Genomic DNA, 230,686 nt, shown 5'->3' with positions numbered 1-230,686 from the left:
GCGGCGGCGCTCACGGTGATGCCCGACGATGCCCGCTTGTGGCACGCATACGGACATGCGCTGCGTAGCATTGCGCGTCAAAGCGATGCGGTGGCCGCCTATCGCCGCGCGATCGACATCGAGCCGCATTTCGGCGAGGCCTATTGGAGTCTTGCCAATCTCAAGACCTGGCGCTTTGCGACTGAGGACGTCGCGGCGATGCGGGCGTTGCTCGAAAATGCCGCGCTCGGCACCGACGGCCGCGGCTATCTGCATTTCGCGCTGGGTAAGGCGTTGGAGGATGCCGCCGACTACGGACCGGCCTTTGGCCAATATACCGCAGCCAACGCCGCCCGCCGTGCCGCCACGCCCTACGATGCCGCCGCGCATTCCGCCTTCGTGCAACGCAGCATCGCGACCTATCGCCCGGCCTTCTTCGCCGATCGCGCTGCCGTAGGATGTCCCGCGCGTGATCCGATCTTCGTGCTCGGGATGCCGCGATCGGGTTCGACGCTGGTCGAACACATTCTTGCCAGCCACAGCCGGGTCGAGGGCCTGTCCGAATTGCCCGACATCACCACGCTCGCCGCGCAGGTGCGGGGGCAGGGGGGCTATCCGCAATCGCTGGCGGAAGTGGCGCTTGGCGCTTTTGCCGAGCTCGGGCGGGCTTATCTGGAACGGACCGGTCCCCGCCGGAGCACCGATCGTCCGCATTTCGTCGATAAATTTCCCGGCAATTTCCTGCACATCGGCTTGATACACCTGACCCTTCCCAACGCGCAGATTATCGATGTTCGGCGGAATCCGCTGGCCTGCTGCGTATCGTTGTTCAAACAGGGCTTCGCGGCGGGGCAGGGGTATAGCTACGATCTGACCGACCTCGGGCGCTATTATGCCGACTATATCGCGCTGATGGCGCATTTCGACGCGGTGCTGCCGGGGCGTGTCCACCGTGTTTCGTACGAGTCGCTGGTCGATGCGCCCGAGGACGAAGTGCGCCGCTTGCTCGACCATGTCGGGCTGACGTTCGAACCCGCGTGCCTGCGCTTTTTTGACAATGATCGGGCGGTGCGCACGCCCAGTTCGGAACAGGTCCGTCGCCCGATTTTTCGCGACGGGCTCGACCAGTGGCGGCACTTCGATCCATGGCTTGGGCCGCTCAAGTCTGCACTCGGTGCCCTTGCCAACGCGCCCGCAGATCGGCCATGATCGCAATATTGGATGCCCCTATCCAGTAATTTTGCTTTGCGCTTGCCAAGAATGGGATGAGCCTCCGCAATTGGGGGGTGCCTCCAATCGTTCGTCAGCGCGGGAGCCACGCAGCCCCGAGCGGCGTAATGACGATATGACGAGACTGTTCGACAAGGGGGATTCAGCATGATTTCACACCACCAGACCGCGTGTTTCGGTCGCCGCACGCCAATGCTGGCCATGTTGCTGGCCTCGGGTGCCAGCCTGGCGCTCATCGCACCGAGCGCCGCCTTCGCCGCCCCCGATCCCGCGGCACCCGCTGCGGCAACTCAGGTCGCACCGGCAGAACCCTCGAAGGACGAACTGACCGACATCGTCGTCACCGCCAACCGCTCGGGTGCGGAGTCGCTGCAGAAAGTGGCGATCCCGATTTCGGTCGTGAACATCGACCAGATCACCAAATCGGGCCAAGGCAATCTGTCCGACCTCGCCAAATTCACCCCCTCGTTGTCGATCACCGAGGGTGCGCCGGGCTTCAACAAGTTCAACATGCGCGGCCTTTCGACCGGCGGCTATGCCTCGTCCGATACGTCGGATCGCAGCCTCGTCGCGGTCTATCTCGATGATACGCCGATCTCGCTGCAGGGCCAGACGCCCGACCTGAAGGTCTATGATCTGGAACGCGTCGAAATCCTGCGCGGGCCGCAGGGCACGCTGTTCGGTGCCGGATCGATGGCGGGCACGATCCGCTTCGTCACCGCCAAGCCCAGCCTGACAAAGACCTTCGGAACCGCCGAAGCGGGGGTGGCGACGACCGAACATGGTGCCGCGAGTTATAACATCCGCGGCATGATCAACCTGCCGATCGTGTCCGACACGCTCGCCGTGCGCGCGAATTTCTATGTCGGGCGCGATGGCGGCTTCATCGACAATATCGGCCTGCGCAACAAGCAGAACGCCAACAGCAACAACACCTATCAGGGTCGTGTCGCGGTGCGCTGGACGCCGAGCCCCGATCTGACAATCGATGGCAGCATCACCTATGAACGCAGCATCGCGCGCGGGCTGAACACCGCGTTCAGCGGTCTTGCGCCGTATACAATTTTGACCAACGCGCCGGAGGGTACCGATGACCGCTTCCGCCTGTATCAGCTCGGCGCGGATTATGATGCGGGCTTCGCCAATCTGATCGTGACGGGTGCCTATACCGATCGCGCGATCGGCTTCGATGCATCGGTCGAGCCGCAGATCGGCTATTTCTTCCAGGATTATGGCTCGGCGCTGACGCCGCAGACCAACAAATATCCGCTGTTCGAGGCCCCGACCGCCTATAGTGACGCGCTCGCCCGCTCGCTGCCGGCGGAATATTACCAGATCGACCAGAAGCTCAAGGATTACATGGGCGAGGCGCGGCTCGTTTCGAAGAGCGGCGGCCCGCTGAAATGGACGGTCGGCGTGTTCTACGAACAGCAGGACCGCCATTTGCGGCAGGACATCCCGGTGCCGGGCTTCGATACGCTGTCGTACATGAATTATTTCTACGGCCCGTTCAACGTGCCGGGTGGCCTGTATAACTCGCAAACGGTGGACGGCGCATTTCAGCCGAATGACATCTACTCGGGCTTACAGGACGTCAACGAGCATCAGTTCGCGGCCTATGCCGACGGGACGTGGCATGTCACCGACCGGCTCGATCTGACGGGAGGCGTGCGCTACTTTAATTTCAAGGAAAAATACTATCTATATTCGGGTGGTGTCTATGGCGTTATCAATAACAAGCCTTTGACAACCAATGCGACGCTCAAATCGAACGGCTTCAATCCTCGCGGCAACATCTCATACAAGGTCAACGATGATTTCCTGATCTATGGCGAAGTTGCGAAGGGGTTCCGCTACGGGGGCGGTAATCAACCCGTGCCACTCGATTTCACGCCGGTCCCGGCTGGCGGCAATCCTAATCTTGCCCAACAATGTACCAATCAACTCGCTTCCTATGGCTACAATACAGCGCCGCTGACCTTTGGCCCCGACAAATTGTGGAACTATACGATCGGCGAGAAAGCGAAGCTTGCCGGCGGCCGTATCACGCTCAACGCCAGTGCTTATTATATCGACTGGTCGGACGTGCAGTCGCGGCTGCGGCTCAACTGCTCGTATTTCTTCACCGATAACAAGGGCAAGATCACCAGCAAAGGGCTCGAAATCGAAACAACCGTCAAGGCGACGCCCGAACTGACGTTGTCGTTCGCCGGATCGGTCAACGATTCGACGGCGAATGGCGACATCCCGACGGTCGGCGCGTTCAATGGCGACCGTACGCCGTATTATCCGAAATATACCGCCAATTTCCAGGCGTTCTATGATCGAACGGTCGGCTCGGGTGAGATGCATCTGCAGCTCGGGTATCAATATCAATCGTCGCAGAACACGAATTTCAACAACTTCACCACGTCGCTGGTCGCGGGCAAGTTGACTGCGACCGGGCCGAGCCAGACCTTCGCCGTCATCCCCGAATCGCACAATCTCAGCGCATCGGCGACCTACAACATCGGCAATTTCGAACTCGGCGTGTACGGCAATAATCTCGCCAATGGCGTGACGGTGACCAACATCGCGCGCGCGACCTATTATCAGGTCTATCAGGCGGGCAGCCGCAACACGCTGGCGCGTCCGCGCACGATCGGCCTGCGCGCGAAGGTCATATTCTGACCGTAGCGAAACCGGTGAAATGAAGATGGGGGGCGGGCGACCGTCCCCTATTTTCTTATGTGCCAGGCAGCACTCTGGCGCGCGACCAGCCGGATCAGGTCGCGCTCGACGATCGCGATGTCGACGACGTGGAAGCCCCAATCGGGATAAGCGGTGTCGCCGACCGTGTCGGGGCCGACGGTGGCCGCGGTCAGATCGGTCGCGGCGACCGGATTGACGCGCACTGCCAGATAGCGGAACCCGCCACGCTCGACGCATTCGCCCGACAGCAGCCCCGGCATCCGCACGAAACGCGTGCCGACCGGCTTGCCCAGCGCGGTCCAAATCGCCGGTTGCTTGAACTGCGCCACACCGCCCTGCCACCACGGAAAACCGAGCAGCGGATCGAGCGGCGCAGAGCCGCCCGCCAGCCGCGCGGGGTTCGTGCAGCCTGCAACGAGGTCGCCCGTCCCCGCCGCCGCGCGACCGAACAAGGCATTGGCGGGTGGCGGATTGGTGTCGCGGTAGCTCGCCCAGGTGACGACGCAGCCAGTCTGCGACGCTGCCCGACACAGCGGCACGGATTTCAGATCGCCGCCCACATCGCGCCCGCGCGGGACTAGCACTGCCGTGCCGGGCAGGATTGCAGAGAGCATCCGGCGCTGCACTGGCTTTCCGTCGATCTCCTCCATCACCAGCCGCTTCAGCAGCGCCGAGCCTTGGCTATGGCCGATCAGCGCGAACGGCCGCCCGCGATTGTCGCGCGCCAGATAGTCGCGAAAGGCGGCACGGACATCGGCATAGGGCGTCTCGAAATCGGCCGCAGACAGGCGTTTCCCAGTGCGCATCGCGGCGCGCAGCGCTGGCAGCGTGACTTGACGATAGAGCGGCGCGAACACGCGGCAGACGCTGCGAAAGGGTGCTGCCTGCGATGCCGCCATCCCGGTTTCGCCATCGCCTGCGATCATGTCGCTGAGCGGGGCGGGGTCCATCGACGTGGTCGGATAGACGTAGAAACAGTCGACCTTCGGCGGTGTGTGCCGCAGACGGGGCTCGCGCACGTGCACGCCATCGGGCGTAACGATCGTCGCGGCGATGTCGCCGCTGCAGGCATCGACACGACCGGGGCGGCACAGCCAGTTCGCCATGTCACGATAGGCCGGCTGCGCAGGCGCGGCGGCGGCGAGCAGGAGCGACGCGGCAATCATCGGCAATCCTTCAATCGCGGAACACGATCGTCCGTGCACCATTCGCCAGCACCCGCCCGCTCAAATGCAGCCCGACCGCGCGCGACAGCACGCGCCGCTCGATATCGCGCCCCTTGCGCACCAGATCCTCGGCCGTGTCGGCATGGCTGATGCGTTCGACATCCTGCTCGATGATCGGGCCTTCGTCGAGATCGCCGGTGACATAATGGGCGGTCGCGCCGATCACCTTCACCCCGCGCGCATGCGCCTGATGATAGGGTTTCGCGCCCTTGAAGCCGGGCAGGAAGCTGTGGTGGATATTGATGCAGCGATGCGCGAATTTGGCCGAGAGATCGTCCGACAGGATCTGCATATAGCGCGCGAGCACGACGAGGTCGGTACCGCTGTCCTGATGGATCGCCCAGATCCGGGCCTCCTGCGCGGCCTTGGTCGCGGGCGTGATCGGCAGATGGTGGAAGGGGATGTCGGCCAAATCGAGCTTGCCGAAATGCTCGGCCGGGTGGTTCGAAATGATCCCGACCACCTCCATGTCGAGTTCACCAATGCGGCGGCGATAGAGCAGGTCGACCAGGCAATGGTCGAACTTCGACACCAGGATCAGCACCTTCTGCCGCGCATCGGCCGGGCGCAGCGACAGCGTCATCCCGTAACGGCTGGCGAGACTGTCGAACCCGGCGCGCAGCGTTGCGGGGTCGCCATCGGCGGGGATCGCAAAGGCGGTGCGCAGGAAAAATCGGCCCGAATCCGCATCGTTATATTGGCTCGAATCGGTGATGTTGCCGTGGCACACGAAGATGTGCGCCGACACCGCTGCGACGATGCCGGGGCGATCCTCGCACGACAGGGTCAGGATGAAGGGCTGTGGGGTCATCGGGTCTCCAAGCCTCACGCCGCCGCGCCGACCATCTGCACGCGCGCATCGTCCGCCGCGAAGGTCCGCACCGCCGTCCAGTAATGATAGGCCGCCCAGAAACCCGTCAGCGACAGCGCCATCAGCGCATAGCGCAGCGATTCCGCATTGCTGCCGAGCGGGCCAGCGAGCGTGTCGCTGATCCAGCCGACGGCGGTCGGCGCGATGATCAGATTAGCAACGTTGGCGGTGAGCAAGCTGATCGCCATCCCTTGCGCGCGCATCGTCGGCGGCAGGAAATTGAGCAGCAGCGCCATCGTCGGCCCAACATAGAGATAGGCGGTCGGCACCACGAGCCACAGCATCGCCGTCGCGATTGTCAGCGAATGGGTGTAATAGGCGATGAAGGACGGAATCGTCGACAGCAGCACCAGCCCGCTCAGCAGCCACGCGACGCGCTTGGCATCCTGCATTTGCGGCATCGCGAGAATCAGGCCGGTCGCGATCGTCGCGCCGCTGCCCGCCCAGAAATAGATCGTGCCGAGCCGCGCACCTGCCTGCGCCGTGGACAGGCCATATTCGCGTTCGAGATAGGTCTGCGTCCACCACAATAGACCCCAGCCCCACAGGCAGATGACCGTTCCCGCCGCGTTAATGTGCCACGCCGAGCGCGTCGACCACATGTAGCGGCACGTTTCGGTGAAGGTGGCGGTCGGCGCACTATCCTCGGTCACCAGTTCGAAGCGGCCGCGCACCGGCTCGCGCACAGTCAGCAGGATCAGCACGCCGAACACGACGCCGGGCACGCCGAGCGCGATGAAGGCGGCGCGCCAGCTATGGAAATACTCGACGATCGCGCCCGCCAGGCTCGACCCCATCCACGCGCCGAGCGGCAGGCCGAGCGCATAGACGGTGAGCGCATAGGCGCGCCGCCCGCGCGGGAAATTGTCTGCGATGATCGAAGTGGAAGGCGGCGTACCGCCGGCTTCGCCAACGCCCACCCCAATGCGGGCGAGCAGGAATTGCCAGTAATTCTGGGTAAAGCCGAGCAGCGCGGTCATCGCCGACCACAGGATCATCGCGGCGGCGACGATGTTCCGCCGGTTCGAACGGTCGGCCAACTTGGCAATCGGCAGCCCGACCGAAATGTAGAAGAAAGCGAGCGTCACCCCGGTAAGCCATGCAACGCCCGAATCGCTCAGCCCGAATTCCTTGCGGATCGGCTCCAGCACTGTCGCCACGACATAGCGATCGGCGATGTTGACGGCATAGACGAGTCCGAGCACCAGCACGACATACCAGCGCGCAGAATCGAGGCGCGGTGCAGGCGATGGCATCATGAAGGCCCCCCTTGGCCGGTCACGCAGCGCGACCACAGATCGTTCAGCGTAGCCGCGTAGCTGTTGGCAAGATACACCTCGCATGTCTCGTCACCCGTCGGCGCGATCCACACCGGTACGTGGTGGAGCGTCGTGGCAGCGATCCTGCCCACGCCGAAGCGCGGATCCTCGACATCGAAGCAGCCGCTGATCGTGAGGAGTTGGCGCCAGCCCGCACCGGTGAGGACAGACCGGGTCAATCCGCCGCCGATTGGCGTCAATGCGCCGGTATGGCCGACCAGCGCGGCAAGGGCACCGCCTTGCGCGCTTGCACCGATCAGCCACCACCGGCGCGGCTCGACCTGCAGCATCCGCATGCCCGACGCCGTCTCGGGCGGGGCCGCGTCCCAAAGGTCGAGCGCGATCACGTCGCCGGCGGGTGCCATGGTGAAGGCAACGGGTGCATCAATCACGGTAGCGCGCGCCTTCCAAATCGTAAAAGATCGGTACCGTAACCGTCACGCGGGCCGACTTGCCGCGCGTCGGGGAGGATGCGAGCAGCACCGCGCCCGACCGCGCCCGTCCGCCCGCGAGCAAGCCCAGCGCGATTGCTCCACTCCCGGTTACCCGCGCTGCGGCGGAGGTGACATGGCCGTCGACCGGTGCGCCGTCGGCCGCGATCAGCATCGCGCCCTCTGGGATCGGGGTGTCGCTGGTCAGGCCGATCAACTGTGCCCGATCCTCGGCGGCAAGCGCGGGGCGGGTCAGGCCGCTCGCGCCGATGTATCCGCCTGCCTTGCGCAGCATCCGTTCGAGCGACAAATCGTGCGGCGTGGTGCGGCCATCGGCCTCGGCACCCACCACGATATGGCCCTTTTCGATGCGCAGGAATTCCAACGCCTCCAGCCCATACGGATAGCCGCCGGCCGCCCGCGTGGCGGCTTCCAGTGCATCCCACACCGGACCGGCCAAATGGCCCTCGGCATAGATTTCGAACGCGCGTTCGCCGCTATAGCTCGCCGCGAGGATCAGGACGGCTACCCCCGCAATCGCCGCCTGCGCGACGCCCATGTGCGCGGGTGGATCGATGCCGGTCAGCGCGGCGAGGATGTCGCGCGACAGCGGCCCGGCGAGCGCGATGCCGGCGAAATGTTCCTGCTGCGCGACCACCGATACCTTCAGATGCGGCGCGAGGATTCGGTGTGCGTAACTCAGATGCGCTTCCATCCGGTCCGCGCCGCCGGTCGAGCTGGTCAATAGATAGCGCGTCTCGGCAATGCGCCAGACGGTGCCGTCATCCATCACCATGCCGTCTTCGCGCAGCATGAACGTATAGCGGCCCCGCCCGACCGCCAGCTTCGCCACGCCGGTCGCACAGACGATTTCGAGGAAGGCGGCGGCATCGGGACCGGTGACCGCGAACTTCGCGAGCGTCGAGACATCGACGATCCCGGCGGCGGTGCGCACCGCACGCGCCTCGCGCAACGCCGCGGCGTGCAGCGTCTCGTCCCCGATCGGATAAGCGCGCGGGCGATGCCACAGTCCGAGCGGCTGCCATAGCGGGTTCAGCCTTTGGTGCCGGTCGTAGAGCGCGAGGCGGCGGGCGGGTGCGGCATGGCCCCCTGCATCTCCCCCGGCCAGCGTGCCGAGCGTCAGCGGCGTGAAAGGCGGACGGAAGGTCGTCAGGCCGGCCTGCGGGATCGTTACCCCGGCAACGCTGGCGAGCCGGGCGAGCGCCGCCATATTGCTCGTCTTGCCCTGATCGGTCGCCATGCCGAGCGTGGTGTACCGTTTGAGATGTTCGACCGAGCGATACCCCTCCGCCCAGGCGAGATCGATGTCAGCGGCGGTGACGTCGTTCTGGAAGTCGATGAAGCTGTGCTTCGGGTCGGGCAGGTCGGCGGCGGTCGCCGTGACAGCCGGGATATCCCCCGCCGCCGCGCCGACGCTGCTCACCGCTTGCGCGGAAGCACCCGGCACGAAGGCTTGCAGATCCTCGCGCCAGTCAAGCTTTCCGCCGGCCTGGCTGTGGAGATGGACGACGGGCGTGAAGCCACCCGACACCGCGAGCAGATCGGCCTCGAAGCGGCGCGCTGTCCCGCCGATCCGCGCCTCGACCGAAGCGAGGTGGTGCGTGCGACCCTTGGTCGAAAGCGGCACGGCATCGGTGAAGACCGGGAAACGCGTGGCACGGCCCGATGCGCGGGAATCGAGGATCGCGACGACTTCGCCGCCCGCCGCCGCGACTGCGTCGGCGGTGGCATAGGCATCGTCATTGTTGGTGGCGATGACGACGCGCTTGCCCGGCAGGACCCGGAAGCGATCGATATAGCGGCGCACCGCCTGCGACAGCATGACGCCGGGGCGATCGTTCCCGGCAAAGGTCAGCGGCCGCTCGATCGCGCCGGTCGCCAGCACGATGCGCTTCGCGCGGACGTGCCACAGGCGTTGGGCGGGCTGGCCGGGGGCGGGGGTTTGTCCGGGTTCGACCAGCCGTTCGACCAGTGTCGCAAAGCCGTGGTCCCACAGGCCGGACGCCGTCGTGCGGGTGAGCACGCGCACGCCCTCGGCCACGCCGCACAGCCTGTCGTGTTGTTCGACCAACCACACGCGCTCTCCCGCCGCGTGCGCGTCGCGCGCGGCGGCGATGCCCGCCATGCCGCCACCGACCACCAGCACATCGCAAAAGGCGGCGCGGTGCTCATAGGTGTCCGGGTCGGCTTCGGTCGGTGCCTTGCCCATGCCCGCTGCGCGACGGATGAATTTTTCGTAGAGCATCCAGCGCGATGGCGGGCCGAAGAAGGTCTTGTAATAGAAACCTGCCGCCAGGAACGGTGCCGCAAGGCCGTTGATCGCGCCCAGATCGAAGCCGAGGTTTGGCCAGCGATTCTGGCTGACCGCGATCAGGCCGTCATAGACATACAGGTCGGTGGCGCGGGTGTTCGGCTCGGTCCGCCCACCTTCGCCCACGGTGACGAGCGCATTGGGTTCCTCGACGCCTGCCGCCATCACGCCGCGCGGGCGATGATATTTGAAACTGCGCGCGACCCGGCCCACGCCGTTCGCCAGCAACGCCGCGGCGAGTGTATCGCCGGCGCGCGCGCGGTACTCCACGCCGTCGAAGCGGAAACGCAGCGTTGGCTCGGCATTACCGGGAATGCGTGACGGGCCGCTCATGAGGCATATCCTGAGACTGCGACGATCGCGTGGCTGACGCGGTGGCGGCGCAACACGATCCATTGGCGGCAGCCGAAGCTGTGCCGCCACAGCTCATCGTCGAGCCCGCGCGGATTAGCGCGCGCGTAGAGCCGCGCCACTGCTTCCTCGGCCGGCAGATCCAGCGTCACGATCGAATCGAGCGTGCGCTCGTAAACGAACTCGATTTGCGCGCGCGCGCCGCAATAAGGGCAATCGATCTGCATCATCGCAGTTGCGGCATGAAACCGACCCCGGCTTCGTCGATCGTGGCTCCGTGCGCGAAGCGGTCGAACGCGAAGGGTGCGGCAAGCGCATGGCTCGCGCCCGTCGCCAGCAAATGCGCATAGCACCAGCCCGAGGCAGGGGTCGCCTTGAACCCGCCATAGCACCAGCCGCCATTGAGATAGAGGTTGTCGACCGGCAAGGACGAGATGATCGGCGATCCGTCGAAGCTCATGTCGGTGGTGCCCGACCAGCACCGCACCATCCGCAGGCGCGAGAGGGCAGGGACCAAAGCGATCGCCTCGGCGGCGGCTTTCTCGATCCGCGCGGGCAGGCCGCGCTGTGCATAGCTCGGGAACTGGTCGGGATCGCCGCCCAGCACGATGCCGCCTTTGTCCGATTGGCTGATATAGCAATGCAGCGATTGCGACATGATCACGGTGTCGATCATCGGCTTGACGGGTTCGGTGACGAAGGCTTGCAGCGTCTGCGCCTCGATCGGCAGGTTCAGCCCGACCATTGCCGCCACCGGTCCGCTATTGCCCGCGACGCAAATGCCGACCCGGCCCGCCCCGATGCTGCCGCGATTGGTCTCCACGCCGGTTACGCGACCGCCGTCCATCGTAAAGCCGGTGACTTCGCACTTCTGGATCACGTCGACACCCAGCGTATCGGCGGCGCGGGCATAGCCCCAGGCAACCGCATCGTGCCGCGCGGTGCCGCCACGCCGCTGGGTCATGCCGCCATGAATCGGGAAGCGCGCATCGCGCGACATATCAAGCAACGGGATAAGCTTATGGACCTGATCGCGGCTCAGCAATTCGGCATCGATCCCGTCGCACCGGAGCGCGTCGCCGCGCTGCGCCAGCATCGTCATGTCGCTGTCGCTATGGCCGAGGAACAGCGCACCGCGCGGGCTAAACATGACGTTGTAGTTTAGCTCGTCGCTCATCCCGTCCCACAGATTGAGCGCGAAATCGAACAGATCGTGCAACGGCTTCTGGCGGTAATTTGAGCGCACGATCGTCGTGTTGCGTCCGGTATTGCCGCCGCCGATCCAGCCTTTTTCCAGCACCGCAATGTTGCGGATGCCGTGAACCTTGGCGAGATAATAGGCCGTCGACAGACCATGCCCGCCGCCGCCGATGATGATGACATCGTAGTTCTTCTGTGGTTCGGGATCGCGCCATGCCCGGTCCCAGCCGCGCTGTCCGTTCAACCCGGCCTTGAGCAGCGCCAGCGCTGAATAGCGCTTCATGCCGCCCACCCCCGCCGCTCGCGCCAATCGGGTTCGAGATTTTTGAAGCGTGCGAGGCCGAGCTTGGTGATGTCGGTGAAGGAACAGGTGCCGTCGAGGACGAGGTCGCGGATCGCATGGCCGCTGGCCGGGGACAGGCCGAAGCCGACGCCCGACATCGTCGCGACGGTGACGTTGCCGGGGTTCTCAAGCCGGTCGATGATCGGGCGGCCGTCGGGGGTATTCTCGATCACGCCGGCCCAGGAGCGGATGACATTGAGGTGCGCGGCGCGCGGAAACATCTCGGCGACGCGCCGCGCGAGGTTGCGCACCAGCGGCGAGGTAGGGCGTGCTCTCGGCCCGGTCGCGTCCATGTCGATCCACTCATGCGGCCCGCCACCAAAGGCGAGGTTGCCGCGCAAGGTCTGGCGTCCGTACAGCCCGTTCCCATCGACCCCGCCGATCTTCATCAGCGGCGCAGGCTCGGTCACGATCATTTCCGCGCGGGCAGAGGCGAGCGGGAAATCTACACCTAAGGGGCTGAGCAACATCCCGGATTGCGGCCCGGCCGCGACGACCAGAGCATCGCACGCGACCCGCCCACGTGGTGTCTGCACCGCGACCACTTTGCCGCCCGCGGTCTCGATCGAGAGCGCCGGGCAATGTTGCAGGATGCGCCCGCCCAGATCCTGCAACGCCCAGGCATAGGCCTGCACCGTCCGCTGTGGATTGGCATGACCGCCAAAGCGCAGGTGGATGCCGCCGAGGCAGGTTTCGTCGGTTAGCGGCACGGCTTCCTGCGCTTGGGCGGAATCGAGATCGTCGACGCGGTAGCCCATCGCGCTGCACATCCGCCCGACCGCGCGATAATGGTCGAGCAGCGCGGGATCCCGCTGGATGATGATCCGTTCGCGCGCATATTCGGTCGGATAGCCGAGCAGATCGTCCATCTGCGGCCACATCCGCTGTTCCTCGGCGAAGAGCGGGCTTTGGTAATGTGACGCACCGCCGCCGTTGCGGCCCGACGCTTCCCAGCCGACGATGCCCTTGTCGATTACCACGACATCGAGACCCGATCGCGCGAGCCACCACGCGGCGCTGAGCCCGGTGACGCCCGCGCCGATCACGACGACTGCTGCGCCTGTTGGCATATCTGCCTCAGACATGCATGTTGCCGCCAAGGCCCGCGACATGCTCGGCTTCCTCGGGCGTGCCGATCACGGCATAGGGCGTCCATTGCGTCGGGATGCCGAACCACACGTCCCAGCCCGCGGCCATATCGGCACGCTCTTGCCAGTCGGCGAGGATTCTGAGCGGGACGGGGCGGACGGGCGCGCGATAGCTTGCCAGGGGGATTGTCGACAGCGGCACCTGTTGCCGTTCGGCGAGAAGGCAGGCGACCTGGTCGCGACAGCGGCGACCCTGGCATTGCCCCATTCCCGCGCGGGTCAGGCGCTTGACCTGGTCGGGATGCGCCGGGCCATCGTTCAGCAGCGACGAAAGCGAGCGTGCCGCCATCGCTTGCGGCCGATCGAGATAGTGTGGGGGTTGCACGCCGAGCAGATCGGCGCGGGTTACCTCCTCGCATTGGCAGACGATCGTGTCGGGCGTTGCATGACGCGCGAGGGCTGTCGCCCATTTCTGGAGATAGGCCGCTTCTGGTGGCGTTGCAGTTGCAGCGTCGCCGATCAGCGTGATCGTCTCGGTCTGGCCGGTTCCGGCGGCATCGAGCAGTTCGGTGGCCGGGGTAACGCCAATCGCAAGCACGATCGTGTCGCAGGCTAGGTCGATCCCCAAGTTGCTCCCCGGCGAAGGCCGGGGTCCAGTATCGGAGGTGCTTGAAGTCGTGTGCTGCCATCCGCCATCGACGCTGTGCAACTGGGCCCCGGCCTTCGCCGGGGAAGCATGAAGGGGAGCAAGCGTCACGCCCGCGACCCCATCGATCCCGCTATTGGTCGCGGCGATCGTCGTGCTGAGGTGGATCCGAATGCCCGACGCACGGACCTGCGCAGCGCGCTCGGCCGGGCCTTGCACCGCATCTTCAACCTCCACCACCGCCGCTACTTCGATGCCGTGCGCATGGGCGAGCAGCGCCGTCTCCAGCCCAAGCGCCCCCGACCCGAGGATCACGATCCGGCGGCTTGCCAGCGCCTCGTAGCGCGTGGCCAGTGCGGCAAAGCCTTGCGCGCCCATCACACCGGGCTGGTTCCAGCCTGGAAAGCCCAACACGACATCGCGTGCGCCGGTTGCCAGCATCAGCCGGTTGAACCCGATCATCATTGCCGCCTCGCCATCGGCGATCCCGAGCAGCGGTTCGGGCAGGGCGCGCATCGCCGGCCCGTTGCCGTAGAGCCCCCAGGCCACAGTGCCGAGCCGCACATCGACGCCGAGTTCGAACGCCTCCTCCAGATCGGGATTGGTGCCAAATACTTGCTCGAGCATCCGCCCGCTCTGCTGCACCGCCGCCGTCGCGCGGCCGCCGAAGAAATAGGGAACGTCGGTGCCGATCAGCGCGCTCGGCACGGGATGCTCGTCGATCAGCAGGACGGTGTCGCCCGCCTTCGCAGCGGCGATCGCAGCGATCGTCCCGGCATGGCCTGCGCCGACCACGACCAGATCGAAATGCGCCTCGGCATGGGGGATCTTGGTGTCTAGCGCGTGGACATCGCGCACCAGCGGCACCACGTTCATATCGTCTCCAGCGCTTGGGCAAGATCGGCGATCAGATCGTCGACATGCTCGATCCCGACCGAGAGGCGCAGCGTCGCGGGCGTAATGCCACCTGCCGCGCGCTCGTCCGCCGAGATCGCATAATGCGTCGTCGTTGCCGGATGCGTGATCAGCGTCTCCGATCCGCCTAAACTGACCGCGAAGCGCAACAGCCGGAGCCGGTCGAGGAAGCGGAATGCCTCCGCCTCGCCGCCGGTGACCGCGAAGGAGAAGGTCGATCCCGCCGCCTTGCATTGCCGGTCATACACCGCGCGCTGCGGCGTGCCTTCGGCCAGGAAGCCGAGGTAAGTGATCCCGGCGACCTTGGGGTGTCCGCGCAGGAATTCGGCAACCGCTCGCGCGTTGTCCATCGCGCGTTCGACGCGCAGATGCACCGTCTCCATCGATCGCAGCAGCAGCCAGCTGCTATAGGGGTCGAGATGGCTGCCGAGCGTGGTGCGCAGCAGACGGAGCGGGGCGACCAAGGCTTCGCGCCCCGACACACCGCCCGCCATCAAGTCGCTGTGCCCGCCGCAATATTTGGTGAGACTCGTCATGCACAGATCGGCACCGAGCTCGATCGGGCGCTGCATCGACGGGCCGAGCAGGGTGTTGTCCACCACGACGAGCGGGCGCGTTCCGGTTCGTGTGCCGACTGCGTCGGCGATGTCCACTACCAACGCGATATCGACGATCGCGGCGGTCGGGTTGGCCGGCGTCTCGATCACGATCAGCTTTAGCGGCCCTTGCGTCAGCGCGGCGTCGACCGCAACCTCTACGCTGGAACGGTCGCATCCGTCGGTGAATTCGGCATGGCCCACGCCGAAGCCTGGCATCATTCCCGTATAAAGCCCGTTGGTGCCGCCATAGATCGGGCGGCTGAACACCACGCTGTCACCGGGGCGCAAATGCGCGAGCGCGATCGCGCTGTGTGTCGCCATCCCGCTGTTGAACACCGCCGCCGCTTCCGCGCCGTCGAGCGCGGCGAGGCGCAGTTCCACCATGTCGAGCCCCGGATGGCCGAGCCGCGCGTAGATGTGCCCCGGCCGCCCAACCTCGGGTCCCGTGCCCTCGAAATAGGCTTCGTGAATGTCCTTCGCTTGGGCGGCCGAGGCATAGGCGAAGGTCGAGGTCATGTAGATCGGCGGCTTGGCGGCGTTCGATGCGCTCGCCGGATCATAGCCCGCACGCACCGCCAGCGTTTCGGCGCGCCAGCGTGGGTCGTACTGGCTCATGCCGCTGCCTGCGCGAGATAATCGGCGGCGCGCGCGCAATACCAATCGACGAAGCGCAGTGTCAGCGATTCCGCATCGGGGCTGTACGGGCCGGGCGTGTAGCCGGGGGAATTGACGCCGAGCTGGTTGTTTTCGGCGAATTCCTTGTCCTGCAAATTGGTCTGCGTCCACAAATGCGTCAGCGTATCGATGTCGTAATCGACGCCTTCGACCGCGTCCTCATGCACCAGCCATTTGGACACCACATGCGTCTCGGTCGGTGAGACCGGGATGGCGGCGAAGGCGAAGGTATATTCGCTGGTCGAATGGCAGAAATTATTGGGCTCGACCGCCCAGCGCAGCGAGCCGGTATCGCCGCCGCCGACATCGCTCATCAGCTTCTTCACGTTGAACGTGCCGTCGGTGGTCATCGCCACGGTGCCGTCGTTGAGCGGGAAGCGGACCGCTTGCCACCAATCCTCGCCCTCTGGTCCGGTCGGCATGCCGAGCGCCGCCATCCGCGCCTCGAAGTCCCTGGCGGTATTGTCGGCAAAGTCGAAATAGGCCGAGGCATGAACCGGAAAGGTGCGTGCGAGTTCGGGATGGCCGGCGGCGCAATGATAGCATTCGCGGCCATTCTCCATCACCAGCTTCCAATTGGCATATTCGACCAGAGTCGATTGATGCGCGAGCTTGGCGTGGCTGAGATTGTGCGGGGCGAGCAGTGGGGTCAGGTCGCGCCGCATCATGCTGATGTCGGGCGGCGTTTCGGCGAGGCAGATGAAGATCGCCCCGGCAATGCGTTCGAGATGCACTGGCTTCAGGCCGTGCTCGCTCTTCTGGAAATCCTCTGGCATCCGGCTCGCCGCAAGCAGCCGCCCGTCCAGCCCATATGTCCAGCTGTGATAGGGGCAGACCAGCCGCGCCGCGCTGCCCTGGCCGGGCTTGCACAGGATCGATCCGCGATGGCGGCAGCTATTATGGAACGCGCGCAATTCCCCATCGCGGCCATGCACGATGAGCACCGGCCAGCGCCCGACCATGAAGGAGATATAGTCCCCCGGCTTGCGCAGCTCGGCCTCGAACCCGGCGAACAGCCACGACGTGCCGAAGATTGCGGCGAGATCGAATTCGAACGCCGCGCTGCCGGTGTAGAACGCGCGGGGCAGCGAATGGCCCGCCGGGCGCGCGCGCAACAACGCCGAAATATCCCCTAGGTCCAAAGCGTGCCTCCAACTACCCCGTTCCTCAGTGACATGCGCACAGGCCGCAGCTGAAATCGCATTTGCGCATGGCGACATGCAAAAACCTGCAAGGCGCGGCGTGGCGGGCGGCACGGCGTTGCATCTGCCCAAAAAACGCGCTTGGTATCGAAAATGGGCATAACGCCCGGCACCGAAGGGGCTTTCCATCGCACGCACGTCACCGGTCAATCGGCGCTGGTTACCGCTTAACGCACTGCGCGCGTTCGATGCGGTCGGGCAGCGGCTGAGCTTCACGGCTGGGGCGCAGGCGCTCAACGTCAGCCAGAGCGCGGTGAGCCGGCATGTGATCAGCCTCGAGGAATTGCTGGGCCACAAACTCTTTGATCGGTCGGGTCAGACGCTGGTGCTGACCGCGGCGGGCAAGGCGTTACTGCCCGAGGTGAGCAAGTCGTTCGACCGGCTCGAACAGACGATGAATGCGATTTGCGCCAATCCCAATGCCAACCGCCCGATCCGGATCCATATTCCACCGACCCTCCTGCAACAGGTCGTGATGCCGATGATCCAGGCGTTTCGCGCCGAACATCCCGAAATCCGCATCGACATTTCCAGCTCTGGCGCGGTCGGTTTACCGAGTAACGAGACCGACATGGCGATCGTGTTTGACCGCCCCAATATCGATGACCGCGTGACCGATCTGTTGTGGATGGTGCGCGTCGCCCCGGTCAGTTCCCCCCAGACGGCGGAACGGCACGCAGGCAAGTCGCTAGAAGCCTTCCTTGCGGACAATGATCTGCTCCATGTCAAACTGGAGGATCAACCGCGCGGGCTGTTGTGGAGCACTTTTGCCAATCAGTGCCGGATAACGCTCGATGCCGATCGCGGCCTCGCTTTCGATTCCAATGCACTCGCGGTTAGCTATGCGATGAACTCCGACGGCGTTGCGCTTGCCGATATCGACATGTTCGCGGGCGAAATCGCCGCCGGTCAACTTGTCGTGCCGTATGACACGGTCATCAATGATGGGTTTGGCTATTATCTAAAGCTCCGTCCCGACGATCTTGCCGATCCGACGATCAGCCTGGTGCGCAGCTGGCTGATCGCGCATTTCGCCGCACGTCAGAGTGATTCCGCCGACGCGGAATAAGCTTATGCCAAGATTGGCATCGCGTCGGCGGGCCGATCGGCTACCATGGCGCCCATGGATATGACCGTCACAGCCCCCGCCCACCGCACCGATCCGGCGACGATCGCCGTGCTCGAAACGATTGAGACGCGGCTGCGCTGGTTGTCGTCCTGGACGATCCACAACGCCAACCATTTGCGCGAGAGCCGCGACGGGCTGAAGGTCGGTGGGCATCAGGCAAGCTGCGCGTCGATCACCGCGATCATGACCGCGCTGTATTTCGGTGCGCTGCGCCCGCAGGACAAGGTCGCGGTGAAACCACACGCCGGGCCGGTGCTGCACGCGATCCATTACATGCTGGGGCAGCAATCGCTCGACGCGCTGCAGCGCTACCGCGGCTTTGGCGGCGCGCAAAGCTATCCCAGCCGGACCAAGGATAGCATCCCGGTCGATTTCTCGACGGGGTCGGTCGGTCTGGGCGTCGCGATTACCGCCTTTGCCAGCCTGATTCAGGATTATCTGATCGCGCATGGCGAAATGGCCGAGGGCGATGCCGGCCGGATGATCGCGCTGATCGGCGATGCCGAACTCGACGAGGGCAATATCTACGAATGTCTGATCGAGGCGTATAAGCACGACATCCGCAATTGCTGGTGGATCGTCGATTACAACCGCCAGTCGCTCGACAGCACGACCGCCGACCGGATGTTCCGGCGCTTCGATGATATTTTCGAGACCTGTGGGTGGCGGGTCGAGACGCTGAAGCACGGCGCCAAGCAACGCGAGACGTTCGCGCGGGCCGGCGGTCAGGCGATCGGCGACTGGATCGACGAATGCCCCAATGCGGAGTTTGCGGCGCTCACCTATCAGGGCGGGGCGGCGTGGCGGACGCGACTCACCGCCGATCTGGCGGATTTCCCGGAGACGCTTGCGCTGATCGCGGAGCATGACGACACCGCGCTCGCCGCGCTGATGACCAATCTTGGCGGGCATTGCATCGCGACATTGCTGGAGGCGTTCGCGCGCTGCGACGACGACGTGCCGACGCTGTTCATCGCCTATACCGTCAAGGGCTATGGCCTGCCGTTTGCCGGGCACAAGGACAATCATTCCGGGCTGATGAACCCCGGCCAGATCGAGCAACTGCGCGGTGCCCTTGGCATTGCCGAGGGCGACGAGTGGGCGCCCTATGGCGGGCTCGGTGCGAATGTCGCGGCGTCGGCGCGGGCGGTGGTGGAGGCAAGTGCGCTTGCCCAAGGGCAGCACGTTCCGGCGGCGCAAGTGGTGCCGGTGCCCGACCATCTGCCCGTCCCCGACGGTGCCGAGCTTTCGACGCAAGCCGCGTTCGGGCGGATCCTGCTCGATCTCGCCAAGTCCGGGCATCCTTTGGCGGACCGTATCGTCACGACCTCGCCTGACGTTACGGTGTCGACCAATCTCGGCGCGTTCGTAAACCAGCGCGGGCTGTTCCGGCGGCAGGAGTTGAAGGATGTCTTCTCCGCCGCGCGTATTCCGACGGCGCAGAAATGGGCCGGGCATAACGCTGGCCAGCATATCGAACTGGGCATCGCCGAGAACAATCTGTTCCTGATGCTGGCGGCGCTGGGCCTCGCCGCGCCCTTGTTTGGCACGCGGCTGATGCCGATCGGGACGGTCTATGATCCCTTCATCGCGCGCGGTCTCGATGCGCTCAATTACGCTTGCTATCAGGACGCGCGCTTCCTGCTGGTGGCAACGCCGTCAGGGCTGACGCTCGGGCCGGAGGGTGGGGCGCACCAGTCGATCAATTCGCCGCTGATCGGCATCGGCCAGCCGGGCCTAACCTATTTCGAACCGGCCTTTGCCGACGAACTCGCGCTGATCATGGGCTGGGCGTTCCGGCATATGCAGGCGGATGACGGCGGATCGGTCTATCTCCGGCTGACGACGCGCACCCTGACGCAGACCGAGCGCGCCGACGATGGTTGGCAGGACGATGCGTTGCAGGGCGGCTATTGGCTGAAGGCTCCGAGCGGCCCAGCCGACCTTGCGATCGTCTTCACCGGGGCGATCACGCCCGAAGTGCTGGAGGCGGCGGACCTGTTGGCCGAGGATCTGCCGGGGCTCGGACTATTGATGGTAACCTCACCCGATCTGCTGCATCGCGGCTGGTCAGCGCGGCACGCCGGACGCTGGACCGGGGCGAGCGTGGTGAGCCATGTCGAGCAATTGCTGGCGCAGCTTTGCGCGGATGCGAAGCTCGTCACGGTGATCGACGGTGCCCCCTCGACTCTGTCTTGGCTTGGCAGCGTAAGGGGAATGCGCGTCAGCCCGCTCGGGATCGACCGGTTCGGCCAGACGGGCGACGTGCCCGACCTGTTCCGCAGCTACCGGCTCGACGCCGACGCGATCGTCGATGCTGTCGCCGAGCTGTGCCTCGGGCCGCTGGCAGAGACTCGTTAACGAACAGAGTCGAGGGTCAGATCACACGTGGCTCCGCTGCCAACCCCCGCGCGAGGAAGTCCGCGACGACGTCCGCCACCGCATCCGGCGCCATATCTTGCCCCCAGACGCCGAAGCGTAAGCCCAAGAAGACGTTCATTCCCATGATCGCCCAGGCGTGGATTTCCGACACGTCGCCGCGCACCTCGCCGCGCCCCGCAGCCGCCTTCAACCGTGCCGCAATGCGGTCGGCGGTAGTGGCATAGTGCAGCTTGAACGATTCAGGATCGACGAATTCGGATTCGTCGATGATGCGATAGATTTCCTTATGCCCGCGCACGAAGGCGATGAATTCGCTTAGGCCAGCCCGCTCCGCCGCGATCTGATCGGGTGCGGCGCGGATCGCAGGGGCGACGCGGTCGCGTACCTGATCCGACATGTCGCGTACCAGCGCGCGGAACACCGCATCCTTCGAATCGAAATAGGTGTAGAAACTGCCCAGCGCGACGCCGGCGCGGCGCGTGATGCCGCTGACCGATGCCTCGTGAAAGCCGCGTTCGCCAAACTCGATTGCCGCCGCATCGAGGATCGTGCGCAGCGTGCGGCGCCCGCGCTCGGTCCGCGGGACCTTGCCCGCGCTTGCTGCCGACATGCCCTCGTCAGACACGGAGGCTGTGGCATTCGGGACACTTTCCATCGCCATGTACGACGCCTCCCCATTTCCCAAGTTGAAACCTGGTTCAGGTTTCAGTATAGCGGCTGCGACTGGCGCACAACCCGGATGATACCGGGGCCACCGTGGAAGCGCCACAGGAGGGGAAAACCGATGACACGCCTGATTTCCGCGCGCGCGCTACTGCATGCTGGCGCTGCTTTCGCTGCTATGACCGCAGCACCGATCTATGCCCAGTCGGCACCGACCGAGACCCCCGTTGCGCAAGAGCAGGATGTGGCGGATGGCGACATCGTCGTCACCGCGCGCCGCCGCGAGGAAACCTTGCTCGACGTGCCGATTGCCGTCACCGCTTTCTCCGCCGCGCGGCTTGAACAGATCGGCGCGGTCGATTTGACCGATTTGCAGAACGTGACCCCAAACACGACGCTGAAGAATGCGCGCGGCACCAATTCGACGCTTGCCGCCTTCATCCGCGGCGTCGGTCAGCAGGATCCGGTCCCCGGGTTCGAAGCCGGCATCGGCATCTATCTCGACGACGTCTATCTCAACCGCCCGCAGGCCGCCGTGCTCGACGTGTATGAAGTCGAGCGGATCGAGGTGCTGCGCGGGCCGCAGGGCACGCTTTACGGTCGCAACACGATCGGCGGCGCGGTAAAATACGTCACCAAGAAGCTCCCCGACAGCCCTGAGGCGAATTTCAAGGCGAGTTACGGCTCGTTCAACCAAGCCGACGGCATCGTCAGCCTGTCGGCCCCGATCGGCAGCCTGTTTAAGGTTGGCGTGGCGGGCGCGCGGCTGACGCGCGACGGGTTCGGGCGCAACACGAACCTCAACATCGACAATTACAACAAGAATGTATGGGCCGCGCGCGGCACGATCGAATTCGAATCGCCCGATCAGCGCATGTCGATCCGGCTGACCGGCGATTATACCGAGGACAAATCGAACGCGCGCAACGGATCGCGGCTGATTACCAGCTTGCTCAGCAACACGCCGGTGCAGGCCAATGCGTTCGACACGCGCGCTGGGCTCAACAATCCGCGCCAGAACATCCAGGCCGGCGGCCTGTCGCTGGTCGCGAGCGCCGAGCTGAACGATCGTCTGACGCTGAAGAGCATCAGCGCGTTCCGCAAGGATCGCTCGTTGACGCCGATTGATTTTGACGCGCTGCCCGCGGTCGATGTCGACGTGCCGGCGGTCTATCGCAACGAGCAGACGAGCCAGGAATTCCAGCTCGCCTATAAGAGCGACAAGCTTAACGGTTTGATCGGCTTCTATTATCTCGGCGCCAAGGCTTCGACCGGGTTCGACGTGCTGCTGTCGACCACGCTCGCCAATTTCAACGCTTATACCAAGGGCGACGTGCGGACCGAAACGAGCTCGATCTTTGGCGATTTCACCTATGATTTCACCGACCAGTTCAGCTTGTCGCTCGGCGGTCGCTACACGTGGGACGAACGCAGCTCGTACGTGTTCAAGGCGAGCTATTTCGGCGTTACCCCCGAATTCGGCGGCAACCCGACGATTGTCGGCGCGCCGTCGACCGATTTCCGCGGCGTGGCGAAGTTCAAGCGCTTCACGCCACGCGCGTCGCTGAACTTTAAGCCGACGCCCGACCATCTGCTTTATGCGTCCTATTCGGAAGGCTTCAAGGGCGGCGGTTTTGATCCGCGCGGCTCGGGCACCTCGGCCCCCGACGTCAATCAGGACGGCGTGCGCAGCTATCAGGAAATCTACAACTATTTGCTGTTCCGCCCGGAAATCGTGAAATCGTACGAGGTCGGCTACAAGGGTTCGCTGTTCGACAAGCGGCTCAACATCGCGCTCAACGGTTTTTATTCCGATTATGCCGACGTGCAGGTGCCGGGTTCGGTCGGCTGCATCATCGGTGGGGTGCAGTCGTTCTGCGGCATCACCACCAACGCCGCCAAGGCCAACATCAAGGGCGTCGAGCTTGAGACGACCGGCGTGCTCGCGCGCGGTTTTGCCGGGCCAGGGTCGAACATCTCGCTGTCGGGGACGCTCGGCTATATCGACGCCAAATATAAGACCTTCATTGGGCCGACCGGGACCGATGTCGCCAATGTCCGCGTGTTCCAGAACACACCCGATTGGACGCTGTCCTCGACGCTCGCCGGTACGGTTCCGGTTGGTGACGGCAAGGTCAACGCCAACACTACGCTTTCGTATCGCAGCCTGACGCATCAGTTCGAAACGGCGAGCCCCTTCCTCGACCAGCCGGGCTATGCGCTGTGGGATGCGAATTTGACCTACAGCTTCGGCCGCGGCGGACGCTATTCGGTCGGTGTCCACGCCAAGAACATCACCAATAAGATCTACAAGACGGCGGGGTATCAATATATCCGCACCGATCTCGCCGGAAACCCGATCAACCTGGCGAATGTGCCGGTGCCCAACGGGCCGTATGTCGCGACGCTCGGCAAGGAAGGCATCGCCACTGCCTTCTACGGCAATCCGCGCCAGATTTTCGGGACGATCACCGCGAAATTCTGATCGCCCGGGCACCAAGGAAAACGGGCGCTCGCCAGTGGCGAGCGCCCGTTTTTTTGTGTCGATCTACCCCGTGATCAGGCGAGGTCGAACCGGTCTGCGTTCATCACCTTGGTCCAGGCCGCGATGAAGGCGCTAACGAACTTCTCCTTCGCATCGTCGGTCGCATAGGCCTCGGCCAGCGCGCGGAGTTGTGAGTTGGCGCCGAAGATCAGGTCGACGCGCGTGCCGGCCCACTTCGCCTCACCGGTCTTGCGGTCCCGCGCGACGAACACGTCATCCGCGTCGCTCGATGCTTCCCACTTCATCGCGATGCTCGTCTTGAGCAGATTGGCGAAGAAGTCGTTGGTCAGCGTGCCCGGACGATCGGTGAAGACGCCGTAAGGGGCCCCGCCGACATTGGCACCGAGCACCCGCAGACCGCCGACCAAGACCGTCATTTCGGGCGCGGTGAGCGTCAGCAGGTGCGCGCGGTCGACGAGCAACTCTTCTGCGGACCAAGGCTGATCGCCGCTTGCGAAGTTGCGGAAGCCATCGACCTTTGGTTCGAGCGGTGCGAACGATTCGGCGTCGGTCTGGTCTTGCGAGGCATCGGTGCGCCCCGGGGTGAACGGCACCGTCACGTCATGCCCAGCTGCCTTCGCCGCCGCCTCGACCGCTGCAGAGCCGCCGAGCACGATCATGTCCGCCAGCGACACCGGCTTGCCGAAGCCACGGCGGATTTCGTCGAGCTTGGCGAGCGTCGTCGCCAGTTCGGCGGGTTCGTTGACCGCCCAATCCTTTTGCGGGGCAAGGCGGATGCGCGCGCCGTTGGCGCCACCGCGCATGTCGGTGCCACGATAGGTCGAGGCCGATGCCCAGGCGGTTGCCACCAGTCGCCCGATCGACAGACCGGACGCAAGGATCTTGGCCTTCAGAGCGCCAATGTCCGCTGCGTCGATCAAGGGATGGTCGACCGCGGGCACCGGATCCTGCCAAAGCCGCGCTTCGGCCGGGACTTCCGGCCCCAGCAGCCGCGAGTGCGGCCCCATGTCGCGGTGGGTCAGCTTGTACCATGCCTCGGCGAACGCCTTTTGTAGCGCCTGCGGGTTTTCATAGAAGTGGCGCGAGATCTTCTCGTATGCGGGATCGAACCGCAGCGCGAGATCGGTCGTCAGCATCATCGGCGCGTGACGCTTGATCGGATCATGTGCGTCGGGAACGGTGCCTTGCGCTTCCGGGTTCTTCGGGGTCCATTGCTGCGCGCCAGCCGGGCTGCGCGTCAGCACCCAGTCAAACTCGAACAAATTCTTGAAATACAGGTCAGTCCATTTGGTCGGCTCCTGCGTCCAGGCACCCTCAAGCCCGCTGGTGATCGTATCGACGCCGTTGCCGCTGCCGAGGCTGTTCTTCCAGCCCAAGCCGACTTGCTCGATCGGTGCACCTTCGGGTTCGGGGCCGACATAATCGTCGGGCACGCCCGCGCCATGCGTCTTGCCGAAGGTATGGCCGCCCGCGATCAGCGCGACGGTTTCCTCGTCGTTCATCGCCATCCGCGCGAACGTCACGCGAATGTCGTGCGCGGCGAGCAGCGGATCGGGGTTGCCGTCAGGACCTTCAGGATTGACGTAGATCAGGCCCATTTGCACCGCCGCCAGCGGGTCGGCGAGCACGCGTTCGCCGGAATAGCGGCCACCCGGCTTTTCGCTGGTCTGCAACCATTCGCGCTCGGCGCCCCAATTCACGTCGGTCGCCGGTTCCCAGACATCGACGCGGCCGCCGGCGAACCCGGCGGTGACGCCACCCATCGATTCGATCGCGCAATTGCCCGCCAGCACCATCAGATCGGCCCAGGACAGCTTGCGCCCGTACTTCTGCTTGATTGGCCACAGCAGCAGCCGGGCCTTGTCGAGATTGGCGTTGTCCGGCCAGCTATTGAGCGGCGCGAACCGCTGTTGCCCGGCACCTGCGCCACCGCGACCGTCACCGATGCGGTAGGTACCCGCGCTGTGCCACGCCATGCGGATGAAAAACGGGCCGTAATGGCCGTAATCGGCCGGCCACCAATCCTGCGACTCGGTCATCAGCGCGAAGATGTCGGCCTTTACTGCCGCAAGATCGAGGCTCTGGAACTCAGCAGCATAATCGAAATCCGCGTCCATCGGGTCGGCCTGCGGAGAATTCTGATGCAATACAGACAGATCAAGCTGGTTCGGCCACCATAAGCGGTTCGACATTTCGAACAGGACGGCATTGCCGTCCACTTTGCCGGCACCCACCGGGCATTTGGCTTCGACGTTCATTTCGCTCTCCATCGGCTGGTTATCTATACCGGACGATGGGCCGCATTGATTGATCTGTCCAATCGCTTAATTTCCTGAGACTGATCGAAATGACCCTTCGAGCGTCACAGCCTTGTCGCTTAATCTCCCCCCGTCGCGCTCTCGACGCTCGGCATGGCACCCGCGCCGATCCCGCTTCCGGCCCACCAGAGCGGCGCACTCTTGCGCGTGCCGGTCACGACCTCGTCCATCGTCAGTGGATCGTACAGCCGCCCACCCAGCATCACACGGTGGACCTTGTCGCTGTTGCGGATGTCGATCGTCGGATCGGCATCGAGCACGACCAGATCGGCGAGCTTGCCGACTTCGAGCGAGCCGAGGTCTTTGGCATAACCAAGCGAGGTCGCGGGCATGATGGTGCCCGCGCGGAGTGCCTGGATCGGGCTCCACCCGCCGCGCACGAACGACCACATTTCCCAATGCGCGCCGAGGCCCGGTTGCTGGCCATGCGCGCCGATTGACACCTGCACCCCGCGCGCGGCGAGTTTCCCCGCCTCGCGTGCGCTCTCATCATCGACGAACGCATCCTCGGGTGCCATCGTGCGGCGGCCGTTCTGCGCGAGCAGCATGGCGGGCGGCTCGTAGCGCGAGACGATCGGGTGCTTCCACACATCGGTATGCTGGCGCCAGTAGGGATCGCCCGCGAGGCCGCCATAGGTGACGACCAGTGTCGGCGTGTAATTGGTCTTGGTCTGCGTCCACAGATCGACCACGTCCTTGTAGAAGGTGATCAGCGGGACGTTGTGCTCGACTGTGGAATTGCCGTCCTGGATCAGGCTGATGTCCATCGCGAAGAGCGAGCCGCCTTCGGGCACGACTTCCATATTCTCGCGCTGTGCCGCTGCGACGACCATCTGGCGTTGTTCGCGGCGCGGCTGGTTGTAATTCTTGACGCTGTTCGCGCCCTCGGCCTTCAGGCGGCGGACGTCGGACAGCGCATCCTCGAACGTGTCGATTTCGGCATACACATCGGGCGATTTGGCGCCGTAGATGATCTCGCCGGTCGAGAAGGTGCGCGGGGCGATGATCTTGCCCGCGCGCTGCATCTCGGACGCGACGAAGATTTCGGATGCGCTCGCGGACGGATCGTGGATCGTCGTCGTGCCCATGGCCAGGTTGAGCATCGCCGACCAATTCTGCTGCGGAATCAGGTCGTCATCGCCCTGCGCGCCGTGCGCATGCGCATCGACCAGACCCGGAATGATCGTCTTGCCCGTGACATCGACGGTCTTGGCACCCGCCGGAATCGGGGTGGACGCCTTCGGCCCGATTGCGACGATGCGGTCGCCGGTGATGACGATGACGCCGTCGTCGACGATCCCGCCCTCGGCATTCGCCATCGTCACCAGCCGTGCGCCGGTTAGCGCCACGGTGCCGGTCGGTTTGTCGGCGGTGACGTCCATCGACAGCGAGATGCCGGTCTTGGGCGCGACGAATTTCGGCGCATCGTCTTCGGGGGCTCCGCGGAACAGCGCCTCGGTCTGGACGGTGAAGAAGGTCGGCCCGAGCGACCAATGCAATTGCGCGCCGTCATGCGACCAGCCGATGAACGCCGCCCCGTCGCCGCTTGCGCGGGTGACGGGGAGCGCGCCCTTCTTGATATCGACCGCGACATCCTGCGTTCCGGGCAGCAGTGGCATCACGAACGCTTCGTAATTCTGCCGCAGCGCCACGTAGCGGCCATCGGGCGAGACCTGGTAATCGTTGACCAATTCGCCCGAGGCATGAACGCGCCGCGCCTGGCCATTGAGGTCGGTGCTGACGAGCTGCCGCTTGCCCTTTTCGGACGCCAGGAAGAACACCCGCTCGCCATCCGCGCCGAATTGCGGTTGGCTGCCGCTTTTGGTGATGCGCGTGGCCGTGCCGCCGGTCGCCGCGATGCGGTAGATGCCCGGATTCTCGCCGCCGCGCGCCGCGGTCAGGCCGCCGCCGCGGCCGCTTTCGAACACGATCGTACGGCCATCGGGCGTAAAGCGCGGGTTGCCGTAATGGCCGGGCTTGGCGGTGACGTCCTTCGCCGAACCGCCCGTGGCGGCGACCGTGCGCACCTTGCCCAGCCCGGCATCAGTCCAACCGACGAACACCACCGATCGCCCGTCGCGCGACCAGTTCGGCCAAAGCTGCATCTCGGCCTCGTCGCCGCTGACCAGCCGCTGCGCAGCACCGCCCGCTGCGGGCTTGATCCAGAGCTTGCCCAGCGTTTCGAACAGCACGCTTTGCCCATTCGGCGACATGCTCGCCCAGCGCGGCATCTTGGTGCTGAAGTGATCCGGCGCGACCGCGACGGTCGGGTGGGTCGCATCGATCACCACGCGCGTATCGTTGACCGCGAACGGGATCACGCTCGCGCCCGATCCGTCGGCTTTTGCACGCTGGATATGCCCACCCGCCCAGAACACGACCGATCCGCCGTCGGGCGTCCACGCCATGTTGGGGTAGACGCCGGTGACCGCCCACGTCTCCTGCACGTCCTGATCGAGCGTGTCGTAAATCTTGCGCTCGACCCCGCTGTCGAGGTCCTTGACGTAAAGCTTCGACTTGCCCGCTTCACGCCGAACGAAGGCGATGCGCTTGCCATCGGGGGAGGGGGTCGGGCGGACTGATCCGCCCGCGCCCGACACGGCGGTGCTCGTCTCGCCGGTCACCATGTCATAGCGTTCGATGTCGAACAGGTCGGTGTACGAATTCTGCGCATATTCGAAGATCGGGCCGGGGGTCACGTTGCGCGTGAAGAAGACGCTCTTGCCGTCGGCGGCGTAGATCGGTTCGCCAAGCTCCTTCTGCAGTTCCTCACTCGCGCGCTTGACCAATTGCACGCCGCCGCCGCCCGAGACGTGATACATCCATACCTCGCCGGTGCCGAGCGATCGCGCGGTGGTGAAATGCTTCTTGGCGACGATGAAGCGGCCGTCGGGGCTCCAGCTTGGCTGGTTGAGCAAGCGGAAGTCTTCCTTGGTCAGCTGGCGCTTGTCGCTGCCATCCAGGTTCATCAGCCAGACATTGTCGCCGCCGCCGCGATCCGACACGAAGGCAATGCGCTTGCCGTCGGGCGAGAAGCGCGGCTGCTGTTCATAGGCGAGGCCCTCGGCGATCCGCGTCGGCGTACCGCCGGCGATCGGCATGGTATAGATGTCGCCGAGCAGGTCGAACGCGAGCATCGTGCCGTCGCGCGACACGTCGACGTTCATCCAGCTCCCCTCGCTGACCGCGATCGGCACTTGCCGCGTCGTCATGCCGGGGGGCGCGTTGACGTTCCATTTGGGCGGCTTGGCGGGGGTCGCAGCTGGGGCGGCGGCTGGGGCTGGGGCGGTTTGTGCCGAAAGGGGGGTGGCGAGCATCAGCCCAGCGATTACCGCGGTCACATCGTTGCGCATCGAAACTCCTGCCCCCCGGATCGTTGGTGATCCTGTTACCGCATTGGTATGCGGGCGCTTCGCATCCTGCAACCGGCATGACGCGTCGATCAAGTCGGGGGTGGTGTCGCCGCGATCCTTGCTTAGGATAAGCACATGACGATCCCGCCCGAGCGCATGCCCATGCCCACGCCGCCGGCTCCCGCCAAACCGACGCCCATCTACGCACAGCTTTATGTGCAAGTGCTGACGGCGATCGTACTCGGCGCGCTGGTCGGGCATTTCTGGCCGGAAACGGGCGCCGCTTTGAAGCCGCTCGGCGACGGGTTCATCAAGCTGGTCAAGATGGTGATCGCGCCCGTCATTTTCCTGACTCTGGCCAGCGGCATCGCCGGAATGCGCGAGCTCGGCACGGTCGGCCGGGTCGCCGCCAAGGCGTTCGGCTATTTCCTGTTCTTCTCGACGCTCGCTTTGATCCTCGGGCTGGTGGTCGCGAACGTCGTGCAGCCGGGAGCGGGCATGAACGTCGATCCCGCGACGCTCGATGCCGGGGCAGTCTCCGGCTATGCGCAGCAGGCGCATGAGACGACACTGGTCGGCTTCCTGATGGCGATCATCCCCAACACGATGGTCTCGGCGCTGACCGACGGATCGATCCTGCAGACGCTGTTCGTCGCGATCCTGTTCGGCATCGCGCTCAGCCTGGTGGGAAAGCCGGCCGAGCCAGTGCTCGACCTGATCGAGCGGCTCGGGCTGATCGTGTTTCGCGTGGTCGGCATCCTGATGCGCGCTGCCCCGATCGGGGCGTTCGGCGCGATCGCCTTCACCGTCGGCAAATATGGCGCGGGCAGTTTGATCAGCCTGGGGGGGCTGGTGCTGACCTTCTATCTCACCTCGATCGCGTTCGTGCTGGTCATTCTCGGTGCGGTGGCACGGGTGCACGGTTTCTCGATCATTCGGCTGCTCGTCTATCTCAAGGCGGAACTGCTGCTGGTGCTCGGCACCTCCTCGTCCGAGGCGGCGCTGCCCAATTTGATGACCAAGCTGGAGGCAGCGGGGTGCGACCGCGGGATCGTCGGTCTGGTCGTGCCGACTGGTTATTCGTTCAACCTCGACGGCACGAATATCTACATGACGCTGGCGGCGCTGTTCATCGCGCAGGCGTGCGGGGTGCATCTGTCGATCGGCGATCAATTGCTGCTGGTCGGTGTCGCGATGCTGAGCTCGAAGGGGGCGGCCGGGGTGACGGGCGCGGGGTTCATCACGCTCGCCGCCACGCTGTCGATTGTGCCGTCGGTGCCGGTCGCGGGCATGGCGCTGATTCTGGGCGTCGATCGCTTCATGAGCGAGTGCCGCAGTTTGACCAACTTCATCGGCAATGCGGTCGCCGCGATCGTGGTGGCGCGTTGGGAGGGCAAGCTCGACCGCGCGCGGCTGGCCGATGCGTTGCGCGGCACCAGCGCTTGAAGCCGTACCTTTGTTCGGCATAGAGTCACGCGCGGGTGACAGGGGGTTCGGCGCGCGTGCATTGTTATAGGGTGTCGGGCTTGCAGGTTTGCAGCGAGATCCGTTTGCCGGGGCTTATCACGCTGGCGGATCTGGCGGTGCCCGACGTAACGATACGCCCGATCGATGTGCCGGAGGCGCTGGAAAATGTCGTCGCCGCCGGTCCCAACTGGCAGCGCAGTGCCGACCAATTCCTACTCGAGCTTCCCGCGATCGGGCGGTTTCTGCTTGAGGGCGGACACAGCATCGGTTTCGCCCGCGCGCCCGACATTGGCGATCAGGACATCGCGATCTTCCTGGCCGGCACCGTGTTCGGCATCCTCCTGCATCAGCGCAACCATATCGTGCTGCACGCGAGCGCGATCGCGGTAAACGGCAAAGCAGTGCTGTTCTGCGGCGCATCGGGGGCTGGAAAATCCACGATCGCCGCGGCGCTCGGGTCGCGGGGGTACACGCTGGTGACCGATGATCAGGCCGCGATCACGCTCGATGACGCCGGTACGCCTATCGTTCACCCCGACGGCCGTTTCCTGAAACTCTGGGCCGGGTCGATCGACGCGCTGGCGCTCGATGGTCGTAAGGGCGAAGCGATGCGCGGCCGAATGGAGAAATTCTATGTCGAGCCGGTCGGGTCCAGCACCGCAGCAATGCCGGTCGGCGCGGTGTACATGTTGTTCGAAGACCGTCCGCCCCGGGTGGCGGGGATCGCGCGGCCCAATGTGGTCGACGGAGCACGGTTGTTGCTCGCCAACGCCTATCGCCCGATCCTGATACGACGCATGGGCCAGCAACAGAAGTATTTCCAGGTCGGCGCGGCGATCGCGAGGGCGGCCGGGATTTTTACGCTAGCGCGCCCGCTGCGCTTCACCGCAATGGACGACACCGTGGCGATGCTTGAAGCGCATTGGGCCGACATCGGATTGACCACGGCGCCCAACGGGATGGAGCCGCAGGGGTAACGCCCAGCGGCTGGCGGACGTCCGATCCGAATGCCTGTGGCCGCGCGTTGCTCTCGAACCTCGATCCGGCGCGGGAGGAACCCGCCGCGATGGACGACTGCAGCGCCACGAAGCGCGAACCGGATTCGGCGAGGTCGCCTAGCCGGAGCGGGTCGCGAAACGCGGTTCGCCGGGGCGATAGCGCCGCTCGACATGCGCCGCCAGATCGGCCGGGTAGAAATAAACCGGCCGCAGCGCGCCTGCCGCATAGCGCTCCGCCTGATCTGTAAAATGCAGCGACGCTGGGTCGCCGCTCTCGCCACCAGCGGTCACCGCCCAGGCGCGCAGTTTGGGGCCGAATTCGACCACCGCGACGAAGCTGTTACCGCTCGATCCGTATAATTTTTTCGTATTGGCATAAGGCCGCGCGCCGAAAGAGGCGAGGCTGCCCCATTGCGCCGAGGTGAAGGGCACCGGGATGCTTGGTTTGGCATCGTCGAAATGCGCGTCGATGCTGTCGTCGAGCCGCTGGAAGCGGTTGATCTGCCCCCAGCCGATCTTCCAGTCACCGAAATCGCGAGTGAGTTGCTCGATCGCCTCCCCCAGCGCATCGAGCTTGCGGCTGTCGGACACGCGTGTGGCGATGTACTTCGGCACGTTGATCTGCTCGGCCTGAATGAAGCTGCCGACCTCGCGCCACATCTTGCCGCCCCACAGCACGCCGAGCGTGGTCGCGACCGAATCCGCGCCCCAGCGATAATCCCAGCCGCGCAATTCCGCGATCGGCCCCGCGAGCTTCGCGCGGCGCGGGTCGCCTGTAGGCAGCGCGTCATACGCCTTGACCAGCGGCGGGATCAGCTCGGCAAAGGCAGGGAGGTAGCTGTCATACGCCGCCGCGATCAGCCGTTCGGGGGTGAAGTCGTGGGCGTTGCGCAGCAGCAGATCGGCGTGAACCCCGCGCGGGTTTTCGCCGAACGTGTCCATGTAGCGCGGATAGTCCTTGGCCTTGGGGCTATCCGGCCCGGCTGCGGTCCACGGCCAGTTGTTGGTGTTGAACGCATATCCCACGCCTGGGTTGATCGCATTGGGCAGGCTTGCCACGCTGTGCAGCCCTTTCCAGTCGGTCGCCGGATCGGCGCCATCGACCGGCTTGGCATAATCGAAGCGGGTATCGCGGACGGGAACGAATTGCGGGTGGAGATAGGCGATCTCGCCCTTGGCATCGGCGAACAGCGTGTCGTTCGACGAATTGGCCTTGCGCTCGGCGACCTTCATATAGCTCGCCAGATCGGTCGCCTTGGTGCGCAGCCAGCTTTGTTCGAGCGCGGGGATCGGCTTCCACATCAGCCCTTGCGCGATCCACTTGCCGCCGCGTTCGGCGATGATCGGGCCGTGGTGTGAGGCGTAGGTGCTGAAGCTGCGACTGCCCAGCGTGCCGTCGGGCTTGCGATAGGCGAGCGTGACGCGGGCGGACCGCATCCGCCGGATCGCCTTGCCGTAGCGATAGGAAACCCCCGCCGCGCCGCGCACCACATCCTCGGCAAATTCATCGACATTGTCGACGCCGGAGGAGGTGTGCATCCACCCGGCTTTCTCGTTGAAGCCCTGATAGATAAAGAACTGCCCCCAGGTGGAGGCGCCGTAGGCGTTCAAGCCTTCACCGCTGGTCATCTGCAATTCTGAGCGGAAGTAGAAACTGGTGTGCGGATTGATCAGCAGCAGCGCATGGCCGTTCACGGTGTTCTTCGGCGCAATCGCGATGCCATTCGACCCGCGCGGTTCGCGCGGGACCGGGCCAGCATCCTCCGCCGCGACCGCGATGCTGGTCTTGCCGTAAAAGGCGGCCAGATCATTCAGCGAAATCCGCTCGATATCGCCGCCGATGCTGCCTTCGGTGAAGGACAGCGCCATCCACGGTTCGAAATGCGTCAGCACCTTGGGGCGCACGTTCGGGTGCGTCGCGAGGTAATAGTTCAGACCATCGGCCCACGCCGTCATCAGCTTTTGCAGCCACGGCGCGCTCTGGCGATACTTCGCCTTAAGATCGACCGGATCGACATAGAGCCGCTGGCGCAGATCGGCCCAGATCGCAGCTTCGCCCTCCGCCTCGGCGGTGCGGCCGAGTGCGGTCAGGTAATTCGCTTCGATCCGGTTGAAATCATCCTCGGCCTGCGCATAGATCGCGCCGAACACCGCATCGGCGTCGCTCTTTCCCACGACATGCGCGATGCCCCAGGTGTCGCGCGTGATCGTGACGCGCGCGGCCTCAGGCGGGGCAGGGGCCGCCGCGATGACGAACAGGGCGGTTGCGGCAAGCAGGTTGCGCGCGGTGCGGGGGCGTATATCCATGATACCGAAGCTATCGGGCAATGCTGCGCGCCACAATCGCTTGCGGAGACGAGATGATGAAATGGTTGCTGGGTCTTGCGCTGTTGGCCGTGGGAGCTGCGCCCGCACCGCACCCGATCCTGCTTCGCCCCGCCGCCGTGTTCGACGGCGTCGATCCCGTCGCCCATCCCGGCTGGCAAGTCCTGGTCAGCGGCGACAAGATCGTCGCGGTCGGCCCGACGCTCACCGCGCCTGCGGATGCCGAGACGATCGACCTCCCCGGCCAGACGCTGATGCCGGGTATGATCGAGGGGCACGGGCATCTGTTCCTGCATCCGTACAATGAGGCGAACTGGGACGATCAGGTGCTGCACGAGCCGATCGCGCTGCGCACCGCGCGCGCGGTGGCGAATGCACGGCTTACGCTGCTGGCGGGCTTCACGACGGAGCGCGATCTCGGCACCGAAGGCGCGGGCTATGCCGATGTCGGCTTACGCCAGGCGATTGCGCAAGAGATCGTGCCCGGCCCGCGCCTGATCGTCGCGACGCGGGCGATCGTGGCGAAGGGGGCATATGGCCCCAAGGGTTTCGAACCCGGCGTGGACATCCCGCAAGGGGCCGAGGAAGCGAGCGGCATCGACGATCTCGTCCGCGTGGTGCGCAGCCAGATCGCGGCGGGCGCGGATGTGGTGAAGCTCTACGGCGATTATCGCTGGGGCCCGGGCGAACCGAGCCGCCCGACCTTTTCGCTCGCCGAGATGAAGGCCGCGGTCGAGTCAGCGCACGATGCCGGGCGCACCGTAGCGGTCCACACCTCCACGCCCGAGGGGATGCGTCGCGCGATCGCCGCCGGGGCGGATACGATCGAGCATGGCTATGGCGGCACGCCCGAGATTTTCCGCAGCATGGCGGCGAAAGGGATCGCCTTGTGCCCGACGCTGGCGGCATCCGACGCGGTCTCACGCTATCGCGGCTGGAACGGCGGCGATCCGGTCCCGCCCGCCGTCGCCGAAAATCGCGCGTCCTTCGCGCTGGCGCGCGCGGCGGGGGTGCCAATCTGCATGGGCGGCGATGTCGGCGTCTTCGCGCATGGCGAAAATGCGCGTGAAATGGAATTGATGGCAGCGGCGGGGATGCCGGTGGCGCAAGTCATGATCGCGGCGACTTCTGGCAATGCGCGGGTGTTCCACCTCGCCGATCGGGGGAGCGTGAAGCCTGGGCTTCTCGCCGATCTGATCGCCGTGCCGGGCGACCCGACGCGCGATGTTGCGGCGGTGCGGCGGGTTGGCTGGGTGATGAAGGGCGGGGTGGTGGTTGGGCGTTAGGGGGTGACGCGGGGGTAGATGGCGAGCTGCTAGGAATCGGTGGCAAGAATCCGTTGGCGGTGCCAAACTCTGCGAATGACAGACCGGACATTTCTACAACTCAATGGTTCATGGAACGCCGACCCCAACGACCCTGCGCCCGAAGTTCGGGAAGATGGCTCGAAATTGTCATTGCAGTTCGGTCTGAACCATTCAGCGTATGAGGCGACAACCGATGAAAAGGGGTTGCTAGCCTTCGGTGGTTGTTCGGAATGGAGGCTAGGCAGCACTAACGATGAAGGGTGGTATCGTGGGCAGTGCCGCTACAGCGGCATCGCTCCGGCTTGGGGGGAGTTCTACGAGATTGTCGGCGCTGACCCGCTCGCCCACGCCCCGACCGATTGGAAAGTGACCAACCGAGTGGATGCGGGAAAGCGTCACTTTCTATTCTACTTGCGCGACGAAACATTCGAGTGCTTTGCGGATGAATGGGCCTTTTCGCGCCAGCGCTAAAGTCTGCAGTTGGCGGTCCCGAATGTCGGGTTGATGAATCTACAATCAAAAGAATCGCTTCCCCGGCGAAGGCCGGGGCCCAGTTGCGCAGGTCGATGGGATAGCGCGGCACCTCACCGCTTCTGTTCCGCGACTGGGCCCCGGCCTTCGCCGGGGAAGCGTGGATGAGGTGAGGACGAGCACCCACTACCCCCACACCATACCCCCCTCGACCCGGATCACTTGATCGCACGTCGCCATGCTCTCCGCGCGGTGGGAGATCATCAGGATCGTCGGACGGGGCTCCAGTGCGGCGATGCGACCGAGCAGCAAATTCTCGCTCCCGGCGTCGATCGCGTTCATCGCTTCGTCGAGCACCAACAGCCGCGGCCGCCGCAGGATCGCGCGCGCGAGCGCCAACCGCTGCCGCTCGCCGCCCGACAGCAACGCGCCGCGCTCGCCGACGATCGTGTCGATCCCCTCGGGCATCCGCCGCACCAGCGCGTCCGCGCCGACGAAGTCGAGAGCGTCCCACATCGCCGCCTCATCGGGGTCGCGATTGCCCCAGGCGAGATTGCGCCGGATGGTGTCGTGGAACAGGAATCCTTCCTGCGGCACGTACGCCACGCCCTCGCGCCAGCCCGCGCGCCCGGCCGCATCAAGCACCATCCCGCCGACCGACAGCGTTCCCGTCTGCGGCTCGGTCAGGGCGATCAGCAGATCGATCAGCGTCGTCTTGCCCGCACCCGATGGCCCGGCAATGCCGACGAAGCTGCCTGGCTCGATCCGCACGCTCGCGCCGCTGATGCCGCCGCCGGTCGCGTAGCGATAGACCAGATCGCGTGCCTCGATCGCGCCGGGCGGCGGGACGACCGGGGCCGGGGTGGTGGCGCATTCGGCGGCTAGCTCGGTCTGGAACGCCTGCAGCGCTTCGAAACTCGGCAGCATGAAAAAGAAGTTCTGCGCGGATTGCTGGATCATGATCGCGGGGCCGCTCATCCGCGCAAAGATCAGCACCAGCGTGATAAGCACGGCCGGCGGCACCTTGGTGGCAAAGCCGATCAGCACGACCGATGCCGCCGCAAAGCCCGATCCGATCGCAAAGACCCGGCGGCTATTGGCTTGGCGGCGCTGAAACGACAGGCCGGTTTCGCGCAGATTGGCCTGGATGATTTCGAATTCGGCGATGAATTCGTCCTGCGTATTTTGTGCCGCCGCCGCTTTCAGGCCGCTCAGGAAGCCGTTCGCGCTGCCCATCAAGGCGGCATTGCCGTGCACCATCCCGGTGCCGATGTCGCGGATCTTGCCTTGCGCCAGAAATACCGCGCCGCCCCCGATTAGCACCAGCGCCGTCGTCGCGAGCGCCAGCACTGGCGCGAGCGTGAAGGCGAGCGCTGACTGCACCACTAGCATCGCAGCGGCGACCGAGGCCTGGATCAGGAATTGCGCGCTGGCCGCGACGCGGCCGACCTCGCTCGTGATGAGATTGGTGATCCGGGCGTGGCGAAGTCCGACGATCCGGCTCCACGATGCGGCGGCGATCGCGCGCATCACTTGATTGCGCTGATACTCAACGAACGTCGCCTGCAGCTTCGCTAGCGCCAGATCGCGCGCGAACTGCACCAGCGCGCGCAACACCGCGAGCAGCACGAACGCAGACAGCAGCGCGAGCAGTCGTGGAAAGCCGGCTTCCAGCCCGATCGCGTCAAGCGCCGTGCCCACCCGCGATTGGCCACCCGGCCGCGTCACGACCGAATCGAGGATCGGGATCAGCAGCAGCAAGCCAGCGCCGTCGAGCATTGCCCCCGCCGCGACCAGCCCGGTTGCGGTCCAACCGCGTCGCCCAGCAAACCCGGCAAAGACGCGCACGAAGGCGGTTGCAGGTCGCCACACGCCGGTAAGTCCCGCGCGTGGAACTTTGATCGGGTCGGATCGGGTCGGTGCGGCCATCGTTTCGCTCTGTCATGCCCGCCACGCCGCGTCGAGAGCCGTCTGCCCGCGCGAATTTTTGATTTCTGTTTCAATATATTGCTGGGCGGCGGGGAGAAAGATCAGGTTGTACTCTTGCATTGCAGCATGACCATTCGCACTTCTGGGCAAGAAAAATACGCCGCCGAAACGAGCGGCTTGTCGTTTCTGCAGTTGCCCTGTTCGTTCGAACGAACTATTATGCACTTGCGAGACGGTTGCACCCGATACCGTTCGTGGGGACCTCGATGCCAATGACTTTCCTTCCAGGCCAGTTTCGTTCCGCGCTGGCGACGGCAGCCGTGCTCGCGCTTGCAGCATGTTCCAAGGGTGCGCCCCCGCCGCCGCCGACCCCGCAAGTGACGGTCGCCGTGCCGCTGCAGCGCGATGTCGTCGATTGGGACGAATACGTCGGCCGGTTCGAGGCGATCCAGGATGTGGAACTGCGGCCGCGCGTCTCGGGCACGATCGAGCGGATCCTGTTCGCCAATGGCCAGCGCGTCCGCGCGGGCGATGTCCTGTTCACGATCGACCCGCGCCCCTATCTCGCAACGCTTGCCCAGGCGCGGGCGCAAGTCGCCAAGGCGCAGGCCGCGCTGACCAATGCCCGGTCCGAACTGGCACGGGCCGACAAATTGCTGGCCGCCGAGGCGATCAGCAAGGAAGAGTATGAGACCAAGCTCGCGACGGTCCGCAGCGCGCAGGCCGATCTCGGCGCGGGTCAGGCGAACGTCTCGACCGCGCAGCTTAACCTGGGTTTCACCTCGGTCCGTTCGCCGATCACGGGGATCGTTTCGGATCGTCGCGTGAGCAGGGGTAATTACGCAGCGGAAGCGCAAACTGTCCTGACGCGCGTCGTCTCGACCGATCCGATCTGGTTTTCGTTCGAGGGGGCGGAAAGCTTCTACCTGAAGTATCTGCGCCAGGATAAGGCCGGGCAGCGTGGGTCGTCGCGTCGCACGCCGAACCCGGTCGAGGTTCAACTCGCGGACGAAAGCGGTTACCGCTGGCATGGCCGTATGGAGTTCGTCGACAATGCGATCGATCCCAATTCGGGCACGATCCGCGCGCATGCCGTAATCGCCAACCCCGATGGCTTCCTCACCCCCGGTTTGTTCGGGCGTGCGCGGCTGCTGGGTTCGGGAACCTATCATGCGATGCTGGTGCCCGATGAAGCGATCCTGACCGACCAGACCCGCAAGCTCGTCTATGTCGTCGGCAAGGATGGCAAGGTCGCCCCCCGTCCGGTCGAAACCGGCCCGCAAGTCGAAGGGCTGCGCGTCGTCAAGGCTGGCCTCGCCCCGACCGAACAGGTCGTGATCGAAGGCATCACGACGCTGCAGCCCGGTGTCGCGGTGAAGGCCAATCTGGTGAAGATGCGCCCCAAGGCCGCCGACACCGCGCCGCAGTCGACCCCCGAAAGTGCGCCGCCCGCCTCCGACGCCACCGCCAAATAAGGCTGAGCGACTGTGAAATTTCCCCATTTCTTCATCGACCGGCCGATCTTCGCGGCGGTGCTGTCGATCCTGATCGTCGTGTTCGGCGTGGTGGCGTACCCGTCGCTGCCGGTTGCGCAATATCCCAATATCGCGCCGCCGACCGTGGTCGTCAGCGCAAACTTCCCCGGTGCCAATGCCGAAACGCTGGCGGAGACCGTCGCCGCCCCGCTCGAGGAATCGATCAACGGCGTCGAAAACATGATCTACATGTCGTCGTCGAACACCGGCGACGGTACGCTCGCGATCACGGTGACCTTCAAGCAGGGCACCGACGTCGATCAGGCGCAGGTGCTGGTGCAGAACCGCGTTTCCACCGCCGAGCCGCGCCTGCCCGAGGAAGTGCGCCAGATCGGCGTGACGGTGCGCAAGAACTCGCCCGACATCCTGCTGGTGGTTGCTTTAACGTCGCCCGACGGGTCGCTCAACGAATCCTATGTTTCGAATTATGCGACGACGCAGATCATCGATCGGCTGGCGCGTATCCCGGGCGTCGGCGGGACCCGTACGTTCGGCGGGCGCGATTACAACATGCGCGTCTGGGTCGATCCCGATCGTGCAGCCTCGCGCAATCTGACAGTCGATGAAATCGTCGCAGCCGTGCGCGCGCAAAACGCGCAGGTCGCGGTCGGATCGGTCGGCGCCCCGCCCTTCAACCAGGGCGGCACCGCCTTTCAGCTCGGCATCCAGGCGACCGGACGCCTCACCACCACCGATCAGTTCGGCGACATCATCGTCAAGCGCGACGACCAGGGCCGACTGACGCGACTGCGCGATGTTGCGCGGATCGAACTCGGCGCGCAGGATTACACGATCAACGCGCGCCTCAACGGCAAGCCGATGACCGCGATCGGCATCACGCAGCTTCCCGGATCGAATGCGCTCAGCACCGCACAGGCGGTCAAGGACGAGATCGAACGCGCATCGAAGAGCTTCCCACCCGGACTGACATATTCGATTCCGTACAACCCGACCGAATACATCTCGGCCTCGATCGAGGCGGTGGAGCACACGCTGGTCGAGGCGCTGATCCTCGTCGCATTGGTCGTGCTGCTGTTCCTGCAAAGCTGGCGCGCGGCGCTGATCCCGATCATCGCGATCCCCGTTTCGCTGATCGGCAGCCTCGCGGTGCTGGCCTGCTTCGGCTTCAGCCTCAACAACCTGTCGCTGTTCGGCATGGTGCTGGCGATCGGGATCGTGGTCGATGACGCGATCGTCGTGGTTGAGAATATCGAGCGCTTGATGGAAGAGGAGGGGCTGTCCCCCCGCGACGCCGCGCACAAGACGATGGACGAAGTGTCGGGCGCGTTGATCGCGATCGCGCTGGTGCTGTGCGGCGTGTTCATCCCGACCAGCTTCATCCCGGGCATTTCGGGGCAATTCTATCAGCAATTCGCGCTGACGATCGTGTCGGCGACTGCGATTTCCGCATTCGTGTCGCTCACGCTGTCGCCGGCGCTTGCTGCGCTGATCCTCAAGCCGAAGACGCATTCCGAGCCGGCCGCAGGTTGGCGCGGCGCGGGAACGCGTTTCGCGCGCGGATTCAACCGCGGGTTCGATTGGCTGGGCCAGAAGTTCGGGAAGTTCACCGCGCGGGCAATCCGCGCGCTGACCGTGGTCGCAGTCGCCTACGTTGTGCTGATCGGTCTGGCCGGGTGGCGCTTCACCGCGACGCCGACCGGGTTCATCCCTGCGCAGGATCAGGGCTATTTGATTGTTGCGGCGCAATTGCCGCCCGGCGCCTCGCTCCAGCGGACGACCGATCTGCTCAACCAGGCAGGCGCCATCGCGCGGCAGAACCCTGCGGTGCGCGATACCGTTGCCTTCGCGGGCCTCGACGGCGCCACTTTCTCGACCGCGTCGAACGGCGGCGCGATGTTCATCGCGCTAAAAGACAAGGCCGACCGCATCGACGCCAGTGCCATCGCCAACCAGATGCGCCAGGCGTTTGGGCCGCTCGCCGGCGGTTTGCTGCTCGTCATCCCGCCGCCCCCGGTCGCCGGGATCGGCACTGGCGGCGGCTGGAAGATGCTTATCGAGGATCGTACCAACCTTGGCTATAAGGCGCTAGAAGGCGCGGCCTTCGGGATGATGATGAAGGCGAACCAGACACCGGGCATCACGTCTGCCTTCACCACCTTCAACACGCGCACCCCGCGGCTGTTCGCCGATATCGACCGCGAACGCGCCGAACAACTGGGCGTGCCAGTGGCGAACGTCTTCTCGACGCTCGGCACTTATCTCGGCTCGTCCTACATCAACGACTTCAATTATCTCGGCCGAACGTACCGCGTGACCGCGCAAGCCGACGCGCCGTATCGAGATCAGGTGTCTGACGTCGGGCATCTGCGCACGCGGTCGGCGGCGGGTAATATGGTGCCGCTCGATTCGGTCATGTCGCTCAAGAACGACAGCGGGCCGTACCGCGTGGTGCGCTACAACCTCTATCCCTCGGCCGAACTGCAGGGTGATACTGTCCCGGGCTATTCCTCAGGCCAGAGCCTGGAGACGATGGCGAAGCTCGCCGGGCAGATCCTGCCCAAGGGCATGAGCTACGAATGGACCGAGATCGCGTTCCAGCAAACGCAGGCGGGTAACACCGGCAGCCTGGTGTTCGGGCTCGCGGTGCTGTTCGTATTCCTGCTGCTGGCGGCGAATTACGAGAGTCTGGTGCTGCCGTTCGCGGTCATCCTGATCGTGCCGATGTGCCTGCTGGCGGCGATCGTCGGCGTGAACATCATGGGGATGGACAACAACATCCTGACGCAGATCGGCCTGGTCGTTTTGATTGGTCTTGCTGCCAAGAACGCGATTCTGATCGTGGAGTTCGCGCGCCAGAATGAACTCGACGGCATGGAACTGCGCGCCGCCGCCGAACATGCCGCTGAACAGCGTCTGCGCCCGATCCTGATGACCTCGATCGCGTTCATCCTCGGCGTGCTGCCGCTGGTGATCGGCAACGGGCCGGGTTCCGAAATGCGCAAGGCGCTCGGCGTGGCCGTGTTCTTCGGCATGATCGGGGTCACTACCTTCGGCCTGCTGTTCACGCCGAGCTTCTACGTCATCAGCCGCAAGGGCGGGGATTGGGTCGCAGCGAAGCTGCGCCGCAATCGCCGCGATCCGGAGCCGGGTTCGCCGCCACCCGCACCGCTGCCTGCAAACCCGCAAGGAAACCCGGCATGAAGCGCCTGCTGAGTCTCGCCCCCGCGCTGGCCCTTTCTGCCTGCGTCGTCGGCCCGAACTACGTCAAGCCGAGCACGCCGCTGCCCGTCACCGGCGGCAGCTTCAGCGAGACCGCACGCGGGTCCGCCGTGGCGGCGACCGCGCTACCTGATCATTGGTGGCGGCTGTATGACGATCCGGTCGTCGATCGGCTGGTAACCGAGGCGCTGTCGCACAATACCGACATCCGCGTCGCCGCCGCCAACCTCGAACGGGCCCGCGCGGTGCTGTCTGAACAGCGCGGCGCACGGCTTCCCACGACGTCACCCAGCGCGCAATATTCGCGCACCCAAGCCAATAGCGCCAATGCCGCGGCCTTCGGCGGAGGCACCGGGGCTCCGCAGACCTTCCAGTTCGACAATTTCCAATTGGGCTTCGACGTCTCTTACGAGGTCGATCTGTTCGGCGGCGTCACGCGCGCAATCGAAGCCGCGCGGGGCGATACGCAGGCGGCGCAAGCGCAGCTCGATGCCGCGCGCGTATCGGTCGCGGCGGAGACGGCGCGTGCCTATGTCACCGCGTGCAGCAACGCCGCACAGCGTGCAGTCGCGCTGGACACGGTCGCGCTGCAGCAGAAGACGCTCGGCCTGACCAACACGCTGTTCACCGCCGGCCGCGGCACGCGCCGCGACGTGCAACGCGCCGACGTGCTGCTGGCACAGACGCAAGCCACGATCCCCAGTTTCGAGGCCGAACGTCGCGCATCGCTATACGCGCTCGCGGTGCTGACCGGGCTTCCGCCCGAACAGATCGACAAGGATGCCGACGCTTGCACCACCCCGCCGCGCGTGAAAGACGTGCTGCCGGTCGGCGACGGCACCGCTCTGATCGCGCGCCGCCCGGATGTTCGCGCGGCGGAGCGCACCCTGGCGGCGGACACAGCGCGGATCGGCGTGTCGATTGCCGATCTGTATCCGAAGATCCAATTGCTCGGCAGCATCGGTCTGAACGCCACGCGCGGCAGCCAGTTGTTCAAGGGCACGTCGGTCAATTACTCGGCCGGCCCGCTGATCTCGTGGAGTTTCCCGAACCAGACGGTGGGACGTGCCCGCGTACGGCAGTCGCGCGCCGGGGCCGATGCCAGCCTCGCGACGTTCGATGGCAAGGTGCTGACCGCGCTGCAGGAAACCGAACAGGCGCTTGCGCGCTACGCCGGGGCGCTCGATCGTAACGCCGCGCTGCGGCGGGCCGAGGCATCGAGCAGTGGCGCGGCCAAGCTGTCGCAACTGCGCTTCGATTATGGCGCCGACAGCTTCCTGCTGCTGATCCAGGCGGAGCGTGATCGCGCCGATGCCCGCGCGGCACTGGCGCAGTCGGATGCTGCGGTTGCCGATGCACAGATCAGCCTGTTCAAGGCGCTCGGGGGAGGGTGGGAAGACGCGCCCGCGCCCACGCGCCGCGCGGCGGTAGCCCCTTGAGGCAGATCCGCAGCGCATTGTTCATGCCCGCATCGAATGCGCGGGCGATCGAGAAGGCGCGCGGGCTCGACTGCGATGCGGTGATCCTTGATCTGGAGGATGCGGTAGCGCCCGCGGCCAAGGCTGCCGCGCGGGATCAGGCGGTTGCGGCCGCGCGCGACGGTGGGTTTGGCGCGCGCTTGCTCGTGCTGCGGGTCAACGCGCTCGACACCGACTGGGGCGCTGATGATTGCTTGGCCGCGATCGGCGCCGGTTTCGATGCCGTGCTGCTGCCCAAGGTGTCGCACCCCGACGACCTGCATGCCGCCGGTGCGATCGTCGGCGATATGCCGCTCTGGGCGATGATCGAGACCTGCGCCGCGATGCTCGCGCTCGCGTCGATCGCCGCGACGCCCCGGCTCGCGTGCGTGATTGCAGGCACCAATGATCTCGCCAAGGAGATGCGCTGCACCCCTGGAGCAGACCGGCTGCCGTTGCTGCCGCATCTCACCGCCATCGTTACCGCGGCGCGCGCGCACGGCCTGATCGCGCTCGACGGCGTGTCGAACGTGCTTGCCGATACGCCCGACCTCGCGGCCGAATGCGCACAGGGCGCAATGTTTGGCTTCGATGGCAAGACGCTGATCCATCCTGCCCAGATCGCGCCCACCAACCGCGCGTTCGCACCTTCGGCAGAGCAAGTCGCCTGGGCGCAAGCGGTGACGGCGGCGTTCACCGATCCGGTTAACGCGGACAAGGGCGCGATCCGCGTCGGCGGCGCAATGGTCGAGCGGCTGCACCTGGCCGAGGCCGAGCGCATCCTCCAAAATAGGGCATCGCGGTAACCCTATCGTTGGTGAAAGGCTGATCGGTGGCGAACCCGTATAGGGATATCCCGGATGCGCGGTTTCACACCGTCCTCACACACGCTGGCCTAAACCGGACCGGTATCGGACACAGCAGACATTTATGGCGCGGGCACGCTTGCCCGGCCCGGAGCACCCTCAATGCCGCGTTACTTCTTCGACATTTCGGACGGATCGGACTTCCGGGATCTGGAAGGTTCGGAATGGCCCGATCTGGATGCCGCCCGGATCGAAGCGGTGCGCTATTCCGCCGAAATCCTGCGCGAGATGCCGGAACGCGTGCTCGAATCGCGCACGTGGAAGATGACGGTGTCGGACCATAATCGCGACCATCTCTTCACGCTGCGCTTTACCGTGGAGATGGCCCCAGCCGAAGAATTGGTCGGGACGGACGGCTAAGCGCGCAGCACCCGCCCCGCGACCGCGTCGAGCTTTGCCAGCACCGCCGGATCGCGTGCATCGGGGGCGGTGATCAACGCATGATCGAGCACGGTGTCGAGCGGCGAGGGCGTTCGTTCCGCTGGTAATGCCGCGACCAAAGCCGCGACAGCCTGGCGCGCAATCGCGCCGTTCGCGCCCATTTGGCGAATGACCTCGGCGACCTCGACGAACGCAGCTTCCTCGCGCCAGCAATCGTAATCGGTGACCATGCCGATCAGCGCGTAGGGAAGCTCGGCTTCGCGCGCGAGCTTCGCCTCGGGCATCGCCGTCATGCCGATCACGTCGGCACCCCATTGCCGGTAGAGCAGGCTTTCCGCGCGGCTGGAGAATTGCGGGCCTTCCATCGCAAGATAGGTCGCACCGTTGGTGACATTGCCGCCCGCCGCCGCCACTGCCGCTGCCGCGAGGCCCGACAAGCGCGGGCACACCGGCTCCGCCATCGACACATGCGCGACCATGCCCGTCCCGAAGAAGCTGGAGGTGCGCGCGACCGTCCGATCGATGAATTGATCGACCACCACAAAATGCCCCGGCGACAATTCCTCGCGCAAGCTCCCGATCGAGGAGATTGCGATCAGATCAGTGCAGCCGACACGCTTCAGCGCGTCGATGTTAGCGCGGAAGTTGAGCTCGGAAGGGCTGATTCGGTGCCCGCGCCCATGTCTCGGCAGGAACACCAGCTCGACATCGCCGATTGATCCGAACAGCAGTTCATCGGACGGCGCGCCCCACGGCGTATCGACGCGCCGCCACTCGGGGTTTTGCAGCGCATCGATCGCATATAGGCCGGAACCGCCGATGATGCCGAGTTTCCATTTGGTCACGTGCCTGTCTCCGTCGTTTCCAGTCGGTCGAGCCATGTCTGCGCTTGTTTTGCTTCGCCGACGGCGTGCGCGCTGACTGGTCCGCGCGCCGCGAGGAACTGCCGGTGCAGATCGAACGGCGCAATCGAAAGCTGCTCGCGCGCCGTATCGATGTCGTTGCCGAGCGCGGTCAATTCATCGATGACCGGGGCCGCGGCGGCCACCGCCGTGCGGTCCTTGGAATGACCGAACAGATGCAGCCGCTTGGCCGCCGTGCGCTGCAACGCGGCGATCAACATCGTGCGATATTCGGCTTCCATCTCGACGCGACGATCGTCGAGGCGCGCCAGGCGGTCGGCTTTGGCCATGCTTCAAATCACCTTCATGTCGCTTTGATAATGGTGCCACGCGAAGATCGCGGCAGCGCCCCGATGCGGACGCCACGCCTCGGCCAGCTCACGGGTCAGTTTCTCGCTTGGGCGCGTCTCGTGCCCGAGGATGCGCCCGACCTCGATCTGCACGGCCAGATCGCCAGCCGGCCAGATATCGGTGCGCCCCTCTGCGAACAGCAGGTAGATCTCGGCCGACCAGCGCCCGATGCCCTTGACCGCGACCAGCTTGGCGATCGCTTCCTCGTCATCGGCCGGTAAGTGAGCCAGATCGAGCTCGCCGGTCGTCACCAGCGCCGACAGGCTGCGCGCATAGCCCGCTTTCTGACGCGACAGGCCCGCCTCGCGCAACTGCTCGTCGCTCGCGCGGGTGACGTTGCCGGGGTCGGTCAGGTCGCCGACGATGCCCTCCAGCTTGTGCCATACGCTCTGCGCGGCCTTGGTGCTGACTTGCTGGCCGATGATCGTGCGCAGCAGCGTGGCATAGCCGCGCGCGCTGATGCGGGGCGGGGGATAGCCGACGCGGCCGATCGCCTCGGCCAGCGCGGGTTCGCGTGCCGCCAGCGCGTCGAGCGCGGTCTTTAGCTGTTCGGCGCTCAGTCCCATACGCAGTCTCTTGATCGGCGCCGCGTCTGGCGGCATGGCAGATCCGCTATCGCTACCCGAAAAGGAACGTCCATGCCCAAGCTTATCGTCGTGACCCGCGAAGGGGAAGAACGCGAGATCAATGGCGAGGCCGGGCTTTCGGTGATGGAAGTGATTCGGGACGCTGGAATCGACGAGATCCTGGCGCTGTGCGGCGGTTGCTGCTCGTGCGCGACGTGCCATGTGCATGTCGACCCGGAATTTGCGGCCAAACTGCCTAAGATGAGCGAAGATGAGAATGATCTGCTCGATTCCTCGGCGGATCGCAACGCGACCTCGCGCCTGTCGTGCCAGATCGAAATGACCGATGCGCTTGATGGGTTGAAGGTTACGATCGCGGCGGAGGACTGACGGGCGCAGGCGGGACGACGTTCCCGCCGGTGCGCGCAGCGCAGCGCCCGGCACGGTCGACGGGTCGCTTTGGCGAGCCCGGTCGACGGCGCTTTTGCCGACGTCTTAGTCGGAAACGTCAGACGCGAACATGCCATACCGCTCCCGCCACGCCGCGACCTCATCCTGTAACTCGTCGGGTGCCGGCTCACCCGACAGCACCAGCCGCGCGATCGCGTCCTCCGGGTGCATCAGCATCTTCTTCGATCCGTCGCTGAACCACACCGGCACGAGCTGATCGCACACGCTGTCGAGCACCGTCGCCGCCATGCCGCTCGCGATCGCATCGCTGCCGTCGAGCGCCCGCACGGTAATCGCGACGCCCTCGAAGCAGTTCTGCGGTTCGGGGACGAAGGCGAGCGACACCAGCAGGCCCGACCGGTCGGGGCGGGCCTCGTCAGGCAGGCTAGCGAGCCTGCGCCAGGCGCAGAACCAGGTCCGGCAGATATGGGGCCGCACCGCATGAATGCTGCACCCGCCGTCCGTCAGATGCACACAAGCCACCCCGGCAGGCTTTGCAAAATCCGGGGTGTTCACCGTAAGGACGGTACAGCACACCGTGCAATCGCCGCAGTCCCGCTCGGGTAGGACCGGCCCCAGCAGCATCGTCTCGAGCTCGGTCTCGCGCTGCGTCTCCGCCGGAATCACCGGAAACGCAGCACCGCGCTCGGCGCATCTTTGCTGGTCGGCGTCGCTTTCCACGTCACGGTCTTGCGCGCGCCGGTCGTCACCGCGCCGTCCTCATTGTTCTGGCTGACGATTTCGGCATCGGTGTCGAGCGTGAAGGTGCCGTCGAGCTGGCTCGCTTGCTTGGGCGGCCCGCTGCCGCCCAGACCCGCTATATTCTTGGTCGCGTCATTTTCCTTGGCGAAGGCCGGGGCCTTGATCCGCACCGTATTGTTGGCGCGCACTTCGAGCACCACGAACGGGAAGACGATCTCGGCATCGAGATTGTACGGCCAGAGGAACGCACGATCGAGCGTGCCCGAGATCGCATAATCGATGCTGAACTTGCCATCGCCGAGATAGGTAACTTTGCGATAGCCGACTTCCTTCGAAAGCGCGGCGGCGATGGCGCGGTTCTTCTTGTCGCTGGAATCCTTGGGCGCGGGCGTGGCCTTGGCACCGCCGGGCTTGCCGCGTTTCTGCAGCGCGATCTTCTGCATCCCCGGCTCATTCTCGTCCGACGCGGCAGGATCTGCGCCCTTGTCGGTTTCGCCGGCGTCTTTCATGCCCTTGGTGAACTCGCTGCCAAGATCGATCGCGATCACCTCTCCGACATAGGTGAAGGCGAAATGCCGGTCGGCATCGATCCTGAGCGTCGAGACGAACTTGCCCGGCGTCAACACGCAACTCGCCAGCACGAACGGCAGCAGCAGCGCCAGCAGGGCTTTTCCGAAACGTGCCGTCATGTCCGATTCCCCGTTCAGCGCCCAGTTCTTCTCTAACGAGACGCTGCCGCATAGAGCGCGATCGCCGCGGCGTTCGACACGTTCAGGCTTTCCATGCGATGCGAGATCGGCAGCTTCGCAAGCTCGTCGCAATGCGATGCGGTGTTCTGCCGCATCCCTTCGCCCTCGGCCCCGAGCACGAGCGCGACGCGCTGCGTCCCCATTGCCGTGACGAGGGTCTGGTTCGCCTCGCCGGTCAGCCCGACGCGCCAGAATCCGGCCTCGCCGATTTCTTCCAGCGCGCGCGCCAGATTGACGACCCTCACCCATGGCACGATCTCGAGCGCGCCCGATGCAGCGCGCGCGATCGTCCCCGATTCGGGTGGCGCGTTGCGGTCCGGCGTCACGATCCCGAGGACATCGAACGCCGCTGCCGAGCGCAAAATCGCGCCGACATTGTGCGGATCGGTCACGCCGTCGAGGATCAGCAGCGGACGCTGATCGCCTTCACCCTGTTGCAGCAGATCGGCGAGCCAGATGTCCTCGAGCGGATCGACCTCGGCCACCAGCCCCTGATGCGGCGCGTCGCCCGGCACCAGCCGCGCGAGATCCTGCACATCGGCATAGACGATCGGGATCACCGGCGGAATGTCGAGGCTCGCCGCAGCTTCGCGCGTGACCCACATCTTGCGCACCACGCGCTCGGGATTGGCGAGCGCGGCGGTGACCGCATGCCGCCCCCAGAAACGCGGGCGCCCGGCGGGGGCCTGCGACGGGCGATGTCCACGACGTGCCATTATTCTTCCTCATCCGAGTATGCAAAGGGGTCGGTCGTGACCGGCTTGGTGGGCAAAGGTGGGCGGGGCAGAGCCTTGTCGGCATTGGCCGCATTGACCAGGAACGAGGCCAGGATGACCGATCCCTGGCGCATGTCGTTGCCCTTCAGATGGTCGAACGTGTCGATGCCCGAATGGTGGACGCGCGAATCATAATCGAGCGGGTCCTGAATGAACTGGAAGCCGGGTACGCCGACCGCCTGCATGAAGACGTGGTCGGTGCCGCCGGTCTTGCGGATCACCACGTCTTTCGCCCCCATCGGCCCGAACGGGCTCAGCCATTCGCGGAAGATCGGCACGACCGCCGGATTGTTCTCGACATAGATCCCGCGAACCTTGCCTGCGCCATTGTCGAGATTGAAATAAGCGGCGAGATCGCCCCAGCCGGGCTTGGGGGTGATCGGCCAGCGGTTCGACCAGCCCTGATAGAGCGCCAGACCGCTGAGCTTCGGTTCGTTCGCACTGCCCCGCGTGGCAAGATGGCTTTCGACATAAGCGAGCGAGCCGAGCAGGCCCTGTTCCTCGCCCGCCCACAAAGCGAAACGGATCGTGCGCTTGGGGCGGATACCGGTCTTGGCGATGATCCGCGCGGCTTCCATGATCATGGCCGTGCCCGCGCCATTGTCGGCGGCACCGTCGCCCGCGACCCACGAATCGAGATGCGCGCCCGCCATGACATAGCCCGCCTTGGGGTCGGTACCGGGGATTTCGGCGATGATGTTATAGGCGTTGCGGTCGCTGTCATCGAAACGCACGTCGCTGGTGATCTCGACCGTCGGTGCCGGACCGACCTTCGCAAGGCGCGCCAGCCGCCGGTAATCCTCCGCCGCGATCTGCACGCCCGGCAGCGACGGCGTGTCGCCGACGCCGAAGGTATAGCCCTCACCGCTGACCAATTTGCCGTCGCGATACGACATCGTCGCCATCGCCACCGCGCCTTCGGCTTTCAGAAAGGCATCAAGCTTCTTGGCGAAATCGAGCCGCTTCATACGGCGGTCAGCGGCGTCAGGGTCATAGGTCGGCTGCTGGTATTGATCGAGCTTGGCCAGTTCCTCGCTGGTGTAGCGCTTGAAGCCGGGTTCGCTGGGTTCGGAGCCATTGTCGGGCAGGGTGATCATCACGATCTTGCCCGACAGCTTGCCGCGCCATTTGTCGAAATCGCGCTCCCGCTTGATCGGCGCGACGATGACGGGTGCAGAGATCGTGCCATTGGTACCGGGCGTCCACGCGATCGGGATCGCCGTCAATTGGATCGGACGCGGCGACACCATCCGCACGCTGGACAAGACGATGGACCAGCCGCGGCCGAAATCGAACGCATCCTTGTGGATGTTCTTCAGGCCCCATTCGGCAAACTTCTTTTGCGTCCAGGCTTCCGCCAACCGCATCGAAGGCGAATTGGTCATGCGCGGGCCGATCGTGTCGGACAGATGCTGCGCGGTCAGCATCACTTCGCTGTGCGTTGTGCCTTCGTCGATGATGCGTGCGGTCTGCGTACGATCGACCGACTGCGCGGCGAGCGGAGTCGCAATCAGCGCCGCGGCGGTGCTGGCGAGGAGCAGGAAACGGCGCATGGCGGAACCCCCGGATGGAAAAGCAGTCATGCCGTTGTCGGTATGCGCGGCGCGGCGCTGGTGCAAGGGCGGGGTTTTGGGGGTAGGGCGCAGCCGGGTGGCGTTATCCGTTGACACGGGCGCACGTCGTCGGCATTGGCACGCCTCGCTTTTCGGGAAGCGGCCCTGATGGACAGGTGGCCGAGTGGTTAAAGGCAGCAGACTGTAAATCTGCCGGAGTTTCTCCTACGTAGGTTCGAACCCTACCCTGTCCACCAAATCTACATGTCACGCGTCCGGCAGGGTCCCAGAAACCAAGGCTTCCAGGCTTTGCCGTGGTTGGCGTCGGCATCACAGACATACCTGCCAACAACCGCGACTATAAAGGGCGCGCCCAAGGCTCCAGACCCGCGAGCAGTCTTTTTCGGTTCCGAGCGTCCAGGCAAGGTAGTGGGCGGGCCGGCTGTTTTGAAAGCGATACGGGTGGCAAATTGACGGCCTGCTTTCGGGCGCCTCGGTTACATCAGCGGACGCTTGTTCATGACACATGGCCCCACTGTAATGGCCGCCCCTTCAACGACGTCGCGTAAACATTGCCCGACCACCTCATAGCCGTTCATCGCACGACCACAGGTTTCGGCTCTCTGCATCGCAAGATCATGAAATTGCGATGTTTAACTATATAATGTTTCTCAAGACATCGAGCGAGCTATTGTAGAACAGCCACAACGCTGAACAATTGAGTATACATATCCTAGCCGTTATACTGGTTAAAACCTTAGATAGGCGGGATTTAATATGAACTCAAATCCGGTGCTCGAAGAGATTGAAGCGAATATAGCGCGGACTGCGCTGAAATATGATCTGCTTCCCTATCAGTCCAAGGCCTTTCCCCAGAGCCAGCCGTCGCGGCTAGGCGCAATCGCCGGTCTGTTCGGACTCGACGCCGCACCACTCGCTAATGCAAAGGTTCTTGAGCTTGGCTGCGCCTCGGGAGGGAACATCATTCCCTACGCCGTGCGCTATCCGCATGCCACTTTCGTCGGCGTGGATCTTGCGCGAACACAGGTCGCCGCGGGCCGCTCGAGGATTTCAAAACTTGGTCTTACGAACATCGAAATCCGCTGCCAAAGTTTTACCGAAATTGGCGAAGAATTGGGTAAATTTGACTATATCATTTGTCACGGCGTTTACAGTTGGGTTCCCGGCGCGGTGCAAGACGCCATATTGCGCATCATTCGTGCGCGACTTTCCCCGGTTGGCGTTGCCTGCATCAGCTATAACGTGTTGCCAGGGTGGCGAATGATGCAGCCGTTGCGCGATGCTTTCATGCTCGAAATTCCTGATGAGATGGATTCACTCGCGCGCGTCGCGAAAGCCCGGGAACTGCTAGGCTTCCTAAAGAGCGCGACACCAGAAAAAGGGCCATATGGTGACATGCTTCGCAGCTGGGGGGAGCGGCTTGCCGCGCTGCCTGACGATTACATCGCACACGAATTTCTCGAAGAGACCAACCAGCCCAGCACAGTGCGAGATTTCGCGGCAGGGGCGACGCGCAACGGACTGGGGTTTCTGGCGGAGTGCGATCTGCCGGCGATGATCCTCGATAACTATGGCGCAGAAGTGGCGGAGCAGGTGCGTGTGCGTTCGGGCAACGATCTGGTGAAGTCCGAGCAATATCTCGATCTCTTGTCGGGGCGCACTTTCCGCCAAAGCCTGTTGATTGGTCATGAGCGGATGGCAACGGTCAATCGCGCGCTTATGCCGGATCGGCTTGCGCGGATGCATTTCCTCACGATGTCGGGGATGAGGCTTAAGCGCGACGGCGAAGCTTATGTTGCGACTGATGCCGTCGGCCGCACGCTGACCACCGGATCTGCAGAGGTTGCCGAAGGTATTGCGCGGCTGGTGTCGCGATATCCGGCATCCTCTACGCTCGAGGATTGCAGTGATGGCAATACAGATCGGGTAATGCTGCTGGACGCGCTCTTTCGCATGGTGCTGGTGGGGATGGCCACGATAGCGCTAGAGCCTGTCAACGCGCGTTGCGACATTGCGGGTAAACCGGTCGCCAGCGCGCTTGCGCAAGCGGACGCCGCCGATGGTAGCGCCACCACCACGAATCTTCGTCATGAACCCGTGGCGCTCGATCCCGCGACTCGGATTCTGTTGCCGGCAATGGACGGCAGTCGCGATCATTCTGACTTGGCGCAGGTACTGGAAGAGGCCGCGCTTACAGGAAAGATCGGCTTCGCGCGCGATGGCCAGCCCGTCAGCGATCCCCGAGAAATTCGCGATATTTCTGAGCAACATATCCCGAACCTGCTCGCCGGAATCGCAAGTGCAGCTTTGTTAGAGGGCTAGACCCGGTAGAGTCTAATGTCGATCATGGGATAGGAGTTACAGTTGCTTCGGGAGAATCTGCTTGAGCTTTGCAAGTTGACAGCCCTTGTATCAAAGATCATGACCTTCCGCATAAATACGTAACAAACGTATTGTATGCAACGGCTTGGGCTGGGCCACCTAGCCCGGATTATTCATCGGGAGCGATAATCGGTGGTGGCGATCGTGGTCTAAGTCTTTGGTTTGGAGTAGAGAAAGGGTGCTTACGCCATCCCTCTGCTCCAGACAGAAAGTGCCACGACCGCCATGGCCGACGATAGTGGGTTCTCCTTCACCTTCCCAGCCATTCGTGGTCGAAAAATCACCGCCGCGTTCGACGGCGGTCGGCTGACGTCGGACGGCGGCGTGCTACTGCTCGCACAGGCCGAGCGGCGGTTGGGGATCGCGGATCGGCTCGCCGCCTGCATCGCTGATCCGCGCGATCAGGGTCGGGTGATCCACCGGGTCGCCGACATCTTGCGCGCCCGCATGCTCGCGATCTCGTGTGGGTATGAAGACGCCAATGATCTCGACGCCCTGCGGCATGATCCAGGGTTCAAGCTGGCGCTCGGCAAACTGCCGGGTGATCCGTTCGGGCTGGCCAGCCAGCCGACGATGAGCCGGTGGGAAAACGCGCCGACTACGCGCGAGTTGATCCGTCTGACCGGTACGCTGGTCGACCTTTATTGCGCGAGCTACCCCGTGCCACCTGCGGCGGTGACGCTCGACATCGATGATACCGTCGACGTCGTACACGGCGCGCAGCAGCTCTCTTTCTGGAACGGCCACTACGGCGAGCGCTGCTTCCTGCCGATCCATGTCTACGACACCGCTACCGGGCGGCCGGTTGCGATGCTGCTGCGCACCGGCAAAACGCCGTCGGGCAAGGAAGTCGCCGGCCATGTTCGCCGGCTCGTGCGACGTATCCGTCGCCACTGGCCCGATACCCGGATCACGCTGCGCGGCGATGGTCATTACGGTCGGCCAGAGCCGATGGCCTGGTGCGAGGCGAACGGAATCGACTACATCTTCGGGCTGCCCGGCAACCGCACGCTCCACGCCGATCCCGTCATCGTTCGGGAAGGCGATGCCTGCGCGACCGACCGGGCATTGCAGGGACTGGTCGAACTAAGGCGTTACGCAGAGACGCGCTACGCTGCGAAAACCTGGGGGAATACCGAACGTCGCGTCGTTGCTCGCATCGAGGCGAGCAGCCTCGGCCTCGACATCCGCCTCGTTGTCACCTCGCTTGCCGAGGGCAGCGCTGAACGGATCTATGACACGCTTTACTGCGCCCGCGGCCAGGCGGAAAACTTGATCAAGCTGCATAAAACGCAGCTGAAGAGCGACCGAACCTCCTGCTGCTCGGCCAACGCCAATCAGATGCGGCTCATCCTTCACACCGCCGCCTACTGGCTGATGTGGGCCGTGCGGCACGCTATGCCCGCAACCGCCACGCTCCGCACCGCCGAGTTCGCGACCATCCGCCTGCGGCTGCTCAAGGTCGCCGCGCGCGTCGTCGAAACCACCAGCCGCATCCGCATCGCCTTCGCAAGCGCCTGTCCCGATGCCGCGCTGTTCCGATCCATCGCGCTCAACTTGCGCACCACGGGACCATGATCGATGCGGCAGTGGCCGCCAAACGAACCCCGCCCATCAACTCCGCCCCAAACTGTGAACCCGCGATGAGACAGGCGCTTGGGACCCATGCGCCCTGCCTGCGGCTACACGACGCCTGCGCTGACCCATCGGCTGAGAAACGCTGCCGGTGAATAGATCAGGCTAGACGGGGGCAGGGATATGGTGCTTGGCAATATCGCGCGCGGCGTAACCACGAAGTCTACGAAAGCCGTCCTCCGAAAAGATCTGCTTTCCCAGGCGAGCCGGTTGTCCCTTAAGTCCAGCGTTGCGATTGCGGCTGCTGCTGGCCTGGGGCTTTTTACGCCGACTACGGTTTGGGCGCAGTGTGTTGTCGGAGTCGTCACGGTAACCTGTGGCGACACGCCCACCACCGATACGTCCTTCCCCGCAAATGCGCCTGATGACCGTGATTATCCGGGTGTGTCCGCGTCTCCGATCCAGATCGTCGTGACAGGCGGCAAGACCGTCAGCGGCAACGGTCTTTCGATCACCAATACCGGTACCGGTGGCGTAACCGTCACCAATGGCGGCACGATCAGCGTCGATGCCGGCAACACGCCGGTGGCGGGCGGCACAGCGGCTCTATCGGTTAAAGCGGCGGGCGGGTCGATTGTCTACACGGGCGGAGACATCGTCAACAATGGTAACGGCAACGCGTTCGACGCAGTGCAGACGGGTGGACTCGGCTCGGTGAATCTCGTCGTGGGCGGCAACGTCGCCGCCGCAACGGGTGCTGGTATTACCGTCCGCGACGTCGCCACCAGCACCGGCATCAGCGTCACCACCGGCGCGGTGACCGCGCTGACCGCGGGCAAGAACGCGATCGACGTGCAGAGCCAGTCGCTGACCGGCAACCTGACCGAGGTCGCCAATGGCAACATCCAGGCGGGCAACGCCGGGATGGTCGGTGCGATCCTCAATGCCGCCGCGACCGGCAACATCGACGTGACCGCGAACGGCGCGATCGATGCGCGGTTCGGGGTCGATGCCGAGAACTTCGGCAGCGGCTCGACGACCGTCAAGACGGTCGGCCCGGTCACCGCGACCAGCGGCAACGGCATCTTCGCGCTGGCGACTGGCGGCAACGTTACGGTCAATGCCGGCGACGTGACCTCGAGCGGCAACGTCGCGATCATCGCGCAGCAGACCAAGGTCGCCGGCACCGGCGCGATCAGTGTCACCGCGGGCAATGTCTCGGGCACGACCGGCATCGTCGCTGCGAACTCGGGCAGCGGTGCGATCGCCATCACCACCAGCGGCACGGTGACCGGCACGGCCGCCGAGGGCATCAAGGCGACCGGCAACGGCGCGGTGAGCGTCAGCGTCGCGAACACCGTGACCGGCGCGACCCGCGGGCTGAGCCTGGTCGGCGGCACCGGCGGGGCTGGCAACATCCTGGTCACCGGCACCGGCGGGTTCGTCGGCGGGACCGGCGATGCGGCCAACATCCTCAACAACGGGTCTGGCATTACCACGGTCACCATCGCGGGCGCGAGCAGCTCGGCGGGCGGCAGCGGCTTTATCGTGCGCGATACCGCAGCGGGCGGGAACATCAGCGTCACCACCGGCGCGGTCACCGCGCTCACCGCAGGCAAGAACGCGATCGACGTGCAGAGCCAGTCGCTGACCGGCAACCTGACCGCGGTCGCCAATGGCAACATCCAGGCGGGCAACGCCGGGATGGTCGGTGCGATCCTCAATGCCGCCGCGACCGGCAACATCGACGTGACCGCGAACGGCGCGATCGATGCGCGGTTCGGGGTCGATGCCGAGAACTTCGGCAGCGGCTCGACGACCGTCAAGACGGTCGGCCCGGTCACCGCGACCAGCGGCAACGGCATCTTCGCGCTGGCGACTGGCGGCAACGTTACGGTCAATGCCGGCGACGTGACCTCGAGCGGCAACGTCGCGATCATCGCGCAGCAGACCAAGGTCGCCGGCACCGGCGCGATCAGTGTCACCGCGGGCAATGTCTCGGGCACGACCGGCATCGTCGCTGCGAACTCGGGCAGCGGTGCGATCGCCATCACCACCAGCGGCACGGTGACCGGCACGGCCGCCGAGGGCATCAAGGCGACCGGCAACGGCGCGGTGAGCGTCAGCGTCGCGAACACCGTGACCGGCGCGACCCGCGGGCTGAGCCTGGTCGGCGGCACCGGCGGGGCTGGCAACATCCTGGTCACCGGCACCGGCGGGTTCGTCGGCGGGACCGGCGATGCGGCCAACATCCTCAACAACGGGTCTGGCATTACCACGGTCACCATCGCGGGCGCGAGCAGCTCGGCGGGCGGCAGCGGCTTTATCGTGCGCGATACCGCAGCGGGCGGGAACATCAGCGTCACCACCGGCGCGGTCACCGCGCTCACCGCAGGCAAGAACGCGATCGACGTGCAGAGCCAGTCGCTGACCGGCAATGTAAACGTGTTGGCGAATGGCGATGTGAAGGCAGGCAATGCCGGCCTGGTCGCGGCGATCATCAACGGCGCGGCGACCGGCGCCGTAGCGGTCACCGCCAACGGCAAGATCGACGCGCGGTTCGGGGTCGATGCCGAGAACTTCGGATCGGGTAACACGTCGGTGACCACGCTGGGCGCGGTCACCGCGACCAGCGGCAACGGCATCTTCGCGCTCAGCACCGGCGGCAACGTCATGGTCAGTGCCGGCGATGTGACCGCGACCGGCAACACCGCGATCGTCGCGCAGCAGGTCAATGCAACCAGCACCGGCTCAGTTGCCGTCACGACCAATGGCGCAATTTCGGGAACCACCGGCATCGTCGCAAACAACCTCGGCAGCGGTGCAATCACTGTCGTGGCAAACCGGAGTGTGACTGGCACAGCCGCCGAGGGAATCAAGGCCTCTGGGAATGGCGCAGTTACAGTCAAAGTGGCGGATACCGTGACCGGCGCGACGAACGGCCTGACGCTGCTTGGCGGCGCGGCCGGGACAGGTGACATCTCTGTCACCGGTGCAGGCGGCTTTGCCGGCGGATCCGGCAATGGTGCTACCATTCAGAATGCTGGTTCGGGCACCGTCACGATCAATCTTTCGGGGGCCATCAGCGCCACCGCAGGGAACGGCATCGTTGTGACTGACACGGCGACCGGCGGCAACATCACCGTCACGACCGGGAAGGTCACTGCACTCGGCGCAAATGCGAACGGCATCGACGTGCGTACGATAGCGACGGCCGCCAATGTAACAGTTGTGGCCAATGGCGACATCAGCGCAGCCAACGCAGGCGTTCTCGCCGCAGTCATCACGCCGACGGGTACCGGCAATGTCGATGTCACCACCAGCGGTAAAATCACCGGGCGCTTCGGTATCGATGCCGAAAACTTCGGAAGCGGTACCACGACGGTGAATGCGCTCGGAGCGATCGGCCCGACCACCGGCAACGGCATTTTCGCACTCTCCACCGGTGGGGGCGTCAAGGTAACGGCGGGTAGCGTGACATCAACCGGAGACACCGCAATCCTGGCGCAGCAGGTCAAGGCAGGGGGCGCTGGCGCTGTTCAGGTCGTGAACAGTGGGAGCGTGTCCGGCACGAACGGCATCGTTGCCCAGAGTGCGGGTTCGGGAACGGTCACCGTCACCACCAACGGCGCGGTCACCGGCACCGCCGGTACTGCGGTGTTCGCAAACTCCACCGGCCTGAACGGCAGCGTGGTCGTCGCCGTCAACAAGAATGCGACCGCAACCAACGGCGCCGGAATCGTGGCGCGGCTGCAGGGCGGCGGCAATGGAACGATCACCGTCACGCAGGGCGCAAGCTCGGTGATCAACGCCACCAACGGCCATGGTATCCAGACCAACAGCGGCACATCAACCGGCGCGACGGTCATTACCGTCGCGGGTGAGGTGAAGGCCAGCGGTGCGAACAATGCCGGGATCCTGGGCACCTCGACCAACGGGGCGATCACGGTCAACGTGACCGCGACGGGCAAGGTCGATCCCGACTTCGGAATTGCGCTGAATACTGTTGGGGGCGCGCTGACCGTCAACAATGCGGGTCTGATCATCGGCGATATCACCGGCGTCCAGCTTGTCGCGACAGGCGCAGGCACCGCGACCGTCAACAACAGCGGTACGATCACCGGGCCGAATGCAATCGTCGGCAATTTCAACGGCGGCGCCTTCAACATCGGCAACACCGGAACGCTGAACGGAGCGGTCAGGGTCTCGGGTTCGAACGTTGCGACCTCAACCTTCAGCAACACGGCCCTGGGTACAGCGAACTTTGGCGTCACGGCGACAAGCTTCTCGGGTAGCTTCTCCAACCTCGGCACCGCGAATATCGGTGCGGGCGGGTCGGCGCAGTTCCTCGGCAAAACCGGCAATTCCGGAAGACTCAATTTCCTGGGAGCGGGGACCTTCACCACGGGCGGATCGATGAGCAACACCGGCATCATCAACGCCCAAAACGGTTTGACCACCAACGTCGTCACGGTCGGTGGCAGCTATTCGGGGGGTGGTCAGTTCTTCGTCGATTACAGCACGCTTACCGCGTCGGCGGATCGCCTCAACATTGTCGGCGCGGCAACGGGCAACACCAACGTCAGGATGAGCCTGGTCGGGGCGCGGACCTTCGTGCCCGGCGGTTTCCTGCCGATCGTCGTGGTCAACCCCGGCGCGGCGATAGGCACCTTCACGTCCGACACGGTGTTTGCGACCACCGGCTTCATCCTCGACAGCTTTGGACGCAACCCGGGGAATGCATCGCAGTTCGGCCTGATCCAGTCGATCAACCCATCGGCATTGCCGCTCGGCAGCCTCAGCTTGGCTGCAGAAACCGCGTCGTCCCAACTCGATGAATCGATGGTGCCATACCTCAGCAGCCGTACCGACGAGCAGGCGGGTGGGGTGAAGCTTGGCCTGTGGATGCGCGCAAGCAGCGGATACACCAAGCAGACGATCGCGACTTCGATCACCGGCGGCGGCGTCGGCATCTCGTCCAACCCGCAGATCCGCATCGTTCATCAGTCAGTGCAGGGTGGTGGGGACGTCCGCTTCGGTCTTGGCGCGGACTGGAACCTGCATGTCGGTGTAACCGGCGGCATCTATGATGGTGCGGCGGGCTTCTCGAACACGGATCGGATGGCGGTCGATGCATCGTTCCTTGGCGGCTATATAGCGCTGCGGAACAGCGCATTCTCGATCGACGGCACCATCCGTAAGGAATGGCGCACCTTCGACGTCACGTTGCCGACGCTGCTCGGTGCCACGCCGAGCCGCCAGTTGACCGGCAGCGCGATTGCTGGATCGGCCCATGCTTCTTATCGCTTCGGCGGCAAGACCGGCCTGGCGGCGACACCTTTCCTTGGCTTTACGTATGCAGACGCCGATTTCGCCGGGATGCAGATCGACCCGCTCAGCCTCTATACGCCGAGCGATCATACCACAAAGATCGGCGAAGGCGGGATGCGGGTGTCTTACCGCGGCGGAAGCGACGCGAAGGTCACGATCGAGCCGTTCGCGGGCGTTTCGTACCGCAAAAACTGGTCGAATACCGACACAGCAACCTTGTCCTTCGCGGCACCAGCGACGGTCTTCACGCTTAACTCGTCGACGTGGGATCATGCGGTGCGCTATTCGCTGGGTCTAACGGGAAGCGCGCGGGACGGACGAATTTCTGGCTTCCTCGTCGGAAACCTGAACGATGGATCGCAGATCAAGAGTTTTGCGGTCAGTGGCGGACTCCGGTTCAACTTCTGAGCGAGGCATGAGTTGCTCCCGGTTTCGTGGACATCGAGGTAAGGTGTTCTCGAAACCGAGCGGTGACACGGCACCGATGTAAGTTTAGCCGGGAGTTCAAGCACGAGGCGGTGAAGTTGGTCCGAGATCAGGGCGTGCGCCTATGTTTATCAGGTCAACGATCGGTTAGATCTGTTCATGTGCGCACCGGGACCGGATCGAGACATGCGTGGCGTCGACCAGAGGATCCCGTCAGATGCGGCCCAAGACCGGTCTGGCGATCGATCCCGACCGGTCCAATCAAGACTGTCAGCGTGCTTTGGCAGACCATCATCGGCGAAAGCATGATGAGGGTCGTAACAAATGGGGAATATCGGCAATCGGATTGTCGAAAATCGGCATTCCCGGCGACTTTCGGGACAGATTTGGTGGAAACCGTGTCCACCGCCATTATCCGCCGCCGGGACGGTGCGATTCGATCCGCCGTCCATCCTGCACCCCATCCTCTACAATCCGGAATCGGCGTGGCACGATCGGGCGACGGCCGTCAGTGCCACGCGATCCATTTGCCATAGGTGTGGCAATGCGCGAGCAAGCGCTGCTCGCCATAAGGCCAGCACGTCAGGATCAATTGGACTTGTTCGTTCGCACGTTCGCGTTCGAAGCTGATCCGTGCGATCGGGCGATCGGGCGTGGCGCGACGACCGGCCGCCGCGATCATCGTCTCGATCGCCGCGCGATCGGCCCCCGTCATATATTGCAGCACCATCGAATGGTAGACGACACGGCACGTCCGGCGTTCGTGCGGGATTGAGAGCTGGCGGGCCAGCCACGGCACGGCGTTGCCGCGGTCGATCTGCGGCGGATGTTGCACCGCCAACGCCAGTGCGTCCTCCAGGCGCTGCGCGCGTTCCGGCTCGTCCGCCCAAACGAAGGACAGCAAGCGCTCGCGCGTTTTGCTATCGGTTGCGGACAGCGGGTTCAAATCGATTCCGCGCGCCGCCGCGACGGCGAACGGTCGGTTGATCGGCGGGGGGCCACTCCACGCCGGCGTGACCTGCACCGGTGAATCTGCGATCCCGGCGCGGATGCCGCCAAGCGTATAGCCATAATGCCCCAGATTGAGGTTGAGGCCGCAACTGGCGCCGAGTTCGAGCAATTCGACCGGCATGGCGAAGCGCTCCTGTAAGACCATCAGCGCCGCTGCGATCGACGCGGCGCGGCCGACCTCGTTGGTTTGGGGCGTGTGGCGCATCCATTCCGCGATAAACGCATCCTCGGCGTCCAGCGTTTCCGCAATAGCACTGTCAAAATCGTCATGCTGGCCGCGATAAAGCGCGCTAAGCCGGGGCCGTTTGTTGCGCCGGGCGAGCGCGTGGAGCGCCGCGTTGAAGCGCATCGCGAGCGCAGCATCGATCGGATCGCCGGGCCAGGTCTCGATCAGCCGCTGCGTGCGCGGCGCGCGGTAGAGCTGGCGTTGTCCGGCCTCCAGTACCGCCGCGACGAAGGACGAACCAAGTGCACGGGCGATCCCCGCCTGATGACGCAGTTCAGCATGGCCCAGCACGGGCGTAATCATATTCATGCCCGAGTCCTCAAGCGATGTCGCGGCGGCGACCGCGTTCGGCCGCCTTGATGAGCGTGCGAGCGTGTTTCGCGTTAGAACGACTGCCAGTCATCGCTTCCCGAGGCCGGCGCGCGGACCAGTGCCGAGATCGCGGCGGCAGGCAGGTTCCGTACCGGGCGATCCATTACCCTGCTGCTGCGGCGATTTGCCGCGGGGGCATGGCCGTCGCCGACGTTGAAACGGCTCGCGCGCTGGGACAGCCCGCTCACTTCTTCCGCCAGATTGCGCGCGGCGGCGGACGTTTCCTCGACCATCGCCGCATTTTGCTGCGTTGCCTGGTCCATCGAGCCGAGCGCGCTGCTGATCTCGGTAATCGCGTTCGACTGGGTCTGGTTGTCGGTCGCAATGTCGCCGAGCAACTGGTTCACATCGGCAAAGCCGGTGGAGATTTCGGCCAAAGCGACGTCCACTTTCTCGACCGCGCCGACCGCGGTGACGATGTCGGTCTGCGTCGCGCTCAACTGATCCCGCGCGCGTCCGGCTTCTTCCTCGGCGCGCATGGCGAGCGCAGAGACGAGATCGGCGACGACCGCGAAGCCACGCCCGGCCTCTCCCGCGCGGCCCGCCTCGACGGCGGCATTCATCGCCAGCACGCGGGTTTGGAACGCGATTTTGTCGAGCCCTTCGATCACGCTGTCGATGCCCTTGGCGCTTTCCGAGACCCGGCTCATCGCCTGCACGGCTTCCTCGGCGGTAGTGCGGCCATCGGTGACCGTGCCCATCGCGCCTTCTGCGCGCTTCGCGGTGCGGTTGGCGGCGATGGCCGTCGCCTTCAATCGGCCGTCCATCTGCGTGACGGCAGCGGAGGTTTGTTCCAGGCTTGCCGCGTTCGATTCGGTGCGACGGGCGAGATCTTCGGATGCCTGCGCGATTTCGCACGAACCGCTGCGGATCGTGGCGGCGGAATCCATCACCGACGCGATCAGCTCGCGCAGCGCCACGACGGCGGCGTTGAAATTGGTCTTCACCGCAGCATAATCGGACGGGAAGGTGCTGCTGATTTCTGCCGTCAAATTGCCGTCGGCGAGCGCCGCCAACTGATCGGAAATCGTCGCGACCACCATTTTTTGGTCAGCCTCGGCGCGGGCGGCAGCCTCATCCGCTTTGCCCTTGGCGACCGCTGCGTCGCGGAACACCAGCACCGCGCGCGCCATGTCGCCAAGTTCATCACCACGGTCGGCATCCGGTACGGTCACCGCATTATTGCCGGCGACCAGATCGCCCATTGTCTTGGTAAGCCGGGAGATGGGGCTGGCGATCAACTGGCTGAGCAGGAAGGCGAGCGACACCGCGATCGCGATCAGGGCGATTCCGCCAATGATAAGCACCGTGACCGCGGAGCTGATTGCGCCGTTCTGGCTCGCCGAATTTTTCTCGATCAACGCCTCTTCGGCGTCGCGAATGTCACGCAGCGGCAGGACAGCGGCGCTAGTCAGCACGGCCTTGCCCGCGGCGCGCACTTCGGTCTGGGCATTCTCGCGTTCGCCGCTCTTCACCTTCTCGATCAGGCGGTCGCCCCACGTCTTGCGCCACTCGATCGTCGCGGTGCGCGACTTGAGCAACGCTGCCTTCAGCGCCGGTTCGGCGAGCAGCGTCTCAAGTTCGCGCGATGCGCTGTCATAATCGTCGCGCGCTTCGTCATAGGATTTGAGATAGGATGGGTCGGCGGTCACCAAATAGCCGCGCATCTGGCTGTTCTGACGCAGCAGCGATGTCTCCAGCATCTGCGCCTTTGCATGAACCAGCTGACTGTGGTTGTTGCTGTCGGTCGCAGCCCGGATCGAGCTGATGTTCATGAAAAACACCGTCATCATTGCGGCCGCCGAGACGCAGATGACGAGAAACGAAAGCGCGAGCTTTCTCGGGATCTTCATGGATTTGAACATCTTGAAACCTTCAATGAAACCGGTCGGGATGACCGGACCATCGCGCGCCGGGAGAACGCGCGATGGCCCGGGCACGTCAGAAGTCGAGGCGGAGCGAAGCGGTGACCGAGCGGCCGTTGGCCGCGCGGGCCCAGCCGACGCCGTTCGCCGGGACTGCCGACTGGCTGACTTCGAACAACGCCAGCTCGTTGAAGGCGTTGTTGACGTTCAGCATCACTTGCACCCGCTCGACCGGGCGGATTTGCAGGAACGGATTGACCATCACAAAGCCCGGCATCTTCAGCAGGTTGGTGTCCTGCGCGTAGCTGCTGGTGTTGCCGATCATATTGACGCCGACTGTGAACAGCTTGCTGTCATATTGCGGCGTGGCTTCGAAGATCAGGTCCGGCTGGCGCCGCGGCGTCTGTCCGGCAACGGCAGCGTTGAGCGTGTCGTTCTTGATCTCGGCTTTGGTATAGGTCGCCCCGGCGGTCAGGCTGAACGGCCCGTGCTGGAAACCGGCTTCCAATTCCATGCCGTACGCGCGGTAATTGCGCTTCGTCTGGGTGCCGGTGCCGGCCTGCACATTGGTATCCTGCGTGTCCGCAAGGAACGCCGTGGCGTTGACGGTGATGCCCTTTTGACGGAACTTCACGCCGCCTTCGGTCTGGGTGACGACGTCATAGGCATCCGCCGAATTGCCCAGGCTGCCATCGGTCGTGCTCACCGCGGTGGCGAACAGGATCTTGTCGGCATTGGCGCGCGCGCCGCGGCTATACCGCGCGAACGCCGACAGCGCCTCGGCAATGCGGTAGTTCACGCCGAGCGAGTAGCTGAAGTAATCGTATTTGTAGTTCACCGGTGCCGGGCGCGTCAGCGGCACGACGGCCGTCCTGCCTTCGGCGACCGAGATGGTGCCGTTGTTGTTGAAATCATAGCTGGTGAGGCCGGTGCGATTGCCACCCAGATCGAAGCCGAGCAACTGCCCGGTGACTTTGCCGGTATCGTAGCGGATGCTGCCGCCGAGCGCGATCTTGCCGATGTGGTAATTGACCGAGCCGTAGGGCGCGGTGATGTCATATTGCACATCGAAGACGCGCTTGTAGGTACCGTTGAATGCCGAGCCTGGGGTTTCCAGGGCATAGCCGGTGTAACCATCCTGGGTCTGTGCGACGCCGGCTGCGTTCGAGAAGTTGAGCAACGACGAATTGCCGCCGCCGACCACGTCCTGCAGGATGCTGACGTAGCGCCAGTTGGTGTTGAGCTTCTGCACCGATTTGTAGACGCCGCCGGTGATCGTCAGGTCACCCTTGCCGACCTTAAACACGCGGTTGGCGCGCAGATCGTTGGTGAAATTGTCGAGCGCGTTTGCACGGACGTCGGTCAACAGCATCGCGCCGACCAGGCCGTTGCCGTTGAGCGCGCTCGGGTTGGCGATGATCTGCCCAGTGCGCGGCCCGTTGGCATAGCTCAGCGTGCCGCCGGGGGTGATCGTGCCTGGGATCGCAACGCCGGCAAAATAAGGCGAGATCAGATCCCGCGCGACGCTGCCCGAAATCTTCGAATAGCGCGCTTTTTCGGTGATCGACCAGCCGGCGACCTCGAACTGCGTTTCCAGACCGATCGACTGTACCTTGGCGCGCATCCCGTCGTGGAGCGACGTGCGGGAAGGCTGGTTGTTCTCGTCGAATCCGATGATCCCGCTGATATTGCGCGACAGGACCGAGTCCCGCAAAATGTCGAAATTCGGCACGCTGCTATAGGTCGGGTTGTCGTTGGTGCCGGTGATGCGCACCGGGCCCGACATATATTGCGGCGAACGGTCGTCGAGATACTTGCCCGACAGGCGGATATAGCCATTGTCGAAGGTCTTGGTGACGTTGAACTTCACCTGGCCGCCCTCAAAGGCGTTGTAGCCGACGCGGCGGATGCCCTCGCCCGAGCGATAGAATCCGCCGACATGGAAGCGGAGCGTGTCGCTGATCTTCGTGCCGTAATCGAAATCGACGCGCTTCATGTCATAGCCGACGCCGCTGGTGAGCTGGATCGCGCCGCCCTCGGTATCGCCGGTCTTGGAGATCAGGTTGATCACGCCGCCGGGCGAATTCGACGCAAAGGTCGAGGCCGAACCACCGCGGATCGCTTCGATCGCGGCTAGATTGAAATCGGCGCGGATGAAAATGTCCGAACCGAGGTTAAAGAAGTCGCCGAATTCGAGAACGGGCAGGCCGTCTTCCTCGAGCTGCATGAACTTCGAGCCACCGGCTGCCAGCGGCAGGCCGCGGATCGTGTAGCTGGAGTTACCATCACCGGTCGAAGATTCGGTGCGAATGCCCGGAATGTTGCGCAGGATGTCGCCAAGCGAGCGTGCGCTCAGCTTCTCGATCTCGCTGCTTCTCAGCGCGCTGGTCGACGTCGCACTGTCGAGGCGGTCACGGCCCTTTGCGACGCCGGTGGTGAACGCCTCTTCGACCGGTGCCTTTTCGGCGGGTGCATCCGACTGCTGATCGGCGGCAACGCGCTTCTCGGCCGCCGGTGTCGGCGTGGCGGCTGCCGCGTTGGCCAGGCCTGGAAGTATCAGCGCCAACGGCGCGACTGTGAACATCAAGAAGCTCGTTTTCATTCTGTAAACCTGTTGCTGGATGATTGATCGACGCGTCGCACCGACTGGTTGGAAACCGTGGCGATCCAGGGATCGCCTTGAGCATGACATCTCCTTTATAGGATGACTCCCGAGCGTAACGTTTGCTGGATTGCATTTTTCGCAAAGGCGCGGGTGCGTCGAACGTCTGCGGCTATCGCGCTCAACGCGATCGTCAGCGCGGCGCATCGCCGCGCGCGACTTCGCGCAGCACCGTCAAAAAGGCATTGTGCCGATTATAGGATCGGACTGGACATCAACGGCTTTGCGCGTCAGCCCGATGCGCCCCGCTCAGTCCCGACCGGCGCTCACTCAGTGCGGCTCGCGGGGAGATCCTGCACGTCCTGACTCGCGTCGCGCGCTTAGCCGAGTCCTTGTGTCCTCGCCCAGGCCAGAAACAGGTCGGGCCACGCCTCGGCCGGTTTGCCCATTGCGCGGCGCAGGCCGAAACCGTGGCCGCCATTGGTGAACAGATGTGTCTCGACCGCCACGCCCGCGCGCTTGCACGCCGCGCGGAACTCGATGCTGTTTTCGACCTTCACGACCGAATCATCCTCGGCATGGACGAGGAAGCAGGGTGGCGTCTGGGCCGAGACATTGTTGGCCGTGCTATGTGTCGCCGCTGACGCCGCACTCGCATCCGGGCCGATGAGCAGATCGCGTGAGCCGGGGTGCGCGAGCGCGGGCATCATCGACTGGACGGCATAGATCAACGCGGCCGCATCTGGCCGTGCGCTCAAGCGATCGGCGGAATCGACCGGGGCATAGACCGGCGCGGCAAAGCGCGTCGCCAGATCGCCCACGACATGGCCACCGGCCGAAAAACCCATCGCAGCAACGCGCTCCGGCACGATGCCATAGTCGCGCGCGCGGGCGCGGATGATCCGCATGGCGCGCTGCGCATCGGCGAGCGCGACATTGGGCCCCGCCGCCCAGCCGTCGCCCGGCAGGCGGTAAAACAAGACGAAGACCGTGAACCCGCGCGCCGCGAGCCAGCGCCCGATCTCATAGCCTTCCTTGTCGATCACGACGCGGACATAGCCGCCGCCGGGGGCGACCAGCACCGCGGATCCATTGGGGATGCGAGGGCGGAACACGATAAGGCGTGGACAGGAGATGCCGTGTACCGCGCGATCGGTAAGGGAGGCATCCTTGCTGCGCTCGTCGACCGTCTCGACGATTGGCGGGCTCAGCTTGCCGGGGGCACCCTTCGGCCACAGGTCGATTGTTTCGTCAGGCTCTGGCAAGCCGGGAACCGGTGTGGTCGCCCCTATGCGCGGCGGCGCTGTTTGCGCGACCGCGAGCGCGGGCGCAGCGAGCCCGCCCGCCAGGGTTCCCAAGATTGCGGTGCGACGGTCGAACATCGGCGTGACTCCAGCACAAACAAGACGGACGCCGCCACGGGGTGGCGACGTCCGGAGGGGAGGAAAGGCGGTTCGAAACTACATTTTCACACGCGCACCGAACAGGATGGTGCGGCCGAAATGGTTGTTCTCATAGGCGCGATTGGCATTGAGGTCGGTATAGCGATCACGATAGGTATCGGTGAGGTTGGCGCCCTCGAGTGAGACTTCGAGCCATTTGGTGAAGCGATAGCGCACCGAAGCATCGATGTTGGTGGTTGCATTATACCCTTCGAACACGTTGCCGGTGGCGCTGTTGGCATCGACATAGGGTCCGCGATAGCTGATCGAGCCCCGCGCGCTGAACTTCGAATCTTCATAGTAGAGCGTGCCGTTAAACGCTTGTTTCGACAGGCCGAACAACGTGCCATTGCGCGTTGAGGTGACCAGCGGACCGAACGTGCAAGCCGAGGTCGGTAAGGCTCCAGGGACGCAAGCGGTCACCGCCGGCCCCGACACGGTATAAGTCGCGGTCGAATTGACGAAGGTCGCATTGGCAATGCCGCCGAAATTCTTCAGGAAACCGGGCAGAAATTTGAACGGTGCCTGCACCGACAGCTCGATGCCCTTCAGGCTCGCACCCGTGCCGTTGACATTCCCCGTGATCGTCCACGGCTGGCCCTCCGGTGCGCCGGCGGCAGGCGAGCCGGGCGGGAGCAGCGACAGCGGCAGGCCGGTCGACGCATAGGTGCCGTTGGATGGCTGCGACACCGGGAAGCTCTCGATATCCTTCTTGAACACTGCCACCGACGCGATCGACTGCGGCGCGAAATACCATTCGAGCGCGAGATCATAAGCGGTCGCGCGGAACGGATCGAGCTGTGGGTTGCCGAAGGTGATACGGTAGTTGAAGCCGTCGATCGTCCCGCCCGGCGTCAAATTGCCTAGCGTCGGCCGTGTAATCACTTTCGCCACCGCTGCACGCGCGATGATGTTTTCGGTCGGATACAAAGCGAAGTTGAGCGACGGCAGCCAATCGTCATAACTGCGGCGGACCGATACGTTGACGCCGCTGTTGAACCCGTACGAACTTTGATCGGTCTTGACGTAGCGCGTGCCGGCGTTGAGCGCGTAGCGCAAACCGAGCAATTCGCCCTTGGCATTGAACTCGAGATAGCCGCCGGTCACCTTTTCGACGACGCCGCGCGTGTTGCTTGCGTCGATCGCGGGCGTGCGACCGTACAGATTGGTGAACGCCGTCGCCGCGGGCAAATTGGGGACGATATAGGTGCTCGTCGTGCCCGCCGGTTGTCCGGCGCTGCCGAGGTTTACCGTTTGCGCTAGCGCGGCGGTGACCGGGAAACCGTACACGGACGTTGGTCCGAAGGCCGAGCTTGGCGAGCAGGTGATCGTGCCGAGAACGACATCTTTCCCGCCGGCGTTGGGGCAAACAACCGTATCGCGCGTGAAACCCGCCGTATCGAAGCTGAAGCGGCGATAGACGCCACCGGCCTTGATCTGGAATCCTTCGGCAACATCCCATTCGACGCGAAGCTGGGCGGTGCGGAACTTGTTGATCGTGCTTGAGGGGCGATCGCGGATTTCGGCGAGCTGGAAGTTGCTTGGATCAGTCACGCTCGTGCCAAAGGTCAGCAGCGGGCTGCGCGAATTGGTGTAATCGTATTTATATCCCTGCGCATCACGATCGTCGAAGATGATCGTCGTTTCCTGGGGGATGCTCGCATTGGACTTGGAGAAGCCACCGAGCAGCGTGAAACGGAGCTTGTCCGTCACGTCCTGATCCCAGGTGCCGCCAAGCTGATAGAATTCGGTCTGCGATTTGCGGTTGTAATGTTCCGCGCGAACCCACGCGTCGTTCAGCGTGGCCGTGACCATGTTCCCCTTGGTGTCGTAGGTCGGGTTGACCACGTCGATCGACCGCTCGTTGGTACGCAGCAGCACTTCGATCCACTGCTCGTCACGCGTTTCCTTGAAGCGCGAATAGAGGCCGTCGATCGAGATTTTGGTGGAATCGGTCGGGGCGAACTGCACGCTGCCAGTGATGCCCAGACGCTCACGCTCGCGCGTGATCACGCCGTAACGCGGAATACGCGGATGGAACGCCAACGCAGCCTGATCGCACGCAGCATTCGGACGGTAGAAGCCGCCGGCATTGGCGACGGGCGTCGCGCTTGTATTCGACGAATAGAAGCACGGCGTGCCGTTGACCGAATCGAACCGACCCTGCGCCCAGCGCGTCGTGTTGTTGCCGAGTTCGAGCGTGTTGAGTTTCGAATAGGCCGCCGACACCGAGGCTCCGAAGGTGCCCGCATCGTTACGCCATGACAGCAGCCCGGCAACACGCGGGCCGAGGGTCTTGGCGAGATCGTTATAGGAGCCCTGTACCGACAGGGCGCCCGAGAAACCGGCCTTCGCGGCGAGCGGGTTGCCGGTGTTGAGATCGACCACCGCGCCAAGCGATCCTTCGTCAAGCGACGCTTCGGCGGTCTTGTGCACCACCAGCGAGCTGAAAAGTTCGGAAGCGAACACGTTGAAATCGAACGCGCGGTCGCGGTTGGCGCTTGCCCCGTCGGTCGAGGTCGCAACCGTCTCCATACCGTTCACGCGGACGCGGGTGAATTGCGCGCCCAAGCCCCGCACGGTGATCGCGCGGCCTTCGCCGCCGTCACGCTGGATCGATATGCCGGGAATACGCTGCAGCGATTCGGCAAGGTTCTGATCGGGGAATTTGGCGATGTCCTCGGCGACGATCGAATCGACCGCGGCGACCGAGTTCTTCTTCACGTTGAGCGCGGCTTGCAGCGACTGGCGGAAACCCGTGACGACGATATCCTGCCCGGCATCTTCGCTGGCAAGTTCGGGAGTGGTCGGGGCCTGAGTTGCCGGCGCGGTCTGCGCGGCGACAGTCGCCGGGAGCAGCAGCGCGATCGCCAGTGCGCCGATGGAGACGCCACGCTGGGCCGTCCTGCTGCTGAAAAGCTTGGTCATCTTTCATCCCCTTTACGCGTCGTCGGCAATCGCGACGCGAATTGACACCGGTGGCCGCGTCAAGCCCATCAGGGCTGCGCGACAGCGTGCAGAAGGGAAGATAATGCGCGCTCGAACCGCGTTTCACTCCTCTCCTGCGTAACGGCCGCTCTTATGGCGGCTCGTCGGATGCCCTGATTGTCGTCTTTGGTAACCGGTGTCAACGCTGAATTTTATGCTTTATGTTCCGGGCTGTATGTAGGGAACGCGCGCGAACAGCTCACGCTGCCAGCGGCGCGGATCGTCCTCCGGTCGCGTGACGGTATCGAAGATCATCGTCGTTCGCCGCGTCAGGTCGTAGCGCGGCCACAGGTTCCGCCCGCGATGATTGGGATCGCCGGTCTTGGCGAAGGCGACGAAGCTGTCTTGCATCGCGCTGCTCGCCGCGCGCGCGTCCGCCCCTGTGCCGGTCTGCGACCCACGCGCGCCGAGCGTGCCGAACACCAGCGGAATGTCGATCGTATGGAAAGCGCCGCGGCGCGGATCGGTGCGGGAGCTGAAATCGACTTGATAGACCCAGGCGGGCGCCCCGGCCCGCGCGCGCGTCTCGGCTTCGATCACTTGTCCGCGCCAGCTCCGCCCCGCCGTCGTCGCGGCGTAAAAGATTTCTGTCGGGGACCACGTCGGGAAGTGCGCACGATACTGCGCCACCACCCATTCCGGCAGAATGTCGATCCGCAGTTCAGGGGCGATCCGCGCAGCAAGATTGTCCCACGTCAGCCCCTTCACCTTGTCCGAATCCGGCGAGAGGAAGCCGCGCGTCTCGTCGTGCGTATTGCCGAGGATCAGCGGAACCGACACGCCTTGCGGGTTGGCGTCGGGCCAGAACGGGTGCCGCGTCAGCCATGTCATGTCGAGCACCGGCCCGAAATAGACCCCGCCGCCGAGGATCGGATCGCTCGCATCAAGCGCTGCGACAAGTCTCTCCTGCGGCATCGTCAGCAGCGGCGCGAGGTCGCTTTCGCTAACGCCCAGCTTCGCCAGATAGGCGCGGGTGCGCGCGGTCGCGTTGAGCGGACCGGAGGCGGTCACTTGCTGCCCGCTCATCGTCGCGGCGCGGTGGAATAACCCCTTGGCGGCGGGCATTCCCAGCATCGTCGCGATCTTCGCGCCGCCGCCGGATCGGTCGAGCTGCCGCCTGAATAGGCGCCGCCGTGAATGTAAACCATCACGGGCAGCTTGGCCGTGGTGTCGGGATTGGTGGTCCAGACGTTGAGGTAGAGACAGTCCTCGGACTGCGGACCGTAGCTGCTGCCCGCTTGCGGCGCGACCGGCCCGAATGCGGTCGCCTGCCGGACTTGGCCGGGCGTGGCATAGGCCAGCGGCGCACGAAAGCGCTCGGCCGTGCCATAGCGAATGCCGCGAAACGTAAACACGCCGTCCTCGACCGTGTTGACGAACAGGCCCGAGGGCGCCGTAATCCACGGTGGCGCGACCGCGCCCGCGCGCCCCGCGAGCAGCAGCGCTGCGCTGCTGCCGATCAGCGCGCGGCGGGTAAGATCACCGCCGGACATCGAGTCCGCCGGCCAGATAGGCATCGATGTCGGCCTGGCGGAACAGGCTCGCATCGCCGGGCAGCGAATGTTTCAGCGCTGCAAGCGCGAGGCCGGTACGCACCGCCTCTGCGCTGTCGCCGCCCGAGCGCAGCGCGTGCAGCACGCCCGCGGCAAAGGCATCGCCCCCGCCGATCCGGTCGACGATCCCGGCGAGCACGACTTCCTCGGTCTGCGCATGGTCGCTGCGCGTGTCGATCCGCGCCGACAGGCGGTGTAGATCGACATGCTCGACATGCCGCGCGGTCGACGCGATCGTCTGCAGTTTGGGGAAGGCTGCGAACGCCGCTTCGGTTGCCTCACGACGGCGTTCCTCGCCATCGCTGGAAAAGTCGCGGCCGAGCAGCAGCGCAATGTCGCGGTGGTTGCCGAACAGCAGATCGGCCTGCGCGACGAGCTGCGTCAGGATGCCGCGCGGATCGCTGTCCCAGCGTTCCCACAATTTCCCGCGCCAATTGCCATCGAACGAAATCGCCACACCGCGCGCCGCCGCCGCTTCGGCCGCCGCAATGGCGGTGGCGGCGGGCACCGGCCCGAGCGCCGGGGTGATGCCTGACAAGTGCAGGCGATCGACCCGGGCCAGCAGCGTGTCCCAATCCCACGCCTCGGTCGGCGTTTCGGCGAAGGAGGAATAGGCGCGGTCGTAAATCACCTCGGTCGCGCGCATTCCGGCGCCCGAGGTCACGAAATACAGCCCCATCCGCTCGCCGCGAAACTGGATGCCGCTGGTATCGACGCCCGCACCGCGCACATTGGTCAGCGCAGCACGTCCCAGATCATTGTCGGGCAGGGCGCTGGCAATCCCCACATCATGCCCGAGCTTGGCAAGCGCCACCGCGACATTCGCCTCGGCTCCTGCCACCCACACGTCGAACTTCGGCGTCTGCATCAGCAATTCGCGCCCGGGGGGCGAGAGCCGCAGCATGATTTCACCGAATGCGAGGAATTTCATACAATCAGGCCCCTTCGTCACCCCGGCCCTGTGCCGGGGTCCACCGCGCCACGAACGCCGCGCCTGCCGCACCGTGAACCTCGGGACAAGCCCGGGGTGACGCCACGGTGGCGATCACCGCGCCAGCCATCCGCCATCGACCGCCAGGATATGCCCCTGCACGTAATCCGCCGCGCTGCTCGACAGGAACACCGCAGCACCCCCCAAATCGCTGGCATCACCCCATTTCCCCGCCGGAATCCGGTCGAGGATCGCGGCGTTGCGCACCGGATCGGCTTGCAGCGCGGTCGTGTTGTTGGTCGCGATATAGCCCGGCGCGATCGCGTTGACGTTGATGCCGTGCTTCGCCCATTCGTTTGCGAGCAGCTTGGTCAACCCGCCAATCCCGCTCTTCGATGCGGTATAGCTCGGCACGCGGATGCCGCCCTGGAAGGTCAGCATCGAGGCGATGTTGACGATTTTCCCGCCGCCATTTGCGATCATGTGCTTGCCCGCCGCCTGGCACAGGAAGAACACCGATTTGAGATTGGTGTCGATCACCGCGTCCCAATCTTCCTCGGTGAAATCGACCGCGTCGGCGCGGCGGATGATGCCGGCATTGTTGACCAGAATGTCGAGCCCGCCGAGCTTTTCCACGGTTTCATCCACGACTCTTTGCACAGGCTCGATCGTGGAGAGATCGGCCGAGATGATCTCCGCACGGCGGCCGAGCGCCCGGATCTGCTGGACGGTGTCCTCGGCGGGGGTGCGGCCGACGCAGGCGACGTCGGCACCCGCCGCAGCAAGGGCTACGGCGATGGCCTGCCCGATGCCGGTATTGGCACCGGTGACCACGGCGACCTTGCCGGAGAGATCGAAGGGAGAGGTCATGATCTTGTCCTTCTTGCTCCCCTCCCGCCTGCGGGAGGGGCTGGGGGAGGGGCTGTCGTATCGGCGCGGCACCGCCGACCGACAGGCCCTCCCCCGACCCCTCCCGCAAGCGGGCAGGGAGATTTAGAGTCCTCCCGCACGCGGGAGGGGAAGACACTCACGCCAGCTGGCAGATATCCAGCACGCTCATGTCGGTATAATCCTGATTCTCGCCCGCCATCGCCCAGATGAAGGCATAGGCCTTGGTGCCAGACCCCATGTGGATCGACCACGGCGGCGAAATCACGGCTTCCTCGTTCGCCATCACGATGTGGCGGGTCGCTTCGCCTTCGCCCATGTAATGGAACACGCGGTCCTTCTCGAGATCGTCGAGCTCGAAGTAGAAATAGATTTCGCTGCGGCGCTCGTGAATGTGCGGCGGCATCGTGTTCCACACCGAACCGGGCTTCAGCACGGTCAGGCCCATCACCAATTGCGCGCTGTCGCAAATGCCGGGGATGACCATCTGATAGATCGTCCGCTCGTTCGACTCGGCGAGCGTCCCGCGCTCCAGCGCCGTTGCATCGGCGACCGAAATCATGCGCGTGGTGAACGCCTTATGCGCCGGGCACGACGCCAGATAGAAACGCGCGCCGTCGCCTGCGAACTGCACGTCCTTCGCGCCCATCGTGACATACAGGCAATCCTTGTTGCCCAGCGTGAAGACCTCGCCGTCGACGGTGACGGTGCCGTCCACATTGCCGACATTGACCACCGCCAGTTCGCGCCGCTCAAGGAAGGGGTGGCCCGCCGCCGAGGCTGGCTCGGTCTGGTCGGGCAGCTTCACCGCACCGCCCGCCACCGCCACGCCACCGATCACGAAGCGATCGGCGTGGGTGTAATTCAGCACGCATTCGCCCGCGCGGAACAGGTCCTGGATCAGATAGCGGTCGCGGAGTTCGTCATTGGAGACGCACTCCATCATGTCGGGATGCGTGGCGTAATAGGTACGGTCGAACATGGGGGGAGGCTCCGGGTCAGGCTGCCTGGGCAGCGATTGCAGGGGAATCGATCTTGTAGGCGCGCCGCACCAGCCCGCTGGTCAGCTCATGCGCCAGCTCGGCGGCTTCCCAATCGGCAATGCGGTGTTCGGCCACCAGCCGCGCGAGGAAACCGCAATCGACGCGCCGCGCGACGTCATGCCGCGCCGGGATCGACAGGAACGCGCGCGTATCGTCGTTGAAGCCAACGGTGTTGTAGAATCCAGCCGTCTCGGTCGTCATCTCGCGGAAGCGGCGCATCCCCTCGGGACTGTCATGGAACCACCAGCTCGGGCCAAGCTTCAGGCACGGATAATGGCCGGCGAGCGGTGCCAGTTCGCGCGCGTACACGCTCTTGTCGAGCGTGAAGAGGATGATCGAAAGCTCGGTCGAACTGCCGAACCGGTCGAGCAGCGGCTTCAGCGCATGGACGTATTCGATGCGCACCGGCAGGTCGGCACCCTTGTCGCGCCCGTGGCTGGCGAACAACGCGGCATTATGATTGCGGAAGGCACCGGGGTGGATTTGCATCACCATCCCGTCTTCGATCGACATGCCCGCCATCTCGGTCAGCATCTGCGCGCGGAACAGCTCGGCATCGGCCGGGGTCCAGCTGCCGCCGACGATCTTCGCGAACAGCGCCTCGGCCTCGGGCGCTGAGAGGTTGGCGGTCTGCGCGGTCGGGTGGCCGTGGTCGGTCGCGGTCGCGCCACAGCGGCGGAAATCGGCGCGGCGCTTGCGGTGCGCGGCGAGATAGCCCTTCCAGCTATAGGCATCCTCCCCGGTCAGCTCGGCAAAGCGCGCCATCGCCCCGGCGAACTGCTCATGCTCGACGTCGATCACGCCATCGGGACGATAGGTGGTGACGACGCGCCCGCCCCAGCCCGAGGCGCGCACGCGCTGATGCGCGCCGAGATCGTCCTGCGCGCCTTCGGTGGTGGCAAGGAAGTCGATCTTGAAGCGATCGAACAAAGCGCGCGGGCGGAACGCCGGGGTGGCGAGCTTTTCGGCGATCGTGTCGAAATACAGGTCGGCGGTACCGGCCTCCAGCGCCACGTCGAACCCGAACACCTCGGCAAAGACATGGTCGAACCACAATCGCGACGGCGTGCCGCGGAACAGGTGATAATTCTGCGCGAACACCGCCCACGCCGCGCGCGGATCGGTCGCGGGGGTGCCGCTGCGCCGCGGGATCGCCAGCGCGTCGAGCGCGATGCCCTGACTGTGCAACATGCGATAAATATAGTGGTCTGGCGCGAGCAACAGGCTGGTCGCATCGGTCCACGCCGCATTGTCGGCGAACCACCCGGCATCGGTATGACCGTGCGGGCTGACGATCGGCAGGTCGGCGATCTCGGCGTACAGCGTGCGCGCGATGGCGCGCGTTGCCGGATCCGCTGGGAACAGGCGGTCGGGGTGCAGTTCGAGCGGTCGTGCCATACTAATCCTCCCTGCCATCTTCTTGTTATGGCGTGCTGGTAACCGGTGTCAGACGCCCTCGCAAGCGCCTTAATGCGATGGCGGCGACACCGATCCACGCCGAATCAACGTGGACAGGAACAGCGATGGTTCCTCGACCAGGGCCTCCCCGTCCAGCCCCGCCGTCAATTTCAGCGCGGCGGAGCGTGCCATCGACGCGATCGGCCAGCGCACCGTGGTGAGCGGTGGCCAGACGTGTGCCGCGACCGGCGTATCGTCGAACCCGACGATCGACAAATCGTGCGGAATTTCGAGGCCGCGTTGCCGCGCGGCGTGGATTACGCCCGCCGCCATCTCATCGTTGCTGGCGAAGATCGCGGTCGGGCGCGGCATCAGGTCGAGCAGACGCTCCGCCGCGGTCAGGCCCGATTCGAAGGTGTAATCGCCGTCGGCGATCATGCTACGCGGCAGCGCGATCCCGGCCTTGGACAGCGCCTCCTCGAACCCCAGCCGCCGTTCGCGCGCCGAGCGGAAGCCGTGCGGTCCGGCGATCAGCCCGATCCGGCGGTGCCCCTGCGCGATCAGATATTCGGTCGCGCCGCGCACCGCCTCCAGATCGTTCGAGGCGACCATATGATCGTTATCGTCGAGCGGGGCGGAGCCCATGCGAACATAGCGGCAGCCGATTTCGGCGCACAACTTGGCGATCGTGTCATTTTCGCTGATCGGCGGCAGCAGGACGAGCCCGAACAGACGCTGCCGCTCCAGAAAATGCCGCAGATCGACCAGCATCGTCGCCGATCCGCGATCGACCGGGCGCACCACCAGTTCGAATTCGGTGCCGTGCAGCGCTTCCAGGATGCCCTGCTGCACGTTCATCACCATTTGCGCGTTGGGATTGTCGTGCACCAGGCCAATCAGGAAATTGCGCCTGAGCGCCAGCGCGCGCGCTTGCGGGTTGGGAATATAGCCCAGACTCCCGATGACATCTTCGACCCGGCGGCGCGTGTCGTCGTTGAGCAACGGCGAGCGGTTGATGACCCGGCTGACGGTCTTTTTCGATACGCCCGCGATGCGGGCGACATCGTTGATCGTCGGCTGGCCTGTGCTCTTCATGTCTTCCGCATAACTGTGGCGGGGCTGGCTTGGCTAGTGCAGCGGCGGCTTGCCAACGGCCCCACGCCTGAGGCAAAGGCTTGATACCGGTTACCAAGGTTAGTATCTGCGCGTGTCCAAAGCCCTGCTGGTCCATCCCGACGATAGCGTCGCAACGCTGGTCGAACCGGTCGCGGCGGGCGAAAGCGTGACCTTTGCGGCGCAAGTCGTAACCGCACTGTCCGACGTGCCGAGCGGCCACAAGGTTGCGATCCGCGCCATCGCGGCGCGCGATCCGGTGGTGAAATTCGGCTTCCCGATCGGCACCGCGCGCGCCGACATCGCGATCGGCGCACATGTCCACACCCACAATCTCGCCACCGCGCTCGACGGCACGCTCGATTATCGCTTCACGCAGGCGGTGCCGGTCCTGCGGCAAACAGAGGCGGAGACGGCCACCTTCCAAGGCTATGTCCGCAGCGACGGCCGGGTCGGCACGCGCAACGAGATCTGGGTCCTGCCGACGGTCGGTTGCGTCGCGCGCACAGCGACGCGGATCGCCGCGCTGGCGGATGCGGCGCTGGCCGATGCCGCTCATGGGGGCGCGGTCGACGGCGTCCATGCCTTCACGCACCCGTTCGGCTGCTCGCAATTGGGCGAAGATCTGGCGGGCACGCGCAGCATTCTGGCGGCGTTGGCCTGTCACCCCAATGCCGGCGGCGTGCTGATCGTCGGGCTGGGCTGCGAATCGAATCAGATTGCCGCGCTGCTCGCCGAAATTCCCGAAGCGCGGCGCGGCGTGATCCGCACGCTCTCCACCCAACTCGCGGGCGACGAAATCGACGAGGGCGTGGCGCTGGTCGCCGAACTCGTCGCGCAAGCGCGGAGCGAACGCACTACCGTCGGCATCGACAAGCTCGTGCTCGGCGTGAAATGCGGCGGGTCGGACGGGCTGTCCGGGCTGACCGCCAACCCGCTGGTCGGGCGGATGAGCGAGCGCGTGGTCGATGCCGGCGGCGCGGTGCTGCTGACCGAAATCCCCGAGATGTTCGGTGCCGAACGCCTGTTGATGGACCGCGCGGCGGATGAAGGCGTGTTCGATCGTACCGTAAAAATGGTCAACGATTTCAAACGCTATTTCCTCGACCACGGCGAGCCGGTGTCGGAAAATCCGTCGCCGGGGAACCTCGCTGGCGGCATCACCACGCTCGAGGAAAAGTCGCTCGGCGCGGTGCAAAAGGCGGGCAGGGCGACCGTGTCCGACGTGATCCCGTATGGCGGGAAAGTGGCGCGCACCGGGCTGACGCTGCTGGAGGCACCAGGCAACGATGCCGTATCCTGCACGGCGCTCGCGGCGGCGGGCGCGACCGCGATCCTGTTCACCACCGGGCGCGGCACCCCGCTCGGTTTTCCCGTCCCGACGATCAAGATCGCCTCGAACAGCGGCCTCGCCGCGCGCAAACCCGGCTGGATCGATTTCGATGCGGGCGCGGTGCTCGATCGCGGGTTCGATGCGGTGGCGGAGGATCTGCTCGCAATATTATGCGATATCGCATCGGGCGCGCCGACCGCCGCCGAACGCAATTGCGAACGCGAAATCGCCATCTGGAAGCGCGGAGTAACGCTATGAACCGGCTCGATTACGCGGCGCTCGTCGATCTGCCCGCGGGCGTCGCGCGCCCGAACCGGAGCGGCCCGCCGACCACCGGCATCGTCCATTTCGGACCTGGCGCCTTCCACCGCGCGCATCAGGCCGCCTATATCGACACGCTGCTGGCGAGCGAGCCCGGCTGGGGCATCGCCGCGGTCTCGTTGCGCAGCGCGGGCACGGTCGCGGCACTGGCCGAACAGCAGGGCCTGTACACGCTCGCCGTGCGCGACGCGGAATCGTCGTTCCGCGTGATCGGCGCGCACAGCCGCTTCCTCGGTCCCGACGATGCGGCGGAGACGCAGGCGTTGCTCGCCGATCCCGCAGTCCGGCTCGTGACGACCACCGTGACCGAGAAGGGCTATTGCCTGGCGAGCGATGGCGCGCTCGACCGCGCGCATCCCGACATCGTTCACGATCTCGCGCAACCCGCCGTACCGCGCAGCGTCATCGGCTGGATCGTCGGCGGCCTGGCTGCGCGGCACGCGCGCGACGTCGCGCCGTTCGTCGTCATGCCATGCGACAATCTCGCCGCCAATGGCGCGAAGCTCAAGGCGGCGCTGGTCGATTTCGCGCACGCCACTGCGCCCGCGATCGGCGACTGGATCGCGCAGCACGTCCTTGTGCCGGGCACGATGGTCGATTCGATCACCCCCGCCTCTGACGATGCGCTCTACAGCGATGTCGCGAGCGCGCTCGGCGTCGAGGATCGCGCCGCCGTGCAGCGCGAGGCGTTCACGCAATGGGTGATCGAGGATCTGGGCGATCCGGTCACGGCAGCACTCGGCCGCGCGGGCGCGACACTGACCAATAATGTCGCGGGGTATGAACAGGCCAAGCTGCGCATCCTCAACGGCACGCATTCGACGCTCGCCTACGCCGGTCTGCTGCGCGGCCATGCCAGCGTCGCCGAAGCGATGGACGATTCGGTTCTGGCCGAGTTCGTCGATGCGATGATCCGCACCGACATCATCCCCACGCTGACGCCGGTCGCCGGGCTCGATCTCGAAGCGTATCGCGCGGCGGTGCTGACGCGGTTTCGCAATCCGGTGATCGTCCACCGTCTCGATCAGATCGCGATCGATGGCAGCCAGAAAATCCCCTATCGGCTCGGCGACACGCTGCGCTGGCACCGCGCCCGCGGCGACATGCCTGGACATGTCGTCACCGCGATCGGCTGCTGGATCGCCTTCCTGATGCAGCGCGCGCGCGCCGGCGAGACGATCGTCGATGCCGCCGGCCCTGCGCTCACCGAGGCGGCGCAGAGTGGCGACGCGGCGGCGGTGCTCGGTCGCCTGATCGCTGCGCGGACCGGCTTTTCCGCCGATCTGGCGGAGGATTCGGTCGCGGCACAGGCCATCGCAGCGGCGGCGCAGCACGCATTCGACGGCGACTGGTCGCAACTTCATGGCCGGTAACGCACAGCCTCTTGTCAATGACACCGGTTTCCCATACCCACCGCTTAAGGGCCGCGTGACGGCCGAAGAGGGGATAAAGGCACGTGCAGCCTGACAGTTTGCAGGACAATATCGCGCAGATCGCGCATCGCTTCGTCACCGCACGGCGCGATGCGACGGCGCTCGTCGAATATCCGGGCACGATGCCGGCCGCGCTGGCCGAGGCCTATGCGATGCAAGACGCGGCGATCGCGCTGACCGATCGGCCGATCTCGGGTTGGAAGGTCGGGCGGATCAACCCGCCGATCGAAGGCTGCGACCGGCTTGCTGGACCCATCTTCGCCGACCAGACCTTCGTTGCCGAAGCGACGCCGCGCGCAATGACCGTTTACGCCGGCGGTTTCGCCGCCGCCGAGGCCGAATTCCTGCTGCGCATCGCCGCCACCCCCGATGCGTCCAAGCGCAGCTACACGCTGGCCGAGGCGACCGCCTTGATCGACCGGGTATGCGTCGGGATCGAGATTGCGAGCTCTCCGTTCGGCGGGATCAACGATCATGGCGCGCCGGTCACCGTTTCCGATTTCGGCAACAATAACGGGCTGGTGATCGGCCCGGAGGTGACCGGGTGGGACCAGATCGATATCAATGACTGGCCAGTGGAATTGACGATCGACGGCGAATCGACCGGGGTCGCGATGGCGTCCGATATGCTTGACGGCCCGTTCGGCGCGGCGCGCTTCCTGTTCGAACTGATGGCCGCGCGCGGCATCGCCTTGACCGCGGGACAATGGATCTCGACCGGGGCGGTCAGCGGGGTGCATCAAGTCGCGATCGGTGCGCAGGTCGCGGCGATCTTCGACAATCGGCTGACGGTGGAGTGTTCCATCGCCGCGCAATAGTCAGACGGCAGGCCCGGACATACGGGCCGCTGGTAGGGGAGTGAGCATGACGGCATCGAACGCGAGCGCGGGACTTTCGAGCCAGGCCGAGACACCGGGCACGACGGTTGGGCGGTATCGCTGGGTGATCTGCGCGCTGCTGTTTGCGGCGACCGCGATCAACTATGTCGATCGCCAGATGATCGGCTTGTTGAAGCCCCAGATCTCGAGCGAGTTCGGCTGGGACGAAAATGCCTATGCCGACGTCGTCTTCTGGTTTCAGGCGGCGTACGCGATCGGCTATGTCAGCTTTGGCTCGATCGTCGATCGGCTCGGCGCGCGGGTCGGCTATTCGGTGGCGTTCGTCATCTGGACGCTCGGCCACACGCTGTGCGGCTTTGCCGGATCGACACTGCAATTCGCTGGCGCACGTTTCGTGCTTGGGCTTGGCGAATCGGGCAATTTTCCGGCGGGCATCAAGGCCGTGTCGGAGTGGTTCCCCGCCCGCGAACGCGCCTTTGCCACCGGCCTCTTCAACGCTGGCGCCAATATCGGCGCGGTCATCACGCCCCTGATCGTGCCGGTCATCACGCTGGCATACGGCTGGCGCATGGCGTTCATCATCACCGGCGTGGCGAGCCTGGTGTGGCTGGTCGCGTGGATCGCGATCTACCGCCGTCCGCGCGAGACGGCGAAGCTGTCGACCGCCGAGCTTGCCTATATCGAAAGCGACCCGGCCGATTCGGCCGAGAAGATCAAGTGGACCCGCCTGCTCGGCTATCGCGAGACTTGGGCTTATGCGCTCGGCAAGTTCCTGATCGATCCGATCTGGTGGTTGTTCCTGTTCTGGACGCCGGATTTCCTGTCCAAGGCCTATCACCTCGATCTCAAGAGCTTCGGCCCGCCGCTCGTCGTGATCTATCTCATCTCCGATTTCGGCAGCATCGCGGGCGGCTGGTCTTCTTCGAAATTGATGAAGCGCGGCTGGTCCGCCAACCGTGCGCGCAAGACGACGATGCTGGTCTGCGCCTTCCTCGTCATGCCGATCTTCTTCGCGCAATATGTCGCCAATTTGTGGGCGGCGGTGGCGATCGTTGGACTGGCGACGGCGGCGCATCAGGCGTTTTCGGCCAATCTCTACACGATCCCGTCCGACATGTTTCCGCGTAAGGCGGTCGGATCGGTCGTCGGCATCGGCGGGATGGTCGGCGCGATCGGCGGGATGGGGATGGCGAAGTTCACCGGCTACATCCTTCAAACGACGGGCAGCTACACGCTGATCTTCGCGGTCGCGGGCAGCGTCTATCTGATCGCGGTCGGGGTGATCCATCTGCTCTCGCCACGGCTGGCGCGCATCGATGCGCTTTAAGGCGTCCGCCGCGCTCATCGCGCTGGTCGCCGCGTCTCCTGCGGTGGCGCAGGACGATACCGGCCTGCTGTTTCGCGTTTCCGCCGACAAGAGCCTCACCGCCGATGTCGCCGCGGGCGATCCGGTCCCCAATTTCCGCAGCGGCGTCGATGTCGTGCCGGACGGCGCGATCGGCGGTGCGGCACGCTGGGCCGATGACGGCTATGTCGCGTGGAAAGCCCCCGGCAACCTGCGCAGCCAGCGCGGCACGCTCGGCTTCTTCTGGCGCGCCCGCCAGCCGCTGGGCGAAGCACCGTTCGTCATTTTCCGCGCAGGCTTCGCCGATCATTCGAGCTGGGACATGGCGTTCCTGCGGATCGACTGGAACGGTCACGGCTTCGACGCCTTCGTCACCGATGCGAACCTGTCGCGCGTCCGCGTGTCTTGGAAGATCGACGCGGTGCCAGCGGCCGATGCATGGAAGCACATCGCCTTCGCCTGGGACGAAACGACCGGCGTCCGCCTCTACGTCGACGGCAAGCTCGTGGCGCGCAAGGATCAGGTCGCCGATCTCGATTCCGGGCTCGACCAGTTCGGCCTCGCCGGACGCGTCATGTCGCCGCACCAGGTGCAAAGCCGCTACAATTTCATGCGCGGCAGCGATCTCGACGAAATCCGCGTGTACGACCGCATGCTCGGTGCCGCCGATGTCGCAGCACTCGCCGACAAGCGCGAACCCGCCGCCGCGCCGCAGCCAGAGGCTGCACCGCGCCGCACCGCCTGGCTGCACCGCTATGGCTGGGATAAAGGCCTGCCGCCGTTGCTCGACGCGCCCGTCACCAGCGTCCGCAAGGTCGAATTCGCTGACGCAAAGGACCTCAAGCAATGGATGTGGAAGGGCGTCGACGGCATTGCCGAGACGACCTGGCCCGGCGTCTACAACCGCTCCAAACTGCCCGGCCGCGATGATTATTTCGAGCTGCCCGATTGGAACGTCTATGTCGAAGGCGGCAAGCGCTACGACCTGACCGTGCCGCCGGGCGAGCGTTTCAACCGCGTCGAAATCCGCGGCGCGGCGTATGGCGCGCTGCTGTGGAACGGCACCCCCGTCGCTGCCCGCGCACAAGGCGTGGTGCGTAGCGTTGATGCGCTGACCGAGCGCAAAGGCGGCACGCTCAGCTTCGTCAACACGATGCAGGAACAGCCGATCCAGGAGGTGTGGGCCTATGACGTGCGCGCCGGGGCCGAGCCGGCGGGCCGTTTCAAACTTTCCTTCACCGTCGATTCCGCCGCCTCGACCCGGATCGCGGCGCTCGCCCCGCTCGAATCTTTCATCACCGGCCGTTACGCCCCCGACGAGCGCAGCACGGTCGTCGCCCTGCCAAGCTCGGGCATCAAGGCGGCGGTCGGCGCGGGTGCGGCCGGGTCTGGCGGCACCGCCATGCCCCGCGCGGCGGGCCTGCCGATCGTCCATGTCCTGATCCCCGCCAGCCTCGGCGATGCCTATCCCGATAAGCCGATCGCCCGCGCGTTCGATTATGGCTGGCAGAACCTCCACGACGGGCTCGACGGCATCGCGCTCGATTTGCCCGCGCTGAAGGGCACCGCCCCGATCGCGCTCAACATCCGCGTGAAAGACCCGCTCTGGCCCGCGCGCGACATGATCGATCTTTCGGTCTCGGTCCGCCCCGGCGAAGCGCGCACGCTGTGGCTCGATCTGCGCGACCGCATCCTGCCAAACGACAGCCTGTACCTCAGCATCGCCGCGTCCGATCCCGGCTTCGATGCAACTGCGCTCAACGGCGCAAAGATCCGGCTGGTGTTCAAGGACCGCGCCGCCGCTTTGCCCGAACACATTGCCGACCGGCTCAATCAAGTGCGCGACAATTGGGGTTTCCTAGTTGAGGAACACACCGCGTCCAAACGCGAAGCGCTCTACGCCCGCGTGTTCGCCGACATCAGCGATCTGCTCCGCGTCGATCCCGAAAATGTGCTGGCACGGCAATATTGGGCGGACATCGATTACCGCCCGGAAAACATGCCCGCGGTTCCTCAGCCGACCCCGCCGCCGGGCGTGCCGCTCTGGGCGTTCCGGCAGCTAGAGGACCTCAAGCTTACCAAGCAATTCGTCTCTTGGTGGATCGACAACCGCCAGGTGCCGTACGGCGATTTCGGCGGCGGCATTTCGGACGATACCGATCTGACCCAGCAATGGCCCGGCCTCGCGCTGATGGGGGTAGAGCCCGACAAGATCAACGCGTCGCTCCGCGCGCTGTCGGATGCGGCGTACAAGAACGGCATGAACGTGAATGGGCTCGGTTACCTCACCACCGATGAGCTGCACGCCTATGAAGAAGGGCTCAATTCCGACGCCGAGCGGCTGTATCTGAATTGGGGCGAGCCGATCGCGGTTGAACGGCTGATGGCGACGACCAGGGCGCTGCAAGGCGTCATCCTGCGCAACCCGGCGGGCCATCTCCACTTCGCCAGCAATTGGTATGGCGGGCGCAAGATGTACCGTGAAGGCGCGTGGGAATGGCAGAAACCCTATAGCTGGACCGTCCTGCACGGACCGATCCTGCTCGGCCTGTTCAACGCCAATCCAGCGGCGCGCGGTCTCGTCACCAGCACGGTCGACGGCTGGATGGCGCATGGCAAACAGGGTGCCGACGGCCAGTGGAGCTATCCCAACGAAATCAACTGGCGCAGCGATGCCGAGCGCGCTGGCGACGGCGGCGGCGTGACGACGCCGTTGCAATCCGCCTGGGCGGCGTGGCGCTTCACCGGCGATGCGACCTATCTCCGCCCGATCACCGCGCGGTTGGCCAAGAGCGCGGGCGGCCTGTCCGAATTCAACGAGAATGGCTTCACTGCTCTGCCCGACGGCGCGGCTTTGCTCGCGCGCGTGGCGAAGGGGGACGATGCGTTCGGACGCTACGCCGCCTGGTCGGCGCGCGGCGATTTGTCGGCGCTGGCCGCGCTCCACGGCGACGCGATCGCCGACAAGGCGCAGCACATGGCGCTCTACACCGAAGGGCATTGGTGGAGCGACCGCGTCGAACAGCCGAGCGAAATCCTCCAACGCGAACGGCTCGGCGGCATCGCGCTGCGGCGCAACCAGACCTGGCCTGGCAACACCGTGAGCTGGCGTTTCGACACGCCGGGTGCGGCCGAACAGGTCGCGATTCTGCTGCCCGTTGCAACCCGCCACCGCTTCCGCGTGATCGCCTACAACACCAGCGCGGTCGAGCAGCGCGCGACGATGACCGCATGGAACGTGACCGCGGGGACATGGTCGATGCAGGTGTCGGGTAGTCCCGACGAGGGCAAGACGCTCGCCGCCGCGAACACGCCGACGAAGGTGACGCTGGAACGCAGCGCATCGACCTCGCTGATCTTCGCGCCTGGCACCACGACGGTCGTCGATTTCGTACTGCAGACCCCCGGCACCCCGGTCGAGAGCCGCCCCGATCTCGGCATCGGGCGGAACGACGTAGCGGTAAAGGGACGCCGCGTGACGGTAACGGTCCATAGCCTCGGCTCGCTGCCGACGACGGCAGGGCGCGTATCGCTTGTCGGCAAGGACGTCGTCGCGACCGCGCTGGTCCCGCCGCTCGCCGCGCCGACCGATTTGCTGCCAAAAACCGTGACCGTGACGCTGACCATCCCCGCCGGGGTTGATCCCGACACGCTGACCGCGCGCGTGGCGCTCGCCGATCAAGCGGCCGAGGTGACGCAGCACAACAACGCCGTCGCACTCGCCGATCGCGCGCGGTGACGACGCGCCGCGCCGTGCTGGCCGGCGCGGCGGCGCTGGCACTGCTGCCGGGGCGGGGCAGGGTGCAGCGTGCCACGTTCCGCGCAGCGCTGGACGCGGTCGAGGCCAAGCTCGCAGATCCGCCAGCGGCGCTCGCCTTGCTCGACCGGATCGACCTGCGCGGCCTGACCGTGTCGCAGCAACTCGATCTCATCACCGCGCGCGCGGGCCTGCGCGCCGACCTCACGATCATGGCGGCGCGACCGCTCACGCCAGCGCTGCTGCTCCGCCGCAAAGTCGGCGACGGCATCGATCCCGCCGCCGCCGCGCGCCGCCTAGAGGCCGAATGCCGCCGCTGCGCAGCACGGGCCGATCACCTGTTCGCGCAACTCGGAGTACGCGGTGGCGATACCGGCGCGCGCTTCGCCGCGCTCTGGCGCGATCCGCGCTACCAATATCCCGACAGCGCGGCGGCGCTCGCCGACATGAACCACTGGCTGGCACGCTTCCGTGCCGCCGTCCCGACGCTGATCGGCGCGGTGCCGCCCTGGTGCCGCAACGTCACCGCAGCCCCGCCCACGCCCGCCGATCTCGCGACCGGACATCTCGGCTATCGCACGCTGCCCACGCCGACCACCGCTGGCGGCTATGTCCCAGATTTCGCGCGTCTCACCGACCGCCCAAGCTTCACCATGCCGAGCGTCGTCGCGCACGAACTGCTCCCCGGCCATATGATCCAGCTGGCGCTGGAGGCCGCCGCCGATCCGCACCCGTTGCGCCTGCGCTACGCCCCCGGTTTCGGCGAGGGCTGGGGCATCTATGCCGAGCGCCTGATCGCCGAGGCCGGTTTCTATGCGCGCCACCCGGAGGCCGAACTCGGCTATCTCCACTGGCGGCTGTTCCGCATTTGCCGCGCGCTCGTCGATTTCGCGATCCACGGCGAAGGCCTGTCGGTCCCGGACGCCCGCGCGCGCCTCGTCGCGTGGCAGGGGGAACCCGCCTATTTCGCGCCGTTCGACGCCGATCTCGCGCGGATCGTAAACGAACCGTTGGTCCGCACCGCCGAGATGCTCAGCGCGCTCAGCATCGAGGATGGCGCGCGCGGGCGCACCGGCAAGCGGCGCGCGCGCTATCACCACCTGCTGTTGGCCAACGGGCGGATGCGCAGCGACGAACTCGCCCGGCGCGCGGCCACGCTCGCATGAGAATCACCCGCCGCGACACGGTCGCGCCCGGCGCAAGCGGTGCGGCGCCGCTGCTTCCCACCGCCGCGCCCGCAGCTGCCGCACCGACCTATCGCCGGGAATATGACAACCACCGTATCGCCGATCTCGGCGGTGGGCGCCTCCTCAATCCGGTCCTGTCGGGCGACCGGCCCGATCCGGCGGTTCTGCATGTCTATGATCCGTGGCGCTGCCCGATCGACTGGATCGTCGAGGGCTTCTCGCCCGAACGCCCGAAGATCACGCGGCATGGCGGCCATTCTACCACATCACTGCGGTCGGCGGGTCGGCGGGTCCACCGACCGGCCGCCTGATCGCCAGTGGCTATGATGCGGCGCACCCGCTCAAACTTTATCTCGACAATGTCCGCTTCGCGCCGGGCACGACGTGGGAAACCGTCAACGCGCGTTTCCACATCGGCACGCGCGGCGCCGCGTCCGATCCGACGGCGGCACCCGGCCCCGCCGCTTCCCAGTCGACCGTACCGGGGAGCCGCTGCACGACGGCTTTCGTGCCCTTCCCGGAGCGCGGCTTGCGCGATTCCGGCGGAAGATGCGGCGTGGCGACGTCGCGTGTCTGCCGATCTTCCTCCCGGCTTGATCCGTCACGGCGGAAGTGAGAGACGGAAGGATGGCGGCATGGCAGTTCTGGATCGATCGCGGCGGCACCTTCACCGATGTCGTCGCCCGCACGCCTAGCGGCGAAGTCGTTACCGCTAAACTGCTGTCCGAAGACCCCGAACGCTATGCCGATGCTGCGGTCGAGGCGATCCGGCGGCTGACCGGCGGCGCGGACGTGCCGTTCGACCTGCGCATCGGCACCACCGTCGCGACCAATGCGCTGCTCGAGCGCAAGGGCGAGCCGACCGTCCTTGCGATCACGCGCGGCTTCGGCGATGCGCTGGTGATCGGACATCAGGAGCGCGCCGACATTTTCGCGCGCGACTTGGCACGCCCGGCACCGTTGTTCGCGCACGTCGTCGAGATGGATGAGCGGATCGCGGCGGACGGGAGCGTGCGCACCCCGCTCGACCGCGATGCCGCACGGGCCGGTTTGCAGGCGGCCTTCACTGCCGGTTTCCGGTCGATCGCGATCGTCCTGATGCACGGCTATCGCTTCACCGCGCATGAGGCGGCACTGGCCGAGCTCGCGGCGGCGATCGGCTTCACGCAAATCTCGGTCAGCCACCGCGTCGCGCCGCTGATCAAGCTGATCGGTCGCGGCGACACGACGTTGGTCGATGCCTATCTGTCGCCCGTGCTCGATCGCTACGTCGCGGGCCTTTCGGCGGCGCTCGGGCAGAACGCGCTGTTCATGCAATCCTCGGGCGGACTCGTCGATGGCGCAAGCTTCCGCGGCAAGGATGCGATCCTGTCGGGGCCGGCTGGCGGCATCGTCGGCATGGCGGCGACCGCACGCGAAGCCGGGCTGGAGCGCATCATCGGCTTCGATATGGGCGGCACCTCGACCGACGTGTCGCACTACGCCGGGGCCTATGAGCGCGATACCGAGACGCTGATCGCGGGCGCCCGCATCCGCGCGCCGATGCTGCGCATCCATACCGTCGCGGCGGGCGGCGGATCTATCTGCCGCTTCGATGGGCAGCGCCTGCTGGTCGGGCCGGAAAGCGCCGGTGCCGTCCCGGGGCCAGCCTGCTACCGGCGCGGCGGGCCGCTGACCGTCACCGATTGCAACGTGATGCTGGGCAAGCTGCGCCCGGACTTCTTCCCCGCGCTGTTCGGCGCGGCGGGCGATCAGCCGCTCGATCCCGTCGCGGTGGCGACGCGCTTTGCCGAGCTGCCGCTCGATCCTCATGCCGCCGCCGAAGGCTTCGTCGCGGTGGCGGTCGCGAACATGGCCAACGCGATCCGCAAGATCTCGGTCGCGCGCGGGCATGATGTCACGCGCTACACGCTCGCCTGCTTCGGCGGTGCGGGCGGGCAGCACGCCTGCCTGGTCGCCGATGCGCTGGGGATGGACCGGGTGATGATCCACCCGCTCGCGGGCGTGCTCTCGGCCTACGGCATGGGGCTGGCCGATCGCCGTGTGCTGCGCGAGCGGACGCTCGGCGCGGGGGTCGGCGAAAGCGCGGTGATCGAAGGCGCGTTTGACGCGCTGGCCGAGGAAGCGCAGCAGGCCCTGGTGGCGCAGGGCGTGGCAAGCGAGACCATCGTCGTCGAGCGCCGCGTGCATCTCCGCCGCGGCCAGACCGACCATACGATCGAGCTCGATTTCGCCGACACGAGCGCGATGACCACGGCCTTCGACACGGCCCACGTCGCGCAGTTCGGTTTCGCGAGTACACAACCCTTGATCGTCGATCGTCTCGTCGCCGAGGCGGTCGCGGCGAGTGCGCCGGTCGAGACGACGCTGGTGGATTTGCCGGATCGGCCCGCCGCGCCGCTCGCCGTCGTTCCGGTCTACATGGCAGGTGCATGGCACGACACGCCGGTGCTCGCGCGCGAGGGGCTGCCAGCCGGTCACGCGGTCGACGGCCCCGCGCTGATCATCGACCCCATGGCGACCACCGTCGTCGAACCCGGCTGGCGCGCGCGCGTCGATGCGATCGGCAATCTGCTGCTCGACCGCGTCGCCGCCCGCCAGACCGCCAGCATCGGCACCGCCAGCGACCCCGCCCGCCTCGCGATCTTCGCTGGCCTGTTCATGAGCATTGCCGAGGAGATGGGCGCCGCGCTGCAACGCTCCGCCGCCTCGGTCAACATTCGCGAGCGGCTCGATTTCTCCTGTGCCCTGTTCGATGCCGTGGGCAATCTCGTCGCCAACGCGCCGCACATCCCGGTGCACCTCGGTTCGATGGGCGAAAGCATCCGCACGATCCTGGACGCGCGCGGGAGTAGTGCAGACGGTCGCGGAATCCGCCGGGGCGACGCCTATGCGCTCAACGCGCCCTATCGCGGCGGCACGCATCTGCCCGACATCACCGTCATCATGCCGGTCTTCACCGACAGGAGCGACACGCCCGCCTGGTTCGTCGCCGCGCGCGGCCATCATGCCGATGTCGGCGGGATCACCCCCGGATCGATGCCGCCCGACAGCATCTCGGTCGCACAGGAAGGGGTGTTGCTCGACGATGAACTGGTGATGGACGAAGGGCATTTCCGTGAAGCCGAACTGCGCGCGCTCTTCGCCAGCGGACCCTATCCGGCGCGCAATATCGACCAGAATATCGCCGATCTCGCCGCACAGCTTGCTGCCTGCACGCGCGGCGCGGCGGGCCTCGCGCGGATCGCCGGTGAATATGGCGCGGATGTCGTCAGCGCGTATATGGAACACGTCCAGGCCAATGCCGACGCGGCGGCGCGGCGCTTGATCGCGCGGCTCGACGATGGCGCGTTCGCTTATGAAATGGACGACGGCGCGGTCGTCCGGGTCGCGATCCGCGTCGATCGCGCGGCAGAAGCCATGACAATCGATTTCGCCGGGACCAGCGACCAGCGCCCCAACAATTTCAACGCGCCGGTCTCGATCGTCCGCGCCGCCGTGCTCTACGTCCTGCGCGTGCTGCTCGATGAGGACGTGCCGCTCAACGACGGCTGCCTGCGCGGCGTCACGATCTGCGTGCCGGAGGGATCGATGCTCAACCCGCGCTTCCCGGCGGCGGTGGTGGCGGGCAATGTCGAAACCAGCCAGGTCGTCACCGACGCCGTGTTCGGCGCGCTCGGCGCAATGGCGGCGAGCCAGGGGACGATGAACAATTTCACCTTCGGCGATGCCACCTACCAATATTATGAGACGATCGCGGGCGGATCGGGCGCGGGGCCGACGCATGACGGCACCGCGGTGATCCAGACGCACATGACCAACAGCCGCCTGACCGACCCGGAAATCTTCGAAACGCGCTTTCCGGTGCTGCTGGAGGAATTTTCGATCCGCGCCGGGTCGGGCGGTGCTGGCACCCACAAAGGCGGCGACGGTGGGCTGCGGCGCGTGCGCTTCCTCGCCGATATGACCGCCTGCATCCTCGCGAACCGCCGCCGCGTGCCGCCGTTCGGTCTCGACGGCGGGACATCAGGTACCGTGGGCTCGGCCCGGATCGAACGCGCCGACGGATCGGTCGAATGCCTCGGATCGACCGCAAAGGTCGACATGCGCGCGGGCGACGTGTTCGTCATCGAAACGCCCGGCGGCGGCGGATTCGGAGGCGTTTGAATGCTTGTTCTGGCCGGTATCGCGGTGATCGTCGCGGGCTTCCTGTTGCGCTTCAACCCGCTGCTGGTCGTCGCGGTGTCGGCGCTGGTCACCGGGCTTGCCGCCGGGATCGATCCGCTCGCGATCCTCGCCGCGCTCGGCAAGGCGTTCAATGCCAATCGCTTTGTCAGCGCGATCTACATCGTCTTGCCTGTCATCGGCCTGCTCGAACGCCACGGCCTGCAGGAGCGCGCGCGGAGTGCCATCGCGGGCTTGCGCGGCGCGACGGTCGGGCGGCTGCTGATCGGCTATCTGCTGTTCCGCCAGATTACGTCGGCGCTCGGCCTCACCTCGATCGCAGGTCCCGCGCAAAGTGTCCGCCCGCTGGTCGCGCCAATGGCCGAGGCGGCGGCCGAGCGGCAAGGCGTGCCGCCGGGCGGCGACGCGATCCCGGCGCTGGCCGCGGCGACCGACAATATCGGGCTGTTCTTTGGCGAGGATATCTTCATCGCGATCGGATCGATCCTGCTGATGAAGGGCGTGCTGGAGGGCTATGGTATCACGATCCAGCCGCTGCATTTGTCGCTCTGGGCGATCCCGACCGCGATCGCGGCGTTGCTGATCCACGGCGGTCGCTTGTGGTGGCTCGATCGCCGCCTGGCGCGCGCCGCATGATCGGCACCAATTTCATCTACACCGTCGCCGGGCTGATGTTCGCAGGCTTCGCCTGGCTCAGCGCGACCGATCGCGGCAATGCCAAGCGCTTCGGCAATGCCGGTTTCTACGCGCTGTTGAGCGGGAGCTTCCTGTTCGGTGACCGGATCGGCGATCTCGGCAATGGCGTGCTGGTGCTCGGCCTCGTCGCCATCGCGGGCACTGGCGCGATGGGGCGCGGCGCGCGCGGCACCACCGGCGCGATCGAACGCCAGGCCGGGGCGGCACGGCGCGGCAACCGGCTGTTCCTGCCTGCGCTCGTCATCCCCGCGACCGCGCTGCTCGGCACCCTTGCCTTCAAGGGCGTACCCGCTTTGGTCGATCCCAAGCAGATCACGCTGGTCGCGCTCACCTGCGGCGTGCTGCTCGCGCTGGCGATCGGCTATGCCTGGTTCCGGCCCCGTCCCACCACGCCCTTTGCCGAGGGGCTGCGGCTGATGGACAGCGTCGGCTGGGCGGCGGTGCTGCCGCAGATGCTCGCGAGCCTCGGCGCGGTGTTCGCGCTCGCTGGGGTCGGCCAGGTCGTCGGCGGCATCGCCGGGGCGGCAATCCCCGCGGGCAGCCTGATCGGTGCGGTGCTGGTCTATGCGCTGGGCATGGCGGCGTTCACGATGGTGATGGGCAATGCCTTTGCCGCCTTCCCGGTGATGTTCGCGGCGGTCGCGATGCCGCTGCTGATCGGACGCCATCACGGCGACCCGGCGGTAATCGCGGCGATCGGAATGCTGGCGGGCTTTTGCGGGACGCTGATGACGCCGATGGCGGCGAACTTCAACCTGGTGCCCGCCGCCTTGCTCGACCTTAAGGACAAGAGCGCGGTGATCCGCGCGCAGATACCGACCGCGCTGCCGCTCTTGGCGGTCAATATCGCTTTGCTCTACTGGCTGGGATTCCGCTGATGCTCGATGCTGCCACCGCAGACCGCTTCGCCACGCTGACGCTCGGCCATCTCACGCGCGAATGGCCGTACCGGCTCGACCAAGTCCTGAACGGCCCGGCCGATCTCGCGCTCCCCAGCGCGCTGCACCCGATCTTCCACGGCAGCTTCGACTGGCACAGTTGCGTGCACGGCTGGTGGCAAGTGATGCGGCTCGCGCGCCTGTTCCCCGCGATGGGCCAGACCGCCGCGATCGAAGCGCTGGCCGACCGGATGCTGGTGCCCGAGCGTGTAGCGGGCGAAGTCGCCTATCTCGATCGACCGATGAGCGCCGGGTTCGAACGCCCCTATGGCTGGGGCTGGCTGCTCGCCTTGCACGGCGAACTCGCGCTCCGCCCCGACAAACCCTGGGCCGCCACGCTGGAACCGCTCGCCCGCGCCTTCGCCGCACGCTTTGCCGCTTACCTACCCAAGCTCGCCTATCCGGTCCGAAGCGGCAAGCATGACTGCACCGCCTTCGCGCTGATCCACGCGCTACGCTGGGCGCGCACGCATGACGCCGCGCTGGCTAAGCTGATCGAGGAACGATCGCGCGCCTGGTTCGGCGCGGACCGCGACGCCCGCCCATGGGAGCCGAGCGGCGAGGATTTCGTCTCGGCCACGTTGTGCGAGGCGGTCCTGATGCAGGCCGTCCTCGGCCCGGAGTTTCGTCCGTGGCTCGGTGCCTTCCTGCCCGATCCCTACGGCGCGCCGACCGCCTGCCTCCGCACCCCCGCGACCGTCACCGATCGCAGCGACGGTCGGCTCGCGCATCTCGACGGCTTGAACCTCGCGCGGGCGTGGTGCTGGCGCGCCCTTGCCGACGATTTGCCCGATCCAGCCGCGGCGCGCGCCATTGCCGATGCGCATCTCCAAGCCGCCCTGCCGCATTTGGCCGACGATTACATGGGCGAACATTGGCTCGCCACCTTCGCCCTGCTCGCGCTGACCGGGCGCTGACGGCGCTAGAGCGGGATGACATTAGCATGACCCGTTCGCCCTGAGCCTGTCGAAGGGCCGTGCAACAAGCAAGGGCTGGCGTGTTGCACGGGTGCTTCGACAAGCTCAGCACGAACGGATTGAGCGGTTGGATCGATCTAAGGTCATCCCGTTCTAACGCGTCGATGTCGCCGACAGGCTATGCCCCATCGCCATCAGCATGATCGCGGCAATGGTCGCCCCGGCACCGACGATCGCGATGGCGAGCGGGATGCTCGTCCCGCCCGCGATCAGGAACCCGCCGATCAGCGGCCCGACCACCGCGCCACCGCGTCCCACGCCGATCGCCAGACCCGTGCCCGTCACGCGCAACTCGGGCGGGTAGGACCGCGCCAATAGGGCGTAGAGGCCGACGATGCCGCCGAACACGCAAATCCCCGCCAGGAACGCCGTCGCCTGCAGCGCGGGCGCGACGGGCCGCGCGCCACGTCGCTCGATACTTCGAACGGCAGGCCGTCGGGTGAGAAGAAGCGGAAACCGTAGCCGCCGCCGAGTGCCTGAAGCTCCTGCGGGTCGAAGATGATTTTGCACCCGGCAGCGACGACCTTGTCGTGCAAAGCGTCCACATCCGCGCGGTCTGCCGCGGCCAGCGCGATCACGTCGATGCGCTGCTGCTCGGCCTGGCGCAGGCGCACGACGTGGTGTTCGTTATGCCCTTCGCACGCGAAATAGACCATGTCGTCCTGCGTGCCGACTTCGCGCAATTTCCAAACGTCGCGATAAAAGGCGCGCTCCGCCGCCAGGTCGGAAACGCCGTAGCCGACGTACCGGATTTCATTCACTCGTGCCATTGGACTCTCCTGCCGATCAGATCGGCTGCGCTACGATTTGGAACATTTCGGACGTGGCGGCAGCCTGATCGACGCGCTCGCCCGCGACTTGCGCGGTACAGATCGCGACCGACGCATCTACGATGTAGCGACACCGCTCCACACGCCGCGCGTGGAAGGCGGTGAACGCCGCTTCCGGATCGTCATGCTGCGATATTTCCTCGGCCAGCACCAGACTGTCCTCGATCGCCATGCCCGCGCCTTGTCCCAGATGCGGGGTGGTCGCGTGAACCGCATCGCCGAGCAAGACGAGCCGGCCACGGTGCCACGGCCCATCGAGGAACAATGTCTCGAGCGGCTTGTAGACGACCTCGGCATCGTCGGTGATCTGCTCGGCCAGCGCCTGGATCTGCGGCGCGGGCACGCCGCGCAATTTCTCGCGCATCGCCGCCGCAATGCCGTCGCGCGGATAGCGCGGATTGCCGGGCTCGGGCGTCGTCACATACATATACATCTGCGTCGGCGAGGTCGGCACCAGTCCAACGCCGGTCGGCCCCTCGAACACCGCGATGGCGCTTTCAGCCCCGGTGCGCGGGAAATTGTAACGCCACACCCCCTGGCCGACGAAGCGCGGTTGCGGCACGTCCGGGAACAGCATCGCGCGCGTCTCGGAATAGAGGCCGTCGGCCGCGACGACCATGTCGTAGCGGTCTTGGCTGCCATCCGAAAAGCGCACATCGACGCCCGCGCCGTCATCGTTCAGCTCGGTCGCCGTGACGCCGAGCCGCACCGTGGCACCCGCCGCCTTGGTGCGATCCCCAAGCACCTTGTGCAGTGCCGGTCGGCCAATGCCGATGTTGGCAGGGTAATCCTCGACCAGCTTGGGGGTTGGCACGCTCGCCACCTTCTGCCCGGTCGGAATGTAGATATCGACCCGGTCATGCGTGCGGCAGCTGCAGACACGCTGCGTTCTTCCAGCAAAACGTCCAGCGCGATGATGAGATTGAGGTCGAGTCCCTTGAAGCGCATCTAAGATCCTGTCGTGGAAACCCGCCATCGACTGATGCACGTTCGAGCAGGATTTGCCAGCGTAATGCCGTGCCGCTTCATGCCGGTGCTCCCGTCACGCCCGCAAGGCCGGATTTGCCAAGTCGCCATTCGCCTGCAACACCCTTGCAAAAAGTAGGGGAGCAGCGGGCATGGTCTACATCCTGGGCGGATGGCAGAGTGATTTTTCTGACGTGTGGAGCCGACGCGGCATCGACTTGGCGGAGGCCTTTACCGAAAGCGTGCAGCAAGGCTTGGCGGCGACCGGCCTCGACGCCGTCGACGTGGAAAGCGGGCACGTCGGCAATTTCACCGCCGAACTGTTTGCAGGCCAAGGGTTGCTGGGCGGCTTCTTCGGACTGGTCGATCCGGCGTTCGACGGCCTGCCCACCGCGCGTCATGAAGCGGCCTGTGCATCGGGCAGCGTCGCCATTCTCGCCGCTACCGCCGAAATCGAGGCGGGTCGCTACGATCTCGCCTGCGTCGTCGGGATCGAACAGATGCGTAACGTCCCCGGCCAGACCGCGGCGGAATATCTGGGGGCTGCCGCCTGGGCGGGGCACGAATATGACGATGTCCGCTACGTCTGGCCCGCCGCCTTTTCCGATCTCGCCGAGGAATATGACCGCCGCTATGGCCTGAAATACGATCATCTGATGCGCATCGCCGAGATCAATTTCGGCAATGCCAAGCGGAATCCGAACGCGCAGACACGCGGCTATGCCTTCGCACCCGAGAGCTTCACCGCCGACGACGACGCCAATCCGGTGGTCGAGGGGCGGACGCGCAAGATGGATTGCGGGCAAGTCACCGACGGCAGTGCGGTGGTGTTCCTGGCTTCGGAACGACGCGCCGCCGACTATGCGGCGAAGCGCGGCCTCTCGCTCGATCAGATACCGCGGATCACGGGTTGGGGCCATCGCTCCGCGCCGATCGGCTATGCCCGCAAGATCGCCGATAGCGCGGGCCAATCCTATGTCTTTCCGCAGGTCCGCCGCGCGATCGAGGATGCGCGCGCCCGCGCTGGCGTGACCGATATCGCGCAGCTTGATGCGGTGGAAACACATGATTGCTTCACCGCGACCGAATATATGGCGATCGACCATCTCGGCCTGACCGCGCCCGGCGAATCGTGGAAAGCGATCGAGGATGGGTCGATCGAGATCGGCGGTCGCTTGCCGATCAACCCCTCGGGTGGGTTGATCGGATGCGGCCACCCGGTCGGCGCGACCGGCGTGCGGATGCTGCTCGACGCGGCGAAGCAAGTGTCGGACACAGCCGGCGATACCCAGGTCGAGGGTGCGCGCCGCGTCCAGACGCTCAATATCGGCGGCTCGACCACGACGACGGTCAGCTTCATCGTCGAAAGCGCCGCAGCATGAGCGCGCTGTCGCTGCTCGCGGTCAACGCCGTGGTGCTGATCGGCATCTTCGTGCTGTTCTGGCTGGTGACGCTCAAGACGCGTGACGTGACCCCGATCGACAGCGTCTGGGCGCTGGCGATGGTCGCGCTTGGCTGGGCCAGTTTCGTGCAGACGGGCGGTGACCCGGACCGAAAGTTGCTGCTGATGGCGCTGTGTACGGCGTGGGGCGTGCGGCTCGGCGGGTATCTGTTGTGGCGCTGGCGGCAGCACGGGGCCGATCGCCGCTATCAGACGATGTTCGCCAAGGCGCAGGAGCACAAGGGCTGGGGCTTCAACCAGGCGTCGATCCGGCTAGTCTATGCAGTGCAGGCGCCGATGCTGTTCATCGTCTGCTTGCCGGTGCAGTTAGGCCAGCTTGACGCAGCGCCAACGGTCGGTGCGCTCGGCTGGGTCGGGGCGGCGCTGGCGGGGATCGGAATCATGTTCGAGACGATCGGCGACGCGCAACTCGTCGCGTTCCGCCGTGATCCGGCGAATGTAGGCAAGGTGCTGCGCACCGGCCTGTGGCGCTACACCCGCCATCCGAACTATTTTGGCGATGCCTGCGTGTGGTGGGGCCTGTATCTGATCGCCGCCGAGAGCGGGACGGGGCTGTGGGCGCTGCCCGGACCAGTGCTTCTGACCTTCACCTTGATGAAATGGTCGGGCGTCCCAACGGTCGAGGGCCGGATGAAGCGCAAGAAGCCCGATTATGAGGATTATGTCCGGCGTACTTCGGGGTTTGTGCCGTGGTTTCCGAAACGGGCGTAGCGTTGCACGTCGTCAGGTAACCCGTTCGTTGCGAGCGAAGTCGAGAAGCACGCCTCACACGCTGCGCACGGCGTCCCTACTTCGCTCGACACGAACGGAGAGAGCTATTCTAGCCGTAGCGGCGCAGCACACTGCGGTCGGCCCAATGCGAATGCGTGCCGCTCGAAATCTTATGCGGCAGCGCGATGCGGCACACCGGCCCCGCTTCGATATCGCGTGCGTCGATCAGGATGCACTCGCTCGTCCCGCGATTTTCATCGGTGATGAAGCTGACGAGATAACCGTCATCCTCGGCAGTGGAGCCGACGCGCGGCGCGAACGGCGCTTCGCTGGCATAGCGGCCCTCTTCCAGCATTAGCGTCCATGACTCGCCGGTTTCGAGGTCATGCTTGACGAAGCCGTTGAACAGGAACCAGCCAGGCTTGGTCGTGGTCGAATAGATGTAGCGATGCTTCCGCCCCGCGACGCGGCCGTCGATCATCCCGAATTCGAGCGTGCGATCATCAAGGCGCTGCTCGGTAGTGGTACCGTCGGTCAGGTTGAAGCGCCAGCGGTGCAGCCGCGGAAGAAAGCTGTGCTCATCGACATAGGCCATCATATGGCCATAGCCATCCTCATTGGGCAGCGGTGCGGGCTGCGGATCGTTCTGGAAATAGGCGTCCATCACGACCTCATCGCCTTCCTCATAGGCGTTGAGGAAGTGCAGGATGTAGGTCGGTGCCGCCTCGAACCAGCGAATGTCTTCCGTCTTGCCGTGGCGCGGGATCAACGCGAAGCGCGACGGGATGCCGTCATGCAGCCGCGCCGCGTGGATGCCGCGCGCGAGCAGCTCCTGATCCCAGAACATCGGCAGATCGTTCACGATCGACCAATTTTCGCTGAAGGTCATGTCGTGCGGCAGGCGCGGCCCCGGCAGCGGAACGGGAATGTAATTGGTGACGCGACCGCCCGCATCGACGACGCCGTAATGCATGTAGGGCGCGTGCTTCGAATAGTTGAAAAACAGCAGTTCGCCGGTGTGATCATCGACCTTGGGATGCGCCGAGATCCCATCGAGCGGCACCCACGGCGCGACGCCTGACTGTTCGAGCGTTTCGGGATCGAGCACATAGCCCTCGCCGCATTGGTAGAAGGTCGAGATCGCTTTGCCGGCATGGACGATGATATCGGTGCTCGACGAATCCTTCAGGCTGCCATGCGCGCCGAAGCCGGGACGCTTGGACGTACCCGCCCGGTCCATCAGCCCGCCCCATAGCGACCCTCCCGCGTCCTGCTCGGCCTGGAAGCAGCGCGTGCGCACGAAGCGGTTGCGATACGACGCGCGACCGCCCGAGAAATCGATCTGGTGGATCATCCCGTCGCCATCGAAGGGATGATATTTGCCAAGCGGCTGATGGAGCTGGTTTTCGGTGTTGCGGAGATAGACGCCATCGAGATCGGTGGGGATCGTACCCTCGATCACATCGAGATCGAACGCGGTCACCTCTTCGTGCTGCGGCGTCCAGGCGTGGTTGAGATAGGGATGGTTGCTCGGCTGTAGCGACGACGTGACCGGCGTGAGGCGTTCGATCTGCACGATGACCTGCTCCCAACTGTGTTTGTGCGCAGTGTAGCGATCAGGCGGCATTTGGCCATGCCAGCACCCGGCACTATTTACCAAGTGCTGGTGTTGGCCATCGATACCCACGGTGCGGCAGGCTTCAGGTGACCGTCCTGAAGCACGTCGATCGAAAGCCGTCGGGCGAGCGCACGAACGCCCTCAATATCCGCGGTCGAGATCGACGACGTTCGGCGGCGTCTCACTCCGCTCCCAGCGACGCACGCTGTCCGCCATGACGCCGACCGCGGTCGAGACATGCGTTGGTGCGGCGACATGCGGGGAGACGAGCACGTCCTCGCGCAGCCAATAGGGGTCATCGGCGGGTAGCGGTTCGGTGTGGAACACGTCGAGCGCCGCGCCGCTCAACTGCCCGTCGTCGAGCGCCGCGATCAGATCCTTATCGACAATCGCGGTCCCGCGCCCGCCATTGACGACGAACGCGCCGCGCGCGAGCCGATCGAGTAACGCGCGGTCGATCAGATCCACAGTGTCGGCGGTCGCAGGCAGCAAGTTGACCAGCACGTCGGCACCGCTCACTGCTTCGGCGAGCGTCTCGCGCCCGGCAAAGGTCGCGACGCCGGGCACGGCGCGCGGCGTGCGGCTCCACGCGCGCACGGTGAAGCCGATTGTCGCCAGCATCGCCGCGACCGGCCCGCCTAGCGCGCCCGCGCCCAGCACCGTGACGATGCGTTCGTGCGCCAGTTTCTCGGCCGCCGGTTCCCATGCCCGCGCATCCTGCTTGCGGCGATAGGCGATCAGGTTGCGATGCCATGCCAGCACTTGCGCCGCGACCCATTCGACCATTCCGTCGACCAGCCCCGGATCGACCATCCGCACGATCGGCACGCCCGCCGGCACTTCACCTGAGGCGATCAGATGCTCGACCCCGGCGTTGAGGCTCAGCACGAGCTCGAGCCCCGGCAGGGCGGCGAGCAGTCCCGGCAGGGGTCGGCCGACGACGGCATAGGGCACCGGCAGACCGTCGTCGGGGACATTGGTGATGATCTCATGATCGGGCAGCGCGACGCGGAACTCTGCGGCAAAGGCATCGGCATCGGCGCGCGCGGCGACCAGCACTCGTTTCATGTTCGGCTCCAAGCTCATGGCAGGGCCCCGCTCGTACTGGCGGATACACCCGCAAGCTGTCAGATATTGAGAGTACCGTCGAAGCGCTAAAGGGCGCTCGTTGCAAGCGTCTGATGGACCGGCACAACGAATTGCACCTCGCTCAGCTTTCAAGGCCGCCCGCATGGCGTCTGCGTGACTGCCGACAAGAGAGTTGCTCAACACCGCGCAAAAACCGAACGATGCGGGATTTCAACCTGATGCGAAACGGTCATGCGACCCTGGCCGGCAAACCCTACCATCGGATTTTTTGGAAATTCCCTTGGGGTTTTGCGACTAATTACAAGTCGGAAGTGGCGGAGCGGGAGGGATTCGAACCCTCGATACGCTTTTGACGTATACTCACTTTCCAGGCGAGCGCCTTCGACCACTCGGCCACCGCTCCGCATGTCCTGGACAGAGGGTGGCCCTAGAGCGTCGCTTGCGGCTGCGCAATCACCGATTGCATCCGGGGGCATCCGCATGGCACGCAGGGGGCCATGCCGATGATCTTTCCGCTTCTCGCCCTTCTCGCCGCGACGCAGGCCGACACCGCGCCGCCGCCGAAGCAGACGTCGGCGCAACTCGCCGCCGCAGCACCCGCCGCCGCGTGGGGGGCGATCGATCCGGGCGATCTCTTGCTGATCGAATTCGCCGATGGCGGTCGGGCGGTCGTGTGGCTCGCCGGCGAATTTGCCCCCGTTCACGTCGCCAATATCCGCACGATTGCGCGCAGCGGTTGGTGGGGCGATGCGAGCGTGTACCGCGTGCAGGACAATTACGTCACGCAATGGGGGGATGCGAGCGAGAAGAAGCCGCCGGCGGCCGGCATCACGCTCGATCCGCCTGCCGAATATGAGTGGGCCTGGGGCGCGCATGGGCGGGCCGTCGCTAATCCGTACCGCGACGCCTATGCACGCCGAACCGGCTTCACGGCGAGCGGTTGGGCGGTGGCGGGCGATGGCAAGGCGCAGTGGCTGCCGCATTGTTACGGCATGGTTGGCGTGGCGCGCAATCTGGCGCCGGACACCGGAACCGGAGGCGATCTCTACGCAGTCATCGGCCATGCCCCGCGCCATCTCGATCGCAACATCGCGATCGTCGGGCGCGTAATCGACGGGATGGCCGCGCTCTCGGCTCTACCGCGCGGGACGGGTGGCGGTCTCGGACTCTACGAGGACCCGAAGCAACGCGTGCCGATCAAGCGGATCGTGCTGGTGGCCGATCTGCCCGCTGCCGAGCGTCCGACCTACCAATATCTCCGTCCTGACGCGCCCGTGTTCGCCGCCACGTTGGAGGCGCGCGCCAATCGCGGCGGGCCGTTCTTCACCGTGCCTGCCGGCGCGGTCGATCTGTGCAATCTGATGGTACCGGTCCGTACCGTGGTGGGACGGTAGCGGTTAGCCACCACACGGGCCGTCATTCGCCGTCGGGCCCACTGTCCTGCGAAGTGGCGGGTTCTGGCTCATGATGATGTGGCGGCGCTTCGACGTGGACCGTCTGGCGCGGGGTTTCGTGGACGACGTCGGGATCCGTGCCAGTCGCGGCGTCTGCCATATCGCCGCCTGCGGGTGGGGCCGATGTCGTTGCACCCGATCGGCTGGATGCGCCTCGGCTTTTCGATCGCTTTTGCGTGGCGGTGAGGGGAGGTCTCTTGGCCGGGGCGGAGGCGCTCGCCGGGGCTGCTGTATTCTCCGGAGCTACTGCGATGGTATCGCCTGGTTGGCCGGTAAAGTTCAATTTCAACGCGCCCGAAAGGGCGGCCAGCGCGGCGATCAATCCGGTCACCGCGGTAATCATGCCGACCAGATTGCTCGTTTTCGATTTCGGTTCGTCTGCCATGTGCGCCCCCCGGCTTTCCTAACGGCCCCGTAACGACAAATGCCGCAGGTGCAATGGGGAGCGCAAGAGGGACGCTATTTGCCCACCCAATCGGCGATTTCACCAGCGACGGTGTTCGCCGCCTTATTCAGCGCGATGCCGACCGGTGCCGCCGCAATCGCGCCGACCGGTACGCGCGCTTCGAAGCGGCGCTTCTCGACCACCTTGCCGCTGGTGCGGATCAACGATCCGTCAAAAGTGACGACGGCTTCGTTCGTGCCCGCATCGACACCGAAATTGCGCAATTCGCCCGACAGGATCGCGCCAGGATCGGAAAAGGATTGCGACGAGCTGAGCACGATCCGCCCGGTCTTGGCGGGGACTGTGTCGATCAGCAGCCGCACGAACATGCGGTTGGGCGGTTCGACCCACTGTGCGTTCGCGACATAGGCGATCGAGGTCTGGCTCGCCTGCACCGGCACGCGCGTGCCGGCGATCGCCTGCGCCGCGCCGGGCACCAGAATCGTGATGGTGGGCGCGGTGGCGGAGGATTGCGTCTGCCCGGCGGGTACGCTCACCGCCGAGCTGAGCGACAGCAACGACGGCGGCGGCTTCGCCCCGAAGCTGATGCACCCGGCCAGCGGTGCGAAGGCGACAAGCGCAAGCAGGGTTTTCGATCGGATCATGGTCACTGTCCCTTTCCGGGCTTGTAATCGGGCAATTGCGGTTGGCCGATCAGCGATGTCGCGCCGCCGCGATCGAGCTTCTCGGCGACCGAGGTGAGCGCCTGCGACATTTGCCGCAGATCGTGGACAAGCTGGCCGACCTCAGGGATCGTCTGCTTGGAGAAGGCCTGCAGCCCCGGCCGCGCGTCACCGATTGCAGCGTCGATCGTCGCGAGACTCTTTTGGGCGCTGGTAATCGTCTTGTTAAGATTGGCCATCAGCGGGCGACCGTCGGTTTCGAGCAAGCCGTTGGTGGTCTGCGCGAGCTTGCCGAACTGCTCGGCGGCGGCCCCCGCCTTCTGGATCGCGACCTTGGTCTCGGCCAGCGTCGCGGCGATGTCCGGCCCGCGATCCGCTAGCGCCTTGCTCAGGCGATCGGTGTTGGCGAGAATTCCGGTGATTGATTTCTGATTTTTGTCGTTCAGCAGGTCGGACAATCTCTCGGTCAGCGTCGAGATGCGTTCGAGCAGCTGCGGCGCCGAACTCAGTAGCGCGCCGAGGCCGCCGGCCTTGGTCGGGATGGTCGGCACGCCATTGGGGCAATCGGCGAGCGGGTTGACGGCCGGGCAGGTGATCGGCGGCGCACCTTTGATTGCGCCGTCGAGCTGCACCGTGCTGGTGCCAGTGAAGCTGCCCTGCAGCGTCGCAGTCGTGCCGACCAAGATCGGCGTGTCGGGGCTGACCGAAATGCGGACGCGGACCAGCGAGGGATCGGGCTTCCATAGCGTGATTTCCTTGACTTGTCCCGTCGGCACGCCGGAAAACGCAACCGCCGACCCCTTGGCGAGACCGTCGACCGACTGTTTGAAAAAGATGTCATATTCCTTGTCGGTCGCGGTGCCCCAGCGTGCGATCCATACCAGGAACAGCAGCATCACCGCCAACAGGATCAGCACGACCGTGCCGACCAGCACATGGTTAGAACGGGTTTCCATCAGCCTAGCCCTTCCGCGCGCGCGGTCTCTTTATTGTGTTCGATCGTGGCGGTTGCGGCGCGGCCGCGTGGCCCCTTGAAATATTCCTGGATCCACGGATGATCCAGCGCGAGCAGTTCGTCGATCGTACCGACCGCAATGACGTGTTTGTCCGCCAGCACCGCGACGCGGTCGCAAATCGCGTACAGCGTGTCGAGATCGTGGGTGATCAGGAACACCGTCAGCCCGAGCGTCTTTTGCAGCGATTTGGTGAGTTCGTCGAATGCCGCCGCGCCGATCGGATCGAGCCCAGCGGTCGGCTCGTCGAGGAACAGCAATTCCGGGTCCAGCGCGAGCGCGCGAGCGAGCCCGGCGCGCTTCTTCATGCCGCCCGACAGTTCGGCGGGGAATTTCGGACCCGCATCGGCGGGAAGGCCGGTCATCACCACCTTGTACGCGGCGATCTCGTCGAGCAGCGCGCCATCTAACTTGGGGTAGAACTCGCGGATCGGCACCTGAACGTTTTCGGCCACCGTCAGCGTTGAGAACAATGCGCCCCCCTGGAACAACACGCCCCAGCGTTTGGTCAGGTCGGTGAGTTCGGTCTCGTCGCGGTTGATCGTCGGCTGGCCGAATACTTCGATCTCGCCTTCTACGGGCGTCTGTAGCCCGATGATCGAGCGCATCAGCACCGATTTGCCGGTTCCCGATCCGCCGACCACGCCGAAAATCTCGCCACGCCGCACCGACAGGTCAAGACCTTCATGCACGACCTGCTCGCCGAACGCGCTTTTCAGGCCGCGCACGACGATGACCGGATCATCTTCTTTGTCGCTGCGCATCAGACCCAACCGATCGAGGTGAAGAACACGGCAAAAAAAGCGTCGACCACGATGACCAGGAAGATCGCCTGCACAACCGCAGATGTCGTGCGCGTACCGACCTGTTCGGCGTCGCCTTCGACCAGCATCCCCTGGAAACAGCCCGCCACCGCGATGATGAGGCCGAATACGGGTGCCTTGATGAGGCCGACGTAGAGATCGGTGATCGGCACAACCTCGCGCAATCGCTGGATGAAGGTTACGGGCGGAATGTCGAGCGTGATCCAGCACAACAGCCCGCCGCCGATGATTGTGACGATCGATGCGTACATGCCAAGCAGCGGCATCATGATGACCGTCGCCAGCACGCGCGGCAGTACCAGCGCCTCCATCGGCGATACGCCGATCGTGCGCATCGCATCGACTTCCTCGGTCAGCTTCATCGTGCCGATCTGCGCAGCGAAGGCGGAACCCGATCGGCCCGCGACCATGATCGCGGTCATCAGCACGCCCAATTCGCGCAGCGTGATCCGCCCGACCAGATTGATCGTCAGGAATTCGGCACCGAATTGTTGAAGCTGGACCGCACCCTGTTGTGCGATGACGATGCCGATCAGGAAGCTCATCAGTCCGACGATCGCAAGCGCGCTGACGCCCACGACCTCGAAACGCTGGACCACGGCGTTGAAACGGAAGCGCTTCGGGTGCGTCGCGACTTGCCAGAAGGCGATCAGCGTCGCGCCCAGAAAACCGAGCAGACCGTAGAGCGTCCGCCCGGTCTGTTCGACCGCCGCGCCAATTTCACCCACGACGCGCTTGATGCTGCCGACAGGGGCGGGGCGCATCGCCACCGGTTGATCGGCGCTCGACACTTGGGCGAGCAGATGCTCGCCATCGCTGTCGAGCCCTACCACTTCGGCGTCGTGTTCGGCAGAGAAGCGGTGAATTAGCCAGGCGCCGACCGTGTCGATCCGTTCGATCTGGCTCAGATCGACGCGGGCAACCGTGCCTTCGAATGCTCGCAGGCGCTCGGGCAAGTTGCCAATCTTCGCGAGCGACAGGCTGCCCGTGAAGCGGACCGTGTCCCGATCGGTCGAGAAAGTGGCCATTTCCGTCATCTATCGTCTTCTGTGCTTCAAACGGGGTGGATCGGCAAGCGCCCAGCGGACTATGACGCTGCGATGCAACATCTATCAATCTATGATATGGACAAGACCATCACATACGCGCCGACGTGGACTTCGTTCCTTGTCCGCACGGCCCGCTGGAATGCGCCGTGGCGCTTGATGTTGCTGCCGGTCGCGGGATTAGTGACACTCGGCTACGCCGCGGGCCTGATCGGACGCGCGCGGTTGAAGGAAATCACGCATCGCTTGCTGCTCGGATCGGCCTTACCCGAGGCGGTCGCGACGGCGGCGGCGGAGCGCTTTGCCGATCGTGTCGCGGCAGCGGGTGTCTATGCCGGTGCGCGCGCGCAGATCGCCGCCGATCGCGCCGCCGGGTGCACGCTCGTTCTCGCCACCGCGTCTTATGGTTTCTACGCCGGCGCAATCGCTGCGCGGCTCGGCTTCGATACCGTGATCGCAACCGGCGTTGTACGCGATTCCGGCATGATCCACGCGCGGATCGCAGGCGAGAATTGCTATGGCCCGGCCAAGTTGCGGATGATTGAGGCGTGGCTGGCGGGGCAGGGGATCGCGCGCGGCGATGCGACGATCCATTTCTATTCCGACCATGTTTCCGACGCCCCCACCCTGGAATGGGCGGATGTCGGAATTGCCGTCAATGCGCACGGCCCGCTGCGCGTGCTGGCGGCGGAACGCGGCTGGGCAGTCGTCGACTGGGCGCGCTAGCGGCTGGCGACCGGACTGAGTTGCTCTACCTCCATAAGTATCAGAAAAATGGTCTATTTTATATATTTCTCACGAACGGCCGGTCCAGTGCCGCTTTGGCAAAAGAATTGCCTCTGTATCTGACCTCAAGGCTCTAATATACCGTTGCGAACTCGTAACAATACCGGCAATACTTTGTAATATTTTGTGGGGTTTCGCGCTTACTGTCCAAACTCCATATATCTCCACAGATCTTCTAGGGCGCTAGTGCGCGGCCGATGATGCTGGAGTGTGATGACTAAAGCCCCTTCAATGCTTGCCGGATGGCGGGCTGATCTGCCCGCCTCCATCGTCGTTTCGCTCGTCGCGTTGCCCTTATGTCTTGGTGTTGCGCTGGCATCTGGCGCACCGCTCTTCTCCGGGTTGATCGCTGGCATTGTCGGCGGCATCGTCGTCGGCCTGCTCTCGCGTTCGCCGCTGTCGGTTAGCGGCCCAGCCGCCGGCTTGACCGTGATCGTGTTCGACGCGATCCAATCCTTGCCGAGCTATCAGGTTTTTCTCGCCGCCGTCGTGCTTGCGGGTGTACTCCAAATCGCCTTCTCGGTCTCGCGCGCCGGCGTGCTCAGCGAATTCGTACCCTCATCGGTCATTACCGGCATGTTAGCGGCAATCGGGCTGATCCTGATCCTGAAGCAGGTGCCGTTCGCGTTCGGCTATGAAAAAGAATTCGAAGGCAGCGAGAATTTCATCGAAGCGGATGGCGGCAATACGCTCTCGTCGCTGTGGGTCGGGCTTATGGACCGCGTCACGCCCGGTGCCGCGATTATCGGCATCGCGTGTATCGTGTTCCTGTTCGCATGGGACAAATTGAAGCCCAAACAGGGACCGCTGAAGTTGTTGCCGGGGCCGCTCGTCGTGGTGCTGCTCGGCGTTACGGCCAATGCGTTGTTCGCCGCACTGGCGCCGAGTTTGGCGCTGGAGGCGAAGCATCTGGTCCAGGTGCCGATCGCGCAGGGGTTTGACGGCTTCGTTGGCCTGTTCACGCTGCCCGATTTCTCGCAGATCGGCTCGGCCGTGCTGTGGACCACGGCGGCAACACTGGCGATCGTCGCCAGCCTCGAATCGCTGTTGAGCGTCAAGGCGGTCGACGAGATCGATCCGCGCCGCCGTTCGACCGACAAGAATTGGGAATTGCTCGCGCAAGGCAGTGGCAACATCGTCTCGGGCATGATCGGCGGTCTGCCGGTCACCTCGGTGATTGTGCGCTCTTCGGCCAACGTGATGGCAGGTGCCGAAACCAAGGCATCGGCCGTGATGCACGGTGTGTGGCTGCTGCTGTCGGTCGCGCTGATCCCCGCCGTGCTCAACCTGATCCCGCTGGCGGCACTAGCCGCAGTGCTGATCCACACCGGCTACAAACTCGCCAATCCGGCCTTGTTCATCGAGCGCTTCCGCCAAGGTTTCACCCAGTTCATCCCGTTCGTCGTCACGGTCGTGGCGATCCTGTTCACCGATTTGCTGATCGGGATCGTGATCGGTCTGGCGGTCGGCTTCGTGTTCGTCGTCGCGCGCAACTTTCGCCCGGCAATCACCTTCGCCGTCGATGGCGAGGATTGCCTGCTGCGGGCGCGCCGCAACCTGTATTTCATCCACAAATATGAACTGCAGCAAGCGCTCAACAAAGTGCCCGACGGCGCGGTGCTGGTCATCGATCTGTCGTCGACCAATTATGTCGATCTCGACAACGTCGACATCATCAACGCCTTCATCAAGGGCGCTGCCTTCCGCAACATCGACGTCCATGTCCGCGGCGATGTCGCCGAGCGGACCGCGCCGATGATCAATGCGCCATCTTACGGAGTGCGCTTCGCATGAGACATTACAAGCAATTGCTGCTCGCCAACAAAGCCTGGGCGAGCGAGCTGGTCGAGGAAAACGCCGACTTCTTCTCGCGCCAGGCGGCGGGGCAGAAGCCCGACTTCCTGTGGATCGGCTGTTCCGACAGCCGCGTCAGCCCGGAACAGATGACAATGACGCCGCCGGGCGGCATGTTCATCCACCGCAACGTCGCCAATCTGGTCAACGAAGACGATCTCAACCTGATGTCGGTGCTGCAATATGCGACCGAAGTGTTGAAGATCCGCCACATCATCGTCTGTGGCCATTACGCCTGCGGCGGTCTGCAGGCGACGCTGGCCGGCGGTACGCATGGGCCGGTCGACAGTTGGCTGGCGAATGCGCGCGACGTGCTCCACGCGCACGAGGATGAGGTTAAGGGCCAGGCTGATGACGAGACTCGCGTCAACCGGCTGGTCGAGGTCAATGTCCGCGATCAGCTCGTCAAGCTCGCGGGCACGTCGCTGATTCAGGCGGCCTGGGCGCGGCAGCAGGAGGTGTTCCTGCACGGCTGGGTCTATGACATTCGCGACGGCCATATCAAACCGCTCCTCGAAATCGACGCCACGACCAACCTCGATACGGTCGCCCGCCCCGACAAGGTGTTGATGGCGAGCTGAGGGCGTTTCTCTCAACCGGTCGGGCTGAGCCTGTCGAAGCCCGGCCTGCAACACGCAGACAGTCTGCGTTGTGCAAGGTGCCCTTCGACAGGCGCAGGGCGAACAGAAGTGGTTTGGAAGGCCCCTAGACTAAAGCGCCACGTCCAAAGTGTGCAGCCCTAGCCCGACCAGCCCGCCCACCAGTGTCCCGTTGATGCGGATATATTGCAGGTCGCGGCCGACCGCGTTCTCCAGGCGGCGCGTGATCGTATTCGCATCCCACCCGTGGATCGTCTCCGACACCAGCCGGACAATCCCGTCGCCATAATCCGCCGCCATGCCGACGACAGCGCGGCGCACGAAGCGATTGATCGTCGCGCGCAGCTTCGCATCCGTCTGCAGCGTCATCCCAAGCTGGCGTACCGCATCGCCGACCGGCCCCGCCAGCATCGCATCGGGATCGCGCGCGATCCGCAACATACCGCCGCGCGCTTGCTCCCACAGTCCGTCGAGCCAGCGCTGCATCGCTGGATTGTCGATGATCTCGGCTTTGACGGTGGCAACGCGCTCGCGCATCCGCGGATCGTTGACCAGATCTTGCGCGAGGCCCGCCAGCCCTTCTTCTGCCTTGGCGCGAAGCGGGTGGTCGGGGTCGTCGGCAATGCCTGTTAGCAGGCCGTTCAATCCGTCGATCAGCTTGGTGGCGATCGTTTCGTCGAGGCCAGTCCAGCGCATCATCGCGCCCGAGCGTTCATGCACCATTGCGCGGATCATCTCCTCGTTCGAGGCAAGCAGCCGCGCGCCCCAGCGGACGATCCCGTCGAGCAGCGGCAAATGCCGGTCCTCGGCGATCGCGGCGGTCAGCGCCTGGCCGAGCAACGGCGACACGTCGAGCGCGCGCAGCCGCTGCCCGATCCCGGCCTTTACCATGCCGCCCAGGCGCTGCTGGTCGAAGGCTTCGAGCATGTGTGCCGCAAGGCCCGCCGCCCCGCGCCGCAATCGCCCATCTCCCCCCGGCGGATTGGCGAGCCAGCGCCCGGCGGCACCCGCCATGTCCACCCGCCGCATCCGTCGCGCGACGACGCCGGGGATCAGAAAGTTATCGCGCAGGAAGGCGGCGAGGGTGGTGCCGATGCGATCCTTGTTTCGCGGAATGATCGCGGTGTGCGGGATCGGCAGCCCCAGCGGATGGCGAAACAACGCCGTCACCGCGAACCAGTCGGCGAGCCCCCCGACCATCGCCGCCTCGGCAAAGGCGCGCACGAAGCCAAGCGCCGGGTGGCGGTGATCGAAGGCACGGGCCAGCAGGAAGGTCGCCGCCATCAGCACCAGCAGCCCGCCCGCGATCCAGCGCATCCGCACCAGAGCGGCAGGCGGAGCCTCGAAACTTCTGGGCGGGCGGGTCAGGCGAAAGGTACGCATCGTACGACCAATCCCTGAACGCCCGGATAGTTCAAGCGCAAACCCGCCGACCGGTCATTCCGCCGGCTGCGGTTCGTCGTCGCCGTGATAGCCGATCTGCCCTGGCTTGCCGCCGATCCGCGGCGGCACCGGGCCGCCTTCGATCAACGGGCCATGATCGTCGCCGGGGCGATAGGTCAGCAGGTTGCGCCGCAAATACGGCCCGACCCGACCCTCGATCCCGACGGCGAGGCTGAAGCTCGCCGGGACGATCACCAGCGTCAACACGGTCGACAGGATCAGCCCGCCGATCACCGTAATGCCCATCGGCACGCGCGACGATCCGTCGCCGGTCAGCGCAAGCGCGGTCGGCATCATGCCCGCGACCATCGCGACCGTGGTCATGACGATCGGCTGCGCACGCTTGTGCCCGGCGTCGATGATCGCGGTGACCCGGTCGACGCCCTTTTCCATTTCCTCCAGTGCGAAGTCGATCAGCAGGATCGAATTCTTGGCAACGATGCCGAGCAGCATGATGAGGCCAATATAGACCGGCATGGAAATTGGGGTGTTGGTAATCCACAACCCGATCAGCCCGCCCAGCGGCGCCACCAGCAGCGACAGGACGTTGACGAAGGGGGGCAGCAAGCGGCGATAGAGCAGCACCAGCACAGCGAACAGCAGGACGATCCCCGCCACCAGCGCGACGATGAAGTTCTGGATCAGCTCGACTTGCCACTTGGATTCGCCAAGCACCAACTCCTTCACGCCGATCGGCAAATTCTTCATGATCGGCAGCGCGTGGATTTCCTTCTGCGCCGTGCCGCTGACGACACCGGGGGCCAAATCGGCACCGATCGTCAACTGGCGCTGCTGCGCGACACGCTCGATCTTGGTCGGACCGGCGCCAAAACCGATCCCGGCGACGACGCTCAAAGGCACGGTGCCGCCGCTCGCGGTCTGGACCGGAATGTTCTGGATCGTCGACAAGCGCTGGCGCGAATCCTGGTCGAGCGCCACGCGGATCGGGATCTGCCGATCCGACAGCGAGAATTTCGCGCTGTTCTGGTCGATATCGCCCAGCGTCGCGAGCCGGATCGCGCTCGACATAGCAGCCGTGGTGACCCCTAGGCTCGCCGCCAGATCCATATGCGGCGTGATGACGATCTCCGGGCGTTTCAAATCGCCGCCGACGCGCGGCGCAACGACATTGGGCAAGGTCGACATTTGTTGGACGAGCGTGGCACCGGTGCTGGCGAGCAGGGCAGGGTCATCACCGCCCAGCGTCACCGTCAGCGCCCGACCGCCGCCGCCCCAGCCGCTCGACGAGCGGAACGAGACGCGTGCATCCGGAATGGTCTGGAGTTCGGGCGCGAGCGCGCGCTCGAATTCATAGCTCTTCATCGTCCGCTCGTTCTTCGGTTTGAAGTTCGCGGTGACGCGGCCATTGCCCACGAAGGCGCGCGCATAGACCGATTCGACTTGCGGCTGCTTCTGTAGGAAGGCGGTGACGCGATCGACCACGGCTTGCGTCTCGGCCAGCGTGGTGCCGGGCACCATCTCGATCTGAGCCGTGCTCGAATCCGAGTCGCGCAGCGGCTGGAACGTCGCCGGGATGGTCATGAACAGGAAGATGGTGAGGCCGAAGGCGACCGCGCCTGCCACGACCGCCGACCAGCGGTGCAGCAAGGTCCATTTCAGGATCGCCATATACCGGTCCATCAGCCAGCCTTCGCCGTGCGAAGCCTCGCCATGCGCCTTCAGGAAATAGGCGGCGAGCATCGGGGTGATCAGGCGCGCGACGGCAAGGCTCATCAGCACCGACGCGACCACGGTGAGGCCGAAATTCTTGAAGAACTGCCCTGAAATGCCCGGCATCAGGCCGACCGGCAGGAACACCGCGACAATCGCCATCGTGGTCGCCAGCACAGCGAGGCCGATTTCGTCGGCAGCGTCGATCGATGCCTGATACGCCGATTTGCCCATGCGCATGTGGCGCACGATATTCTCGATCTCCACGATCGCATCGTCGACCAGCACACCCGCCACCAGGCTGAGCGCCATCAGCGTCATGTTGTTGAGCGTGAAGCCCAGCAGATCCATGACCCAGAAAGTCGGGATCGCCGACAGCGGGATGGCGAGTGCCGAAATGATCGTCGAGCGCCAGTCGCGCAGGAAGATGAAGACGATGATGACGGCGAGTACGGCGCCCTCGACCATCGCTTCCATCGCCGAATCATATTGCGCCTTGGTATATTTGACGCTGTCGGAGATGCGCTTGAAGTGAACCTTCGGGTTGCGCGCTTCGAGTGCTGTCAGCTTCTTTTCGGCCTCGTCGAACACGGTCACGTCCGACGCACCCTTGGCGCGCTGGAAATCGAAGCTCAGCACCTGCGTGCCGTTCAATTGCGAGGCGGAGCGTTGCTCGGCGTACAGATCCTGCACGCGCCCGAGGTCGGCGACGCGGATCGTCCGACCGTTGCCGGTCGCGATCTGCACTTGTCCCAGCGCATAAGCGGTCTGCGCGTTGCCGAGCACGCGCACCGATTGTTCGGATCCGCCAATTTCGGCGCGCCCCCCGGCCGCGTTCAAATTGACCTGACGAAGCTGCGCGTTGACCTGCGCGGCGGTGAGGCCAAAGGACGACAGCTTGTTGGGATCAAGGATGACGCGGATCTCGCGATCGACGCCGCCATTGCGGCTGACGCCGGCCAGGCCCGGCACCGACAGCAATTCCTTGGCGACATTATTGTCGATGTACCAGCTAAGTTGCTCGACCGTCATGTCGGTCGTAATGGCGGCATAGCTCGCCAGATCCTGGTCGGTCGTGTTCGCGCGGTTGATTTGAGGTTCGAGAATGCCGTCGGGCAAATTGCTGCGGATTTGCGATACCGCCGATCGGACATCCTCGACCGCACGGTCGATCGGCGTGCCGATGGTGAGCTGGACGACCGTGGTCGAACTGCCTTCGGTAACGGTCGAATTGATCTCGTCGATGCCTTGCAGCGAGCGCAGCGACGCCTCGACCCGCTGCGTCACCTGGGTTTCAAGCTCGGTCGGCGCGGCACCAGGCTGGCTGATCGAGACGATCACCACCGGAAAATCGATATCGGGCTGGTTGTTGACGTCCAGATTGCGGAAGCTGACGATCCCGGCCAGCGTCAGCATCACGAACAGAACGATCGAGGGGACCGGGTTCCGGATCGACCAGGCCGAAATGTTCCGGAAATTCATGCCCGCTCTACCTCTTTATATCGGCGTCCGCCTTGACCAGCGTCGGCTTTACCTTCTGACCGGCATTAAGGAAAGCGCCAGCCGATTGGACAACCTTTTCGGTGCCGTTCAGGCCCTCCGCGATTGCCACGCCGCGGTCGGATACTTCCCCGACCTTGACGCTGCGCCGCACGATCTTGTCGCCCGCCCCAACGACATACACATAATTTCCCTTGTCGTCGCTCTGGATCGCGGAATTCGGCAATTGCGGCACATCGCTCGATCCCGAGACGACCGTAGCGGAGGCAAACCCGCCGGGACGCAGCGCCGTATTATACGCCAGGGCAATCCGTGCGATACCCTGACGCGTCTGCGGATCGATCACGGGCGACACTTGCCACACCTCGCCGCTGAACGCGTCGCTGCCGCCGACCGGCGTTACTTGCGCTTGCGACCCGACATGCAGGCCGCGCAGATCGGCTTCGCTGATTTGTGCGCGCAATTCCATCTGACCGCCCTCGGCCAGGCGGAACAGCACGCCCGAACCAGAACTGACGACCTGACCAGGCTCCACGCTGCGGGTGAGCACGAGGCCGGCGGACGGCGCGCGAATGTCGAGCCGGTTGTCACGGGCCCGCGCTTCGCCGAGCGTTGCTTGTGCAACGCGCACCCGCGCTTGCGCCGCGTCGCGCGTCGCGGTCCTGCGCTCAATGTCGGCCTTGGACACGAAGCCGCGCTCGACCAACTGCTTCGAACGATCGAGTTCGGACTGCGCAATTGCCGCATCGGAGCGTGCGACGTTGATCTGTGCGGCCAGCGATTCCGCCGTCTGATTCTGGACCGAGCGATCGACCGTTGCCAGAACTTGCCCCTTGGCGACCCATTGACCGGGTTCGACCAGCACGCGGGTGATCATCCCGCCTTCACCCGCGACGCCGACCGGCATCTCACGTCGCGCCGCTAGCGATCCGGTCGCGGTGACCGTCCGCGCGACCGTCGATCGACCGGGAACCACCACCGACACCAACGGCAATTGCTCGACTGGCTTCGCCGGCTCGGCTTTCTTCCCGCCGAACAGGAACGACGCGCCGATGACGGCGGCGAGCACGGCCGCCACGATCCCGATGATCAGGCCCCAACGCCGCCCCTGTGGCCCGCGTTCGCCCGGCAGCCCCAGAATTTCCTCATTGCCGATCGCGCGCGTCTCGTAGTTCATTTGTCCCACTTCCCGACCTCCGGACCACGTTCCACCCACCTAGAACAGCTGGCGGTCGTCCCTGATATTTGCTGTGTTACCGGAATATATCACCGAGCTCAAGTGGCCGGTTGCAATTGCGCGCCGCATGGCGCGTTTCGTATCCGTTCGCAAGGCGGTAGCGGGTAGACAGGACCGTTTCAGCGTTTTTTCGGAAATGATGCCGCGTCGATGTCGTCATGATAACGAAACAAAGCGGTTGCATTTCGAAGTGTCGGAAGCGAGCGTCGAGCGCGGGTCCGGTGGGTTTCCGGGCGTGACAGGAGAGTGATGATGGACCGTTCAATTCTGGGTTGGCTGCTGATCGGGACGGTCGCTGGCGTGCTCGGAAAGATGATTATGCCGGGCAAGGATCCGGGCGGTTTCATCGTGACGATCCTGATCGGCATCGTCGGCGCCATGCTGGCCGGGTTCATCGCGCAGGCGATGGGCATTGCGTTGGACGGCGGCTGGGAGAACTACATTGCAGCGACCGGCGGCGCAGTTATCCTGCTGGCGTTGTATCGCTACGTCCTCTCGCGTCGGGTGCGCTGACAGCGGCCGGTCCGGGCGTTCATCGCAGGTTGCCCAGCACGCTGGCACAGGGGCGTGCAACGGCCGATCGGTCGCGAACAACCGGGAGTTACTGAAATGCGTTCGAGTTTTCTTTTCTTCGCCCCCGCGCTGATGCTGGGTGCCGCGACGGCGGCGTCCGCGCAGACCGCGCCAATGATCGCGCCTGACGGCACGCTGCTCGATATCGCGGCGGAGGGCCATACCACGCGCGTCCCCGACGTGGCGACGATTCGCGCCGGCGTAACGACGCAGGGTCAGACCGCAGCGGCGGCGCTGGCGGAAAATGCCGGCCGGATGACGCGCGTGCTCGCCGCGCTGAAGAAAGCAGGCGTCGCACCGCGCGATATTCGCACGGCCAACGTCTCGCTCAGCCCGCAATACCGCTATGCCGACGGACAAGCTCCGGTGGTTACGGGCTATCAGGCGAGCAACAGCGTATCGGTGCGCTTCCGCGACATCGCGAAATCGGGTGCGATCCTAGATGTGCTGGTGGGCGAAGGCGCGAACCAGATCGATGGGCCCAGCCTGACGATCGATCAGCCCGAAGCAGCACTCGACCAGGCGCGCATTTCCGCAGTTAAGGTCGCGCGCACCCGCGCTGAACTCTATGCCAAGGCGGCCGGGCTGACGGTGTCGCGCATCGTGTCGATCGCGGAAAGCGGATCGAGCGACGGCGGGTCGCCGCCGCCGATGGTGTTCATGTCTCGCGCCAAGGCCGCCGATTCGACACAGATTGCGGCGGGCGAAGCCGAGGTCTCCGTCACCCTGACCGTGCGCTTCCTGCTGAAATAACGAAAAAGGGCCGCGAAGCGCTTGCGCTTCGCGGCCCTTTTCCTGTCGTTTGACTGTCGCTGGTTTAGCGAACCGTGCCGCGACGGACCAGATTGACGATCGCGAGCAGGATGATCGCGCCGATCAAAGAATACACGAACGTCATCACCGTGATCGCCTGGTTAATACCGGCGCCGAAGATGAACGACGCGATCACCGAACCGATAATGCCAACGACGATATTCAGAATGATGCCTTGCTGACCATCGGTCCGCATCACCATGCTGGCTAGCCAACCACAGACACCACCGACTACAAGCCAAACAATGAGACCGATCATCTTACCCTCCATTTGCCCGGGTGCATCCGGGATACGGGGACAAGACTCACGAGCCGGGAATTTTGTTCCGGGTGCGTCCATCGAAGAAATTGGGCATCAAAGATACGAGCAGGGCCATCACGCGTTCGGCCCGCTGCTCAACGGAGCAACGGGCCGATCTCTGGCAGTGGCTCCCCCCCTGGAGCCGTCTGCACGATCCTCAGTATTTCTGCTGGCGTTCGTACAGCGACTTGTAATGCTGAATGCGGGTGACGCGCAGCCCGGGCATGCCCGACCGATCGATCGCACGCTGCCAGCCGGCGAATTCCTCGACCGTCAGATTGTAGCGTTCGCACACTTCATCGACCGTCAGCAGCCCGCCGTTTACCGCAGCGACGACTTCCGCTTTGCGCCGCACCACCCACCGCGTCGTCTCCGGCGGCGGAAGCGTGTCGAGGGTCAGCGGCTCTCCGAGCGGGCCGATCACTTTTGCGGGGCGAATTTTCTGGTTCTCGATCATTCTTGGAAACCTCATGTCGGGGCGGGGGGCCCCCTCCATCTCAATAACAACGTTTAGCGCGCGGGTTTGAACGTCCGCTAAAGCGGCTCGGTAAACAGCACCTTCATATCTATGAATCCCGGGCATCGGTGTCTTCGGCGGTGCCTTCGGGCGCGAGCAAGCGTGCGACGGCGAAGTTGAAGGCACCATGCGCCGGGGCGAAGCGGTCGGTCCGGGCGTCGAACGTGATCAGCGCCGCGTGCATCATGGCCGTCGGGCTCGCCGCCTGCCGCGCCGCGACGCCGACCATCAATACGGCCAAGTCGGGCGGCAGTGCCGTCACGGTCACATCGGCTTCTAAACGGGAAAAACTCAGGTCCACACAGGCGCTTCCGATTGGGGTGCGAAACGACGGTGTACGGGCAAGGTCCTAAAGGTCGGGTAAAGCTCGCGCAGATTTTTGCATCGGCCTGCGCGAACGCCTATCTGCGCGGCGATGGATGACGTGGATTTTCAATTAGGGCCGGATCTGGCGGGCAAGCGGATCGTCGTGGCGATGTCGGGCGGGGTCGATTCCTCGGTCGTGGCAGCGCTTGCTGCGCGCACCGGAGCAGAGACGATCGGCATCACGCTGCAACTCTACGATCACGGCGAAGCTGTCGGGCGTGCGGGGTCGTGCTGCGCGGGGCGCGATATTCGCGACGCGCGCGCGGTGTGCGATCGGCTGGGCATCGCGCATTATGTGTTCGACCATGAAACGCGCTTCCGCGAATCGGTGATCGATCGCTTCGCCGACGAATACCTCGCCGGGCGCACCCCGATTCCCTGCATCCAGTGCAATATGGGCCCGAAATTCACCGATCTGCTTGCCGCCGCGCGCGATCTCGGCGCGGACTGTCTCGCGACCGGCCATTATGTCCGCCGGGTGATGGGGGCGGGCGGGGCTGAGTTGCACCGCGCTGCCGATCCGGCGCGCGACCAGAGCTATTTCCTGTTCGCGACGACGCAAGCGCAGCTCGACTATCTGCGCTTTCCGCTGGGCGGCCTGCCCAAGCCGCGGGTACGCGAACTGGCCGCGGAACTCGGTCTCGGCGTCGCCGGCAAACCCGACAGCCAGGACATCTGTTTCGTGCCCGACGGGGACTATGCATCGCTGGTGAAAAAATTGCGTCCCGACGCCGATACCAGCGGCGACATCGTCGATGAAGCCGGACGCGTGCTGGGGCAGCACCGCGGTCTCATTCACTTCACCGTCGGTCAGCGTCGCGGGTTGGAAATCGGCGGCACGCCCGAACCGCTTTATGTCATCCGGCTCGATCCTGCGACCAAGCAGGTGGTGGTCGGGCCGAAGGCCGCGCTTGCGGTCGGCGCGGCACGCTTGAGCGGCGTGAATTGGCTGGGTGGGGCGTACCATGGGCCGGTGACGGCAAAGGTTCGCTCGCTCGCCAAGCCGGTCGCGGCGCATTTCGATGGCGTCGATGTCCGTTTCGACGCGGCCGAATATGGCGTGGCACCGGGTCAGGCCGCTGTGCTCTATGCCGGGGACCGCGTGTTGGGCGGTGGGTGGATCGAAGAGACGAGCGGCGTGGTGGCTGCGCTGGCCTGAAGCCCGATGGGGCAAGGTTTCCAAAGCCTTAGCAGCACCGTACGTACAATTCCGATCATCCGGGTCGCGCCTGAAATGGGTAGATCGGAGTCGCCGGATCGACTCGCTCTTGCGCCCGACAGGCCCGAAGGTGGGATCGTCGATGTTTCACAATGCCTTTTTTGAATCGCTGTCGCACTGGAAATCCAGCGACGCATTGTTGACCGAACAGTTTCGCACGCTGCGGCCGCAAGTGCCGACGATGTACCTGGCGATCGTCATCAACATGGCTTTCCTCGCGATCGTATCGGCACCGGATGTCGGCAACGCGGTCTTCATCACGCCCGCGCTGATCTCCCTTGTGATCCTCGGCCGTATGGTTGGCCTGTGGAAATCGCGCGATGCGATCGCGACGGTCGCGCAGATGCGCACATCGATGAACGTCACGCTGGCGGCCGCCAGTATCGTCGCGATTGGCCTGGTGGTGTGGACCGAGATTATTCAGCGTTCTGGAGTGGAGGCGCGCACCTATGTCGCGCTGTTCACCGCGCTGTGCACGATTTCGACCGCCGTCTGCCTGTCGAGCTTGCCGCTCGCCGCCTGTATCGTCATCGCATTTGGTACGTTCCCGATCTCGCTGTCGCTGATCATGACCGGCGATGTCATGCTGGCAAGCATGGGCGCCAACATCCTAATGATCGCGCCGCTGGTTGTCCGCAAAATCTACGGCCAGCACCAACGGCTGCAGCGCGATGTCGAATCGCGCAGTGTTATCGCGGCCGAGAAGCGCAAGGTCAGTGAACTGGCGTATCGCGATGCGCTGACCGGGCTCGCCAATCGCCGCGCCTTTCTGGACGAAGTGGCCCGCATGTCTTCGTTGCACCCGCAGCGCGCGCTGGCGATGGGCATGATCGATCTCGACGGGTTCAAGGTCATCAACGACACGTACGGCCACCATACCGGCGATGCCTTGCTCGTCGAAACCGGGCGGCGATTCCAGCAATTGGACATCGGCGACGCGTTCGTTGCGCGGCTGGGCGGCGACGAGTTCGCTGTTCTGCTGCGCGACGTCGCGACGCTGGAGGATGCACAGGCCCGCTTCGCCCAACTGGCCGCAGCGTTCGATCAGCCGTTTATCGTCGGCGCGCAGACGTTTCGACTGCGCGCTTCGATCGGTATGGCGCATGATGTCTCTCCCGCCGAGACATCGCTTGCGTTGATCAACCGCGCCGATCTGGCGATGTACGAGGCCAAGCGCGTGCGCAGCACCGCCATCTGCTTGTTTACGCCAGACATGGAGGCGATGAACCGTCGTCGTCTGCTCGTCGAACAGGCGCTGGCGGCACCAGCCGAAAGCGACCTGATCGTGCTTCATTACCAGCCCGTCGTCGATTCCGCGACCGACCGCATCATCGCCTTCGAAGCGCTCGCACGCTGGACGCATCCTACGCTCGGGGTGATTACGCCGTCGGAATTCATTCCGCTTGCAGAACAAGCCGGAATGACGCGCTCCATGACCCTGCATCTGCTGTCGATGGCGCTGACCGCGGCTTCGAGCTGGCCCGACGCGATCGGCTTGTCCTTCAATCTGAGCGGTGCAGAACTCAACTCGCCGACCATTGCCAAGCAGATTCTGAAGGTGCTGCACGACCATGGCTTCGACCCGGGCCGGCTGTCGATCGAAGTCACCGAAACCGCATTGCTCGGTGATTTTACGGCCGCGCGCTCCGCACTTTCGACCTTGCAGCGGGGCGGTGTCCGCATTCTGCTTGACGATTTCGGGGCAGGCTACGCCTCGATCGGCTATCTGCGCGAGTTGCACTTCGACGGGATCAAGCTCGATGGCAGCCTCATCGCCTCGTTGATGGAAAGCCCGAGTGCGCGCGACCTGCTGGTTGGGGTGCTGCATCTCTGCAAGGCGATCGGCGCGCCGGTGACGGCCGAGATGGTCGAAAGCGCCGCGCAGCATGATTTGCTGCGCACCCTCGGCGTACAGAAGCTCCAGGGCTATTTTCTGTCACGTCCGTTGACTACCGAACAGGCGAGGCTGGCGTGCGACCGCGAGCATCCGGATGTGCTGCCGGTCGAATCGTCGGTGGTCCTGTTCAATGCACGGGCGCCGCGTCGGCTTGGCTAACGCGATCGCCGCACGCTGCTTATAGGAAGAACGTCCCCTCGATCACGGTGACGCAGGCGCCGCCTAGTACGACCTGCTCGCCGTCGAGCCGGCACGTCAAATGCCCGCCGCGCGCGCTCGCCTGAAATGCGGTGAAGCTGTCGCGGCCAATTCGCTCGGCCCAATACGGTACCATCACGGCATGGGCGGAACCGGTTACCGGATCCTCCGGGATATCGAAAAAATCGGTGAACACGCGGCTGACAATGTCTGTTTCGTCCCCGCGCGCCGCGACGATATGGACGAACGGCCCAAGCGCCTTCAGCGCCCGCCCATCGGGTTTGGCGGCCCGCACTGCAGCCTCGTCGGCGACGATCACCAGGGCGTATCCCTTGTCATGCCACAGCGTCTCGATCGCCGTAACGCCGAGCGCGGCGACGATTTCGGGCAGAGGTTTAGCGCTTGGCCGCCAGGCGGGGAGCGACAGTGCATAGCCCACCCCGTCGCGCTCGACCGCGAGCTGCCCGGCCTGGCGGGTCGCAAAGGTCACGCGGTCGCGCGCGGGATCGCTCGACAGCACGAAATGCCCGCTGGCGAGCGTCGCATGACCGCACAACGCGACTTCTGCGGCGGGCGTGAACCAGCGCAGTTCGAAATCGCTCGCGCCGCTTTCATCGGGTACCAGGAAGGCCGTTTCGCTGAGGTTGTTTTCCGCCGCGATTGCTTGCAGCACATCGTCCTCCAGCCAGGCGGCGAGCGGCATTACCGCCGCCGGATTGCCCTCGAACGGTTTGGTGGCGAAGGCATCGATCTGGACGATAGGGAGTCTCATGCACGTTTCCCGAACCAGGGGGGCGTTACGTCCGCTTCGATCAGCGGATTGTCGGTATCGATATGACCTTCGGGGTCGAGATGGATCAGCACTTCGACCTTGGGAAAGGCGCGGTGCAGCGCCCGCTCCACGCCTTCCACGATGACATGCGCTTGCTCGATCGTGATGTCGCGCGCGACCTCCATGTGGAATTGCGCGAAATCGTGCGCCCCGGAATGCCGCGTGCGGAAGTCATGGATGCCCTTGATGCCAGGCTGCCGCGCGGCGACTTCGATGAAGTCGGCACGGCGCTGCTCGGGCCATTCCTTGTCCATCAGATGGTCGATCGCGCTCGACGAGGCGCGGAATGCGCCCCACGCCAGCCACAGCGCGATGACGATCCCGAAAATCGGATCCGCATCATGCCATCCGAGATATTGGTCGAGCACAAGCGCGACGATTACCGATCCGTTGAGCAGCACGTCGGATTGGTAATGGACATTGTCGGCCACGATCGCGACCGACCCGGTCTTGCGGATGACGCTACGCTGATAGGCGAGCAGCACCAACGTCGCGAGGATCGCGATGAGCGAAACGCCGATGCCCAATTCGGCATGTTGCTTCGGCGCATCGCTGCCGAGTGCCTGGATCGCGCGCCACGCAATGCCCGCCGCCGACGCGGTGATGAGCATGACTTGGAACAGCGCCGCGAGCGATTCGGCCTTGCCGTGCCCGAAGCGGTGGTCGTGGTCCGCGGGTGTCGCGGCGAGGCGAACGCCGTAGAGTGTCACGGCACTTGCCAGCAGATCGAGTCCCGAATCGGCAAGGCTTCCGAGCATCGCGACCGAGCCGGTCGTCCACGCGGCATAAGATTTGAGCGCGATCAGGAACGTCGCCATCGCCACGCTCGCGATTGCGGCGCGGACGGCGAAGGGAATCGCGCGGCGCTGGTCCTCGGTCACGGGTAGAGCAACTCCGTCGTCCAACCGCTCGCGGAGCGGGTATAGACGGTGCGCTCATGCAGGCGATGCGCGCGGTCTTGCCAGAATTCGATCGCCGCGGGCGTGACGCGGTATCCGCCCCAATGCGGCGGGCGCGGCACGTCCTGCCCTGCGAACTTCGCTTGCATCTCCTCGAACCGCGCCTCGAAGGTCGCCCGTTCGGGCATCGGGCGCGACTGGTCGGAGGCCCAGGCACCGAGCTGCGAATCGCGGCTGCGGCTGGCGAAATAGGCGTCGCTCTCAGCATCGCTCGCGCGGGTGACGCGGCCCTCGATGCGGATCTGGCGGCGCAGCGATTTCCAGTGGAACAGCAAGGCGACCGAAGCATTCTCGACCAGATCGCGCGCCTTGCGGCTTTCGCGATTGGTGTAGAACACGAAACCATCCGGGCCATGCCCCTTGAGCAACACCATCCGCGACGACACCACGCCCTGCGCATCGACCGTCGCCAACGCCATCGCGTTGGAGTCGTTGAGCTCGCTCGCGCGCGCCTCGGCATACCAGGTTTCGAACAGGGCGAAGGGGTCTTGCGTCATCCCGTCGCTTTACGTCCCAGTGCGGCCGCTGTCGAGGAACGGAACGACTCTGCCGCTCGCGAATTGAATCGGCCGTGCAACGATGATGTGCGCGAACAGGGACAGCAAAAATGGCCGCACGCGCTTATTGGCAAGGACAGATCCGGCTCGCGTTGGTGTCGATTCCGGTGGAAATCTATTCGGCGACCAAATCGGGCGCGGCGATCAGTTTTAAGCAAATCCATGAGCCGAGCGGCAAGCCGATCCATTACGACAAGGTCGTCACCGGCGTCGGCCCGGTCGACCCGGACGAGATCATGAAGGGCTTCGAATATGAGAAGGGCTCCTACGTCCTGCTCGAACAGGACGAGATCGACGCGGTGAAGCTCGAATCGAAGAAGACGCTCGAGCTGACGCAGTTCGTCGATGCCAGCGAGATCGACGTGCTGTATTACGAAAAGCCCTATTTCGTCGTGCCTGCCGACGATCTCGCCGAGGAAGCGTTTATCGTCCTGCGCGAGGCGCTGCGGCGGACCAAGAAGGTTGGGCTCGGGCAGCTCGCGATGCGCGGTCGCGAATATGTCGTCAGCTTGAAGCCATGCGGGCGCGGCATGGTGCTGGAAACACTGCGCTACGCCGACGAGGTGCACAAGGCGCAAGGCTATTTCCGCGACATTCCCGACGACAAGCCCGACGATGATTTGATGGACTTGGCCGAAGCGCTGATCGCCAAGAAATCGGGGCCGTTCCACCCGCAGGACTTCCACGACCGTTACGTCGATGCCTTGCGCGACCTGGTCGAGCGCAAGCGGAAGTCGAAAGGCGGCAAGATCATCGAGGACAAGGGCGACGATGCGCCCGCGAAGGGGTCGAACGTGGTCGATCTGATGGCCGCACTCAAGAAATCGATGGGATCCGCTACACCTGCCAAAGCGGAGGAAAAGCCCGCAGCGAAGAAGGCTCCGGCCAAGCGCGCACCGGCGAAAAAACGTGCCTGAGATCGATCCCCTCGCCAAATACAACGCAAAGCGGGACTTCGCGAAGACGGCGGAACCGGCGGGAACACTCGAACCCGGCCACGGCAATCGCTTCATCGTGCAGAAGCACGACGCCTCGCGCCTCCACTGGGATTTCCGTCTCGAAGTGGACGGCGTCCTGAAAAGCTGGGCGGTCACGCGCGGGCCGAGCATCGATCCCGACCAGAAGCGCCTCGCCGTCCGCACCGAGGACCATCCGATGTCCTATGCCGATTTCGAGGGCACGATCCCGGCGGGCGAATACGGCGGCGGCACGGTGATGCTGTGGGACAGCGGCACCTGGTCGCCGATCGCGGGCAAGTCTGCGAAGGATATCGACAAAGGCCATCTCCACTTCGTGCTCGATGGCGAGCGCATGAAGGGCGAGTGGATCCTGATCCGCCTGAAACCGCGCTCGGCCAAGGAAAAGGGCGAGAATTGGCTGCTGCGCAAGGTTGAGGATGCGGAGAGCGGCGGGACCGATACGTTGGTCGAGACCGGGCTGACCAGCGTCTCGACCGGGCGCACGATGGTGGAAATCGCCGAGGGTAAGAAACCCAAATCCTCCCCGGCACGGGGAGGGGGACCATCTGCTCCTTCAGCAGATGGTGGAGGGGGTTGGCCGGCAGCGCGGCGCTCGCGGCGAGCCCCCTCCACCACTCGCCTGAAGAAGGCGAGCGGTCCCCCTCCCCGTGCCGGGGAGGAGCCAAAATTCCAAGACCCGCAACTCTGTACGCTCGTGGACTCCGTCCCCACCGGCAGCCAATGGCTCCACGAAGTGAAATACGACGGCTACCGCGCGCAAATCGCGGTCGCCAAGGGCAAGGCCACCGTCTTTACCCGCTCCGGCCTCGACTGGACCGACAAATTCCAGGCCATCGCCGACGCCGTCGCGAAACTTCCCGTCAAGACCGCGCTGATCGACGGCGAGATCGTCGCGTTCAAGGACGGCAAACCCGATTTCTCTACACTCAAGAGTGCGATTGCGAATGGCGAGGACATGACCTTCTTCGCGTTCGACTTGCTCGAACAGGATGGCGAGGATTTGACCGGCCTCGCCAACCTCGCGCGGAAAGAACGGCTCGCGCCGCTGATCGACGGCAAGGACGCGCGCGTCCAATATTCCGACCATATTATCGGTCAGGGCGATCAATTGTTCGAGACGATGTGCCGCGAAGGTTATGAAGGCGTCGTGTCGAAACGGGCCGACGCCCCGTACCGCGGCAAGCGCACGCAAGCGTGGCTCAAGATCAAATGCACGCAGCGCCAGGAATTCGTCATCGTTGGCTGGACCGCGAGCACCAAATCGCGCGGGTTCGCTTCGCTGCTGCTTGGGCTGAACGGCCCCGACGGGCTGGTCTATGCGGGCAAGGTCGGCACCGGCTTCGACACCGCTACGATGCTGGACCTTCAGGAGCGGCTCGCCAAGATCGAGCGCACGACCCCCACCGTAACCGCCCCCCGTGCGGCGGTGAGGGGTGCGCATTGGGTCACCCCCAAGCTGGTCGCCGAAGTCGCCTATGCCGAAACCACGCCCGACGGCGTGCTACGGCATTCGAGCTTCCTGGGCCTGCGCGAAGACAAGAAAGCGAGCGAGGTCATCGCCGAAACGCCAGTGGCGGTCGCGCTCGAAACACCCGAAATCCACATCAAAGTCAGCAGCCGCGACCGCGTGATCTTCCCAGAATCGAACATCACCAAGGGCGAACTCGCCGATTATTATGCGGCGGTGTCGGGCATCATGCTGCCGTGGGCGGGCAACCGCCCGATCAGCCTGGTTCGCTGCCCGCAAGGCCGCGCCAAGGCCTGCTTCTTCCAGAAACATGACGCGGGCAGCTTTGGCGGGAGCACAGGGGGCGAACATGTTCACAAGGTCGCGATCCGCGAGAAAGACGGGTCGACCGAAGACTATCTCTATGTCGACGATGCCGACGGACTCATCGCCTGCGTGCAGATGGGCACGATCGAGTTCCACGGCTGGGGATCGTCGGTCGCAACGCTCGAACAACCCGACCGGATGGTGTACGATCTCGACCCCGATGAGGACCTCGGCTTCGATATCGTCAAAAAGGCCGCGGTCGATTTGAAGGAGCATCTCGCCGAGCTCGGTCTCGTCAGCTTCGCGATGCTGTCGGGGGGCAAAGGCGTGCATGTCGTCGTGCCGCTGACGCCCAAGGCGGAATGGCCCGCGGTCAAGGATTTTGCCGACCGCTTTGCCCGCGCGCTGGGCGAGGCCGAACCCGATCGCTTCGTCGCGACCATGTCCAAGGCCAAGCGCAAAGGGCGGATCTTCATCGACTGGCTGCGTAATCAGCGTGGGAGCACGGCGGTGCTGCCCTACGTGGCCCGCGCCCGCCCCGGTGCCCCGGTCGCCGCACCTGTCTCGTGGACCGAGTTGCGCGATATCGAGACTGCGGGGCGCTGGAGCGTACGCGATGCCGCCGAACTGGTCGCGCGCGCGGCCTCGCGCGATCTTGCCGGGTGGGGCATCGCCGATCAGGTCCTGCCCGATCTCTGACATTTCCCCTGTTGCACGTGCGAAGCGATTGTGGCCATGTCGCGCCGACGCTGGCGGGGACTGAAACATTCGAATGGCAACAGCTGTCGCCCCCTCATTGCTCGACCACGCCACGCATGCCGCGCGCTGGATCTCTGACTATCGTGCACGGACCGCGAGTGGCGACGTACTGAGCGACGATCCGTCCTGGAGCACGATGTTCGAGGAACTGGCAGCAGTCGCGGGCGACGATCTCGGACAGGCGCGCGACCGCGTCCAGCGCCATGCCGAGGACATTGGGACCGGATTCCGCATCATCGGCGAAAGCGAGGAACGCCCCTGGCCGCTGTCGCCGATCCCGCTGATGATCGCGGCGGAGGAATGGCGCACGATCGCGGCGGGAATCGTGCAACGCGCCGACCTGCTCGAACATGTCATCGCCGATCTGTATGGCGATGCGACGTTGGTTGCGCGCGGCCTGATCCCGGCGGCGTTGGTCGGCGGATCGCCTTTCTTCCTGCGGCCGATGGCGGGGCTGGTGCCGCCGGGCGGGCATCACCTGCAATTCATCGCGGTCGATCTCGGGCGCGGGCCCGATGGCGAATGGCGCGTGCTGGCCGACCATCTGCGTAGCCCTGCCGGGGCGGGCTATGCGCTCGAAAACCGGCTGGCCATCGCGCGCACGCTGGGCGGGTTGCAAGCGCGGCTAAACGTGCAGCGCCACGCATCCTTTTTCGCGGCGTTTCGCGATGGCCTCGCTGCCGCCTGCCGCCGGGTCGAGCCGCGGATCGGGCTGCTGACGCCGGGGCGTTACTCCGCAAGCTATGCCGAGCAGGCGCATTTGGCGCGCTATCTCGGCTTCCTGCTGGTGGAGGGCGCCGATCTCGCCGCGCTGGAGGACAAGCTCTATATCCGCACGATCGGCGGGCTGAAGCGGATCGATGCGCTGTGGCACCGCGTCGACCCGCGCTTGCTCGATCCGCTGGCGTTCGATTCGCATTCGCACATCGGCGTGGCCGGTCTGATTGATGCCGCCGCCGCGGGGAATGTCGTGATTGCAAACGTGCCGGGCGCGGGCGTGCTCGAATCGGCAGCGTTCGGCGCATTCCTCCCGCGACTTTGCGCATCCGAGACCGGGCAGGAGTTGATCCTGCCCAATATCGCAACGTGGTGGTGCGGTCAGGACCAAGCGTGCGCGAGCGTGATCGAGAATTTCGACCATTTGTTGATCGGCCCCGCGTTCGGCGTCGCCCCGCTCGGCTTGCCAGACGGGATCGCGCTCCCCGGCGTCGACATCACCGGCCCTGCACGCGCTGCCCTGATCGACGACATGCAGCGCCGCCCGCAGGATTATGTCGGGCAGGAAATCGTCCGGCTCTCGACCATGCCGGTCGTCACCGACACCGGCCTTGCCGCGCGGCCCTTCACCTTGCGCGTGTTCGCCGCGCGCGGCAGCGATGGCGCGTGGACCGTATTGCCCGGCGGTTTCGCGCGGATTGCGGAGCATCCCGATCCGCGCGCGTCGGTGATGGGCGAGGGGTGCTGGTCGGCCGATGTCGTGGTGCATGGGGGCGAGGAAGTCGCGCCGATGTCGCTGCTCCCCCCCGCCGATACCGTCCACGTCCGCCGCAACCCCGGCACGCTGCCCAGCCGCGTCGCCGACAATTTCTTCTGGCTCGGACGCTATCTCGAACGCGGCGAGGCGCTGCTTGGCGTCATCCGCGTGATGCTCGGCAATTCGATCGACGCCGATGCGGGTGCGGCACTCGCCTCGGAAACAGTCGGGCGGCTGGTCGGGCTCGTGGTCAACGCCGGCGGCGCGCCGCATCCGCCGTCGCTGCGCCGTGCCGATCTGTCGGCGTTCGCGCGTACCGCGATGGAGGATGGAGACTGGCACAGCGTTCGCGCGATCAACCGCCTCGCGCGTGGGATCGGGCAGGGCTCGCGTGATCGGCTCGCGGCGGATGTCGTGCGGCTGCTTGATGCGCCTTACCCTAGCAAAGGTGTGATGCTCGAACGCGCCGGATCGCTGCAGCGCCGCTACGCCGCACTGTCGGGCCTCTCGGCCGAGCATATGGGGCGGACCGCCGCGTGGCGCTTCCACGATCTCGGGCGCCGGCTGGAGCGCGCGCAGACGGTGACGCGGGCGGTGCGGGCGTTCGGCATGGCGCAAGCGAGCCTCGACGATCTCTCCACCCTGCTCGATCTCGCGGACAGCCAGATCAGCTATCGCCAGCGCTATCTGACCGGCATCGCGCGGGTGCCCGTGGTCGATCTGGTCGCACTCGACCCCGGCAATCCGCGCTCGCTGGCGTTCCAGATCTGCCGGATCTGCGAGCATTTGGCGGCGTTGCCGGTGCTTGAGGATGACGGGATGGAGGAGCCGCAACAAGCGCAGGGCAGTGTGCTGACCGCGATTGTCTCGACCGCGACGGCGGCAGCGCTTGACGCCGAGGTTTTGGGGGATGTCGAGCGGCGGTTGTTCCAATTGTCGGAGGCGATTGCCCGGCGCTATTTCCTGCAGGGTGCCGAACCGCTGCGGGCGGCAGGGATGACACTCGCTTGATCTACGAAATCCGCCATATCACCCGCTTCGATTACGGGGCGAACGTCAAGTTTGCGCGCTGCAACCTGCGCCTCAAGCCGATCCACTGGTCGGGACAGGATCTGCTCGATTACCAGCTTACCATCTCGCCCTCGGGCCGCGTATCCCCAGCGCGGGCGGAGGCGGGGCTCGCCAATGTCATGCGGATGGTGGTGGACGAGCCGGTGCGGCATCTGACGATCGAAAGCGTGTCGCGCATCGCGGTCGACCGCCCCGTGCCGATGCCCGCGAACGGATCGCCCGCGCTGGCTGAGATCGCCGCCGCCGCGCGCGCCAGTCGCGATCCGTCGCCGGCTGGCCCGGCCAGTTACCTCTTCCCCTCGCCGCTGATCCCGCTCGACCGCGATATCGCGCAGTGGTGCGCGCAGGATCTGCAGCCCGACCGCCCCGCGCTCGACGCCGCGATCGCGCTGGCGCAGCGCATCCAGAACGATTTCGCGTTCGATCCCACCGCGACCCTGGTCGACACCCCTCCGCACGAGGCGTTCATGAAGCGCGGCGGCGTGTGCCAGGATTTCGCGCAGATCATGATCACGGGCCTGCGCGCGGCGGGCCTGCCCGCGGCCTACGCCTCGGGCTATATCCGCACGATCCCGCCACCGGGGCAAGCGCGGCTGGTCGGCGCAGATGCGACGCACGCCTGGGTGCTGCTATGGTGCGGCGCCGAACTCGGCTGGGTCGGGGTCGATCCGACCAACGGCATCTGGATGGCGGGCGACCACATCGTGATGGCAATCGGCCGCGACTATGGCGAAATCGCGCCGATCGACGGCGTCGTGTTGGGTTCGAGCGCGCAGAAGATGGATGTCAGCGTCGATGTCGCGCCGGAGATGGTGGGGTAGGGGTAGGGGTAGGGGTAGGGGTAGCGGGGCCTGCAATGCTTCCTTATCCAAATCAGAAAGATGCGCTAACCCGGTGCCGACCCACCGGATGGCACGGCCCGCCCGCCACAGATAAAACGAGCCAGATGATGTTTGATGAATTCGGTTTTCCAGGCGACACAGACCTGGATCACGCCGCGCCCCTTCTCGAAACCTTTGTATATTGCAGTCGTGCCGCCGAAAGCGTCGACGACATGGAAGTCGACCGCCTCATCGAATGGGCTCAGCGGAGCAATGCCGACCGCGGCATCACCGGCGTGCTGGTTTTTGGCAGTGGCATTTTCTTCCAATGGATTGAAGGGCCGCCTTCGCAGGTGCAGAATTTGATCGCGAGCCTTCATGGCGATCCGCGCCATCACGACATCGTCGCGCTGGACCGGAGTGTGGAGAAGCGCGACCGTCTGTATCCGAATTGGGAGATGGAGCGGGTCGGGCCCGACCAAATCCGCACGGTGTTGCAGGATGCGCTCGACAGCGCCGAAGACGAAAAGAACATCGCGGCACTGAAGCGGATTCTCGGGCATCTCGATTCGAGCCCGCTGGATACCCTTGGGCGAAAGTAGGGAGCACAGCTGTTGCTCGCACCCCCGCGTTGCACTCTCGGTGCCGATCCCCCAAATAGGCGGCACAGGACATTGGGGTAAAACGTGGCCGATCCGTATACGACATTGGGCGTCGCCCGCACCGCAACCGAAGCGGAGATCAAGAAGGCGTATCGCAAGCTTGCGAAAGAGCTGCATCCTGACAAAAACAAGGACAATCCCAAGGCGAGCGACCGCTTCAGTTCGGTCACCAACGCCTATGATCTGCTGAACGACAAGGACAAACGCGCGCGCTTCGATCGGGGTGAGATCGACGGCGACGGCAATCCGACCTCGCCCTTCGGGTTCGGCGGCGGTGGCGGCAATCCCGGCGGCTTCCGCCCCGGCCCCGGTGGCGGCGGTTTTCAGGCCGACGGGCCAGACCTCAGCGACATTTTCGAGAATATGTTTTCGAGCACCGGGCGCGGCGGTTTCGCGGGTGGCTTCGGGCGTGCCCGCGAAAAGGGCGGCAACATCCTCTACAAGCTCGACGTGGCGTTCATCGATGCGGTGACCTCCAAGCCGCAGCGGATCACGCTGGGTGACGGCAAGACGATCGACCTCAAACTGCCCGCCGGGCTCGAAAGCGGCGCGCAGATGCGGCTAACGGGCAAGGGCCAGCCGGGGCCGGGCGGCAACGGTGACGGGATCGTCACGCTCACCGTCCTGCCGCACAAATTCTTCGAGCGCGCAGGCGACGATGTCCGGCTCGACCTGCCGATCAGCCTGTCCGAGGCGGTGTTGGGCGCGAGCGTGCGCGTCCCGACGCCCGAGGGCGCGGTGATGCTAACGGTGCCCAAGGGGTCAAGCTCGGGCAAGACGCTGCGGCTGCGCGGGCGCGGCTTTCATCGCAAGGACGGAACGCGCGGCGATCAGCTCGTCACGCTGATGGTCGATTTGCCGGTCGATGACGACGCGCTGATCGAATTCGTCACGGCGTGGAAAGACAAGGACTTGCGGAACCCGCGCGGCGGGCTGGGCGTCTGACGCCCGCAAGGAGCCTGCGTCGATGAGTGATATTTCCCCCGTCTCGCCCGAAGAGCGTGCTGCGCACGGCGAAGCGGGGGTACAGCCCGACGACGTGCCGCCCGCCGCGCGGCTGCCGATGCGGGCGTGGCAGGTATTCCGCCGCGTCGTGATCGGCGTGTTTTCGGACGGGTTCATCCACGCCGGCAACCTCGCCTATCTTGCGCTGCTGACGGTGTTTCCGTTCTTCATCCTGGCCGCAGCGATCGCGTCTTTGCTTGGCCAAAGTACCGAGACCCAACGCGCGGTCGCTTCCTTCCTCCACGTCCTGCCGCCCAATGTCGGTGAGCTGCTCGAAAAGCCGATTCACGACGTGCTGGCGGCGCGCACCGGGTCTTTGCTGTGGATCGGCGGGATCGTTGCCTTATGGTCGGTCGGCAGTTTCGTCGAGACGATCCGCGACATTTTCCGCCGCGCTTACGGGGTCAAATCGAGCAAGCCGTTCTGGCATTATCGGCTGAGCTCGATGCTCGTTATCGTCGTCTCGGTGGTGGTCGCGCTGTTCTCGTTCCTGGTGCAGGGTCTGCTCACCGCCGCAGAGCGCTTCGTCTATGCGCTCCTCCCGTTCGCGCAGGATGTCGCGGGGTGGATCGGCCTGTCGCGGATTGTGCCCGGTCTCGTCATGTTTATCGCGCTGTATATGCTGTTCTTTTCGGTCACCCCGTCAAAGTACCGCTTGAGCAAATGTCCCAAATGGCCGGGCGCGCTATTCACCGCCGCGTGGTGGGTGTCGATCACGGCTTTGCTGCCGATCATCCTGTCCTCGCTGTCGGATTACAGCCTGACCTATGGCAGCCTGGCCGGGGTGATCGTGGCGCTGTTGTTCTTCTTTTTGGTGGGGCTGGGCATCGTCTTTGGTGCGCATTTGAACGCGGCACTGGCGGAACCCCCCGAACCGGGAGTAGAGACCGCGCGGAAACTGACGGAGGCGACGAGCGCGTGATGGAATTGATGGCAGGCAAACGCGGGCTGATCATGGGTCTCGCCAATGATCGCTCGCTCGCCTGGGGCATTGCCAAGAAGCTGAGCGAGGCGGGGGCCGAGCTGGCGTTCAGCTATCAGGGCGAAGCGATGGAAAAGCGCGTGCGCCCGCTTGCCGAGCAGCTTGGAGTCGCCCGGTTGTTCGATTGCGACGTGGCGGACATGGGCGCGCTGGACGCCACGTTCGAGGCGCTGGCTGTGGAATGGCCGACGATCGACTTCGTCGTCCACGCGATCGGCTTTTCCGACAAGAACGAGCTGCGCGGCGGTTATGTCGACACCAGCCTCGACAATTTCCTGATGACGATGAACGTCTCGGTTTATTCCTTCGTCGCGGTGTGCAAGCGGGCGGCGGCGATGATGCCCAATGGCGGTGCGTTGCTGACGCTCAGCTATTATGGTGCTGAGAAGGTCATCCCGCATTACAACGTTATGGGCGTGGCGAAGGCGGCGCTGGAGACAAGCGTGCAATATCTCGCGGTCGATCTGGGCCGGGACAACATCCGCGTCAACGCGATCTCGGCCGGGCCGATCAAGACACTGGCCGCGAGCGGGATCGGCGATTTCCGCCTGATCCTCAAGTGGAACGAGCTCAATTCGCCCTTGAAGCGCAACGTCACGATCGAGGATGTCGGCGGTGCGGGGCTGTATCTTTTGTCCGACCTTGCAAGCGGCGTGACGGGCGAAACGCATCACGTCGATGCAGGCTATCACGTGATCGGCATGAAAGCCGAGGACGCGCCGGATATCGCGCTGGCCTGATGAGCTTCAACACCTTCGGCCACCTCTTCCGCTTCACGACCTGGGGCGAATCGCACGGTCCGGCGATCGGCGCGGTGGTGGACGGGTGCCCGCCGGGGATCGCTATCAGCGAGGACGACATCCAGCCTTTCCTCGATCAACGTCGCCCCGGCACCTCGCGCTTCACCACGCAGCGGCAGGAGCCGGACCAGGTCCGCATCCTGTCGGGCGTGTTCGAGGGCAAGTCCACCGGCACCCCGATCAGCCTGATGATCGAGAATGTCGATCAGCGCTCGAAGGACTATTCGGAGGTCGCCAAAGCCTACCGCCCCGGCCACGCCGACTATGCCTATGACGCCAAATACGGTTTCCGCGATTATCGCGGCGGCGGGCGCTCCTCGGCGCGTGAGACGGCGTCGCGTGTTGCTGCAGGCGCGGTAGCGCGGCTGGTCATCCCCGAAGTGACGATCACCGCGTGGGTTGAGGCGATCGGCGGCGATGCGATCGACCCGGCCAATTTCGATGCGAGCGAGATCGATCGTAACCCCTTTTTCTGCCCCGACGCCGCCGCCGCGGCGCGGTGGGAGGGATTGGTCGACACCGCGCGCAAGGCGGGGTCTTCGCTCGGTGCGGTGATCGGCTGTTCCGCGACTGGCGTCCCCGCCGGATGGGGCGCGCCGCTCTATGCCAAGCTCGACGCCGATCTTGCGGCGGCGTGTATGGGGATCAACGCGGTCAAGGGCGTGGAGATCGGCGATGGCTTTGGCGCGGCGATCTTGCGGGGCGAGGACAATGCCGACGCCATGCGCCCCGGCGCTGACGGCCCCGAATTCCTCGCCAATCACGCCGGCGGCATTGCCGGTGGTATCTCGACCGGGCAGCCGATACGCTTACGCGTCGCGTTCAAGCCGACCTCGTCGATCCTGACCCCTGTCGAGACGATCGACCGGAGTGGAGCCGCGACCGAAATCCTGACCAAGGGTAGGCACGATCCGTGCGTTGGGATTCGTGGCGCACCGGTGGTAGCGGCGATGGTAGCGCTGGTTCTGGCGGACCATAAACTCCGGCATCGCGGGCAAGTCGGATAACCCGGCAATCCGTTCTGCTGAAGGGATAAAAGGAGCGACCGCACGATTTATGGTGCGTTGTTAGGTGCGACCTCGATGGTCATTGTACCGAAAGGACTATTTTTATGCGTATCGCACTTCTGGCCGGCATAGCCGCTGCCACACTCTCGACCGCAGCACTTGCCCAGACCACGGCACCCGCCCCTGGCGAGCCGCAAACGATGCCGACCGCACCAACGACCACCCCTGCGCCCACGACGACCGACGTCCCCCCGAGCACGATCCAGCAGCCGACCCCGACGTCGCCTGATCCGATGGCAACACCGACCACTTCGCCCGCGGATCAGACCATGACGACGCAGACCCCGGGCGAATCGACGACCACCACGACGACGAAGAAGACCAAAAAGAAGCCGATGTAATCGGCGCCTGGCGGATTATGCGTTTGGCCCCGGTCCTGCACCCGCAGGGCCGGGGCTTTTCGTATCAGTCGGCGAAGGGATCGCGCACCAGGATCGTGTCCTCGCGTTCCGGGCTGGTCGAGACCAAAGCGACGGGGCAGCGGATCAGCTCTTCGATCCGGCGGATGTATTTGATCGCCTGCGCCGGCAGATCGGCCCAGCTGCGCGCACCTGCGGTGGTTTCCTGCCAGCCCGGCATCGTCTCGTAGATCGGCACCACGTCGGCCTGGTCGGCGGCATGCGCCGGATAATAATCGAGCGTCTCGCCACGCAGGCTGTAGCCGGTGCAGATCCGCACTTCATCGAACCCATCGAGCACGTCGATCTTGGTCAGCGCGATCCCGGTAATGCCGCCGACCGCCGCCGATTGCCGCACCAGTACGGCGTCGAACCAACCGCAGCGCCGCTTGCGACCCGTCACCGTGCCAAATTCATGGCCGCGCTCGCCCAGCCGTTCGCCGGTCGCATCCTCGAGCTCGGTCGGGAAGGGGCCGGAGCCGACGCGGGTCGTATACGCCTTGGCGATGCCGAGCACGAAGCCGACCGCACTCGGCCCAAGGCCCGATCCGCCCGCCGCGGTCCCCGCGATCGTGTTTGACGAGGTGACGAATGGATAGGTCCCGTGATCGACGTCGAGCAGCACGCCTTGCGCGCCCTCGAACAGAATCCGCCGCCCGCGTGCGCGAAGGGCATTGAGATCGCGCCACGTCGGCTTGGCGAACGGCAATACGAACGGCGCAATCTCGCGCAGCTCGGCGATCAGGGCTTCGCGGTCTACCGGCGGCTCGCCAAAGCCAGCGCGCAGCGCGTCGTGGTGTGCGGTCAGCCGATCGAGTTGCGGCCCGAGCGCGTCGAGATGCGCGAGGTCGCAGACGCGGATCGCCCGCCGCCCGACCTTGTCCTCATACGCCGGACCAATCCCGCGCCGCGTCGTGCCGATCTTGCCAGCGCCGCTTGCATCCTCGCGCAGCGAATCGAGATCGCGGTGGAAGGGGAGGATCAGCGCGCAGGTATCCGACACCATCAGCGTGTCAGGCGTGATCGTCACGCCTTGCCCGCGCAATTTCTCGACCTCGGCCTTCAGCGCCCACGGATCGAGCACCACGCCATTGCCGATCACCGACGGCGTCCCGCGCACGATGCCCGAGGGCAGCAAGGAGAGCTTATACACCTTCTCGCCAACGACGAGCGTATGCCCGGCGTTGTGCCCGCCCTGAAAGCGCACGACGACATCGGCGCGCTCGGCGAGCCAGTCGACGATCTTGCCTTTGCCTTCATCGCCCCATTGGGCGCCGATCACTGCTACGTTGGCCAATTGTCCACCTTTCAGGGTGTGCCGGAAATCGGCCTTTCCCTAGGTAGAGCGGGCGCAAGCGTCCACCCCCTACAATCTGTTACACTTGATCGTTTGACCCGGTTTGCTGGGCCACGATAGCTGGATGCGTAACGATCGAGGGACGCCGCCATGATCCGCCTGCTTGTGCCCGTGCTTGTCGCCGCCATCGCTTTCACGCCTGCCGAGGCACGCCAGAGCTTCCGCGAACGGATCGCGCAGCGGATGGAGCAGCGCATGGAGGGGCGGACGCAGGAGGCCCCGGTGCCCGGCAAGACCGACATCGCTTATGGTGCCGATCCGCTCCAGCATCTCGATTTCTGGCGTGCAAAGGCGCCCGACGCACCGCTGGTGATCTTCGTCCACGGCGGCGGATGGAAGCGCGGCGACAAGTCGAACACCACCGGCGCGGCCAAGGTCTCGCATTCGCTCGCGGCGGGGTACGCCTTCGCGTCGATCGATTATCGGCTGGTTCCTGCCGCAACGGTCGAACAGCAAGCGCAGGACGTCGCCGATGCGGTGGCCGCGCTGCGCGGACAAGCCGCGAAGCTGGGGTTCGACCCAACCCGCATCGTGCTGATGGGGCATAGCGCGGGTGCGCATCTGGCGGCGCTGGTCGGCACCGATCCGCGCTACTTCGCCAAGGCCGGAATGAAGCCCGCTGCCGTGCGCGGCGTGATCCTGCTCGACGGGGCGGCGTATGACGTGCCGCGCCAGATCGCCGAGGGCGGTAATTTCATGCACGACACCTATGTGCAGGCGTTCGGCAGCGATCCCGCCCGGCAGAAAGCGCTGTCCCCGACCTTTCAGGTCGCCGCACCCAATGCCCCCGATTTCCTGATCCTCCACATCGCGCGCGACGACGGCACGGCGCAATCGACCGCGCTCGGCGCGGCGCTGCGCGCGGCAGGCACACCAGCCGAGGTGAAGGCGGTCGAGGGCAAGGGGCTGCGCGGCCATATGGAGATCAACCGCAAGCTCGGCGAACCCGATTATCCCGCAACCGCGCTGGTCGATGCGTATCTGAAGCGCCACTTCGTGCGGTAGGTTAGAGCGACCGTGCTTCGCCGTCCGCCAGCAAGTGCGTGCAAAGCTGCGCCTTAGGCGTATCGCCAGCCTCCAGCGCCGCGACCGTGACCCAGCCTTCGCCGCGCATCCTTGCCGTCAGCGCCGGATCGGTGCCGAGCGGCACGAACAGGCGGCGGCGGTCGGTGTCGGCAAGGCCCGCCGCGACGATGGCGTCGGCATAGAGCGAGAAGCCGACGGCGGCTTCCTCCGCGCCGTCTTCGTGCAGGATCGTATAGGTGCCGCCGCGCCCGATTTCGCCGCGTAAGCCCCCCGCGAAGATCGAGAAACCGAGCCAGCTCTGGAATTCGAAGCCGTGCCGCTCGGTCGGATCGAGCGTCAGCGCGACGCGGCCCTTGAGGCCATCGGCGATCTGCCACAGCGCATCGAGCCGCGAGGTCAGCGCCCCGCCCGCATCGAACGCACACAGCCGGTCATGCGCCTCGAAGAAGGGGCCAGCGGCGGCAATGAGCGGGAGATAGGCCGGGGCGATCGCCGCGACGCCGCCCGCATCCTTGGCGTCGAGTCGGTCGCGCAACGCTTGGATTTGCGCCGGATCGACCGGGAACGGACCGCCCGCCAGCACGTCGATCAAATCGGGCAGAGTAAAATCGATCGACACGTCGGCGACGCCCGCCGCGGTCAGCGCCGCGACCACGACTTCGACGATCTCGCGCGCGGCGGCGACGGTGTCGAGCCCGATCAGTTCACAGCCGATCTGGCGCATTTCACGGTCGGGCGAGAGCTGCGAGGCGCGCAGTTTCAGCACGGGGCCAGCATAGGACAACCGCACCGGGCGTGGGTGGTGCGCCATCCGCGTTGCGGCGATGCGGCCGATCTGTGCGGTCATGTCGGGCCGGATCGCCAGCGTCGCCTGGCTCACCGGATCGACGAAGCGCACCGCATCCTGCGCGCGCGCCGCTTTCAGGCGCCCGGCGAGTCCTGCTTCGAATTCGGCCAGCGCCGGATCGGCGCGTTCATAGCCATGCGCATAGGCCGTGCCGAGCACCGCCTGTTCGAGTCGCGCGGCGGCATCGGCGAAAGGGGGGAGCCGGTCGCGGAAACCGGTGGGGAGGAGAGCGGTGGTCATCGAACGTCCTTCTCCCTCTCCCCGTCGGGGAGAGGGCCGGGGAGAGGGGCAGTACCAAGCGCAACGCTGATTGCTTCGAGAACGCCACCGAGATTTCCCATCACGTCGGCGTTGGAGAAGCGGATCACGCAATACCCTTGGTTTTCCAGCCACGCAGTGCGGCGGGCATCATAGGCTCCGTCGCTTGCGTGGGTATCGCCGTCAACCTCGATCACGAACTTTCGCGAGCGCGCGACGAAGTCGGCAATGTAGGGGTAGATGACGACTTGGTGGCTGAACTTGATGGCCTCGAAGCGCTTGGCGCGGAGATTGTACCATAGGCGTGCTTCTGCCGGGGTGGGATTGCTGCGCATGTATTTGGCGCGCGCGAGCAACTCTTTATTGGTTTGCGGCACGGCCCCTCTCCCCGGCCCTCTCCCCTGAGGGGAGAGGGAGAAGAAGAGGCTACCGTCGCCTGCTTAAAACGCCAAGCCCATCGCGGTCTTCACGCCAGCCAGCGCGCGGACCTTGGCGAGGAGCTCCGGTGTCACCGCATCATCGACCGAGAGCAGCAGCACCGCCTCACCGCCGGCTGAGCGGCGACCGAGGTGGAAGGTGCCGATGTTGACGCCTTGTTCGCCAAGCAACGAGCCCAGGCGACCGATGAAGCCCGGCGCATCCTCATTGACGACATACAGCATGTGCCCGGCAAGATCGGCCTCGACCTTGATCCCGAACAGCTCGACCAGGCGCGGCGCGGCATCGCCGAACAGCGTGCCCGCGACCGAACGCTCGCCGGCATCGGTCTTGACCGAAACGCGCAGCAGCGTGTGGTAATCGCCCTCACGCTCGGTGCGGACTTCGCGGACTTCCATGCCGCGTTCCTTGGCGAGGACGGGCGCGTTGACCATGTTCACCGTGTCGGTCTGCGTACGCAGGAACCCGGCAAGCACGGCAGAGACCATCGGCTTCTGGTTGAGCTCGGCGGCGGCACCCTCGCTGTGGATCGAGATGCGACCGATCGACCCGGTGGTGAGCTGCCCGACCAGGCTGCCGAGCTTCTCGGCGAGCGCCATGTACGGCTTCAGGCGCGGCGCTTCCTCGGCGGAGAGCGACGGCACGTTGAGCGCGTTGGTGACTCCGCCCGACATCAGATAATCCGACATCTGCTCGGCGACCTGGATCGCGACATTGACTTGCGCTTCGTCAGTCGAGGCCCCGAGATGCGGGGTCGAGACGAAATTGGGCGTGCCGAACAGGGGCGATTCCTTGGCCGGTTCCTGCACGAACACGTCGAGTGCGGCACCGCCGATATGGCCCGAATCGAGCCCCGCCTTGAGCGCTGCCTCGTCGATCAGCCCGCCACGCGCGCAATTGATGATGCGCACGCCCTTTTTGGTTTTGGCGAGATTTTCTGCCGACAGGATGTTGCGCGTCTGGTCGGTCAGCGGCGTGTGGAGCGTGATGAAATCGGCACGCGCGAGCAGATCGTCGAGCTCGACCTTCTCCACGCCGATCTCCACCGCGCGTTCGGGCGACAGGAACGGATCGAACGCGATCACCTTCATCCGCAGCCCTAGCGCGCGATCGGCAACGATCGAGCCGATATTGCCCGCGCCGATCAGGCCGAGCGTCTTGGACGTGACTTCGACGCCCATGAAGCGGTTCTTCTCCCACTTGCCGGCCTGGGTCGAGGCGTCGGCCTCGGGAAGCTGGCGCGCGAGGGCGAACATCAAGGCGATGGCGTGCTCGGCGGTGGTAATCGAATTGCCGAACGGCGTGTTCATGACGACCACGCCCTGCGCCGATGCCGCGGGGATATCGACATTGTCGACGCCGATCCCGGCGCGGCCGATGACCTTGAGGTTGGTCGCAGCAGCAAGGATCGCCTTGGTCACCTTGGTCGAACTGCGGATCGCGAGGCCGTCATAGTCGCCGATGATCGCGATCAGCTCTTCCGGGGTCTTGCCGGTGATCTCGTCGACCTCGACGCCGCGTTCGCGGAAGATCTGGGCGGCTTTGGGGTCCATTTTGTCGGAGATGAGGACTTTTGGCATGGGGAGTTCCTTTCTTTTCCCCTCTCCCCGCAGGCGGGGAGAGGGCAAGCGAGCGCAGCGAAGCGCGGGAGAGGGGAAGTGGGATACGGGGAGGGTGGCGTGCTGGACTGCCCCTCTCCCGGCCCTCTCCCCTGAAGGGGAGAGGGAGAAGGTTCAGGCGGCCTTCACGGTCGCATAAGCCCAGTCGAGCCACGGCCCGAGCGCGACCACATCGGCGGTATCGACGGTCGCGCCGCACCAGATGCGCAGGCCCGGCGGTGCATCGCGGTAGCCCGCAATGTCATACGCCGCGTGCTCCTTTTCGAGCAACCCGGCGAACGCCTTGATGAACGCCTCGTCGGCGCCCTCGACCGTCAGGCAGACGCTGGTCTTTGACCGCGTCGCCGCATCCGCCGCGAGGTGCCCGAGCCACGGCCGGTCCGCGACGATCTGGTTGAGCGCGGCGGCATTGGCGTCGCTCCGCGCGATCAGCCCGTCCGCGCCGCCGACGGTCTTCGCCCATTCGAGCGCGGCGATGCAATCCTCGACCGCGAGCATCGAGGGGGTGTTGATCGTCTCGCCCTTGAACACGCCTTCGGTCAGCTTGCCCTTCGACACGAGGCGGAACACCTTGGGCAGCGGCCAAGCGGGGGTGTAGCTTTCGAGCCGTTCGACCGCACGCGGGCCGAGGATCAGAACGCCGTGCGCGCCTTCGCCGCCCAGCACCTTCTGCCAGGAGAAGGTCGCAACGTCGATCTTGTCCCAATCGATGTCATAGGCAAACACCGCGCTGGTCGCGTCGGCGAAGGACAGCCCCTCGCGGTCAGCGGGGATCCAGTCGGCGTTCGGCACGCGCACGCCCGAGGTCGTGCCGTTCCAGGTGAACAGCACGTCGTTCGACCAGTCGACCGCATTCAGATCAGGCAGCTGGCCATAATCGGCGCGCACGACATTGGGGTCGATCTTGAGCTGCTTGACCGCGTCGGTGACCCAGCCTTCGCCGAAGCTTTCCCAGGCGAGCGCGGTGACCGGCTTTGCGCCCAGCATCGTCCACATCGCCATTTCATAGGCGCCGGTGTCGGAGCCGGGAACGATGCCGATGCGATGCGTATCGGGGAGCTTGAGCAGTTCGCGCATCAGATCGATGCAATATTGCAGCCGCGTCTTGCCGATCTTCGAGCGGTGCGAGCGCCCCAGCGATTCGGTTGCCAGCGATGTCGGGGTCCAGCCGGGAGGCTTGGCGCACGGTCCGCTCGAAAAATAGGGACGTGCAGGCAGATGCGCGGGACGCGCAGGAAGGTCAGTCATGTAGTCTCTCCTCACAGAGAGCACGCGCGGCGTTGGGACCGCGTGGCCCGTTGCCGCCCGTATAGAGTTTGCGGGGCGGGTCAAGCGGTGAGTCGTTCGTCGCAAGCGGGGTAGCGGTTGGGCAGGGGTACAGGGTATCCCGTTGCCATGCTGCGCCGCATTGCCGCCCTTGCGTTACCCGTGCTGCTCGCCTCCTGCGTATCGGGCGGCGGGAGCGACCGGCGTCCGCCGCCGCGACTGGGTGGGGCGAAGCCGGCCATGCTCAACCTGCCGACCAGCCGCGAGACGCAGGCGTGCTTTGCCGATCTGGCGCGTGCGGACGTGCGGTTTTCGCCGCTGCCCGACCGCGATTATGGGGGCGGGTGTCAAGTGATCGGCGCGTTGCAGCTGCTCGACATCGGCGTGCCCGTCACCAACATCAAGGCGATGCGCTGCGGTCTCGCGCGCAGCTTCACCGGTTGGGTCGACCATGCCGTGGCACCCGCCGCGCGGCAGATGCTGGGGAGCGATCTGGTGCGGATCGAGAGCATGGGAAGCTATGCCTGTCGCGCGGTGGTGGGCGCCCCGGGGGCGGGCGGAAGGCTATCGGGGCATGCCAGCGCCAATGCGATCGACGTGTCGGGATTCGTGCTGAAGGACGGACGGCGAATTACGCTGCAGCAGGGATGGAATGGCGGTGATGCCGACACGCGGGGGTTTCTGCGGGCGATTCGCGCGTCGGCGTGCAAGCGCTTCGGCACGGTGCTCAGCCCCGATTACAACGCGGCGCATTATAACCATCTGCATCTCGAAGACGATCGCGCGGGGTTTTGCCGCTAGGCTTCAAAAGCGCGGTATTTTGGCTTAGGGGCGCTGGATGAGTGATATCCCCAAAACAGACACGCCCGCCCACGATACCCACGTTCCATCGCGCGTTTTCGCCCCCGCCCGCCAGGATGCCGAGACCGCCAAGACCGGCGTCAGCACGCCGCAAACCGAAAACCCGGCCTACCGCCTCGCCTTTCAGGACATGGATTTCCTGCTGCGCGAGGATCTGCGCCCGGTCCGCTTCCAGCTCGAATTGTTGAAGCCGCAGCTCATCATGGACGAAGCGAACATCGCCTCGACCTTCGTGATGTACGGATCGGCCCGCATTCCCGAGCCCGTGAAAGCGCAGGCGCTGCTCGAAAAGGCCGAAGGCGATACCGCGATCCGCATTGCGCAAAGCCTGGTCGAGAAGTCGAAATATTACACCGTCGCCTATGAACTGGCGCAATTGGTCAGTGCCTTTCCACTCGACGAGGAGGGCAAGCGCCACTTCGTCGTGTGTTCGGGCGGTGGCCCGTCGATCATGGAGGCGGCGAATCGTGGGGCCGCCGAGGCCGGATACGAATCGATCGGGCTCAACATCGTGCTGCCGCACGAACAGGCGCCGAACCCCTATGTCACGCCCGCGCTATCGATGCAGTTCCACTATTTCGCGCTGCGCAAGATGCACTTCCTGCTCCACGCCCGCGCTTTGGCGGCGTTTCCGGGCGGGTTCGGCACGTTCGACGAACTGTTCGAGCTGCTGACGCTGATCCAGACCGGCAAGATCGCGCCGATCCCGGTGCTGCTCTACGGTCGGAAATTCTGGGAGCGCGTCGTCAATTTCGAGGCGCTGGTCGAGGAAGGCGTGGTGTCGGCCAAGGACCTTGGCATCTTCACCTTCGTCGAAACCGCCGAGGAAGGCTGGGCGGTGGTGAAGGAATTTTATCGCGACAAGTGAGGCGGTCTTAGCCCCTCCCCTGAAGGGGAGGGGCGAAACGCGTGTTACTTGCCAGCCGCCGCCGGGGCGGTGGTGTTGCTGCCGATGCCTACCGTCGGCTCGCTTGCCTTGCCGCCCGGATCGGCGGCGCCGGCGGCCGGCGGGACCTTCGCATCGGTGGCGGCAGGCGCGCCAGCCGGTGCCGCCGGGAGCGGCAGGTTCGAGCCCTGCGTGTTGAGATAGGCGATCACGTCGGCGCGATCCTTACCGCTGGTCAGCCCGGCAAAGGTCATCTTGGTGCCATTGGCATAGCCACGCGGCGATTTGAGCCAGGCGTCGAGCTGTTCGAAGTCCCACTTCTTGCCGGCACCTGCGGTCGTCAGCGCAGCGGAGAAGGGATAGCCTGCCTTGCCCTGCGCAATGCCTTCGCCGACGGTCGCCCACAGATTCGGGCCGATGCCGTTGGCCCCGCCCTGCGCGACGGTGTGGCAAGCGCTGCACTTCTTGAACACTTCGGTGCCGTGCGCGGTGTCGGCGGTCGCCAGCAATTCGGCGATCGGCTTGTCGGGCACGGCCGCGCCACCGGCACCGCCGTCCTCGGCGGCACCCTCGATCGGATAGCCGGCCTTTTCGGCCTTGATCGGCTGCACGATCATATGGCCGCCGATGCCAGCCGCGACGGCTACCATCATGCTGCCCAGAACCCAGCCTGCGATCGTGTTGGTGCGGTTGTCCATGTCTCGCCTTATGCCTCTGTCGCCGATCGGCCCCCGATAGGGCCGCAATGTTGCGTGTCCCATAGGTTCGTGGGGGGCGCATCGCAAGCCGGTTTGCCGCCGCGCCATAGCGGGGCTGCGAAGGGTTGCCGGGGTGCAATGCGGTCGTTACGTCCCCGCGCCCATGGAAGCCTTCCCCGAACCCGCCCGCGCGCTCGTCGCCCAGATGACCGCCGCCGCTGCCGCCGAGCCGTCGCGTGCCGTAGCGTTTCAGGGCGCGCCGGGGGCCAATTCGCATATCGCGGCGCTGGAAGCCTTCCCGACCGGCCTGCCGCTGCCGTGCTTCGATTTTGCCGATGCGATCGATGCGGTGCGTGACGGGCGGGCCGATTGCGCGATCATCCCGATCGAGAATTCGTTGCACGGTCGCGTTGCCGACATGCATTTCCTGCTGCCCGAGTCGGGGCTGGTGATCACCGGCGAACATTTCCTCGGCATTCGCTACGCCCTGATGGGGCTGGGGGCGATCGATGGCGTGCGCGAGGCGGTGAGCCATCCGCAGGCGCTGGGCCAGTGCCGGCTGTGGCTGCGTGAGCGGGGGATCGTGCCGGTTTCCTATCCCGATACGGCGGGGGCGGCGGCGCTGGTGGCGGAGCGCGGCGACGCGACGCTCGCGGCGCTCGCCCCGCCGGGGGCGGCGGCGTTGTACGGGCTGCAGACGCTCGCCAGCGACATCGCCGATGCCGCGCACAACACCACGCGCTTTGTGGTGCTGGCGCGCGAGGGTCATGCGCCGGTCGGCGAGGGCGCGTGGATGACGACGCTGATCTTCGAAGTGAAAAACGTCCCCGCCGCGCTGTACAAGGCGATGGGCGGCTTTGCGACCAACGGCGTCAACATGACCAAGCTGGAAAGCTATCAACGCGGCGGCAGCTTTGCCGCAACCGAATTCTACGCCGATGTCGAGGGACGCCCGGGCGAGGCGGGGCTGGACCATGCGCTGGAGGAACTGGGGTTCCATTCGAAATGGGTGCGGGTGCTGGGGACGTACCGCCAGGCGCGCAAGCGGGGGTGAGGGGGCTTTGGTCGGAAATTGAGGGACTGGTATCGCCTTATCTGCGGACATTCGTCTGACATCGTAGGACCACGTGATGGCCAAACTATTGCACGAATACTGGCAGAATGAGGACGGCGGCGAATTTGGCCCCGTGCAAGAGCGGGCCGACCAAATGCGCCCCGATTTAATGCCGGGTTCGCACTTCGTGTTCGAGATTTGGGCCTCGTCGTGGCAGCAGGCGATGCAAATGCATAACGAACGCCTCAGCTATGGCGACTATAAGCCCGCGGACGGTGTTCCAGACCACTTCTACACGGTCGAGGAGCAGATAGCGCAGGACGCTTACCTGCTCAGGCGCAATGTCCGCTAGCCACCTGCTGCACACGTCAGTCGATTTCATCCCCGATTTTTTTCTGCGCGCGCAGTTGGTTGGCGGAATCGGTGAGCGCGTAAGGCCACGCTAAGGTCACACCAAACGCGCTAAAGTCGCGACATCGGCGGTGTTTTTTGCGGGTGCGGGCGAGGGCGCGAATCCTCCCCCGCTAGGGGGAGGTGGCGCCGCAGGCGACGGAGGGGGCGGTCAGCGATCAGCTCTCAAGCTGTCTCCGCCGTTTGCCGACCCTTCCGAGCGCATCGCCAACCTCCCCCTCCGTCACGCTTCGCGTGCCACCTCCCCCTGGCGGGGGAGGATAATGTGCGGGTGAGGGCGGACACGGTTTGCGCCCGGATGTCGAAATGCCGATGATGTCCAAGAGCATTGCTGGGCGATGCTGACAGATGATGGGGGCGTAGGAAAGCGGGAAGGAGGGGGTTGCCTAGCAACAACATCCGTTCGGGCTGAGCCTGTCGAAGCCCCGCTTGCCACAATAGACGTCGGACGTGCGGCACGCTGCCCTTCGACAGGCTCAGGGCGAACGGTATTGGGGAGGGCGGGTGCTTCCGATTTTAAGCACAGTGCCCAAACCCCTCACCCGACGAAAGCACGCTCCACGACGAACTGCCCGGGATTGCTCCGCGTGCCCTCTTTCAGCCCCGCGCCCTCCAGAATCTCGATCATCTCGCGGTTGAAATCGATCGAGCCGCAGATCATCCAGCGCGTCGTGCTGAAATCGCCCGCCGGCAAACCGAGATCGGCGGCGAAGCGGCCGTCGCGGATGCGGTCGGTGACGCGGCCCTGGCGGTGGAAGCTGCCGCGCGTGACGGTCGGGTAATAGGTGAAGCGGTCTTTCAACAGCTCGCCGAAAATCTCGTCGGTGCGAATGTCTTCCTCGAGCATCGAGCGATAGGCGAGCTCTTCCGCCTGCCGCACGGTGTGCGAGATCACGATGTTGCCGAAGCGTTCATGCGTGTCGGGTTCGCGCAGCACCGAGAGAAAGGGCGCGAGGCCGGTGCCGGTGCCGATCATCAGCAGATGCTCGCCGGTTTCGAGCGCGTCGGGGACGAGCGTGCCGGTGGGTTTACGCCCCAACAGGATGTGATCGCCGACCTTCACATGCTGCAGCCGCGAGGTGAGCGGGCCGTCCTTCACCTTGACCGAGAAGAATTCGAGATGGTCCTCCCATGCCGGGCTGACGATCGAATAGGCGCGCAGCAGCGGCTTGCCCTCGGGCGTGCCGAGGCCGATCATGATGAACTCGCCCGAGACGAAGCGGAAGCTTTGCGGGCGTTCGATGCGGAAGCTGAACAGCGTGTCGGTCCAGTGATGGACCCAGGTGACCTTCGGGCAGAACAGGTCCTTCGCTTCGGCAATCGCTTGGATGTTGACGTTGATGTCGGTCATTCGTGCACCTTTCGGGCGCCCCCATGCCCTGCCGCCCATGCGGTTAGCAAGGTGTGCGCGATGGCATAGGGGGGTGGCGGCAGAAACGGGCCGTCTTCACCAGCGAGAACGGCGCGCACGACATCGCGTTCCACCCAGATCGCATCTTCCAGCTCGTGGGTGTCGATCGTGAGCGCGTCGTCCTCTGCCATGCCGACGCACGCGATCATCAGCGAGGAGGGGAAGGGCCAGGGCTGGCTGGCGATGTAGCGCACGTTCGACACGCGCACGCCGGCCTCCTCCATGATCTCGCGCGCGACCGCCTCCTCGATCGATTCGCCGGGTTCGAGGAACCCCGCGAGCGCGGAGTAACGGCGCGGCGGGAAGGCGGGTTGTCGGCCGAGCAGCGCGCGCCCGTCATGTTCGGCGATCATGATGACGACCGGGTCGACGCGCGGGAAATGCTCGGCCTTGCAGTTCGGGCAAGTCCGCCCCCATCCGGCGCGGAACATCGCGGTCTGGTGCCCGCAATTGGCGCAGAACTGGTGGCGGCTGTGCCAGTCGAGCACGCTGCGCGCCGCGGCATAGGTCGCCGCTTCGCCGGGGGCAAAGGCGTCGAGCATCCCGAACAGCCGCATCGATCGCGCCGCTGGCGCACGCATCCCCGGCGTGTAGGCGGCGAAATGCGGGCGCTTGGCTTCGTCGAGGCCGAGCAGGACGAGTTCGGCATCGTCGGGCGCATCGGCCAGCGTGGTCCAGCCGAGCAGCCCGTCGCCGGTTAGCTCCGGCTCGAAATTGACCAGCTTCAACAGCCGCGCGCGCCAGTCGCCCTGCGCCGCGGCCAGCGCGTCCGCATCGTGACGCAGCGCGTCGGCACGGTCGAGCATCCCGCCCGTAAAGCCGGGTGCGATCACTTGGTGCGCCGCACCGGTGCTGCTGCGAAATCGGCATAGATCGTCTTGGTCGATTCCGGCCGCAGCGGCCATTTGTCGCCAGGCAGGTAATTGACCATGATCGTCGCGCGCGCCTGATTTACCGGATCGACCCAGGCGATCGTGCCGGCCGCACCGCCCCAGCCATAAGTGCCCTTGGCCGGGCCGCCGGGGGTGGCGTTGATCACCACCGATCCGCCCGCACCGAACCCTTGCGGGTTGGTCGTTCCCCCGGTCGCGGCAACCGCGCCGCCATAGCTGACACCTTTTGGCAGCAGATTCGACATGGCGAGCTTGACGGTGGCGGTCTTCATCACGCGCACGCCGTCGAGCCTGCCGCCATTCTGCAGCATGTGGAGGAAGCGGTCGTAATCCGACGCCGAGGTGACAAGCCCGGCGCCGCCATAGGGGAAGCTGGGCGGCTGGAGATAAACCGAGGTCGCGCCCGGATCGAGCGGGACGCGCGTCGTCGCCCCGGTGATGAAATAGCCGGTCGCCAGACGGTGTGCATCCGACTCCGGCACGGTGAAATAGCTCGACCGCATTTTCAGCGGCGTGAAGATGCGCTTTTGCAGAAAGGTGTCGAACGGCTGACGCGCGGCGACCTCGATCACGCGACCCATCACGTCGAGCCCGATCGAATAGCTCCATTTGGTGCCCGGCTCGGCGATCAGCGGGAGTGTTGCGACCTTGTCGGCGAACGCCTTCAGGGTGGCGGGGCGGCGCAGGCGGTTCTGCGTCTCGGTCTTGGCATCGGAGGTGAACGGGGTGATCCCGGCCTCTTCATACGCCTTGAGCAGCGGGCCCTTGGTAACGATCGTATAGCCGAGGCCGGCGGTATGCGTCAGCAGGTTGCGGATCGTGATCGGGCGCGTGGCGGGGCGGCTCTCGAGCGAGTCGGCGCTGATCTGAACGCGCATGTTTTTGAACGCGGGGATGAAGTCGCTGACCGGCTGATCGAGCCGGATCTTGCCATCCTCGACCAGCATCATCGCCGCCATTGCGGTGATCGGCTTGGTCATCGAATAGACGCGCCACAGGCTGTTGCGATCGGCGGGCGGCGCGCCGGGATCATCACTGATATGGCCAGCGGCGAGCACGGTCGCGGGGCCATTGCCATGGCCGATAATGCCGACGACGCCGGGAATCTTTTTCTCGGCGACATAGTCGGTGAAGAGCTTCTGCGTCTGGGGTAGGGCCGATGCGGGGCTGGAAAGGCCGACTTCGTGTCGGGCAACCGCCGTGCCGCCCGCGACGATCAGCAGCGTTACCGCCGCAACTTTGAACCGCATCGCTACCATTTTGCCCTCCTGATGGCCGTCGCCGCTTTAGCGAACACCGTCGGCAACCCCGCCGAGTCGATCCCGGTCGCCTCCCAATAGGCGCCGCAGTGTTCTTCAACGCCCGCTTGCCCATCTGCGCGCGCGACCGCAAGCGCGAGTTCCAGCCGGAAGTGTGTGAAGACGTGCGCGACAGTATTTGGCAGCAGCTGCCACTCGGCTTCGAACGGCGGATCGGCGAGGCCGGGCGGCGTGTCGGCCCACGGCCCGGTCGGCAGCGCGCGCATCCCGCCAAGCAGCCCGCGTGGCGGGCGGGTGACGAGCAGCACCCTGCCGGCATGCTCCGCCCAGAAGATCGTGCCATAGCGTTGCGGCTTGATTGGCTTGGCGGCTTTGATGGGGAAGCCTTCGGGGTTCCCGGTGCGGTAAGCGGCGCAATCTGCGGACAGCGGGCAGGCGAGACAGCGGGGTCTGCGCGGGGTGCAGACGGACGAGCCCAGGTCCATCATCGCCTGCGCGAAATCGCCGGCCCGCGCGTCGGGCGTGATCGTGTCGGTTGCCGCGCGCAAGTCGGGCATTGCAGCGGGGAGCGGCCGTTCAACCGCGAACAACCGCGCCACCACACGCGCGACATTGGCATCGACCACCACCGCGCGCTCCCCAAAGGCGATCGCGGCGATCGCGGCGGCGGTATAGGCGCCCACGCCAGGGAGTTCGCGCAAGCCCGCCTCGGTCGCGGGGAAGCCGCCACGCTCCACCACGGCGCGCGCGCAGGCGTGGAGATTGCGTGCGCGGGCATAGTAACCGAGCCCCGCCCAGGCGGCCATCAGATCGGCCTCGGGTGCCGCCGCCAGCGCCTCTACGCTCGGCCAGCGCGCGATGAATTCGGCGAAGCGGGGTGTGACGGCGGCGACAGTGGTTTGCTGCAGCATGATCTCCGACAGCCACACGCGGTACGGATCAGGCGCGTTGCTGCCTGGGGCGGCGCGCCACGGCAGCGCGCGCGCGTGCCGATCGTACCAAGCGAGCAGAGCGTCGGCTGTTTTGAGGGCGATTTTGGATGGGCGCTTGGCGGACACGCCCCGCCTATGGCATGGACGGCGCGATGAGCAAACGCGGCCCCTCCGCCCCCCCGATTGAAAAGCCGCGCGGCGGGCGGGCGCGCTCGGTCGCGGAATTGCTGCCTGATGCCGGGCGCGCGGCCTTCCGCCGCTTCGGCTTTGTGCAAAGCGCGGTGGTGAGCCGCTGGGGCGAAATCGTGGGGCCGCGCTATGCCGGGGTATCGACGCCCGAATCGATCAAATTTCCGCATGGTGAGCGCACCGGCGGGACGCTCAATCTTGTGGTGCGTGGTGCGCATGCGACGATGATGCAGCATATCGCGCCCGAGGTGATCGAGCGGGTCAACCGCTTCTTCGGCTATGCCGCGGTTGCGCGCGTACACATCCGGCAGGGCGATGTGGCAGGGCCAGCGCCACGCGCCGCGCCACCGTCGCTCAGGCCCGTGCCGGTCGAGCTCGGCGCGAGCCTGCGCACCATTGCTGACCCGGAATTGAAGGCGGTGCTCGAGGCGCTCGCGGCAGGCGTTGCGGCGACGCGCGGTGCGCCGGTGATTGGAGTGGATGAATGAAGCGGTTGGTTATGTCGGCGATTTTCGCAGCGGCGGTGTCGGTGGTTCCTGCGGCCAACGCGGCCCCGGTCAAGAAAGCGGCACCCGCCAAGCGCGCCCCCGCACGCCCCGACTGGGTCCGCACCGTCGTCCGCACGCCCGAGGGCGGGCTGCGCATGGGCAATCCGGCGGCCAAGGTGAAGCTGATTGAATATGGCGCACGGACTTGCCCGACCTGCGCGGCGTTTGCCGTCAACGGCGCGCCGTTGCTGACTAAAAGCTATGTCGCGACGGGGCAGGTTTCGTTCGAGTTTCGCGACTATCCGATCCACGGCGCGATCGATCTTGCCCCGATCCTGCTCGGCCATTGCGTGCCTGACCGTGCTTTCTTCCCGCTGCTTGAAGCAATGATGGCGAATCAGCGCGCGCTGATCGGTCGCGACGCCGAAATCCCGAAGGTGAAGCAGGACGAATTGCAGAAACTCGCGCCCAATGCGGTGGCGGCATATCTCGGCAAATTCTATGGCTACACCGATTTCGTCGTGAAAGCCGGTTTGCCGGTCGCGCGGGCGACGGCGTGTCTGGCCGATCGCAAGGCGCTCGACGCGATCGTCGCGCACACCGCCGCCGCCAACAAGACCTACACCATCCCAGGAACGCCGACCTTCATCGTCAACGGCACCGTCGCCGACAAGGTTTCCGATTGGGCGGGGCTGGAACCGGTGTTGCGCGCCGCGGGTGCGAAATAATCCTTTTGTCTGGAGTGTATGCCATGAAAATGTCCGTCCCCGCCGCGCTGGCCGTCCCATTCTTTGCGCTTGCGCTCGCTTCGTGCGGCAAGGGTGATGCCGGCGGCAACGCCGTCGCCTCCGCCCCCGTCGCCGCAAAGGCGGCCCCGGCAGGCAAGAGCTGGATCGAAACCGTTTCCAAGACCGCCGATTTCGGATTTCGCATGGGCAATCCCGATGCACCGCTCAAGCTGGTCGAATATGGATCGCGCGCGTGTCCGGCCTGCGCTGCCTTCGATGCCGATGGCTTTCCCAAGCTGAAGGAACAATATGTCGCGACGGGCAAGGTGTCTTATGAGTTTCGCGAGTATCCGATCCACGGCGCGCTGGATGTCGCGCCGATCCTGCTGGGGCGGTGCGTAACTGAATCGGCGTTTTTCCCGCTGCTCGACCAGATGATGGCGAACCAGCCGACGCTGCTGGCGAACGAACGCGACGTGTCCGCGCGGGTCCAGGGGATGCAGGGTGCCACGCCCGCTGCGATCGCCACGACCTATGCCGAGGGGCTGGGCTATCTCGATTTCGTCAAACAGCGCGGCGTGCCCGAGGCGAAGGCGCGGGCGTGTCTGAACGACGCCGCCGAGCTCGAGGCGCTGACGAAATCGACCGAGAAGGCGAACACCGACTATCAGGTCGGCAGCACCCCGACCTTCGTGCTGAACGGTACGCCTGTCGTGCTCGGGCCGGGCGACGTCTGGCCGCAGGTCGAATCGGTGCTCAAGCGTCAGGGCGGCTGAACCGAGGCGGGGCGGGGGCCTGAACGGTGCAAATCAAGCGGCTGCGACTGTCGGGCTTCAAGAGCTTCGTCGACGCCGCCGATTTGCGGATCGAACCCGGTCTGACCGGGATCGTCGGCCCGAACGGCTGCGGCAAGTCCAATCTGCTCGAAGCGCTGCGCTGGACGATGGGCGAAACCTCGGCCAAGTCACTGCGCGGCGCGGGCATGGACGACGTGATCTTCGCGGGCACCAACACCCGCCCCGCGCGCGATTTCGCCGAAGTCTCGATGCTGATCGAGGTTCCCGGCGAATCGGGGAGTGAAGAGAGCGAGATCGTCCGCCGGATCGAGCGCGGCGCGGGGTCGGCCTACCGGATCGACGGGCGCGATGTGCGCGCGAAGGACGTGGCGCTGCTGTTCGCCGATTCGGCGACCGGCGCGCATTCGCCCGCCTTGGTCAGCCAGGGACGGATCGGCGCGATCATCGCGGCGAAACCGGCCGAGCGCCGCGCGATGCTCGAGGAAGCCGCCGGGATCGCGGGCCTCCACGTCCGCCGCCGCGATGCCGAGCAGAAACTACGCGCGACCGAGGTCAACCTTACCCGCCTCGACGAACTGATCGCCGATCAGGACACGCGCGCCAACGCGCTGCGCCGCCAAGCGCGGCAAGCCGAGCGCTATCGCGCGCTGTCCGATCAAATCCGCATCGCCGAGGCGCGGATGATCTTCGCGCGCTGGCGCGATGCGCAAGCCGCTGCCGATGCGGCCAAAGCGGAGGCGGCGACGTGCGAGACGCGCGTTGCGGACGCTGCCGAGGCGCAGCGCGCGGCGGCGGCGCACGCCTTGGCGGCGACCGAGGCACTGGCGGCGGCGCGCGGGCAAGCGCTGGCGCTGCGCGAAGCGGCGAGCGAGGCCGGGCATCGGCTCGGTGGATTGCGCAGCGAACAAGCGGCGGCGGCGCGGCGGGTGAGCGAAGTGGCGGCGGCGCGGGCGCGGCTGGCCGAGGATCGCGCGCGCGAAGGGTCGCTTGCCAGCGATGCGGCCGAGGCGATCGCGCGGCTGGGCGACGAGACCAAGGCGCTGGACGCGCGGCTGGCCGAGGCGGTTGCGCGCGTGCCCGATCTGGAAACGCGGCTGAGTGAGACCGAGCGCGCCGGGCGCGATGCTGAGGTGGCGCTGGCGCAAGCGCTGGCCGCGCAAGCGACCGAGGCGGCGGATGCGCGCGTGGCGGAGGCGGCGCTGGCGGCGGCGCGGGTGCGCGCGGAACGCGGCGCGCGCGATCTGGCGCGCGTGACGGCGGAGGTTGCGGCGCTCGGCGATGCGGCCCCGCTACTTGCCGAGCGTGATATGGCGGCGGCGACACGAGCGCAGGCGCTGCGCGAGATCGAGGATATGCGTGCCGCGCTGACCCGCGCCGATGCGGATGAGCGTGGGGGCATCGACCAGCGCGACCGCGCGCAAGCGGCGCGTGCGACCGCGCATGCCGATTTGTCCGCGCTCGACAGCGAGGCGGCGGCGCTGACCAAGGCGACCCGGCGGGATGGACGCGAGCGGCTGCTCGACCAGGTGCGGCCCGATCCGGGGTATGAACGCGCGCTGGCGGCCGCGCTGGGCGACGATCTCGAGGCGGGCCTCGATCCGGCGGGCGAGCGGTTCTGGGCGGGGGCGGCGGTGGCGCCGGGCGACCCGGATGCGCCGCGCGGCACGGTGGCGCTGGCGGCGCATGTCGCGGCACCTGCGGCGCTCGCGCGGCGGCTGGCGCAGGTGTTCGTGGCGGAGGCCGACGACGGCGTCGCGCTGGCCGTGGGGCAGCGGCTGGTGACGATGGCGGGCGTGCTGCGCCGCTGGGACGGCTACGTCGCCAAATCGGGCGGTGCGGCGGCGGCCGAGCGGCTCGAGCGGATCAACCGGCTGCGCGCGATCGAGGCGGTGCGGGCCGCTGCGGTGGATGCCGTGACGGCGGCGGACGGCGAGCTTGCGCGGATCGATGCGGCAATTGGCGCAGCGCGTACGGCGGCACAGACGGCGCGGCGCGCGCTCGAACGCGCCGAAGCGACCGCGCGCGACGCGGCGCGGAGCGAGGACCGCGCGACCGCCGCGATCGAGCGGATCGAAGCGCAGCGCGCCGATCTTGCCGCGCGCCGCCAGCGCATGGTGGCGGAGCAGGATGAAGCAGCGTCGGAGGTCGCGCGCGCGGCGGCGGCACAAGCGGCGCTCCCCGATGGCAGCGCGACGCGCCTGCGCGTGCAGACGCTGTCGGGCGAAGCGGATGCGCGGCGGACCGCGATCGCCACGGCGCGGGCCGAACGCGCCGGGCTCGACCGCGACGTGAGCGCCGCGCGAGAACGGCTGGCGGGGATGACGGCGGAGGCGAAGGGCTGGCGCACGCGCGCAGGCGAGGCGGCGCGGCGCATCACCGAGATGGACAAGCGCGACGCCGATCTGGCGGGCGAAGCGGCGGCGCTGGCCGGGCGACCCGAGGCGCTGTCGGCGGAGATCGTTGCGCTGGAGGCGAACCACGCCGCCGCGCGCGCCGTTGCCGAGACGGCGGCCATGGCGGAGCGCGCCGCTGAGGCTGCGCTCCGCCAGGCCGAGAGCATCGCCGCCGTTGCCGCCGAAACGCTGGCGCAAGCGCGCGAGGCGCGCGCCGGGGCGGCGGCGCGGGCGGAAAATCAGGAATTGCGCCGGGTCGAAATGAACCGTCTATCGGGCGAACGCTTCCAATGCCCCTCGGTCCTGCTGCCCGAACGCGTCGGGTTCGACGGCGCCGACGTGCGCTCGCCGGGCGAGGAATCGGCGGCCCACGAGAAATTGATGGTCGATCGTGACCGGATCGGCCCGGTCAATCTGGTCGCCGAAACCGAGCTGACCGAACTGGAAGCAGCGAGCGTCGGCAATGCCGCTGAGCGCGAGGAACTGGGGCTGGCGGTGAACCGGCTGCGCGGTGCGATCGGCACGCTTAATCGCGAGGGGCGGCAGCGTCTGCTGGCGGCGTTCGAGGCGGTCGACGGGCATTTTCGGCGGCTGTTCACGACGCTGTTCAACGGCGGGCAAGCGCATCTGGAACTGATCGATTCGGACGATCCGCTGGAAGCCGGACTCGAGATCATGGCGCAGCCGCCCGGCAAGAAATTGCAGTCGCTGACGTTACTGTCGGGCGGGGAGCAGGCGTTGACCGCCGTCGCGCTGATTTTCGGGCTGTTCCTGACCAACCCCGCCCCGATTTGCGTGCTCGACGAGGTCGATGCGCCGCTCGACGATGCCAATATCGAGCGGTTCTGCGGGTTGCTCGACGCGATGACGCGCGAGACGCAAACGCGCTATCTCATCGTCACGCACAATGCGGTGACGATGAGCCGGATGCATCGATTGTTTGGCGTGACGATGGTCGAACAGGGCGTCAGCCGCTTGGTCTCTGTCGATCTCGGCGGCGCGGCAACGCTCCTCGCCGCCGCGTGATCGGCCCCGACCGGTCGCCCTGAGCCTGTCGAAGGGCTGCGCGCCACACATCCGACGCTGCTTGTTGCAAACTGCCCTTCGACAGGCTCAGGGCGAACGGCTTTGCGTTAGCGGCAGCGCTTCTTCGCGGTGATCGAGCGATCGATCGCGCGGCCACCAAGCGCACCGCCGACGCCACCGGCCACCGTGCCGAGCAGGCCGCCGCCGACCGCATTACCAACCAAGGCGCCGCCGACGCCGCCCGCAACGAGTCCCGTGGTTCCGCTCGAATAGCGGCACCGATTGGTGCGCTTGGCCTTGCCATAGTAGCGATGCTTCTTAGCTTCGGCCTTGTCCGCCGGCACCGTCATCGACACCGGAATGGCGAGCGACACGGCGGCGAGGGTGAGGAAGATCTTGCGCATCGGGAATCCCTTTTTATCTTTTCTTACCCGCCCGTAACGATCGGCAAGGGGTTCGGTTGCATTTGCCACGGGAAGCCCCGCCGCGATACCAGCGCTTAACCTTGCCGGTGGTATTTCGATGCAAGGATCATCGGGACGAGTCGGTGTACGAAGGCAGACGCGCAGAATTATTGACGATCCGCCAGCCGCGCTGGGCCTTTCATGCCGTGCCATCCGCATCGGCCAGCGGACTATGGGAATGCGACCTTGCCACCGAGCAACTGATCTGGAGCGATGGCGTCTATGATCTGTTTGGCCTGCCGCGTGGCGTGGCGATCGATCGCGCCGCCACGCTCGCCCAATACGTTCCCGAATCGCGGATCGCGATGGAATGTCACCGCGTCGCCGCGATCCGCGACAAGACCGGCTTCACGGTGGACGCGCAAATTCGCGTCGATGGCGCGGTGCGCTGGATCCGCATCGCGGCGCATGTCGAGTGCATCGACGGCGCGGCGGTGCGCCTGCGCGGGGCGAAATATGACGTGACACTCGAACGCTCGTTAATTGCGGCGTAGCGCGAAGGAAGCATTACCGAGCGATTTCAACATCATGCTTTTCCATCGACATTTCGGCGGCGGGAACGTATGGAGAACGAATGGCTCAGTTAGACGTCCAGCAGAAACTCGCGATCCTCGCCGATGCGGCGAAATATGATGCGTCGTGTGCGTCTTCGGGGTCGGTCAAACGCACCTCGCGCGACGGTAAGGGGCTGGGGTCGACCGATCAGGGGATGGGGATCTGCCATGCCTATGCGCCCGACGGGCGGTGTATCAGCTTGCTCAAAATCCTGCTGACCAACAGCTGCATTTTCGACTGCCATTATTGCATCAACCGCAAAAGCTCTAACGTGCGGCGCGCGCGCTTTACGGCGGACGAAGTGGTTCGGCTGACCATCTCGTTTTACAAACGCAATTATATCGAGGGCTTGTTCCTGTCGTCGGGGATCATCGGGAGTTCCAACTATACGATGGAGCAAATGGTCGAGGTCGCGCGGAGCTTGCGCGAGGATCATCATTTTCGCGGCTACATCCATTTGAAGACGATCCCCGATGCCGACCCGGAGCTGGTGCATCGCGCGGGGATGTATGCCGACCGATTGTCGATCAATGTCGAATTGCCGACCGTGTCGGGGTTGAAGCGGCTTGCCCCCGAGAAATCCGCCGAGCGGATCGAGGGAGCGATGGCGGGGACAAAGGCGGCGATCCTCGACACGGCGGATGCGAAGAAGCGCTACAAATCGGCGCCGCGTTTCGCCCCTGCCGGCCAATCCACGCAGATGATCGTCGGGGCGGATGCGGCGACCGATGGCGACATCGTGACCAAGGCCTCGGCGCTGTACGATACCTTCGGCTTGCGCCGGGTCTATTACTCGGCGTTCAGCCCGATCCCTGATGCGAGCACGGTGCTGCCGCTGCAACGCCCGCCGTTGATGCGCGAACACCGGCTGTATCAATCCGACTGGCTGATGCGGTTCTATGACTACACCCCGGCGGATGTCGTCGCGGCGGCGGATGCGACGACGGGGATGTTGCCGCTCGACATCGATCCCAAACTCGCCTGGGCGCTGAAATTTCGCGGGAGCTTCCCAGTCGACGTGAACCGTGCGCCGCGCGAGGCGCTGCTCCGCGTGCCGGGGCTGGGGGTGAAGGCGGTGGGCGCGATCCTGACCGCGCGGCGCTGGCGGCGGCTGCATCTGGCCGATGTCGCGCGGCTGACGGTGTCGGTGGCGAAGGTCCGCCCGTTCCTGATTGCTGAAGATTGGCGGCCGGTCGCGCTGTCGGATCGCGCGGAATTGCGCCCGGTGGTTGCACCCAAAGCAGCGCAATTGGAGTTGTTTGCGGCTTGAGGAGGCAAGCGCGATGCAGGTGGTGACCTTGGACCAGCCGGATGATCTCGATGGCTGGCGGGGTGCCGCACGGAGCCTGGCGATGGCGGGCGCAAGTCCTGCTGACATCATATGGCAGGTGGGCGATCAGGCGACCGATCTGTTTGCCGAAGCGGCCGAACCGCTGCCAAGCGGCGGCACGCCGTTCGCCGTGCCGCGCGCGTTTCTCGATCTGGCGAAATCGGTGGTGCTGCACCGCGAGCCCGAGCGCTTCGCCTTGCTCTACACGCTGCTGCTGCGGCAGCGCACGCAAGCGGGCGCGATTGCGGACAAGGCCGATCCGCTGGTGCGCCGGCTCGAGCATCTGGCGCAGGAGGTGCGGCGCGACATTCACAAGATGCGCGCGTTCCTGCGCTTTCGCGAAGTCGCGGACGACGACGCCACCGCGCGTTTTGTCGCGTGGTTCGAGCCGGATCATCACATCCTGCGCTACAACGCCAAATTCTTCATCGATCGCTTCGCCAGTATGCGCTGGTCGATCCTGACGCCCGAGCTGTCGATCCATTGGGATGGCGAGACGCTGAGCGAAGGGCCGGGCGCGGTGAAGGGCGATGCGCCCGACGGCGATCCGATCGAGGAGGTGTGGAAGACCTATTACGCCTCGATATTCAACCCGGCGCGCGTGAAGATCGGCGCGATGCTGAAGGAAATGCCGCGGAAATATTGGAAGAACATGCCCGAAACCGCGCTGGTGCCGGGCCTGATCGCGGCGGCGCAGGCGCGTGAGAGCGGGATGATCGATACGGCGCGGCACGAGGTCGGCGGCAATGTCGCGGCGGCGTGGGCGCTGCTGCGCGACGAAGCGGCAGGCTGCACGCGTTGCCCGCTCTTCAAGCCCGCAACGCAGACGGTGTTCGGCGAGGGGCCGGTCGACGCCGCGCTGATGTTCGTCGGCGAACAGCCGGGCGATCAGGAGGATCTGGCGGGAAGGCCGTTCGTCGGCCCGGCGGGGCAAGTGTTCGACCGTGCGCTGGCGGCGGCGGGGATCGACCGGGCGGGGGTGTACGTCACCAACGCGGTGAAGCATTTCAAGTTCGAGCAACGCGGCCCCCGCCGCATCCACGCCAAGCCCGGGGTGGGTGAGATCGACGCGTGCCGCTGGTGGGTCGAACAGGAGCGCTTGCTGGTGCGGCCGACGGTGACGGTGGCGCTCGGCGCGACGGCGGCGCGCAGCTTGCTCGGGCGGACGGTGACGATTGCCAAGGAGCGGGGGCGGGCGCTCAGCCTTCCCGACGGTGGCGAGGCATGGATCACCGTGCATCCGAGCTATCTGCTGCGGATCGAGGACAAGGGCGCGGCGGCGGTGGAATATGATCGGTTCGTCGAGGATCTGAAGATGGCGCAGGATCGGCTGGGGTGAAGATCCTTACGGCACGTGGTGGAAGCTGACATCGGATCGGATCGGAGCGAGCGGCGCGTGCCCGACGCCGACTACAAGGCTCGAATGGTCCGATGCACTGAAGCAAGAGCGCGAGGCCGACGGGCTACGATAGAGAGGGCCGCTCATGGCTCACACCTGCCATTTTTTGGCAGGAGGAAGGTGGGGGTTTCTGTTGCTCGGTACCCCCGGACCGCCGGTGTCTGCTTCTGTTGCCCGGTGCAGCCCGAACCGCGTTCTTTTGGGGTAACCTAGGCCGTTAGGCCTTCAGTTACGCCGCAATCGCGAGTGCTTCGTTATCGTTAGCACTTGTGGTTTTGAGCCTTGAACGGGTTACTCAGCCCGGGAAAAAACAGCGCCTTTCAATACACGTCGATCCTGGTTCGACCCCGTCAGAGCCCCTCGTTTCCAAGGGGTTTTGGTGGAGTCGCCGGGTACTGCCCCCGGGTCCGCTGCATCTATTTCACGCCGCACTTTATCGCCATAGCCGGACGAATCCGGCCCGCTTGATATAGGGGTGGCCCGCGAAATTGCAAAGCCTGCCTTCCACTCGCCACAAATTGCGTGCATGGGGTATAGTATCATGCTTACGCAACGTTCCCGCTACGCCCTTCGTGCAATGTTGTTCCTGGCCGAGGCCCCCGCGGGTGGCCCGCCGATCCCGATGAACCGGATCGCGGCCGAGGCGAACGTCCCGCGCAAGTTCCTCGAACTGATCCTCGCAGATCTGCGCGAGGCGGGTTTCCTGCACAGCCATCGCGGCAAAATGGGCGGATACTGCCTGTCACGCCCGACGCATCTGATTTCGCTGGGCGAGATCATCCGCGTGATCGAAGGGCCGCTGGCGTTGGTGCCGTGCGTCAGCCGGACGGCGTATCGATCGTGCAAGGATTGCAAGGACGAAGCATCCTGCGCGATCCGCCACGCGATGCTGCGCGTGCGCGACGAGACCGCGCGGATTCTCGACGGGACGAGCCTGGCGGATGCCGCGGCCGAGGATCTGGTCGCGGCTTAAGGGCCGCGACCGCGCGACATCCCCCTCAGGCCGTTCGTCCTGAGCCTGTCGAAGGGCACCTCTCCGCACGGAAGCCGAGTGTGTGGCACGCAGGGCTTCGCCAAGCTCAGCCCGAACGGATTGTGCTAAGGGCGCGCCTTCAACGCGTCCCGGATTTCGCGCAGCAGCGTGATATCCGCCGGTTCGACCGGCTCGGCGACCACCGGTGCTGGCGGCATCATCCGGTTCACCGCGCGCACGATCAGGAAGATGATGAAGGCGACGATCAGGAAATTGACCGCCGCCGTCACGAACGCGCCATAGCCGAGCAGGGGAACGCCGGCCTTCTTCAGCGCGGCATAATCGGACGATCCGGCGAGCGCTGCGGGCACCGTGCCCAGCACGACGAAATAGCTCGAAAAATCGAGCCCGCCGAAGATTTTGCCGATCACGGGCATGATGACATCATCTGTCAGTGACGTGATGATCTTGCCGAATGCCCCGCCGATGATGACCGCAACGGCCAGATCGAGCACGTTGCCGCGCGCGATAAAGGCCTTGAACTCCTTGAACATGGGGGCTCCCCTCCCGATTTCACTTCTTGCCGTAACCGTACCGAGGTATCAGGTCGGCGCAAGGTCTGGAGGGATCATTACAATGAAGTACCGTACCCTGTTCGCACTCACGACGAGCGTCGCTTTGGCAGGCTGCGGCCTCAACAGCGTGCCGACGGCGGAGGAGAACGCCAAGGCGAAGTGGGCCGACGTCGAGAATTACTATCAGCGTCGCGCCGATCTGATCCCCAATCTGGTGTCGACGGTGAAGGCCGCTGGCGCACAGGAAAAGGCGATCCTGGTCGAAGTGACGCAAGCGCGCGCCTCGGCGAGCCAGGTCAAGGTGTCGGGCGGCGATTTGACCGACCCGGCCAAGATGCAGGCCTATGAGCGGGCACAAGCCGGCGTCACGCTGTCGCTGCAGCGGTTGCAGGAGGCGTATCCGGAGCTGAAGTCGCAAGGCAATTACGCCACGCTGATGTCGCAGCTCGAGGGCACCGAGAACCGCATCTCGACCGCGCGCGGTGATTACAATGCGGCGGTGCAATCGTACAACACGACGATCCGCACCTTCCCCGATGCGATCGGCGCGAAGATCTTTTACGGCGCGAAGCCGATCGTCCCGTTCAAGGCGACGACGCCGGGTGCCGAGGCGGCACCTGCCGTCAATTTCGGCAACGGTAGCTGAGTCGAGACCATTGACAGGAGAGGGCCGATCAAGGCCCGAAGCATGCGCCTGTTCCAGATGATGATGGCGGCGGTGGTCGCGGTGCTGATCGGCACCGCGCCCGCCGCGGCACAAACCTATCCCAAATTCACCGGGTTGGTGGTGGACGCCGCCAATGTGCTGCCGCCCGCGACCGAGGCGGATCTGACCGCGAAGCTGCAGGCGTTGCAGCGTGGCACCAAGCGGCAGGTAGTGGTCGCGACGATCCCCGATCTGCAGGGGCGCGAACTGGTCGAATATGGCGTCGGGCTCGGCCGGGCGTGGGGCGTTGGCTTGAACGACGTCGACAATGGCGCGATCCTGTTCATCGCGCCGAACGAACCCGCCGGGCGTCGCGGACCGCGGCTCGAGGTTGGTCGCGGGCTCGAACCGTTCCTGACCGATGCCTTTTCCAGTGTCATGATCCGCGGCGCGATGCTGCCCAAGCTCAAGCAATCGAACGATATCCCCGGCGCTATGGAAGCCGGCACCGACGCGATCATCGCGCAACTCCGCGCCTCGCCCGAGGAGCAGAAGGCACGGCTCGACGCGGCGGCGGCGGAGTTCGATCGTACGCACAAAACCGCGCGCTCTGGCGGCGGCGGGTTTCCGGTCGGGCTGATCGTGTTCGGCTTCATCGCGGCGTTTGTGTTGCTGTCGTTCGGGCGGCGATCGAGTGGCCGTCGCTATGCTTCGCGTGGCGGAGACAGCGGGCTGATGCCGGTGATCCTGTGGGGCATCGCCAACGAAATCGGCAACCAGGCGTCGCGCGGAAACTGGGGCGGCGGTGGCTCGGGTTGGGGCGGCGGCGGTTCCGGCGGCAGCGATTCGGGCGGCTGGGGCGGTAGTGATTTCAGCGGCGGCGGCGGCGGCGACTTCGGTGGCGGCGGCGCATCGGGGGATTGGTGATGGTGCAGTTCGTTCTCACCCCAGCAGACCGCGACCGCGTAACGGCGGCCGTCGCTGAAGCCGAACTCGGCACCGATGGCGAGATCGTCACGATCGTCGCGGCCAATTCGGATCGCTATCAGGATGTGCCGCTGCACTATGCCGTGCTGGCGATGCTCCTGGCAGGCGCGATCGCGACGATCGATCTCGATTGGCTCAATTGGGGCGGCAGCGCGTGGGAGGCGGCGGATAGCGGCCGCATCGTGCTGTGGCTGGTGATCGTGCAGGCGGTGCTGTTCCTCGCGGTGCGCTATGCGGTCGCGTGGACCCCGCTGAAAATGGCGCTGACCCCGCGCGCGACCAAAAGGCGGCGCGTGCGGCGGCGCGCGGTGCAGTTCTTCAAGGTCGGCGCGGAACGGCGCACGCAGGCGCGGATCGGCATCCTGCTGTATCTGTCGACCGACGAGCATATGGCCGAGCTGATCGCCGACGAGGCGATCGTCCGCGCGGTGCCGGCCGAACGCTGGGGCGATGCGATGGCCGCGCTGGTGAGCGCGGTGCGCGACGGGCGATCGGGCGATGGGATGGTCGCGGCGGTCGGGGTGATCGGCGGGATTCTGGGCGAAAGCTTCCCCAAGACGTCGGATGATGTGAACGAACTTCCAGATCGCGTGATCGAGTTGTGACCCTTCGACAAGCTCAGGGCGAGCGGGCTTCGGTCGTCTGGGAAGGCAAATATATCAAGGTGCTGCAGGACGGCACCTGGGAATATGTGTCGCGTGCGCGCGGCATTCAGGCGGCGGTGATCCTGGCGATCGACGACGGGCATGTCGTGCTGGTCGAGCAATATCGCGTGCCGCTCGGGCGGCGGTGTCTCGAATTACCGGCCGGTCTGGTCGGCGACGAGGACGCGGGCGAGAGCGTCGAGGCGTCCGCCGCGCGCGAGCTGGAGGAGGAAACGGGCTACCGCGCGGGCGCGATCACGCCGCTTGGTTTCTTTCATTCGTCGCCGGGGATGGTGTCGGAGGGCTTCACGCTGGTCCGCGCGACCGGGCTGGAGCGCGTCGGGCCAGGTGGCGGCGAGGCGGATGAGGACATCACCGTGCTGCGCGTGCCGGTGGACGGGCTTGCCGATTTTGTGGCGGCGAAACGCGCCGAGGGCGTGGCGATCGATGTGAAGATGCTGTTGTTGCTGGGTGCGGGGATGCTGGCGGGCTGAGCCTCATTCCCGTTCGGGCTGAGCTTGTCGAAGCCCTCCGTGCCACACTTGATGCCGGACGTGGGGCGCACTGCCCTTCGACAAGCTCAGGGCGAACGGGAATTAGGGCTAAGCCAGACTCACAAAACAGCCCTTACCGAAAATTATCCGCGTAAGATTGCAGCTTCAACGTCCGCTCCGGCGCCGCAACCACGGTGAACGCCAGCCCCTGCCGCTCGGCATAAGCGATCGCCGCGTCCTGCGACGGGAAGGTGAGCTTGACCTGATCGTTGGTGTCGCCAGACCCCGCCCAGCCGGTCAGCGGATCGGGTTGCTTCGCCTCGGCGGGGGCGAATTCGAGCACCCAGATGCTGGTGCGGGCGCGGCCCGACGACATGGAATTTTTCGGGCGCTGATAGATTCGGGCGGTCGACATGAATGCCCCCTTATCGTGCTTTTCCGGCCCGCGCATCCGCGTTTTTCGTGCGCAACGTCGCGGATGCGGAAGCGGGGTCATCGGGCCAGGGGTGGCGCGGATAGCGACCGCGCATCTCGCGTGCGACATCGGCCCAACTCCCCGCCCAGAACCCTGGCAAATCGCGCGTCGTCTGGATCGGGCGACCGCCCGGCGAGGTCAGGCTGAGCACCAGCGGTACGCGACCGCCCGCGATCGTCGGATGCGTGGCAAGCCCGAACAGCGTCTGCGGGCGAAGCTCGACACGCGGGCCACCCTCGGCGGCGTAGTCGATTGCGTGGGCGGAGCCTGCGGGGCTGGTGAAATGCGTCGGCGCGAGGCGGTCGATCGTGCGCAGCGCGTCCCAATCGATCAGGCCGCGCAAGGCGTCGGTCAGCGCACCCGAGTCGATCGCGTCGAGGCGGCGCACGCGGGTGAGCAGCGGCGAGAGCCATTCGTCGGCGCGGGCCAGCAGCGCCGCGTCGTCGAGCGCGAGATCGGCCCCGCCATGCCCGGCAGCGAAGGTGGCGCGGTGGCGCAGCGCGAGCGCGGCGTCGCTCCACGGCAGCCGGGCGAGGCCGTGCGTGCGGACTCCTTCCAGCAAGGCCGCCGCAATCGCCTCTGCGTCGGCGTTCGCGTCCGGCCCGCTCGACAGGCGCAGCGCTCCCAGGCGGCGTTCGCGCAGCGCCTGCACACCACCGGTGGCCGGATCGAAGTTCACCGTGCGGTGCGTGGCGATCCGGTCGCCGAACAGCGCCTCGATCGTGGCGAGGTCGATCGCGGCGGCGGAGAGGATGCGCGCGCCCGATGCCATGCCCTGCGTTTCGGCGACGGCCAGCCATTCCTCGCGCGCCAGGCTGGAGGTGGCGTCGAGCTTGAACCCGCGCCCGCCGACCGAGGCCCAGGTCTCGCCCGATGCGTCCCGACGCCGCGCGATGCGATCGGGGAAGGCGAGGGCGATGGCAGTGCCTTCTGCTCCCCCTCCCGCGCGCGGGAGGGGGCCGGGGGGTGGGCTCGCGCTATCCGCTAGCGACACGCGCGTTGAGGTCGGGCGCCCACCCCCAGCCCCTCCCGCAGGCGGGAGGGGAGAAAGGGACGCCCACCTTTTCGCCAGTTTCCGCCCGGCCTCCGCGCGCTGTCCGCGTTCGCCGCGCCATCTGCGACGGCGCGTTTCCAGATCCACGTCATTCCCGCCAAGGCCACGCTCGCCAAGCAGCACCGCGACCTCGGCTGCCACCGCCCCAAGCCCAAGCTCCCCGCTCCGCACCAGCATATGCCCGAGCCGGGGCGCGAGCGGCAGCCGCGCGATCGCGCGGCCGTGCGGCGTCGGGCGGCCGTCGGCGTCGAGCGCCTCCAGCGCCATCAACCGCGCGCGCGCTTCCTGCACCGCCGCCTCGGTCGGGGGATCGAGCCAGCGTAGCGCACGCGGATCGGCGACGCCCCAGATCGCGCAATCGAGCGTGAGCGCCGACAGATCCGCCTCAAGGATTTCGGGCGGGTCGAAGCGCGGCAGCCCCGCCGTCGCGGCTTCCTCCCACAGACGGTACGCGACGCCCGGCATCTGCCGCGCGGCGCGGCCGGCGCGTTGCGTGACGGCGGCCTGGCTCGCGCGTTCGGTGACGAGCCGCGTCATCCCCGCTGCACGGTCGTACCGCGGGCGGCGCGCGAGGCCAGAATCGACCACCACGGAGATGCCGTCGAGCGTCAGGCTGGTCTCGGCGATGCTCGTCGCGAGCACGATGTTGCGGCGGCCCTCGCGGTCTGGCGCGATCGCCGCGCGCTGTGCGGCGGGGTCGAGGCTACCGTGAAGCCGGTGGAGCACGATGCCGTCGCCAAGCCCGTCCAACCGCTCGGCGGTGCGCTCGATCTCGGCCACACCCGGCAGGAAAGCGAGGATACCGCCCGCTTCGTCGCGCAAGGCGAGGCGGATCGCGGCGGCGACCGAATCCTCGATCCTTGCCTCGGCGGCGCGGCCGATGTGGCGCAGCGTCAGCGGGTGCATCCGCCCAGCGCTCTCCACAACGGGCGCGTCCCCCATCAAACCGGAGAAGCGCGCGCCGTCCAGCGTCGCCGACATCGCCAGCAGTCGCAGATCGGGCCGCAGCCCGCCTTGGGCATCGAGCGCGAGCGCGAGGCCGAAATCGCTGTCGAGGCTGCGTTCATGGACCTCGTCGAACAGCACCGCCGATACGCCGTTTAGTTCGGGGTCAGCCTGAATCCGCGCGACAAAAATGCCCTCGGTCACCACCGTCACGCGCGTTGCCGCCGATCGCTTCGAATCCATCCGCGTCGCATAGCCGAAGGTCTGGCCGACGCTTTCGCCCGCATTGGCCGCCATCCGTTCGGCGGCGGCACGCGCGGCGAGGCGGCGCGGGGAAAGTAACAGGATCTCGCCGCTGCACCACGCCTCGCCCAGCAAAGCGGGCGCGACCGCCGTCGTCTTGCCAGCACCCGGCGGCGCGACCAGCACGGCGTTCGATCGCGCGCGCAGTGACGCGAGCAGAGCGGGCAGGACGGCGAGGATCGGCAGCGTCACGGCCGTACGCGGCGCAGATCGGGGTTTGCTGACGCATTTGTCATGTGCTGCGTCCTAGTATCTCACCGGGGGGTGATGCTAGCGTCTTGGTACAGCAACGAAAGCAAGCGCATTGGCCGGACACAGCCACAGTCACCACGGGCATGATCATGGCCACGGGCAAGGGCATAGCCATGGAAACGGGCATAGCCACGCGCCGCCCGCCGGGCATGACCGCGCCTTTGCGATCGGCATCGGGCTCAACGTCGCGTTCATCGGGGTGGAGGTGGTGTTCGGGCTGATCGCGGGGTCGGTCGCGTTGCTCGCCGATGCCGGGCATAATCTATCCGACGTGCTGGGTCTGTGCGCGGCCTGGGCGGCGATTGCGCTGGGCAAGCGCGCGGCGTCGAAGCGTTTTACCTATGGCCTGAAGGGCTCGACAATCCTCGCCGCCTTGCTCAACGCGCTCCTCCTGCTGGTGGCGCTCGGCGCGATCGTGCTCGAGGCGGTGCAGCGGCTCGCCAATCCCGCGCCGATCGACGGGCCGACGGTCGCCTGGGTCGCGGCGGCGGGGATCGTGGTCAACGGCGCGACGGCGCTGCTGTTCATGCGCGACCGCAAGAACGACCTCAACATCCGCGGTGCCTATCTCCACATGCTGAGCGACGCGATGGTCTCGGCCGGCGTCGTCGTGTCGGGGCTGGCGATCTGGTGGAGTGGCGCGGTGTGGATCGATCCGCTGGTCAGCATCGCGATCGCCGTGCTGATCTTCCTGCAAACTTGGGGCTTGCTCAAGGAATCGACCGAAATGGCGCTGGCGGCGGTGCCGCGCGGGATCGATTCGGACAAGGTCTGGAGCGAACTCCGCACGCTCCCCGGCGTGGCGCGGGTGCATCACGTCCATATCTGGCCGATGAGCACGACCGAAACGGTGCTGACCGCGCATCTGGTGATGCCGGGCGGGCACCCGGGCGACGCGTTTCTGGACGATGCGCGGGCAATGCTGAAGGATCGCTTCGGCATTGGGCACGCGACGTTGCAGGTGGAATTGGCGGGTGGGGAGATCACCGCCGCGAAGGTGGGGTGTTAGGGACTCGTTCGCTCAGGATGGCGTAACCACCCCCGTTCGCCCTGAGCTTGTCGAAGGGCTGCGCGCACCAAATACTGTACTGCTTCTGGCGCGAGGGGCTTCGACAGGCTCAGCCCGAACGGAAGAGAAATAGGACGCGCTAGTAAGCCCGCGCCACCGCGAATTCGACCGCTTCGACCATCGTTTCCTTGGCCTTGCTGTTGGCGAAGATGCCGAGCGCATCGATCGCGCGCTGGCCGTAATGGCGCGCGCGGGCGAGCGTATCATCCACCGCGCGGGTCGAGCGGACGAGCTCGATCGCATGCGCGAAATCCGCGTCGCTGTTGCGGTGGCCTTCGATCGCCGCCTTCCAGAAGGTGCGATCCTCGGCCGAGCCGCGCGCATACGCCAGGATCACCGGCAGCGTTGCTTTGCCTTCGCGGAAATCGTCGCCCGCATCCTTGCCCATCGTACCGGCATCGGAGACGAAATCGATCGCATCATCCACCAATTGGAACGCAATGCCGAGGTTGCGGCCGTACGCGTCAAGCGCGAGCTCCTCCGCCTCGGGCCGTTCCGCCACGACTGCCGCTACGCGGCAGGCGGCGGCGAACAAGGCAGCGGTCTTCGCGCCGATAATGTCGAGATAGCGTTCCTCTGGCGTGTCGACCCGGCGCGCGGCGGTAAGCTGATTGACCTCGCCCTCGGCGATGATCGCGCTCGCGCCCGACAGGATGCCGAGCACCTTTAGCGAACCGTCCTCGACCATCAGCTCGAATGAGCGGCTGAACAGGAAATCGCCGACCAGCACGCTGGCCGGGTTGCCCCAGATCAGATTGGCGGTGCGTTTTCCCCGGCGCAGGTCCGATCCATCGACGACGTCGTCGTGGAGCAGCGTCGCGGTGTGGATGAATTCGACCGCTGCGGCGAGGCGGTGATGGCGCGTGCCCATATAGCCCAGCAGCCGCGCGCTCGCGAGCGTGAGCATCGGTCGCATCCGCTTGCCGCCGCCCGCGATGAGATGACCGGCGAGTTCGGGGATCAGCGGGATCTGCGATTGCATCCGCGACAGGATCACCGCGTTGACCATGTTCATGTCGCCCGCGACCAGCGAAACCATCGGATCGAGCGAGGCGGCGGGGCGACCCGGTTCACGGTTCGGGTCGAGGCGGTGGATGGTAGCGGTCATCGTGCCCGCGATGTGGCGTTGCCGCTGCGCAAAGGCAAGTGTTTCCCGGCTTGCGCGGGCGCGCGCGGGCACGCAAAAGGGCTTTCCCGTGCGATATTCGGGATATGGGGGGCGCGGTGACCGACGAAACGCTGAACGGATACCGTCAGAGCATCGACAATATCGATGCCGCCTTGGTGTGCATGCTGGCCGAACGCTTCAAGGTGACGCAGGCGGTGGGGCGCTACAAGGCCGTTGCCGGGCTGCCGCCGGCCGATCCGGGGCGCGAGGAAGCGCAGATCACGCGGCTGCGCGGCCTTGCGCGCGACGCCAATCTGGACCCGGATTTCAGCGAGAAATTCCTGCGCTTCATTATCGATGAAGTGATCCGGCATCACGAACGGGTACGCTCGGCGCCCTGATCGCTCTCGCGGGCGCTACCGCGCGGCGATCTGGCGCAATCCGGCGGCTACAAGATCGTGCATCGAAAACGGTTTGCGAATCACCGACACGCGGTCACCCAGCACTTCGTCGAGCGCCGCGCTGTCGGCATAGCCGGTCATAAAGACGATCGGGGGATAGCCCGCCGTCTTGCGCATTTCGGCGGCGACTTCGGCCCCGCTCATCACCGGCATCGCGAAGTCGAGAAAGACGATGTCGGGCAATATCTCCGCGAATTCGGCCAGCGCGCTCGGTCCGTCGGGGCAGGCGACGCACGCAAACCCCATGCTTTCGAGCGATTCGACCACGAAGCCGCGGACATCATCGTCATCGTCGATGACCAGTGCGCGCAGTCCGCGCCCGGCGGTGGGATCATGCGGCCTATCGCGCGATTCCACCGGGCTTTCGGCGCAGTCGCTCGGCGCGTCGCTGCTGCACGGCAATAGCACGGTGATCGTCGTGCCGCGGCCGACGGCGGAGCGGATGTCGAGCGTACCGCCCGATTGCCGCGCCACGCCGAACGCCATGCTGAGCCCAAGCCCGGTGCCCGATCCGACGCCCTTGGTCGTGAAAAACGGCTCCAGCGCGCGGGCGCGGATTTCTTCGGGCATCCCGCTGCCGGTATCGGTCAACGACAGTTCGACATAGGCACCGGGGGCGAGACCGTCATGGTCGCCAACGTCGACCGGGCGTGTCGCGATCAGGAGGTAGCCGCCCTCCGGCATGGCGTCGCGGGCATTGATCGCGAGATTGAGGATGACGAGTTCAAGCTGGGTGCGATCGCCCCTGACCGTGCAGATGCTCGGGTCGAGATCGACATCGCATTCGACTTGCGCGCCGACGCTGGTGCGCAGCAGTTCCTGCATCCCGTGGATCAGGTCGTTCATGTCGACCGGCTCGATCGACAAGCGTTGCACGCGCGAAAAAGCAAGGAGTTGGCCGGCGAGCTTGGTGCCGCGGACCACGCCCTTGCGCGCATTGGCGGCCCAGCGTTGGACTTGGTCGATCTTGTCGGGTTTGCGCTCGATCAGCTCGACATTGCCCGAAATTGCCTGGAGCAGATTGTTGAAATCATGCGCGATGCCGCCGGTCAACTGACCAACCGCGTCGATCTTTTGCGCTTGGATCAGGGCAGCTTCGGCGCGTTCGCGCTGCGCGATTTCGGCCTTCAATTGCGCCAGCGCCTGGTCGCGCTCGTCGATCCGCTGCGACAAAGCGGCGTTTGCCATCTGCAATTGCGACGGGGAGGGAATCGCCAGCGCTTGGGGAATTAGCCGCCACAACAGGATCGCGGTCGGGACCGAGGCGAGCGCGGTGATCGCCTTGACGACCGCCTCCAGCCCGTAATCGCCGTGCCACAAATTCCACACGCCCAGCACGTGCGATGTGCCGCATGCCAAGATGAAGATGGCGAACAGCCAGATCATGCCGCCAAATTCGACATCACGCCGTGCGCGGACGAAGTGGATCAGCGCGACGGGAATAGAGAAATATGCCGCCGCGATCAAACTGTCGGAGATGACGTGCGTCCAGACCAGCTCGGGCCGCCATAACAGGCAATAGCCGTGTGGCTGATAGCGCTCCGAAACGAACTGCGCGATCCAATCAAACATAGCAATCTCGACCTCTTGGAGCGCTTGAGTCCACCCTAATTGGAATCTGCGCAATCTGGCGACGTGGTTTGCCGCGCTATCGCGGGGTTGCCAATAAGCGAGATCAATCGCGCAAGAAAAAGGGGCCCGCGTTGCCGCGAGCCCCTCATCCTCTCCCGAAACTTTCGTTCGGTGTTTTAGTCGCGATCACCCGTCAGGAAAGCGGGGGCGAATTCGGGCGCTGGGCCGTCATCGTTGCCACCGGCTGCACGCTCGGGACGCGGAGCGCGCTCGCCGCCGCCATCGCGACGGGGTCCACGGCCACCGTCGCCATCACGGCGCGGACCACGGTCACCACCGCCGCCACCGCGCGGACCGCGATCGCCGCCGCCGGGACCACGGCCACCATCGCCATCACGACGCGGACCGCGATCCGGACGGTCACCGCGTGGACGCTCTTCGCGCGCCGGGCGGGTGTCTTCCAGCTCGGCACCAGTCTCCTGATCGACAACGCGCATCGACAGGCGAACCTTCCCGCGCGGGTCGATCTCGAGGACCTTGACCTTGACTTCCTGGCCTTCGCTCAGGACGTCCGAGACCTTTTCGACGCGCTCGTTCTTGATTTCGGACACGTGGACGAGACCGTCCTTGCCACCCATGAAGTTCACGAATGCCCCGAAATCGACGAGGTTGACGACCTTGCCGTCATAGACCTTGCCGACTTCGGCTTCCTCGACGATGCCCTTGATCCACTTGATCGCGGCTTCGATCTGCGACGTGTCGGACGACGACACCTTGATCACGCCCTCATCGTCGATGTCGACCTTGGCGCCGGTCGTCGCGACGATTTCGCGGATGACCTTGCCGCCGGTGCCGATGACGTCACGGATCTTGGTCTTGTCGATCGTGAAGGTCTCGATGCGCGGTGCGTGTGCCGAGAGTTCCTCACGCGTGTGGTCGAGCGCACGGGCCATTTCACCCAGGATGTGCGCGCGGCCTTCCTTGGCCTGCGCCAAAGCAACCCGCATGATCTCGTCGGTGATGCCGGCGATCTTGATGTCCATCTGCATCGTGGTGATGCCCTCGGACGTGCCAGCGACCTTGAAATCCATGTCGCCGAGATGATCTTCGTCGCCGAGGATATCGCTCAGAACCGCGAAATCCTTACCTTCGAGGATCAGGCCCATCGCAATGCCCGATACCGGACGCTTTAGCGGAACGCCTGCGTCCATCATCGACAGCGAACCGCCGCACACGGTCGCCATCGACGACGAGCCGTTGCTCTCGGTGATGTCCGACAGAACGCGGATCGTGTAGGGGAACTCATCCTTCGACGGCAGCACCGGGTGCAGCGCGCGCCAGGCGAGCTTGCCATGGCCGACTTCACGACGGCCCGGCGCACCGAAGCGACCGACTTCACCGACCGAATAGGGCGGGAAGTTATAGTGCAGCATGAAGTTTTCGTAGGACAGGCCGGTCAGGCCGTCGATCATCTGTTCGGCGTCCTTGGTGCCGAGCGTGGTCGTGCAGATCGCCTGCGTTTCACCGCGGGTGAACAGCGCCGAACCGTGCGCGCGCGGCAGGAAGTGCACCATCGCCTCGATCGGGCGGATCTGCGTGGTGGTACGACCGTCGATGCGCTGGCCGTCCTTCAGGATCGCGCCGCGAACGATTTCGGCTTCGAGCTTCTTGACGAGCTTGCTGGCGGCCATCTGGTCCTGCGGCGCGGCGTCGGCGAACGCTGCCTTCGCCTTGGCGCGGGCTTCGTTGAGCAGACCCGAACGTGCCGACTTGTCGGTCACCTTATAGGCGGCGGCAATGTCCTTGCCGATCAGCTTCTTGAGCTTGTCCTTGGCGGTCGAGAGATCGGCCTGAGCGGCCATTTCCCACGGCTCCTTGGCGGCCTGCTCGGCCAGATCGATGACGAGATTGCAGACTTCGCGGCACGCCTTGTGCGCGAACTGGACGGCACCGAGCATGACCTCTTCCGAAAGCTCCTTGGCTTCCGATTCGACCATCATCACGGCATCGCCGGTCGCGGCGACGACGAGATCGAGCTCGCCCGCCTTGATCTGCTCGACCGTCGGGTTGAGGATGTATTCGCCGTCGATATAGCCGACGCGTGCCGCGCCGATCGGGCCCATGAAGGGAACGCCCGAGATGGTGAGGGCAGCGGAAGCTGCGACCATCGCCAGCATGTCGGGCTCATTCTCGCCGTCATAGCTGAGCACTTGGCAAATCACGTTGATTTCGTTGTAGAAACCTTCGGGGAACAGCGGGCGGATCGGGCGATCGATCAAGCGGCTGGTCAGCGTTTCCTTTTCGGTCGCGCCGCGCTCACGCTTGAAGAAGCCACCGGGGATGCGGCCGGCTGCCGAATATTTTTCCTGATAATGCACGGTCAGCGGGAAGAAGTCCTGGCCTTCCTTCACGCTCTTGGCGGCGGTCACGGCGCAAAGCACCACGGTCTCGCCCAAAGTCGCCATCACGGCGCCGTCAGCCTGGCGCGCAACGCGGCCGGTCTCGAGGGTCAGGGTCTTGCCACCCCATTGGGTGGTTACGGTCTTGGTATCGAACATTGCATTTCCTTCAACGCCGCCGGCCAGATGCCGACGGGGCCTATGTGCGGACTAAGCCGGTCCGCGCGGTGTGAAGCCCTTCGTGGCTTCCTTGGCCAGACTGCCGAATTGCAGGCTGGCAAAAGGGGAATATGAAAACGGCGCCACAAGGGCGCCGTTTGGTTACTTACGAAGCCCGAGCTTCGCGATGAGGGCGGTGTATCGCGCGCCATCCTTGTGGCGGAGATAGTCGAGCAGCGAACGCCGCTTGTTGACCATCATCAGCAGACCGCGGCGCGAGTGATTGTCCTTCTTGTGGCCCTTGAAGTGCTCGGTCAGGTTGCGAATGCGCTCGGTGAGGATCGCGACCTGGACTTCGGGGCTGCCGGTGTCGCCTTCGACGCGGCCATGTTCCTTGACGAGCGCGTTCTTGCGCTCCGTGGTGATCGTCATGTGTTTTCCTTCGACATCAGCTACAGATTGAAACCGCGAACGACGCGGACCTCGCGGTCCTGAACCTCCACCAAAGCGACCGGCACATCGTCCGAAGTCGCGAAGTATTGGCCGTCATTGGCAGCGATCCCGATCAACACCCGCCCCTGTCGGAGCAGCCCTGCCTGATCGGGGGAGAGGGGTAGAGCCGGGATGTCGTCCAGCCCCGCCCTCAACGGCAGGAGTTTATCTTCAAGCGTGCGCGCCTTACCCAATTCGGCCAGTTTGTCCAGCGATATCGCGTGCGACAGGTCGAACGGACCGGCCTTGGTGCGGCGCAGATAGGTGACATGCCCGACCGTGCCGAGCGCAATCGCGATGTCGCGCGCGAGGCTGCGGATATAGGTGCCCTTGGAGACATGCGCGGTGAGGGTGATCGACTCCACGTCGTCACCCCGGACTTGTTCCGGGGTCCACGCTTCAGCTTCGGGTGTCGCCTCTTTTTGCGCGGTGGACCCCGGAACAGGTCCGGGGTGACGAACAGAGAGGCGGTGCACCGTCACCCCCCGGCTCGCCAGCACCACGTCCTCACCCGCCCGCGCCAGATCATACGCCCGCGCGCCATCCACCTTGAGCGCAGAATACGCCGGCGGCACCTGTTCGATCGGCCCGGTAAAGCGCGCCAGCACCGCCTCCACCTGCGCCAGCGTCGGTCGCACAGCGCTCTCGGCAATCACCTTGCCCTCAAGATCGAGCGTATCGGTCTGCACCCCGAAGGTGATCGTAAAATCATAGACCTTGTCGCTGTCGAGCATCCGCCCGGCGAGCTTGGTCGCCTCGCCCAGCGCGATCGGCAGCACGCCGGTCGCCAGCGGATCGAGCGTGCCGCCATGCCCGACCTTGATCCCGCGCTTGCTCACGTCGAACCCGGCATCCCGCAGCGCGCGCTTGACCGCCGACACGCCCTGCGTCGACCCCAAGCCCAGCGGCTTGTCGAGAATCAGCCAGCCATGCACCCCGCTCACAATCCCGTGAGCTGCGCGATGCCGAGGAAGAATTCGAACGCCGCATTGGCAATCGGCCCGATCAAGCGGCGGACGATGTCGAGTTTGGGGCTGAGCATCGGCAGCACGAACAACAGGATCAGCAGCAGCGGAAAGCCGAAGCGCGCGAGCTTCGCGTATTGGATCGCGGCGGCGCGCGGCAGCAGACCCTGGACGACGTGCCCGCCGTCGAACGGCGGCAGCGGGATCAGGTTGAAAATGCCGAGGAACACATTGACCTGCACGAAGCTGACGAGCGACAGGAACAGGAAACCCGACACGGTGTAGAGCGCGCGCACCGGCGGCACAGCGCCCGAAAAGACCGCCGCCAGCAGCAGCGCCGCGAGCGTCGCCAGCACGAAATTCGTCCCCGGCCCGGCCAGCGCGACGAAAATCATGTCGCGGCGCGGGTTGTGCAGGTTGCGATAGTCGACCGGCACGGGCTTGGCCCAGCCGAAAATCGGCGCGTGTGCGATCGCCAGCACCATCGGCAGCACGACCGTGCCGATCGGATCGACATGCCGGATCGGGTTGAGCGTCAGCCGCCCCATCCGCTCGGCGGTGTGATCGCCGAACATCCGCGCGACATAGCCGTGCGCGACTTCGTGGAAGACGATCGCGATCACGAGGGGAATGAGCCACACCGCGATGGTGTAGGGCAGGGGGAGGTCAGTCATGGGTTCCGTTCGCTTTAGCTGGCTGCAGGTCCAAGCAGGGGCGCCAGCTTCTCGCTGAAATGGCGACGGCACAGCGCAATGTACAGGTCGTTGCCGCCAATCTCGGTCTGCGCCCCCGCCGCGACGGCGCGGCCTTGGGCATCGACGCGCAAATTCATCGTCGCCTTGCGCCCGCATTCGCAGACCGATTTGATCTCGATCAGCGAATCCGCAATCGCCAGCAACCGCGCCGACCCTTCGAACAAGGCGCCGAGGAAATCGGTGCGCAGCCCGTAAGCGAGGACGGGGATGCCGTGCACATCGGCAAGTGTGGCGAGCTGATCGACCTGCGCGCCGGTGAGGAACTGCGCTTCATCGACCAGCACGCAGGCGGGCGCATCCGTGCCACTGGCAAGCACCGCCGCCGCCAGATCGGTCGCATGGTCGAACGCCAGCGCCGGCGTATCGAGCCCGATCCGCGACGTGATCGTCCCCGCCGCAAAGCGGTCATCGATCGCCGCGGTGAACAACACCGTCCGCATCCCGCGCTCGCGATAATTGAAATCGGCTTGCAGCAGGTTGGTCGATTTGCCTGCGTTCATCGAGGCATAATAGAAATAGAGCTTGGCCATCAGTTCATCCAGTGAGCTATGCCCCGGGCGCGAGGATGAAGGTGTCGAGCTCAGTCCTCACCCAAATCCTGCGCCACATGCGGCGCGCGCAGCAGCGTGTCGATATGGCTGCCTTCGTCGAAGCTCTCGTCCGCCAGGAACTTGAGCTTGGCGGCATATTTCATATGCACCCGCGCCGCGACTTCGCGCTGCAGGTACGCGGTGTTGGTGCGCAGCGCCTTGAGCACCGCTTCCTCGTCGCGGCCGAGCAGCGGCTTCATGAAAACGGTCGCATGGCGCAGATCGGGCGACATGCGGACCTCGGTAATCGTCACCGGATGCTTGGCCAGCGTCTCGTCATGCACATCGCCGCGCGCGAGGATGTCGCTGATCACATGCCGCATCTGCTCGCCAACGCGGAGCAGGCGAACAGCGCGGATTTCGGGTGTTTCGTTTGGGCGCATCTTGATTCCTCCCCTCCCGCTTGCGGGAGGGGCCGGGGGTGGGCGCCCGGCCTAAACGTGGTGCCACGTGGATAGCGGGAGCCCACCCCCCGGCCCCCTCCCGCAAGCGGGAAGGGGGTGAAGATTACAGCGTCCGTTCGCGCAGTTCGACTTCGAACGTCTCGAGGAAGTCGCCCGGCTTGATGTCGACGAAGTTCGACGTGAAGGTGACCCCGCACTCCAGACCGGCGCGCACTTCCGACACATCGTCCTTGAAGCGGCGCAGCGAGGCGATCTCGCCCTGGTAGATGATGACATCCGCCCGGGTAATACGCGCCTTGAGTGCTTTCCGAATATTCCCTTCGGTGACGAGCAGACCGGCTGCCTTGCCATGCTTGCCGGCTGAGAAGACATCGCGGATCTCGGCGCGGCCGACGACCGTTTCGAACGCTTCCGGGCCAAGCTCGCCCGCCATGCCGGCGCGGATTTCGTCGGTCAGCGTGTAGATCACGTCATAATATTTGAACGCAACCTTGTGCCGCTCGGCAATCTCGCGCGCCTTGGCGTTCGGGCGGACGTTGAAGCCGATGATCGGCGCGCCCGAGGCCCCCGCGAGCGTCACATCGCTCTCGGTAATGCCACCGACGCCCGAATGCAGCACGCGTGCCTTGATCAGATCGGTCGAGATCTTGTTGATCGCATTCACGATCGCCTCGACCGAACCTTGCGTATCGGCCTTGACCACCAAAGGATATTCGATCGCCTGCTTTTCCTTGAGCGCACTGAACATGCTCTCAAGGCTCGCCGGGCCACCGGCGGTGCGCTTGCTGGTCATCACGCCCTGGCGATATTCCGCCACTTCGCGCGCACGTGCTTCGTTCTCGACGACCGACAACGGGTCGCCCGCACGCGGCACGCCCGACAGGCCGAGCACTTCGACCGGCATCGAAGGGCCGGCTTCCTTGATCTGCTGGCCCTTGTCGTTGGTCATCGCGCGGACCTTGCCGCTTTCGCCACCAACCACGAAGATGTCGCCGACCCGCAGCGTGCCGCGGTTCACCAGCACGGTCGCGACCGGGCCGCGGCCCTTGTCGAGCTTGGCCTCGATCACGGTGCCCTCGGCGGAGCGATCGGGATTGGCCTTCAGTTCGAGCAATTCGGCCTGAAGCTGGATCTTCTCGATCAGCTCGTCGAGCCCGGTCTTCTTGAGCGCCGAGACTTCGACGTCCTGGACGTCGCCCGACATTTCCTCGACCACGACTTCATACTGCAGCAGCGCCTCGCGGACTTTCTGCGGGTTGGCGTCATGCTTGTCGACCTTGTTGATCGCGACGATCATCGGCACGCCGGCGGCGCGGGTGTGGTTGATCGCCTCCACCGTCTGCGGCTTGATCGCGTCGTCGGCGGCAACCACCAGTACGACGATGTCGGTCACATTGGCACCGCGCTGGCGCATTTCGGTAAAGGCTTCGTGTCCGGGCGTGTCGAGGAAGGTGATCTTCGACTTGTCCTTCAACGTCACCTGATACGCGCCGATATGCTGGGTGATGCCACCGGCTTCCCCGCGCACGACATCGGTGCCGCGCAGCGCGTCGAGCAAGCTCGTCTTGCCGTGATCGACATGGCCCATGATCGTAACGACGGGCGGACGCGGAACGGCCTTATCATCCACATCTTCGTGCGTGTCGTTGGTCAGATCGACGTCCGAATCGCTGACGCGGACGATGTTGTGACCGAATTCGGTGACGAGCAGCTCGGCCGTGTCCTGGTCGATCGTCTGCGTCATCGTGACGGGCATGCCCATCTTGAACAGCGTCTTGACCAGGTCGGCACCCTTTTCCGCCATGCGGTTGGCGAGTTCCTGGACGGTGATCGCTTCGGGAACGACCACGTCGCGGACCTGCTTGGCCTGCACTTCGCGCGGGCCGCCCATCCGGCGGTTTTCCTTCTCGCGCGCACGCTTCAGTGCGGCGAGGCTGCGGGCACGGGCACCGTCGCCATCGTTGAGCGCGCGGTTGACGGTCAGCTTGCCGCCGCGCCGCTCGTCACCCTTGCGGTCACGCTGACCGGGGCGGGAGGGCGATTCGGTCGTGGCGGGAGCCGCAACGCCGATCGCCGGGCGCTTGGCTGCGCCTGCACCGGCGGGCGTGCTCGTCGCCGCGCTCGGCTCCGGCGCCGCGGGCGGCGGGGCAGGGCGGGGACGCTCGGGACGTGGCACGGGCGAAAACATGCGCGGCGCGGGCAGCGACGGATCAAGCCCCAGCGTGCGGATCGGTTGGGGTGCGGCGGGCGCAGCAGGTGCCGCAACGACTGGCGTCGCGACAACTGGCGCTGCAACGGCTGGCGCTGCGACGGGTGCCGGGGCCGTGGCCGGGGCGGCTTCGGCAGCCGGGGCTGCGGGCGCTTCGGCGACGACTGGCGCGGCTACCGGTTCCGGTGCGGGCTGCGGCGCAGGATCGGGCGCAGCGGCGCTGTCGGGCGCATCACCCGCGCGGCGATTTTCCTCGGCGCGGCGACGCTCTTCTTCTTGCGCTTCGAGCCGGTCACGCTCTTCGCGGCGACGCGTTTCCTCGAGCGCGTTCATGCGCGATTCCTCGGCTTCGCGCAGCAGCTTGGTCTGCAGTTCCTGGCGGGACAGCAGCGAATTGCCGGGCGAGACGGGCGCGGGTGCCGGCGGCGGTGCCGGGCGCGGAGCCTCGGCGACGGGCGCGGGGGCAGGGGCCGCTTCCACCGCGGGCGCTTCGGCCGGACCACCGGGGCCGAGGATACGGCGGCGCTTCACTTCGACCACGACGGTGTTCGACCGCCCGTGGCTGAAGCTCTGCTTGACCTTGCCGGTCTCGACCGTGCGCTTCAGCCCAAGCGGCTGACGCATCCCGAGTTTCGGCTTTTCGTTGTCGGTGTCGCTCACTCAAGTTCCTCGCATGTGTCGTCGTCCGCGACAGAGTTGCCAGCTCCGGTCGGGATATTTTGAAGCGCCGATGCGCCCTGCGAAACGGATTCGCAAGGCTCAAGGGCGGGATGGGATCCGATGAAATGCAGCCAGCGCGTCAGGGATTCCCTCACGCGCCGCGCCGCATCGCGCTCTGTCAGGCCGATATGTACCACATTCTGCCGACCCAGTGCCACGGCCAATATGGTGCGGGGCACCGGCAGTGCCAAGCCCCTGAGGTCGCTACCCTCTTCATCGTTGCCGACGCGCCACGCCTGGTCGAGCTTGCGGTTGCCGTCGGTGCCCGCGTCTGCCGCGTGCAGCAACAGATGCAGCTTGCCCGAGCGCGCCGCCGCTTCGATCTTTTCGGCACCGGTCAGCAGATTGCCGGTGCGCGCCTCCAGCCCAAGCCGGTCGAGCACCGCGCGTTCCAGCGCGGCGGCGATCATCGCGGGCAGATCGTCCGGAATCGCGATCGGCCCGGTCTTGAACGCACGCGCAAGCGCTGCCTTCAGCTTGCCCTTGGCGATTGCGGTTTCGAGCTCGGCGCGGGTGACGCCGATCCACGCGCCACGGCCGGGGGCCTTGGCACGCACGTCAGGGAACACCGCGCCATCGGGCGACAGCGCCAGCCGAATCAGCGACTCACGCGGCGCGCGCTCGCCCAGCAGGATGCAACGGCGGATGGGGTCGGGCGCGTTCATGCGATCGCCCCATGACAGACGGTCACCCCGGCCTTGTGCCGGGGTCCACGGTGCCGCACATTCCGCTGCCGACGATCAAGCCGCACAGTGGACCCCGGCACAAGGCCGGGGTGACGGGAGTTGGAAAAGTGCGAGAACGACAACCGTGCGTTTACATTCTGGCCAGCGGCTTCAATGGCACGCTGTATGTTGGCGTCACGTCGAATCTGATTGGACGAATTCTCCAGCACAGGGACGGGGCGTTCGATAGCTTCACCAAACGGCACAGCATCACGCGCCTTGTCTGGTACGAGATGGCGGACACGATGGACGCCGCCATCGCTGCGGAGAAGCGCATTAAAAAATGGCATCGCGATTGGAAGAAGAATTTGATCGAACGCGACAACCCGCACTGGGAGGATTTGGCTGTAGCCTTGGGCCTCCCACCGCTTAGCTAAACCCCGACCGTCACCCCGGGCTTGTCCCGGGGTCCACGGTGCAACACGCCCCTCGGTACGCCGAATATGCGGCCCGGTGGCCCCCGGGACAAGCCCGGGGTGACGGTCGTTCTGGGTAAACGCTAGCGTGTCATTGCGAGGATTCCGCATGAGCGTCCTCCTGTAACTTGGGCGCATCCCGATCGACGATCAGCACCCCACCCGCGCCGTAATTTTCCGTCGACACTTCCTCGATCACGATCTGCACCGCAGCCGGGTTCTTTCCCAGCCGCGCGACGAGCGACTGGGTGACGTCCGCCACGATCCCGGACTTCTGGTCCTTCGTGGCGGTGCCGGAGATGCGGATCGAGACGAACGGCATCAGGCTTCGGTTTCCTCGGCTGCTGCTGCGGCGGGCTCATCCTCGAACCAGTGCGCACGCGCGGCCATGATGATCTCATTGCCCTGCGCTTCGGTCAGGCTGTACTCGCCGAGCACGCCGCCCTTGTCCTCGGGGCGCTTGTTCTGCTCGGCACCCTCGGCGCGGCGGCGCTGTTCCTGGCGCTTCTTCTGGATCAGCTCGTCGGTCGCCAGATCGGCGAGATCGTCGAGCGTCTTGATCCCGGCCTTGCCGAGCGTGACCAGCATCGCTTCGTTGAGGTGCGGCAGTTCGGCCAGCGCATCCTCGACGCCCATGCCGCGGCGTTCCTCGCGGTTGGCGGCTTCGCGGCGTTCGAGCGCCTCGGCGGCGCGGCTCTGCAGCTCGGCGGCGAGATCGTCATCGAAACCTTCGATCGAGGCGATTTCGTCGACCTCGACATACGCGACTTCCTCGAGCGCGCCAAAGCCCTCGGCGACCAGCAACTGTGCCAGCGTCTCATCGACGTCGAGCTCGGTCTGGAACATCTCGGTGCGCTCGGCGAATTCCTTCTGGCGCTTCTCGGAGGCGTCCTGCTCGGTGAGGATGTCGATCGCCTTGCCGGTGAGCTGCGATGCCAAACGCACGTTCTGGCCGCGACGACCGATCGCGAGGCTGAGCTGATCGTCGGGAACGACGACTTCGATGCGATCCTCTTCCTCGTCGATCACGACGCGCGATACCGAGGCCGGCTGCAGCGCGTTGACGACGAAGGTCGCGGTGTCGGGCGACCAGGGGATGATGTCGATCTTCTCGCCCTGCATTTCCTGCACGACCGCCTGCACGCGGCTGCCCTTCATGCCGACGCACGCGCCGACCGGGTCGATCGACGAATCATGGCTGATCACGCCGATCTTGGCGCGCGAACCCGGGTCGCGGGCAGCGGCCTTAATCTCGATGATGCCGTCGTAAATCTCGGGCACTTCCTGCGCGAACAGCTTCTTCATGAAATCGGGGTGCGCGCGGCTGAGGAAAATCTGCGGCCCACGGTTCTCGCGGCGCACATTGAGGATCAGCGAGCGGATGCGGTCGTTGACGCGCACCACTTCGCGCGGGATCTGCTGGTCGCGACGGATCACGCCCTCGGCGCGGCCGAGATCGACGACGACGTGACCGAATTCGACACGCTTCACCACGCCGGTGATGATCTCACCCATGCGGTCCTTGAATTCTTCATGCTGGCGCTCGCGCTCGGCGTCGCGGACCTTCTGGAAGATGACTTGCTTGGCGGCCTGCGCGGCGATGCGGCCGAATTCGATCGGGGGCAGCGGATCGACGATATAGTCGCCGATCACCGCGCCCGGCTGCAGCTTCTGCGATTCCTTGAGGTTCACTTGCTTGAAATAATCGTCGACCGCCTCGACCACTTCGACGACGCGCCACAAGCGCAGATCGCCGGTGGTGGGGTCGAGCTTGGCACGAATGTCGTTCTCGGCGCCGTAGCGGGCCTTGGCGGCGCGCTGGATCGCGTCCTCCATCGCCTCGATCACGATCGCTTTGTCGATCATCTTTTCGGTGGCAACGGCATTCGCGATCGCGATCAGCTCGGCGCGGTTGGCGGTAACGCCGGAAGTTGCTGGGACGGCCATCACTTCATTTCCTCTTCAGCGGCACTTATCGCCGGTTCGTCTTCAATTTCTTCGTCCTCAACGCCGTCCATCGACAACGGACGCGTCGCGGCGATCAGCGCGTTGGTCAGCACCAATTTGGCGTTCCCGACTTGCGCGAACGGCACTTCCATCTCGCCCTTGGTCGCGACGTAGATCGTGATCGTGTCGCCCTCGACGCCCTTGAGCAGGCCGGTCAGCACCTTGCGCCCATCCATCGGTGCGGCAAGCACGATGCGGGCTTCATGGCCGTCCCAGTCGGCAAAATCCTTGAGCCGCGTCAGCGGGCGGTCGATCCCTGGCGAAGACACTTCGAGGCGATATTCCTCAGGTATCGGATCGCGGCCCTCGGCCTCCAGCGCATCGAGCACGTCCGAGATGCGGCGCGACAGCGCGGCGCAATCGTCGATCGTCAGCTGCCGCGTGTCGGGCCGCTCGGCCATCACTTGCAGCGTCAAATCGCCCTTGCCGCCGAACAGCTTCACGCGCACCAGATCGAAGCCCAATGCTTCGGCTTCGGGTGCGATGAGCGCGGTCAGATCGGGCGTCTGTTGCAAGCACTGGTCCCAGGCAATGGTCTGCGTCGCCGGAACCGGGTGGCTCCAGCCTCTTCACCGTAACGATGTAGAGAGTGAGGGCGATATAGGCCGCTCGCGGGCGGCTGGCAACCATGCAATATCATGGCGCGTTGGGCGCACTGATGCCTGTCCAGGAGACGTTTATGATCGGTCGTTTTGTTTTCGTCGCGGCATTGCTCGCCAGCACCGCCTGTTCGGCGCAAAGTTCGCAGAATCAGGGCACGCAGAAACTGCCGCGCAATGCCCCCGAAGCGACGGTCAAGAACGTCCCCGCGACGACCGGCCGCGCCAATCTGCGCGAGACGCCGCCGCCGTTCACCATGACCCGGATCGGGACCTTCACCGAGCCCTTCGCGCTCGCGATTCTGCCCAATGGCGCGGCGCTGGTGACCGAGAAGGCCGGGGTGTTGAAGCTGCGCTGGACCGACGGCGCGGTGGCGAATGTCGGCGGCGTGCCGCGCGTCGCGGTGGTCGATCAGGGCGGTTTGCTCGACGTGGCGCTGGCCCCCCGCTTTGCGGGCAATCGTGGCGTGTATCTGACCTATTCCGAACCCGGCAAGACTGGCGCCGCGCTCGCGCTGGCGCATGCGACGCTGAAGATCACCCAAGTCCAGTGCGTCCGCGCGCCCTGCCCGCCGCAAGCCTCGCTGGAAGGGCTGCGCGTGCTGTGGCGATCGGGCATGAACGGCGTCGGCGGGCAATTCGGCGCAAACATCGTCTTCGCCCCCGACGGCAAATCGCTGTTCCTGTCCTCTGGCGAGCGGCAGCGCTTCACCCCGGCGCAAGACCCCGATCAGCGGCTCGGCAAGATCCTGCGGCTGACGCTCGACGGCAAGGCATGGCCGGGCAACCCCAATTTCAAAGCCGGCGGCGCGCGGGCCGAGACGTGGAGCACCGGCCACCGCAACCCGTATGGCCTTGCCTTCACCGCCGATGGCCGCTTGTGGGAGGAAGAAATGGGGCCGCGCGGTGGTGACGAGCTCAACCTCATCCTGCCGGGTAAGAATTACGGCTGGCCGATCGTCTCCAACGGCGACAATTATTCGGGCCAGCCGATCCCCGATCACCCCAGCCGCCCCGATCTCGAAGCGCCCAAGGCATGGTGGAACCCGTCCATCTCACCCGGCGGGATGATCGCTTATTCGGGTGCGCTGTTCCCGCAGTATCGCGGCAATCTGTTCATCGGCGCGCTCGGCGGCCAGGCGCTGATTCGCGTCGCGGTCAATGGCGATACCGCCAGGGCGGTCGAGCAATGGACGATGGGCGCCCGTGTCCGCGATGTCGCGCAGGCCCCCGACGGCGCGATCTGGCTGATCGAGGATGAAGGCGCACTGCTGCGGCTGACACCCAAGCGGTAGGGTGGTGACCAAATCCCGTTCGGGCTGACCCTGTCGAAGCCCTGCTCTCCCCACGCAAGCCGAGGGCGAGTGGAGAGATGCCCTTCGACAGGCTCAGGGCGAACGGCGGGTGTTTGTCGCCCGGCGCGATACCGCTCAATCCGCGTCGGCGAACACCGCAGCGCGCTTCTGCATGTTGGCGGCGACTTGCTCCATCATCGGCGGCTGGCCGATCACCGCGACCTGCTCGTTGGTTTCGGCCTCGAGCATCGCCAGCGGGTCGGCATCGTGCGCCATGTTGCACAGCCGCTTCGCCCCGCGAATCGCATTGGGGCTCTTCGCCGCAATGTCCCGCGCCAGCGCCATCGCGGCGGCGTGCGGGTCCGGAGTGATGCGTGTGATGAATCCGTGGTGCAGCGCTTCCTCGGCGTCGAATTCGCGCGCGGTGTAGATCAATTCGCGCAGCACATCGTCACGCACCAGACCGCGCCAGATCGGGAAGCCCGCCATGTCGGGCACCAACCCCCAATAGCTCTCGCGAATCGCAAAGCGCGTTTCCGGGGCGGCGATGCGGATGTCCGCGCCCGACATGATCTGAAAACCGCCGCCAAAGGCGACGCCGTGGACCGCCGCGATGACCGGCATCGGCAGGTTGCGCCAGCCCCAGGTGACATGCTGCGGCAGGATCGCGCCCTGATCATTGCGCTCGCGCGAGGTCAGCCCGGAGCCGCCGCCCGCCATGCTGCTCATGTCGAGCCCGGCGCAAAACGCCTTTCCATCCCCCGACAGCACGACGCAGCGCACATCCTTGCGCGAATGCAGCGCGTCGATCGCCGCGCCGATCCCTTCGAACATCGCCGGATCGATCGCGTTCATCTTGTCGGCGCGCGTCAGGCGCACATCGGCGATATGATCGGTGACGGTAATCGATACGCGGTTCTCGGTCATTGCATCATTCCCTTCGGCCCTTCGGCCCTTTCGCCCTTTCGTCACCCCGGCCCTGTGCCGGGGTCCACGGTGCCCCGCGCCCAACGATCGCAGGACGCGCCGGACGGTGGACCCCGGCACAGGGCCGGGGTGACGGCAGGGTCTATACTGTCGTAGCTGGCTCAGCCCAATATTGGTCCCGCAGCAGCCGCTTATACAATTTCCCCGTCGCGTGACGCGGCAATTCTGCGCTGAAATCGATCTGGCGCGGCGTCTTCACCCCTGACAGCTCGGCGCGACACCAGGCGGTCAGTTCCGCCGCCAGCGCCTCGCCCGCCTCGGCCATGTCGACCGGCTGCACCACCGCGACGACGCGCTCGCCCATTTCGGGGCAGGGCGCGCCGATCACCGCCACGTCCGCCACGCGCGGGTGGGTGATCAGCCGGTTCTCGATTTCCTGCGGATAGATGTTCACCCCGCCCGAGATGATCATGAAACTCTTGCGATCAGTCAGATACAGATAGCCGTCCTTATCGATCCGCCCGATATCGCCAAGGGTCGACCAGCCGAGCGCGTTGCGCGCCTCCGCCGTCTTGGCCGGATCGTTATGATATTCGAAGACGCCGCCGCCCTCGAAATAGACGAGGCCTTCCTCGCCCGCAGGCAGTTCGACGCCATCCTCGCCGCAGATATGCAGCACGCCGTACGCCGCCTTACCGACCGATCCTTTGTGCTCCAGCCACTGCGCCGAATCGATCGTCGTCAGGCCATTGCCTTCGGACCCGGCATAATATTCGTACAGCACCGGCCCCCACCATGCGATCATCGCTTCCTTGACCGGCACCGGGCAGGGGGCCGCAGCATGGATCGCGACCTTGAGGCTCGACAGATCATGGCGCGCGCGGGCGGCCGCATCGAGTTTGAGCATCCGCACGAAATGCGTCGGCACCCACTGGCTGGCGTTGATCTTGTACCGCTCGATCGCGGCGAGCGCCGCCTCGGGTTCGAAATGCTGCAACATCACCACCGTCCCGCCCAGGCGCTGCACCGTCATCGACCAGCGCAAGGGGGCGGCATGATAGAGCGGCGCGGGGCTGAGATAGATGCTGTCCGGCCCCAGCCCATACAACCCGCGCGCGAGCATCATCAGCACCGTCGGCGCGGCCATATCGGGGTCTTCGGGCAGCGCGACGCGCACGCCCTTGGGCCGCCCGGTCGTGCCGGAGGAATAGAGCATGTCGATCCCGGCGCGTTCGTCGGCGATCGGTGTGTCGGGCTGCGCGGCGACCGCATCCTCCCAGCTTTCCCAGCCCGGCACCGATCCGCCGACGACGAAGCGCAGCGTCTCGGCACGCACCGTGCCTGCGCTGCCGGTCAGGCTGGCCGAGACGATCAGCATCTTCGCGCCCGAATCGCCGACGATATAGTCGAGCTCGGCGGCGGTCAGCTTGGTCGAAATGCAGACGAAGAACAGCCCTGAACGCTGCGCGCCCCAGGCGATGTCATAAAATTCGGGGGTATTCTCCAGCATCAGCGCGATCGTGTCGCTGGCCACCAGCCCGCGTGCGCGAAACAGGTGGGCGGCGCGGTTCGATCGCGCGTCGAGCTCAGCAAAGCTGATCGTCTCGCCGGTTTCCGCGACGATCAGCGCGGGCTTTGCGGGATCGGTCCGCGCGTGGATGCTCGGGTGCGACATGGATGGCCTCTCCAGGCTTTTGGTTTCGTTTTGCAACCCGATGCTAGCCGCCCGTCTCGGGCACGGCAAGCCGGTAGCCGACGCCCTTTCCGGTGTGCAGCATGGCGACTTCGAAGCCGCGGTCGAGTTTCGCGCGCAACCGCGACACATGCGCTGCGACCAGGTTGGTACCGGGGTGGAAGCGCAGACCCCACACCGCGCTCAGCAATTCGTCGTGCGACACCACGGTACCCGCGCGCTCCGCCAGATACAGGAGCAGACGATACTCGCGCGGCAGCAGAGCGAGCGGGCGTCCGTCGCGCGCCGCAGATGGCGCTGCGTGTTGGCATACCACCGGATCCGCTAGTCCCTGTAGATGTCGTCAAAATATGCCCGCCACAGACCGAGGCTGTGCGCGATACCATCGACGACCTCGCCGTAATTAAGATCGCCGACATAGCTGTTCCGGAACTGGTCCAAGAATCGTTCCGCCCACACCCGCTGCTCTTCGCCGTACCGCCTGGCAAACCGGCAGCAGGGCAATGGTTCAGGTGACAGCGTGGCGATGACGGTAGCGGGGTCTACTTCGCATCGGGCGCTGACTGGCTCCTCGCTCCGATCCGAGAGGCGCTGCGCGAGACGATCCCAATCAACAGCAGGGTCTGCGATGGATATCCACCACTCCCCATCAAAATCGCGTATGCGAGGGGCGTCATGGCGTCGTCCAATAGCCGCGCGAAATGCCCGAACAAGGCGAGCAATTGAAGCGCTGCCGCGAGCAGCAACCATTTTTTTTGAGACTGGATGGCCATCGTGGCCAGCGCGATGAAAAGCGACAAGTCGATTATAGCTACCAACGTCACAAACCCCGAAAACGCCTCTGGGGTAACCGCCTCCAAGATCCTTTCGGCAACTGTCGCGGCGAGGAAGCCGGACGCTGCCTCGATTTCGTATCTTCCACCCCATTTTAGCGCCGCACCGAAGTTTAAACAGACCAATGGAAAGAAAAGCGAAACGTAGAGGGCGGTCCAGGCGGGCATGGCTCACTAACGATCCTATACCCACCTGTGTCCGTCAACATTTACGCTGCGGCCTTCACAGCTTGTAGGGATTGCTTGTTGGGCGGACAGTAGGGCGCATAGTCAGTGATGCCGAAATCGTCCGCGAGTACCACAAACTTGTCATGAGCCGCCCGCAGACTCGCCTGGGCCGCGAATGCTTGGGTACTGGCGGCGTGCAGCAACTCAAGGACCTCGCTTCCGGCAGTTACCGGCAAACCTGCGGTATCACGCAACTCAAGCATCGCCGTGACGCACTTGAACGCGGAAATCGCGGATGCGTCGGCAGAGCGTTCGGCCGGCAACAGGCTTTCGGCGACATTCTGGGCCAGCGTGGAGCGGGCCGTGACGATGGAACGCTTCGTTTGGATACTCAGCATCATTAAAATCTCCCCACCCCGCCCGGTGGGGCAGGGTCAATGTGATGTATTGGATGGAGGCGGTTGGATCGCGTTGGCGAGCTCTTCTGCGCTGCCGACAACCGATTTGAAGGCCACTAACCCGGATTATTCATCGGGAGCGATAATCGGTGGTGGCGATCGTGGTCTAAGTCTTTGGTTTGGAGTAGAGAAAGGGTGCTTACGCCATCCCTCTGCTCCAGACAGAAAGTGCCACGACCGCCATGGCCGACGATAGTGGGTTCTCCTTCACCTTCCCAGCCATTCGTGGTCGAAAAATCACCGCCGCGTTCGACGGCGGTCGGCTGACGTCGGACGGCGGCGTGCTACTGCTCGCACAGGCCGAGCGGCGGTTGGGGATCGCGGATCGGCTCGCCGCCTGCATCGCTGATCCGCGCGATCAGGGTCGGGTGATCCACCGGGTCGCCGACATCTTGCGCGCCCGCATGCTCGCGATCTCGTGTGGGTATGAAGACGCCAATGATCTCGACGCCCTGCGGCATGATCCAGGGTTCAAGCTGGCGCTCGGCAAACTGCCGGGTGATCCGTTCGGGCTGGCCAGCCAGCCGACGATGAGCCGGTGGGAAAACGCGCCGACTACGCGCGAGTTGATCCGTCTGACCGGTACGCTGGTCGACCTTTATTGCGCGAGCTACCCCGTGCCACCTGCGGCGGTGACGCTCGACATCGATGATACCGTCGACGTCGTACACGGCGCGCAGCAGCTCTCTTTCTGGAACGGCCACTACGGCGAGCGCTGCTTCCTGCCGATCCATGTCTACGACACCGCTACCGGGCGGCCGGTTGCGATGCTGCTGCGCACCGGCAAAACGCCGTCGGGCAAGGAAGTCGCCGGCCATGTTCGCCGGCTCGTGCGACGTATCCGTCGCCACTGGCCCGATACCCGGATCACGCTGCGCGGCGATGGTCATTACGGTCGGCCAGAGCCGATGGCCTGGTGCGAGGCGAACGGAATCGACTACATCTTCGGGCTGCCCGGCAACCGCACGCTCCACGCCGATCCCGTCATCGTTCGGGAAGGCGATGCCTGCGCGACCGACCGGGCATTGCAGGGACTGGTCGAACTAAGGCGTTACGCAGAGACGCGCTACGCTGCGAAAACCTGGGGGAATACCGAACGTCGCGTCGTTGCTCGCATCGAGGCGAGCAGCCTCGGCCTCGACATCCGCCTCGTTGTCACCTCGCTTGCCGAGGGCAGCGCTGAACGGATCTATGACACGCTTTACTGCGCCCGCGGCCAGGCGGAAAACTTGATCAAGCTGCATAAAACGCAGCTGAAGAGCGACCGAACCTCCTGCTGCTCGGCCAACGCCAATCAGATGCGGCTCATCCTTCACACCGCCGCCTACTGGCTGATGTGGGCCGTGCGGCACGCTATGCCCGCAACCGCCACGCTCCGCACCGCCGAGTTCGCGACCATCCGCCTGCGGCTGCTCAAGGTCGCCGCGCGCGTCGTCGAAACCACCAGCCGCATCCGCATCGCCTTCGCAAGCGCCTGTCCCGATGCCGCGCTGTTCCGATCCATCGCGCTCAACTTGCGCACCACGGGACCATGATCGATGCGGCAGTGGCCGCCAAACGAACCCCGCCCATCAACTCCGCCCCAAACTGTGAACCCGCGATGAGACAGGCGCTTGGGACCCATGCGCCCTGCCTGCGGCTACACGACGCCTGCGCTGACCCATCGGCTGAGAAACGCTGCCGGTGAATAGATCAGGCTAAGGCCAGTATAATACCCGTCGCAATCGCGACGATCAGCATTGCGGTTTTCAGGGCGACAAGCAGTTGAACATCTTCAGCACCCCCAGTGATTGCAATGTTCGTCGGGGAAGGGGGTTGGAACTCGTAAGTGGGTTCGCGATGATTATCTCGAACCGAATTGGTACCATCCCCGACCGACATCTCAAAGTGCGGGTCGGACGCTTCCACCGCTATCGGGAGAATGACCTTAGGGGAAAAACCCTCGGTTTCTGCGAGTATCATCCGCGCGGCCTCGCGACGTGATGATGCGCCCAACCTGCGGCACGCCTCGGCAATATGGGCGTCTACGGTCTTTGGCGAAATTCCAAGCTCGAAAGCGATGACCTCCGATTTCTTCAGTTCGGCAACCTTACGCAAGCAGGCAAGCTGCTGTTTGGTAAGCGCTGCGATTCGGCCCTTTTCCATACGCCATAGTATCGTGGCCGCATGATACCGATAGGCCAGTTCGTCACCTACTCGGTGCCTTTGATCGGGGATATTCATCTGATGGTTGGGTGCGCGCCCGTTCCCCGCGGAGAAGCCCGCGCGCATCGCCTCAGCTTCCCACAGCCGCATCCGCGCACCCCCCGATCGGACATAGCGCGTCACCGTCACCCGCCCCGGCACCACCACCGATCGCGGCGGCGGCACGGTGGCGAGCGCATCGGCGGACAGTACCGTCGCGGCGATCGAGACTTCGGGATTCTCGAGCAGCACCGTCCCGATCCGCAAACCGTCACGCGCCACCCGAAACGGCGGTTCGAACCACGGATCCTCGGCGAATGCGGTGATGTGCGGCGCAATCAGCTCGCCAACCCAGCCATGATCGCTGAGCAGCCTCAAAACCGCACGCTCAACCGCAACTTCGGCGAACAAAAGCTCCAATCCGCGATACGGAGCGCCCCCCCGAAATGTGGCGGCCACAGCAAAAGACCGCCCCGCCGCCGCCTCCAGCGCAGCCCGCTCTGGCAGTGCCGTCACAGGAAGGGATGCACCTCATAAATCAGGATCGCGACGCCGATGATGTAATCGAACACGTCATCACCGACGAGTTCGAGCGACCGGATCGCGCCGCTCGTCCCCACTTGCGTCGCGAGATCGACGATGTGATTGATATCGATGCTGAAACTTTCCATCGGCCGCCCCCAAAAATGCGGATGAGTCCGCGCATCGGAGGGTAATTCGGGCGCCGTTCCGGCGCTTAGTTAAATCGCTGTAACATGGCACCCGAGCACATGCTCTTGCGCTGATGCTGCATTGCGGTACGGAAGGACGCATGTTTCCTGACCAGCCACCCGCCTTCGATCCGCACCGTTTCCTGCGGCACGGCGTCGGCGGGCATGGCGGTTTGCTGGGGCTGACCTATCACGCGCACGGGGCCGATTGGGTCGAACTGCATTTGCCGTACCGCGCTGAATTAATTGGCGATCCTGACAGCGGCGTGCTCGCCTCGGGTCCGATCCTGACGATGATGGATATGGCGACCAGCCTCGCGGTGTGGACCCGGCTCGGCCGCTTTCGTCCGCATGCGACGCTCGATCTGCGGATCGACTATCTCCGCCCCGCAACCCCGGGCAAGGCGGTGTTCGGCCGCGGCGAATGCTACCGCATCACGCGCTCGATCTCGTTCGTGCGCGGGCAGGCGCATGACGGCGATCCGGCCGATCCGCTCGCGCATGTCGCCGGCACCTTCATGTTCACCGACGCCCCTGCTGGAGCGGGCGCATGACCTTACCACCCTATGCCCAACTGCTTGGAATCGCCCCGGTACCTGGCGAAGATCCGACGCTGCTGACGATGCCGAGCGCCGATACCGTGCTCGGGCGGCCGGGCTATCTCCACGGCGGTGCGATCGGCGGCTTGCTGGAGATGGCGGCAATCGTCGCACTGCGCCACGCCCTCGCGGCCGACGGCGGCGGGCAGATCAAGCCGATCAATGTGACCGTCGATTTCATGCGCGGCGGGCGCGAGAAACCGACCTTCGCGCGCGGCTGCGTCACGCGGCTGGGCGGGCGGGTCGCTAATGTCGAGGCGATCGCGTGGCAGGACGATGCGGCCAAGCCGATTGCAGCGGCCCGGATGAACTATTTGATTGTGCGCGGATGAGCGACGCACTCAGCCAGATCGCAAGCGCGCGGGCGGCACGCGAGAGCGGCGACTCTTATGAGGCGGCACTGCATCAACGCCGCGCGATCGCCTTGCTTCGCGGTGGCGAGACGGTGGTGCTGGGCGATGCGATCCGCCAGCTTGTCGAAATTCTGATCGAGGGGGGATTGGCCGAAGATGCAGCCACGCCCGCCGCCGAAGTGCTCGCTTTGTACCAGGCGCATCCCGATGTTCCGCCGATGGCGCGTGCCGACGCCCTGCGCTGTGCCGCGTTGCAGGCGTCGGCGACCGGCGATGACGAAACCGCGATCGTGTTCTGGGCGGAGGCGCTGACGCGTTATGCAGCGCTGGGGATGATCGACCAGGTGGCGGAGGCCGAAGCGCGGATCGCTGCGCTGCGGTGAGCCACCGGATACCCTCCCGACCGCCTAGCCCGGATTATTCATCGGGAGCGATAATCGGTGGTGGCGATCGTGGTCTAAGTCTTTGGTTTGGAGTAGAGAAAGGGTGCTTACGCCATCCCTCTGCTCCAGACAGAAAGTGCCACGACCGCCATGGCCGACGATAGTGGGTTCTCCTTCACCTTCCCAGCCATTCGTGGTCGAAAAATCACCGCCGCGTTCGACGGCGGTCGGCTGACGTCGGACGGCGGCGTGCTACTGCTCGCACAGGCCGAGCGGCGGTTGGGGATCGCGGATCGGCTCGCCGCCTGCATCGCTGATCCGCGCGATCAGGGTCGGGTGATCCACCGGGTCGCCGACATCTTGCGCGCCCGCATGCTCGCGATCTCGTGTGGGTATGAAGACGCCAATGATCTCGACGCCCTGCGGCATGATCCAGGGTTCAAGCTGGCGCTCGGCAAACTGCCGGGTGATCCGTTCGGGCTGGCCAGCCAGCCGACGATGAGCCGGTGGGAAAACGCGCCGACTACGCGCGAGTTGATCCGTCTGACCGGTACGCTGGTCGACCTTTATTGCGCGAGCTACCCCGTGCCACCTGCGGCGGTGACGCTCGACATCGATGATACCGTCGACGTCGTACACGGCGCGCAGCAGCTCTCTTTCTGGAACGGCCACTACGGCGAGCGCTGCTTCCTGCCGATCCATGTCTACGACACCGCTACCGGGCGGCCGGTTGCGATGCTGCTGCGCACCGGCAAAACGCCGTCGGGCAAGGAAGTCGCCGGCCATGTTCGCCGGCTCGTGCGACGTATCCGTCGCCACTGGCCCGATACCCGGATCACGCTGCGCGGCGATGGTCATTACGGTCGGCCAGAGCCGATGGCCTGGTGCGAGGCGAACGGAATCGACTACATCTTCGGGCTGCCCGGCAACCGCACGCTCCACGCCGATCCCGTCATCGTTCGGGAAGGCGATGCCTGCGCGACCGACCGGGCATTGCAGGGACTGGTCGAACTAAGGCGTTACGCAGAGACGCGCTACGCTGCGAAAACCTGGGGGAATACCGAACGTCGCGTCGTTGCTCGCATCGAGGCGAGCAGCCTCGGCCTCGACATCCGCCTCGTTGTCACCTCGCTTGCCGAGGGCAGCGCTGAACGGATCTATGACACGCTTTACTGCGCCCGCGGCCAGGCGGAAAACTTGATCAAGCTGCATAAAACGCAGCTGAAGAGCGACCGAACCTCCTGCTGCTCGGCCAACGCCAATCAGATGCGGCTCATCCTTCACACCGCCGCCTACTGGCTGATGTGGGCCGTGCGGCACGCTATGCCCGCAACCGCCACGCTCCGCACCGCCGAGTTCGCGACCATCCGCCTGCGGCTGCTCAAGGTCGCCGCGCGCGTCGTCGAAACCACCAGCCGCATCCGCATCGCCTTCGCAAGCGCCTGTCCCGATGCCGCGCTGTTCCGATCCATCGCGCTCAACTTGCGCACCACGGGACCATGATCGATGCGGCAGTGGCCGCCAAACGAACCCCGCCCATCAACTCCGCCCCAAACTGTGAACCCGCGATGAGACAGGCGCTTGGGACCCATGCGCCCTGCCTGCGGCTACACGACGCCTGCGCTGACCCATCGGCTGAGAAACGCTGCCGGTGAATAGATCAGGCTAGTGACGGACCTTATGCGCTTGCAGCCCGGCACGGAAATCGTCTGGCAAGGTGGTGATCCCGCCGCTTGCGCTCATCACGATCACGACATCGCAAGTTGCGACGCATTCACCTTTCTGGAACGCTGCTGACAAAATGTGCCAGCTACGATTGCCGATGTCGCCAATGCCGGTCGAAATCTCGACATCGCTGGGGAAAAAGCTTTCCCCGAGATAATTGATTTCGACCTTCGCGACGAGCCAGCGGTGTCCCGACCAACCCGCCAGATTCATCGAACGGTTGAAACGGACCCGACCGCTCTCAAACAAGGCCGCCATAGCGACATTGTTGATATGGCCGAGCACGTCCAGATCCTGAAAGCGAGTCTGGATCGATTCGCTGTGCGGATAGGATGCGGGGTCGATCCGCCAGGTATCAGGTTTGGGCATGAGCCTGATTACAGGCCGCTAGGGAACACGTCCAGCTTGCCGAGCGGCACGCCGTTCGACCGCAGGATCGCGTAGACCATGTTGGCGTGGAACGCGATGTTGGTCGCCGCGAACACCGTGACCCACTGCGCCGCGGGAAGCGTGGGCTCCATGTTCGGGCCCAGCTGCGCGGTGACTGGTACATCCTCGCGATCGGTGAATTGTTCGGGCGTTAGCGCGGCGAGCCACGTCTTGGCGGCGGTGATCGCGGCCTGATAACCTGCGACGTCGAGATCGGCGGTGACCGGATCGGGGATCGCCACGTCGATCGCGCGCGCGATCCAGGATTGCGAGAAGTTGATGACCACCATCGCCTGGAACGACAGCGGATGCATGTCCTCGGCGAGCCGCCAACCCAGCATGTCTGACTCGGCGATGCCCTTCTCGGCGGCGAAGGCGCTGCCCTTGGTGAGGAGGTGTGCGGCGGTGTCGAGCTGGCGGCGAAACAGGTCGACGAAGCTGAAGAGCGTGGTGGTCATGGGAAGCTTTCTAATGAGGAGCGCGACCCGGGAATAAATCCCGGGTCGTCGGACGGGCCGGTGGCCCGCCGGCCGCGCTGGCGCGAGTCTGGGCGAATATTGCGCCCTGCCGCGCTCAGCGTGGTGCCATCCGGATCGCGCCGTCGAGGCGCACGTCTTCCCCGTTGAAATAGCTATTTTCCAGCATCGTCAGCGCCAGATGCGCATATTCCGCCGGAAGGCCGAGCCGCTTAGGGAAGGGGACCGAGGCGGCGAGATTGTCCTTAACTTGCTGCGGCGCGCCTTGCATCAGCGGGGTTTCGAAAATGCCGGGCAGGATCGTGTTGATGCGGATGCCTTCGCCCATCAGGTCGCGCGCGATTGGCAGCGTCATCCCGACGACGCCGCCCTTGGAGGCCGAATACGCCGCTTGGCCGATCTGGCCGTCCTCGGCGGCGACCGACGCCGTCATCACGATCGCGCCGCGCTCACCGTCGGTGCCGGGATCGCGCGTCAGCATCCCCGCCGCCGACTTCGCGACGCAGCGGAAGGTGCCGACCAGATTGATCTGGATGAGCCAGTCGAACGCCGCCAGGCTGAAATGCTTGATGCTGCCGTCTTCCTTGGAGCGGCTCGCGGTCTTCATCGCATTGCCGGTGCCGGCGCAGCAGACCAGCACTGCTTCCTGACCATTGGCGGCACGTGCCTTGGCGAAGCCGGCATCGACCGATTCCTCGGAGGTGACGTTCACTTCGCAGAAAACGCCACCGATTTCCGCAGCGAGCGCTTCGCCCTTTTCGGCTTGAAGATCGAAGATCGCGACCTTGACGCCCTTGGCGGCAAGCGCGCGCGCGGTGGCGGCACCGAGGCCGGAGGCGCCGCCGGTGACGACGGCTGCAGTGGTTGAGTCGAGTTTCATGGTGGTTCTCCCTTATTCGTCACCCCGGCCTTGTGCCGGGGCCCACGTATCCGCTTGGCGCGGTTGTGCGATCTGCTTCTGGTCGTGTGCCGGTGGCACGGTGGACCCCGGCACAAGGCCGGGGTGACGGTGTGCTTAAAGCCGCTCGATGATCGTCACGTTGGCGATCCCGCCGCCTTCGCACATCGTTTGCAGGCCATAGCGCCCGCCCGACGCCTTCAGCGCGTGGACCAAGGTCGCCATAAGCTTTGTGCCCGAAGCCCCGAGCGGATGGCCGAGCGCGATCGCGCCGCCATTGACGTTCAGCTTCGCATGATCGCCGCCGGTATGCTTCAGCCACGCCATCGGCACGGGCGCGAACGCCTCGTTGACTTCGTACAGGTCGATCTCCTCGATCTTCATGCCCGAACGCTGCAATGCGCGGTCGGTCGCGAACAGCGGTTCCTCGAGCATGATGACCGGATCGCCGCCAGTGACCGTGAGGTTCACGATCCGCGCGATCGGGGTGAGGTTATGCGCCTTGAGGGCTGCCTCGCTGACGATCATCACCGCGCTCGCGCCGTCGCAAATCTGGCTGGCATTGGCGGCGGAGATGCTGCCACCTTCCTGCAACAATTTGACCTGGCCGATGCTCTCGGGCGTCGCGTCGAAGCGGATGCCTTCGTCGGTCGCGTGCGCGATCACGCCCTCGGGCGTTTCCACGTCGATCGCGACGATCTCATCGGCGAAGGCGCCGCGCTGGGTCGCGGCGGCCGCGCGCTTGTGGCTTTCGGCCGCGAAGGCATCGAGTTGCGCGCGGTTGAAGCCGTGCTTCTTGACGATCATCTCGGCACCCATGAACTGGCTGAACATGATGCCGGGGTATTTCTCTTCGAGCCGCGGCGATTTGTAATTGCCGAGACCCTCTTTCATGAACAGCGTCGCGGTCGACCCCATCGGTACACGCGTCATGCTTTCGACCCCGGCTGCGATGACGATGTCCTGCGTGCCCGACATTACCGCTTGGGCGGCGAATTGCATGGCTTGCTGCGACGATCCGCACTGGCGATCGATCGAGACGGCGGGGACGCTGTCGGGCAAGTTTTTCGCGGCCAACACGGCGTTGCGGCCGATCTGGCCGGCCTGCTGACCGCCCTGCATGACGCAGCCCATAATGACATCATCGACGGCTGCACCGTCGATCCCGGTGCGCGCGACGATCGCGTCGAGCACGTGTGCTGCCATGTCGACCGGGTGGGTTCCGGCGAGCTTGCCGCCACGTTTGCCACCGGCGGTGCGGACTGCGTCCACGATATAGGCTTCGGCCATGCTCGACTCTCCAGATCGGTTGTTGTTTGCAACCTCTTGCCGCGAACCGGCGCGTTGGGCAAGGTGGATTGGCGTACCCGATGATCGAAAGGACCGGAGAGTGAACGTGAGCGAGGCGATTGCGGCGCGTCGATCGGTGCGCGGATATCGCGCCGATCCGGTCGAACCGGCGGTGTTGCACAGCATCGTGAGCAAGGCGGCGCGCGCGGCGACCGGCGGCAATCTCCAGCCGTGGCATGTCGATGTTCTGGCCGGGGAGCCGCTGGAGGCGTTGAAGGCTGTGATTGCTGCGAAGCTATGGCGCGGCGAGAGTGAGACGCCATCATACGACATCTACCCGAAGGAATTGGCAGCGCCGTATCGTGACCGGCGCTTCGGCGTCGGCGAGGCGATGTACGCTGAGATCGGCATCCCGCGTGAGGACAAGGATGCGCGGCGGTTGTGGTTCGCGCGCAATTTCCAGTTTTTCGGCGCGCCCGCCGCGCTGTTCTGTACGGTCGACCGGCGGATGGGGCCCCCGCAATGGGCCGATCTTGGCATGTATCTGCAGAACGTGATGCTGCTTGCGGTCGAGGCGGGGCTTGCTACCTGCGCGCAGGAATGTTGGGCGATGTATCCCGAGACGGTTGGCGCGGCGATCGACATTCCGCCCGAGCGGATGCTGTTCTGCGGCATGGCGATCGGGTTCGAAGACACCGAAGAGCCCGCGAACCGCTTGCGCAGTGCACGGGCTCCGGAAGGGGAGTGGTTGCGGGTGCACAGTTAATCCTCCCCGGCACGGGGAGGGGGACCGCCAGCCTTCTTCAGGCTGGTGGTGGAGGGGTAGCCACGAGAGAAAGCGCTTGTGGCTACCCCTCCACCGTTCGCTGAATGCTCACGGTCCCCCTCCCCCGTTGGGGGAGGAGTAAAAGAGATCAGCCAGCGGCAGGCGAGCGACGACCGCCGCCGCCTTGCTGGCCACGACCACCACCACCATTGCCACCGGGGCGGCCCTGGCCACCCGGACGACCGCCGCCCGCTGGGCGACCCTGCCCGCCGGGACGGCCGCCGCCAGCGTTGAACGGACGTGCGCCGCCAGCCGGACGTTCACCGGTCGGGCGCGCGGCATGCGTCGCCTTGGGCGGCGCGCGGTGACGGCCAGATTCGTCGCGGCGCTCGAACGTGTCGGAGCCGGCCGGACGCGCCGCCTTGATCCGGGCTGCTTCGGCCATGAAGCCTTCGGGCAGCGGCAGCATTTCGGGCTTCACGCGCGTCAATTTCTCGATGTCGCGCAGATACGTCCGCTCGTCATCGGCGCAGAAGCTGATCGCCACGCCCGATGCGCCGGCCCGCGCCGTACGACCAATGCGGTGGACATATTGCTCGGGCACGTTGGGCAGTTCGAAGTTGAACACGTGAGACACGCCCGAAACGTCAATCCCGCGCGCGGCGATATCGGTCGCGACGAGCACCTTGGCCTTGCCCGATTTGAATTCGGCGAGCGCGCGTTCGCGCTGCGGCTGGCTCTTGTTGCCGTGGATCGCGTTCGAGTCGATCCCGTTGGCGGCGAGCAGCTTCACGACGCGGTCGGCGCCGTGCTTGGTGCGGGTGAAGACGAGCGAGCGCTCGACCGCTTCGTCGCGCAGCAGGATCGTCAGCATCGCCTGCTTTTCGCCCTGGTTGATGAACACGACCTTCTGATCGACGCGCTCGGCGGTGGTCGCAACGGGCGCGACCTTGACCGTCTGCGGATCGTTGAGGAACTGGTTGGCCAGCTCGCGGATCGCGTTGGGCATCGTCGCCGAGAAGAACAACGTCTGGCGCTGCTTGGGCAGCATCCGGACGATCTTGCGCAGCGCGTGGATGAAGCCGAGGTCGAGCATCTGGTCGGCTTCGTCGAGCACGAGAATCTCGAGCATCGCGAGGCTGACGAAACGCTGTTCGATCAAATCAAGCAAGCGGCCAGGCGTGGCGACGAGGATGTCGACGCCGCGGCTCATGTCCTGACGGTTCTTGTTGATGCTGGTCCCGCCGAACACGGTCGCGACCGACATTTTTGAGAATTTGCCGTAATCGCGGGCGCTCTCGGCGATCTGGCTCGCCAGTTCGCGCGTCGGCGCGAGCACGAGCATCCGGCAATGCGTCGGCAGCACGCGCTTCTCGTTATTCACGAGATGCTGGATCGACGGGAGCACGAAGGCCGCCGTCTTGCCGGTGCCGGTCTGCGCGATGCCGAGCAGATCGCCGCCTTCGAGCAGGATCGGGATCGACTGCTTCTGGATCGGGGTAGGGGTGGTATAGCCCTTGGCTTCGAGCGCGCGGACGAGCGGCTCGGCGAGGCCGAGTTGTGCGAAAGTCATGAGTATTCAGTCCATTGCATGTGCCATGGACGCACGCCTTGCGGGCGCACGGATGGCGGGGGGAGGATGACACCCCGCGTGAAAAGGGAAGTCCGTTAAAAAACGACCGAGGCGGAGCTTGGGCTGCCACTTATGGGCATGCCTAATCACGCTGCATGACGCCTCGATTGGGGCCACCTACTTGCGGGGCGGTGAAAAGTCAAGATCGCGCGAGTGGCGGGGCGCGCTTAGCGCTCAGTACGGTCCGTGCGCGATACCGGATTGAGACCCGTCAGCAAACGCTCCTTGATTTCCGGCCAGTTCGCCATCCCGTAATCGCACGGATCGGGTGTCTCGAGGATTTCCCTGCTCGTGTCGATTTCGGACAGGAAGAGCTCCGAGGGTTTAAGGAACAGCTCCTCCGCAATGTCGTAGAACACCTCCAGCCGGGCGCGGCCGGCGCACCGACCATTGTCGCGGATCATTGCAAGATGACCCGAGCGCAACCGGACGAGCATCCCGACCGGAAAGACGCAGATGCTTTTCATGAAGGTGAAGAGCAGGTCGGGATCGAAATGCCCCGCCCAACTGGCCATTGCCGCTACCGCAGCGATTGGGGAGGAGGGTGCCTTATAGGGCCTTTCCGAGGTCAAAGCGTCGTACACGTCGCAAATCGCCCCCATCCGCGCAGCCAGGCTGATGTCGTCCCCCGCAAGGCCGAAGGGGTAGCCGCTGCCATCGACTTTTTCGTGGTGGTGGAGGCAGACATCGAGCGCGGTTGGCGGGACATCCCCCGCCGACAGCAGCGCGTGTCCGATCGCTGGATGACCCCGCATCTCGTCCCATTCAGCGGCGGTCAGCTGACCGGGCTTGTTGAGTACGCCCTTTGAGATACGAATCTTTCCGATATCGTGGAACAACCCGCCAAGGCCCATCAGTCTGACCTCATCTTCGGGCAGGCCCAATTCACGGGCAAAGTTGATCATCAACGTGCCGACCGCGACCGAATGAAAATAGGTGTACGAATCGCGCGTCTTCAACCGCATCATGCCAAGCAGCATGGTCCGGTTGCGTTCCAGCGCCGCGGTGATCGACTCGACCACGGCGTCGAGGTCGTCGGACTGGATCCCCGTGCCGCGATGGGCGCCGTCGAAGACGGTCTTCATGAAGGTTCGGGCGTCGTCGGTGACGTGTTTGGCCGCCTTGAAATCCGCCGCGCGCCGTTCGGCCGCCTGGCGTACCAGCGCCCGGCGGCTGCGCCCGGCGGTGTCCGGTCGTCCGAGTGTGACGCAGCGGTTGAGGTCGATCACCACCGCGGCGACGTTGCTGTCCCGCAACTCTGCAAGCTGATCGGCGCGGGTGAGCAAAAAGCGCGAGCGCCAGAACGGCTGTTTCAGCCACGGTCCGTCAATCGCATGGACGTACATGCCGAGCGTCACGTCGTGCACCGGAATGCGCTTCAGCACGCGCGGGAAATCCACCGACGCTCATGGCCGGTCAAGACCACCCCACCCCGCAGATGCTTCACGTTCATGACTTTCTACGCCCATGCGGCGGGGCATGCCGCGCCCCATTCACCTCATTATAGGCGCGAGATCGCGAACCATGTTCTACGCGCGTAAGGGAAATCGGAGGATCGGCCGCAACGGAGCTTCCGTGCGGTTACCGCTCATACGCCTTCGGCAGCCCCCCTTCACCCGGCAGCATGTAGCGATCGCGCAAAGCATCCTGGCGCGTGCGCAGCGGCTGTTTCACACCGTCGATATAGACCGCCGCCACGCCGCTGCCGAGCTCGAGCGGATCGCCGTCCCAGATCACGACATCGCCGCGGCGACCGGCTTTCAGCGAACCAATCTCGCCGCCCATGCCGATCGCCTCGGCCGGCACCGAGGTGATCGCTGCGAAGGCGGCGTTCCAGTCGAGCCCGGTCGCGCCCGGCAGCTTGGTCAGCGCGACCAGATTGCCGGCATATTGCTTTTCGAGCCGCGCCTGGCGCGCTTCGTCATCGTTAATCGTGCCGATGCCGACCATGACGCCCGCCGCCTTCATCCGTCCGATGTTCGATTGCGTCGAACCGAGCTGATCGAAGCTGGCGGGCAAATCGGTCAGCGCGGAGGCGATGACGGGGATGCGCGCGGCGGCGAGTTCGGAGGCGACCAGCCAGCCTTCGGCGGCCCCGACGAACACCAGCTTCAGCGCCGGAAAATCACGCTTCAGATCGATCAGCGCCAGCATATCGGAGGCGCGCTCGACATGGATCAGCAGCGGCATCGTGCCGTTGGCGACCGGTACCAAAGCGGCGGCATCGGCACGCGTCAGTAGCGCGTCCTTGCCTTGGTCGGCATAGGTGGCGGGGCTGCGCACATAATCCTTCACTTGCGCCAGCGCGTTGCGGAACATCGCGATCATCGCCGGGCGGCTAGCGCCAGAGCGCGATCCGCCGCCGCCATATTCCATGAACTGGAAAGCGCGCGCCTTGGTGATCGGCGCGCGATCCGAGGCGAGATCGATCACCGCGCCCAAACCGGCGAAGATCGACCCGTCATTGTCGGGCGCTACAATGGCGCGCGTAATGCCCTCGGCGCGGTTGAGCGGGATCGAGGAGGTCGCGGGATTGACGGCAGGCGCGACATCGATGGCGGCGTGGAACGGACTGCCGCGCGCGGCGGTGTCGTTGGTTTCCTCGATCCCGTCGGATTCGACGATGCCCATGCGCGTGAAGCCCGCGACGATGCCGGGGGTGACCCATTTGCCGCCTGCATCGACGACCGGCATGCCGGCCGGGACTGCGACTGACTTGCCGGCAGCGATCACGCGCCCGTTTTGGACGACGACGGTGCCGCCCTCAATCGGTGCGGAGCCGTCACCGATGACGAGCTTGGCATTGGTGATCGCGACGCTTTGCGCGACGGCGGGGGTCGCGAGGAACGCGACGCTGAGGAGCAGGAGGCGCTTCACTTCACATCTCCCGAGCCGGGCTGGCCAAGTTCGAAATCGGACACCGGTCTCAACTTTGGATTGGATGAATCGTAGAGCAGGGCCCCGTCGATCCACACCTTTTCAGGCCGGGTATAGACGCTGAACGGATTGCCGTTCCACAGCACCACGTCGGCCATCTTGCCGGGTTTCAGGCTGCCGGTCTTGTCGGCGATGCCGAGCGCCTTGGCCGGGTTGTAGGTCAGCCATTCCCAAGCGACCGCGTCCGAAATGTCGATCCCGGCGCGCCGACCGGAGGCGAGCGCCTTGGCGACTTCCTGGTTCAGCCGCTGGATGCCGTTCGCGTCATCGGAATGGATCATCGCGCAGGCGCCGTTCTTTTGGAGCAAAGCGAGGTTCTCGCCGATCGCGTCGTACGATTCCATCTTGAAGCCCCACCAGTCGGCCCACACCGCCGAGCAGGTGTTGTTGGCCTTCAGGATATCGGCGATTTTATAGGATTCGACCGCGTGGTGGAACGCCGCGACATGATAGCCGAACTCCTTCGCCATATCCATGACGATGGCCATTTCATCGGCGCGGTAGCAATGGTTCTGGACGAGGATTTCGCCCGAAAGGACGCCGCGCAGCGTGTCCATTGCGATGTCGCGGCCGGGCGCTTCGCCGCCGTCTTTTTCGTATTTGTCCCATTTGCGCTTATATTCGACAGCCTTGGCCCAAGTCTGGCGATCGACCGCGACATTGCCCATCCGGGTCGCGGGCTGGCGGCCCTTGCTACCGTAGACGCGCTTGGGGTTCTCGCCGCACGCCATTTTCAGGCCGTACGGCGCGCCGGGGAATTTCATGCCCTGTTCGGTGCGGGCATAGACGTTCTTGATCACGACCGAGCGCCCGCCCATCAAATTGGCCGATCCGGGCAGGATCTGCAGCGTGGTGACGCCGCCATTGGTTAGCGCGCGGCTGAAGCCGGGGTCCTGCGGCCAGACGCTATGTTCGGCCCAGACATCCGCCGTGACCGGGCCGGTCGCTTCATTGCCGTCCGAATTGGCCTGGACGCCGGGCGAGGGATAGTCGCCGAGGTGGCTGTGGATGTCGATGATGCCGGGGGTCAGCGTCTTGCCGGTGCCGTCGATGACGGTCGCGCCCGCTGGCGCCGCGATGGTCTGGCCGAGCTGCACGATCTTGCCATCGGCGAACAGCACCGATCCATCGTCGATCCGCCCGCCTTCGCCGTCGAAGATCGTGACGTGGGTGACGAGCGTCGGCACGCCGGGATACGCCTTGTAGGTCGAGGGGAAAGGGTCGTGGCTATAGCCCTTGCCCATGCCGGGGCCGGGCTTGCTCGCGCTGGATGACGCAGTGGCAGGTTTCGCCCCGCCATCGGTGGCGCAGCCGGCAAGCAAAACCGTGGCCGCGACCGCCGTCTGCAACGCGCGACGGCGCGAGCCCAAAATCCGATACGCCATCTAGATCCCCTTACGTCCCAAACCCTGGGTTTCGAACAACATTCCGGGATTGGGCGATAGTGTCAATCGCTTGCCGGCAATTCTCCGGTGGCGCGGTGCAGCCGGAGCCTCTGGAAAAATTGTTGCGGATGCGAAAGAATCTCGTTGATCGAAAGCCTATTGCGTTGGTAGGCATTGTCCCAGGTCTATGGGGTGGCATCGGGGATGCCACTTGGGGGCCCGATAGTAATTGGAGATACGACCATGAAGAAAGTTTTCGCGATCACGCTGACCGCAGCAGTGGCACTCACGCTGGCCGCTTGCGGTGGCGGTGCGACCAACAACACGGTCGAGATGAACGTCAGCAACGAAATCGTGTCAAACGACATGGAGACCGGTGGCTTCGACAACGCAGTCGAGACCAACACGGTCGACGGCAATGCCGCTGTCGAAGGTAACGCGATGTAAGTCGCTACCCGCGACATCATCCTATTATGATTACGCCAGGTTTGCTCCCTAGCCTGATCTATTCACCGGCAGCGTTTCTCAGCCGATGGGTCAGCGCAGGCGTCGTGTAGCCGCAGGCAGGGCGCATGGGTCCCAAGCGCCTGTCTCATCGCGGGTTCACAGTTTGGGGCGGAGTTGATGGGCGGGGTTCGTTTGGCGGCCACTGCCGCATCGATCATGGTCCCGTGGTGCGCAAGTTGAGCGCGATGGATCGGAACAGCGCGGCATCGGGACAGGCGCTTGCGAAGGCGATGCGGATGCGGCTGGTGGTTTCGACGACGCGCGCGGCGACCTTGAGCAGCCGCAGGCGGATGGTCGCGAACTCGGCGGTGCGGAGCGTGGCGGTTGCGGGCATAGCGTGCCGCACGGCCCACATCAGCCAGTAGGCGGCGGTGTGAAGGATGAGCCGCATCTGATTGGCGTTGGCCGAGCAGCAGGAGGTTCGGTCGCTCTTCAGCTGCGTTTTATGCAGCTTGATCAAGTTTTCCGCCTGGCCGCGGGCGCAGTAAAGCGTGTCATAGATCCGTTCAGCGCTGCCCTCGGCAAGCGAGGTGACAACGAGGCGGATGTCGAGGCCGAGGCTGCTCGCCTCGATGCGAGCAACGACGCGACGTTCGGTATTCCCCCAGGTTTTCGCAGCGTAGCGCGTCTCTGCGTAACGCCTTAGTTCGACCAGTCCCTGCAATGCCCGGTCGGTCGCGCAGGCATCGCCTTCCCGAACGATGACGGGATCGGCGTGGAGCGTGCGGTTGCCGGGCAGCCCGAAGATGTAGTCGATTCCGTTCGCCTCGCACCAGGCCATCGGCTCTGGCCGACCGTAATGACCATCGCCGCGCAGCGTGATCCGGGTATCGGGCCAGTGGCGACGGATACGTCGCACGAGCCGGCGAACATGGCCGGCGACTTCCTTGCCCGACGGCGTTTTGCCGGTGCGCAGCAGCATCGCAACCGGCCGCCCGGTAGCGGTGTCGTAGACATGGATCGGCAGGAAGCAGCGCTCGCCGTAGTGGCCGTTCCAGAAAGAGAGCTGCTGCGCGCCGTGTACGACGTCGACGGTATCATCGATGTCGAGCGTCACCGCCGCAGGTGGCACGGGGTAGCTCGCGCAATAAAGGTCGACCAGCGTACCGGTCAGACGGATCAACTCGCGCGTAGTCGGCGCGTTTTCCCACCGGCTCATCGTCGGCTGGCTGGCCAGCCCGAACGGATCACCCGGCAGTTTGCCGAGCGCCAGCTTGAACCCTGGATCATGCCGCAGGGCGTCGAGATCATTGGCGTCTTCATACCCACACGAGATCGCGAGCATGCGGGCGCGCAAGATGTCGGCGACCCGGTGGATCACCCGACCCTGATCGCGCGGATCAGCGATGCAGGCGGCGAGCCGATCCGCGATCCCCAACCGCCGCTCGGCCTGTGCGAGCAGTAGCACGCCGCCGTCCGACGTCAGCCGACCGCCGTCGAACGCGGCGGTGATTTTTCGACCACGAATGGCTGGGAAGGTGAAGGAGAACCCACTATCGTCGGCCATGGCGGTCGTGGCACTTTCTGTCTGGAGCAGAGGGATGGCGTAAGCACCCTTTCTCTACTCCAAACCAAAGACTTAGACCACGATCGCCACCACCGATTATCGCTCCCGATGAATAATCCGGGCTAGGCGAAACCTCAAGGCCCGGCGGCATCCCCGCCGGGCCATTTTTATGTCAGAGCGAGCGCCCGATCAGTTCCTTCATGATCTCGTTCGTGCCGCCGAAAATGCGCGTCACGCGCGCCGCACGCCATGCCCGCGCAATCGGATATTCGTTCATATAGCCCGCACCACCGTGCAATTGCAGGCACTTGTCCATCACTTCCCATTGTAGGTCGGTGTGCCATAGCTTGGCGGCGGCACCTTCCTCATTGGTCAGCTCGCCCTTCAAATGGCGCGCGATCGCCCAGTCGAGGTGGGCCCAGCCGACCTGCAGCTTGGCCTTCAAATCCGCCAGCACGAAGCGCGTGTTCTGGAAATCGAACACCATTCCGGCGAACGCCTTGCGCGTCTTGGTGAATTCGACCGTCTCGTCGAACGCCTTTTGTGCCGAGGCCTGGACCGACACCGCGATGCTGAGGCGTTCCTGCGGCAATTGGCTCATCAGATAGATGAAGCCCTTGCCCTCTTCGCCCAGACAGTTGGTGATCGGCACGCGGACGTCCTCGAAAAACAGCTCCGACGTGTCGGCGGCATCCTGCCCGATCTTGTCGAGCTTGCGGCCCTTCTTGAAGCCATCGCGGTCGCTTTCGACCAGGATGATCGACATGCCCTTCCACGCGGGCTTCGCATCGGGATCGGTCTTGGCGACGACCAGCGTCAGATCGGTGTTCTGACCATTGGTGATGTACGTCTTGGAGCCGTTGATGACGTAGTGATTGCCGTCCTTCTTGGCGCTGGTGCGGATCGCCTGCAGGTCGCTGCCGGTGCCGGGTTCGGTCATCGCGATGGCGGTGATCACTTCGCCCGAGACCATCTTGGGCAGCCATTGCTGCTTCTGCTCTTCCGAGCCATAGGTCTCGATATAGCCAGCGACGATGTCGGACTGGAGCGAGAAGCCTGCGGGCACGCCGTTATACGCCATCTCTTCATCGACGATCGCGTTATAGCCGAAGTCGAGACCCAGGCCGCCATATGCCTCGGGTGCAGTCGGGCAGAGCATCCCGATCTCGCCCGCCTTCATCCAGAAGGATTTGGGGACGAGCTTGTTCTCTTCCCATTCGTTGACGTGCGGCACGCCTTCCTTTTGCAGGAAGCTGCGCACGGTCTGGCGGAACGCCTCATGATCCTCGTTATAAGCGAAGCGGCCGGGGACGGTGTCGAGCGTCGATGACATGGGATAGGTCCTCTCTTGCAACTTTGTTTTGAGGTGTGTGCGGCGAGTTTCCGGGAGCGTCAAGCGTAACTCTTCGTCGCCATCCGTGCGTTCGCGGGGATGACAAGCGAGGCGAGTGGGTTATGCTTGGGAAAACCGTTAGGAGAGTGCGCGTGAAACTTGCCAGCCTCAAATCGGGTCGCGACGGGCAACTCGTTGTCGTATCGAACGATCTCGCCTGGTGCGCGGATGCGGCGCACATCGCGCCGACGCTGCAGGCCGCGCTCGACGATTGGGATCGGCTGCTGCCCGATCTGCAAAATCTGGCGACCGACCTGGAACATGAGATGATTCCGATGCGGCGCTTCCACGAACATGCCGCCGCGTCGCCGCTGCCGCGCGCGTATCAATGGGCTGATGGCTCGGCGTACGTGAACCATGTCGCTTTGGTGCGGCAATCGCGCGGCGCCGAATTGCCCGACAGCTTCTGGCACGATCCGCTGATGTATCAAGGCGGCTCCGACGGTTTCCTCGCACCGCGCGACCCGATCCCGTTCGCGGAAGAGGAGCTGGGCTGCGATTTCGAGGCCGAAGTCGTGGTCGTCACCGGCGACGTGCCGCTGGGCGCGAGCCGCGACGAAGCATTGGCCAGCGTGCGACTGGTCGGGCTGACCAATGACGTGAGCTTGCGCCATCTCATCCCCGGCGAACTCGGCAAGGGCTTCGGCTTCTTCCAGTCGAAGCCGGCCAGCGCCTTCTCACCGGTGTTCGTGACCCCCGATGCGCTCGGCGATTGGTGGCAGGACGGCAAGCTGCACCGGCGGCTGTGCGTCGATCTCAACGGCACGCCGTTCGGCCGCGCCGATGCGGCCGTCGACATGACCTTCGATTTCGGCACGCTGATCGCCCATGCCGCCAAGACGCGCGCGTTGTGCGCAGGCACGATCATCGGGTCTGGCACCGTCTCCAACCGCGACGCCGATGGCGGCCCGGGCAAGACGATCGCCGAGGGCGGCGTCGGCTATTCGTGCCTCGCCGAATTGCGCACGATCGAGATGCTCCGCACCGGCAGCCCGCACACGCCGTTCCTGGCCGCCGGCGATACCGTGCGCATCTGGGCCGAGGACGACAAGCGTCACCCGATCTTCGGGGTGATCGAGCAGACGGTGGTCGGCTGAGGGGCTAAAACACTAACGCCTATTTTGCTTTTCTCTTGTGTCCTTATCGAAGTCGGTGGACAAAGATGAAGGCGGTTAGGAAGAGTCACTCGCAGCCCTTGTGGAAGGGGCCGCTCTCGGCATCGCGCTCTTCCTAACCGTCGCCAGCATCCTTGGACCGGACACCGGTAGAGTGGCCCAATAGGTCACTCCCGCATGATTGTATGGCGAGTCGAACAAATAGCCAACCATGAAGGCAGGCCATTTCCATCCATTGGTCTCGAGCTTAGTGACCGCGCAATTCGAGACGGCCTCTTGGAAAAACGAAATACAAACTGAAATTCGGCAATGCCAAGAGGTTCAGCTCAGTGGAAGTCGTGGCTCTTGATCGGGATCACGGGCTCAGCGCGCTCGCGGTAATGATAGTCGGTGCGGGAGTCGGGTTTCCACTCGGGCTTTCTATCGCGCGGGTCGATCGTGCCGCCATGCGTCGCGCCGTCGCCGGGCATGGTCATGTTGGGCAAATCCAAGTCGCCGATCTGGCGGAGTAAGCCGGTCAGATCGGTAATGCGGTCGGCGATGACGTGGATCGTGCCGCTTTCGCATTGCACGCGCCCCGTGATGCCGAGCATCGCCGCGCCCATCACGGTGCGGCGCTGTGCTTCGAACCGGTCGGGCCACAGGATCGCGTTGGCGATGCCGGTTTCGTCCTCCAGCGTGACGAACACCACGCCTTTCGCACTGCCGGGGCGTTGCCGCACCAGGATCAGCCCGGCGACTTCAACGCGGGTGCCGTCCTTGATCCGTTTCAAATCGCCGCAGCGCGTGATGCGCCGTGCATCGAGCGTGTCGCGTAGGAAGCTGACCGGATGCGCGCGCAGCGACAATTGCGTCGCGCGATAATCCTCGACAACTTCGCGGCCCGCGGTGAGCGCGGTGAGCGTGACCTGCGGCTCGGCGGCGGATTCGGTTGCGGCGAAGAGCGGGAGTGGTTTCTCGCCGAGCGCCTTGATCGCCCATAGCGCCTGCCGACGATCGAGCCCGAGGCCATGGAAGCCATCGGCCTGCGCGATCTTTTCGAGCGTGCCGCGCGAGACGCCGGTGCGCCGCCACACATCCTCGACCGAGGCGAACGGGCGCGCGGCGCGGGCGATGAGGATGCGGCCCGCTTCTTCGCCGGAGAGGCCGAGGACGATGCGGAGGCCGAGGCGGAGGGGGAGTCTTTCTTCTCTCTCTCCCCTTCGGGGAGTTTCGGGTCGGATCGTCCCCCGGACGATCCTCGACCGTGCGGGGCACGGTCGACCCGAAACTGGTCGGGGAGAGGGGCTGTGCTGGACGCTACCGTTGATGACTGCCCCTCTCCCGACTTCGCTGCGCTCGTCCGCCCTCTCCCCGGCGGGGAGAGGGAGTAAGGTCGTATCCCAATCGCTGCGGTTCACGCACACCGGCTCAATCCGCACTCCATGTTCGCGCGCATCGCGGACGATTTGCGCAGGCGCGTAGAAGCCCATCGGCTGCGCGTTGAGCAGTGCTGCGCAGAACACGTCAGGATGATGGCATTTCAGCCAGCACGAAGCATAGGCGATCTTGGCGAAGCTCGCGGCGTGGCTTTCGGGGAAGCCGTAGCTGCCGAAACCCTCGATTTGCTTGACCAGCCGTTCGGCGAAATCTTGGCTGATGCCGTTGCCGAGCATGCCCGAGATCAATTTATCGCGAAATTCGCCGACGCCGCCGGTCTGCTTGAACGTCGCCATCGCGCGGCGCAGCCGGTCGGCCTCGCCAGCGGTGAAGCCCGCACCGACGATCGCGACTTGCATCGCCTGTTCCTGGAACAGCGGCACGCCGAGCGTTTTCTTGAGCACGGATTCGAGCGCGGGGCTGGGATAGTCTATAGTGTCGGGCCGCCCGGCGAGCCGGTTGGCGCGCTGCTGCTCGCGGCGTTTGAGATAGGGGTGGACCATGTCGCCCTGGATCGGGCCGGGCCGCACGATCGCGACCTGGATGGCGAGGTCGTAGAAATTTTCCGGGCGCATCCGTGGCAGCATCGACATTTGCGCGCGGCTTTCGACCTGGAAGGTGCCGAGCGTGTCGGCCTTGCAAATCATCGCGAAGGTCTTGGCGTCATTGTCCTGCAAGGTCGGGCTGTCGAGGCGGAGGTCGACGCTCTTGTGTGCGCGCAGCAAATCGAGGGCGCGACGTATGCAGCCGAGCATCCCGAGGCCGAGGATATCGACCTTCATCAGGCCAAGCTCCTCAATATCGGCTTTCTCCCATTCGACCACGCGGCGATCGATCATCGCGGCGGGTTCGATCGGCACCAGTTCGTCGAGCCGACCGTGCGAGAGGACGAAGCCGCCGGGATGTTGCGACAGATGGCGCGGCGTGCCGATCAACTGCGTCGCCAGATCGAGCGCGAGCGCGAGGCGCGGTTCGGTCGGATCGAGATTGAGTGCTGCGACATGTTCCTCGGGCACGCCCTCGCTCGACCAGCCCCACACTTGCGAGGCTAAAGCGGCAGTCATGTCCTCGGGCAAACCCAGCGCCTTGCCGACTTCGCGGATCGCGCCGCGCGAGCGGAAACGGCTGACCACCGCGGTCAGCGCGGCGTGGCGTTCGCCATAGGTTTCGTAGATCCACTGGATCACTTCCTCGCGCCGTTCATGTTCGAAATCGACGTCGATATCGGGCGGTTCCTGCCGCTCGGTCGAGATGAAGCGTTCGAACAGCAAGGTGTGCTTGACCGGATCGATCGAGGTGATGCCGAGCACGAAGCAGATCACCGAATTGGCCGCCGAGCCGCGCCCCTGGCACAGGATTTCCTGGCTGCGTGCATATTGCACGATCGAATGGACGGTGAGGAAATAGGGCGCATAGCCCATCGTCGCGACGAGTTGGAGTTCATGCTCCAGCAGATCGGTATAAGCGGGCGGCGGGTTGCCGTCGAAGCGTTCGGCGAGCGCGCTGCGCGCCATCGTCGCCAGCGCGTCCTGCGGGTTCTTGCCGCTGATGACGATTTCGTCGGGGTAGCGATAATGCTGCGTCACGTCGCGCAGCGAGAAGGTGCAACGCTCGACGATCGCGGCGCTGGCGGCGAGGGCTTCCGGGAAATGCCGGAAGCGGCGTGCCATTTCGGCCGGGGCCTTTACATGCCGGTCGGCGCTGCGTTCACGGCGAAAACCGAGTTCGTCGATCGTGCAGCCGTGGCGGATCGCGGTGATGATATCCTGCAGCATCCGCCGATCGGGCGTGTCGTAGAGCACGTCGCCGGTCGCGAGCGGGGTGAGGCCGAAGCGCCGCGCGGTGGCGGCCAGATCGTGCAAACGCTGCGCATCGCCGGGGCGGCGGTGCTGCGTCAGGCAGACGTGCCCGCGGTTTGCGAAGACATCCGCCATCCAGCGCAAGGCGAGCGGATCGCCGGGATCGGACAGGCCGGGCACCAGCGCCGCGACGAGGCCCGCGGCATGTTCCGCCACATCCTCCCAATGCAGGAAACATTGCCCTTTCTCGCCCTTTTGCGGATCGGCGCGGCCCTTGCCGAGCGTGAGCAGCCGCGTGAGGCGGCTCCAGGCGGCGCGGTCCTCGGGCCAGACGAGCAGCGAGGTGCCATCGACCAGATCGAGCCGACAGCCGACGACCGGGCGGATGTGGCAGCCGATTTTCGCCAGTTGCTCGCACGCGTAGAGCGCACGGACCACGCCGCCGACCGAATTGCGGTCGGTAATGCCGAGCGCAGGCATTCCGTAGATCACCGCGGCCTTGATGAGGTCCTCCGGCGACGACGCCCCGCGCAGGAAGGAGAAATGCGTGGTGACGTGCAGTTCGTGGTAGCTCATTGCCGCAAACCGGCGAAGTGACTATAGGAAGTGACCAGTTCGGCGGGAGTAGCGCACGTGACGAAAATGATGGGTGCCGCAGAGTTCAAGGCCAAGTGTCTGGCGGTGCTGGACGAGGTGCAGGCGACGGGCGAGTCGATCACCATCACCAAGCGTGGAAAGCCGGTGGCGACGGTGTCGCCATCGGTGCCGCCGCAGGCGGAGCCGCGGGCTCCGTTGTTCGGCGCGATGAAGGGAACGATCAAAATTCTGGGCGACATCGAGGGCCCGATAGACCCCGATTGGGAGGCGAAGTGGGACGCCAAATGGGACGAACGTTTGCGGGATGACGGCCTGTCCCGATGATCCTGCTGGACACCAATGCACTGATCTGGTTGGCGGAGGGCACAAGCGGCCTCGGACCTAAAGCACTTCGAGCGATCGAAGAACAGCGCGAACGTCGAATGTCGGCGATGGTCGCCTGGGAATTGGCGATGCTGGTCGATAAACGGCGCATCGCGCTCGAAAGTCCGCTGGAAATCTGGCTCGATCAAGCGATGCGAACGTATCAGATTGTCGAAGTGCCGGTCACCGGCGCGATCGGTCGCGATGCGGGGGGGCTGCAAGGCAATATCCACGGCGATCCGTGCGACCGGATCATGATTGCCACGGCGCGGGTGCTGGGATGTCCGCTCGTTACGTCGGATCGCGCGATTCTGCGCTATGCAGCCACTGGTCATCTCAAGGCGATCGATGCGCGCCAGTAAGGCCGCGCTCATCCGAACGATCCGTGCATGAACCAGGCGAGGTCGCCGCTTTCGCTGCGTTCGCCGTCGCCGCGGCGGAACAGCCAGAAGCGTTCGCCGACGTCGTCCTCGACCCGGAAATAATCGCGCACGCTGTGGCGCTCGGTCGCGCGCTTCCACCATTCGCCGGTGATCCGCTCGGGGCCGTCGGCGCGCACCACGCGGTGCGTCGTGCCGCGCCAGGTGAAGCGGCGCGGGGGCTGATCGGGCAATTCGGCGAGCACATTGTCGAGCAGCTCGGGCCGCCGCAGCAGCCGCACCGGGCGCGGCCAGCGCGGGTGCCAGGGATGCACGTCGGGCGAACGGTCGAGCTGGCGCACATCGTCAGCCTTCAGTTTGGTAATCGCGCGGGCGGGGGGATCGAGCGGCGCGACGGCAAGGACCGAGCGTTCGGGCACGTCGCTTTCGTGCGGGGTGGTGCGCCACAGATGGTCTGGCCCGATGCGATTGGCGAGCGTGTCGATCAGCGGCGCGAGATCGGGCGCGCGATCTTCCAGCGTTTCGGTGAAGGCTTGCGCGCCGAGTGGATCGGCGCGGCGGACGTGGAGCGTGAGCGCGTCGATCCCGTAGCCCGGAGCTATCTCCTCGATCCGCCGCAGCGTCAGGCGCAGCAAATGCGTGGCATCGCGGGTCGGGCGGGCGAGGCCGATGCGCAGGCGTTGGGGCACCCCGTCGATCCGGTCGGCGACCAATTCGATCGCGCGCGCGCCTTGTCCTGCTTGCGCGAGTGCGGTGACGAGGCGGGGCATCAGATCGCGCAGCCAATGCTCGATCGCGTCGGCGGTGGCGATCGGTTCGGCGAAGCGCTGTGCCACGACGATCGCTTCGGGCGGGATGATGGGGTCGAGCGGTTCGGGGAGGCGTCCTGTGGCTTGGTCGAGCCGGGCGATCAGCGCGCCGCCGAAGCGCCGGGCGAGCGGGGCGCGGGGGAGGGCGGCAAGCTGCCCGACGGTGTCGACGCCGAGGCGCTTGAGCAAGTCGATCGCGCGTTCCTCGAGTCGGAGTGCTGCGGTGGGGAGCGGGGCGATCGCGTCGAAATGCGCGGCGGGTTCGCAGATTTGCGGGGCGTAGCGCGCGAGTGCCCAGGCGGCACCCGGCGTATCGGCAACGGCAAGGCGTGCGGTGAAACCGGCGCGCGCGAGCAGGCGCACGATGCCGCGCGCCATCCGCGCCTCCCCGCCGAACAGATGCGCGGTGCCGGAGATGTCGAGGAACAGGCCGTCTTCGCCGGATAGGGCGACGATCGGGCACCAGCGCCGCGCCGCCCGCAGCGCGAGATCGCGTAAGGCGGCGCGGTCGCGCTGCGGATCGGCGGGACGGAGGTCGAGCTCGGGCACCAGCGCGCGCGCTTGCGTCGCCGCCATGCCAGGGTTGATCCCGAGCGCGCGCGCCGCGGGGGAGGCGGCGGCGATGACGAGTTTGTTGCCTTGTTGTTGGGTGGTGACGAGGGGGAGAGGGGCTTCTCTACCAATGCTATTTTTCGTCACCCCGGCCCTGTGCCGGGGTCCACTCCTCAACGCGGAAGGCAGAGCGTGCTGCGCGGTGGACCCCGGCACAAGGCCGGGGTGACGGTGTATTTGTGGGGCATGGTTCTGCCCACCCGCCCGCGCATCCCTGACCGGTGTCGCGCCCTCGTCCGGGGACATCGGCTTGAACGGATGCGCGCTCTCGCTCCGTGCCCAGCGCGCACCGGGACGCCAGCCGCCGACATGGGGGGCGGCGGGTCGGGCAGGGTCGGACGGCCCCACTGAAAGCACGGCCTCAGGCGGCGCGGCGATACGCTCGGCCTGCGCCGTCAGCCGAACGATCCGTTCGATCGGCCAATCGGGCAGGTAGAGCGAGGCGACCCGTTTCATCGCATGCCTCCATCGTCCATTCGGCGGATTCGCCGCCGCGTTGGCGGACCAGCTCCACCCCCCACATCGCGCGTCCGACTCCCGCCGCTCCGACCGGCAGTGCTGCCGAGGGGGCGGACGCGATCCGCCAGCGCGTCACGGCGGCGGACGGGACGGCGAGCGGATTGCCACCGCGCCCCCCTTTTCCGGTCTGGTCAGAAGCCGCCCGCGCATGGCGTTTCAACAGCAAGGCGATCGTTTTGCCGCCCTCCGCCGCCAGTTGCAGGCGGCGCGTATTGGGCATGGCGGCGCGCTTCACTTCGCCGACCACCGCGCCAAGGCCACGGTGACGCAGCCCTTCCTCCATCAGGGCGAGCAGTTCGGCATCGTCGGCGGCCTCGGCATAGATCAGCCGTTCGGGTGCGAGCCCCGCTTGATAGAGGCCGGGCGCGAACAGATCGCGCCGTCGCACCACCCACAGCACCGGCCCCCAGGCGCGCGCCGCGATCCCGGCCATGAACAGCGTTGCGGCGGCATCATCCGACGGGCTGGGGCTGGCGGCGGCGATTTCGTGGAGCGAATCGAGCCGCAGACCGCCCGTCGCCAAGCGCTCGTCGATCGTAGCGATCCCGAACGGCAGCACCGGGCGCCGACGCAAGCCGTCGCCCGCGACCTTCTTCAGGCTTTCGCGCAATTCGGCGACGATTGCGGCATGGGGACGGGCGGCGGAGGACACAGGACACGACTCGCAGAAGCAGGACTGTTCCTATTTTGTTCTCTTTCGTCCTACTGAGTCAAGCTGCTCCGTCACCGGAACGGGACAGGCCGTCGCATTCCGCTCACGCGACCCTCTCGCCAAGCCCCGCGAAATTTTATAACAACGGCGTGATAGAACGAATCCGCGTGCCGACTGTTTGAATGAGAGCACGTTCCCGCTGGAGAGACCATGGCAAGCGACCGCGTCCCTGCCCATTTGAAGCCCAATCTGCCCCCACTGTCGCTGTATGTGCCCGAACCCAAGTTCCGGCCCGGCGACACGGTCGATTTCACGCAAGTGCCGATTCCCCCGGCCGGGCAGGCACGTCGGCCCGACACCGCCGATGCCGCCGACAGCTTCCGTGATCTCGCTTTCGATCTGGTCCGCGTGCTCGATGATTCGGGGCAGGCAGTCGGCCCGTGGAACCCGCGCCTGTCGCCCGATACGCTGCGCGCGATGTTGCGCAGCATGGCGTTGGTCCGCGCGTTCGACGAACGCATGTTTCGCGCGCAACGCCAGGGCAAGACCAGCTTCTACATGAAGTGTACCGGCGAGGAAGCGGTCGCGGTCGCGGCGGCGTATGCGCTCGATTATGAGGACATGTGCTTCCCGTCCTATCGCCAGCAAGGCCTGCTGATCGCGCGCGGCTGGTCGATGGTCGACATGATGAACCAGATCTATTCGAACACGGCGGATCGTTTGCAGGGCAAGCAGTTGCCGATCATGTATTCGGTCAAGGAAGCCGGGTTCTTCTCGATCTCCGGCAACCTCACCACGCAATATCCGCAAGCGGTCGGCTGGGCGATGGCGAGCGCGGCCAAGGGTGATACGCGGATCGCGGCGACGTGGTGCGGCGAAGGATCGACCGCCGAGGGGGATTTTCATTCGGCCTGCACCTTTGCCAGCGTCTATCGCGCGCCGGTGATCTTCAACGTCGTCAACAATCAATGGGCGATCTCATCGTTCTCGGGCTTTGCCGGTGCGGAATCGACGACGTTTGCGGCGCGTGCGGTCGGCTACGGGATCGCCGGCTTGCGGGTCGATGGCAATGACGCGCTGGCGGTCTATGCCGCCACTGCCTGGGCAGCGGAGCGCGCGCGCACCAATCAGGGGCCGACGCTGATCGAGCATTTCACCTACCGCGCCGAAGGGCATTCGACCTCCGATGACCCCGGCCAATATCGCTCGGCGGGCGAGCCGACGGCGTGGCCGCTCGGCGACCCGATCAAGCGGTTGAAGGAGCATCTGATCGCGATCGGCGAATGGGATGAGGTGCGCCACGCCGCGCAGGATCTCGAACTCGCCGAATCGGTAAAGCGCGCGCAGAAGGAAGCCGAGGCCAATGGCATCCTCGGCCACGGCCTGCATCAGCCGCTCGACACGCTGTTCGACGGTGTGTTTGAGGAAATGCCGTGGCATTTGCGCGAGCAGCAAGCGCAGATGATCGCCGAGGAGACCGCCAGCGGCCGACCGTGGGCGCGGAAGGCATGATGATCGATCGTCGTTTCCTGCTCGGCGCGGGCGGCGCATTGGCGCTGTCGCCGTTCTTCCCGGCGATCGCCGCCGATACGAAGGTGAACCCGCAAACGGTTGATCTCGCGGTGTCGGCCAAGCGATCGACCAAATTGACCGTGTGGCGCCCGGCCAAGCCGAAGGGCGTTGTGCTGTTCTCGACCGGGCATGGTTCGTGGCCGGAGCGCTATGGCTTGCTGGTCGATCTGCTCACCGCCAACGGCTTTGCGGTGTTCGCGCCGCTTCACGTCGATTCGGTGCACTATCCCGATCGCGACAAGTTCAGCCCCCAGGCGGGTTTTTCGGAGCGGCTGTTCGATATGAAGGCGGCCGCCGCGTACGCCAGCGCCGCGCTGCCCGGCCTGCCGGTGATTGCCGCGGGGCACAGCTTCGGCACGCTCCTCGCCTTGTGCCTCGGCGGGTCGCTTGGCTATTTCGGCGCACTCCGCAATCCCGCAGTCAAGGCGGTGCTGGGCTTCTCCACCCCCGGCAAGATCCCCGTGCTGGTTCAGCCCAATGCATACGCGACGCTGGCCGTGCCGACGCTGCTGATCACCGGCACGAAGGACGTCGTTCCTGGCTTTGCCGAAAATCCCGCCGACCATCTCTTCCCGATCGAATCGAGCCCGTCGGGCGGCAAGTTCGCCATCGTGGTGGACGGGGCGGATCACGGGCTGGTCGCCGAACCCACCCCATTGGCGCGCGTGCAGGCACCGGTGAAGGATTTCCTCGCCGGCTACGCCTTTGATCGGAACAGCAGCAAGGCCGCGCTGGCGCGCTACAAGGCGGCGGGCGGCGACACCTTCATCGTGCGGAATACGGCCATATGAACGACATGATCGACAGCGCGCGCCCGGATGAGGCCCCGACTTCCACCCGGATGAACATGATCCAGGCGATCAATTCGGCGATGGACGTGATGATGGCGCGCGATCCCGACATCGTCGTGATGGGCGAGGATGTCGGCTATTTCGGCGGCGTGTTCCGCGCGACCGCGGGGTTGCAGGCGAAATACGGCAAGACGCGCGTGTTCGATACGCCAATCACCGAATGCGGCATCATCGGCGTCGCGGTCGGGATGGGTGCTTACGGCCTGCGCCCGGTGCCCGAAATCCAGTTCGCCGATTATATCTATCCCGCACTCGATCAGCTCGTGTCGGAGGCGGCGCGGCTGCGCTATCGCTCGGCGGGCGAATTCACCGCGCCGATCACGGTGCGCTCGCCCTTCGGCGGCGGCATCTTCGGCGGGCAGACGCACTCGCAGAGCCCCGAAGGCATCTTCACCCACGTCTCGGGCATCAAGACGGTGATCCCATCGACGCCGTATGACGCCAAGGGCCTGTTGATCGCCGCGATCGAGGACAATGACCCGACGATCTTCTTCGAGCCCAAGCGCATCTATAACGGCCCGTTCGACGGCCATTGGGACAAGCCGACGCAGAATTGGTCGCAGCATCCCGCCGGCGACGTGCCGACCGGCTATTACAAGATCGAACTCGGCAAGGCGAAGGTGGTCCGCGCGGGCGAGGCGCTGACGGTGCTCGCCTACGGCACGATGGTGCATGTCGCGCTCGCCGTGATCGAGGAAGCGGGCGTCGATGCCGAGGTGATCGATCTGCGCACGCTTGTGCCGCTCGACATCGAGACGATCGCAGCGTCGGTGCAAAAGACCGGACGCTGCATGATCGTGCATGAGGCGACGCGGACCAGCGGCTTTGGCGCGGAGCTGTCGGCGCAAGTCCAGGAACGCTGCTTCTACCATCTCGAAGCCCCGATCGAGCGCGTGACCGGCTTCGACACGCCCTATCCGCATAGCCTCGAATGGGCGTATTTCCCCGGGCCGGTGCGGATCGGCGAGGCGCTCAAGAAGATCATGAAGGCCTGACGTCCCCCGCGGCCCCCACCCACATACGGATTTATTGAGATGGCACGCTTCACCTTCAAACTCCCCGATATCGGCGAAGGCATTTCCGAGGCCGAGATCGTCGCCTGGCACGTCAAGGTTGGCGATCGGATCGAGGAGGACCAGCAAATCGCCGACATGATGACCGACAAGGCGACCGTGGAGATGGAATCGCCGGTGTCGGGGACCGTGATCGAACTGGCGGGTGAAGTCGGCGATCAGGTCTCGATCGGTGCCGCGCTGGTGGTGATCGAGACCGAAGGGGATTTCTCGGCGTCCGAAGCGCCTGCGTTGGAGCCGGTGACGGATGAGGTGAAGGCCGCACCGCTTTCCAGCGAGCAGGAAGAGGTGGCGGAGCAATATGAGGCGGAGAATCCGGGGGTAGAGGCACCTTCTTCCTCCCTCCCGCTTGCGGGAGGGGGCGGGCGCGCGCTCGCCACCGACGGCCCCGTTGATGGCGCGAGCCCACCCCCAGCCCCTCCCGCGGGCGGGAGGGGAGAAGAGCGAGTCCTCGCCTCTCCCGCCGTCCGCGCGCGCGCGGCCGATCTCGGCATCGATCTGGCGCACGTGAAGACCGAAAGCGACCGCGTCCGCCACAGCGATCTCGACGCGTTCCTGCGCTACGGCCAGGGGCAGGGCTACCACGCCCCGCACGCGTCGCACGCCCGCGCCGACGAAGCGGTCAAGGTCATCGGGATGCGCCGCCGCATCGCCGAGAATATGGCGGCGTCGAAGCGCGCGATCCCGCATTTCACCTATGTCGATGAAGTGGACGTCACCGCGCTCGAGGCGATGCGCGCCGATCTCAACGCCAATCGCGGGCAGCGGCCAAAGCTGACGATGCTCCCGTTGCTGATCGCGGCGATTTGCAAGACGGTGCCCGCCTTCCCGATGATCAACGCGCGCTACGATGACGAAGCGGGCGTGGTCACGCGGCACGGCAGCGTCCATCTCGGCATGGCGACACAGACTGATGCCGGGCTGACCGTCCCCGTCATCCGCGATGCGCAGGACCGCAACGTGTGGCAGCTCGCGACCGAAATCCTGCGGCTGGCCGAGGCGGCGCGCGCCAATAAGCTCACCCCGCAGGAAATGGGCGGCGGCACGCTGACCGTCACCTCGCTCGGGCCGCTCGGCGGGATCGCGACGACACCGGTGATCAACCGCCCCGAAGTCGCGATCATCGGTCCGAACAAGATCGTCGAGCGTCCGGTCTTTATGGGCGACGAGATCGTGCGCGCGAAACTGATGAACCTGTCGATCAGCTGCGATCACCGTGTGGTCGATGGGTGGGATGCGGCGAGCTTCGTCCAGGCGTTGAAGAAGTATCTGGAGACGCCGGTGCTGTTGTTCGCGGACTAAACCGCTGGGCGGAGGACGCGTCGGCTCCCGAAAGGGTGCGCGCCGCTGTCCGCTTGGCGCGTATACAGGCGGTCGTGCTATCTGCCGGGCAGGAGGGCGTTTGCCATGAAGCATGAGGTCCGGTTCCCCAATGCCGCCGGGGTGATGCTCGCCGGGTCGATCGAGCTGCCGCCGGGGCGCGTTCGCGCGGTCGCGGTGTTTGCGCATTGCTTCACCTGCACCGCGCGTAGCCACGGCGCGCGGCGGGTGAGTCTTGCGCTCGCCGAGCAGGGGATCGCGACGCTGCGCTTCGATTTCACGGGTCTCGGCGACAGCGAAGGGGCGTTCGCGGACAGCCATTTCACCGCCAATGTCGATGATCTGGTCGCGGCGGCGGCGTATCTGGAAAGCAGCATAGGCGCGCCGGCGATCCTGATCGGCCATTCGCTCGGCGTCGCGGCGGTGATTGCGGCGGCGGAGCAGATTCCCTCGGTAAAGGCGGTCGTGACGATCGCCGCGCCGTTCGATCCCGCGCATGTCCTGCATCTCATCAAGGGTACCGAGGATATCGGCGATCAGCAGACCGAAGTGTCGATCGGCGGGCGGCCATTCCGGATCGGGCGCGATTTCCTCGACTCGGTCGCGGGGCAGGATCAGGCGGCGCGGCTCGGGCGGTTGAAGCGGGCGCTGCTGGTGCTGCATTCGGCGACCGATGCGACCGTCGGGATCGAGAATGCGCGCGCGATTTTCGAGGCGGCGAAGCATCCCAAGAGCTTCGTGGCCTTGAACGGCGCGGATCATTTGCTGACCGATCCTGAGCAGGCGAGCTATGCCGCGATGATCATCGCCGCCTGGGTGCAGCCTTTTCTCGGCCCAGCCATGCCTATCGATGCAGTGCCCGAGGGACATGTCCGCGTTACCTCGACCGAGGCGAAGTTCGTGCAGATCGTCGATTCATCGGGCCACACCTTCCTGGCTGACGAACCGCTTGCGGTGGGCGGCAGCGATCTCGGGCCGACGCCGTATGATCTGCTGCTGTCGGCGCTTGGCACCTGTACCGCGATGACGCTGCGGCTGGTGGCGGAGAAAGAGGGCATCCCGCTGACCGGCGTGTCGGTGACGCTCAACCACAGTCGCCGCCATGCCGACGATTGCGCCGATTGTGCGACGGGTCAGCCGCAGATCGAGGTGCTGGAACGCGTCATCCGGCTGGAAGGCGATTTGAGCGAAGCGCAGCGGATGCGGATGCTGGTCATTGCCGACAAATGCCCGGTACACCGCACGCTCGAAAACCATCCCCGGATCGAGACGCGGCTGCTATAGCGCGTCTGATGGCGCGGCTTCTCCTGTTCAACAAGCCGTATGGCGTCCTCTCGCAATTCACCGATGCCGGGTCCGACACGGCGCGCGCGACGCTGTCGGAGTTTTTGGCCGTGCCGGGAGTCTATCCGGCGGGGCGGCTCGACCGCGATAGCGAGGGGCTGTTGCTGCTGACCGATGACGGGCGCCTGCAGGCGCGTATCGCCGACCCGCGGTTCAAACTGCCCAAGACGTATTGGGTGCAGGTAGAGGGGGAGCCCGACGAGGCGAGCCTTGCGGCGCTGCGCAAGGGCGTGTTGCTGAAGGACGGGATGACGCGCCCGGCCGAGGTCGAGCGGATCGACCCGCCCGAGCTGTGGCCGCGCGATCCGCCGGTGCGGTTTCGCAAGAGCGTGCCCGACTGCTGGCTGCAACTCACGATCCGCGAGGGGCGCAATCGGCAAGTGCGGCGCATGACGGCGGCGGTGGGGTTGCCGACCTTGCGGCTGGTGCGCTGGCGGGTTGGGGAGTGGACCCTCGACGGGATTACGCAGGGGGCGTGGCGCGAAGTGGCGGTGTGACGCGCCGGGCGTTGGATCGAACAGGATCGGAGCGAGATTATCTGGTCGATCCTTCAAACTGTGTGTTACACAAGTGGAACGATCGACCATGAACAATCAGTAGGCGGGGGCTGTGATGTTGGGGTTAGACGCAATCTGCAAATCGACTCGAGTGGCGATGGTCGGCGTGGTGACGCTCGGCCTCGTGGTCGGCGGGTGTACTGCGGGCGGAGCGGGCGGTTCGAACGCGAGCGGTACGGTTACAACAGCCGCCGCTACACCGGTCACGACCAATCCTTGCACGGCCGGCCCAAAGACGCTCGAATCGGCGTTGGTCTCCAGTCCGGCGCGCGACGACACCAGCGTCTATTGCTTCGCGTGGCAGGAGTTTGTCGCGCTCAACTGGCAGGCCGACCCTAGTAATCCTGGCTATCCCAATCCCAAGGCGCTGCCCGCATCGTTCGGTACGCCCGGAGACACCAGCCCGAAGGTCTGGGAAAGCTATATGGAGGCGTCCGCCGTCTTCACCGCTACGCCGATGAAGGGGCCGATGAAGGGCACTTGGCAGGCCAAGCGTCCGACCTCGAAGGTGCTGAGCCGCACATCCAAATTCGGCGCGGCGGACCTCAGCGACATCTATCAGGCGGGCAGCGGCCATCACTGGCTGACCAACGCGCGCGGTGATCTCACCTATTACGAGATCATGATGAATCGCGACGAATATGAATTCATCACGACACAGAATCTGACCACGGCGGCCGGCCAATTGGCCTGCGCCAGCCAGCCCGGAAAGTATCTCAGCGACGGCCCACCCGGACCGCCGCCGCCGGGGGCGCTGATGCGCGGCGGCCTGACCATGCCCGAAGGCCAGTCGAACGGGTGGGACGACACCGATTGCGAGGGCAATATCAAGACTTATGGCGACCATGTCGGGGCGATGGAGGTGAAGGCGTCATGGACGCCGCTGCCCGCCGACCATTCGCTCGATTACCGCTACAAGACCGCGATCGCCGAAATCGTCGACCCCGTCACCAAGGCCCGGCGGCAAGTGACCGTCGGCCTCGTCGGCTTGCACATCGCGCGCAAGACGGTGGCGTTCCACCAATGGATCTGGGCGACGTTCGAGCAGATCGACAATACGCCGGACGAGGCGGCGGGCGGGGGCTTCGTCGCGCCGACCTTACCCGCCAATCCCAATCAGAAACCGTCGCCGGGCTACACCTTCTTCGATCCCAAATGCGACCCGAAGACCAATGCGTTCAAATGCGTGCATAACGCGCCGCCGACACCCTGTCCGCCGGCGCCCGGCGGCACATGCCAGCCCTTCACCGCGCCAATGCAGATCACGCGGGTGACGCCGGTATCGGCGACGGCGAACGGCGTGACGGCCTATTTCTGGAGCTTGCTGCCCGCGAAATCGGTGTTCAATTATTACCGGCTGGTCGGTGTGCAATGGCCGACCGACAGCGGCAATCCGCTTCCCGCCGGACAGCGCCTGCCGCTGCCGCAGGGTACCCCCTCGCCCAAGGGTGCAGCGGGCGGGACCGCGCAGATCCTCGCCGATGCCACGCTGGAGTCGTTCCAGCAGACGCAGGCCGGGTGCATGGATTGCCATGCCAATTACACGTCGATCGCGTCACCGCCGGGGCTGCAGGCTGCGGCTAAAGGTGGTTTGCGCAAGGTGTCGAGGGTCGTGGGCGGCGCACCGCAGCCTTATGCGTCGGATTATTCGTTTTTGTTTTTGACGGAGACGAAGCGGTAGGGGTGGGTGCCGGTGGCGACGCGGCGAAGCCGCGTCGTCGGTCGGCGCTGTAGCGCCGCCGGCCGGTCGCGTAGCTGGTGGCTCGATTTAGCTTCGCTAAATGCTCGCGCTACGCGACTTCAAACAGTCCCGCCGCCCCCATTCCGCCCGCCGTACACATCGACACCACAACATAGCGGACCCCACGCCGCCGACCCTCGATCAGCGCATGACCGACCAGCCGCGATCCCGTCATCCCGAACGGATGCCCGATCGCGATCGCGCCGCCATTGACGTTGTATTTCTCCGGATCGATCCCGAGGAAATCGCGGCAATACAGGCATTGCGACGCGAACGCTTCGTTCAATTCCCACAGCCCGATGTCGGCGACTGACAGCCCGGCGCGCGCCAGCAATTTCGGGATCGCGAAGACCGGGCCGATGCCCATTTCATCGGGCGCGCAGCCCGCCGCCTGAAAACCACGATAAATGCCGAGAATCTCGCGCCCCTCGGCCTTGGCCGTCGCGTGGTCCATCACGATCTGCGCCGAGGCACCGTCGGATAGCTGGCTCGCATTGCCCGCCGTGATGTTCTGCCCCGCGCCGGTGAATTCGCCGCCCGGCCAGACGGTCTTGAGCCCGGCCAGCCCCTCAGCCGTCGTGCCCGCACGGATCCCCTCGTCCTGCGACAGCGTCACCGTTTCGCTGCCGGTGCGCTCACCGCTCTTGTCGAAGATCGCCTTCTCCACCGTGATCGGCGCGATTTCGGCGGTGAATGCCCCCGTTTCCAGCCCGCGTGCGGCCCGCTGCTGGCTCATCGCGGCATAGGCATCCTGCGCCGCGCGGCTGATGCCATAGCGCTCGGCGACGATCTCGGCGGTTTCGATCATCGGGATGTAGGCGGCGGGTTCCTTGCTCGTGACCGATTGGTTAACGTAACGCGGGGCATCCTTGGTCACGGTGAAGCTCACCGATTCCATGCCGCCTGCCAGCGCGACATCCATTTCGTCACAGATGATGCTCCGCGCGGCGAGCGCCACCGCCGTCAGCCCGGAGCCGCATTTGCGGTCGAGCGTGAAGGCGGGCACGCTCTGCGGCAGGCCCGCCGCGAAGGTCGCCATCCGCCCGGCATTGCCGCCCTGGCTGCCCCATTGATTGCCGACGCCCCAGAAAATCTCGTCGATCCGCGCGGGGTCGATCCCTGCGCGCTCGACCGCCGCGTTCATCACATGCGCCGCCAGCACGGGCGCTTCTGTCGCGTTGAACGCGCCGCGGTAAGCCTTGCCGATGGGGGTGCGGGCGGTGGAGACGATCGCGGCTTCGCGCATGTTCGGGCCTTTCGAATGGATTGTGCGGCGTACCGTCTGCACCTTTTCTCCACAAGCGCGGCATCAGCGGTGGATGGGGCTCGCCTAAACCATATCCGTCACCCCGGCCTTGTGCCGGGGTCCACCGTGCCCCTCGGGCGTTGCTTCTCGTTGATGGGTGGACCCCGGCACAAGGCCGGGGTGACGAAAGGGGCGCCCGGAAGTGATTGACGACGCGCGAACGAGGACCACACATGCCGTCCATGAGCCACATCCTGATCGTCGATGACGACCCGCACATCCGCGAATTGCTCGCCTTCGCGCTCGGCAAGGCGGGTATGAGCGTGGCGGAGGCGGTCGATGGCGAGGATGCGCTGGCGGCGCTCGCGCGGCGGATGCCCGATCTGATGGTGCTCGACATCAACATGCCGCGTTTGAACGGCCTCGACCTCTGCCGCAAATTGCGCGGAGATACGAGCATCGGGGGCGGGGCGGGGGCGGCGCTGCCGATCCTGTTCCTGTCGTCGCGCGATGACGAGATCGACCGGATCGTCGGCATCGAAATCGGCGGCGACGATTATGTCGTGAAGCCTTTCTCTCCGCGCGAAGTGGTGGCGCGCGTCGGTGCGATCCTGAAGCGCGGGACTGCACCTGCCCTGCCGCCCCAGGCAGTAACCCACGCGCGCCTGTCGCTCGATACCGAGGCGTGGGAGGCGCGCTTCGACGATGCGCCCGTGTTGCTGACCGCGACCGAATTCCAGCTCTTGCTGCTGTTCGCGACCAGCCCGACCAAGGTGTTCTCGCGCGATGCGATCATCGATCGGCTGCACGGTCCGGGCTTTGCGATCACCGACCGCACGATCGACAGCCATGTCCGCAATCTTCGGGGCAAATTTCCCGAGGTCGATCTGATCGAGACGCGTGCCGGGATCGGATATCGCATCGGCAGTTGCGCTTGAGCCTTGATGTGATCGGGGCGCTGAAGGATTTTGCCAAGGCGCATTGGCCGAAGCTGCGGCTGCGCGTGATCTTGTTCGGGACGTTATTGTTCGTGGCGACGCTGCCGGGCGTCGCGGCGCTGTCACTGCGGGTGTATGAGAACACGATCGTCCAGCAGACCGAATCCGAACTGATCGCGCAAAGCGTGGTGCTTGCGGCGGCGTATAAATCGGCGTGGCGGAACGGGGCGCCGGACCCAGCGCCGCGCCCGCTTGCGCCTGAGGTGCCGGGGATCGACTTGCGCACAGACCCGGTGCTGCCGCGCGCGCCACGCGGGCGGGTGGCAGGGCCGCCCGACCCACATTCCGCGCAGGTCGCGCAGGCGCTTCGTCCGATCGTCAGCGATGCCGTCGCGGTGACGTTGACCGCGACACGGCTGCTCGACCGCCACGGTACGGTGGTGCTTGGGCGCGATGATGCCGGGTTGAATTTTGGGAAACTGGCCGAGGTGCGCGCCGCGTTGCGCGGGCGTCCGGCGACGGTCCTGCGCGAACGCAGTGCGACGGAAATGGCCGATTGGCGCGCGATGCTCAGCCGCGCCTATGCGATCCGCGTGCATCATGCCCGTCCGGTAATCGCCGGTGGGCGGGTGATCGGCGTGGTGATGGTGACGCGCTCCCCGCGCGGGCTGTTCATCGGCATCTGGCAGGACCGGGTGGCGATCCTGCTGGGGACGGGGGTGATCTTCCTCACGTTGCTGGTGCTGGCAGGTTTGCTGTCGCGCGGCATCGCACGGCCGATCTCCGCGCTGGCGCGCGCCAGCGACGATGTCGCGCGCGGGGTGCCGGTGGTGCCGGAAACGCCGGTCACCGCCGCGATCGAGATCGCGCAGCTTTACGACAATTTCCGCCGTATGGCCGAGCGGATCGAGCGGCGCTCGCGTTACTTGCGGGATTTTGCCGCGGCAGTGAGCCACGAATTCAAGACGCCGATCGCCGGGATTCGCGGCGCGCTCGAACTGCTCGGCGATCACGGCGCGGAGATGAGCGCGGCGGAACGCGCGCGCTTCCTCGGCAATGCGACGGCGGATGCGGACCGGCTCGCGCGATTGGTGCAGCGGCTGCTCGATCTCGCCCGCGCCGACATGGCGACGATCGATGCCGATGCGCGCGCTGATGTCGTGGCGGCGGCGCGGCGGGTCGCCGATTCGTTTCGGGGGGATTCGTTCGCGGTGGAGGTGATTGCTGGCGCGGTGCCCGATGCGCGGGTGACAAGCGCGGCGATCGAGACGATCCTGGAGACCGTCGTCGAAAATGCGCGGCAGGCGGGTGCGACTCGCGTCACGATCGGCATTGAGGCGGCGGACGGCGTTCGCGTATCGGTGTCGGATGATGGCCCCGGCGTGGCGGCGGCGGATATCGAGCGTATTTTCGAACCCTTCTTCACCGGTCGGCGCGAGGAAGGCGGGGCGGGGCTGGGCCTAGCCATCGCGCGATCCCTGCTGGCGGCAAGCGGCGGGACGATCGTGGCGGCGCGCGTTGCCGCTGGCGCTTCGTTTCAAATTGCGCTCTGGGCGGCAGCATGAACGAAATGACCTACGACACCATCATCCTCGGCGCGGGCGCGGCCGGGCTGATGTGCGCCTTCACCGCCGGCCAGCGCGGGCGGCGCGTTTTGCTGGTCGATCATGCCGATGCGATCGGCAAGAAGATCCTGATTTCGGGCGGCGGGCGGTGCAATTTCACCAACCTCCACACGGCAGCGGATCGCTTCCTGTCGGCCAATCCGCATTATGCCAAGTCGGCGCTAGGCCGCTATAGCGCGCAGGATTTTCTCGCTCTGGTCGAACGCCACGGCATCGCCTGGCACGAAAAGACGC

Annotated in this window: 191 protein-coding genes, 2 tRNA genes, 1 other RNA gene and 2 pseudogenes (2 of these 196 running past the window's edge); 91 read left to right on the top strand and 105 right to left on the bottom strand. The window is 65.4% G+C overall.

Features of this window, described 5'->3' with window-relative positions:
- Window positions 1–1,188 carry the 3' portion of a tetratricopeptide repeat-containing sulfotransferase family protein gene (locus tag HMP06_RS10345; RefSeq protein ID WP_176497016.1) on the top strand. The gene continues 789 nt to the left of window position 1, outside the view, so the window shows 1,188 of its 1,977 coding nt (coding positions 790–1,977); its start codon lies beyond the left edge, outside the window; it ends in the stop codon at window positions 1,186–1,188.
- A 168-nt stretch (window positions 1,189–1,356) separates the two neighbouring features.
- Window positions 1,357–3,879, top strand: coding sequence for a TonB-dependent receptor (locus HMP06_RS10340; protein WP_232089597.1), 2,523 nt, complete (start codon window positions 1,357–1,359; stop codon window positions 3,877–3,879).
- A gap of 47 nt (window positions 3,880–3,926) precedes the next feature.
- On the opposite strand, the gene HMP06_RS10335 is transcribed toward HMP06_RS10340, so the two are convergent.
- From HMP06_RS10335 to HMP06_RS10285, 11 genes are read right to left on the bottom strand one after another with little or no spacing between them, the layout of a single operon-like run.
- Complete coding sequence (locus HMP06_RS10335) at window positions 3,927–5,066, bottom strand: DUF3089 domain-containing protein (protein ID WP_176497015.1); 1,140 nt, start codon at window positions 5,064–5,066, stop codon at window positions 3,927–3,929.
- A gap of 10 nt (window positions 5,067–5,076) precedes the next feature.
- On the bottom strand, window positions 5,077–5,937 hold the full coding sequence (purU, locus tag HMP06_RS10330) for a formyltetrahydrofolate deformylase (RefSeq protein WP_176497014.1): 861 nt from the start codon (window positions 5,935–5,937) through the stop codon (window positions 5,077–5,079).
- A 14-nt stretch (window positions 5,938–5,951) separates the two neighbouring features.
- Window positions 5,952–7,256 (bottom strand): spinster family MFS transporter, encoded by a 1,305-nt coding sequence (locus HMP06_RS10325; RefSeq protein WP_232089595.1) that lies wholly within the window; start codon window positions 7,254–7,256, stop codon window positions 5,952–5,954.
- The gene (locus HMP06_RS10320; RefSeq protein ID WP_232089593.1) at window positions 7,253–7,708 is read right to left on the bottom strand and encodes a sarcosine oxidase subunit gamma family protein; all 456 of its coding nucleotides are present in this window, start codon (window positions 7,706–7,708) and stop codon (window positions 7,253–7,255) included. The genes HMP06_RS10325 and HMP06_RS10320 overlap by 4 nt, the downstream gene beginning before the upstream one ends.
- Window positions 7,701–10,412, bottom strand: coding sequence for a 2Fe-2S iron-sulfur cluster-binding protein (locus HMP06_RS10315; RefSeq protein ID WP_176497013.1), 2,712 nt, complete (start codon window positions 10,410–10,412; stop codon window positions 7,701–7,703). Before HMP06_RS10315 ends, HMP06_RS10320 begins: the two co-directional genes overlap by 8 nt.
- A complete protein-coding gene (locus tag HMP06_RS10310) occupies window positions 10,409–10,660 on the bottom strand; it encodes a sarcosine oxidase subunit delta (protein ID WP_176497012.1) in 252 nt (83 codons plus the stop codon). The genes HMP06_RS10315 and HMP06_RS10310 overlap by 4 nt, the downstream gene beginning before the upstream one ends.
- Window positions 10,657–11,913: a sarcosine oxidase subunit beta family protein gene (locus HMP06_RS10305; RefSeq protein WP_176497011.1), complete on the bottom strand. Its 1,257-nt coding sequence runs from the start codon at window positions 11,911–11,913 to the stop codon at window positions 10,657–10,659. The genes HMP06_RS10310 and HMP06_RS10305 overlap by 4 nt, the downstream gene beginning before the upstream one ends.
- Complete coding sequence (locus HMP06_RS10300; RefSeq protein WP_232089590.1) at window positions 11,910–13,058, bottom strand: NAD(P)/FAD-dependent oxidoreductase; 1,149 nt, start codon at window positions 13,056–13,058, stop codon at window positions 11,910–11,912. Before HMP06_RS10300 ends, HMP06_RS10305 begins: the two co-directional genes overlap by 4 nt.
- A complete protein-coding gene (locus HMP06_RS10295) occupies window positions 13,051–14,583 on the bottom strand; it encodes an FAD/NAD(P)-dependent oxidoreductase (protein ID WP_176497009.1) in 1,533 nt (510 codons plus the stop codon). Before HMP06_RS10295 ends, HMP06_RS10300 begins: the two co-directional genes overlap by 8 nt.
- Window positions 14,580–15,836 carry a cystathionine gamma-synthase family protein gene (locus tag HMP06_RS10290; protein WP_176497008.1) on the bottom strand — a complete coding sequence of 419 codons (1,257 nt, stop codon included), beginning with the start codon at window positions 15,834–15,836 and terminating at the stop codon, window positions 14,580–14,582. The genes HMP06_RS10295 and HMP06_RS10290 overlap by 4 nt, the downstream gene beginning before the upstream one ends.
- Window positions 15,833–17,038 carry an aromatic ring-hydroxylating oxygenase subunit alpha gene (locus HMP06_RS10285; RefSeq protein ID WP_232089589.1) on the bottom strand — a complete coding sequence of 402 codons (1,206 nt, stop codon included), beginning with the start codon at window positions 17,036–17,038 and terminating at the stop codon, window positions 15,833–15,835. Before HMP06_RS10285 ends, HMP06_RS10290 begins: the two co-directional genes overlap by 4 nt.
- A gap of 187 nt (window positions 17,039–17,225) precedes the next feature.
- On the opposite strand from HMP06_RS10285, the gene HMP06_RS10280 reads away from it, so the two are divergent.
- Together HMP06_RS10280 and HMP06_RS10275 are read left to right on the top strand one after the other, a co-directional pair.
- Entirely contained in the window at window positions 17,226–18,167 is a 942-nt protein-coding gene (locus HMP06_RS10280; RefSeq protein WP_232089959.1) for a LysR family transcriptional regulator, read from the top strand.
- Between the two features lie 54 nt (window positions 18,168–18,221).
- On the top strand, window positions 18,222–20,588 hold the full coding sequence (locus tag HMP06_RS10275) for a transketolase (protein ID WP_176498470.1): 2,367 nt from the start codon (window positions 18,222–18,224) through the stop codon (window positions 20,586–20,588).
- Between the two features lie 16 nt (window positions 20,589–20,604).
- On the opposite strand, the gene HMP06_RS10270 is transcribed toward HMP06_RS10275, so the two are convergent.
- Window positions 20,605–21,219, bottom strand: a complete 615-nt coding sequence (locus tag HMP06_RS10270; RefSeq protein WP_232089958.1) for a TetR/AcrR family transcriptional regulator — start codon at window positions 21,217–21,219, stop codon at window positions 20,605–20,607.
- A gap of 174 nt (window positions 21,220–21,393) precedes the next feature.
- Between HMP06_RS10270 and HMP06_RS10265 the strand changes: the two genes are divergently transcribed.
- On the top strand, window positions 21,394–23,757 hold the full coding sequence (locus tag HMP06_RS10265) for a TonB-dependent receptor (RefSeq protein WP_176497006.1): 2,364 nt from the start codon (window positions 21,394–21,396) through the stop codon (window positions 23,755–23,757).
- 74 nt (window positions 23,758–23,831) lie between these two features.
- Here HMP06_RS10265 and katG read toward each other — a convergent pair whose 3' ends face one another.
- Window positions 23,832–26,036 (bottom strand): catalase/peroxidase HPI, encoded by a 2,205-nt coding sequence (katG, locus tag HMP06_RS10260; RefSeq protein ID WP_176497005.1) that lies wholly within the window; start codon window positions 26,034–26,036, stop codon window positions 23,832–23,834.
- Between the two features lie 119 nt (window positions 26,037–26,155).
- A complete protein-coding gene (locus HMP06_RS10255) occupies window positions 26,156–29,449 on the bottom strand; it encodes an amidohydrolase family protein (RefSeq protein WP_176497004.1) in 3,294 nt (1,097 codons plus the stop codon).
- Window positions 29,450–29,584: 135 nt separating this feature from the next.
- On the opposite strand from HMP06_RS10255, the gene HMP06_RS10250 reads away from it, so the two are divergent.
- Together HMP06_RS10250 and HMP06_RS10245 are read left to right on the top strand one after the other, a co-directional pair.
- Window positions 29,585–30,895 carry a dicarboxylate/amino acid:cation symporter gene (locus tag HMP06_RS10250; protein ID WP_443026477.1) on the top strand — a complete coding sequence of 437 codons (1,311 nt, stop codon included), beginning with the start codon at window positions 29,585–29,587 and terminating at the stop codon, window positions 30,893–30,895.
- Window positions 30,896–30,999: 104 nt separating this feature from the next.
- Window positions 31,000–31,893, top strand: coding sequence for a hypothetical protein (locus tag HMP06_RS10245; protein ID WP_176497003.1), 894 nt, complete (start codon window positions 31,000–31,002; stop codon window positions 31,891–31,893).
- A 138-nt stretch (window positions 31,894–32,031) separates the two neighbouring features.
- On the opposite strand, the gene HMP06_RS10240 is transcribed toward HMP06_RS10245, so the two are convergent.
- Window positions 32,032–34,221, bottom strand: coding sequence for a penicillin acylase family protein (locus HMP06_RS10240; protein WP_176497002.1), 2,190 nt, complete (start codon window positions 34,219–34,221; stop codon window positions 32,032–32,034).
- Between the two features lie 53 nt (window positions 34,222–34,274).
- Between HMP06_RS10240 and HMP06_RS10235 the strand changes: the two genes are divergently transcribed.
- Both HMP06_RS10235 and HMP06_RS10230 read left to right on the top strand, forming a co-directional pair.
- Window positions 34,275–35,525 (top strand): metal-dependent hydrolase family protein, encoded by a 1,251-nt coding sequence (locus tag HMP06_RS10235; protein ID WP_176498468.1) that lies wholly within the window; start codon window positions 34,275–34,277, stop codon window positions 35,523–35,525.
- A 75-nt stretch (window positions 35,526–35,600) separates the two neighbouring features.
- A complete protein-coding gene (locus HMP06_RS10230) occupies window positions 35,601–36,017 on the top strand; it encodes a hypothetical protein (RefSeq protein WP_176497001.1) in 417 nt (138 codons plus the stop codon).
- Between the two features lie 186 nt (window positions 36,018–36,203).
- Here the strand turns inward: HMP06_RS10230 and HMP06_RS10225 are convergent, their stop codons facing one another.
- Together HMP06_RS10225 and HMP06_RS10220 are read right to left on the bottom strand one after the other, a co-directional pair.
- Window positions 36,204–37,946 carry an ABC transporter ATP-binding protein gene (locus HMP06_RS10225; RefSeq protein ID WP_176497000.1) on the bottom strand — a complete coding sequence of 581 codons (1,743 nt, stop codon included), beginning with the start codon at window positions 37,944–37,946 and terminating at the stop codon, window positions 36,204–36,206.
- A gap of 12 nt (window positions 37,947–37,958) precedes the next feature.
- The gene (locus HMP06_RS10220; protein WP_176496999.1) at window positions 37,959–38,171 is read right to left on the bottom strand and encodes a hypothetical protein; all 213 of its coding nucleotides are present in this window, start codon (window positions 38,169–38,171) and stop codon (window positions 37,959–37,961) included.
- Window positions 38,172–38,218: 47 nt separating this feature from the next.
- Here HMP06_RS10220 and HMP06_RS10215 point away from each other — a divergent pair, with 47 nt between their 5' ends.
- The 5 genes from HMP06_RS10215 to HMP06_RS10195 all read left to right on the top strand — a co-directional run bounded on the left by HMP06_RS10215 (window position 38,219) and on the right by HMP06_RS10195 (window position 45,344).
- Entirely contained in the window at window positions 38,219–39,421 is a 1,203-nt protein-coding gene (locus HMP06_RS10215) for an efflux RND transporter periplasmic adaptor subunit (RefSeq protein ID WP_176496998.1), read from the top strand.
- A 12-nt stretch (window positions 39,422–39,433) separates the two neighbouring features.
- Window positions 39,434–42,643, top strand: a complete 3,210-nt coding sequence (locus HMP06_RS10210; RefSeq protein ID WP_176496997.1) for an efflux RND transporter permease subunit — start codon at window positions 39,434–39,436, stop codon at window positions 42,641–42,643.
- Complete coding sequence (locus HMP06_RS10205; protein ID WP_176496996.1) at window positions 42,640–44,100, top strand: efflux transporter outer membrane subunit; 1,461 nt, start codon at window positions 42,640–42,642, stop codon at window positions 44,098–44,100. Before HMP06_RS10210 ends, HMP06_RS10205 begins: the two co-directional genes overlap by 4 nt.
- Window positions 44,101–44,123: 23 nt before the next feature.
- Window positions 44,124–44,924, top strand: coding sequence for an HpcH/HpaI aldolase/citrate lyase family protein (locus HMP06_RS10200; RefSeq protein ID WP_443026476.1), 801 nt, complete (start codon window positions 44,124–44,126; stop codon window positions 44,922–44,924).
- A 162-nt stretch (window positions 44,925–45,086) separates the two neighbouring features.
- Entirely contained in the window at window positions 45,087–45,344 is a 258-nt protein-coding gene (locus tag HMP06_RS10195; protein WP_176496994.1) for a DUF6894 family protein, read from the top strand.
- Here the strand turns inward: HMP06_RS10195 and HMP06_RS10190 are convergent.
- Genes HMP06_RS10190 through HMP06_RS10180 form a run of 3 tightly spaced genes read right to left on the bottom strand, consistent with a single transcriptional unit; the run spans window position 45,341 to window position 47,184 of the window.
- Window positions 45,341–46,246: an S-methyl-5'-thioadenosine phosphorylase gene (locus tag HMP06_RS10190; RefSeq protein ID WP_176496993.1), complete on the bottom strand. Its 906-nt coding sequence runs from the start codon at window positions 46,244–46,246 to the stop codon at window positions 45,341–45,343. The genes HMP06_RS10195 and HMP06_RS10190 overlap by 4 nt on opposite strands.
- The gene (locus HMP06_RS10185) at window positions 46,207–46,557 is read right to left on the bottom strand and encodes a hypothetical protein (RefSeq protein ID WP_176496992.1); all 351 of its coding nucleotides are present in this window, start codon (window positions 46,555–46,557) and stop codon (window positions 46,207–46,209) included. Before HMP06_RS10185 ends, HMP06_RS10190 begins: the two co-directional genes overlap by 40 nt.
- A 3-nt stretch (window positions 46,558–46,560) precedes the next feature.
- Entirely contained in the window at window positions 46,561–47,184 is a 624-nt protein-coding gene (locus HMP06_RS10180; RefSeq protein WP_176496991.1) for a DNA-3-methyladenine glycosylase family protein, read from the bottom strand.
- Between the two features lie 72 nt (window positions 47,185–47,256).
- Here HMP06_RS10180 and HMP06_RS10175 point away from each other — a divergent pair, with 72 nt between their 5' ends.
- Entirely contained in the window at window positions 47,257–47,574 is a 318-nt protein-coding gene (locus HMP06_RS10175) for a 2Fe-2S iron-sulfur cluster-binding protein (protein WP_176496990.1), read from the top strand.
- A 105-nt stretch (window positions 47,575–47,679) separates the two neighbouring features.
- Here HMP06_RS10175 and HMP06_RS10170 read toward each other — a convergent pair whose 3' ends face one another.
- Genes HMP06_RS10170 through HMP06_RS10155 form a run of 4 tightly spaced genes read right to left on the bottom strand, consistent with a single transcriptional unit; the run spans window position 47,680 to window position 51,414 of the window.
- Window positions 47,680–48,219, bottom strand: coding sequence for a YkgJ family cysteine cluster protein (locus HMP06_RS10170; RefSeq protein WP_176498467.1), 540 nt, complete (start codon window positions 48,217–48,219; stop codon window positions 47,680–47,682).
- A 38-nt stretch (window positions 48,220–48,257) separates the two neighbouring features.
- Entirely contained in the window at window positions 48,258–49,025 is a 768-nt protein-coding gene (locus HMP06_RS10165; protein WP_176496989.1) for a hypothetical protein, read from the bottom strand.
- A gap of 32 nt (window positions 49,026–49,057) precedes the next feature.
- On the bottom strand, window positions 49,058–49,801 hold the full coding sequence (gene rlmB, locus HMP06_RS10160; RefSeq protein ID WP_176496988.1) for a 23S rRNA (guanosine(2251)-2'-O)-methyltransferase RlmB: 744 nt from the start codon (window positions 49,799–49,801) through the stop codon (window positions 49,058–49,060).
- Window positions 49,801–51,414, bottom strand: a complete 1,614-nt coding sequence (locus HMP06_RS10155; protein ID WP_176496987.1) for a M20/M25/M40 family metallo-hydrolase — start codon at window positions 51,412–51,414, stop codon at window positions 49,801–49,803. The genes rlmB and HMP06_RS10155 overlap by 1 nt, the downstream gene beginning before the upstream one ends.
- A 170-nt stretch (window positions 51,415–51,584) precedes the next feature.
- Here HMP06_RS10155 and HMP06_RS10150 point away from each other — a divergent pair.
- The 4 genes from HMP06_RS10150 (at window position 51,585) to HMP06_RS10135 (ending at window position 61,131) form a co-directional block, all read left to right on the top strand.
- Window positions 51,585–51,671 (top strand) — tRNA-Tyr (locus tag HMP06_RS10150).
- Window positions 51,672–52,191: 520 nt separating this feature from the next.
- The gene (locus tag HMP06_RS10145; protein ID WP_176496986.1) at window positions 52,192–53,757 is read left to right on the top strand and encodes a methyltransferase regulatory domain-containing protein; all 1,566 of its coding nucleotides are present in this window, start codon (window positions 52,192–52,194) and stop codon (window positions 53,755–53,757) included.
- A gap of 285 nt (window positions 53,758–54,042) precedes the next feature.
- Window positions 54,043–55,395: an IS1380 family transposase gene (locus HMP06_RS10140; RefSeq protein ID WP_176495742.1), complete on the top strand. Its 1,353-nt coding sequence runs from the start codon at window positions 54,043–54,045 to the stop codon at window positions 55,393–55,395.
- Window positions 55,396–55,836: 441 nt separating this feature from the next.
- Window positions 55,837–61,131: a beta strand repeat-containing protein gene (locus HMP06_RS10135; protein ID WP_176496985.1), complete on the top strand. Its 5,295-nt coding sequence runs from the start codon at window positions 55,837–55,839 to the stop codon at window positions 61,129–61,131.
- A gap of 526 nt (window positions 61,132–61,657) precedes the next feature.
- On the opposite strand, the gene HMP06_RS10130 is transcribed toward HMP06_RS10135, so the two are convergent.
- The 11 genes and pseudogenes from HMP06_RS10130 to HMP06_RS10080 all read right to left on the bottom strand — a co-directional run bounded on the left by HMP06_RS10130 (window position 61,658) and on the right by HMP06_RS10080 (window position 78,563).
- Complete coding sequence (locus HMP06_RS10130; RefSeq protein WP_176496984.1) at window positions 61,658–62,695, bottom strand: DUF2332 domain-containing protein; 1,038 nt, start codon at window positions 62,693–62,695, stop codon at window positions 61,658–61,660.
- A 74-nt stretch (window positions 62,696–62,769) separates the two neighbouring features.
- Window positions 62,770–64,623 (bottom strand): methyl-accepting chemotaxis protein, encoded by a 1,854-nt coding sequence (locus HMP06_RS10125; protein ID WP_176496983.1) that lies wholly within the window; start codon window positions 64,621–64,623, stop codon window positions 62,770–62,772.
- 76 nt (window positions 64,624–64,699) lie between these two features.
- Window positions 64,700–67,225 carry a TonB-dependent receptor domain-containing protein gene (locus HMP06_RS10120; protein WP_176496982.1) on the bottom strand — a complete coding sequence of 842 codons (2,526 nt, stop codon included), beginning with the start codon at window positions 67,223–67,225 and terminating at the stop codon, window positions 64,700–64,702.
- Window positions 67,226–67,605: 380 nt separating this feature from the next.
- The gene (locus HMP06_RS10115) at window positions 67,606–68,607 is read right to left on the bottom strand and encodes an alpha/beta hydrolase (RefSeq protein WP_176496981.1); all 1,002 of its coding nucleotides are present in this window, start codon (window positions 68,605–68,607) and stop codon (window positions 67,606–67,608) included.
- Window positions 68,608–68,685: 78 nt separating this feature from the next.
- Window positions 68,686–71,595: a TonB-dependent receptor gene (locus HMP06_RS10110; protein WP_176496980.1), complete on the bottom strand. Its 2,910-nt coding sequence runs from the start codon at window positions 71,593–71,595 to the stop codon at window positions 68,686–68,688.
- 219 nt (window positions 71,596–71,814) lie between these two features.
- Window positions 71,815–73,148, bottom strand: a pseudogene (locus HMP06_RS10105) (carboxylesterase family protein).
- On the bottom strand, window positions 73,135–74,139 hold the full coding sequence (locus HMP06_RS10100; RefSeq protein ID WP_176496979.1) for a sugar kinase: 1,005 nt from the start codon (window positions 74,137–74,139) through the stop codon (window positions 73,135–73,137). Before HMP06_RS10100 ends, HMP06_RS10105 begins: the two are co-directional and overlap by 14 nt.
- A 114-nt stretch (window positions 74,140–74,253) precedes the next feature.
- Window positions 74,254–75,009 carry a 2-dehydro-3-deoxy-D-gluconate 5-dehydrogenase KduD gene (gene kduD / locus HMP06_RS10095; RefSeq protein WP_176496978.1) on the bottom strand — a complete coding sequence of 252 codons (756 nt, stop codon included), beginning with the start codon at window positions 75,007–75,009 and terminating at the stop codon, window positions 74,254–74,256.
- A gap of 157 nt (window positions 75,010–75,166) precedes the next feature.
- On the bottom strand, window positions 75,167–76,009 hold the full coding sequence (gene kduI / locus HMP06_RS10090; RefSeq protein ID WP_176496977.1) for a 5-dehydro-4-deoxy-D-glucuronate isomerase: 843 nt from the start codon (window positions 76,007–76,009) through the stop codon (window positions 75,167–75,169).
- A 16-nt stretch (window positions 76,010–76,025) separates the two neighbouring features.
- The gene (uxaC, locus tag HMP06_RS10085) at window positions 76,026–77,468 is read right to left on the bottom strand and encodes a glucuronate isomerase (protein ID WP_176496976.1); all 1,443 of its coding nucleotides are present in this window, start codon (window positions 77,466–77,468) and stop codon (window positions 76,026–76,028) included.
- A 69-nt stretch (window positions 77,469–77,537) separates the two neighbouring features.
- A complete protein-coding gene (locus tag HMP06_RS10080) occupies window positions 77,538–78,563 on the bottom strand; it encodes a LacI family DNA-binding transcriptional regulator (protein WP_176496975.1) in 1,026 nt (341 codons plus the stop codon).
- A gap of 112 nt (window positions 78,564–78,675) precedes the next feature.
- Between HMP06_RS10080 and HMP06_RS10075 the strand changes: the two genes are divergently transcribed.
- The 7 genes and pseudogenes from HMP06_RS10075 to HMP06_RS10045 all read left to right on the top strand — a co-directional run.
- Window positions 78,676–80,172, top strand: a complete 1,497-nt coding sequence (locus HMP06_RS10075) for a UxaA family hydrolase (protein WP_176496974.1) — start codon at window positions 78,676–78,678, stop codon at window positions 80,170–80,172.
- On the top strand, window positions 80,169–81,608 hold the full coding sequence (locus HMP06_RS10070; RefSeq protein WP_176496973.1) for a mannitol dehydrogenase family protein: 1,440 nt from the start codon (window positions 80,169–80,171) through the stop codon (window positions 81,606–81,608). The genes HMP06_RS10075 and HMP06_RS10070 overlap by 4 nt, the downstream gene beginning before the upstream one ends.
- Before the next feature lie 83 nt (window positions 81,609–81,691).
- Complete coding sequence (locus HMP06_RS10065) at window positions 81,692–82,486, top strand: 2-keto-4-pentenoate hydratase (protein ID WP_176496972.1); 795 nt, start codon at window positions 81,692–81,694, stop codon at window positions 82,484–82,486.
- 46 nt (window positions 82,487–82,532) lie between these two features.
- Complete coding sequence (locus HMP06_RS10060; protein ID WP_176496971.1) at window positions 82,533–83,834, top strand: MFS transporter; 1,302 nt, start codon at window positions 82,533–82,535, stop codon at window positions 83,832–83,834.
- Window positions 83,824–87,591, top strand: coding sequence for a LamG domain-containing protein (locus HMP06_RS10055; protein ID WP_176496970.1), 3,768 nt, complete (start codon window positions 83,824–83,826; stop codon window positions 87,589–87,591). The genes HMP06_RS10060 and HMP06_RS10055 overlap by 11 nt, the downstream gene beginning before the upstream one ends.
- Window positions 87,588–88,775 (top strand): DUF885 family protein, encoded by a 1,188-nt coding sequence (locus HMP06_RS10050; protein ID WP_176496969.1) that lies wholly within the window; start codon window positions 87,588–87,590, stop codon window positions 88,773–88,775. The genes HMP06_RS10055 and HMP06_RS10050 overlap by 4 nt, the downstream gene beginning before the upstream one ends.
- Window positions 88,772–89,109, top strand: a pseudogene (locus HMP06_RS10045) (hypothetical protein); the annotation flags it as partial. The gene HMP06_RS10050 and the pseudogene HMP06_RS10045, both read left to right, overlap by 4 nt.
- Before the next feature lie 35 nt (window positions 89,110–89,144).
- Here the strand turns inward: HMP06_RS10045 and HMP06_RS10040 are convergent.
- The gene (locus HMP06_RS10040) at window positions 89,145–89,294 is read right to left on the bottom strand and encodes a hypothetical protein (protein ID WP_176495224.1); all 150 of its coding nucleotides are present in this window, start codon (window positions 89,292–89,294) and stop codon (window positions 89,145–89,147) included.
- 129 nt (window positions 89,295–89,423) lie between these two features.
- Between HMP06_RS10040 and HMP06_RS10035 the strand changes: the two genes are divergently transcribed.
- Genes HMP06_RS10035 through HMP06_RS10020 form a run of 4 tightly spaced genes read left to right on the top strand, consistent with a single transcriptional unit; the run spans window position 89,424 to window position 95,532 of the window.
- Window positions 89,424–92,963: a hydantoinase B/oxoprolinase family protein gene (locus HMP06_RS10035; protein WP_176496968.1), complete on the top strand. Its 3,540-nt coding sequence runs from the start codon at window positions 89,424–89,426 to the stop codon at window positions 92,961–92,963.
- On the top strand, window positions 92,964–93,617 hold the full coding sequence (locus HMP06_RS10030; RefSeq protein ID WP_176496967.1) for a DUF969 domain-containing protein: 654 nt from the start codon (window positions 92,964–92,966) through the stop codon (window positions 93,615–93,617).
- The gene (locus tag HMP06_RS10025; RefSeq protein WP_176496966.1) at window positions 93,614–94,555 is read left to right on the top strand and encodes a DUF979 domain-containing protein; all 942 of its coding nucleotides are present in this window, start codon (window positions 93,614–93,616) and stop codon (window positions 94,553–94,555) included. Before HMP06_RS10030 ends, HMP06_RS10025 begins: the two co-directional genes overlap by 4 nt.
- Window positions 94,555–95,532 carry a DUF2891 domain-containing protein gene (locus HMP06_RS10020; RefSeq protein ID WP_176496965.1) on the top strand — a complete coding sequence of 326 codons (978 nt, stop codon included), beginning with the start codon at window positions 94,555–94,557 and terminating at the stop codon, window positions 95,530–95,532. Before HMP06_RS10025 ends, HMP06_RS10020 begins: the two co-directional genes overlap by 1 nt.
- A gap of 153 nt (window positions 95,533–95,685) precedes the next feature.
- Here the strand turns inward: HMP06_RS10020 and HMP06_RS10015 are convergent, their stop codons facing one another.
- From HMP06_RS10015 to HMP06_RS10005, 3 genes are read right to left on the bottom strand one after another with little or no spacing between them, the layout of a single operon-like run.
- Window positions 95,686–95,877: a hypothetical protein gene (locus HMP06_RS10015; protein WP_176496964.1), complete on the bottom strand. Its 192-nt coding sequence runs from the start codon at window positions 95,875–95,877 to the stop codon at window positions 95,686–95,688.
- Window positions 95,874–96,362 carry a VOC family protein gene (locus tag HMP06_RS10010; RefSeq protein ID WP_176496963.1) on the bottom strand — a complete coding sequence of 163 codons (489 nt, stop codon included), beginning with the start codon at window positions 96,360–96,362 and terminating at the stop codon, window positions 95,874–95,876. The genes HMP06_RS10015 and HMP06_RS10010 overlap by 4 nt, the downstream gene beginning before the upstream one ends.
- Before the next feature lie 16 nt (window positions 96,363–96,378).
- Window positions 96,379–97,236, bottom strand: a complete 858-nt coding sequence (locus tag HMP06_RS10005) for an FAD-dependent monooxygenase (protein WP_332102996.1) — start codon at window positions 97,234–97,236, stop codon at window positions 96,379–96,381.
- A 304-nt stretch (window positions 97,237–97,540) separates the two neighbouring features.
- On the opposite strand from HMP06_RS10005, the gene HMP06_RS10000 reads away from it, so the two are divergent.
- A complete protein-coding gene (locus HMP06_RS10000; RefSeq protein WP_176496961.1) occupies window positions 97,541–98,770 on the top strand; it encodes an acetyl-CoA acetyltransferase in 1,230 nt (409 codons plus the stop codon).
- Entirely contained in the window at window positions 98,767–99,561 is a 795-nt protein-coding gene (locus HMP06_RS09995) for a DUF1295 domain-containing protein (protein WP_176496960.1), read from the top strand. The genes HMP06_RS10000 and HMP06_RS09995 overlap by 4 nt, the downstream gene beginning before the upstream one ends.
- A 109-nt stretch (window positions 99,562–99,670) precedes the next feature.
- Here the strand turns inward: HMP06_RS09995 and HMP06_RS09990 are convergent, their stop codons facing one another.
- The 3 genes from HMP06_RS09990 to HMP06_RS09980 form a co-directional block, all read right to left on the bottom strand.
- Window positions 99,671–101,188, bottom strand: a complete 1,518-nt coding sequence (locus HMP06_RS09990) for a carotenoid oxygenase family protein (RefSeq protein ID WP_197940679.1) — start codon at window positions 101,186–101,188, stop codon at window positions 99,671–99,673.
- A 132-nt stretch (window positions 101,189–101,320) separates the two neighbouring features.
- A complete protein-coding gene (locus tag HMP06_RS09985; protein WP_176496959.1) occupies window positions 101,321–102,247 on the bottom strand; it encodes a 2-hydroxyacid dehydrogenase in 927 nt (308 codons plus the stop codon).
- A gap of 333 nt (window positions 102,248–102,580) precedes the next feature.
- Window positions 102,581–102,671: transfer RNA gene (locus tag HMP06_RS09980), tRNA-Ser, on the bottom strand.
- A gap of 100 nt (window positions 102,672–102,771) precedes the next feature.
- Between HMP06_RS09980 and HMP06_RS09975 the strand changes: the two genes are divergently transcribed.
- Window positions 102,772–103,662, top strand: a complete 891-nt coding sequence (locus HMP06_RS09975) for a peptidylprolyl isomerase (protein WP_176496958.1) — start codon at window positions 102,772–102,774, stop codon at window positions 103,660–103,662.
- A gap of 22 nt (window positions 103,663–103,684) precedes the next feature.
- Here HMP06_RS09975 and HMP06_RS09970 read toward each other — a convergent pair whose 3' ends face one another.
- From HMP06_RS09970 to HMP06_RS09950, 5 genes are all read right to left on the bottom strand, one after another.
- A complete protein-coding gene (locus tag HMP06_RS09970) occupies window positions 103,685–104,107 on the bottom strand; it encodes a hypothetical protein (RefSeq protein WP_176496957.1) in 423 nt (140 codons plus the stop codon).
- A 74-nt stretch (window positions 104,108–104,181) separates the two neighbouring features.
- The gene (locus tag HMP06_RS09965) at window positions 104,182–104,778 is read right to left on the bottom strand and encodes an ABC-type transport auxiliary lipoprotein family protein (RefSeq protein ID WP_176496956.1); all 597 of its coding nucleotides are present in this window, start codon (window positions 104,776–104,778) and stop codon (window positions 104,182–104,184) included.
- The gene (locus tag HMP06_RS09960; RefSeq protein WP_176496955.1) at window positions 104,775–105,746 is read right to left on the bottom strand and encodes an MlaD family protein; all 972 of its coding nucleotides are present in this window, start codon (window positions 105,744–105,746) and stop codon (window positions 104,775–104,777) included. The genes HMP06_RS09965 and HMP06_RS09960 overlap by 4 nt, the downstream gene beginning before the upstream one ends.
- Window positions 105,746–106,567: an ABC transporter ATP-binding protein gene (locus HMP06_RS09955; RefSeq protein WP_176496954.1), complete on the bottom strand. Its 822-nt coding sequence runs from the start codon at window positions 106,565–106,567 to the stop codon at window positions 105,746–105,748. The genes HMP06_RS09960 and HMP06_RS09955 overlap by 1 nt, the downstream gene beginning before the upstream one ends.
- Window positions 106,567–107,664, bottom strand: coding sequence for an ABC transporter permease (locus tag HMP06_RS09950; RefSeq protein WP_176496953.1), 1,098 nt, complete (start codon window positions 107,662–107,664; stop codon window positions 106,567–106,569). Before HMP06_RS09950 ends, HMP06_RS09955 begins: the two co-directional genes overlap by 1 nt.
- Window positions 107,665–107,727: 63 nt before the next feature.
- Between HMP06_RS09950 and HMP06_RS09945 the strand changes: the two genes are divergently transcribed.
- The 3 genes from HMP06_RS09945 to HMP06_RS09935 all read left to right on the top strand — a co-directional run bounded on the left by HMP06_RS09945 (window position 107,728) and on the right by HMP06_RS09935 (window position 110,894).
- Window positions 107,728–108,399 (top strand): HAD family hydrolase, encoded by a 672-nt coding sequence (locus HMP06_RS09945; RefSeq protein ID WP_176496952.1) that lies wholly within the window; start codon window positions 107,728–107,730, stop codon window positions 108,397–108,399.
- A 291-nt stretch (window positions 108,400–108,690) separates the two neighbouring features.
- On the top strand, window positions 108,691–110,253 hold the full coding sequence (locus HMP06_RS09940; protein ID WP_232089585.1) for a SulP family inorganic anion transporter: 1,563 nt from the start codon (window positions 108,691–108,693) through the stop codon (window positions 110,251–110,253).
- Complete coding sequence (locus HMP06_RS09935; RefSeq protein WP_176496950.1) at window positions 110,250–110,894, top strand: carbonic anhydrase; 645 nt, start codon at window positions 110,250–110,252, stop codon at window positions 110,892–110,894. Before HMP06_RS09940 ends, HMP06_RS09935 begins: the two co-directional genes overlap by 4 nt.
- Before the next feature lie 129 nt (window positions 110,895–111,023).
- Here HMP06_RS09935 and HMP06_RS09930 read toward each other — a convergent pair whose 3' ends face one another.
- Genes HMP06_RS09930 through HMP06_RS09920 form a run of 3 tightly spaced genes read right to left on the bottom strand, consistent with a single transcriptional unit; the run spans window position 111,024 to window position 116,703 of the window.
- Window positions 111,024–112,295 carry a DUF445 domain-containing protein gene (locus HMP06_RS09930; RefSeq protein ID WP_443026475.1) on the bottom strand — a complete coding sequence of 424 codons (1,272 nt, stop codon included), beginning with the start codon at window positions 112,293–112,295 and terminating at the stop codon, window positions 111,024–111,026.
- Between the two features lie 54 nt (window positions 112,296–112,349).
- Window positions 112,350–115,508, bottom strand: coding sequence for an efflux RND transporter permease subunit (locus HMP06_RS09925; protein ID WP_176496949.1), 3,159 nt, complete (start codon window positions 115,506–115,508; stop codon window positions 112,350–112,352).
- Between the two features lie 7 nt (window positions 115,509–115,515).
- The gene (locus HMP06_RS09920; RefSeq protein WP_176496948.1) at window positions 115,516–116,703 is read right to left on the bottom strand and encodes an efflux RND transporter periplasmic adaptor subunit; all 1,188 of its coding nucleotides are present in this window, start codon (window positions 116,701–116,703) and stop codon (window positions 115,516–115,518) included.
- 312 nt (window positions 116,704–117,015) lie between these two features.
- Between HMP06_RS09920 and HMP06_RS09915 the strand changes: the two genes are divergently transcribed.
- Together HMP06_RS09915 and HMP06_RS09910 are read left to right on the top strand one after the other, a co-directional pair.
- Complete coding sequence (locus HMP06_RS09915) at window positions 117,016–117,276, top strand: GlsB/YeaQ/YmgE family stress response membrane protein (RefSeq protein ID WP_176496947.1); 261 nt, start codon at window positions 117,016–117,018, stop codon at window positions 117,274–117,276.
- Window positions 117,277–117,372: 96 nt separating this feature from the next.
- Window positions 117,373–118,089, top strand: a complete 717-nt coding sequence (locus tag HMP06_RS09910; RefSeq protein ID WP_176496946.1) for an SIMPL domain-containing protein — start codon at window positions 117,373–117,375, stop codon at window positions 118,087–118,089.
- 64 nt (window positions 118,090–118,153) lie between these two features.
- Here HMP06_RS09910 and HMP06_RS09905 read toward each other — a convergent pair whose 3' ends face one another.
- The 3 genes from HMP06_RS09905 to HMP06_RS09895 form a co-directional block, all read right to left on the bottom strand.
- Window positions 118,154–118,405 carry a GlsB/YeaQ/YmgE family stress response membrane protein gene (locus HMP06_RS09905; protein ID WP_197940756.1) on the bottom strand — a complete coding sequence of 84 codons (252 nt, stop codon included), beginning with the start codon at window positions 118,403–118,405 and terminating at the stop codon, window positions 118,154–118,156.
- A 202-nt stretch (window positions 118,406–118,607) separates the two neighbouring features.
- Complete coding sequence (gene sciP / locus HMP06_RS09900; protein WP_176496944.1) at window positions 118,608–118,907, bottom strand: CtrA inhibitor SciP; 300 nt, start codon at window positions 118,905–118,907, stop codon at window positions 118,608–118,610.
- Between the two features lie 109 nt (window positions 118,908–119,016).
- Window positions 119,017–119,268, bottom strand: coding sequence for a hypothetical protein (locus HMP06_RS09895; protein WP_176496943.1), 252 nt, complete (start codon window positions 119,266–119,268; stop codon window positions 119,017–119,019).
- 114 nt (window positions 119,269–119,382) lie between these two features.
- Here HMP06_RS09895 and mnmA point away from each other — a divergent pair, with 114 nt between their 5' ends.
- Window positions 119,383–120,492 (top strand): tRNA 2-thiouridine(34) synthase MnmA, encoded by a 1,110-nt coding sequence (mnmA, locus tag HMP06_RS09890; protein ID WP_176496942.1) that lies wholly within the window; start codon window positions 119,383–119,385, stop codon window positions 120,490–120,492.
- A gap of 142 nt (window positions 120,493–120,634) precedes the next feature.
- On the top strand, window positions 120,635–122,608 hold the full coding sequence (locus tag HMP06_RS09885) for a putative bifunctional diguanylate cyclase/phosphodiesterase (RefSeq protein ID WP_176496941.1): 1,974 nt from the start codon (window positions 120,635–120,637) through the stop codon (window positions 122,606–122,608).
- Between the two features lie 19 nt (window positions 122,609–122,627).
- On the opposite strand, the gene HMP06_RS09880 is transcribed toward HMP06_RS09885, so the two are convergent.
- Genes HMP06_RS09880 through pdxH form a run of 3 tightly spaced genes read right to left on the bottom strand, consistent with a single transcriptional unit; the run spans window position 122,628 to window position 124,935 of the window.
- Entirely contained in the window at window positions 122,628–123,419 is a 792-nt protein-coding gene (locus HMP06_RS09880; protein WP_176496940.1) for a PhzF family phenazine biosynthesis protein, read from the bottom strand.
- Window positions 123,416–124,360 (bottom strand): cation diffusion facilitator family transporter, encoded by a 945-nt coding sequence (locus HMP06_RS09875; RefSeq protein WP_176496939.1) that lies wholly within the window; start codon window positions 124,358–124,360, stop codon window positions 123,416–123,418. The genes HMP06_RS09880 and HMP06_RS09875 overlap by 4 nt, the downstream gene beginning before the upstream one ends.
- Complete coding sequence (gene pdxH / locus HMP06_RS09870) at window positions 124,357–124,935, bottom strand: pyridoxamine 5'-phosphate oxidase (protein WP_176496938.1); 579 nt, start codon at window positions 124,933–124,935, stop codon at window positions 124,357–124,359. Before pdxH ends, HMP06_RS09875 begins: the two co-directional genes overlap by 4 nt.
- A 110-nt stretch (window positions 124,936–125,045) precedes the next feature.
- Here pdxH and ku point away from each other — a divergent pair, with 110 nt between their 5' ends.
- The 10 genes from ku to HMP06_RS09820 all read left to right on the top strand — a co-directional run bounded on the left by ku (window position 125,046) and on the right by HMP06_RS09820 (window position 136,731).
- On the top strand, window positions 125,046–125,912 hold the full coding sequence (ku, locus tag HMP06_RS09865; RefSeq protein ID WP_176496937.1) for a non-homologous end joining protein Ku: 867 nt from the start codon (window positions 125,046–125,048) through the stop codon (window positions 125,910–125,912).
- On the top strand, window positions 125,905–128,448 hold the full coding sequence (gene ligD / locus HMP06_RS09860; protein ID WP_176496936.1) for a DNA ligase D: 2,544 nt from the start codon (window positions 125,905–125,907) through the stop codon (window positions 128,446–128,448). Before ku ends, ligD begins: the two co-directional genes overlap by 8 nt.
- Before the next feature lie 73 nt (window positions 128,449–128,521).
- The gene (locus HMP06_RS09855) at window positions 128,522–130,993 is read left to right on the top strand and encodes a circularly permuted type 2 ATP-grasp protein (RefSeq protein WP_176496935.1); all 2,472 of its coding nucleotides are present in this window, start codon (window positions 128,522–128,524) and stop codon (window positions 130,991–130,993) included.
- On the top strand, window positions 130,990–131,874 hold the full coding sequence (locus HMP06_RS09850) for a transglutaminase family protein (RefSeq protein ID WP_176496934.1): 885 nt from the start codon (window positions 130,990–130,992) through the stop codon (window positions 131,872–131,874). Before HMP06_RS09855 ends, HMP06_RS09850 begins: the two co-directional genes overlap by 4 nt.
- 125 nt (window positions 131,875–131,999) lie before the next feature.
- Window positions 132,000–132,476 (top strand): BLUF domain-containing protein, encoded by a 477-nt coding sequence (locus HMP06_RS09845; protein ID WP_197940677.1) that lies wholly within the window; start codon window positions 132,000–132,002, stop codon window positions 132,474–132,476.
- Between the two features lie 84 nt (window positions 132,477–132,560).
- Window positions 132,561–133,481, top strand: coding sequence for a DnaJ C-terminal domain-containing protein (locus tag HMP06_RS09840; RefSeq protein ID WP_176496933.1), 921 nt, complete (start codon window positions 132,561–132,563; stop codon window positions 133,479–133,481).
- Window positions 133,482–133,503: 22 nt separating this feature from the next.
- Entirely contained in the window at window positions 133,504–134,463 is a 960-nt protein-coding gene (locus tag HMP06_RS09835) for a YihY/virulence factor BrkB family protein (RefSeq protein WP_176496932.1), read from the top strand.
- A gap of 8 nt (window positions 134,464–134,471) precedes the next feature.
- On the top strand, window positions 134,472–135,263 hold the full coding sequence (gene fabI / locus HMP06_RS09830; protein ID WP_269473429.1) for an enoyl-ACP reductase FabI: 792 nt from the start codon (window positions 134,472–134,474) through the stop codon (window positions 135,261–135,263).
- A complete protein-coding gene (aroC, locus tag HMP06_RS09825) occupies window positions 135,263–136,330 on the top strand; it encodes a chorismate synthase (RefSeq protein WP_176496930.1) in 1,068 nt (355 codons plus the stop codon). Before fabI ends, aroC begins: the two co-directional genes overlap by 1 nt.
- 104 nt (window positions 136,331–136,434) lie before the next feature.
- Complete coding sequence (locus HMP06_RS09820; protein ID WP_176496929.1) at window positions 136,435–136,731, top strand: hypothetical protein; 297 nt, start codon at window positions 136,435–136,437, stop codon at window positions 136,729–136,731.
- Between the two features lie 64 nt (window positions 136,732–136,795).
- Here the strand turns inward: HMP06_RS09820 and HMP06_RS09815 are convergent, their stop codons facing one another.
- The gene (locus HMP06_RS09815) at window positions 136,796–138,085 is read right to left on the bottom strand and encodes an adenylosuccinate synthase (RefSeq protein ID WP_176496928.1); all 1,290 of its coding nucleotides are present in this window, start codon (window positions 138,083–138,085) and stop codon (window positions 136,796–136,798) included.
- Between the two features lie 255 nt (window positions 138,086–138,340).
- On the opposite strand from HMP06_RS09815, the gene HMP06_RS09810 reads away from it, so the two are divergent.
- Window positions 138,341–139,150, top strand: coding sequence for an alpha/beta fold hydrolase (locus HMP06_RS09810; protein ID WP_443026512.1), 810 nt, complete (start codon window positions 138,341–138,343; stop codon window positions 139,148–139,150).
- A gap of 1 nt (window position 139,151) precedes the next feature.
- Here the strand turns inward: HMP06_RS09810 and HMP06_RS09805 are convergent, their stop codons facing one another.
- The 4 genes from HMP06_RS09805 to HMP06_RS09790 form a co-directional block, all read right to left on the bottom strand.
- Complete coding sequence (locus tag HMP06_RS09805) at window positions 139,152–140,258, bottom strand: ATP phosphoribosyltransferase regulatory subunit (protein WP_176496926.1); 1,107 nt, start codon at window positions 140,256–140,258, stop codon at window positions 139,152–139,154.
- Entirely contained in the window at window positions 140,255–140,653 is a 399-nt protein-coding gene (locus HMP06_RS09800) for an endonuclease domain-containing protein (RefSeq protein ID WP_176496925.1), read from the bottom strand. The genes HMP06_RS09805 and HMP06_RS09800 overlap by 4 nt, the downstream gene beginning before the upstream one ends.
- Window positions 140,654–140,716: 63 nt before the next feature.
- The gene (serA, locus tag HMP06_RS09795; RefSeq protein WP_176496924.1) at window positions 140,717–142,294 is read right to left on the bottom strand and encodes a phosphoglycerate dehydrogenase; all 1,578 of its coding nucleotides are present in this window, start codon (window positions 142,292–142,294) and stop codon (window positions 140,717–140,719) included.
- A gap of 153 nt (window positions 142,295–142,447) precedes the next feature.
- Complete coding sequence (locus tag HMP06_RS09790; protein ID WP_176496923.1) at window positions 142,448–143,581, bottom strand: phosphoserine transaminase; 1,134 nt, start codon at window positions 143,579–143,581, stop codon at window positions 142,448–142,450.
- 147 nt (window positions 143,582–143,728) lie between these two features.
- Between HMP06_RS09790 and HMP06_RS09785 the strand changes: the two genes are divergently transcribed.
- Window positions 143,729–144,400: an extensin family protein gene (locus HMP06_RS09785; protein WP_176496922.1), complete on the top strand. Its 672-nt coding sequence runs from the start codon at window positions 143,729–143,731 to the stop codon at window positions 144,398–144,400.
- 37 nt (window positions 144,401–144,437) lie between these two features.
- Window positions 144,438–145,328, top strand: a complete 891-nt coding sequence (locus HMP06_RS09780; RefSeq protein WP_176496921.1) for an LOG family protein — start codon at window positions 144,438–144,440, stop codon at window positions 145,326–145,328.
- 44 nt (window positions 145,329–145,372) lie between these two features.
- Here HMP06_RS09780 and HMP06_RS09775 read toward each other — a convergent pair whose 3' ends face one another.
- Window positions 145,373–146,044, bottom strand: coding sequence for a c-type cytochrome (locus HMP06_RS09775; RefSeq protein WP_176496920.1), 672 nt, complete (start codon window positions 146,042–146,044; stop codon window positions 145,373–145,375).
- Between the two features lie 163 nt (window positions 146,045–146,207).
- Between HMP06_RS09775 and HMP06_RS09770 the strand changes: the two genes are divergently transcribed.
- Together HMP06_RS09770 and HMP06_RS09765 are read left to right on the top strand one after the other, a co-directional pair.
- Window positions 146,208–147,098 (top strand): prephenate dehydratase, encoded by an 891-nt coding sequence (locus HMP06_RS09770; protein WP_176496919.1) that lies wholly within the window; start codon window positions 146,208–146,210, stop codon window positions 147,096–147,098.
- Between the two features lie 76 nt (window positions 147,099–147,174).
- Window positions 147,175–147,450, top strand: coding sequence for a hypothetical protein (locus HMP06_RS09765; protein ID WP_176496918.1), 276 nt, complete (start codon window positions 147,175–147,177; stop codon window positions 147,448–147,450).
- Window positions 147,451–148,047: 597 nt separating this feature from the next.
- Here the strand turns inward: HMP06_RS09765 and HMP06_RS09760 are convergent.
- The 4 genes from HMP06_RS09760 to HMP06_RS09745 are packed head-to-tail and all read right to left on the bottom strand — an operon-like array spanning window position 148,048 to window position 152,130.
- Window positions 148,048–148,860 (bottom strand): ferredoxin--NADP reductase, encoded by an 813-nt coding sequence (locus tag HMP06_RS09760; protein WP_176496917.1) that lies wholly within the window; start codon window positions 148,858–148,860, stop codon window positions 148,048–148,050.
- Window positions 148,857–149,753: an NAD(+) diphosphatase gene (nudC, locus tag HMP06_RS09755; protein ID WP_176496916.1), complete on the bottom strand. Its 897-nt coding sequence runs from the start codon at window positions 149,751–149,753 to the stop codon at window positions 148,857–148,859. Before nudC ends, HMP06_RS09760 begins: the two co-directional genes overlap by 4 nt.
- The gene (locus tag HMP06_RS09750) at window positions 149,750–151,072 is read right to left on the bottom strand and encodes a serine hydrolase domain-containing protein (RefSeq protein ID WP_176496915.1); all 1,323 of its coding nucleotides are present in this window, start codon (window positions 151,070–151,072) and stop codon (window positions 149,750–149,752) included. Before HMP06_RS09750 ends, nudC begins: the two co-directional genes overlap by 4 nt.
- Entirely contained in the window at window positions 151,066–152,130 is a 1,065-nt protein-coding gene (locus HMP06_RS09745; protein ID WP_443026474.1) for an A/G-specific adenine glycosylase, read from the bottom strand. The genes HMP06_RS09750 and HMP06_RS09745 overlap by 7 nt, the downstream gene beginning before the upstream one ends.
- Window positions 152,131–152,144: 14 nt before the next feature.
- Between HMP06_RS09745 and HMP06_RS09740 the strand changes: the two genes are divergently transcribed.
- From HMP06_RS09740 to HMP06_RS09725, 4 genes are read left to right on the top strand one after another with little or no spacing between them, the layout of a single operon-like run.
- On the top strand, window positions 152,145–152,681 hold the full coding sequence (locus tag HMP06_RS09740; RefSeq protein ID WP_176498462.1) for a DUF721 domain-containing protein: 537 nt from the start codon (window positions 152,145–152,147) through the stop codon (window positions 152,679–152,681).
- Window positions 152,678–153,409 (top strand): thioredoxin domain-containing protein, encoded by a 732-nt coding sequence (locus HMP06_RS09735; protein ID WP_176496914.1) that lies wholly within the window; start codon window positions 152,678–152,680, stop codon window positions 153,407–153,409. The genes HMP06_RS09740 and HMP06_RS09735 overlap by 4 nt, the downstream gene beginning before the upstream one ends.
- Window positions 153,410–153,432: 23 nt before the next feature.
- Window positions 153,433–154,185 carry a DsbA family protein gene (locus HMP06_RS09730; RefSeq protein WP_176496913.1) on the top strand — a complete coding sequence of 251 codons (753 nt, stop codon included), beginning with the start codon at window positions 153,433–153,435 and terminating at the stop codon, window positions 154,183–154,185.
- 26 nt (window positions 154,186–154,211) lie between these two features.
- Entirely contained in the window at window positions 154,212–157,625 is a 3,414-nt protein-coding gene (locus tag HMP06_RS09725; RefSeq protein WP_176496912.1) for a chromosome segregation SMC family protein, read from the top strand.
- Window positions 157,626–157,732: 107 nt separating this feature from the next.
- On the opposite strand, the gene HMP06_RS09720 is transcribed toward HMP06_RS09725, so the two are convergent.
- Window positions 157,733–158,029 carry a hypothetical protein gene (locus tag HMP06_RS09720; RefSeq protein WP_176496911.1) on the bottom strand — a complete coding sequence of 99 codons (297 nt, stop codon included), beginning with the start codon at window positions 158,027–158,029 and terminating at the stop codon, window positions 157,733–157,735.
- A 143-nt stretch (window positions 158,030–158,172) separates the two neighbouring features.
- Here HMP06_RS09720 and HMP06_RS09715 point away from each other — a divergent pair, with 143 nt between their 5' ends.
- The 3 genes from HMP06_RS09715 to HMP06_RS09705 all read left to right on the top strand — a co-directional run bounded on the left by HMP06_RS09715 (window position 158,173) and on the right by HMP06_RS09705 (window position 161,313).
- Entirely contained in the window at window positions 158,173–158,583 is a 411-nt protein-coding gene (locus HMP06_RS09715) for a hypothetical protein (RefSeq protein ID WP_232089584.1), read from the top strand.
- An 80-nt stretch (window positions 158,584–158,663) separates the two neighbouring features.
- Window positions 158,664–159,914 (top strand): putative DNA modification/repair radical SAM protein, encoded by a 1,251-nt coding sequence (locus HMP06_RS09710; protein WP_176496910.1) that lies wholly within the window; start codon window positions 158,664–158,666, stop codon window positions 159,912–159,914.
- A gap of 13 nt (window positions 159,915–159,927) precedes the next feature.
- Complete coding sequence (locus tag HMP06_RS09705; protein ID WP_176496909.1) at window positions 159,928–161,313, top strand: UdgX family uracil-DNA binding protein; 1,386 nt, start codon at window positions 159,928–159,930, stop codon at window positions 161,311–161,313.
- Window positions 161,314–161,529: 216 nt separating this feature from the next.
- Here the strand turns inward: HMP06_RS09705 and ssrA are convergent.
- Window positions 161,530–161,872: a transfer-messenger RNA gene (gene ssrA, locus HMP06_RS09700) on the bottom strand.
- Window positions 161,873–161,914: 42 nt separating this feature from the next.
- On the opposite strand from ssrA, the gene HMP06_RS09695 reads away from it, so the two are divergent.
- Entirely contained in the window at window positions 161,915–162,346 is a 432-nt protein-coding gene (locus HMP06_RS09695; protein WP_176496908.1) for an RrF2 family transcriptional regulator, read from the top strand.
- Window positions 162,347–162,471: 125 nt separating this feature from the next.
- Here HMP06_RS09695 and mscL read toward each other — a convergent pair whose 3' ends face one another.
- Window positions 162,472–162,900, bottom strand: coding sequence for a large conductance mechanosensitive channel protein MscL (gene mscL, locus HMP06_RS09690; protein WP_176496907.1), 429 nt, complete (start codon window positions 162,898–162,900; stop codon window positions 162,472–162,474).
- An 82-nt stretch (window positions 162,901–162,982) separates the two neighbouring features.
- On the opposite strand from mscL, the gene HMP06_RS09685 reads away from it, so the two are divergent.
- The 4 genes from HMP06_RS09685 to HMP06_RS09670 are packed head-to-tail and all read left to right on the top strand — an operon-like array spanning window position 162,983 to window position 165,692.
- Window positions 162,983–163,567, top strand: a complete 585-nt coding sequence (locus HMP06_RS09685) for a LemA family protein (protein ID WP_176496906.1) — start codon at window positions 162,983–162,985, stop codon at window positions 163,565–163,567.
- Between the two features lie 42 nt (window positions 163,568–163,609).
- Window positions 163,610–164,494 carry a TPM domain-containing protein gene (locus HMP06_RS09680; protein WP_176496905.1) on the top strand — a complete coding sequence of 295 codons (885 nt, stop codon included), beginning with the start codon at window positions 163,610–163,612 and terminating at the stop codon, window positions 164,492–164,494.
- Window positions 164,494–165,159 carry a TPM domain-containing protein gene (locus tag HMP06_RS09675; protein WP_176496904.1) on the top strand — a complete coding sequence of 222 codons (666 nt, stop codon included), beginning with the start codon at window positions 164,494–164,496 and terminating at the stop codon, window positions 165,157–165,159. The genes HMP06_RS09680 and HMP06_RS09675 overlap by 1 nt, the downstream gene beginning before the upstream one ends.
- Window positions 165,156–165,692, top strand: a complete 537-nt coding sequence (locus HMP06_RS09670; protein ID WP_176496903.1) for an NUDIX hydrolase — start codon at window positions 165,156–165,158, stop codon at window positions 165,690–165,692. The genes HMP06_RS09675 and HMP06_RS09670 overlap by 4 nt, the downstream gene beginning before the upstream one ends.
- 133 nt (window positions 165,693–165,825) lie before the next feature.
- Here HMP06_RS09670 and HMP06_RS09665 read toward each other — a convergent pair whose 3' ends face one another.
- The gene (locus HMP06_RS09665; protein WP_176496902.1) at window positions 165,826–166,107 is read right to left on the bottom strand and encodes an ETC complex I subunit; all 282 of its coding nucleotides are present in this window, start codon (window positions 166,105–166,107) and stop codon (window positions 165,826–165,828) included.
- Window positions 166,108–166,117: 10 nt separating this feature from the next.
- On the bottom strand, window positions 166,118–168,661 hold the full coding sequence (gene hrpB, locus HMP06_RS09660; protein ID WP_176496901.1) for an ATP-dependent helicase HrpB: 2,544 nt from the start codon (window positions 168,659–168,661) through the stop codon (window positions 166,118–166,120).
- Window positions 168,662–168,773: 112 nt separating this feature from the next.
- Here hrpB and HMP06_RS09655 point away from each other — a divergent pair, with 112 nt between their 5' ends.
- Window positions 168,774–169,730: a cation diffusion facilitator family transporter gene (locus HMP06_RS09655; RefSeq protein WP_176496900.1), complete on the top strand. Its 957-nt coding sequence runs from the start codon at window positions 168,774–168,776 to the stop codon at window positions 169,728–169,730.
- A gap of 139 nt (window positions 169,731–169,869) precedes the next feature.
- On the opposite strand, the gene HMP06_RS09650 is transcribed toward HMP06_RS09655, so the two are convergent.
- Window positions 169,870–170,898: a polyprenyl synthetase family protein gene (locus tag HMP06_RS09650; RefSeq protein WP_176496899.1), complete on the bottom strand. Its 1,029-nt coding sequence runs from the start codon at window positions 170,896–170,898 to the stop codon at window positions 169,870–169,872.
- Between the two features lie 116 nt (window positions 170,899–171,014).
- Between HMP06_RS09650 and HMP06_RS09645 the strand changes: the two genes are divergently transcribed.
- Window positions 171,015–171,299 carry a chorismate mutase gene (locus HMP06_RS09645; protein ID WP_232089583.1) on the top strand — a complete coding sequence of 95 codons (285 nt, stop codon included), beginning with the start codon at window positions 171,015–171,017 and terminating at the stop codon, window positions 171,297–171,299.
- A gap of 15 nt (window positions 171,300–171,314) precedes the next feature.
- Here the strand turns inward: HMP06_RS09645 and HMP06_RS09640 are convergent, their stop codons facing one another.
- From HMP06_RS09640 to HMP06_RS09600, 9 genes are all read right to left on the bottom strand, one after another.
- Window positions 171,315–172,931 carry an ATP-binding protein gene (locus tag HMP06_RS09640; RefSeq protein WP_176496897.1) on the bottom strand — a complete coding sequence of 539 codons (1,617 nt, stop codon included), beginning with the start codon at window positions 172,929–172,931 and terminating at the stop codon, window positions 171,315–171,317.
- 176 nt (window positions 172,932–173,107) lie between these two features.
- A complete protein-coding gene (gene pnp, locus HMP06_RS09635) occupies window positions 173,108–175,489 on the bottom strand; it encodes a polyribonucleotide nucleotidyltransferase (protein ID WP_176496896.1) in 2,382 nt (793 codons plus the stop codon).
- Window positions 175,490–175,651: 162 nt separating this feature from the next.
- The gene (gene rpsO / locus HMP06_RS09630) at window positions 175,652–175,921 is read right to left on the bottom strand and encodes a 30S ribosomal protein S15 (protein ID WP_176496895.1); all 270 of its coding nucleotides are present in this window, start codon (window positions 175,919–175,921) and stop codon (window positions 175,652–175,654) included.
- A 20-nt stretch (window positions 175,922–175,941) separates the two neighbouring features.
- Window positions 175,942–176,925: a tRNA pseudouridine(55) synthase TruB gene (gene truB, locus HMP06_RS09625; protein ID WP_176496894.1), complete on the bottom strand. Its 984-nt coding sequence runs from the start codon at window positions 176,923–176,925 to the stop codon at window positions 175,942–175,944.
- Complete coding sequence (locus HMP06_RS09620) at window positions 176,922–177,620, bottom strand: site-2 protease family protein (RefSeq protein WP_176496893.1); 699 nt, start codon at window positions 177,618–177,620, stop codon at window positions 176,922–176,924. The genes truB and HMP06_RS09620 overlap by 4 nt, the downstream gene beginning before the upstream one ends.
- 14 nt (window positions 177,621–177,634) lie before the next feature.
- Window positions 177,635–178,231, bottom strand: coding sequence for a thymidine kinase (locus tag HMP06_RS09615; protein WP_176496892.1), 597 nt, complete (start codon window positions 178,229–178,231; stop codon window positions 177,635–177,637).
- Between the two features lie 50 nt (window positions 178,232–178,281).
- Entirely contained in the window at window positions 178,282–178,674 is a 393-nt protein-coding gene (gene rbfA, locus HMP06_RS09610; RefSeq protein ID WP_176496891.1) for a 30S ribosome-binding factor RbfA, read from the bottom strand.
- A gap of 124 nt (window positions 178,675–178,798) precedes the next feature.
- Entirely contained in the window at window positions 178,799–181,564 is a 2,766-nt protein-coding gene (gene infB / locus HMP06_RS09605) for a translation initiation factor IF-2 (RefSeq protein ID WP_176496890.1), read from the bottom strand.
- Window positions 181,561–182,289, bottom strand: a complete 729-nt coding sequence (locus HMP06_RS09600; RefSeq protein ID WP_176496889.1) for a DUF448 domain-containing protein — start codon at window positions 182,287–182,289, stop codon at window positions 181,561–181,563. Before HMP06_RS09600 ends, infB begins: the two co-directional genes overlap by 4 nt.
- A 128-nt stretch (window positions 182,290–182,417) precedes the next feature.
- Here HMP06_RS09600 and HMP06_RS09595 point away from each other — a divergent pair, with 128 nt between their 5' ends.
- Window positions 182,418–182,726 (top strand): GIY-YIG nuclease family protein, encoded by a 309-nt coding sequence (locus HMP06_RS09595; RefSeq protein ID WP_232089957.1) that lies wholly within the window; start codon window positions 182,418–182,420, stop codon window positions 182,724–182,726.
- A gap of 130 nt (window positions 182,727–182,856) precedes the next feature.
- On the opposite strand, the gene HMP06_RS09590 is transcribed toward HMP06_RS09595, so the two are convergent.
- Genes HMP06_RS09590 through rimP form a run of 3 tightly spaced genes read right to left on the bottom strand, consistent with a single transcriptional unit; the run spans window position 182,857 to window position 185,287 of the window.
- Window positions 182,857–183,087: a tautomerase family protein gene (locus HMP06_RS09590; RefSeq protein ID WP_176496887.1), complete on the bottom strand. Its 231-nt coding sequence runs from the start codon at window positions 183,085–183,087 to the stop codon at window positions 182,857–182,859.
- Entirely contained in the window at window positions 183,087–184,712 is a 1,626-nt protein-coding gene (gene nusA / locus HMP06_RS09585; protein WP_176496886.1) for a transcription termination factor NusA, read from the bottom strand. The genes HMP06_RS09590 and nusA overlap by 1 nt, the downstream gene beginning before the upstream one ends.
- Window positions 184,712–185,287, bottom strand: coding sequence for a ribosome maturation protein RimP (gene rimP / locus HMP06_RS09580; protein ID WP_176496885.1), 576 nt, complete (start codon window positions 185,285–185,287; stop codon window positions 184,712–184,714). Before rimP ends, nusA begins: the two co-directional genes overlap by 1 nt.
- A gap of 164 nt (window positions 185,288–185,451) precedes the next feature.
- Between rimP and HMP06_RS09575 the strand changes: the two genes are divergently transcribed.
- Complete coding sequence (locus HMP06_RS09575; protein ID WP_176496884.1) at window positions 185,452–186,666, top strand: PQQ-dependent sugar dehydrogenase; 1,215 nt, start codon at window positions 185,452–185,454, stop codon at window positions 186,664–186,666.
- Between the two features lie 135 nt (window positions 186,667–186,801).
- On the opposite strand, the gene HMP06_RS09570 is transcribed toward HMP06_RS09575, so the two are convergent.
- The 5 genes from HMP06_RS09570 to HMP06_RS09550 form a co-directional block, all read right to left on the bottom strand.
- Window positions 186,802–187,593 (bottom strand): crotonase/enoyl-CoA hydratase family protein, encoded by a 792-nt coding sequence (locus HMP06_RS09570; protein ID WP_176496883.1) that lies wholly within the window; start codon window positions 187,591–187,593, stop codon window positions 186,802–186,804.
- Window positions 187,594–187,735: 142 nt separating this feature from the next.
- Window positions 187,736–189,268 (bottom strand): acyl-CoA synthetase, encoded by a 1,533-nt coding sequence (locus HMP06_RS09565; protein ID WP_176496882.1) that lies wholly within the window; start codon window positions 189,266–189,268, stop codon window positions 187,736–187,738.
- A gap of 43 nt (window positions 189,269–189,311) precedes the next feature.
- The gene (locus HMP06_RS09560) at window positions 189,312–189,602 is read right to left on the bottom strand and encodes a winged helix-turn-helix domain-containing protein (protein WP_176496881.1); all 291 of its coding nucleotides are present in this window, start codon (window positions 189,600–189,602) and stop codon (window positions 189,312–189,314) included.
- A 226-nt stretch (window positions 189,603–189,828) separates the two neighbouring features.
- Complete coding sequence (locus HMP06_RS09555; protein ID WP_176496880.1) at window positions 189,829–190,287, bottom strand: hypothetical protein; 459 nt, start codon at window positions 190,285–190,287, stop codon at window positions 189,829–189,831.
- Window positions 190,288–190,328: 41 nt separating this feature from the next.
- A complete protein-coding gene (locus HMP06_RS09550; protein WP_176496879.1) occupies window positions 190,329–190,688 on the bottom strand; it encodes a hypothetical protein in 360 nt (119 codons plus the stop codon).
- 239 nt (window positions 190,689–190,927) lie between these two features.
- On the opposite strand from HMP06_RS09550, the gene HMP06_RS09545 reads away from it, so the two are divergent.
- Window positions 190,928–192,280, top strand: a complete 1,353-nt coding sequence (locus HMP06_RS09545) for an IS1380 family transposase (RefSeq protein ID WP_176495742.1) — start codon at window positions 190,928–190,930, stop codon at window positions 192,278–192,280.
- Window positions 192,281–192,437: 157 nt separating this feature from the next.
- Here HMP06_RS09545 and HMP06_RS09540 read toward each other — a convergent pair whose 3' ends face one another.
- Window positions 192,438–193,181, bottom strand: coding sequence for a helix-turn-helix transcriptional regulator (locus HMP06_RS09540; RefSeq protein WP_176496878.1), 744 nt, complete (start codon window positions 193,179–193,181; stop codon window positions 192,438–192,440).
- A 260-nt stretch (window positions 193,182–193,441) separates the two neighbouring features.
- The gene (locus HMP06_RS09535; protein ID WP_176496877.1) at window positions 193,442–193,600 is read right to left on the bottom strand and encodes a hypothetical protein; all 159 of its coding nucleotides are present in this window, start codon (window positions 193,598–193,600) and stop codon (window positions 193,442–193,444) included.
- Between the two features lie 140 nt (window positions 193,601–193,740).
- Here HMP06_RS09535 and HMP06_RS09530 point away from each other — a divergent pair, with 140 nt between their 5' ends.
- The 4 genes from HMP06_RS09530 to HMP06_RS09515 all read left to right on the top strand — a co-directional run bounded on the left by HMP06_RS09530 (window position 193,741) and on the right by HMP06_RS09515 (window position 196,477).
- The gene (locus HMP06_RS09530; protein ID WP_176496876.1) at window positions 193,741–194,193 is read left to right on the top strand and encodes a PaaI family thioesterase; all 453 of its coding nucleotides are present in this window, start codon (window positions 193,741–193,743) and stop codon (window positions 194,191–194,193) included.
- A complete protein-coding gene (locus HMP06_RS09525; RefSeq protein WP_176496875.1) occupies window positions 194,190–194,570 on the top strand; it encodes a PaaI family thioesterase in 381 nt (126 codons plus the stop codon). The genes HMP06_RS09530 and HMP06_RS09525 overlap by 4 nt, the downstream gene beginning before the upstream one ends.
- Entirely contained in the window at window positions 194,567–194,974 is a 408-nt protein-coding gene (locus HMP06_RS09520) for a hypothetical protein (protein ID WP_176496874.1), read from the top strand. Before HMP06_RS09525 ends, HMP06_RS09520 begins: the two co-directional genes overlap by 4 nt.
- 150 nt (window positions 194,975–195,124) lie before the next feature.
- Window positions 195,125–196,477 (top strand): IS1380 family transposase, encoded by a 1,353-nt coding sequence (locus tag HMP06_RS09515; protein ID WP_176495742.1) that lies wholly within the window; start codon window positions 195,125–195,127, stop codon window positions 196,475–196,477.
- A 162-nt stretch (window positions 196,478–196,639) separates the two neighbouring features.
- Here the strand turns inward: HMP06_RS09515 and HMP06_RS09510 are convergent, their stop codons facing one another.
- From HMP06_RS09510 to HMP06_RS09495, 4 genes are all read right to left on the bottom strand, one after another.
- A complete protein-coding gene (locus HMP06_RS09510) occupies window positions 196,640–197,068 on the bottom strand; it encodes an acyl-CoA thioesterase (protein WP_176496873.1) in 429 nt (142 codons plus the stop codon).
- A gap of 8 nt (window positions 197,069–197,076) precedes the next feature.
- Window positions 197,077–197,586, bottom strand: a complete 510-nt coding sequence (locus HMP06_RS09505) for a DUF1993 domain-containing protein (protein WP_176496872.1) — start codon at window positions 197,584–197,586, stop codon at window positions 197,077–197,079.
- Between the two features lie 115 nt (window positions 197,587–197,701).
- Window positions 197,702–198,484 carry an SDR family NAD(P)-dependent oxidoreductase gene (locus HMP06_RS09500; RefSeq protein ID WP_176496871.1) on the bottom strand — a complete coding sequence of 261 codons (783 nt, stop codon included), beginning with the start codon at window positions 198,482–198,484 and terminating at the stop codon, window positions 197,702–197,704.
- Between the two features lie 135 nt (window positions 198,485–198,619).
- The gene (locus HMP06_RS09495; RefSeq protein ID WP_176496870.1) at window positions 198,620–199,792 is read right to left on the bottom strand and encodes an acetyl-CoA C-acetyltransferase; all 1,173 of its coding nucleotides are present in this window, start codon (window positions 199,790–199,792) and stop codon (window positions 198,620–198,622) included.
- A 100-nt stretch (window positions 199,793–199,892) separates the two neighbouring features.
- Between HMP06_RS09495 and HMP06_RS09490 the strand changes: the two genes are divergently transcribed.
- Window positions 199,893–200,558 (top strand): nitroreductase, encoded by a 666-nt coding sequence (locus HMP06_RS09490; RefSeq protein ID WP_176496869.1) that lies wholly within the window; start codon window positions 199,893–199,895, stop codon window positions 200,556–200,558.
- A gap of 148 nt (window positions 200,559–200,706) precedes the next feature.
- On the opposite strand, the gene HMP06_RS09485 is transcribed toward HMP06_RS09490, so the two are convergent.
- The 4 genes from HMP06_RS09485 to HMP06_RS09470 form a co-directional block, all read right to left on the bottom strand.
- Entirely contained in the window at window positions 200,707–202,131 is a 1,425-nt protein-coding gene (locus tag HMP06_RS09485) for a DEAD/DEAH box helicase (protein ID WP_176496868.1), read from the bottom strand.
- Between the two features lie 227 nt (window positions 202,132–202,358).
- The gene (locus HMP06_RS09480; protein ID WP_269473428.1) at window positions 202,359–203,576 is read right to left on the bottom strand and encodes an HD-GYP domain-containing protein; all 1,218 of its coding nucleotides are present in this window, start codon (window positions 203,574–203,576) and stop codon (window positions 202,359–202,361) included.
- Window positions 203,577–203,772: 196 nt separating this feature from the next.
- Window positions 203,773–205,068: an amidohydrolase family protein gene (locus tag HMP06_RS09475; RefSeq protein WP_176496866.1), complete on the bottom strand. Its 1,296-nt coding sequence runs from the start codon at window positions 205,066–205,068 to the stop codon at window positions 203,773–203,775.
- Window positions 205,065–206,513 carry an amidohydrolase gene (locus tag HMP06_RS09470; protein WP_232089582.1) on the bottom strand — a complete coding sequence of 483 codons (1,449 nt, stop codon included), beginning with the start codon at window positions 206,511–206,513 and terminating at the stop codon, window positions 205,065–205,067. Before HMP06_RS09470 ends, HMP06_RS09475 begins: the two co-directional genes overlap by 4 nt.
- A gap of 243 nt (window positions 206,514–206,756) precedes the next feature.
- Between HMP06_RS09470 and HMP06_RS09465 the strand changes: the two genes are divergently transcribed.
- A complete protein-coding gene (locus tag HMP06_RS09465; RefSeq protein ID WP_176496865.1) occupies window positions 206,757–206,960 on the top strand; it encodes a hypothetical protein in 204 nt (67 codons plus the stop codon).
- A gap of 214 nt (window positions 206,961–207,174) precedes the next feature.
- Here the strand turns inward: HMP06_RS09465 and HMP06_RS09460 are convergent, their stop codons facing one another.
- Together HMP06_RS09460 and HMP06_RS09455 are read right to left on the bottom strand one after the other, a co-directional pair.
- Entirely contained in the window at window positions 207,175–208,527 is a 1,353-nt protein-coding gene (locus tag HMP06_RS09460) for an IS1380 family transposase (RefSeq protein ID WP_176495742.1), read from the bottom strand.
- Between the two features lie 172 nt (window positions 208,528–208,699).
- Window positions 208,700–209,860, bottom strand: coding sequence for an acyl-CoA dehydrogenase family protein (locus HMP06_RS09455; RefSeq protein WP_176496864.1), 1,161 nt, complete (start codon window positions 209,858–209,860; stop codon window positions 208,700–208,702).
- 152 nt (window positions 209,861–210,012) lie between these two features.
- Between HMP06_RS09455 and HMP06_RS09450 the strand changes: the two genes are divergently transcribed.
- Complete coding sequence (locus tag HMP06_RS09450; protein WP_176496863.1) at window positions 210,013–211,017, top strand: fumarylacetoacetate hydrolase family protein; 1,005 nt, start codon at window positions 210,013–210,015, stop codon at window positions 211,015–211,017.
- A 344-nt stretch (window positions 211,018–211,361) separates the two neighbouring features.
- Here HMP06_RS09450 and HMP06_RS09445 read toward each other — a convergent pair whose 3' ends face one another.
- Window positions 211,362–214,829 carry an error-prone DNA polymerase gene (locus HMP06_RS09445; RefSeq protein WP_176496862.1) on the bottom strand — a complete coding sequence of 1,156 codons (3,468 nt, stop codon included), beginning with the start codon at window positions 214,827–214,829 and terminating at the stop codon, window positions 211,362–211,364.
- A gap of 30 nt (window positions 214,830–214,859) precedes the next feature.
- Between HMP06_RS09445 and HMP06_RS09440 the strand changes: the two genes are divergently transcribed.
- Window positions 214,860–215,174 carry a type II toxin-antitoxin system Phd/YefM family antitoxin gene (locus HMP06_RS09440; protein WP_232089581.1) on the top strand — a complete coding sequence of 105 codons (315 nt, stop codon included), beginning with the start codon at window positions 214,860–214,862 and terminating at the stop codon, window positions 215,172–215,174.
- Complete coding sequence (locus HMP06_RS09435; RefSeq protein WP_176496861.1) at window positions 215,171–215,575, top strand: type II toxin-antitoxin system VapC family toxin; 405 nt, start codon at window positions 215,171–215,173, stop codon at window positions 215,573–215,575. The genes HMP06_RS09440 and HMP06_RS09435 overlap by 4 nt, the downstream gene beginning before the upstream one ends.
- Before the next feature lie 8 nt (window positions 215,576–215,583).
- On the opposite strand, the gene HMP06_RS09430 is transcribed toward HMP06_RS09435, so the two are convergent.
- Together HMP06_RS09430 and HMP06_RS09425 are read right to left on the bottom strand one after the other, a co-directional pair.
- On the bottom strand, window positions 215,584–217,101 hold the full coding sequence (locus tag HMP06_RS09430) for a DNA polymerase Y family protein (protein ID WP_232089579.1): 1,518 nt from the start codon (window positions 217,099–217,101) through the stop codon (window positions 215,584–215,586).
- 274 nt (window positions 217,102–217,375) lie between these two features.
- Complete coding sequence (locus HMP06_RS09425; RefSeq protein WP_176498458.1) at window positions 217,376–218,143, bottom strand: ImuA family protein; 768 nt, start codon at window positions 218,141–218,143, stop codon at window positions 217,376–217,378.
- A gap of 252 nt (window positions 218,144–218,395) precedes the next feature.
- Between HMP06_RS09425 and HMP06_RS09420 the strand changes: the two genes are divergently transcribed.
- From HMP06_RS09420 to HMP06_RS09390, 7 genes are all read left to right on the top strand, one after another.
- Window positions 218,396–219,697 (top strand): 3-methyl-2-oxobutanoate dehydrogenase (2-methylpropanoyl-transferring) subunit alpha, encoded by a 1,302-nt coding sequence (locus HMP06_RS09420; protein WP_176496860.1) that lies wholly within the window; start codon window positions 218,396–218,398, stop codon window positions 219,695–219,697.
- Entirely contained in the window at window positions 219,694–220,548 is an 855-nt protein-coding gene (locus HMP06_RS09415) for an alpha/beta hydrolase (protein WP_176496859.1), read from the top strand. Before HMP06_RS09420 ends, HMP06_RS09415 begins: the two co-directional genes overlap by 4 nt.
- A 50-nt stretch (window positions 220,549–220,598) precedes the next feature.
- Window positions 220,599–221,603: an alpha-ketoacid dehydrogenase subunit beta gene (locus HMP06_RS09410; RefSeq protein WP_176498456.1), complete on the top strand. Its 1,005-nt coding sequence runs from the start codon at window positions 220,599–220,601 to the stop codon at window positions 221,601–221,603.
- 39 nt (window positions 221,604–221,642) lie between these two features.
- The gene (locus HMP06_RS09405; RefSeq protein WP_176496858.1) at window positions 221,643–222,983 is read left to right on the top strand and encodes a dihydrolipoamide acetyltransferase family protein; all 1,341 of its coding nucleotides are present in this window, start codon (window positions 221,643–221,645) and stop codon (window positions 222,981–222,983) included.
- 105 nt (window positions 222,984–223,088) lie between these two features.
- Complete coding sequence (locus HMP06_RS09400) at window positions 223,089–224,285, top strand: bifunctional alpha/beta hydrolase/OsmC family protein (RefSeq protein WP_176496857.1); 1,197 nt, start codon at window positions 223,089–223,091, stop codon at window positions 224,283–224,285.
- Window positions 224,286–224,293: 8 nt separating this feature from the next.
- Window positions 224,294–224,842: an rRNA large subunit pseudouridine synthase E gene (locus HMP06_RS09395; protein WP_176496856.1), complete on the top strand. Its 549-nt coding sequence runs from the start codon at window positions 224,294–224,296 to the stop codon at window positions 224,840–224,842.
- Between the two features lie 115 nt (window positions 224,843–224,957).
- Window positions 224,958–226,583, top strand: coding sequence for a hypothetical protein (locus HMP06_RS09390; protein WP_176496855.1), 1,626 nt, complete (start codon window positions 224,958–224,960; stop codon window positions 226,581–226,583).
- A gap of 109 nt (window positions 226,584–226,692) precedes the next feature.
- Here the strand turns inward: HMP06_RS09390 and HMP06_RS09385 are convergent, their stop codons facing one another.
- The gene (locus HMP06_RS09385) at window positions 226,693–227,889 is read right to left on the bottom strand and encodes an acetyl-CoA C-acyltransferase (RefSeq protein WP_176496854.1); all 1,197 of its coding nucleotides are present in this window, start codon (window positions 227,887–227,889) and stop codon (window positions 226,693–226,695) included.
- Window positions 227,890–228,122: 233 nt separating this feature from the next.
- Here HMP06_RS09385 and HMP06_RS09380 point away from each other — a divergent pair, with 233 nt between their 5' ends.
- The 3 genes in view from HMP06_RS09380 to HMP06_RS09370 are tightly spaced (each overlapping or abutting the next) and all read left to right on the top strand, a layout consistent with a single transcriptional unit that may run on beyond the window.
- Window positions 228,123–228,827 carry a response regulator transcription factor gene (locus HMP06_RS09380; protein WP_176496853.1) on the top strand — a complete coding sequence of 235 codons (705 nt, stop codon included), beginning with the start codon at window positions 228,123–228,125 and terminating at the stop codon, window positions 228,825–228,827.
- Window positions 228,818–230,392, top strand: a complete 1,575-nt coding sequence (locus HMP06_RS09375; RefSeq protein ID WP_232089577.1) for a sensor histidine kinase — start codon at window positions 228,818–228,820, stop codon at window positions 230,390–230,392. The genes HMP06_RS09380 and HMP06_RS09375 overlap by 10 nt, the downstream gene beginning before the upstream one ends.
- Window positions 230,389–230,686 carry the start of an NAD(P)/FAD-dependent oxidoreductase gene (locus tag HMP06_RS09370; protein ID WP_176496852.1) on the top strand. Its footprint extends 881 nt past the window's final position, so only the first 298 of its 1,179 coding nucleotides appear in the window; its start codon is at window positions 230,389–230,391; the stop codon falls past the right edge of the window. The genes HMP06_RS09375 and HMP06_RS09370 overlap by 4 nt, the downstream gene beginning before the upstream one ends.

Source organism: Sphingomonas sp. HMP6 (assembly GCF_013374095.1).
Taxonomy (GTDB): Bacteria; Pseudomonadota; Alphaproteobacteria; order Sphingomonadales; family Sphingomonadaceae; genus Sphingomonas.
The sequence above is the reverse complement of the archived record's forward strand: the minus strand, read 5'-3'. Positions and strand labels throughout refer to the sequence as shown.

What these genes read in the sequence shown, in the direction of transcription:
- HMP06_RS10190 (WP_176496993.1), bottom strand. Translation starts at nt 46,246, where the DNA reads ATGGCTCGACCGACTGGAAACGACGGAGACAGGCACGTGACCAAATGG.
- HMP06_RS09520 (WP_176496874.1), top strand. Translation starts at nt 194,567, where the DNA reads ATGAGCGACGCACTCAGCCAGATCGCAAGCGCGCGGGCGGCACGCGAG.
- fabI (WP_269473429.1), top strand. Translation starts at nt 134,472, where the DNA reads ATGGCAGGCAAACGCGGGCTGATCATGGGTCTCGCCAATGATCGCTCG.
- HMP06_RS10030 (WP_176496967.1), top strand. Translation starts at nt 92,964, where the DNA reads ATGCTTGTTCTGGCCGGTATCGCGGTGATCGTCGCGGGCTTCCTGTTG.
- HMP06_RS10130 (WP_176496984.1), bottom strand. Translation starts at nt 62,695, where the DNA reads ATGAATATGATTACGCCCGTGCTGGGCCATGCTGAACTGCGTCATCAG.
- HMP06_RS10235 (WP_176498468.1), top strand. Translation starts at nt 34,275, where the DNA reads ATGATGAAATGGTTGCTGGGTCTTGCGCTGTTGGCCGTGGGAGCTGCG.
- HMP06_RS09705 (WP_176496909.1), top strand. Translation starts at nt 159,928, where the DNA reads ATGCAGGTGGTGACCTTGGACCAGCCGGATGATCTCGATGGCTGGCGG.
- HMP06_RS09785 (WP_176496922.1), top strand. Translation starts at nt 143,729, where the DNA reads ATGCTGCGCCGCATTGCCGCCCTTGCGTTACCCGTGCTGCTCGCCTCC.
- HMP06_RS10120 (WP_176496982.1), bottom strand. Translation starts at nt 67,225, where the DNA reads ATGAAAACGAGCTTCTTGATGTTCACAGTCGCGCCGTTGGCGCTGATA.
- HMP06_RS10140 (WP_176495742.1), top strand. Translation starts at nt 54,043, where the DNA reads ATGGCCGACGATAGTGGGTTCTCCTTCACCTTCCCAGCCATTCGTGGT.
- HMP06_RS10295 (WP_176497009.1), bottom strand. Translation starts at nt 14,583, where the DNA reads ATGAACGTGGTGCCGCTGGTGCGCGATGTCCACGCGCTAGACACCAAG.
- sciP (WP_176496944.1), bottom strand. Translation starts at nt 118,907, where the DNA reads ATGATCGAGAACCAGAAAATTCGCCCCGCAAAAGTGATCGGCCCGCTC.
- HMP06_RS09400 (WP_176496857.1), top strand. Translation starts at nt 223,089, where the DNA reads ATGAAGCATGAGGTCCGGTTCCCCAATGCCGCCGGGGTGATGCTCGCC.
- rlmB (WP_176496988.1), bottom strand. Translation starts at nt 49,801, where the DNA reads ATGGCACGTCGTGGACATCGCCCGTCGCAGGCCCCCGCCGGGCGCCCG.
- HMP06_RS10200 (WP_443026476.1), top strand. Translation starts at nt 44,124, where the DNA reads ATGCCCGCATCGAATGCGCGGGCGATCGAGAAGGCGCGCGGGCTCGAC.
- HMP06_RS09380 (WP_176496853.1), top strand. Translation starts at nt 228,123, where the DNA reads ATGCCGTCCATGAGCCACATCCTGATCGTCGATGACGACCCGCACATC.
- HMP06_RS10300 (WP_232089590.1), bottom strand. Translation starts at nt 13,058, where the DNA reads ATGTCTGAGGCAGATATGCCAACAGGCGCAGCAGTCGTCGTGATCGGC.
- mnmA (WP_176496942.1), top strand. Translation starts at nt 119,383, where the DNA reads ATGGATGACGTGGATTTTCAATTAGGGCCGGATCTGGCGGGCAAGCGG.
- HMP06_RS09575 (WP_176496884.1), top strand. Translation starts at nt 185,452, where the DNA reads ATGATCGGTCGTTTTGTTTTCGTCGCGGCATTGCTCGCCAGCACCGCC.
- HMP06_RS10100 (WP_176496979.1), bottom strand. Translation starts at nt 74,139, where the DNA reads ATGAAATTCCTCGCATTCGGTGAAATCATGCTGCGGCTCTCGCCCCCC.
- HMP06_RS09650 (WP_176496899.1), bottom strand. Translation starts at nt 170,898, where the DNA reads ATGACCGCTACCATCCACCGCCTCGACCCGAACCGTGAACCGGGTCGC.
- HMP06_RS09530 (WP_176496876.1), top strand. Translation starts at nt 193,741, where the DNA reads ATGTTTCCTGACCAGCCACCCGCCTTCGATCCGCACCGTTTCCTGCGG.
- HMP06_RS10185 (WP_176496992.1), bottom strand. Translation starts at nt 46,557, where the DNA reads ATGGCCAAAGCCGACCGCCTGGCGCGCCTCGACGATCGTCGCGTCGAG.
- HMP06_RS09810 (WP_443026512.1), top strand. Translation starts at nt 138,341, where the DNA reads ATGGAGGGGCGGACGCAGGAGGCCCCGGTGCCCGGCAAGACCGACATC.
- HMP06_RS09740 (WP_176498462.1), top strand. Translation starts at nt 152,145, where the DNA reads ATGGACGGCGCGATGAGCAAACGCGGCCCCTCCGCCCCCCCGATTGAA.
- HMP06_RS09435 (WP_176496861.1), top strand. Translation starts at nt 215,171, where the DNA reads ATGATCCTGCTGGACACCAATGCACTGATCTGGTTGGCGGAGGGCACA.
- HMP06_RS10025 (WP_176496966.1), top strand. Translation starts at nt 93,614, where the DNA reads ATGATCGGCACCAATTTCATCTACACCGTCGCCGGGCTGATGTTCGCA.
- HMP06_RS10250 (WP_443026477.1), top strand. Translation starts at nt 29,585, where the DNA reads ATGACGATCCCGCCCGAGCGCATGCCCATGCCCACGCCGCCGGCTCCC.
- HMP06_RS09835 (WP_176496932.1), top strand. Translation starts at nt 133,504, where the DNA reads ATGAGTGATATTTCCCCCGTCTCGCCCGAAGAGCGTGCTGCGCACGGC.
- HMP06_RS09415 (WP_176496859.1), top strand. Translation starts at nt 219,694, where the DNA reads ATGATGATCGATCGTCGTTTCCTGCTCGGCGCGGGCGGCGCATTGGCG.
- HMP06_RS10205 (WP_176496996.1), top strand. Translation starts at nt 42,640, where the DNA reads ATGAAGCGCCTGCTGAGTCTCGCCCCCGCGCTGGCCCTTTCTGCCTGC.
- HMP06_RS09465 (WP_176496865.1), top strand. Translation starts at nt 206,757, where the DNA reads ATGAAGAAAGTTTTCGCGATCACGCTGACCGCAGCAGTGGCACTCACG.
- HMP06_RS09565 (WP_176496882.1), bottom strand. Translation starts at nt 189,268, where the DNA reads ATGTCGCACCCGAGCATCCACGCGCGGACCGATCCCGCAAAGCCCGCG.
- HMP06_RS09500 (WP_176496871.1), bottom strand. Translation starts at nt 198,484, where the DNA reads ATGAAACTCGACTCAACCACTGCAGCCGTCGTCACCGGCGGCGCCTCC.
- HMP06_RS09710 (WP_176496910.1), top strand. Translation starts at nt 158,664, where the DNA reads ATGGCTCAGTTAGACGTCCAGCAGAAACTCGCGATCCTCGCCGATGCG.
- HMP06_RS09910 (WP_176496946.1), top strand. Translation starts at nt 117,373, where the DNA reads ATGCGTTCGAGTTTTCTTTTCTTCGCCCCCGCGCTGATGCTGGGTGCC.
- HMP06_RS09855 (WP_176496935.1), top strand. Translation starts at nt 128,522, where the DNA reads ATGGCAACAGCTGTCGCCCCCTCATTGCTCGACCACGCCACGCATGCC.
- HMP06_RS09550 (WP_176496879.1), bottom strand. Translation starts at nt 190,688, where the DNA reads ATGATGCTGAGTATCCAAACGAAGCGTTCCATCGTCACGGCCCGCTCC.
- HMP06_RS10115 (WP_176496981.1), bottom strand. Translation starts at nt 68,607, where the DNA reads ATGTTCGACCGTCGCACCGCAATCTTGGGAACCCTGGCGGGCGGGCTC.
- HMP06_RS10110 (WP_176496980.1), bottom strand. Translation starts at nt 71,595, where the DNA reads ATGACCAAGCTTTTCAGCAGCAGGACGGCCCAGCGTGGCGTCTCCATC.
- HMP06_RS10265 (WP_176497006.1), top strand. Translation starts at nt 21,394, where the DNA reads ATGACACGCCTGATTTCCGCGCGCGCGCTACTGCATGCTGGCGCTGCT.
- HMP06_RS09970 (WP_176496957.1), bottom strand. Translation starts at nt 104,107, where the DNA reads ATGGCAGACGAACCGAAATCGAAAACGAGCAATCTGGTCGGCATGATT.
- HMP06_RS09995 (WP_176496960.1), top strand. Translation starts at nt 98,767, where the DNA reads ATGAGCGCGCTGTCGCTGCTCGCGGTCAACGCCGTGGTGCTGATCGGC.
- HMP06_RS10155 (WP_176496987.1), bottom strand. Translation starts at nt 51,414, where the DNA reads ATGCGCCGTTTCCTGCTCCTCGCCAGCACCGCCGCGGCGCTGATTGCG.
- HMP06_RS09470 (WP_232089582.1), bottom strand. Translation starts at nt 206,513, where the DNA reads ATGGCGTATCGGATTTTGGGCTCGCGCCGTCGCGCGTTGCAGACGGCG.
- HMP06_RS09880 (WP_176496940.1), bottom strand. Translation starts at nt 123,419, where the DNA reads ATGAGACTCCCTATCGTCCAGATCGATGCCTTCGCCACCAAACCGTTC.
- HMP06_RS09975 (WP_176496958.1), top strand. Translation starts at nt 102,772, where the DNA reads ATGATCTTTCCGCTTCTCGCCCTTCTCGCCGCGACGCAGGCCGACACC.
- HMP06_RS09495 (WP_176496870.1), bottom strand. Translation starts at nt 199,792, where the DNA reads ATGGCCGAAGCCTATATCGTGGACGCAGTCCGCACCGCCGGTGGCAAA.
- pdxH (WP_176496938.1), bottom strand. Translation starts at nt 124,935, where the DNA reads ATGACGCAAGACCCCTTCGCCCTGTTCGAAACCTGGTATGCCGAGGCG.
- HMP06_RS09960 (WP_176496955.1), bottom strand. Translation starts at nt 105,746, where the DNA reads ATGGAAACCCGTTCTAACCATGTGCTGGTCGGCACGGTCGTGCTGATC.
- HMP06_RS09950 (WP_176496953.1), bottom strand. Translation starts at nt 107,664, where the DNA reads ATGACGGAAATGGCCACTTTCTCGACCGATCGGGACACGGTCCGCTTC.
- HMP06_RS09420 (WP_176496860.1), top strand. Translation starts at nt 218,396, where the DNA reads ATGGCAAGCGACCGCGTCCCTGCCCATTTGAAGCCCAATCTGCCCCCA.
- HMP06_RS09915 (WP_176496947.1), top strand. Translation starts at nt 117,016, where the DNA reads ATGGACCGTTCAATTCTGGGTTGGCTGCTGATCGGGACGGTCGCTGGC.
- HMP06_RS09615 (WP_176496892.1), bottom strand. Translation starts at nt 178,231, where the DNA reads ATGGCCAAGCTCTATTTCTATTATGCCTCGATGAACGCAGGCAAATCG.
- uxaC (WP_176496976.1), bottom strand. Translation starts at nt 77,468, where the DNA reads ATGGCACGACCGCTCGAACTGCACCCCGACCGCCTGTTCCCAGCGGAT.
- HMP06_RS09395 (WP_176496856.1), top strand. Translation starts at nt 224,294, where the DNA reads ATGGCGCGGCTTCTCCTGTTCAACAAGCCGTATGGCGTCCTCTCGCAA.
- HMP06_RS09885 (WP_176496941.1), top strand. Translation starts at nt 120,635, where the DNA reads ATGTTTCACAATGCCTTTTTTGAATCGCTGTCGCACTGGAAATCCAGC.
- aroC (WP_176496930.1), top strand. Translation starts at nt 135,263, where the DNA reads ATGAGCTTCAACACCTTCGGCCACCTCTTCCGCTTCACGACCTGGGGC.
- HMP06_RS09955 (WP_176496954.1), bottom strand. Translation starts at nt 106,567, where the DNA reads ATGCGCAGCGACAAAGAAGATGATCCGGTCATCGTCGTGCGCGGCCTG.
- HMP06_RS09455 (WP_176496864.1), bottom strand. Translation starts at nt 209,860, where the DNA reads ATGTCATCGACGCTCGACACCGTCCCCGGCCGCTTCGCTTATAACGAG.
- HMP06_RS09845 (WP_197940677.1), top strand. Translation starts at nt 132,000, where the DNA reads ATGATGTTTGATGAATTCGGTTTTCCAGGCGACACAGACCTGGATCAC.
- HMP06_RS10125 (WP_176496983.1), bottom strand. Translation starts at nt 64,623, where the DNA reads ATGTTCAAATCCATGAAGATCCCGAGAAAGCTCGCGCTTTCGTTTCTC.
- HMP06_RS09555 (WP_176496880.1), bottom strand. Translation starts at nt 190,287, where the DNA reads ATGCCCGCCTGGACCGCCCTCTACGTTTCGCTTTTCTTTCCATTGGTC.
- HMP06_RS10310 (WP_176497012.1), bottom strand. Translation starts at nt 10,660, where the DNA reads ATGATGCAGATCGATTGCCCTTATTGCGGCGCGCGCGCGCAAATCGAG.
- HMP06_RS09930 (WP_443026475.1), bottom strand. Translation starts at nt 112,295, where the DNA reads ATGCGTACCTTTCGCCTGACCCGCCCGCCCAGAAGTTTCGAGGCTCCG.
- HMP06_RS10195 (WP_176496994.1), top strand. Translation starts at nt 45,087, where the DNA reads ATGCCGCGTTACTTCTTCGACATTTCGGACGGATCGGACTTCCGGGAT.
- HMP06_RS10290 (WP_176497008.1), bottom strand. Translation starts at nt 15,836, where the DNA reads ATGAGCCAGTACGACCCACGCTGGCGCGCCGAAACGCTGGCGGTGCGT.
- HMP06_RS10055 (WP_176496970.1), top strand. Translation starts at nt 83,824, where the DNA reads ATGCGCTTTAAGGCGTCCGCCGCGCTCATCGCGCTGGTCGCCGCGTCT.
- HMP06_RS09720 (WP_176496911.1), bottom strand. Translation starts at nt 158,029, where the DNA reads ATGCGCAAGATCTTCCTCACCCTCGCCGCCGTGTCGCTCGCCATTCCG.
- HMP06_RS09620 (WP_176496893.1), bottom strand. Translation starts at nt 177,620, where the DNA reads ATGACTGACCTCCCCCTGCCCTACACCATCGCGGTGTGGCTCATTCCC.
- HMP06_RS09535 (WP_176496877.1), bottom strand. Translation starts at nt 193,600, where the DNA reads ATGGAAAGTTTCAGCATCGATATCAATCACATCGTCGATCTCGCGACG.
- HMP06_RS10180 (WP_176496991.1), bottom strand. Translation starts at nt 47,184, where the DNA reads ATGGGACTGAGCGCCGAACAGCTAAAGACCGCGCTCGACGCGCTGGCG.
- HMP06_RS09770 (WP_176496919.1), top strand. Translation starts at nt 146,208, where the DNA reads ATGGAAGCCTTCCCCGAACCCGCCCGCGCGCTCGTCGCCCAGATGACC.
- rpsO (WP_176496895.1), bottom strand. Translation starts at nt 175,921, where the DNA reads ATGACGATCACCACGGAGCGCAAGAACGCGCTCGTCAAGGAACATGGC.
- HMP06_RS10175 (WP_176496990.1), top strand. Translation starts at nt 47,257, where the DNA reads ATGCCCAAGCTTATCGTCGTGACCCGCGAAGGGGAAGAACGCGAGATC.
- HMP06_RS09985 (WP_176496959.1), bottom strand. Translation starts at nt 102,247, where the DNA reads ATGAAACGAGTGCTGGTCGCCGCGCGCGCCGATGCCGATGCCTTTGCC.
- mscL (WP_176496907.1), bottom strand. Translation starts at nt 162,900, where the DNA reads ATGTTCAAGGAGTTCAAGGCCTTTATCGCGCGCGGCAACGTGCTCGAT.
- HMP06_RS09760 (WP_176496917.1), bottom strand. Translation starts at nt 148,860, where the DNA reads ATGACCGACATCAACGTCAACATCCAAGCGATTGCCGAAGCGAAGGAC.
- HMP06_RS10325 (WP_232089595.1), bottom strand. Translation starts at nt 7,256, where the DNA reads ATGATGCCATCGCCTGCACCGCGCCTCGATTCTGCGCGCTGGTATGTC.
- HMP06_RS10165 (WP_176496989.1), bottom strand. Translation starts at nt 49,025, where the DNA reads ATGACGGCACGTTTCGGAAAAGCCCTGCTGGCGCTGCTGCTGCCGTTC.
- HMP06_RS09515 (WP_176495742.1), top strand. Translation starts at nt 195,125, where the DNA reads ATGGCCGACGATAGTGGGTTCTCCTTCACCTTCCCAGCCATTCGTGGT.
- HMP06_RS10255 (WP_176497004.1), bottom strand. Translation starts at nt 29,449, where the DNA reads ATGCGCAACGATGTGACCGCGGTAATCGCTGGGCTGATGCTCGCCACC.
- serA (WP_176496924.1), bottom strand. Translation starts at nt 142,294, where the DNA reads ATGCCAAAAGTCCTCATCTCCGACAAAATGGACCCCAAAGCCGCCCAG.
- HMP06_RS10170 (WP_176498467.1), bottom strand. Translation starts at nt 48,219, where the DNA reads ATGCTGCTGGGGCCGGTCCTACCCGAGCGGGACTGCGGCGATTGCACG.
- HMP06_RS10060 (WP_176496971.1), top strand. Translation starts at nt 82,533, where the DNA reads ATGACGGCATCGAACGCGAGCGCGGGACTTTCGAGCCAGGCCGAGACA.
- HMP06_RS10230 (WP_176497001.1), top strand. Translation starts at nt 35,601, where the DNA reads ATGACAGACCGGACATTTCTACAACTCAATGGTTCATGGAACGCCGAC.
- HMP06_RS09545 (WP_176495742.1), top strand. Translation starts at nt 190,928, where the DNA reads ATGGCCGACGATAGTGGGTTCTCCTTCACCTTCCCAGCCATTCGTGGT.
- HMP06_RS09940 (WP_232089585.1), top strand. Translation starts at nt 108,691, where the DNA reads ATGCTTGCCGGATGGCGGGCTGATCTGCCCGCCTCCATCGTCGTTTCG.
- HMP06_RS09680 (WP_176496905.1), top strand. Translation starts at nt 163,610, where the DNA reads ATGCGCCTGTTCCAGATGATGATGGCGGCGGTGGTCGCGGTGCTGATC.
- HMP06_RS09805 (WP_176496926.1), bottom strand. Translation starts at nt 140,258, where the DNA reads ATGACCACCGCTCTCCTCCCCACCGGTTTCCGCGACCGGCTCCCCCCT.
- HMP06_RS09920 (WP_176496948.1), bottom strand. Translation starts at nt 116,703, where the DNA reads ATGAACTACGAGACGCGCGCGATCGGCAATGAGGAAATTCTGGGGCTG.
- HMP06_RS10340 (WP_232089597.1), top strand. Translation starts at nt 1,357, where the DNA reads ATGATTTCACACCACCAGACCGCGTGTTTCGGTCGCCGCACGCCAATG.
- HMP06_RS10270 (WP_232089958.1), bottom strand. Translation starts at nt 21,219, where the DNA reads ATGTCGGCAGCAAGCGCGGGCAAGGTCCCGCGGACCGAGCGCGGGCGC.
- kduD (WP_176496978.1), bottom strand. Translation starts at nt 75,009, where the DNA reads ATGACCTCTCCCTTCGATCTCTCCGGCAAGGTCGCCGTGGTCACCGGT.
- ku (WP_176496937.1), top strand. Translation starts at nt 125,046, where the DNA reads ATGGCCGCACGCGCTTATTGGCAAGGACAGATCCGGCTCGCGTTGGTG.
- HMP06_RS10035 (WP_176496968.1), top strand. Translation starts at nt 89,424, where the DNA reads ATGGCGGCATGGCAGTTCTGGATCGATCGCGGCGGCACCTTCACCGAT.
- HMP06_RS09735 (WP_176496914.1), top strand. Translation starts at nt 152,678, where the DNA reads ATGAAGCGGTTGGTTATGTCGGCGATTTTCGCAGCGGCGGTGTCGGTG.
- HMP06_RS10215 (WP_176496998.1), top strand. Translation starts at nt 38,219, where the DNA reads ATGACTTTCCTTCCAGGCCAGTTTCGTTCCGCGCTGGCGACGGCAGCC.
- HMP06_RS09730 (WP_176496913.1), top strand. Translation starts at nt 153,433, where the DNA reads ATGAAAATGTCCGTCCCCGCCGCGCTGGCCGTCCCATTCTTTGCGCTT.
- HMP06_RS09590 (WP_176496887.1), bottom strand. Translation starts at nt 183,087, where the DNA reads ATGCCGTTCGTCTCGATCCGCATCTCCGGCACCGCCACGAAGGACCAG.
- rbfA (WP_176496891.1), bottom strand. Translation starts at nt 178,674, where the DNA reads ATGCGCCCAAACGAAACACCCGAAATCCGCGCTGTTCGCCTGCTCCGC.
- HMP06_RS09780 (WP_176496921.1), top strand. Translation starts at nt 144,438, where the DNA reads ATGAGTGATATCCCCAAAACAGACACGCCCGCCCACGATACCCACGTT.
- HMP06_RS09935 (WP_176496950.1), top strand. Translation starts at nt 110,250, where the DNA reads ATGAGACATTACAAGCAATTGCTGCTCGCCAACAAAGCCTGGGCGAGC.
- HMP06_RS09410 (WP_176498456.1), top strand. Translation starts at nt 220,599, where the DNA reads ATGAACATGATCCAGGCGATCAATTCGGCGATGGACGTGATGATGGCG.
- HMP06_RS09675 (WP_176496904.1), top strand. Translation starts at nt 164,494, where the DNA reads ATGGTGCAGTTCGTTCTCACCCCAGCAGACCGCGACCGCGTAACGGCG.
- HMP06_RS10315 (WP_176497013.1), bottom strand. Translation starts at nt 10,412, where the DNA reads ATGAGCGGCCCGTCACGCATTCCCGGTAATGCCGAGCCAACGCTGCGT.
- HMP06_RS09790 (WP_176496923.1), bottom strand. Translation starts at nt 143,581, where the DNA reads ATGACTGACCTTCCTGCGCGTCCCGCGCATCTGCCTGCACGTCCCTAT.
- HMP06_RS09460 (WP_176495742.1), bottom strand. Translation starts at nt 208,527, where the DNA reads ATGGCCGACGATAGTGGGTTCTCCTTCACCTTCCCAGCCATTCGTGGT.
- HMP06_RS09945 (WP_176496952.1), top strand. Translation starts at nt 107,728, where the DNA reads ATGCAACATCTATCAATCTATGATATGGACAAGACCATCACATACGCG.
- HMP06_RS09925 (WP_176496949.1), bottom strand. Translation starts at nt 115,508, where the DNA reads ATGAATTTCCGGAACATTTCGGCCTGGTCGATCCGGAACCCGGTCCCC.
- HMP06_RS10145 (WP_176496986.1), top strand. Translation starts at nt 52,192, where the DNA reads ATGAACTCAAATCCGGTGCTCGAAGAGATTGAAGCGAATATAGCGCGG.
- HMP06_RS09775 (WP_176496920.1), bottom strand. Translation starts at nt 146,044, where the DNA reads ATGGACAACCGCACCAACACGATCGCAGGCTGGGTTCTGGGCAGCATG.
- HMP06_RS10275 (WP_176498470.1), top strand. Translation starts at nt 18,222, where the DNA reads ATGGATATGACCGTCACAGCCCCCGCCCACCGCACCGATCCGGCGACG.
- HMP06_RS09570 (WP_176496883.1), bottom strand. Translation starts at nt 187,593, where the DNA reads ATGACCGAGAACCGCGTATCGATTACCGTCACCGATCATATCGCCGAT.
- nusA (WP_176496886.1), bottom strand. Translation starts at nt 184,712, where the DNA reads ATGGCCGTCCCAGCAACTTCCGGCGTTACCGCCAACCGCGCCGAGCTG.
- HMP06_RS10225 (WP_176497000.1), bottom strand. Translation starts at nt 37,946, where the DNA reads ATGGCCGCACCGACCCGATCCGACCCGATCAAAGTTCCACGCGCGGGA.
- HMP06_RS09695 (WP_176496908.1), top strand. Translation starts at nt 161,915, where the DNA reads ATGCTTACGCAACGTTCCCGCTACGCCCTTCGTGCAATGTTGTTCCTG.
- HMP06_RS09445 (WP_176496862.1), bottom strand. Translation starts at nt 214,829, where the DNA reads ATGAGCTACCACGAACTGCACGTCACCACGCATTTCTCCTTCCTGCGC.
- katG (WP_176497005.1), bottom strand. Translation starts at nt 26,036, where the DNA reads ATGAACGTCGAAGCCAAATGCCCGGTGGGTGCCGGCAAAGTGGACGGC.
- HMP06_RS10020 (WP_176496965.1), top strand. Translation starts at nt 94,555, where the DNA reads ATGCTCGATGCTGCCACCGCAGACCGCTTCGCCACGCTGACGCTCGGC.
- HMP06_RS09485 (WP_176496868.1), bottom strand. Translation starts at nt 202,131, where the DNA reads ATGACTTTCGCACAACTCGGCCTCGCCGAGCCGCTCGTCCGCGCGCTC.
- HMP06_RS09600 (WP_176496889.1), bottom strand. Translation starts at nt 182,289, where the DNA reads ATGAACGCGCCCGACCCCATCCGCCGTTGCATCCTGCTGGGCGAGCGC.
- HMP06_RS09665 (WP_176496902.1), bottom strand. Translation starts at nt 166,107, where the DNA reads ATGTCGACCGCCCGAATCTATCAGCGCCCGAAAAATTCCATGTCGTCG.
- HMP06_RS10335 (WP_176497015.1), bottom strand. Translation starts at nt 5,066, where the DNA reads ATGATTGCCGCGTCGCTCCTGCTCGCCGCCGCCGCGCCTGCGCAGCCG.
- HMP06_RS09505 (WP_176496872.1), bottom strand. Translation starts at nt 197,586, where the DNA reads ATGACCACCACGCTCTTCAGCTTCGTCGACCTGTTTCGCCGCCAGCTC.
- HMP06_RS09750 (WP_176496915.1), bottom strand. Translation starts at nt 151,072, where the DNA reads ATGGTAGCGATGCGGTTCAAAGTTGCGGCGGTAACGCTGCTGATCGTC.
- purU (WP_176497014.1), bottom strand. Translation starts at nt 5,937, where the DNA reads ATGACCCCACAGCCCTTCATCCTGACCCTGTCGTGCGAGGATCGCCCC.
- HMP06_RS10240 (WP_176497002.1), bottom strand. Translation starts at nt 34,221, where the DNA reads ATGGATATACGCCCCCGCACCGCGCGCAACCTGCTTGCCGCAACCGCC.
- HMP06_RS09765 (WP_176496918.1), top strand. Translation starts at nt 147,175, where the DNA reads ATGGCCAAACTATTGCACGAATACTGGCAGAATGAGGACGGCGGCGAA.
- HMP06_RS09385 (WP_176496854.1), bottom strand. Translation starts at nt 227,889, where the DNA reads ATGCGCGAAGCCGCGATCGTCTCCACCGCCCGCACCCCCATCGGCAAG.
- HMP06_RS09405 (WP_176496858.1), top strand. Translation starts at nt 221,643, where the DNA reads ATGGCACGCTTCACCTTCAAACTCCCCGATATCGGCGAAGGCATTTCC.
- HMP06_RS09640 (WP_176496897.1), bottom strand. Translation starts at nt 172,931, where the DNA reads ATGTTTGATTGGATCGCGCAGTTCGTTTCGGAGCGCTATCAGCCACAC.
- HMP06_RS09510 (WP_176496873.1), bottom strand. Translation starts at nt 197,068, where the DNA reads ATGCCCAAACCTGATACCTGGCGGATCGACCCCGCATCCTATCCGCAC.
- HMP06_RS10080 (WP_176496975.1), bottom strand. Translation starts at nt 78,563, where the DNA reads ATGAAGAGCACAGGCCAGCCGACGATCAACGATGTCGCCCGCATCGCG.
- kduI (WP_176496977.1), bottom strand. Translation starts at nt 76,009, where the DNA reads ATGTTCGACCGTACCTATTACGCCACGCATCCCGACATGATGGAGTGC.
- HMP06_RS09990 (WP_197940679.1), bottom strand. Translation starts at nt 101,188, where the DNA reads ATGCCGCCTGATCGCTACACTGCGCACAAACACAGTTGGGAGCAGGTC.
- HMP06_RS10010 (WP_176496963.1), bottom strand. Translation starts at nt 96,362, where the DNA reads ATGGCACGAGTGAATGAAATCCGGTACGTCGGCTACGGCGTTTCCGAC.
- HMP06_RS10305 (WP_176497011.1), bottom strand. Translation starts at nt 11,913, where the DNA reads ATGAAGCGCTATTCAGCGCTGGCGCTGCTCAAGGCCGGGTTGAACGGA.
- HMP06_RS10070 (WP_176496973.1), top strand. Translation starts at nt 80,169, where the DNA reads ATGAACCGGCTCGATTACGCGGCGCTCGTCGATCTGCCCGCGGGCGTC.
- HMP06_RS09525 (WP_176496875.1), top strand. Translation starts at nt 194,190, where the DNA reads ATGACCTTACCACCCTATGCCCAACTGCTTGGAATCGCCCCGGTACCT.
- HMP06_RS09685 (WP_176496906.1), top strand. Translation starts at nt 162,983, where the DNA reads ATGAAGTACCGTACCCTGTTCGCACTCACGACGAGCGTCGCTTTGGCA.
- pnp (WP_176496896.1), bottom strand. Translation starts at nt 175,489, where the DNA reads ATGTTCGATACCAAGACCGTAACCACCCAATGGGGTGGCAAGACCCTG.
- HMP06_RS09820 (WP_176496929.1), top strand. Translation starts at nt 136,435, where the DNA reads ATGCGTATCGCACTTCTGGCCGGCATAGCCGCTGCCACACTCTCGACC.
- HMP06_RS09390 (WP_176496855.1), top strand. Translation starts at nt 224,958, where the DNA reads ATGTTGGGGTTAGACGCAATCTGCAAATCGACTCGAGTGGCGATGGTC.
- HMP06_RS10000 (WP_176496961.1), top strand. Translation starts at nt 97,541, where the DNA reads ATGGTCTACATCCTGGGCGGATGGCAGAGTGATTTTTCTGACGTGTGG.